Origin of the sequence: Lactobacillus sp. ESL0700 (assembly GCF_029392095.1) — a bacterium.
Taxonomy (GTDB): domain Bacteria; phylum Bacillota; class Bacilli; order Lactobacillales; family Lactobacillaceae; genus Lactobacillus.
Window position 1 is genome coordinate 1490344 of record NZ_CP113930.1, and the last position, 230686, is coordinate 1721029.

Below are 230686 nucleotides of genomic sequence, written 5' to 3' on the forward strand. Positions count from 1 at the left end.
GCCATTAGGCGATCGTAAAGTTACCTTTTTATTTGCTACCCCACAACAAGACGGTGGTCAATGGGATATGCTTTGCGGCTTAATCCAAAAATACGGTATTGTGCCAAAGACCGTTTATCCAGAAACAGCTAACGCCACAAATTCAAGTGCATTAAACGACACCTTGAACACCTTATTACGTAAGGATGGCTTAGAATTACGTGACTTAGTCAACGATGGCAAGTCCGAAGATGAAATCCAAGCACGTAAGACCGAAATGTTAAACGACGTTTTCCGGATTTTGGCTATTTCACTTGGTGTACCACCTACCAAGTTTGACTTTGAATACAAAGATGATGATGGTAATTACCATAGAGAAGCTGGAATTACACCAAAGGAATTCTTCGACAAATATGTCGGCATGAACCTTGAGGACCACGTTTCTACTATCAACTCACCAACAAGCGACAAGCCTTATCACAAGGTCTTTTCAGTTGAATACCTTGGCAACGTTGTCGGTGGTCGGCAAGTTCGTCACCTAAACTTGAAGATTGACGAAATGAAAGAATTAATTATCAAGCAATTGCAGGCTGGCGAAGTTGTCTGGTTCGGCTCCAATGTTGGTAAGGATTCTGATCGCCAACTCGGCTTGCTCGATACCAACATTTACAAGCGTGACGAATTATTTGACGTTGACTTCTCAATGTCCAAGGCTGACATGCTTGACTCTGGTGAAAGCATGATGGATCACGCCATGGTAATTACTGGCGTTGACCTGGTAGACAACAAGCCAACTAAATGGAAGATTGAAAACTCATGGGGTACTAAACCTGGATTCAAGGGTTACTTCGTCATGAGCGATTCTTGGTTTGATTCATTTGTTTATCAAGCTGTTATCAACAAGAAGTTCCTGCCTGATGACCTGAAGAAGGCCTTTGATGAAGGCAGCAAGGATCCAATTCAACTATTGCCTTGGGACCCAATGGGTGCTTTAGCTTTTAAGTAAAGAATTGTAGACAAAAAGCGTTACATTAAGTAACGCTTTTTTGCTGCAGTAAAAATTATTTTGATAGTAATGCCAAGCCAAAAATACAAATAATTAGTACAACATCGGCAACATGAATTTTTTCTTTTAAAGCAAAACTACCAAAAATAACACTGTATAAGTTAGTCATATTGAGAAAGACCCATGCAATCCCCGAATTCGGTGACGACGTTGCCAACGTATATGTCACCTGCGCTAGCAGTGTCAAAATTGCTCGCGCCGCATAAATCCAGAAAACTTGTTTAGTAAATTTCCCCAGCTTAAATTTAAGGCCATGATTTTTTACCAAAAAAGTGATAATTGTGATTATGCACCGAATATAAATCGTCGCAATCGTAAAATAAATCAAATCAATTGGCTTTACCACGCCTTTAGTCAAAAGTGGTGAAAGAGCCGCCTGCACAATCAATAACGGGCCAATAACCATAAATGTTGTCAGCAAAGTCTTAACGCTTAATTCGCTATGCCGTTGTTTAAAAATAATGTAACAAACAACAATTATTGTTGAGACAATTGAAATCAAATAAGCTGATTGACTAAAGTAGCCCATCGTCAAAAAGATTGCCACTGGAATAAACAGGTCTGTCATTTTACTCAAAACAATTGACTGCATAATTGTGACCTTTTTGAACACGTAACTATAGCCGTAGGCAACTAACTGCGCAAGCAGGCCATAAATACCAATGTGCCACAGATATTCACCTGTTAATGTTGGCGCCGAAAACCGATTTAACATCACAATTAACAGCACAGTTACGAGTGCTGTGCTGCACAAATTATTCAAAAAGTTAACATTAATTGAACTTTGCTTGCGATATCCCATTTGGTAACGGTCAATTACCGAAATAATGCCGCGTTAAAACGACGACACACACGCAAAAATAATTAACAAAAGATTACTAATAGCCACTAGTCTACCTCCAAAATTGAAGAATTTTCATTCTTCCACTTACTTTTTACCGATTCTGCTCCGTTAAAATGTTAATCATCACGCAAGATTTGCGGCCAAAGTAGTTTAAAGACTAAAGTGGTGTAATAATAGTACCAGCATCATGTACTAAAATTACTTAAGTATACTATCGTAACAAAAATTAGTTACTATTTTCAAGTTAATATTTAAAAAAGCGCTACTTTTACAATAATGCTTTGTTTATTTTTCAGTAATTGTAACTATATCATCATTAACCATTACTACCCCGTGATTACTAATCGTCTTTAAAGGCAAGCGGGAAGAATACTTGGCAAAAACTCGCTGCGACTTCCGTTTAAATGGAAAGCTTAAATAGTGCGGCAAAACATAAAAATCAACTAGGTTTAATGCGTGAAAATCATGTAAATTCGGGGCCTTTTTGGTGCTGTCCATCAAACTAATGTATTCAATATCAGGTGCCGTGATTGCGGCTCCGGCTGATTCGCCAAGATATAATTTACCGGCATTAACCTCGCGAATAATCAAGCGGTCAGCACCCGTTCGCTTCAATTCCTGCAGTAAATAAAAAGTATTGCCACCAGAAACATAAATTGCATCGGCAGCTTGCAGGCCGGTTGCAATTTCAGCAGCAGAAGCAACCGCTAGATCCAAAACATTAACCTGCATGCCCAAATAGTTTGCTAATAATTTACTTTCTGTCCGCACCATTGCATGATGGCCTCTTTCAACATTACTGGCCGTTGGAATGTACGCCACGTTTTTGCCGTGCAAATCACCCGCAAATTCGGGTAATAAATCACGAACATTATTTAACATTGATGCTAAAAACAATTTTGCCATTATTTTCTATTCCCCCCAAGATTTTATTGGTAATCATTAAAGTCGATTACCTGATCATATTGCTTTAATTCATTTGCTTCATAATGATGGATCACCTCAACAAAAGTCAAGTCTGAATTAAGCAAATAATGGTGAATTTTATTCGCAGTTGCCCGATCAAGCGAAGCATTAATTTCATCTAACAACAGGATTGGCCGTTCAGCCAAAATCGCCCGCGCTAGTTCAATTCGCGCTAATTGACCGCCTGACAGCTGGTCGGCATTCTCACCTAACTGGTAATCGAAACCTTTTTCTTGGACTATTTCATCTAACTGCAACATTGAACAAACTGCCTTAACTTTGGCCGCAGGAATTTCAGCTCCTAAAGTCAGGTTAAACCACAAATTATTCGCAAAAATCACTGGCGCTTGGCTGGCATAAGCAAATAAATCCGTGAGCTGCTCAATTGAATAATCTTGACCATCAACTGAGATTTTAGCAGCTTGGCCAAACTTGCCAGACAATAGAAATTGGAACAAGGTTGACTTACCACTGCCCGATGGCCCAATAATTGCTATCTTTTGGCCCTTTTTAACTTCTAAATTAATGCCGTGAGCTAATTGCTGTTTTCTAGCTAAAGCAATTTGCGAAAAAGTAACTGCTTGCTTGAAGTCAGTTACTTTGGCCGGCTCGCTCTGTTCACCAAAAGATAAATATTGTTTAATCTTAGCCACAATATTTTTAGTCGTTGAAAAGTGATTGCGTTCTTGCATAATCGTTAAAATTGGGTTCACAAATGAGTTAGACAGCTGCACAACCGCAAATAATGCTCCTAGTGTTGTCTGCCCCTTAACAATTAAGTAAATTCCGACCAAAATTGGCACTAAAAATGTGCCAATTTCGGCAACAAGATTAACTAAAGCCTGTGAATTGTCATTTAGCAAATTCATCCGTGCTAATGCTTTTTCCAGTTGATTAACAACTCGCTGGTTTTTAACAACACCACTTTGCTGGCGGCGATATAACCGCAAGGAGTCAGCTCCCGCCAGGAAGTTCTTAGTCTGGTTAACGTATTGCTCATTAGCATCAGTCCAAGAGTCTGATGCTTTTTGCAACGGCTTTTGGAAGAAACCGACAACAAACATTGGCACAGCTGATCCAACAAAGAACAGAATGGTGAGCAGCCAATTGATATAAAACGCGTAGCTTAAGGATAAAACCAGCATGCAGGAGCTCATCGCGATGTTAATTTCAGCACCGAACCGGTTAGTCTCAAGCAGTTTAAAGTCACTTGTCAAAAAACTTAACCCGGCTGAATTTTCTGCGCGCTCTTCGTGCAGCATCCCATTAAAAATCTTAGTTCTTAACGTACTGTTCGTTTGCCTAATTGCGTCATTTTTCAAATAATTGTAACCAAGCTTAGCACAAAAGACGACGAGAAAAAGGAGGCAAATTGTTACTAAAAATCGCGGCAGTTTTTGCAACTGACCTGTTGTACCAATATTAACTAATGTGCCTGTCATATATGCCATCACGATATTTTCCGTGCTAGCAACAATCCCTAAAATGCACATTAAGACGAGCTTCGACTTGGAGTAGTATTTTATAATCATGAGTTCTCCTTCAAATAATTAACCTTAAATAAATCTCTTTAAGTTAATTAAAATCTTTTTCTCAGTTAAGACAATAGTTCCTGTCCAAGTGGTCGCTCATCATGACTAAGTGGTCGTTTTTGCGTATTAAAAAAACGTTGAATTTCTTCAACGTTTATTTACTCTAGTTTAAGTCAACGCTCTGAGCAAAGCGCATGAACGCCGCTTGTCCGTCCTTTGTTTGCTTGAAGACGCCCGCATCTGCAAGCACTCTCGCAAAGACTTTACCAAGTTCTGCCTGCAAAATTGCATCAACATTAGCTGCTGTAATAGAATTTTGTGCTTTAATCTGTTCGGCCCACGGTAAATGCATCGCTGCAATCTTGTTCTTTTCACCTAGCAGAAACTTCCGCACTTCTTGCATCTCCGGCTCAAGCCGGGGTGGCAAAATCGCTAACCCCATCACTTCGATTAAACCAATATTTTCTTTTTTAATATGTTGGACGTCTTGATGAGGATGAAAAATACCATCAGGATATTTATCCGAAGTTTGATTATCACGTAATACTAAGTCCAGTACTAACTGGTCGCCTTGCTTATGCGCAATTGGTGTAATCGTGTGGTGCGGCGTCTCACCAGTAAATGCCCGAACATCGACTTGTTCATCGCTATAATCACGCCATGCCTGCAAAATTTTGTTAGCCAGTGCAACCAATTGCTGTTTATTCTGACTGCGTAAGCGAATGACGGACATCGGCCACTTAACAATTCCAGCTGTAACATCATCAAAGCCAGCAAAATTAAGCTCAGTCTTCACCTTGGCTTTCATCATTGCAAAACTGTGACGACCACCTTGATAATGCTCATGAGCAAGAATCGAACCACCAACAATTGGCAAATCGGCGTTACTCCCAGCAAAATATCCCGGAAATTGTTCAATAATATTAAGTAGTCTCACAAACGTTTTTTCCGAAATTTTCATTCCTTCGTGTTTAGCAGAAAGGAAAATACAGTGCTCATTAAAATAAGCATAAGGCGAATACTGAAAACCCCAGACCTCATCGCCAATCTTAAAGCGAATAATCCGATGATTACTGCGGGCAGGATAATTAACTCGGCCTAAATAGCCCTCATTCTCCTTGCACAATTGACATAAAGGATACCCTGTTGCCTTTACCTTCTTAGCCGCCGCAATTGCCCGCGGGTCCTTTTCTGGCTTAGACAGGTTAATCGTGATTTCTAAATCGCCAAATTCACTAGGAGTGACAAAGTAAATATTTTTAGCAATTGCGCGCGTTTTGATATAGTCACTGCGTTTACTCAATTGATAAAAGTCGGCAAGCGCCTGTTCCGGCTTGTCCTGATATGTCTGCCAAAAGTTGCGGTTAACAACGCTCGGACGCGGCACCAGCAAGTTCATTAACTGGGCCCCTAAAACGTCTTGCTCGTTGAGAGTTGGACCACAATTACCATTTTTCAAAGCGACGGCAACTAGTTCGTCCTTTAAATCAATTAGTTCTGTACTTGTTGTCGTCAATTCACGGGCATCATCGCCGACTAACGCTAACACTTGATTAACTAAATAAATCTGATCTAGTTCTGTAGCATCACCTGCAGCAATTACTTGCGTAACAAATTGATCAACTAAATTTGTTTGCATTTTTTACATTCCCATCACTAACTACTTTAAGACCTTGGCACCATCTGCAGTTTCAGCAAGATAAAACGATGGCGCGTAGCCAATCACTTGCTCATATACAGTGCCGACACTTTGCTTAAATGCTTCCACATCTTTTTTATTAACCAGCGCAATTGCACAGCCGCCAAAACCAGCACCTGTCATTCTTGCACCTAATACGCCTGGCTGCTGCCATGCGGTATGAACAAGCGTATCCAGTTCCTTACCTGTAACCTCATAATCGTTTTCTAGAGATACATGCGAAGCATTAATTAGCCGCCCAAATTGTGCCAAGTCGCCTTTTTGCAACGCCTGTTCAGCGTATAATGTCCGCTCGTTTTCCCAAACTGCATGGCGCGCTCTCTTGAGCAGTGTTTCTGAAGATAGCAGCGAACTATATTGGTCCAAGGTTCTGCTATCAAGCTCGCCTAAAGATTTAATATTTAATCCTTTTTGTAAGTCATGAAGTGCCTGTTCACACTCACTTCTGCGCTCATTATATTTGGAATCTGCTAGTTCACGCCGCTTATTCGTGTTCATAATGACAATGACATTATCTTGCAAATTGAGGGGCACCATACTGTAGTCTAGAGTATTGGTATCAAGTAAGATTGCCTGATTTTGCTTACTCATCGCTACTGCAAATTGGTCCATAATTCCTGAATTTACGCCAATGAAGTCATTCTCAGTTGAAACACCCATCTTGACAAGATCAAGCGCACTAAAGTCGAGGTCAAACTGATCTTTCAAAATCACGCCGATTAACATTTCCAGAGCAGCTGACGAAGACAAGCCCGCACCGTCGGGAATGTTGCCGTCGATATAAATATTTAAGCCATGCGTAATTTGCGCACCTTTAGTTAATAAAAAGTGCATCATCCCTTTAGCATAGTTAGTCCAAGAATCCTCTTTGACAAAATGGAGGTCATTCAGGTCAACATCAATTATGCCCAGCTCCGCAAAACTGGTAGAGTAAAGACGAAATGTCTGGTCATCGCGGGCACTTACAGCACCATATATTCCCAAGGTAATTGCACATGGAAATACATGACCACCATTATAGTCAGTATGCTCACCGATTAAATTAATTCTACCTGGGGAAAAATAATAACCCTTAGGGTTTTCATGATATATTTCAGTAAACTTATCTTTTAATTCTTCTTTTTGCATTTTCATTCTATCTGCTTTCATAAAAAACGCTTCCAAAAGTATTACTATCTTATTGTACTATTTTTTATGGCTTCAGCAAATTTAAATTAATAAAATTTAAATGGCAAAACTAAGTGAACGTTAGTCAATCGTGATGTCGCCAGTTGAAGAATCAACCTTAAGCGTTGCTTTACTACCGGAGTAATTTTTAATCAAATGATCGTCTACATCATCGCCAAAATACTCAATGTCCCCCGTATCGACTGACAAATGATATGTCATCTTCTTAGTGGCATCGTCTAGAGTAAAATCACCAGTATCTAATGAGAATGAATTATTACCTAATAAGCGCGACGTAGAAATATCCACATCACCAGTATCAGTATCACCAATGACATTTTTTAGTTGACTAGCATCAATCTCAATGTCACCTGTATCACTCGACAGCTTGCATTCATTTGCAGTGATGCGGTTAAAGTCAATATCACCGGTATCAGAATCAACTACGATCTTTTGCAACTGTAAATTATTTAACTCCAAATCACTTGTACTTGTTTGCGCAGCAATTTTAGTAAGTGAATTCTTGTCTGGAACTGTTATTTCGACCCGATATTTAGCAGTTAGGTGCTTGCCATTAATTGATATGCTACCAATATTGAAAAAGTGATTGTGCAGCTGCCCATGCTGAGTAACCACTAATTCACTATTCTTGACATTAGTGGTAATTCTACTCTTCTGATTATCGCTAATCTTTACTTGATATTTCTTACCTTGTCGAATACTGACATCAGCTACATCAACATCCACTTTGACTTTAGTAAATTTTTGCGGATAAACTATTCTGGTTTTAGTTGGTTGACTATTCGCCTTACTTGAAGTACTCCCGCGATGTCCCAAATAAATAACGGCACCCAGCAGAACCACGATTAGACAAATTACTAAAGTAACGATTGCTTTTTTATTTTTCTTCATCTTTCTCAATTTTCCCTTTCTGTGCATACTAGTATGCTAATACACTAAATAATTTTAATTTATTAATATTATTTAGTCAACCTAATTTTGCCTACAAAAAAAGACGCCACACCTAAATGTAACGTCTATTAGACTACCAAATATGCAACAAACGATCTGAGTGTAATTTACTCAAATTAAATTGGTGCACATGTTGCGGTCTGCTCTGTGGTACTTTGTGCATAAAATCAGCTAGATTAACCAATCCCGTTGAATACGTCCACACACCTTTGACCTTTTTAATCGGATCCAGCAACTCATTTCTGATCGGATACGCTGAAATTAGAAAGTGTTTGTGATGAAACTTGAACACAAAATATGGTAAGCGAAATTCCTTAATAACTTCTTCTTCCGTTTTACCGATTGTAATCACGTTGCGGTAAGTACCGTACTTTTCTGTAAACCGATCATTAAAGGAAAAGTAAAAATTAGAAATATGCACATGCGGAAAATCTGCCTCCGCAACTTTATCTGGGACAGCAATTACATGTGCAAAATGATCTAAATCGCTCTCCTTTTGTGACAACACATTGCCCATCTGATTAGGATTAACCACGTGCGCCCATTCAGGCACCTGCCAATTATCCTTGTAGGTCAAGTACATTTCTCGAACCACATCTGGCTTGACCCAATCATATTGCCGGCGCACTTGATTACGATTAAGCAAGTTACGCAAGCTCTTGTGGTACATTAAATCAACGACGAATAATTCATAACGATAACGCTCAACCCAAGGCTTATAGTGTTCAATACTATCAGAAACAACATGGGTACTATCAACAATTACCGTTTCGCCGCGCTTCATCTTTTCTTCTACGAGGTAGTCAACTAACCGCTCTGTTTGCTTATTCGCATAGCGCGGAATTACTTGATGTAAGCAATCGGTATCTTCTTCATAAAAATAGGTTAAGTTCGCCAATAATAATCTAATTTGATCACGACTAATCGCGTATGGTTGTAAGTGATGGCGAGCAATGAATGAAGATTTACCGGAGCCGGGTGCGCCTCGTAATAAAAATATTTTACGCATGCCTTTTACTCCAAACTAAGAATGTAAAACTTATATAGTATCGTAATAAATTTTAACATACATCTGCCAAATTCCTTAATCAGAACTAAAAGCAATCTTAAAATTTAGCGTAAAATTTGTTTATCAACAATTTGTAAACGATCATCCAAGGTATAGCTAATTGGCTCTGCATTAGGAACTTCTACCTGCACAATGTCGTGGTCATTAATTTCTTCCATTTTTTTAATTAAGGCGCGCAGACTTGATCCGTGAGCAACAATTAATTGGTCCTCACCGTTTTTCAATCTACTTGCAACTTCATTATTATAGTATGGCAATAAGCGCTGTTGCGTCTGATATAAGCTCTCAGCAAGCGGCAGGCGGTGCAAGTCACAGGTATTGTAACGGCGATCTGTAATCTTTTTCCCCTCTGGCGGAATTGAATAAAAGCCGCGGCGCCACTCTAGAATTTGCTGCTTACCATAAATTTGGCGGGACAAATCCTTATTGATGCCACGGAGTTTGCCGTAATGCCGCTCATTCAGTCGCCAAGTTTTGGTAATTGGTAAATACAGAAAATGACAAACATCAGCCACAACATTTGCAGTCACAATTGCCCGCGATAAAACCGAAGTATGAATATGTGTTGGTGCAAAGTCAGGAATTTGCTTAATTAGTTCACCAGCATGCCTTGCTTGTGCCCTGCCCTTAGCAGTCAGTGGCACATCGTTCCACCCAGTGTAGACATTGGCCGAATTGGCCGTGCTTTCACCATGTCTAACTAAAACTAACTTGACCATCTACTTGACCCAGTGCAAAATCATCATTGCAATGCCACCGATGACAAAAATAATTCCTAAAATCATAAAGGCTGTTGTGCCGCCTCCGCGCTGATTATGCCGGCGACGATTATATGAATACGCCATGTCGTAAAGTCCGACAATCAAAACAATAATGGCTGTAAAAAGACTAACTTTCATTTCTATTTCCCCTAATTTTCGTGATCATGGCCCGGCACAATCATCTCATCATTCTTGCCACGTTCACACTCAGCTTGAAAATTAATATGATTAATCCCCAATTGCTGCAACTTTTTACTAATTTGCTGCGTTAACTTTTCAAATTCACCAGCAGTTAATTTAGCATCCACGTTAACGTGGGCATCAAGCATAATATAATTGTCGCTGTAGCGCCATAAATGCACATGATGAATATTTTTTATCTCTGGAAAAGATAACACAATTTGATTCATTTGTTCAAGGTCAATATCAGGATTTGATTCCATTAAAATATTCGCTGCTTTTTTAGTAATCTGATATGCCTCATGCAGAACAAACACTGATACTAACATCGTCATGACAGGATCAAGCCAAGTAATCTGCCAGAAGTAAATAAATATCGCGCCAATGACGACAGCAACGCTAGACAAGGCATCACTCATCATATGCACAAAGGTTGAACGGACGTTTAAACTCCCTTTTGCATCTTGGTGCATCGCCAACATCGAAACAAAATTAGCTATCAGACCAATAATCGAAACTACCAGCATAATACCGCCCTTAATTTGGCTAGGCTGCCAAAAACGCTCAATTGCCTCAACAAATAAAGTAATACTGATTAAAATTAAAATAATTCCGTTAGTGAAGGCGGCCAAGGTTTCGGCACGCTCATAGCCGAACGTTTTATTCTGATTGCGACTACGATTACTAATTAAATGTGCGACAAACGAAATGATAATCGCACCCACATCACTTAAATTATGGACAGCATCTGACAATAAGGCTAAGGACCCAGACACAAACCCACCAATAAACTCTGCAATGGTAATGATAATGTTAAGTAGCGTTACATAAGCATAACGCTTAGTTGTGTGATCTTTCATTTTATGCATTCCTTTCCTTGCATTTAGTGTAACAAAAAAGTCTTACTGCTCCCAGTAAGACTATATATTTTCTGCATTAATATTGTAATCGACAATTTCAAATTTGCCATTGTCATGGAGAATGCCGCGACTGACACTACCGTTATCAGGAAAGATAATGTCGTGTAACCCATCACTTTGGTTCCAGTACTTAATTCCCAAGGTTTTGATAAAGTCACCATGTGACACTAGCAAAACGCGCTTCTCATTCTTGGTTAAATCGCTTAGCACGTTAACCGCACGCACCATTCTGGCATCAAGTTCTTCCTTATTTTCGGCCAAATGTCGTGGATCAGCTTCTTTGGTGGCCTCCCGAAACTCATAAATACCGACTTGATTAATGATTTTGGTCACGTTATCCTCATGACCCATACCAGCGGCCATTGCAACTTGCTCCCAAGTATGATGAACATCATCACCCTCAAACGAACCAAAAAAGACTTCCCGAAATTCTGGCAGCTTTTTGATTTTGTTAATTTCCGATACCTGATTGGCATCTTTCATTAAGTGCACGGTATCAATTGCTCGCTTCAAATCTGAAGAATACATATTGTCAAAATGAACCTGACTTAAAGCCTGTGCGGTTCGCTTTAAATCATTAATTCCTTTAACCGTCAATGGTGAGTCACACCAGCCCTGAACCTTATCAAGCTGGTTAAACATCGTTTCACCATGCCGAACCAAATAAACTTCTGTACTCAATTCGCATTCTCCTTTCATAATAGATTGTATTAAACTATAACATATATGCTTTGTAAAAGAAATACCCTGCCTGAATAAACGCTAGAGCCGCAATGAATAACCGGACAACATTTGCCGGAACCTTACGCAAAATTCCCATTCCTAAATAACCACCGATAAACATCCCGATGGCAAGTGGAATAGCCTGATTCCAGTAAATGTGTGACGTAAAGATAAATACAATTAACGCTACCAGGTTAGCCAAGCCGCAAATAACGTTTTTGATGGCATTTACGACAATAAACTTTTCATCAGTAATATAGGTTAACAGTACCAGCACAATCACGCCACCGGCAGCACCAAAGTAGCCGGTATAAACACCCATTACGAGTAACGCTGCGATATAGAAAATTTCTTGCCAGAGCGGTCTTTTGTGTGGTTCTAAACTGTGATGCTTGCCGGATGCCAGCACCATAATTCCCGAGCCGGCAATGAAGAACGGCACGAGTTTTTCAAAGACACTTGATGGAAACGATAATAGTAAAAAGCAGCCTAAAAGCGACCCGACAACTGTAAATAAGCCATAAAAGCCGACTTGTTTCCAGTGTCCCTTGAGTTCCTTAGTTGATGAAATCGTCGAGCCAACGCTGGTCCAAATGAGAGCGGCGTCGTTAGTGACATTGGCATAAACTGGCGGAATCCCGACGGCTAATAAGACTGGGTAGGACGCAAGCGATGCCATTGATGCGACTGATGACAGTAGACCTCCTGCAATTCCTCCCAGTAAAATAAAGATTAATGTAAAAATTGACGGCATTTTTTAACTCCTTTTTAGCAATAATATCTATTATAATGCAAGTAGAAAACAAATAAAGAAGGTAAACTAACAGTGACAAAGTTTGAAACATTGATAATTATTCCCGAAGGCAATCTGTTAAATCAAAAAGTAGCCGAAAGAAACGCGCTTCGGCAAACTTTACGTGAGCTAGGCCGCGATTTTGGCCCTGCTGAACGAATTAGATACACCAGCCTGCAGGAGAAAGTAAAGTTTCTCGGTCTAAACGAGCGCATTCAATTAATTTTGCAAACATTTTGCAACGATAATTTACAAACTTCTCAGCAAATTTTTTGGCAAAAAATGACCGAGCAGAAACAACTGGTTCAAGATGCGATTGCCTTTTTAGATGAAATGTCAGCTAAAGTTAATTTGGTAATGCTGGCAAAAGAGCCGCAAAAAATATTAGCACCCCGACTAGCAGAAAGTGAACTGCTCAATTATTTTTCTGCCGTTTACTTTCCAGAAAATTCCGCTGTCAAACTGCCTAATAAAAATGTGTTTGTACCTATTTTTCAGGAGCACAACGACTTTAACCCGGCAACCAGTCTAGTTATCGGTACCAACCTCACCGAGGAAATTCAAGGTGCTGAAAATGCCAACCTGCAATCACTATGGCTGGCACCTAAAAAAAGCAAAATTCCGATTACCCCGCATCCCACACTGCACCTGAACAAGTTAAGCGATTTATTATTTTACCTTCAGCTCAGCTAGTTTATAATAAAAGTAACAGATTGTGAGGTATAAAAGATGACTAAAGTTGCGGTAGTCTTCGCTGATGGTTGCGAAGAAGTTGAAGGCTTGAGCGTGATTGACGTTCTACGTCGCTTAGGTGTGCAAGCCGACATGGTAGGATTAACTAGCAAGGATGTACTTGGCGATCACAATATTAAGTTAACTTGTGACAAAATCGTCGATGAAAGTTTGCTTGATTATGATTTAGTAGCTTTTCCGGGTGGTAAAACTGGCGCCGAAAATTTGCGCGACAACCAGCTATTGAAGTCTTTAATGGTGCAGCGCCACGAAAATCAACAGTGGGATGCTGCCATGTGTGCAGCACCAATTGCCTTGGCTCGCTATGGCGTGTTAAATGACGTGAACTATACCTGTTATCCTGGATTTGATACTCAAACTAAGCATGATGCACCAAGTGGTAACTTTAAAGAAGACATTACAGTTACGGATTCTGATCAACGAGTAATTACTAGCCGAGGACCAGCAACAGCTTGGGCTTTTGCTTATGCAATTGCTGAAGCACTTGGAATTGATACTACAGCATTAAAGCAAGGCATGCTTTACGAGTATCTTGGCGACCACATTCAAGATAGTTTATAATAATACAAAACCACTACTAAATTTAGCAGTGGTTTTTGTGTATTCTGGGTTAACGCCAATTTAATTTGATTGTTACGCACCGATAAGATTATTGCTTTTTAACATTAATTGCCTCAACAAAGTTAAACTTACCATCTTCATAAGTAAACTTGAGAATGCAACAATTATGGAAGTTGGTTACTCGCTGCTTAATTTCATCATAAGGCAGCCACTTTTGCAAAAACATGAAACATGCTCCACCATGACTAACTGCTAGAACGTGGTGCGCATCTGGCTGCTCCATGATCGATGTCAGAGTGCTATTCATTCGCCCCTGTACTTCAATATCTGACTCGCCGCCAAATTGCAGAAAGAAGTCACCGTATGAATGCCGGCTACTGTCATTATGGGGATTAAGCTGCTCGCTTTGCCCTTCAAAGACGCCAAAATTCCATTCCTTCAAGCCCTTTAATCTGGTATATGGCTGATCCGTAATATTCTCCAGCGTGTCACAGGCCCGCTCCTGCGTTGACGAATAAGCGTGGTCAAAGGTGATTTGATGCGACTTAAAGTATTGCCCGACTTCTTGTGCATCTTTAATTCCCTGCTGGGTTAACGGCGAATCTGACCACCCCTGAATTCTGTGTAATTGGTTAAATAATGTCTGACTGTGCCGCATCAAATATAGTTCTTTCATTTTGAATCCTCATTTAATAATACTGTCCCTGCTGGTGGATTTTCATCAATCGCACCAACAATTTTATGCGGAAAATATGGCTGCTCAATGTAAGCAATATCTTCATTAGTTAGTTTAACAGAAAGCGCATTTACTGCATCATCAAAATGGCTAATTTTGGTTGCCCCGATAATTGGTGCTGTTATACCCTTAGACCATAACCATGCTAACGCAATTTGCGACATCTTCACCTGATATTTTTGTGCTAATTCGTTAACTCGCTTAGTAATCTGCACATCATATTTCTTCGTATGGTCATACTTACCACGTGCTACCCGGTCAGTTTTACTGCGCAAAGTATCGGCATCCCAATTAGGACGAGCAAGTCGACCAGCAGCTAAGGGACTATACGGCATCAATGTGACGCCCATTTGGCGACAAAGCGGGATCAATTCATGCTCATCTTCTCGATAAAGCAAGTTATAGTGATTTTCCATTGCTGAAAACTGGGTCCAGCCATGATCCCGCGCAGCTAGTTGCATATTGTAAAACTGATAGGCATACATCGCTGATGCACCAAGCGCCCTAACTTTTCCGGCCTTAACCAAATCGTTTAGAGCAGACATTGTCTCCTCAATCGGCGTATCATAATCAAACCGGTGAATCATGTATAAATCCAAATAATCCGTTCCTAGTCGCTCTAAAGTACCGTCAATTTCACGTTCAATCGCTTTACGTGATAGGCGGCCAGGATTGAAATAAACCTTAGAAGCAATCACTACCTTATCTCTGGTAGTGCAGTTTTTCAGTGCTTTTCCTAAATATTCCTCGCCGGTACCCGCAGAATAACTGTTAGCTGTATCAAAAAAGTTAATTCCTAAATCTAATGCATGGGCGACAACCTTCTCAGTATCACTTGGATTTAACGTCCAATCATGCATTGTCCCAGCTTGACCAAAACTCATGCCACCAACACATAATTTAGAAATCTTAATGGTCGTTTTACCTAAATTAGCATATTCCATAGCTGCTCTCCTTTGATTTTTTGTAATTATTATAATTATTCAGAGCAACTTATGTCTAATACTTATTTAACATAGGATATTATAGCAATTAGGCATAGCTAGCACTTCACCATAAAAATCGGCCGATAGCTTGGTCAACCTTGGGATTTTCGTGAAGTTGACTGTGCTGACCGCCAGCTCCCTTAACTTCAATTTCGCGATAACTGCTTACTTTCCCGCGCAACAAATATCGCAGCGAACGAGCCGAAACAACGCTAACATCCCCATCAGAATTGGTACCATCACCTTTATTGCCAAAAACATTTAAGACTTGCACACCACTAGGATAATTTTGCCGATATTTTAATAAATAACGGTATGATGCATTGAGATATTTAGGACGCCCACTAGATAATAAATAATTATGATTTATCTTGTCGTCCATCCCCACGATGCCATCAAAATGACCGCCAAGATTAACCTGCTTTCTTAACTTAGGCAATTTAGAATTACTGCCATACTTCACTTGGTAAAACATTGTCGTTAAGTTACCCATCGAATGTGCTACTGTGTTGTAGTGCTTGATGCGGTATTTTTTCTGCAATAAGACGATAAGGTGATAAAACCATTCGCGCGTTAAGTAATAATTGCCATTTTTATTGTCAGCAAACACCAGCTGAATTATCGGGTGTGCTATGCCTTTTGGCCAAGTTCCCCGCAGTATAATCGTACCATCACGCTTAACTTTGGCAGTCAGTACCTGATGTGCATTGTTATGCTTTTCAGCATACGCAATCATACTGTCTGTCGATTTGCCGCTGGCACCCCAGCCATGCAGATAAATTGTCGGCGTGCTGTCTGAGTGATCCATAACTTGACCAACCTGATTAGTATTAGCCGGATAACTATTACGACCATTAACCGCATGCCAACAGACGATACCAATACTAAGCAAAATAATTATACTTATTCCAAGCCAAAACCAATTTTTCTTTTTCATTATTTTACTTCCCCAAAGTTTTATACTTATTCTAAAATTATTACCATAACTAACTTATTTCAATCAAAGGAACACAATGGAACTTAGAGTCTTACGCTATTTTTTAGCGGTCGTTAACGAACAAAACATCTCTCGTGCTGCAGCCAAGCTGCATATTTCACAGCCCACAATTTCACGGCAAATTCACGAACTTGAGCAAGAGCTCGGAGTCAGATTATTTGAGCGTGGCACCAGAACCATTAAGCTGACAACTGATGGCGAGTATCTTGCCAATCAAGCTAGGCAAATTTTAACGTTAGCTGATAAGACAAAAACAAATATCGGTAAAAATGCCGAAATTAGCGGCAGTATTTTTATCGGCTGCTCGGAGGCACCAATGCTCAGCACAATTGCAGATGCCATTAACCAATTGAAGCAAGTGGCACCGAATGTCATTGTCAACTTACATAGTTGCGATGCCAGTGAGGTACAACGCAAAATGCAAAACGGTGTGTTTGATTTCGGTTTTGTTCTTGAGCCTTTCAATAAAACCAATTATAACTTCTTAACACTTCCAGGGGTTACAAAATGGGGTCTACTAACCAGAAACGATTCAATTCTAGCTACTAAAGCTAAAATTCAAGTTGCTGATTTAATCGGCAAGCCAGTAATTCTGCCGCAACGTCACACCAGTCAGACACTGTTAACTAACTGGCTAGGTCAAAGTGACCTTAAGTTTCAAACCGTTGCCAAATATAATTTGCTCAACAATGCGGCAATTTTGGCACAACACGGTGTTGGGGATGTGCTTTGCCTTGACGGTATCATCAATTTAGCTCAAACTAACTTAATCTTTATTCCACTTGAGCCAGAACTAAGCATTCATGCCAGTTTAATCTGGTCAAAAACTTCGGTCCTATCTCGCGCTGCCCAAATCTTTTTGGATCAATTAAAAAAGCTGCTAAATCAAGAATAGCAACCAGTAGTTGACGAAAATTAACCGTCAGTTTGTAGAAAGCAACTTTGCAATACGCTATACTTTAGTCAATATTAAAATAACAGGAGGAAGTTATGAGCATTTTAAGTGAGCACCTTAGAGAGCAAAGAATTGCTAATCACTGGTCACAAGAACAATTAGCAACCAAAATGGAAGTTTCCAGACAATCTGTTTCCAAATGGGAGACTGGGGATGCAGTTCCTGATCTAGAAAAATTAAAGCAGTTAAGCCAGTTGTATGCTGTATCAATTGATTATTTAGTTGGTAATGAAAAGCAAACAAATAATCAAACTAAGCCTAAATACCTAAATCTCAGGGAACTGCAGAAAATTTATTTTATGGCAGCAACTGTAATTTATTGTGGTGCCTCTCTATATGATAATGACTTATGGGGCAGCCTTTGGGTTATTTATCTTGTCTGTGGCCTGGCTTTTGAAATTCATAAATTTTGTTTAATTAAATATCTTAACTAAAAAGAACCTATTGATTATCAAATCAATAGGTTCTTTTTAAGCGTGATAGCCACCAAATTTATACTTATTTTGATACGGCACATGGGCCCATTTGGGAACCTCATCCCATGGCACTCTCGTCGCAATTTCATTTGGTACAAAAACGGAATCCGGTGTATTAGCTAAATCATGAGTTGGGGAATAATCATATTCCTCAATAATTTCGGCTGCATTTTGACAGGGATGGTAGCAACCAAAGGTGCATTCCAAGCTGCCCTGACCATGAGTATAATTTCGTACTACCTTAGCATAATTTTGCATTTGCTTAACTGGCGCAGACCCCGTCAAAATCTCAACGTCATCATTGGTACCCAATTCTGGCTCATTAAAGGTGCCCTTCATTTGCTGAATATCACTAATTGCCCGACCAATTTGCGCTGAAGCAATCTCCAAGCGAAAATTATACCACGGCTCAAGTAATTGACATTTTTCCTTGGCTTTAAGCAGCATCAAGCCTTGACGTACAGCTCGCCAAGTAGCCTTGCGAAAGTCCCCGCCTTGCGTGTGCTTATAATTATAATGTCCACTAACAAAACGGATTTTCATATCGGTAATGGGGGCACCAATTAAGACACCCAAATGTTCCTTATTTCGTAAGTCAAACATCACCTGCTTTTGCCAATTTGGAGCTAAAACTTCATTAGGACAATCATTGACAATGATTAGGCCACTACCAGGCTGGGCTGGTTCAAGCACCACGTGAGTTTCCGCATAGTGACGCAGTGGTTCAAAGTGCCCAGCACCTTCAACCGAATCGGTGACAGTCTCTTTATATAAAATCTTTCCTGTACCAAATTTGATTTGAAGATTATATCTTTCCTGCAGCAATTGCTGTAAAACTTCCAGTTGAACTTCGCCCATAATGCGCACACTAATATTTTGGCCATGCTCATTCCAAACAACGTGAAGCTGCGGGTCTTCATCCTCTAATTCTTTTAGAGCCGTTAAACAAGTATGCGGATCATTATCCTTAATATCAGCAACGTAGGTCAACACTGGCTGAACTTGTGAATCCTGACTGTCTACTTCAACTCCCAACCCTTGTCCTTGATAAGTCTCGCTTAAATTGGGTATAGTACAAATTTGTCCTGCTGTAACTTCTTGTTTAGTAGTAAATTTGTCACCCTGATAAATTCTTAATTGGTTAATTTTTTGATCAGTTAACAAAACTTGCTTTGGTTGTAGACTGCCACTCATTACTCGCAACCATGTTAGCCGTTCACCTTTGGCATCGTGGGAAATTTTAAATACTCGTGCACCAAAGTCTGAAGCACTCGACTGGTAATTTTCACTCCAAAACGCAATTCCAGAAAGTAATTCTTTGATTCCCTGCAATTTTAATGCAGAACCAAAATAGCAAGGAAAAACTTGTCTTTTTTTAATCATCTGCCGAATAGTTGCATCGGTGACAGTGCCTGTGGACAAATAATCAGTTAAAACATCCTCATCTTGAACAGCAATTTGCTCCTGAGCCCCAGCAGATAGTTGTGCGTTTTCTAATTCAAAATCGACGCAGCCAGCTGCCAAGTCTTTTTGCAATTGAGCGATTATTGCTGCTGCTTGTGATTGGCTAGCATCCATTTTATTAATAAAAATAAAAGTCGGCACTTGATACTGCTGGAGCAGTTGCCACAATTTTCTTGTTTGACTTTGTACACCAGCAGTAGCAGAAATCACCAAAATCGCATAATCTAATACACTTAGTACACCCTCTGTTTGCGCTAAAAAGTCAACGTGCCCCGGTGTATCAAGCAATGTTATCTTTAAGTCTTGATATTCTAAGTTTGCCTGATGAGAAAAAATGGTAATGCCGCGCCTTTTTTCTAACTGATCTGAATCTAAAAAGACATTACCATTATCGACACGCCCTAATTTTCTAATTGTTCCCGTTTGATAAAGCAGTGCTTCAGATAAAGTTGTCTTGCCCGCATCAACATTTGCCAATATACCTGCAACTATCTGTTTCATAATACCTCCTTTTCATAGCATCTTTATTTGCTTTTCCTTGTATAAACAAAAACCAAGTTAATTTTACTCTAACTTTTGCAAAGGTAACAGTATCTTTTTAATTTAAACAAAAAAAGATATCTCGATTGAGATACCTTTTTTGATAAACGTAAATCCAAAATTAACGTTTTGAGAATTGTGAAGCTTTGCGGGCTTTCTTCAAACCTGGCTTCTTTCTTTCAACCATTCTAGGGTCACGGGTTAAGAAACCAGCCTTCTTCAAAGGACCACGGAAATCTGGGTCAACTTCAAGAAGAGCACGTGCAACACCAAGACGGATTGCACCAGCTTGACCTGAGAAGCCACCACCATTAACGTTAACTTTAACGTCGTATTGACCATCAGTCTCAGTCAAAGTCAATGGTTGCTTCAAATCCTTAACTAAGTTAGGGAATGGAATGTATTGATCAACATCTTTGTTGTTAACAGTAATCTTACCAGTGCCTGGTACTAAACGTACACGCGCAACTGCGTCCTTACGACGACCAGTACCTGCATATGCAACTTGTTGTGCCATTTATTTAACCTCCTAGATTAATTTATTAATGTCTAATTCTTCAGGCTTTTGTGCTTCATGCTTGTGATCAGCATCAGCATAAACATGCATCTTCATGAATTCTTGGTGACCAAGAGTGTTCTTTGGAAGCATACCCTTAACTGACAATTCAACTAATCTAACTGGGTTATTGGCAAGCAAATCACCAGCTGGAACAGCCTTGATTCCGCCACGCCAACCAGAGTGGTGGTAATAAATCTTGTCAGTAGCCTTTTTACCAGTTAACTTAAGTTTAGCAGCGTTAATAATAATAACGTTGTCACCAGTGTCAACATTTGGTGTGTATTGAGGCTTATTCTTACCTCTTAAAATAGTGGCTACTGCAGTAGACAGACGACCTAAAGATACATCTGTTGCGTCAATAACATACCACTTACGTTCAATTTCATTAGGTTTTGCTAATTGTGTAGTACGCAATGTAAATTCCTCCGTTTATACGTTGTTTGAAAACAATAAGTTGCCGGGGCCTATCATGGACAAACATACTGTTCTAGAATACGTCCTTTTTATTAAATTGTCAATATTAATCAACGTCTTGCCGATATTTTTTTGGTAAATCCTCATAAAAGACATGATAAAGAAACAATCCACTTGCCTGTGCGGTTTCTCTCACCTGTTCTCGATCTTTTGCTTTTATTACCCGGGGAATATCATCGAGCGGTCGTTTACCATTGCCGATTTCTAGCAGAGTAGCAACTAAAATTCGCACCATGTTATATAAAAAGCCCGAGCAAATAAAGTCAAAAACAATTTCGTTTGCTTCTTTATCCTGAACGATATTAACATAATACATTGTTCTTACTTTGTTTTTAATTTGACCGCCGCTAGCAGCAAAGCTTGTAAAATCATGGGTACCAATCAAGTCGCGAGCAGCCAGCTGCATCCTTTTAATATCGACCGGATAAGGATAGTGGCCAGTGTAAAAACGCTTGAATGGATCAACAAAGCGATCAAGACTTGCCCGATACCGATACCATTTTCCTTTAGCGCTATAACGGACATGAAAGTGTTCATCAACGATTTCACATTCTTTAAAGACAATATCTAAAGGCATGATCGAGTTGAGTGCACAAATCATTCTTTCTGGAGGAATAGTATTTCCCGGGTAATCAAAGTGGATTACCTGACCTACAGCATGTACCCCCGCATCAGTTCTCCCTGATCCTTCAACGATTATTTTTTTACCCTTAGTCATTTTAGTCAGTGCAGCTTCAATTGTTCCCTGAACAGTACGTTGATGCGGCTGCGATTGAAAGCCATGAAATAAATGGCCATCATACGCAAGTGTCATTTTATATCTTGTAATCATTAATGTGTCCTAAAAATTACTAACAACGCAATTAAAATTGCAAAATAACCTAAGTCTAACAAATCAAACTTTGACCACTGCAGTATGCGATAACGGGTTCGTCCATTATCATCGCGATAACCGCGGGATTCCATCGCCGTTGACAAGTCTACTGCAGTTTCTAAAGAATTGATAAATAGAGGAACCAGCAATGGTGTAATTGCTTTAGCTCGCGTAATAAGTCCACCGTTATTAAAGTCAGCGCCACGTGACCGCTGTGCGTTCATAATTTTAACAGTTTCATCAAATAAGGTTGGTACAAAGCGCAATGCAATCGACATGACCAACGCAATTTTATCAACTGGAACCTTAATTAATTTAAGCGGCGTTAATAGCCACTCCATTGCATCCGCAATTTCAAGCGGCATTGTTGTTACCGTCATAACTGTTGAAATTAAAATAATGACTGTAAATCGAATGAAAATGTAAATTGCGTTTTCAATACCATAGCTAGTTATCGCAAAGATGGTCCACTGCCAATAAACTTTACCACCAACAGTGAATAACAGCTGCAGCAGTGATGTAAAGAAGATTAACCAAACTAATGGTCTAACGCCATCCCAAAAGACTTTTGCCCTTAATCCAGTTGCTGCTACCGCAATAAAGCTAAATACGGTGACAATCGCATAAGTCAGCGGATTATTAGCTAAGAAAATAATTAAAATAAAAAAGATGGTTGCAAGTAATTTACCCCGCGGATCCATCTTATAAACAAGTGAATTTCCCGGTACATATCGGCCAATTAAAATTTTACTCACAGACTCACTCCTTTAAATTTTTTTCAATTCCTTGAACTAGCGTTTGAGCTGTTAATGGCGGAGTTGAAAACTCAAATCCCGTTAATTTAGAAGCAAATAACGATGCCTGTGGTTCATCCAGATAATGCTGTTGCAACCAAGAACGATCATTAAAAATCACCTGAGGCTTATCATGCTTAATCATTTGCCCATGTTCCATTACTAAGACATCATCGGCATAATTTGCCACATCATCCATATTATGGGTTACCAAAATTACTGTATGGCCTGCTTTTTGATATTCTGCAAATAAATTCATCATTTGCTTACGTGCGTGTGGATCAAGCCCCGCAGCAGGTTCATCAAGACACAGAATTTCCGGCTCATAAGCTAAGACACCTGCAATAGCTACCCTTCTCATTTGTCCACCAGAAAGCTCAAACGGTGACTTATCTGCAATATCTTCTGGTAGGCCAACCTTTTTCAGCCAATTATGAGCAACTCTTTTTGCCTCTTCTTCACTATAACCAAAATTTTTCGGACCAAAAGCAATATCATTTAGTACTGTGCTTTCAAAAAGCTGTGCTTCAGGAAACTGGAAAACTAAACTGACATGCCGGCGTAACTGCTTTAAGTTTTTGTTTGAAGTTTCCGGTGTAATCGTTGTACCAGCAATCTCAATTTGACCACTAGTTGGTTTTAATAGCGCATTAAAATGCTGCATTAAAGTCGACTTGCCACTACCAGTATGACCAATGATTGCCGTAAAACTACCATCTTGAATTTCAAAGTTCACATCATCCAGACCCTTTTTTTCAAGTGGCGAATCTGGCGCGTAAATATAACTTACTTGTTTGAATTTAATTGACATAAAAAATTAATCAACTCTTTTTCTGAATTTACAGTTTTAGGAATATTAATATTCCGTTCCAAAAGCATATCTTTAATTTGCTCAAAAAATGGTACGTCTAACCCTAATTTTTTAAGAAGTGTGGTTTGACTAAAAATCTCACTGCTGGAACCTTGGTCAATTAATTTTCCATCATTCATGACAATTACTTGGTCCGCTAAACTAGCCTCATCAATATCATGCGTAATTGATATAACGGTTAAATCATATTCCTTTTTCATTTGATGGACAATTTGCAAAATTTTATTGCGACCCTCGGGATCAAGCATTGAAGTTGCTTCATCCAAAATAATAATTTTGGGTTTAATTGCAATAATACCAGCAATTGCCACACGCTGCTTTTGACCGCCTGAGAGACTAGACGGCTCAGAATTAGTATAATCAGCCATACCCACCGCATTAATTGCCTCAGGAACAATTTTAAGCATTTCTTCGCGGGGTACACCACGATTCTCAAGGCCAAAAGCTACATCGTCTGCAACGGTTGCACCTACAAATTGATTATCAGGATTTTGGAAAACAATACCAACTTTATTTCTAATATCCCATACACTATCGTTATTAAGCTCGACACCATCAACCTCAATACTAGCTTCTTCAGGATTATCAGGAACAAGCAAACCATTAATTAAACGAATAATCGTTGATTTACCACTACCATTATGACCAATAATTGCTGTCCATGTTCCTCTTTTAATATTAAAACTAATATTATCGATAGCTGGCTGTTTTGTATCTGGATATGTGAAAGTTACATTTTTGATTTTTATAATATTATCTGTTGCCATTTTTTCTCCATCCTAAAAAGCCTAACATGATTATACCAAAAAAAAGGCAAAAAAAATCACCCATGAAGAGGGATAATTTACATTATCTAAGCTAGACTAAACTTTCGTCATCATCTTGGCGCTTATTCTCACTTTCATGGATAATTCTTAATAGCTATTAAGTTTTGATTATCTTAAATTAAACTAATTCAAGAATAACCATTGGAGCGCCGTCACCCTTACGAGCTTTGGCTAACTTCATAATTCTGGTGTAACCACCATTACGATCTTTGTAACGAGGTGCAATATCACTGAAAAGTTTTTGCAATGCTGATTTAACAACAACTGCATCGCCTTCTTCATGGATATCTGCAACTTCATCACGTACAAAAGCAGCAGCCTTTCTTCTAGCGGCTAAATCGCCACGCTTACCTAAAGTAATCATCTTTTCGGCAGTTTTGCGAATTTCTTTTGCACGGGTTTCAGTAGTAACAATGCGTTCTTTCATGAACAATTGAGTTGTCATTTCGCGCAACATTGCTTTTCTATGTGCACTATCCCAACCTAATTTACGGTATGGCATCAGTTTACCTCCTTTATTTATTAATCTTCTTGACGAAGTGAAAGTCCCAAGTCAGCTAATTTGTTTTTAACTTCTTCCAATGATTTCCGTCCCAAATTACGTACACGCATCATATCTGCTTCAGTCTTATCTGTTAACTCTTGCAGAGTGTTGATACCAGCACGCTTCAGACAATTGTATGAACGTACAGAAAGGTCAAGCTCTTCGATTGTCATCTCAAGTTTCTTTTCTGCAGTATCATCTTCTTTTTCGATCATAACATCGTCAAATTTGGTATTTGCATCAGCAGTTTCAAACACTTTAAAGTGCGCTACTAAAATCTTAGCAGCAAAACTAAGGGCGTCATTAGGCTTGATTGAACCATCAGTCCAAATCTCTAAAGTGAGCTTGTCAAAATCATCTCTTTTACCAACACGAGTTGATTCAACCTGGTAATTAACTTTTTTAATTGGTGAAAAAAGAGAATCGACAGGAATAACACCAATTGGCATATCTTCACTCTTGTTGTCACTTGCTGCAACATAACCGCGACCGTTCTTGACAGCAATTTGCATGTGCAAGTGGCCACCGTCAGCGATGGTACAAATATATTGATCAGGATTTAGAATTTGAACATCAGCGTCAACTTTGAGGTCATCAGCAGTTACAGTAGCTGGACCTTCAACATCCAATTCAATTAATTTTTGTTCATCAGAAAATGATTTTAACTCAAGCTTTTTCAAGTTAAGAATCATTTTTACTACATCTTCTCTAACACCAGGAACTGTTGAGAATTCATGTAAGACACCATCAATTTGAACATAAACAAGTCCTGTACCTGGAATAGATGTTAGTAAAACTCTACGTAATGAATTACCTAAAGTAGTACCAAAGCCTCGTTCAAGTGGTTCAATAACAAATTTACCGTAAGACTTCTCTTGGTCAACAACGGTAATATTTGGTTTTTCAAATTCAATCATTACTAGGCCCCTTTCAAAACGCAACGTCCTTCATTAAGAAAAAAATTATACACGACGACGTTTTGGTGGTCTAGAACCATTGTGGGGAACTGGAGTAACATCACGAATTGCAGTAATTTCAAGACCAGTAGCTTGTAATGATCTAATTGCTGATTCACGACCAGAACCAGGACCTTTGACAGAAACTTCTACATGTTTCATACCTTGATCCATTGCACTCTTAGCTGCTGCTTCAGCTGCCATTTGAGCTGCAAACGGAGTAGACTTACGGCTACCCTTAAAGCCCAATGCACCGGCTGAAGACCAAGCAACTGCATTACCTTGAACGTCAGTAATCATGACTAAAGTATTATTAAACGTAGAATGAATATGAGCAACGCCTTTTTCAACGTGCTTCTTCACACGACGCTTACGTGCTGTTTTAGGCATCAATAAACCTCCTTATAAATTTTATTTATTCTTCTTACTACCCTTACGAGTACGGGCATTATTCTTGGTATTTTGACCACGAACTGGAAGTCCACGGCGGTGACGCATACCACGGTAAGAACCGATATCAATTAACCGTTTGATATTCATGCTAACTTGTCTACGCAAGTCACCTTCAACACGGTATTTATCAACTTCTGCGCGAAGCTTTTCTTGATCGTCTGGAGTCAAATCTTTTGAACGTATGTCTTCAGAAACGCCAGCATCCGCACAAATTTTTTGAGCTGTAGGCTCACCAATACCATAAATATATGTTAAAGCAACAACTATTCTTTTATCTCTTGGTAAGTCAACACCAGCAATACGTGCCATAAATTGCACCTCCTATTTTATTTTTAACCTTGACGTTGCTTGTGCTTAGGATTTGCAGAACAAATAACCATCACACGGCCATGTCTTTTAATAATCTTACAATGTTCACACATTGGTTTAACAGATGGTCTAACCTTCATGTTTACCCCCGTTATTACTTTATAAACCGATACGTAATTCTACCTTTTGTTAAATCGTAAGGAGAAAGTTCCACAGTAACACGGTCGCCAGGCAAAATACGAATGTAGTGCATTCTAATCTTGCCGGAAACATGTGCTAAAATCACAGCTCCATTTTCCAATTCAACTTTAAACATAGCATTAGGCAAAGTATCTACAACTTTACCTTTTACTTCAATGACATCATCTTTTGCCAAAGTCGTTCCTCCGCAATTAAACAGTCATACTTTGAAATTATAACACGGAACAGCAAATAAACAAGTTATTGCTATTTACTTAGTACCGCATCAACACTTTCAAAAACTTTCTCAGGAGTTTGTTCACCATCAATAACAGTCAACAAACCTTTATTTTGGTAAAAGTCTTTCAAAGGTGCATTCATCTTTTCGTTAACTTCTAAACGATTCTTGACTACTTCAGGCTTGTCATCTTCACGTTGATAAAAGTCATGGCTACCACAACGATCACAGATACCTTTTTCTTTAGGCATCTTAGTAATCTTATTGTAAGTAGCACCACAATTTTTACACATAAAGCGGGCTGACAAGCGATCGATTAAAGTTTGTTCTTTAACTTCAAGCGAAATTACACTAGTCAAAGGTTTATTAAGGCGTTTAGTAATACCTTCTAACAATTCTGCTTGAACAGTTGTCCTTGGAAAACCATCTAAAATATAGCCTTCTTTAATATCAGGTTGAGCTAAACGCTCTTCAACTAATTTAGCAGTAACTTCATCGGGTACCAAATCGCCCTTGTCGATATAACTTTTGGCTTCAAGACCAACTTTGGTTTCATTAGCCATTGCTTCCCTAAACATATCCCCAGTTGAAATATGAGTTAGGTGATATTTATCAACAATTTGCTCAGACACTGTACCTTTGCCAGCACCAGGCAAACCTAAAAGAATTAAGTTAATCATTTATCTATTTCCTATCTGATGAATCCTACATATTCACGCTTCATTAACAAACCGTTAATCTGACGTGATAATTCAAGGACAACCCCAATAACAATTAAAAGACTTGTTCCGCCTAATCCAATTGAACTTGGTAAATCCCAAAAATTAGTAGCAAGCTGTGGCAGTAAAGCAACCAAACCTAAGAAAACAGATCCCACAGTTGATAATCTAATTAACAACTTCGAAACGTAATCTTGTGTATCCTTTCCTGGCCACACACTAGGAATATAAGCACCTTGCTTTTGCAAATTCTTCGAGAGCTTCTCAGGATTAACCTGAACAAAAGCATAGAAGAAAGTAAACAAAATAATCAAAAGTGTATAAATTATAACTCCTGGTGTAGTCTGCATACTAAACACGCTGGTCATTATCTTGTACCATTGTTGATCGCCTTGGGACTTTTGAAAGACCATTAAAATTGTTGCTGGCGTGATAATAAACGAACTTGCGAAAATTACCGGAATAACACCTGAAACATTAACTTTTAATGGCAAAAAGCTTTCTGAGCCACTTACAGTTGCTCTCTTTGTATATTGAATTGGAATCCGACGATCCGCCTGTTCAACCCACGTAACTAATTGTGTTACGACGAGAATTGCAATGATAATCGCGATGAAGAACACAATCCCTTGAATTCGATCACTCGCATTATTATTAATAATATCTTCCTTAAAAATCTGATATAGACCTCGTGGAAGACGAGCAATAATACCAGCAAAGATAATTACAGAAACACCATTACCAAGTCCTTTATCGGTGATTTCATCACCAAGCCAAGTCAGTAACATTGTTCCAGCTGTCATAATAACAGCAATTTCAATATAAGTCTGCCACGATTGAGACTTTACAAGTCCCATCTGTGTTAAAGCGTTAAACCCAAGTGTAATACCGATACTTTGAACAAAAGCAACTGCTAATGACAACCATCTCGTAACTTGATTAGTTTTACGCCGACCTACTTCACCTTGTTTTCCCCACTCTACTAATGTAGGAACAATATCCATCTGCAACAACTGAATAACAATTTGTGCAGTAATATAAGGAGAAACACCCAGTGAAAAAATCGAATAATTATCTAACCCACCACCAGAAACAGTATCTAGCATGGGAACCAAACCAGTTTGTGCTACTTGAGTGATCGCTTTTGCATTTACACCCGGAACTGTAATGTTAGCTCCTATGCGATACAACAGGAGAATAAAGAGCGTAAAATAAATTTTATTTCGAATTTCTTTATCCTTAAAAGCGTTCTTCAAGGTCGAAAACATTAGATCACCTCAACAGATCCGCCAGCAGCCTCGACTGCTTTCTTAGCAGCGGCAGAAACTTTGTTAACCTTTACGTTTAATTTAACTTTTAATTCGCCTTTAGCAAGTAATTTAACGCCTGATAATTCTTTCTTTACCAAACCGTTTTCTTTCAAACTAGCGACAGTTACTTCACTGTTATCTTCGAATTTGTTTAAGTCGTCTAAATTAACAATTGCATATTCTTTACGGTTAACGTTCTTAAATCCACGCTTAGGCATAGTTCTGAATAATGGCATTTGTCCACCTTCAAAACCTAAACGAGTATGGCCGCCTTGACGGGATAATTGACCCTTTTGTCCACGACCAGAAGTCTTACCGAAACCACTTGAAGTACCGCGTCCAACACGTTTTCTAGTTGAGCGTGAACCAGCAGAGGCATGTAATTCATTAAGCTTCATTAATTTGGCACCTCCTCAATAATTATTTATTAACTTCTTCAACAGAAATTAAGTGGGCAATTTTCATTAATGCACCACGAGTAGCAGCGTTGTCTGGTAGAACAACAGTACTGCTGATTCTACCTAAGCCAAGAGCCTTAACAACTTTCTTTTGGTTAGGTAGACGGTGCGCAACACTTCTAATTAAAGTAACTTTTAATTCAGTCATTTATAGTCTCCCTAATCTAAATCTGCGTGGCGAAGCTTTTCAACTTCTTCACTTGTTCTAAGCTTTTTCAAGCCATCAATTGCTGCGCGAACAACATTGATTGGTGTGTTTGAACCAAGTGACTTAGAAGTAACATCAGCAATACCAGCCATATCCATAACGATACGAACGGCACCACCGGCAGCAATACCTGAACCAGCTGGAGCAGGCTTAAATAAAATACTACCTGAACCATAGTGACCAATTACTTCGTGAGGAATGGTAGTACCAACCTTAGGAACATTGATCATGTTCTTCTTACCAGCTTCAACGGCCTTACGGATTGCTTCTGGAACTTCTTGAGCTTTACCAGTACCAAAGCCTACACGACCTTTTTTGTCGCCAACAACTACTAGGGCAGCAAATCTCATGCGTTGACCACCCTTGACAACCTTGGTGACACGATTAATTGCTACTAACTGATCTTCAATGTCGTCCTTATTTCTACGATTATTACGAGAATCGTTGCGGTTTGCCATGTATTATTCTCCTTCCCTAGAAATCTAATCCGTTTTCACGAGCGGCATCTGCCAAAGCTGAAATACGGCCGTGGTATAAGTAACCACTTCTATCAAACACAATGTTTGAAATATTCTTAGCTTTAGCTGCTTCAGCAATAGCTTTACCAACAGCTTGAGCTTGTTCTACCTTAGTTGAACCCTTAACAGATTCATCCAAAGTTGAGGCACTTGCTAGCGTGACACCCTCTACATCATCAATTAATTGAGCGTAGATGTTCTTGTTTGAACGGAAAACACTTAAGCGTGGGCGCTCAGCAGTACCAGAGATCTTGCTACGAATACGTTTATGACGCTTTAAGCGCAATTTGTTTTTGTCTGGTTTTGAAATCACAATTTCACCTCAAAAATTTATTTATTATTTACCTGTCTTACCTTCCTTACGACGTACATATTCGTCAACATAACGAATACCTTTACCCTTGTAAGGTTCTGGTGGACGTACATCGCGAATTTCAGCAGCAAATTGTCCAACATTTTGCTTAGAAATTCCTTCTACTTCAATATCAGTGTTTGAAGTAGCGTTTACGGAAACACCTTCAGGTGCAGTCATTTCAACTGGGTGAGAGTAGCCAACATTCAAAGTTAACTTGTTGCCTTGTGTAGTAGCACGGTAACCAACACCGATTAACTTCAAAGTCTTCTTGTAGCCGTTAACTACACCTTCAACCATTGATGCTAAATTAGCTCTTTCAGTACCATGAAGTGCTTTATCATTTTCACTTGAACGTGAGAAATTGATCTTGCCATCTTCTTGCTTAAAAGTAATTTTAGGATCGAAGTATCTAGTTAATTCACCCTTTGGGCCCTTAACAGTAATATTGTCACCTTCCTTGGTAACAGTGACACTGTCTGGGACTTCAATTGTTTTTAAACCTATACGGCTCATTGATTGTTCTCCTTTCTGTCAGAATTACCAAACGTAGGCAATAACTTCGCCGCCAACGCCTTTTTGTCTAGCTTCTTTATCGGTAATTACACCAGCAGAAGTAGAAACGATGGCAATACCTAAGCCGTTAAGAACTTTAGGTAAGTTTTCAGCACTAACGTAATTTCTAAGACCTGGCTTAGAAATCCGTTTTAAGCCTGAAATGACACGTTCTCCGTTTGGACCGTATTTCAAGAAAACCTTGATAACACCTTGCTTATTGTCATCAGTAACTTCGTAATCACGGATGAAACCTTCGCGTTTCAAAATTTCTGAAATAGATTTTTTAATATTTGATGCAGGAATTTCAACTGAACTATGCTTTGCCATGTTGGCATTTCTAATTCTAGTCAAGTAATCTGCGATCGGATCTGTCATGACCATTTATGCTATCCTCCTAACCGTATTACCAACTAGCCTTTTTAAGACCTGGGATTTGACCTTTGTGAGCTAAATCCTTCAAGCAAATACGGCATAAGCCAAATTTACGGTAAACTGAGTGTGGACGACCACATCTCTCACAACGTGTATATTCACGTGAAGAAAACTTAGCAGGACGATGATTTCTAATTTTTTGTGATGTTTTAGCCATTAATGTCCTCCATTATTTTGCAAACGGCATACCAAATTGACCTAAAAGCTCACGAGCCTCTTCGTCAGTATTGGCAGTAGTAACGATAACAACATCTAAACCTCTGGTACGGTTAACCTTATCAAAGTCGATTTCTGGGAAAATCAATTGTTCCTTGATACCTAAAGTGTAGTTACCACGACCATCGAATGAACGACTTGAAACACCGCGGAAGTCACGAACACGTGGAAGTGAAACGTTGATTAACTTGTATAAGAAATCATACATTCTAGTGCCTCTAAGTGTAACCTTAGCACCAATTGACATACCTTCACGTAAACGGAAGTTAGCAATTGACTTCTTTGCCTTAGTAACTAAAGGCTTTTGACCAGAAATTAAAGTTAATTCTTCAACTGCTTCGTCTAAGTTCTTAGCGTTGGAAACTGCGTCACCAACACCCATGTTCAAAACGATTTTTTCAATTTTTGGTACTTGCATAACAGAATCATATTCAAATTTTTCTTGTAATGCAGGAACAATCTTTTCTTTATATTCTTGAGCTAAATAACTTGCCATTTGTGTCCTCCCTTCTACTTATTAGTTGCTTCTTTTTTGCTTTCACCCTTAGCAATAACTTTAACGTTTGATGCATGAATTGAACCTTCTGATTCAACTACACCACCGTTTGCATTGCTTTGTGAAGGCTTTTCGTGCTTCTTAATCGTATTAACGCCTTTAACAACCACACGGTTCTTCTTAACGTTAACAGAAAGAACTACACCTTCTTTGCCTTTATCTTTTCCGGCAATAACTTTTACTTTGTCACCAGTTTTAACAAACATCAGTGCACCTCACTTAATTATAAGACTTCAGGAGCAAGAGAGACGATCTTCATAAAGTCGTGCTCACGTAACTCACGTGCAACAGGCCCAAAGATACGAGTACCACGTGGGCTCTTATCTGCATTAATAACTACGCCGGCATTTTCATCAAACTTGATGTATGATCCATCTTCACGGCGTGCGCCTGATTTTGTTCTAACAATGACTGCTTTAACAACGTCACCTTTTTTGACAACGCCACCTGGTGTTGCTTGTTTAACAGCTGCTACCACGATATCACCAATGTTACCGGTCTTACGTTTTGATCCACCTAAGACTCTAATAACTAAAAGTTCTCTGGCACCAGAGTTATCAGCAACTCTCAAACGGGATTCATTTTGAATCACTGTATAATCCTCCCCTCACTAAATCCGCAAAATTAAACAGATTTCTTAACAATTTCTACTAAACGAAAGCGCTTTGTACGAGATAATGGACGAGTTTCCATGATACGAACAGTATCGCCAACTTTAGCTTCATTATTTTCGTCTTGTGCATAGTATTTCTTAGAATATCTAATACGCTTCTTGTAAACAGGGTGGTTCTTGTAAGTATCAACTACAACAGTGATAGTTTTGTCATTCTTATCAGAAACTACACGACCTTGATATACGTGACGATGATTTCTTTCGATTGATTCGCTCAAGTTAATAACTCCCTTCCACTAATCTTTCTTCAATGCTTCTTCACTAAGAATTGTTTTAATTCTAGCGATATTCTTGCGGACTTTACTCAGGCGAGCGGTATTTTCTAATTGACCCGTTGCTTGTTGGAAACGCAAGTTGAAAAGTTCTTCTTTGTATTGCTTTTCCTTTTCTAACATTTGATCAGTGGTTAGTGTTCTGATATCCTTAGCCTTCATTAGAATTGCCACCTACTTCCGAACTTTTAGTCACAAACTTACATTTGATTGGTAACTTAGTTGAAGCAAGACGTAAAGCTTCACGAGCAGTTGCTTCGCTAACGCCACCAATTTCAAACATAATCTTTTCTCTTTTTACTACAGCTACCCAACCAGCTGGTGCACCTTTACCAGAACCCATACGTACACCTACACCTTTAGCAGTGTATGACTTTTGTGGGAAAATTCTGATCCAAACTTTACCACCACGCTTCATGTAACGAGTCATCGCAACACGAGCAGCTTCAATTTGTTGATTAGTAATCCAGTGAGATTCGAGGGCTTCTAAACCATATTCACCAAAGGCAATGGTTCTACCACCTTTAGCAGCACCACGCATCTTACCACGGAATTCACGACGGTGTTTTACTCGTTTTGGTACTAAAGGCATTATTTATTTCCTCCCTTCACTGCTTTTGCGGGCTTCTTGTTCTTAGTAGGCAAGACTTCACCGCGGTTGATCCAAACTTGAACACCAATTTCACCATAAGTAGTGAAGGCATTTACCCAAGCGTAATCAATATCAGCTCTTAAAGTTTGTAATGGAACACGACCTTCTGTATGCCATTCTCTTCTTGCCATGTCGGCACCGTTTAAACGACCAGAGGTTTGTACTCTGATACCCTTAGCACCAGCACGCATACTTCTTTGAGTAGCTTGACGAATTGCACGTCTGAAAGCAATACGAGCTTCAAGTTGACTGGCAATACTGTCAGCAACTAATTTAGCATCAAGATCTGGTTTCTTAATTTCAACAATGTTGACATGTACTTGTTTCTTAGTCAAAGCATTTAGGTCTCTTCTTAAAGCTTCAACTTCAGAACCACCTTTACCAATTACCATACCTGGTTTTGAAGTATTGATGGAAACGTTGATTCTGTTAGCTGCACGTTCAATTTCAACAGTAGAAACAGAGGCATCCTTCAACTTCTTAGAAATGAATTTTCTGATGCGCAGGTCTTCATTTAAGGTTTCTTTGTATCCTCTGTCAGCATACCATTTAGATTCCCAATCGCGAATAACGCCAAGACGGAAACCATTTGGGTTAATCTTTTGACCCATTAATATACCTCCCTTAATCGTTCTTTTCTGAAACTACTACAACTACATGACTTGTTCTCTTGTTAATTGGAGAAGCCATACCCTTGGCACGTGGCCGGAATCTCTTCAAAGTTGCACCTTCATTTACATATGCTTCTGATACGTAAAGATTTGCACTTTCAAGATCATAGTTGTGTTCTGCGTTAGCAATAGCTGAACGTAAAACTTTTTCAACGATTGGGGAAGCAGCTCTAGGCGTAAATTCCAAGATTGCTAATGCTTCAGCAACGTCTTTGCCGCGAATTAAGTCAACGACTAAACGAGCTTTTCTTGCAGCAATTCGAACAGTTCTTGCTTCAGCTCTAGCTGAACTAATTTGTTCTGCCATTTAAGTGTTTCTCCCTTCTTTATTTTGCAGTGGCCTTATCGTCAGATGTCTTGTGTCCACGGAAAGTTCTCGTTGGAACGAATTCACCTAACTTGTGACCAACCATGTCTTCAGTAATGTAAACTGGGACATGTTTTCTACCATCGTAAACAGCTATAGTCAAACCAACAAAGGAAGGGAAAATAGTTGAACGACGTGACCAAGTCTTAATAACTTGCTTCTTTTCTGCGTTTTCTTGAGCTTCAACCTTCTTCAACAATGATGCGTCTGCAAAAGGTCCTTTTTTAATACTACGGCTCATTAATTAACCCTCCTTCTATTATTTGCTACCCTTACGGTGACGAATGATCAGCTTCTCGCTAGCTCTCTTACTATTTCTAGTCTTAACGCCGCGACTCTTCTTACCCCAAGGAGTCATAGGTTGTGGACGACCAACTGGGGCCTTACCTTCACCACCACCATGTGGGTGATCGTTAGGGTTCATTACGGAACCACGTGATTGTGGACGTCTGCCTAACCAACGACTACGACCAGCTTTACCTAATTGGATCAATGAATGTTGTTCATTACCAACAACGCCGATAGTAGCACGACAAACTGACAAGATCTTACGAACTTCGCCACTTTGTAATCTGACTAATGCATATTTACCGTCAAAACCTAACACTTGAGCACTTGTACCAGCACTTCTTACCAATTGTCCACCCTTACCAGGTTTCATTTCAATGTTGTGAATTGAAGTACCAGTAGGAATGTTCTTTAATGGTAATGCGTTACCTGGCTTGATATCTGCATCTGCACCAGATTCAACAATATCGCCAACTTTTAAGCCCTTAGGTGCAAGAATGTAAGTCTTGATACCGTCAGTGTAGTGAAGAAGTGCAATGTTAGCAGTTCTGTTTGGATCGTATTCGATAGATTTAACAACTGCTTTTGCATTATCTTTATTACGCTTAAAATCGATAACACGGTACTTTTGCTTGTGACCACCACCACGGTGTCTACTTGTAATATGACCATATGAGTTACGGCCTGCTGTATGTGATTGTGATTCAAGCAAGGTGCGTTCTGGCTTGCTCGTCGTAATCTCAGCAAAGTCGGAAGAAGTCATATTACGGCGACCATTTGTGGTTGGCTTATAAACTTTAATAGCCAATTGACTGACCTCCTATTACTTATTCTCTTCTTTGTTTTCGTCTTTGAAAATCTTAATGTCGTTTGAATCGTCAGTTAAGGTAACAATTGCCTTGCGTGTACGAGCTGTTTTACCAGCGTAACGACCAACGCGCTTGTCCTTGCCACGAACGTTCATGATGTTAACTTTCTTAACTTTAACATCAAAGATTTCTTCAACAGCGATACGAACTTGAGTCTTGGTTGCAGTTAAAAGCACGTTGAAAGTGTACTTCTTATCATCCATTAAGTTCGTTGACTTTTCAGTAATGACAGGTCTTAAAATGATATCGTGTGCACTCATTTCTTTGAAGCCCCCTCAACATTCTTTTCAATCTTTTCTACAGCATCCTTAGTCAAGATCAACTTGCCGTAGTTAACAACGTCTTCAACATTTACGCCGTTAACAGGAACAACCTTAACATTAGTTAAGTTTCTTGCTGAAAGTTGTACGTTCTTGTCGTCTGAAACAACTAAAACTTTACCTTCAACATTCAAGCTGCTTAACATTGACTTAAATTCTTTAGTCTTAGGTGCTGACATTGTCAACTGGTCTAAAACGATTAAATCTTGATCAATCAATTTTTGGGAAAGAACTGACTTAATAGCCAAACGACGTTGCTTTCTTGGCATTGAATATGCGTATGAACGTGGAGTTGGTCCGAAGACAACACCACCGCCGCGCCATTGTGGAGATCTAATGGAACCTTGACGAGCACGTCCTGTACCCTTTTGCTTCCATGGTTTCTTACCACCGCCGCGAACAGCAGATCTATTCTTAACTTTTGAGGTACCTTGACGTTTGCCAGCTCTTTGTCTGATGATTGCGTCAAACACAACGCTTTCGTTTGGTTCAATACCAAAAACTGCATCATTTAAAGTAACTTCACCAGCATCTTTACCTTTTTGATCGATAACCTTTAAATTAGCCATTCTAGTCCTCCTTCCTATTTATTAATCTTAACAGCAGATTTAACAGTAATTAATGAGTTCTTAGCACCTGGAACATTACCTTTAATCAGCAATACGTTCTTGTCTGCTACAACTTTTTCAATTACTAAGTTTTCAATGGTAACTTTCTTCATACCCATGTGACCTGGCAAACGCTTGCCCTTTGGTACACGGTTGATGATGGAACCCATTGAACCAGGAACTCTGTGGTATCTTGAACCGTGAGTTTCAGGTCCACGTGATTGGCCCCAACGCTTAATGTTACCTTGGTATCCATGACCTCTTGTAATTCCAGTAACGTCTACAACGTCGCCTTCCTTAAATGTGTCCACAGTAACTTCTGAGCCGACTTCGTAGTCCTTAAGCTCAACTCCGCGGATTTCACGAATGAAGCGCTTAGGCGAAGTCTTTGCTTTTGCAGCATGACCTTTTTCTGGTTTGTTGCTCAAAACTTCACGTTTATCTTGGTATCCCAATTGAACTGCTTCGTAACCGTCTGATTCAACAGTCTTAACTTGCATAACAACGTTAGGAGTTGCTTCAACAACAGTTACAGGAACAAGGATACCATCTTTAGTGAAGACTTGAGTCATACCGACTTTTCTTCCTAAGATTCCTTTGGTCATGATTACACCTCTTTCTTTTTAAAAATTATAATTTGATTTCGATGTCAACGCCGCTTGGAAGATCAAGCTTCATTAAAGAATCAACAGTCTTAGGTGTAGGATTTAAAATGTCGATTAAACGCTTGTGCGTACGCATTTCAAATTGTTCACGTGAGTCCTTGTTCTTGTGTGGTGAACGTAGAACAGTGAACAAAACCCTTTCTGTTGGTAGTGGAACTGGACCTGAAATTTCAGCACCAGTTCTCTTCGCAGTAGCTACAATCTTAGCAGCTGATTCATCGAGAATACCATGTTCGTATGACTTAAGTCTGATACGAATAGATTGACTTGCCATTGAATTACCTCCTTAACGTCTTCTTTTAAAAGATGACTAGCCTCCGCAAAAATTACCGGCCACGCCTCTGTGGCAATGCAGCCTGGTGTGCCGCAACCTTTTGCATCAACGCTTACAACAATTACATGTGTTTAGAGCATAGTACTCCCCAAACACACAAAGACTAGTATACCTACTCTTTGTTGAAATATCAAGGATTTAGAGCATTTTAATTTAATTTTTTTACTTTTTCTTTCTATAATACTCAACTTTTTTATCATTATTTTTTTGAAAAAATCAGAAAAAAAGCCATTGGCATTACCAATGACTTTTAAAAGTCTTATTTTCTTATTTTTTAAACTAACAAGAATTAGTCAGCTTCGCCGCCGCGCTTCTTGATAATTTCTGCTTGAATTGACTTAGGAGTTGCTGCGTAGTGGTCAAATACCATTGTAAATGTACCACGACCTTGAGTTGATGAACGCAAAGTAGTTGCGTAACCAAACATTTCAGCAAGTGGAACCATTGAGTTCAATACCTTAGCACCTGAACGGTCTTGCATATTGTCCATCGTACCACGACGAGCAGTAATTGAGCCCATTACATCACCCAAGTATTCTTCTGGTGTGATTACTTGAACCTTCATAATTGGTTCAAGAATAACAGCACCAGCCTTAGGAGCAGCATTTCTCAAAGCAAGTGATGCAGCAACCTTGAAGGCAGCTTCAGATGAGTCGACTTCGTGGTAACTACCATCGTAAAGCTTAGCCTTAACGTCGATCAATGGGTAACCAGCAAGGATACCGTTCTTCATTGATTCTTGAAGTCCAGCATCTACTGAAGGGATAAATTCACGAGGAACAACACCACCGACAATGGCATCTTCGAATTCGTAACCTTTACCTCTTTCGTTTGGTGTAAATTCAACCCAAACGTCACCGTATTGACCTTTACCACCGGATTGACGAACGAACTTACCTTGAGCCTTAGCTGGCTTAGTGAAGGTTTCACGGTAAGCAACTTGTGGTTCACCGATCTTAGCTTCAACGTGGAATTCACGCTTCATACGTTCAACCATGATTTGCAAGTGCAATTCACCCATTCCGGAAATCAAGGTTTGACCAGTTTCAGCATTAGTTTCAGCTCTGAAAGTTGGGTCTTCTTCAGTCAACTTTTGCAAAGCAACGTCAAGCTTATCACGGTCAGCCTTTGATTCAGGTTCAATTGAAACTTGGATAACTGGATCTGGAACTTCCAAACTTTCCAAAATTAATGGGTGGTCTGGGTCAGTTAATGAGTCACCAGTAGTAGTGTTCTTCAAACCGATAGCACCAGCGATATCACCTGAGAATACTTCTGGAATTTCAGTTCTTGAGTTGGCGTGCATTTGCAGCAAACGACCAACACGTTCACGACTGTTCTTTGAAGCATTCAAAACGTATGAACCTGATTCAAGAGAACCAGTGTAAACACGAATGTAAGTCAAACGACCAACAAATGGGTCGGTAGCAATCTTAAAGGCTAAAGCTGAGAATGGCTTGTCGTCTCCTGCTACTAATTCTTCTTCTTCACCAGTCTTAGGATCGTGAGCGATGTATGGCTTAACGTCAACAGGTGATGGCAAGTAGTCAATCACACCGTCAAGCATCATTTGTACACCCTTGTTCTTGAAAGCTGAACCAGCAAATACTGGGAACAATTCCAAGTTCAAGGTAGCTTTACGAATAGCTGCCTTTAATTCATCAATGGAAATTTCGTCACCGTTAAGGTATTTTTCCATGATGTCATCGTCAACATCAGCAACTTGTTCAATCAAAGCACTTCTACGCTTTTCAGCATCAGCCTTGTATTCGTCAGGAACTGGAATAGTTTCCCACTTAGAACCAAGCTTGTCTTCGTCATAAACATCAGCAACCATGTTGATTAAGTCAATAACACCTTCAAAAGTTTCGGCAGAACCGATTGGCATTTGAACAGGTAAAGCATTGGCATTTAAGCGTTCGTGTAAAGAAGTTACAGATTTATCGAAATCTGCACCAATCTTGTCCATTTTGTTAACAAAAACAATTCGAGGAACACCGTAAGTTTCAGCTTGACGCCAAACATTTTCAGTTTGTGGTTCAACACCAGCTTGAGCATCAAGAACAGTTACCGCACCGTCAAGAACACGGAGTGAACGTTCAACTTCGATAGTGAAGTCAACGTGTCCTGGGGTATCAATGATGTTAATTCTGTAGTCTTTCCATTGCGCAGTCGTAGCGGCTGATGTAATGGTAATCCCACGTTCCTTTTCTTCGTCCATCCAGTCCATTTGGCTGTCACCTTCGTGGGTTTCACCAATTTTGTGGATCTTACCAGTGTAGTAAAGGATACGTTCAGTAGTGGTAGTCTTACCCGCATCAATGTGGGCCATAATACCAATGTTACGTGTCTTTTCTAATGGAAATTCACGCTTATTAGCCATAAATTCTTATCTCCTTAAAAATATACCAATCAAATTAGAAGCGATAGTGTGCAAATGCACGGTTAGCTTCAGCCATACGGTGAACGTCTTCACGCTTCTTAACTGCAGAACCGGTGTTGTTTGAAGCATCGATAATTTCGTTAGCTAAACGTTCATCCATTGTATGTTCATTACGTAAACGAGCGTATGAAACAAGCCATCTTAAACCTAAAGTAGTTCTTCTTTCTGGACGAACTTCAACTGGGATTTGGTAGTTTGAACCACCGATACGGCGAGCTCTAACTTCCAAAACTGGCATAATGTTGTTCATAGCTTCTTCAAAAACGTCAAGTGGTTCCTTGCCGGTCTTGTCTTTAACGATGTTGAAAGCATCATAAAGGATAGAAGATGCCTTAGCTCTCTTACCATCAAGCATCAAGTGGTTGATTAACTTAGTAACAAGCTTTGAGTTATAAACTGGATCTGCTAAAACGTCTCTTTTAGTTACATGTCCTTTTCTAGGCATTATTTAACTCCTCCTTAATCTTTCTTAGCACCGTACTTAGAACGGCTTTGTTTTCTGCCATCAACACCAGCAGTATCAAGGGCACCACGAATAATATGGTAACGTACACCAGGAAGGTCCTTTACACGACCACCACGGATTAAAACAACCGAGTGCTCTTGCAAGTTGTGGCCTTCACCTGGGATGTAGGCAGTAACTTCGATTAAGTTAGAAAGACGAACACGAGCATACTTACGTAAAGCTGAGTTTGGCTTCTTTGGTGTCATAGTACCAACACGAGTTGCAACACCACGCATTTGTGGAGCTGGGTTGAATACTAATTCTTTCTTCATACTGTTGTAGCCGTAGCTTAAAGCTGGTGACTTTGATTTAGTCGTCTTTGAGTGACGGCCTTTTCTTACCAATTGGTTAATAGTTGGCATTAACTTTTTCCTCCTAAAAAACTGTTTATTCTGTTCACACATCCAGGAGTTTCTTTTTTAGATCCTGAACTATCTTCAAAACATACAAAGACTATTGTACTCGCTTTTAAAGATAAATCAATCTTTATTTATTTAAAATTTATATTTGTGTCAAATTTGCCCCAATTACCTTTTGATGTTTCTTGCCACTAATAATAATCAAACCTAAAATTAGAAAGACGCAAAATTGAATAATTGCAGAATAATAGTTCTGACTTGTAAGCATAATTGTTCTCTTTAAAGCTTGGCCATATGTACCAAAGTTCTTAGAAATCACAAAAACTATCAAGTCATACACACCGTGATATATCATGGTCGTTAATAGTGAATGCGTATATAAGTATATTGCTGCAAAAAGCATCCCCATGCTACTCACTGTAAACATCTGTAAAAGTGTGGCCGGCAAAGACTGGTAAAAAACATTTGTGATGTGCCAGAAGCCAAAAATAAGTCCGTCGCTAATCATAATCAGTAATATTCGCGACTTACGGTTAGCAAATATTTGCGCCAATAGACTAATGATACAAAAACGATTTATCCATTCTTCTGCAACGCCACATCTCAATGCATTCAGAATTACCGCCCAATCTATTTGAGAAACATAAAATTTAAAGGCACTTTCAAAAGTAAACCAATTTACAGTAATTGCGTAGATAATATAGGCTAAATGTAGGGCGATTATTAACAAAATAAAAAAGGATGTCGCTACACTTACTTCAGAGGAAAAGAAAAAGTGGGGCTTTTTAATGTGCCAGCTATCCATAACTATGAGCGTGATAATTATTAAAATTGGAATCCCAGTAACACCAGAATTATTCATAATTGTAAATAATTTAGCATAATGTAAATTTCCGGCAATATCACCTTGAATACCAATTGTATTGTTAAAGATAACTACTGCTAGAACAATAATTCTGCCCATATTACTGCTAATTTTACTTAAAACCAGCCTAGCCAGCGGAATGTACATCACAAACGTGTATAGCGTAATCAGCAGCATCCACACATTTGCATTAACAAGATTAAAATGACTCAACAGCTTGGTCAACAGGAATAAACTATGCGACAAGACATAACAAACAGCAACAGCCGAAAAGTAGTAACTAGCCTGTCTTAGCACCTCATTTTTATTTACTTCATGTCTTATTAGCAATAATTCTAAAATACCAAAAATCAAGCCCAAAATTATCATGTTTTTTTGCCTTGCATTAAAAATATTTCCTGCAGCAATCGTATAGCTACCACAAACAAGCAAAATAACAACATGAGCAATTAGTTGCCAGAAAAATATTTTTTTAGTTAAATCATGCGAAAACATACTTACTGCTCCCTTGATTAATCTCAACCAAAACTATTTAAATTAAATTTATTAATTAAATTATTATATATTTTTCATATAATTAATACAATAATTTTTGGATGAAACCTAATTTTTAGCGTACCTAATACTGAGGTACAACATGAACTGGATTTACACACTAACTAACTTTTTAATCGGCACTTGCCTTGCATCCCATGCCGCTGTCGTTTGCGATCGCTGGGAAACTTTTGACTTTTTCTTAACTCGGTCACGTTGCAGCACTTGCCAAACCAAACTCAGCATCCTTGACGAATTGCCGGTGATTTCTTATCTTTTGCTTCATGGTAAGTGCCGCTACTGCAATCATTCAATTCCGGTCAAATTGCCAGTAATTGAAATTTGTGGCGGGCTTGCCTTTATTCAAATTGACTTCAGCCAAATTAATGGTTGGGCGACTGCTATCCTGATTTTCAGTCTCCTACTTGCTGCCATCAGCGATTTTGAACAACAAGAGTTTCATTTGCTGATGCTTGCGCCAGCCTTATGTCTAGCACTTTTTAAAAGTAGCGACCTACTTCACTTTCAACTTTTAGATTATGTGGAATTATTACCGATTTTACTATTATTGTTCTTCTTTGTTTGGCAGCACAAATTGGGTAGTGGCGATTTACTCATTTATCTTATCCTCGCTATCTACTTTAGCCCGCACACAGCAAACCTGACCTTTTTAATTGGCTCGGCATTATTAATTGTTCACTTTTACCTGAAAAAGCAAAAGGGACAAAAGCAACAATCTATTGCCTTTGTCCCTTATCTCTTTCTTGGACTAACTATTCAACTCTTATTCAAATAAAATAGCGTTCCTACTATTATGTAGAAACGCTATTTATTTTTGAACTACTTTTGTGGTTCCTTAGCCTTGTCAGCTTCCTTCATCTTTTTCTCAATATCAGCGATTGAGTACACAGATTGTGGCTTCTTAACATCAGCTTCAGGTTCCATGTTACGGTAAATTGGAAGACCAGTACCAGCTGGAATAATCTTACCGATAATAACATTTTCTTTCAAACCAAGCAATGGATCGTTCTTGCCTCTGATTGATGCATCAGTCAGAACACGAGTTGTTTCCTGGAATGAGGCAGCTGACAAGAAACTATTAGTTTCAAGGGCAGCCTTGGTAATTCCCAAGATAACACTTTGTGCAGTAGCTGGGATACCACCAGAAATGATAACTGACTTGTTACGTTCCTTAAAGTCACCAATATCCATTACAGCACCTGGCAATAAGTCAGTTTCACCTGGATCAAGGATACGAACCTTTTGCAACATTTGCCGAGTTAAGACCTCGACGTGCTTGTCAGAAATGTCTACACCCTGCATTCTGTAGGCTTTTTGAACTTCAACTAAAATGTACTCTTCAGTTGTCAAGGTATCAGTTACTTGAATTAATTCCTTAGGATCAACAGAACCTAAAGTCAACTTGTCACCACGGTTAACGAAGTCACCTTCGGCAACAGCAACAGAAGCAGTGTAAGGAATACTGTAACTTCTGGTATCAATCTTACCCTTAACAGTGATTTCACGTGTATGTTCAGCTGGGTTTTCTTGAATTGAATCAATGATACCATCAACTTCAGAAATGATTGCCCGACCTTTAGGGTTACGAGCTTCAAACAATTCTTGCACACGAGGAAGACCCTGAGTAATATCTTCAGCACCGGCAACCCCACCGTTGTGGAAAGTACGCAAAGTCAACTGAGTACCAGGTTCACCGATTGATTGAGCGGCAACAGTACCAACTGCTTCACCGACTTCAACTTCTTCACCAGTAGCCAAGTTCATTCCGTAACACTTACGACAAACACCGTGAGGTGTATCACAGATCAGGATTGAACGAATCTTGACGTCAGTAACACCAGCATCACAAATCTTGTGAGCTAAGTTTTCATCCATCATTTCGTTTGGACCAGCAAGTACTTCACCAGTCTTAGGATCCTTAACAGTTTCAGCAGTGAAACGACCAAGCAAACGATCGTACAAAGGCTCGATTAATTCGTCACCTTCCATGATGGCATGAACGTGAATACCACGGTCAGTACCACAATCGTCTTCACGAATGATAACATCCTGAGCAACATCAACTAACCGCCGTGTCAAGTAACCTGACTGAGCAGTCTTCAAGGCCGTATCAGTCATTCCCTTACGGGCACCGTGAGTGGACATGAACAATTCCAAAACTGACAAACCTTCCTTGAAGTTTGACGTAACAGGAATTTCGAACAACCCACCGTTAGGAGTGGCCATCAAGCCACGCATTCCGGCTAACTGCGTAAAGTTAGAAATGTTACCACGGGCACCAGAGTCGGCCATGATTGTAATTGGATTACGTGGATCATAAATCTGTGCAATTTCGTTTTGAACTTGATCCTTACATTCATTCCAAATGCTGATAACCCGATCGTGCCGCTCTTGCTCAGTAATCAAGCCGCGTCTAAATTGTTTAGAAACAACGTCAACTTGCTTGTGGGCCTTAGCAACCTTTTCGTCCTTATCATTAATTTCTGGAACATCAGTCATCCCAATGGTAATTCCGGAAGTAGTTGAGCTAGTGTAGCCTAACTTCTTCAAATCATCAAGGTATTCTGAGGTTCTTTGAACCTTGTAATACTTGTAAATTGTCGCAATTGAATCAGACAAGAATGACTTCTTGAATGGTGTTGCAACTAAGTCGTCACCAACATTATCAATCTTTTCATGAATATCTTCACCAGGCTCTAAGAAGTACTTAGGTGCTAGTGGATTGTTCAAGTTTTCTTCGGTTGGTTCGTTAATGTAGAAGTAATCTTCTGGTGTAATTTGGTTGAAAATTACTCGACCATAAGTGGTAATGAAAATACCATGTTCATAACCCTTAGGCCATGATTTCTTCGGCATTGAATCAGCTGACATACCAATGATTGTATGGTAGTGAATGTCACCATTATTGTATGCAACTGTAGCTTCTGCAGGTGAGTTGAAGATCATGCCTTCACCCTCACGACCACGTTCGGCTTGAGTTAACCAGTAGTTACCCAATACGATATCCTGTGATGGTGTAACGATTGGCTTACCATCTTTTGGTGCCAAAATATGATGCGCAGCTAACATCAACAGCCGTGATTCAGCAACAGCTTCATCTGATAATGGAACGTGGATAGCCATCTGGTCCCCATCGAAGTCGGCATTGTAAGCTTCACAAGCTAATGGGTGCAAACGGATTGATTTACCTGGAACCAAAACTGGTTCAAAGGCTTGGATACTCAAACGGTGCAAAGTAGGGGCACGGTTTAACAGAACCGTTCTTTCCTTAATTACATCTTCAAGTACATCCCAGACATCATCGTCTTCACGATCAATCTTACGCTTAGCACTCTTAATGTTAGAAGCAATCTTACGCTTAACTAATTCGTGCATTACGAATGGCTTGAACAATTCCAGTGCCATTGGACGCGGAACACCACATTGATAGAATTTCAATTTTGGTGAAACGTCAATAACTGAACGACCTGAATAGTCAACACGTTTACCAAGCAAGTTTTGACGGAAACGTCCTTGCTTACCTTTAAGCATGTGTGACAATGACTTCAATGGTCGGTTACCTGGTCCAACAACTGGACGACCGCGACGACCGTTATCAATCAACGCATCGACAGCTTCTTGCAGCATCCGCTTTTCGTTTTGCACGATAATGTTTGGTGCGTTCAAGTCAAGCAGTCTCTTCAACCGGTTGTTCCGGTTAATTACCCGGCGGTAAAGGTCATTCAAGTCGGAGGTCGCAAACCGGCCACCTTCTAGTTGAACCATTGGCCGTAAGTCCGGCGGGATAACTGGAACAGCATCAATAACCATCCATTCAGGTTTATTGCCTGAATCTTTGAAGGCATCTAAAATATCTAGACGTCTAATTGCCCGTGTCCGCTTTTGACCAGTTGCAGTTTCCAATTCTTTCTTTAAATCGGTAACTTCCTTAGCCAAATCAACCTTCCGTAATAAATCACGAATAGCTTCAGCACCCATCTTGGCAACAAAGCGACTACCGAATTTTGCCTTTTGCTCACGGTATTCAGCTTCAGTCATTAATTGCTTAAATTCAAGGTCAGTGTCACCAGGATCGATTACGATATAAGCCGCAAAATAAATTACTTCTTCTAGTAATCTTGGTGACATATCAAGGATTAATCCCATCCGTGATGGAATACCCTTGAAGTACCAGATATGAGTAACAGGAGCAGCCAATTCAATGTGGCCCATCCGTTCTCTTCTAACTTTGGCAGAGGTGACTTCAACCCCACAGCGATCACAAACGATTCCGCGGTAACGAACACCCTTATATTTACCACATGCACAAGCCCAGTCTTTAGTTGGCCCAAAAATTCTTTCATCAAACAGACCGTCTTTTTCTGGCTTTAAAGTACGGTAGTTAATTGTTTCTGGCTTCTTAACTTCACCGTATGACCAGCTGCGGATCTTGTTAGGTGATGCAAGACCAATTTGCATGCTTTCAAACTTATTTACATCGATCAAAAGTTTAACCCCCTACTTATTTAGAAATCTTGTTGTCATCGTCAGATTCGTCAACGGCAGTTTCAGTCTTCTTGACTTCCTTAACTAGCTCGTCTTCATCATCAGATTTGGCAGTTTCTTCGGCTAACTTCTTCTTTTGTTGTTCTTCAGCCATCTTCGACAAAGTATCAATATTCAAATGTTCATTTGAATCATCATCCATGTCACGTAATTCAATTTCATTATGATCCATGTCAAGAACACGAATGTCCAATCCTAATGATTGTAATTCCTTAACAAGAACACGGAATGATTCTGGAACACCTGGCTTAGGAATTCTTTCGCCCTTAACGATTGCTTCGTATGCCTTTACACGACCAACAACATCATCTGACTTATAAGTCAAAATTTCTTGCAGAGTGTACGCAGCACCGTAAGCTTCAAGAGCCCAAACTTCCATTTCACCAAAACGCTGACCACCAAATTGTGCTTTACCACCAAGAGGTTGTTGCGTAACAAGTGAGTAAGGCCCAATTGAACGTGCGTGAATCTTATCGTCAACCATGTGAGTCAACTTCAGATAGTGCATGATCCCAACTGAAACCCGGTTGTGGAATGGCTCACCTGTACGGCCATCGTAAAGAACAGTCTTACCGTCTTTATCAATTCCGGCTTGGTGAACTGTGTCCCAAACATCATCTTCGCTAGCACCATCAAATACTGGTGTTGCAACGTGAATACCTAAGCTATTTGCAGCCCAGCCCAAGTGTAATTCCAAAAGCTGACCAATGTTCATACGTGAAGGAACACCCATTGGGTTCAAACAAATATCAACTGGTGTACCATCTGGCAAGTATGGCATATCTTCTTCTGGAACAACTGCGGCAACCGTACCTTTGTTACCGTGACGACCGGACATCTTATCTCCGACTTGGATCTTACGCTTCTGGGCAATGTAAATTCGAACTAAGGTGTTAACACCTGGTGATAATTCATCGCCCTTTTCACGAGTATAAACCTTAACGTCGCGAACGATTCCGCCGCCGCCGTGAGGTACCCGCAAAGAAGTATCACGAACTTCACGTGCTTTTTCACCAAAGATAGCGTGCAATAATCTTTCTTCGGCTGATAATTCAGTCACACCCTTAGGAGTAACTTTACCAACCAAAATGTCGCCATCGTGAACTTCAGCACCGATGCGGATAATTCCTTCGCCATCGAGGTCCTTTAACGCATCTTCACCAACGTTTGGCAATTCACGTGTAATTTCCTCTGGGCCAAGCTTAGTGTCACGAGCTTCAGATTCGTAATCTTCAATACTGATTGAAGTGTATACGTCATCCTTAACAAGCCGTTCTGACAACATAATCGAGTCTTCGTAGTTGTACATGTTCCAAGTCATGAAGGCAATTACTGGGTTTTGACCCAAAGCTAATTCACCGTGGTCCATTGTTGGGCCGTTAGCAATAACTTCACCTTCAACAACTTCATCACCTAACTTAACGTTTGGAGTTTGGTTGTATGACTTCGAGTTGTTTGACCGGCGGTACTTTTCAAGAACGTATTCGTCCAAAGTACTGTCAGCACGTCTAATCCGAATAGAATTAGCATCAACGTATTCAACTTTACCTGCAGCTTTAGCAATTAAAGCAGCTCCGGAATCGTGGGCAGCACGATATTCCATCCCAGTTCCAACAAGAGAACTGTGTGGATTAATTAACGGCGCAGCCTGACGTTGCTGGTTGGCACCCATCAAAGCACGGTTAGAGTCATCGTTTTCAAGGAATGGGATACATGCAGAAGCAACAGACACAACTTGCTTAGGAATAACGTCCATGTAGTCAATCTTATCTGGACTAACTTCGACGTTGTCTTCCTTTGAACGAGCCAAGATTAATTCATCCTTAAATGAACCATCTGGATTAAGTGGTGTGTTAGCTCCGGCAATAATATAGTTATCCTCAACATCGGCTGTTAAGTAGTCAATCTTGTCAGTAACCTTGTGGGTCTTCCAAGAAACGCGACGGTACGGTGTTTCAATAAAACCATACTTGTTAATCACAGCGTATGTTGCCAAAGAGTTAATCAAACCAATGTTTGGACCTTCTGGGGTTTCAATCGGACACAAACGACCATATTGGGTATAGTGCACGTCCCGAACTTCGTATCCGGCACGGTCACGAGTTAAACCACCAGGCCCTAAGGCAGACATCCGGCGCTTGTGCGTCAATTCACCCAGCGGGTTATGTTGATCCATGAACTGTGACAGCTGTGAGGAACCAAAGAATTCCTTGATGCTGGCAACGATTGGACGAATGTTAATTAATTGTTGTGGTGTAACAGTTGATGGGTCTTGAATTGACATTCTTTCCCGAACAACACGTTCCATTCTTGCCAAACCAATTCTGAATTGATTTTGCAATAATTCACCAACTCGACGAATACGACGATTACCCAAGTGGTCAATATCGTCAACGTTGCCGATTTCATCTTGCAATAACAAGAAGTAATTGATTGAAGCCAAAACATCAGCAGGAGTTAAGTACTTAACGCTCTTGTCAATGTGACCATTGGACATCATCTTAACAACACGTTCTGGATTTACCTTTGAGTAAACCTTGATTTCTTGAACACTAATTGGGTCTGGAAGAACACCTTCCTTAGATGGTTCATAAGTAACCATCTTGAAGTCATCGCGGTCAAGGTACTTCTCTAAAGTATCCATTACTTCATGAGTAACAACAGTACCCTTCTTAGCAATGATTTCACCAGTGTCAGGATCAGCCAAAGTTTCAGCTAAAGTTTGACCGTACAAACGGTTCTTCAATGATAACTTCTTGTTGACCTTGTAACGACCAACTGGAGCCAAGTCATAACGACGTGGATCAAAGAAACGAGCATAAAGCAACGACCGTGAAGAATCAGTTGTCTTCGGCTCACCAGGACGTAATCTTTCATAAACATCCTTCAATGCTTCTGCAACTCGTGAGTCAGCTGGGTTCTTATGGACATCCTTGTCCAAAGTAAACTGTAAAGTATCACTTTGACCAAACACGTCTAAAATATCGCCGTCTGAGCCAATCCCCATTGCTCTGATTAATACAGTCAAAGGCAACTTACGAGTCCGGTCAACACGAACGTATGAGATATTCTTAGCATCAGTTTCGAATTCAAGCCATGCCCCACGGTTAGGAATGACAGTTGTGCCAAAGATTTGGCGGCCATTCTTATCATAGTCACCTGAGTAATAAACACTTGGTGATCTAACTAACTGTGAAACAATAACTCTTTCGGCACCGTTAATAATGAATGAACCAGATTCAGTCATTAATGGCAAATCGCCAAAGAAAACATCTTGGGTCTTAATTTCACCGGTTTTTTGGTTAGTTAACTTCAAAGTAACGTGCATTGGTGCTGAATAAGTCGCATCATGATCACGGGCTTCATCAACGGTATACTTAGGCTTTTGTAATTTATAACCCATGTATTCCAAAGAAAGCTTACCTGAGAAGTCACTAATTGGCATAATGTCGTCAAAGACTTCCTTAATACCTTCATCCAAAAACCACTTATATGATTCGGTTTGAACATCAGTCAAGTTAGGTAGTTTCAGCACTTCTTTAATCCGTGAAAAACTACGTCTTGTCCGGTGTTTACCATAGTTCACTACGTGTCCATTTAACAAGGAGAAAACATCCTTTCTGTTAGAGAAAGCAAATATTACATTTCGTTTACAAATTCAAAAGGCCGGAATTTTAAGCATAAAAAAGACAAAAACAACATTGTCGTTTTTGTCTTTTATTATTCTGCTGGACAATATATCAGCAAAATTCTGAACTTCAGCCTTTTTAATCACGCTTAAATATAACAAAATTTGCTTATTCTGTCAACTGATTTAGTTTATACCAACTAATTCTGGATCAGCTACTTTAACAACTTCAAACTTCAGCTTGTCATGATTGCTGCCAATCTTGAGTAAATCGCCAGCTTGCAGTTCACCTTTAATCAGCATTGAAGCAACTTCATCTTCAACATCAGTTTGAATTGCCCGTCTAAGCGGCCGAGCACCCATCTCTGGATTATAACCATCCTTGGCAATCTTATCCATTGCCGCCCGAGATAATTTAAGCTGGATACCCTTTTTAGCTAATCTGTCGATTAACTTGCGCGTTAAGAGCGTAACAATTTGCCGCAACTGACTAGCATTCAATTCATCAAAAATAATTGTCTCGTCAATTCGGTTCAAAAATTCCGGTCTGAAGAACTGCTTGAGTGCTTGCTTAACCCGTTCACGCCGCATCTTAATTTGACTAGAATTATCGGCATTAAAGCCCACCGCCTGCGTTTCAAATAATGAACGCGAACCTAGGTTAGAAGTCATGATGATAATCGTATTCCGGAAGTCGATTTTTCTTCCCTTAGAATCGGTTAAAAAGCCATCATCAAGAACCTGCAACAACAAGTTAAACACGTCAGGATGTGCCTTTTCAACTTCATCAAGCAGAACAACTGAATATGGGTGACGTCTCACCTTTTCGGACAGCTGGCCACCCTCATCGTAGCCAACATAGCCGGGAGCCGACCCAATCAGCTTGCTGCTGGCAATCTGATCCATGTATTCAGACATATCTATTCTGATTAAATTATTTTCTGAACCAAACATTGCAGCTGCAATTGCCTTAGCTAGCTCGGTCTTACCAACACCAGTTGGTCCTAAAAATAGGAATGAGCCAATCGGACGATTTTCATCCTTAATTCCGCTACGACTGCGGCGAACTGCCCGACTAACTGCAGAAACTGCCTTGTCCTGACCGATAATGCGGCGGTGCAAGTCACTTTCAAGGTTAGCTAACTGCTTTGACTCATTCCGGTTCATTTGTGTAACCGGAACGCCAGTCCAATTAGATACCACTTTAGCAATATCTTCCGGCTTAACCACAGCTTTACTGTCAACTTTTTCTTCCAGTCGATTAGCCAACTTGTCCCGCTTTAATTGCAAACTGTTTTGCCGCTCTTGCAGCTTAGCAGCTTCAACAAAGTTCTGATTGACAGCCGCTTGATTCTTTTGATCAATTACCTGTTTAATTTGTTCATTAACCTGCATTAACTGGTTGTCAGGCGCCTTGTTCGTCTTAATTTTGACGGCAGCACCGGCCTCATCAATCAAGTCAATTGCCTTGTCGGGCAAATAACGGTTAGAAATGTAGCGACTGGACAAATCCACCGCATCTTCTAAAGCAGCCTTAGTGAATTTAACGTGGTGGAACTTTTCATATTTAGCTTGTAATCCGGTTAAAATTGCCAGTGACTCAGCTCTTGAAGGTTCATTGAGACGAACTTGTTGGAAGCGGCGAGCCAAAGCCTGATCTTTTTCCACATACTTTTGGTATTCATCAAAAGTTGTTGCCCCAATCATTTGAATGTCACCGCGAGCAAGCGATGGCTTCAAAATATTAGCCGCATCGATTGAACCTTCGGCACCACCAGCACCGATTAAGGTATGCATTTCGTCAACAAAAAGAATAATTTTACCATCTTTGGTAATTTCTTTAATGATCTTCTTCATGCGATCTTCAAATTCACCGCGGTACTTGGTACCAGCTACTAAGCCGCCCAAATCAAGCGAAATCACCCGCTTATTTAATAAGTCATGCGGTGCCTTTTTATTTACGATTGCCGTTGCGATTGCTTCAGCAACCGCTGTTTTACCCACACCAGGTTCACCAATTAAGACTGGATTATTCTTAGTGCGCCGCGATAGGATTTCAATTACCCGAGCAATCTCTTGGTCGCGACCAATCACTGGATCAATCTGCCCGTTTTCTGCCCGTTCATTCAAATTAACCGAAACTTGGTCTAACGTCGGTGTCGTGCTCTTAGGTTTATTATTCATTTCAGTTGGTGCGGCACCAAACCAATCATTATCGATTTCTGAGTTGTCCTCTTGACCAAGGCTGCGCTGAGCATCATCTCGCAGACCTTGAATATTAATATTCAGATTACGTAAAATAGTTGCTGCTAAAACTTGCTCACTAGAAATCAGTCCCAGCAAAATATGACTAGTCTTAACCTCGCTTGAACCGCCACGCTCTGCTAATGTGCCAGCATATGCTAGCGCCATGCTCAAACGCGGTGACATCTCCATATAACTGGTTTTAGCGGCAGAACCATAACCGGTGTAGCGCTCAATTTCTTCACGAATGGCAGTAGGTGTAGCTCCCCAAGCCCGCAAATCCTTGCCGGCTTCGCCATCTGATTCAATCACCATCGCAAGCAGTACATGTTCAGTACCAATTAAGCGATGATGAAAATTCTGTGCTTGTTCACGTGCAATCTCTAATACTTGATTTGCACTTTTACTGTAAGAGTTCTTCATCATAGCACCACCTTAAAATGACATGAATATTGGTAATCTCTTTAAAGCCAATTGTAAAACCATTTACTTTAAATGGTTACTGTTCATGTCAAAAACATTGCAATTATTATAGCAAAGACAATGTACTTACGCTAATATTCCTTACTATAATCATTTATAGACAACAAAAAAACTGCCCGTTACCAGACAGTTACTTATCGGGAAAACAGGATTCGAACCTGCGACCTCTACGTCCCGAACGTAGCGCTCTACCAAGCTGAGCTATTTCCCGTTTCAATAAAAAGACTCACCCAAGCGGTGAGTCTTTTTATTATGAAGCGGAAGACGGGATTCGAACCCGCGACCCCCACCATGGCAAGGTGATGTTCTACCACTGAACTACTTCCGCAAGACATTTATTATTATAGCAAATGAATTTGATTTTGCAAACCTTTTTTGCAAGAAAAAAAGGAAATTCTTTGAAAAGAATTTCCTAATTGCCCAAAAAGCCTAATCTAACAGCTTATTTTGCAGAATTATTTTTTGCTTTTTTCTTTAAATCTTCTTGAACTTCACGGTCAACGTCTTCAACTTTTTCCGGACGCATGGTTGGGAACAACAAAACATCCCTAATTGCTGGTGCATCTGTTAAGAGCATTACCAACCGGTCAATTCCGATTCCAAGTCCACCTGTTGGCGGCATACCGTATTCCATTGCCCGCAGATAATCTTCATCAATCAAATCAGCTTCATCATTACCCGCTTCACGTTCAGCCATTTGTGCTTCAAACCGCTCACGTTGATCAATTGGATCATTTAATTCGGAGAAGGCATTACCGTACTCCTCACCCATAATATAAATTTCAAACCGGTCAGTGAAACGCGGATCGTCAGCATTCTTCTTAGCTAATGGTGAAATTTCAACTGGGTGACCATAAACAAAGGTTGGGTCAACAATGGTTTCTTCACAATATTTTTCAAAGAAAGCATTAATAATGTGACCAACTTGCCAGAAGCTTTCAACCTTAATGCCGTGATCTTCAGCAATCTTGGTTGCTTCTTCAACGCTCATCTTCTTCCAGAAGTCAACGCCAGTCTTTTCCTTAATCAAGTCAACCATGTGTACACGACGATATGGCTTGCCTAAATCAATTTCTGTCCCTTGGTAGGTAACTTTACCATCTGGTGAAACAACTTCAGCAGCAGCCCGAATAATGCCTTCTGCTTCGTCCATTACATCGTGGAAGTCAAAGTAAGCACAATAAGTTTCTAGCTCGGTAAATTCTGGGTTATGGTGCGTATCAATTCCTTCGTTTCTGAAGACACGGCCGATTTCATAAACTCGTTCCATGTCCCCAACCATTAACCGCTTAAGTGGCAATTCCAAGGCAATCCGCATGTAAAGGTCAATGTCAAGTGCATTATGGTGAGTTACAAATGGCCGTGCTTCTGCACCACCAGGAATGTCGTGCAAGACTGGAGTTTCAACTTCCAAAAAGTCTTGCTTATTAAGATAATCACGAATTGCTTGAATAATTTGACTACGGTGAACAAAACGCATGTAACTATCATGATTGGTAATCAAATCAAGGTAACGTTGCCGATAAATCTGTTCAACATCCTTTAAGCCGTGGAACTTATCAGGAAGTGGGCGCAAAGCCTTGGACAAGAAAGTCACATGGGTTGCCCGAATAGTCAGCTCACCGGTGTCAGTCTTCATGACTTCACCATCAATGCCTAAGAAGTCACCAATATCTGACTTCTTAAAAATTTGATAGTTGTCTTCGCCAACCATATCTTTTCTAACATAAATTTGAATCTTACCAGTACGGTCATAAAGATCAGCAAAACCAACTTTACCCTTACCACGCTTAGCAAGCATTCTACCTGCTACTCTGGTTTTAGGCATGTCTTCGTTTAACTCATCCTTATCCTCAGCATGATACTTTTCATTTAAAGTTTGCGCTAAGTCTTGCCGCTCAAATCTTCTCATGCCATATGGCTCAATGCCATGTTCACGTAATTCTGCCAACTTTTGGCGACGAACGATCAACTGGTCATTCATTTCTTTCTTTGCCAATTACTTTTCCTCCATTATTTTATTAAACGCGTCGAGCCGTCTTTTGTGCCTGACGCTTCTCATAATCTTCAACAAAGTTATCCAGCAAGTCGTAGACTTCTTGTGCTGTCCATACTTCATTTATTTTAGCACGGGTTCGTGCTGAACGGGGAACCCCCTTCAAATAATAAGCAGCCTGCTGTCTAAATTCAGGTACCGCAATTTTTTCACCCTTTAAGTCAACCAAGCCTTGCAATTGGTGTTCGGCGGTTGCCACCTTTTCGCGCACAGTTTGCGGTGTTAGGCGCTCACCAGTTGCCAAATAATGGGTCATATCCTTCAAAATCCACGGATTACCCAAGGCAGCACGACCAACCATTACGGCTGTTGAGCCAATTTCCTTTAATGCCTTTTCAGCTAGTTCCGGCGTTGCAATGTCACCGTTAGCAACAAATGGCACATCAAGCACTTGGGCAACATCATGCAAGGTTTCCCAATCAGCATGTCCCTGATACATCTGTTTACGGGTTCTACCATGCATTGCAATCATGCTGGCACCAGCTTCTTGAGCTGCCAAAGCATTTTCTACAGCAAAAATATGCTTACGATCCCAGCCAATACGCATCTTAACACTAACAGGTTTTGACACGTTTTGGACAACTGCATGCACCATTTGATAAATCTTGTTCGAATCAAGCAACCATTTAGAACCGGCATCCGTTTTTGTGATTTTTGGTACCGGACAACCCATATTAATATCAATGATATCAGCATCGGTATGCTGGTCAATGTATTGCGCCGCCTGCAGCAATGTTTCTTCAGTTCCCCCAAAAATCTGAATACTCATTGGGTGTTCACGCGGATCAACCTTCATCATTGACATTGTTTTCTTATTTCGATAAATGATTCCATGATCAGAAATCATCTCGCAAACAACCATCCCAGCGCCAAATTCTTTACAAATCATCCGAAATGCCGAATTTGAAACCCCAGCCATCGGTGCAACAACCACACGATTAGGAATGGTAATATCGCGAATCTTCCAACTATTATCCACCAAATCATCCTTTCAAATACTTTAACATCATAACAAAAAAGACTAAATCAGCAAAATTTCACGGTGTCAATCACTTAAAAGAATAACTGGCAATTATCTTATTTTGCAATAAAGAAATTGCTAGGAGCTACCCGGTTGTAATAACGTAAGAAGGCTTTTTTGCTGCGATCATCAACTGAAAAGTTAATCACACCAGCATTTTGCGCTTCACCAACTAAAGAAATATGCGGTATCCCTAACACGTTTTGAACTAGTGAACGTGAAGCAGTCCCATGAAAAACAAGCAGCACTGATTCATTTTCATGCTTTTGCACTAAATCATGCCAAAAGTCCATCAAGCGGTCAGCTAAATGTTGATAGCTCTCGCCGCTGCAATAGTCACTGTAATCTTCTGTAAAATATCCTAATTCATCAAAAGCTTGGGGAAATTTTTGCTTAATTTCAAGCGCATCTTTGCCATCCCAGTTGCCATAATTCATTTCTTTTAAGCGGTCGTCAAGAATAATCTGGTGCTGCCCGCGATCGATAATTTCAGCCGTTTGTCTTGCTCTTGTAAGTGGGCTGGCATAGACACAATCAATCTGACTAATATCAAAACTGTCGCGCAAGGCTTCTACTTGTTTAATACCAGTTTCATTAAGTGGCAAGTCAGTAGCAGAACCATTAATTTTCAGGCTTTTATTTGTATCGGTTTCACCGTGACGCACAATATAGACGTTTAACATGTTGTTACACTCCTTTTCATCTTTGTTCAACCCTTACATTATAATCAAAATTGGTATTAACCGCACCCTGATTTTGAATTATACTTAAAAAATAATAGAAAGGATAATGGTTGATGAATTTTATTAAAATAATTACACTTAGCTGTCGCTTTTTATTAGAGTGCGCGACAGTCATTGGCATCTTCAGCGGCGCGTTTATTAAGCGTGACTTGCTAAGTAAAATCATTTTTGCTGCAGTAGCAATCCTTATTTTCTTAGTCTGGTCGCGTTATGGTGCACCACACTCACCTCAAGCCTTGACTGGTGTTGCCAAACTAATACTAGAAGTCCTTGTTTATACCATCGGCAGTAGCTGCTGGATCATCATCTTTGGTAAGAACATTGGCAGCATCTATTCTATAATTGCCATCTTCGATTTAATCTTGATGTATCTACTGCAAATTGAACAGCTCTAATCCCACAGAAGACACTGACTTAATATTCCTTGTCTTCTTTTTTCTTTGCCAAAATATCCTTCAGTTCGGCTTCCGTGTATTGATATTTATTGCCGCAGAAGCTGCAGGTCAATTCAGCACCATGATCCTCGTCAATCATCGACTGCAATTGCTCAATCTTTAAGGTTTCCAAAATGTCAGCATATTTTTTCTTTGAACAGTCACACTTAAAGGCTACCGGTTCTTTTGCCAAAATCTTGCAGTCAGTCCCTAAAATTTTACGAGCCAAGTCTTCGGGTGTCATCCCTGCTAAAAATGAAGTTGACAGCGCTGGCAAATCATCGATGTGCTTAATTGTCTTGGTAATCAAGCTGTCACTAGCTCCCGGCAAAGCCTGCAACATAAAGCCACCAGCTTCACCGATTGTATTATTCGGATTAACAAAAACTGACAAGCCGACTGCTGACGGAATTTGTTCTGACTTAGTAAGGTAGTAGGCAACGTCCTCGGCAATTTCACCAGATACAATCGGCACTTGACCCGTGTATGGTTCCTTTAAGCCCAAGTCTTTTGTGATTTCTAACCAACCTTGACCAACTGCCTTTTTAACATCGATATGACCATCATCTCGTGGTGGCAAAGCAATGTGCGGATTCTTCACATAACCTTTGACTGTTAAGTCAGACTGAGCCGTAACTATTGTTGGGCCAACTGGGCCATTGCCAAGTAGCCGCACCGTCAATTCTTCTTGATCAGTCAATTCGGCTCCTGCCAGTAAGACACCGGCAACTAGGGTCCGCCCCAAAACAGCAGAAGACGCTGACCAAGTATCATGTCTGGTCTGGGCTTCTTGGACTAAATCCTTAGCCGTAACCGTTAATAACCGTAAATTTTTTGTTTTATCAATTGCCTTAATTAAATAATCGCTCATTTTAGTTCTCCTAAAAAAATAGAGCCCGCAGTCAGGCCCTATTAATTATTAATCTTGTTGATCATCTGAAGAATGATCTTGATCCTTAGATGAAGAATCGGCATCAGTTTCATGAGCCTTCTCTGGATTTTCCGGATTGTGCTCTTCCACTTCCTCATTCTTCTCTAAAGGAGTTTCGACTGTTTCTTCAGAATGAACATGTTTACTATCTTTATCTTCAGTTTCCTTTTCGGCAGTAATAGTTGCCTTATGGTTTTCTTTCTTTTCAGCAGCTGCCTTAGCTTCTTCATAAGTCAAAGCCTTAGACTCACTCGGGTATTCTGGCATTTTTTCTGGCATCTTACCCGTTGTGTACAGCGACATAATCTGCTTTTCATCTAAAGTTTCATACTTCAGCAATGCTTCAGCAATTACCCGGTGCTTGTCGCGGTTATCCTTGACAATTTCCACAGCCTTAGCGTGGGCCTCGTCAAGTAATTCTTTAACAGCCTCGTCAATCTTAGCTGAAGTTGCTTCACTGTATGGCTTAAAGCCGTAAGGATTAGTCTCGCCTTCTTTTTCAAGCTCAACCATCCCTAAAGAATCGGTCATCCCATAATTAACAACCATGCTGTGGGCAATTTGTGTTGCTTGTTCAAAGTCGTTAGAAGCACCAGTTGACTGGTCACCAACAACAACTTCTTCACCGGCACGACCACCCATTAACCCAACAATTTGTTCCATTAATTGCTTTTTGGTTAATAAGAATTGGTCGTCCTTTGGCAACATTAAATTATAACCACCAGTGCGGCCATGAGGAACAATCGTAACCTTGCGAACAGTCCGTGAATCACTTAAGACCAGCCCACAGATTGAGTGTCCTGCCTCGTGGAAGGCAACACGTTCGCGTTCTTTCTTAGAAATCATGCTGTTCTTCTTAGCTGGTCCCGCAATTACGCGGTCTTCAGCTTCATCAAGATCAGCGGCAGTAATTTCAGTACCATTGCGCCGAGCTGCAAGCAATGCAGCTTCATTTAGAAGGTTAGCAAGGTCAGCACCGACAAATCCTGGGGTCTGACGGGCAATTTCCTTTAAGTCAACGTCAGCAGCTAATGGCATGTTCTTAGCATGAACCCGTAAAATAGCTTCACGACCACGAACATCAGGTGTACCAACCAAGACTTTACGGTCAAACCGACCTGGACGCAGCAAAGCTGGATCCAAGACATCAGACCGGTTGGTTGCGGCAATTACGATAACGCCTTCGTTACCTTCGAAACCGTCCATTTCAACCAATAATTGGTTCAAGGTCTGTTCACGCTCATCATTACCACCGCCGCTGGCATTACTGCCACGCCGACGTCCGATAGCATCAATTTCATCAATAAAGATAATACTTGGTGCGTTCTTCTTGGCATTGGTAAATAAATCACGAACCCGACTGGCACCGACACCGACAAACATTTCTACGAAGTCGGAACCGGAAATCGAGAAGAATGGTACGTTAGCTTCACCAGCAACAGCACGTGCAAGCAAAGTCTTACCGGTACCCGGAGGACCCTCAAGCAAAACACCTGACGGAATTTTGGCACCGAGTTTAGTAAATTTAGCTGGATTCTTTAAGAATTCAACGACTTCAACTAATTCCTGCTTTTCTTCCTCTTCACCAGCAACATCGGAGAAGCGGACCTTATTCTTTTTAGGATCTTCAGGCTTAACGTGTGAACGACCAAAGTTCATTATGCCGCCACCAGAACCGCCGCGGCCACCGCCACCGGTCTGACTGATCATCATCCACATCATGACAATAAACAGAACAGTCGGCACTAACATCACAATTGTTGAAATCCAATTGCCCGATTGCGACTCTCCCTGAGTTGTCATCTTCGTATCGCTCTTTTGAGCTAAGTCCTGAACATTAGCGACACTTGAATCATTCTGCAGCATCGTGGTTGAAAAGCGCGTTACTTGTGCGCCCGAATTACCACTAAAGAAGTCAAAACTGTTTTTCGATTGGTCTTTGCTTCCTTGTGCTGTCTTATAACTGCCTGAAACGGTGTAAACCCCGTTAGCAGGCTGAACATTAAAGTTTTTAACTTTGCCTTGACGCAAGTCTTTGACAAATTCAGAGTAGCTAATATTTTCACTGCCACCAGAATTATCAGAGCCGCCAAGAGCCCAGTTGATACCTCCCAATAATAGAAGGAAAACAACTATATAGAACAGGCCATTCGATAGCAGCCGATTCCGGTTATTCTTCATAAAAAACCTCCGCAAAGTTTCTAGAAATATACGAATAAAAGTTTAACACAAATTTCACTAATGCTCTAATATTTTAAAGGATCTTATCATTTAATGTTATAAACATAATATTGGTCTGCGTTAAAACCAGTTTCTTGATTACTGTATGCATTTTCGACAAACAACACCTGCTTATTGGCAACTAAAGTTAAGCAGTAGGGTCGCAATATTGCTGGGATGCCATTTTGAGCAAACTTTTTCTTGCTTTTGACATGGTGACCATTTTTCAAAAGTAGTTTTGCGCCTTGGGGCAAAGAATAAGCTAGTAGCTGCGTGTCTAGCTGCGCCTTAAACTGCCCCACTAATTGACCGGCTACCTGGTAAGTTTGGCTAACCATTAAATGACGCGACCCCCAGTTAAATTCGACATCCAATTTAACTGCCGCTGCCTGCGGGTGTGGTGGCAACTTAACCGGCATGATGTACCAATATTTTTGATAATTAATTAATTCAAAGCCCGCCAAATTTTCGTTGACCCGAACATGCCACATCTGCCAAATAAAATTCTGCCAATAAACAAGCTGCTCCTGGTCAGAAAATGCGGCAAGTTCAGCCTGATTTTGGCGGTAAGCAAACCCCAGTATTTGTTCAGGCGGTGCAACTGCCGTAAACGCCCTTTTCGCAAGGGTAGTTAAGACACTCATTTGCTCACTATAACGCAAAGCATTGTGACCAATTAATGGGTTCTCCTGTTTTAACAGTGGCACAACATGATGTCGCAGGCGATTGCGCAAGACATCATCTTCCGCATTCGTTGAGTCCTGAACAAAAGGCACCTGGCGCTCGCGATCATATAAAAGCAGCTCTTCCTTATTAGAGGTCAACAACGGCCGCAATAATTTAATTCCTCGCCGCTGACTGACCGCCTTTAAACTATTCATTTCGCTAGGATTACCCGAGCGAATAAACTTTAGCAGAATATTCTCCAGCAAGTCATCACAATGATGGGCCGTTAACAGATAATCGCCGCGCTCTTGCCGCATCACTTTTAACAAGAAAGAATAACGGTAATCGCGCGCAGCTGCCTCTACTCCTTTTTGCGGGTGCAATTGCATCGGCCAAACAGTAGTAATTACTTTAATCTGCCGGCCGCGACAATACTGCTCAATCACTGCAGCTTCCATTTCAGAATCAGGCCGCAATTGGTGATCCAAGTGAGCCGCAATTATTTTCAGCTGATATTTGGCCTGCATGGCGTTAACCATTGCAAGTAGCGCCATTGAGTCCGGCCCGCCGCTCGTAGCTACCACCAATGTCTTGCCAGCTAACGGCAAGTTATTTTGCTTAAAAAAGTCTGCAATCTCAGTCGCCATAATTTACTAGTTCTTGGTGCAATTTCTTAATTTCAGCTTCCGCATCCGTGACTGTCTTAGTCAGTACATTTAAAAAATCGCCCTTTTTAACAGAAGAAAACTGGTTAGTATGATCAACAATTGTCGGATCATTAACCCGCATCTTCGATAAACCGATTTTCCCTTTAAAATTGTGAATAATCACCACGCGAACGCTCTGACCCACGCGGTAATTATGCCGCTCACGGTCCCAATTATTGCCAAAATCACTGTGGTGAATTAACCCGGAATGTCGTTTAGGCAATGTCACAAAAATGCCTAGATCAGTTATATTATTAACTACACCAGTTATCCGCTGTCCTACTTGATATTTCATTAATTATTATCTTTTTCTTCTGGAATATTGTAGATTGTTTCATTAGGTTTGGAATATAAAAACTTGAACCGCACCAGTTTGGCTACGTAATCCGGATCCTTGAGGTCATCACGTTTTGCAGACAGAGCTTGCTTTTCCTTACTAATCGTACTAAGCGACTTTTTGGAAGCCTGCACCTGACTATTAATCCGGCTAGTCTGCGCGTGCGTAATTGCAATCTGCACACCCAAAAAGACGAAGATAATCGCAAAAACCGCAATTATCCGGTTACGCCGTACTCGGTGCACTTCTCGTTCTCTTTTTTCCTGTTTACGCTTTAAACGCGCCATTCGCTCTTCTGGACTAAGCGAATTATAAATACGTGGTCCTTTCATTTTTGATCCCCTATTATTAAAACAATACTATTTTAATTATAACAAGGCCACCTATAAAAGTCATTAATATCGAAAGCGATTAATCAATTAGCTCATACAGCTCGCTTGCTTCTGCCTTTTTGGTAGTTTCGCGGATAGCACAGACCTTGGCCTTAACTTGCCGTGAGCCGTAGCCGACCTCAATAACGTCCCCGATTTTCACATCATAGCTGGACTTCACAACTCGGTCATTAACCTTAATTCGTCCTTGATCCGCCATTTCTTTGGCAATTGGCCGTCTCTTAACCAACCGCGAAACTTTTAAAAATTTATCAATTCGCATTTTTAACCTCTATCTTTGAATAATATCACTTGCTGCAGTCATAAACGTCATCAATTCATTCGTCAGCATGCGACTGTTTTCGTTATCTGGCAATTCTAATAGAACTACCAGCCGCTTTTGTGGCGATAGACTTATTTTAGCCTTTAAGTTAACGTGTTCCAAGGCTTTAAAAATATTTGGTCCTTCTAGTTCACGACTAGCGTCGGAGGAAAACTCAACTTTAACCCGATTAGCTGTTTTAACAATATTTAAAACCTGAGCCAAATCAGTCTCAATCTTCAAATTAGCCATTGCCAGCAGATTTTCAACCGGCTCCGGATAATCACCGAAGCGGTCAATTAATTCATCCTGAATTTGGTCGAGTTCATCCGCATCAGCTGCCTTAATTTTCTTATACGACTCAATCTTCTCTTCTTGATCGCCGATATAAGTGTCGGGAATATAGGCCTCAAGGCCCAAATCAATTTCTGCGTTAGTCTTTTTAATCCGCTTTTTACCCTTACGCTCGCGCACCGCATCAGCCAGCATTTGCGAGTACAAATCGTACCCGACGCTGTCGATAAAGCCGTGTTGCTGCGCGCCAAGCATGTTACCAGCACCACGAATTGACAAATCACGCATTGCAATCTTAAAGCCGGAACCCAATTCCGTAAAATCACGAATTGCATCAAGTCGCTTTTCACCAATTTCCGTTAAGACCTTATTAGGCTGATACAAAAAGTAGGCGTAAGCCAGTCTGGCACTACGACCAATGCGACCACGCAACTGATAAAGCTGACTTAGGCCGTAATGATCGGCGTCTTCCACAATCATCGTATTCACGTTAGGCATATCAATCCCAGTTTCAATGATGGTTGTGGTGACCAAAATATCGAATTCGCGATTCAAAAAGCGGTAAAGAATATCTTCCATTTGATTTTGACTCATCCGCCCGTGAACACTAGCAATCCGCGCCTGTGGAATCAAATTTTCCAATTGATTAACAACATCGTCGATATCGCCAATGCGGTTATGCAGGTAAAAGACCTGCCCGCCGCGCTGCATTTCGCGCAAACACGCATCTTTAATCACGCTCGGAATTTGTTCCATGACGTAAGTTTGAATCGGATAGCGGTTTGACGGCGGTGTTTCCATTACCGACAAGTCACGCACACCGACCATTGACATGTGCAGCGTTCGCGGAATAGGCGTTGCCGTCAAGGTTAAAACATCAATGTTAGCCTTGAGTTCCTTTAACTTTTCCTTATGCTTAACGCCGAAGCGCTGTTCTTCGTCAACGATTAACAGCCCCAGATTTTTAAATTTAACATCCTTGGATAAAATCCGGTGCGTCCCAACCACTAGGTCAATCTGGCCGTCTTTTAAACCAGCAATAATCTTTTTAGCTTCTGCTGCGGTCTGAAAGCGAGACAGCATCGCAAAATTAACCGGAAAATCTTTAAACCGATCTTGAATTGTTTCATAATGCTGCTGGGCCAAAATCGTTGTCGGGACCAAAAACGCCACTTGTTTATTATCTTGGATAGCCTTAAAAGCCGCCCGCAAGGCTACTTCTGTCTTACCAAAACCAACATCCCCCACAAGCAGCCTGTCCATCGGCTTATCCTGCTCCATGTCGTGCTTAATTTCCTTAATTGAACGCAACTGGTCCGGCGTTTCGACATACGGGAAAGAATCTTCAAATTGCCGCTGCAGCTCATCATCCGGTGAAAAGGCAAAGCCCTTTTCAGATTCACGTTTGGCATACAGCGCAATTAAATCATCGGCAATATCTTCAACCTTCGACTGTACCTTACGCTTGGTTTTAGCCCATTCACTACCACCAAGCTTGTTAATGTGTGGGTGTTTACCTTCTGAGGCAACATACTTTTGCACCAAACTCAGTTGGTCGGCAGGTACAAATAATTGGTCGCCGTGCTGGTAGGTAATTGTGATGTAGTCACGCTTTACGCCCTGATTTTCCAGCGTTTTAATGCCTTCAAAACGGCCGATTCCGTGATTAACGTGAACAACATAGTCGCCTGGTTTAAGCTCGGTATAATTACGCAACCGCTGCGCATTTTCCAAGGTTTTAATCCGGCGCTTATGGTGCGTCGTCTTGTTAAATAATTCGTGCTCGGTCAAGTAGACCAAATTAATTCTGGGCAGTGTAAAACCGCTGTTAAAGCCGCCAACAATAATCTGCGTTTGGTGTTCACTAATTGCTTCAGCGCTAACTACGGGCACATCAAGGCCAAACTCTGCCATTGTTTGACTAATCTGGCGTGCCCGCTTGTCGTTGTCCGCCTGCAAGACAACCGTCTGCCGCGTTTTTTGGTAAGATTCAATTTCGGTCTTAATCAGTGGCATTTGACTAAAAAATTGCTGCGGCTCACGGGTTTGCCAGTCAAACAGTTGCCCCAAGCGAATGCGGCCCATACTCCGTTGAAAAAGCGAAAAGTAAATATGCGCGTGCTGATCCTTAGCCCAATTCTGATTAAAATTAGCGCGTAATTCCTGCCCCGGCAAGATTGCCCCGGTCTTTAATTCATCATCAATAAAGCCGGCATTCTGCTCATCAACCGTTTTAACTGCTTGATCAATTAGCGGCCAATCATCCAGTAAAATTACGCCATTTTGTGCCAAATACTCGGTTAGCGTACTCGGTTCCTTAATTAAAAAATCAACTAAAAAAGCATAATTTTGCGGCAATGTGCCGTCCTTAAGCTCATCAAACGTCTGCGTGAAGTGATCCTTAACCGCTTTTTCTGGTGCCGGCGCATCAGCCATCGCCTTAGTAATGGCTTTCTCTGCCCGAGCAAAGTCATCCGCCGTAAAGACTCGATCCTGCGCCGCCGCAACGGTAACTTGATCCAAAGTTGTTTGACTACGCTGACTAGCTAGGTCAAACTCCTTAATCGTATCAATTTCATCGCCGAAAAATTCCATTCTAATTGGATTTTCTCGGTCCAGGGGATAAATATCTAAAATATCCCCACGTAAAGCAAATTCACCTGGACGAGCAACCAAATTTTCACGGCGATAACCGGTCTGCACGAGCCAACTGGTTAAGGCAGCCAAATCGAATTCTTTGCCCGGCGCAAATTCACGCCGCGCCTTTTTGAATGCATCTGGAGCCGATAACTTATACTGCAACCCTTGCGGTGTTGTTACCACAATTCCCGCTTGCTCGCTTAACAAAAAGTTAAGTGCCTGGATCCGCTGGCTAAGTTCGTCCGGCGAGCTTACCGCGGTTTGCGTGGCAATGGTCGCATCCACCGGAAAGCTTTGCACCATACCGCTAGGCATAATCGCACTTAATTCACTGGCCAACTTTTGTGCCTTGCTCTCATTCTCCTCAATTAACAAAAGCGGCTGCTTTAATTGGTGGACAATCTGTTTTAAGAGCAGACTAAAAGCACCGGCGGTGGCGCCAGTGATCAGAGAATTCTTAACTTGGGTAACTTTTTTAATAAAATCTGTTAGCCCTTGATCTTGCTCAAGTAAATTTGTTAAACGCATTTTAGTTATATTTATTCATCAAATATTGGCTGCTTTCGCCCGCAATGAAGTCATCAATAATCTGACTGCTTTTGGCAAAAGCGGCTGCCATTAACTCCTGCTGCTCCTTATTAAACGGGGACAACACCCAAGAAATTACACTTGCTTCTGTGACTTCTGCGGGATGGCGAATACCAATCTTTAACCGGTTAAAATTGCTCGTGCCTAAATCACGAATAATGCTTCTAATTCCGTTGTGGCCGCCAGACTTGCCGTTGGCTCGAACGCGAATCTTGCCCAAAGCCATATCCATGTCATCATGAATAATCAAAATATCTTGCGGTTCTACCTTAAAGAAGTGTGCGACTTGCGCAACTGAACGACCGGAGTCATTCATGTATGTTTGCGGCTCAAGCAGGATAACATCTATGCCCTTGATTTTTTGCTTGGTAAATTTACCTTCAAACTTATCACGTTCAAGTGTCAGCCCATTTTCTTCTAGATAATGGTCTAAGGCCATAAAGCCCGTATTATGTTTTGTGCCGTCATATTTTTTACCTGGATTACCCAGACCTGCAATAATTTTCATTAAATTTCCCCTTGTATTTAGTCGTATTAATGATAGCACATTCGCGCCGTTTATTTGGACCAGCAGCTACAATCTGCTGGCTGATTTTTACTTAAATTTAGCAAGTTAGCAATTTGTTTTAATGTTTATTTAATCGTAAAACCATCTATGTTATAATTACGGGGATTATTTATACAAACGGAGGCAATCTCATGCTTATCAAATCTTTAGTTATTAAAAAAGATTACCTAACAACGGTTAACGAACACGCTACACTTGAAGAGGCACTTAAAATTTTGGAAGATTCCGGCTTTCGGTGTGTGCCAATTCTTGACGATACTGGCACTATTTTCCGCGGTAATATCTATAAAATGCACATTTACCGGCACAAGTCCCAAGGTAAGGACATGACTTTACCGGTTACTGACTTACTTAAAAATGCTACTAAAACAATTAAAGTAAACTCACCATTTTTTAAAGTTTTCTTCACAATTAAGGACTTACCTTATATTACAGTTTTAGATGAAGGCGGTAAGTTTTACGGTATTTTAACGCACTCGCGCTTATTAGATATGTTGTCCAACGCCTGGAATGTGAAAACCGGTTCTTACGTATTCACAGTATTGACCGATAACGACCGTGGTAATTTAGCTAAAATGACTAAAGTCATTACTAAATATTCCAACATTGCCGGTGTTATGAGCTTAGATGCAACTGCTGCTGAGTCAGATGGCACCTTTGTGCGCCGAATTCTGTTCACCTTACCTTCAGGGGTTACTCTTGAAGTCCTAAAAACCATTGTGGGCAAATTGGAGCACAAGGGCTATGTCGTAACCGAAATCGAAGACCTGCAAGCAGGTATGACCATCATGAGTGATGAAAATCCCGGTGTTTATATCAATGATGCTGCAGAAGACAATGAGTAAAATTCACTAACCTAATAAAACCGCTGCTAAAGATAACTTAGCAGCGGCTTTTTAGTTAAAAATTATTGTAAGGTCTACCATCTTTACCAAGCATCATGCCTGATTGGGATCGACCGTTTTGCCCATACATAGTTCTACAGGTAAAGTATAGATTGTATTTTTAAATTTCTGATCAGGATGCTTTATTCTTTGGAGCAATAGCTTTATCAAAAGCGAAGCAATATCATTTAACGGCTGCTTAATAGTGGTCAGTTGTGGGAAATAATCCCTAATTAGCTGCGTACCATCAAAGCCTATGACCATTAAATCTTGCGGGACTTTAATTTTCAATTCCTTGGCCACCAGGCAAACCAAAATTGCCGTCAAATCATCTGAACAAACAATGCCGTCAACTTTATCTTGCTCCAGCAACTTTTTAATAAGCATCATTTTAATTAACTTAGTATCACCATAATTCAATGAGCAGACTTTAGCCTCTAAATCCTTAGCTTTCATATAATCGCGATAGCCCCGTAGACGCTGATCAGTTGGATTACCCTCGATATTTGCATTTCCCAGATAATAAATTTGCCGACAACCACAGCGATATAATTCAGCGGTTGCCATTTGTGCCCCACGATAATTATCTGCGGAAACAATCGGAATATCAGCTGATAAATTACGATCAAAACTTACCATTGGTAAATTTGTTTGCTGATACTCTTTAATACCTAAATTATGTGCCCCCGAAATGATACCATCAACCTGATTGGCCATCAACATTTGCAAATAAGTATGTTCCTTTTGTGGGTCATTAGCAGAATTACATAAAATTGTTTTATAGCCTTTAGCAAATAATAAACATTCAAGCCTTTCGACTAGTTCGCCAAAAAACGGATTACTAATATTCGGGAAAATTATGCCTACGAGATATGTTTGCTTTCCTTGCAAAGAACGTGCCACTGAATTGGGCTGATAGTTTAGTTCTTGCATTGCAAGCTTAACCTTGGCTTTGGTTTCTTTACTCAAATAACCGTAGTTATTAATAACGCGTGACACTGTCGTTACCGAAACACCAGCTTTTTTCGCAACATCACTTAGTTTGGGACGCATATATTTACCTCATCTTTATATTCCAATATATGCCAGTATACTCTAAATCAGTATTATTAGTGAACCAAACCTTGATATTTTTTTCATTAAGGAAAAAGCGCCCAGTCATTGTGGCTAACCCATTATTAACAAAAATTTCAATTACCGAATGATCTACAAAAATGTCTAAGGTTAGCTCATGATTTGGTAAAACTTTTAGCGAACGTTTAGTACCATACTCTTGTGCAAAACTTCCGCCAGCCATTGAGCGATCTAATACCAGCTCGCCCTTTTGAGTATCAAAATAGAGCATAACTTTTTCATCATTTGTGCCTAAGTTTAAACAGTTTTGGGTTTGAGCAGGAATTTTTAGTGCTAATTCGAATTGTCCTGTACTAATTATTTCAGTATTTGTAAAAAGCTTTTGTGGCTGCTGACGATACTTTTTAATCGCATGAACCGGCATTTGGACTAATTTATTATCTTGGACATGCAGTTCTTTTACCAAACTCAAACAATTAGCCCAATTTTCAGAGTCGGTCGGATAACTGATATCCGGTAATCCAATCCAACTAACTGCATAAGCCTGATTTTGATAGTTAATCCCCTGGCTTGCGTAGAGGTCGAAGCCTTCATCTAAATTTTGCGGTAGTTGCTTGCTCGTGAACTTTAAACTTTTAAAGTCAAAACTTTCACCTAGCCAATAAATATTGGGATAAATATTATCATAATCCAGAACTGTTTTATCCAATTTTTGTGGGCAAAATATAAAAACTGGGTGCCCATCAATAAAGAGCAAATTGGGGCATTCGATCATTTCGCATGGTATTTCAGATGGAAATTTAACATAGCCTAACGAAGTCCAATTATCCAAATTTTTTGAATGATAAACCAAAATCCGTCCCATGCTTGTTTTACGATCCTGCGCACCCAAAAAGCAATAAAACTCATTCTGATACTTAATTATTTGCGGATCGCGGATATTGCTGGTTGTAAAATCGGGCTGAGTAATCAAGGGGTGGGCAATCTTAGTAAGTTTATTATCTTTATTAAGCCAGGCCCCCATTTGATATGAAGTCCTTTGCCATTCTTGATCGCGAGTATTGCCCGTATACATAATAAAAAGTTCATCATCCAGTGCAATAGCAGAACCCGAAAAAACGCCTTGCCGATCATAATCAGTATCAGGCAAAATACTTAACCCCAAATCTTCCCAGCTAACCAAGTCAGTCGACGTCAAATGATTCCATGACTTAACTCCGTGAACCGCTCCAAAAGGAAATGATTGATAAAAGAGATGCCACTTTTGATTAAAATAACTAAAACCATTGGGATCATTTAACAATCCAGAAGAAGGATGAATATGATAATGTGGCAAATACTTAGACTGCCTTGTTTGTTGACGAATTTTTGAAATATATTTTTCATCGTAGCTCTGATATGAAGCGTAGCGTTGCTTGCGTGACCATTCCATAATTTCACCCTTTTTAATTAAAACTTTCCTTTAGATTAAATCTATCAGCAATTTCTGTCAATCGCTTTCATCAAATAAATTGCTAATTTATGCAATAATTTACAAAATTAAAATATTTTATGATAAGCGTTTGACATATTGAGATAAATATTTATAATAATTATTAGTCTTACAGAAACCGTTTGCATAAGCAATATTAAGAAGGAGTTTTAAAATGGACTATCAACGTGTAGCAAAAACGGTATTAACCGCAGTCGGAAAAAATAATTTAATTGCAGCTGCTCATTGTGCAACTAGATTACGCTTAGTTGTTAAAGATACCAGTAAAATAAATCAAACGTTATTAGATGAAGATCCTGATATTAAAGGAACTTTTAACGCAAACGGCCAATATCAGGTTATTATTGGTCCTGGGGCTGTTAACAATGTCTATGATGAACTAATTAAACTAACCAATTTACCCGAAACATCGACTGAAGATCTAAAAAAGGTTTCTACCCCTAAGAGTAAAAACCCAATTATGGCTTTTATTAAATTACTGTCAGATATTTTTGTTCCAATCATCCCTGCTTTAGTAGCGGGTGGTCTATTAATGGCTTTGAATAATTTTCTAACTTCCAAAGGTTTATTTGGTCCTAAAGCATTAATAGAAATTGTCCCCAGTATCAAAGGCATTTCTGACATGATTCAGGTCATGTCTTCAGCCCCATTTATTTTCTTGCCAATTTTGGTAGGTATCTCTGCTGCTAAACGATTTGGTGCAAATCAATTCCTCGGTGCAACACTGGGAATGATCATGACAACACCTAATTTAGTTCCAGGCCATTTTTGGAATATTTTCGGCTTGCAAGTTGCACAAAACAATTACAGTTATCAAGTTATCCCGGTTTTAGCTGCCGTTTGGATTTTATCACTTCTAGAAAAATGGCTGCATAAAAAATTGCCTGATGCCGTTGATTTCACATTTACGCCCTTACTTTCAGTTATGATTACTGGCTTTTTAACCTTTGTTATTATTGGTCCTGTAATGAAAGAACTATCTGATCTGATTACAATGGGTGTAACGTGGCTCTACAATACACTCGGCTTTATCGGAACTGGAATTTTTGGTCTATTTTATTCACCAATTGTTCTAACAGGATTACACCAAAGTTTTCCTGCAATTGAAACACAACTTATTTCTGCATTTGTTCAGCATCACACCGGCAGCGGCGACTTTATTTTTGTGACAGCATCAATGGCTAATACCGCACAAGCAGCTGCGACTTTCGCAATCTTTTTATTAACCAAAAACAAGAAAATGAAAGGTTTATCGTCATCAGCGACAGTTTCAGCATTGTTGGGAATAACCGAGCCAGCACTATTTGGTGTTAATTTAAAATATCGGTTCCCATTCTTCTGCGCACTTGTTGGTTCTGGAGTAGCTTCTGCTGTGGCTGGACTCTTACATGTGATTGCAGTTTCACTAGGTTCGGCTGGGGTACTAGGCTTCCTATCAATCTATGCACCAACAATTCTGAACTTCTTACTATGTGAACTAATAAGTTTTGTTGTCGCATTTGTCTTAACATTTTTCTATGCTAAAAGTCATACAAGCTTAATGGCAGAAATTGACAATTAAGAATAACCAGCAATTCAAAAAACTAATGCTGAGACAAACTTCTTAGATACTAAAAAGATCAAGTATTTCTACTAGAGAAAACTTGATCTTTTTTATTTATTCGTGATCATAAATTCGTGGTAAACGATCGTCTAATAAGCAGGCAACTTCATAATGAATGGTATCGACATAATCAGCTGCTGCCTTAATATTATTAGGTGCGGCCGGATTTTTATCAATCAGCACTACCTTAGTGCCAGCAGGCATTTCATACGGCAGACGTACCATTAACTGATCCATACAAACGCGGCCAACAATCGGGCAATATTCATCCCCGACCTTAATTTTAAAGCCCTGAAACTTCCGAATGAAGCCGTCAGCGTAGCCCACGGGAACCGTTCCAATTATTTGGTCACCGTCGGCAACATAAGTTGAGCCGTAGCCAACTCCTTGACCGCGGTGAATTAGATGGACTTGTACCAGCTCACTTTCAAATGACAGCGCTGGCTGCAGTTTAATTTGAGCAGGTAAATCACTGCTAGCTGGATTCGAAGATGGATTTAAACCATAGAGACCGATCCCAAAGCGCACCAGGTCACTATGGATTTTTTTACCAAAAATGCTAGCTGCAGTATTATCAACGTGAATCCACTTCGGCTTAACCTTAAGCAAATCTTTTAAGTGGTTAAAGCGGGCAACTTGCTGCTTAAAGTAGGAATCATCGCTGCTATCAGCCGATGCAAAGTGAGTAAACATTCCTTCCACATAAAAGCTGCGCTCATGAGCTAACAAAAAGTCATTCGCGGCCACAAATTCTTGGTCTTCGCTAAAACCAATGCGCCCCATGCCAGAATCAATCGCCAAGTGGATCTTTAACTGCCAGTCAGTAGCTGCTAATTCTGCCGCTGCCGCCTTTAACCATGCCAAATCTGGCACCGTCAATGAGACACCGTTCGCTGCTGCTAGAACCGCATACTCAGCTGGAGTTACCCCTAACACTAAGATCGGCTGCGTAATGCCGGCTTGCCGCAACTCCAATGCCTCATCTAAAATCGCGACACAAAAACCCGCGGTACCTTCTTCAGCCGCCACTTGAGCAACCTTAACCGCGCCGTGACCGTATGCATTGGCCTTAACCACCGCGAACAATTTTTGCCCTAATTCTAAGTGCTTTAATTCTTGTCTAACATTCTGTCTAATTGCATCCAAGTCGACATGAACTGCTGCCGGACGATGTATTCCTGGAACCATTTTATTTCTCCAACACAATTAATGTAATAATTTCGTGATTGTCATGGGTAATACTTGGGAAAATTTTGCCGCTGAACTTAGGCGAAGTCGTTACGGGGTGACCCAAATCATCCCATAAGGTTTCCACATCTTGCAAGCCAAGGGATTTACCGAGGCCTGTCCCCATTGCTTTAGAAAAAGCTTCTTTAATTGAAAACCGGCCACCAAGATATTCAACCTTGCGTTTGCCCTGTAATTTTTGGTATTGGGCAAATTCTTTGGGTGTTAACGCCCGTTTGGCAAAGTTGTCACCCTTGGCAACAATCTTAGCAACTCGTTCTACTTCAACTGCGTCAATTCCTACGCCAACAATCATTTTCTCTACCTCACATTCCAAAATTATAATACAAAAAATGAGCTGTTCATCAGAACAACTCATTTTTAAATAAATCATTAATCTTTTTTATTCTTAATCACAAAGTTGTGACCACCGCTATTGCGACGTGAACGGTCACCGCGATAACCGCCATGACCATGATCCCGATCGCCGCCGCGATGGTTGCGGTCGCCACCACGATAACCGCCGCGGCTGCCGTGACCACCTCTTGAGCCATGACCGTAATGACCACGACCGCGGCCACCACCATTACGACGACCACCGCCCTTGTAAGGCAATGGCTTTTCGGAACTAATCTTAACCTCAACCTTTGAAGAATCCTTAGATAAATTCTTGAGCAAGGCAGAAGCAAGATCAACTGCTGAATAGTTTTCTAGCAGTTCATTAGCATCTTGGGTGTACTTAGACAAGTCTTCCTTCATCAAGTCTTCAATCTTAGACTTGGCAACCTTCAATTGACCGCGGAAAGCTTGGTCATCTGATGGTGGACGGAGTGGTTCCATCTTCTTCTTAGTTAGTTGCTCAATTGTCCGCATGTAGCCAATTTCGTTTGGCGTAACAAAGGTAACAGACATCCCATTTTGACCAGCACGACCAGTACGGCCAATACGGTGTACGTATGAATCTGGGTCTTGAGGAATATCATAATTGTAAACGTGGGTTACACCTGAAATATCAAGTCCACGAGCAGCAACATCAGTTGCAACTAAGATATCCAGCTTACCTGCACGGAAACGTTTTAGAACGCTCATCCGGCGAGCTTGTGACAAGTCTCCGTGAATACCAGCAGCATTATAGCCACGTGCTTGCAGCCCGCGATTAACTTCATCAACGCGACGCTTGGTCCGAACAAAGATAACTGCTAAGTCGGGACTTTCAACATCAATTAACCGACACATAATGTCGAATTTTTCTGAATCTTTAGCCCGAACAAAGTATTGGTCAATCAAGTCAGCGGTTAATTCTTTTGCCTTAATGCGAACAATCTCAGGATTGTTCATGAATTTTTCACTGATGTGTAAAATTGGCTTCGGCATCGTTGCACTGAACAGCAAAGTTTGCTTGCGGTTCTTAACGTAGCTCAAGATACTTTCAATATCTTGGATAAAGCCCATGTCGAGCATCTCATCGGCTTCATCAAGCACGATCGTGTTGACATCTTCTAAGTCAATTGTCTTACGCTTCAAGTGGTCAAGTAAACGACCAGGAGTACCAACTAAGATTGCTGGCACTTGCTTTTTAAGTGAGCGAATTTGGCGGCCAATGTCAGCCCCGCCGTAAACAACTTGGACGCGCGCTTTTTCATCGCGGCCCAAACGGAAAAGTTCTTCTTGTGTTTGAATTGCTAATTCACGCGTTGGTTCAATAATTAACGCCTGAATAGTCTTATGTTGCTTTTCTAAGTTTTGTAAAATTGGCAAAGCAAAGGCAGCTGTCTTACCAGTACCGGTTTGTGCTTGACCAATCACATCTTTGCCCGCTAAGGCAAGTGGAATTGTTTGTTCCTGGATTGGAGTTGCTTCCTCGAAGCCTGAACGCTTAATCGCTTTTAGAAGCTCATCATTTAATCCTAATTCCGAAAATTTCACTAAATTCTCCTTATCTAAGCCGCTCTAATACTTTCTCAAGGTGCATCCCGTGTGAACCTTTTAAGACAACAATGTCGTGCGGCTTAATATCATTCTTCAGTGCTGCAATCATCTGCGGCATCTGATCTTCTTTATAATAATGTAAATTCTCTGGCGCGTACTTGCCTTCTAGAGCAGTAGCTAAGTTGTTCATTTCAGCGCCAAATAAATATACTTCGTTAATCACTTGTGGATCAAGGCTATCGGCTAACCCTGCATGCAGCGCATCTGAGCGCTTGCCTAATTCCAGCATGTCACCTAAGACAGCGATGCGGCGACTGCCTTCTGGAACTTGAATTTGACCAAAACTGGTTAAAACTGCCCGAACAGCGGTCGGATTTGAGTTGTAAATATCGCTCATGATATCTTCACCAACGTCGCCTTTTTCCCACTCCATTCTGTTAGCAGTCGGAGTAAAGTTAGCTAATGCCGTAGCAATTTCTTCATCACTTTCGCCGAAGTACCGGCCAACGCAAAGAGCTGACATAGCATTAGAAACATTGTGCTTACCAATCATCGGGATTGAAAACTGCTTTTGTGAACTGTTAATTGTAAACGTAGCGTGGTGCTTATAACTTCTAAAGCCTGTCGCATAAACTGTATCATCTTTTGCAAAACCAAAGGTAACTTTTGCTTGGTTAATTTTAGCACTGCGCTCACGTAAAAGCGGTTCATCCCCGTTATAGATGAATTCTCCGTCCTCACGCAAAAAGTCAGTAATTTCCATTTTGGCATCTGCGATACCTTCGCGTGAACCTAAAAATTCAATATGGGCTTCACCAATCATAGTAATAACACTGACATCGGGATGAGTCAGTTCACTTAAATGATGCAATTGGCCAGCGTGATCCATGCCCATTTCCAAAACCAAAATTTCAGTATTTGGCTTCATTTCCAAAATAGTCATTGGCACACCAATTTCATTGTTGAAATTAGCATCAGTTTTGTGCACATTAAACCGTTTAGCAAGAACAGCCGCGGTCATATCCTTAGTTGTCGTCTTACCGTTAGAGCCAGTAATGCCAACAACGGTAGGATTAACCTTGTTTAAGTAATATTGCGCTAATTTCTGCATGCTAAGCAGTGGATCATCGACCTCTAACACAGCAATGGTTGTTGGCTTATTAGCGTGACCTTTTTGCCATAATGTTGCCGAAGCTCCGTTAGCAATTGCACTATCAATGAAGTCGTGGCCATCGCGCTCGCCCTTTAAGGGAACAAATAAGCCGCCATCTGTTATTTTTCTTGAGTCAAAGGCAACCGAAGTAATAATTGTTTGCTCGTCGCCTTCACAAGTTGAATTGATTGCTTTGGCAATTTCTGCCAGTTGCATTTTCATCTATTTTTTCTCCTAAAAAAGAAAGTCCATACAGCAATTATTACACTTAATCTCGATTTGGTATAACAATTTAGCTTCACATAAAAAAACAGCCCCAATGGGACTGCTTCCACCAGATCAAAGGTATTACTTGTTGTTTATACCATACTTCTTGTTGAACTTTTCGATCCGGCCATCTGCTTGAGCAAACTTTTGCTTGCCTGTGTAGAATGGGTGAGAATCTGAAGTGATTTCAACGCGAATTAATGGGTAAGTTTTACCTTCGTATTCTATTGTTTCCGTTGGCTTCAAAGTTGAACCTGCAACGAACTTAGCACCTGTAGCTGAGTCCATAAAGACAACTTCTTGGTAATCTGGATGAATGCCTTGTTTCATATTTATTACTCCTTTTGCCATGACCTTATTTCAAGCCATAGATTAATCGATTAACGTTAACTACTCTAACATTTTTAGCGATAAAATTCAAGCATTAATCTTTTTTGAACTTGAACTAGTTCAAAACAATGTCGCTTGGCTTAACTTCACTACCAAAGTATGGCTTTAATTCCTGATTATAATCATTCACAAAGAATTTGTGTCCGTTTAACTTAGTAATTTCCTTGTTAGTCCAAGTTAATAAAGACTTGTTGCCCTTCTTAACGGCTGGAGAAATAAACTGATTCGGGCCGATATTCTTAATACCCACAGTGTAGTTCGGGTTCTTCTTAACCCAAGCATAAAGGTAAGAATTGTCATCGGCTAAAGCTGCTGCCCGCTTATTCTTAATCGCATTAAATTGTTGCGTCTTCGAATCAAATTTTAATAAGTTAATGCCGCTCTTTTTAGTAAAGTAATTTTCGGCAGTGGTCCCCTTAGTGACAATTAAACTCTTGCCGGTTAATTGGCTAGCCTTCGTGATTGGTGCGCTCTTAGGTGAAATTACCCCAACAGAAACCTTCATGTAAGGCTTAGCATAATCAACAACCTGCTTACGTTCCGGTGTAACTGTAAAGTTGGCCAAAACCAAGTCGGCTTTATTGGAATTTAGTGTGTCTACTCGGTTATTTGCATTAACTTGAACAAACTTAATCTTTACGCCCATGTCTTTTGCCATTTGCCGAGCCAGACGCACGTCATAACCAACGCGTTCACCCTTTGCATTAACCCAACCATAAGGTGGCAAGTCGCCAAAGACAGCTACACGTAATACGCCGCGCTTCTTAATGGCAACTACACTGCTATCATTACTGCTGGCAGTATGATTACTTGATGACTTGATGCCAAAGAAGGCTGCAATTGCAATAATTACTACAACTACCACACCGATAATTGTGTTTCTTGTCTTATTCTTATTCATTATTTCTCCTTAAAAATCCATACTTGTTAAAAATTCTTGTGCTCGGTCGGTTTGCGGCTTGGTAAAGAACTGCTTGCCCGGCGTATTTTCGATAATTTTACCGTCTTCTAAAAACAGGACCTGATCGGCAATTTGCGCCGCAAAGTTCATCTCGTGCGTAACGATAATCATGGTCATGTGATCCTTTTTAGCTAAATCAGTCATGATTTGCAAAATGCCGCGCACCATCTCCGGGTCAAGTGAAGCTGTTACCTCATCAAAGAGCATTATTTCTGGATGCATGGCCAAGGCCCGCACGATTGCAATCCGCTGCTTTTGCCCGCCGGATAATTCACGCGGGTAAGCATCAACGTACTTAATTAACCCCACACGCTCTAAAAGCCGCATTGCTTCATCTTTGACCGCTTCTGCTGGCCTCTTTTGCACCTTGGTTGGCGCCAGCAAAATGTTTTCCATCACGGTTAAATTAGGGAACAGATCATAACTCTGAAAGACCATGCCAATCTTTTGGCGTAAATTCTGCCACTCTTGGTCAGTCGGCGTAATCTTTTGGCCTTTAAAGTAAATCGCACCTTCATTAAATTGCTCAAGGCCATTAAGACACCGCAGCAAGGTACTTTTACCTGAGCCTGATGGCCCAAGTAAGGTCAGAACTTCGCCTTCTTCCAACTTAAAGTTGATGTCATGCAAAGCCTGCCAATCACCATAAAATTTATTTAAATGTTCAACTCGTAAAATTTCTTTCGTCATTTGTTTCACCTACTTTTTAGCAGCCAATCGCTTGGCCCAAGCTGATAATGGATAGTCGATTACAAAATATAAAATAAAAATCAAGCCATAAATCCAAAAGACGCCATTGGGATACTGTTGGTTGTTGGCTTCGATAATTTGTTGGCCAACTGCAATCACGTCAATGATACTGATTGTCATCAACAGCGAAGTCGTCTTAATTACTCGCGTTGCCAAGTTAATGGTTGCTGGCAGTTCCAGTCGGAATGCCTGCGGCAACAAGACATAACGAAACAGTTGCACTCGACTTAAGCCCAGTGCTAAACCCGACTTCTTCTGCGCTAATGGCACGGACTCGATTGCCCCGCGCACAATATCACTAAATTCTGCGGCGACCCATAAGGCAAATGCCAATACTGCCATCCAACTAGCCGGCCAATTAATATGCAGCTGCCGCGGCAAAATATAGTAGGCTAGATACAGTAAGACAATTGTTGGTACAATCCGGAAAAATTCAAGGTAGAGTCGTAAAATAAAGCGCACAATTTTATTAGGTAATGTTCTTAAAACACCAAAAACCGTGCCTAGTATTAGCCCGAACACTAAGCTAACTGCTGCAATCCAAACAGAAGTCCATAACCCCTGCATTAGCCGTGCAAAGTTATCTCCAGCGAAAAAAACATTAATTGCCGAATGTGCCATAACGAACCCTCCTTTCCAAATAATTGAGCAGTAAAATAACCGGAATCAAAATAATTGCGTAAGCAATAACTAACACTAACAAGTATTCGTTAGAGCGGTAATACATTCCAATCAGGTCTAATGCCGTGTTGGTCAATTCTGGAATAGCAATTACCGAGAAGATTGAGGTTTCTTTAATTAAAAAGATAATGTTCGCGGTCAATGCCGGCATGCTGAGGGCAAACCCTTGGGGAAAAACCACATAGCGTGCTAACTGCAACTTATTCATCCCCAGAGCCTTACCGTTATCAATCTGATTAACACTTACACCAGTAAATCCACCGGTAAATCCCTCTGCCATATAAGCACCGCCCAAAAAGATTAGTCCAATAATGCCACACGTTTCAGCCGACATTTTTAAACCCAAAACGGGAAATGCATAATATAAGAAAAACAACTGGATTAATAGCGGTGTATTGCGTGCCAATTCCACATAAGCTGTAATAATTTGGCCTAGCACCGGCACCTTAAAATATTGCACCAAACTGCTAATTATACCGACAATAATCGAGCCCACAATTCCGACTAGCGACAGCCAAAGAGTTAACACAAATGCTTTGCCAAAAATCGGTAAACTCTGCGTTATAATCTGCCAGCTCATTTCTTACCCCCACTTCCTAACAAAAAAACCTGTCAATTACGCAAATTAACAGGTCTTTATCAAAAAACTGCGAATACATTTAAATTCGCAGTCTTCCAACTATTAACTATCATTAAAGCGAAATTAACTGCAAAAACAGACTGTGGCCATTGATTTTAAGTAAACATTCAGTGAGACAGTTTTGTGCTTTTTGCATGGTGTTAATTCCTTTCTTACTTATTATCTGTAAGTATCTTATATGCTAACCTTGTACTTACTTTTTGTCAATTATTTAGTCTTGCCAAAATACGCGTGGTTGCGTTAGAACACAAAAAAACACAACTCTCTAGGAATTGTGGTTTTCATTTTATTAAATATGAATTTATTCTGGTTTATTTAATTAGATAAATTCTGTTACGGCTGCAGCAACCAAAATAATGATTAGCCCAGCGATCGTCACGGCCATCTCTTTTTTGGTCTTTTTCTGACCTAAGAACCAGATGCCAGTTAAGGTCGCCAAAATAACCGAAGTCTGTGACAAGACAAAGCCTGTTGCTAGACCGTTCATATTCGGCTGTGCTGAAATCAAGTAGGTTAAAGCAGCAAAGGCAAAGAAGAAACCAGCAAAAATCTGCTTGTAGGAAACAACCTCCGTGAATGGATTCTCCTCTTTGTGTTTAATAGCAACATAGATGCCATACACAATCCCCGTCAGCAGCATTCCGATTGCTTGCGGCAAAAAGGCGTGTTGACCATCAATATGGGCTGCCTGTGGTGCAGCCGAGTAGGCCCAATAACCAATCTCGCCAAACAATAACCAAATGGTAGCCTTTTTAAGCAAGCTTGCTTTCTGCGCCGTTTTCTTTTCTGACCAGACTGTCATGTAGGCGCCAAGAATAATCGCTGCTAGAGCAATTGTTCCAACTATCTTGGCAGGGATGCCTGGCCAATTGCCCAAGGCAATCACACCCCATAACGAGGCACCTAATAATTGGAAAGCCGTTGTAATTGGCATCGCCCGCGACGAGCCGACCAAACCAAAGGACATAAAGGTAACAATCTGTGCACTTGCCCAGCCAATTCCAGAAATAATTGACAATAACAGTACCGTCCCAGTAGGCAAAGCATAGCCGCCCACAAGTGCATAAACCAAGCCAAAGATAAAGGTGCCTAATGTGGTACCTAAAATTTGGTTGGCAGGTTTACCACCTATTTTGGACGCGATTGTCGGAAATAATCCCCAGCCCAAGAGTGGACCAAGACCAACTAATAATGCGGTTGTATTCACTTTTTTCTCCTAGCTTTAAAAAACAACGTTACTTTCGAGTAAAATATTCGCAAATGGCGTCATTTCACCAGTTCTGACAAAAGCCTTACAATCCTTCAAGCTTTCTTTTAATTCTTCATGCGTAATAAATTCAATCGGTGTATCTGGCAAGCGTTTCTTGATTTGTGCCAGCATCTCTGGATTTTCGGTTTTAATTTCACTAGCTAAAAAAATCCGTTGAATGCCCAATTCTTCAAGGACATTGTTGAGCACATCCATAAAGCTAGGGATGCCATTAGTCACGGCCAAGTCAATCTTTTCCGTGTCCTTAGGAACTGGCGTGCCGGCATCACCAATTGCCAGCTTGTCAAAATGTCCCATTGTCGCAATTACTCGCGATAAATCTGAATTAATTACTTTTGTCTTTTTCATCTTAAACTACTTTCTACTATTAGAATTACTTAACTTGGTCAATTTCCTTCTTGTACGGAATTGATGGCTGGGCACCATAACGTTGAACCGTTAATGATGAAGCCTTGTTAGCGAAAACAATCGCCTCACGCAAGTTAGAAAAATCCGGTTTTAATAAGCTGGACATGGCACCGATAAAGGTATCGCCGGCAGCGGTTGTATCAACAGCCTTAACTTTAAAGGCTGGAACCAACTCGCTCTGGCCGTTAAAGTCATAAAAGGCGCCTTTAGAACCAATCGTAATGATTACCGCATCAACACCAAGCTCATGTAATTTATTAGCAGCTTGCCGAGCACTAGCCTCATCAACAACTTGAACGCCAGTAATCGTTGCCGCTTCAGTTTCATTTGGTGCAATCATATCGGTCAATTGAAGTAATTCTGCCGGAATTTTAGCCATTGCTGGTGCTGGATTTAAAATTGTTTTAACACCGTGAGCATGAGCAATTTCAAAGCCCTTAATTGTTGCCGCAATCGGCGTTTCAAACTGGGCAATGACAAAATCACTATCCGTAATCAGCGCACTCTTTTGCGCAATTGCATCAGCGTCAAACGCGTAATTGGCACCAGCATATATCGTAATCGAGTTTTGCCCTTCGTCATCAACTGAAATAAAGGCTTGGCCCGTTGACTCGTCCTTAATTGTTGCAATTCCAGAAACATCAATCCCCTCTTGCTTGAGCAAGTTCAGCATTTCTGTTCCTGGCGCATCACTACCAACAGCACCAATAAAGCTAGTCGTGCAGCCAGACCGTGCTGCTGCAACTGCCTGGTTAGCACCCTTGCCACCAGCTGCTGAATAGTGTTCCTTAGCATGGATTGTTTCCCCCGGCTTAACCATCCGCTCAACACGCAGGTTGGTATCAAGGTTAATACTGCCGATAACAGTAACTTTATTCATCTTGTTCTCCTTTTAACAAATTGCCAAAGCATTTTAACTAATTTGCTTCTATCAAAATAATATCATACTTGTAATTGCTTTCAAATGTGCTAGAGAAAATTATTACAAACGTTCACGAACCGCAATCTTAGTTTTTTAATGCTGTTTACCATATAATGTTGAAGTTACTTTAAATTAGTAAGGACGTAATTATGAAAAGACAACTCACATTATTCGCCGCTCTGGCAACTGTCATGGGCACCATGATTGGTGGCGGCGCCTTTTTCAAAATCGCCAGCGTTTCGGCATTAACTCACAATGCTTGGTTGAGTATCCTTGTTTGGCCTCTAGCCGGATTTATTACCCTAATGGCTGGGCTCAGCGTGGCCGAACTTGCCGCGATTTTCCCAGAAGACGGCGGCCCAGTCAAATACTTGCAAGAAATTTATGGCTCAAAAATTGCCTTCCTTTTTGGCTGGTCGCTGATCATCGTCTATTATCCGGCCAACATCGCTGCCCTTTCAATTGTGTTTGCGACACAATTAAAGCAAATTCCGAATTTTAGCAGTTATTCTACTACTGGCGTGGCTCTGATCGGCATGTTAGTTATCCTGCTAGTCAATTGGCTGGGTTCCAAACTAAGCAGCGAGGTCCAGAAACTGGCGCTAATAATTAAGCTGTTACCAATTGCCGCAATTATCATCTTTGCGATCTTTAACAGCAGCACCAATCAATTAACTGGCGCCCCATTGCCGCATTTGAACTCTGCTAATGGTGCGGCCTTTGGTCAAGCACTGCTAGCCGTGCTTTTTGCTTATGACGGTTGGTTAAGTATCGGCAATCTAGCCGGTGAAATTAAAAATCCGGCCAAAACCCTGTCCCGTGCTATTACTTGGGGCGTGTTCGGCGTTACCATCATTTACACATTGCTTAACTGGAGTTACACCAGAATGATTCCGTGGTCTACCATCGTGGGTAATCAGGGAACGGCCTTGCTAACTGCACAGCGACTGTTTGGCAACTTGGGCGGTTTAATTATCAGTATTGGCATTTTGGTATCAGTCTTTGGGGCCATCAACGGTCACCTCATGGTTGGTTCCAGAATGCCGTATACCTTAGGCAAGCAACAAAAATTGCCAGCTGCCAATTTTTTTGCCAAATTAAATCGTAAAACAGTTGTGCCCACCAACAGTATGCTCTTTGAATGTGCAATTGCTGCCGTCATGATTTTTTCGGGAACTTTTGACAGCTTAACCGACATGCTGGTCTATGTTTCGTGGATTTTTTCCATCTTACTCTTTGTCGGTGTCTTTATCTTGCGCAAGCGAAAATCTGAATTAATCAGGCCATATAAAGTACCACTATTTCCGTGGCCACCAATCCTCGCTATTATCGGTGCCTTGTTCATCGTAATTAACACAACATTAACGCAGCCATTCTTAGCTCTTATCGGCATCTTGCTAACTCTATCTGGCTGGCCAGTGTACATTTGGACACAAAAGAAGTAAATGCTTGTTGCGCCGCAGTACTCATTAAGACAAATCAAAAAGGCTAAAAACGTGAAGTTTTTAGCCTTTTTTTGCTATTTAATAAGTTGTTGGTCTCAATTGTCAAACAGAACTCCTGCTAACACTTATTTTGTGTGCTTTTTCAATTCATAAGTTATTCTGCAAATTTTGAGATTCTAGCTTTTGAACAAATTTAATAAAACTATGAACAATTCTTTTACGATTATTGGTTAACTTCAAAAGTAGCAAATCTACTGTCGCATCCCACTTCAATGGAACGTATGTTAACGAAGAAGGCAAATCGGCATAAATGCAATACAAGCCTAGTGTAATTCCCTGACCACTTCTAAGCAAAATGTTTAATGAAGACAGATTATCAGCATAAGTAACATCAATTTGCTTATTATTGTGAATAACCTCATTTTGCAAGTTAATCAAATCTACGGCTGCCCAATTATTATCCAAAAAAAGCATCTTTTCACCATTAAAATCATCCAATTTTAAAGAAGAACATTTACTTAACGGATTAGTCCTGGAAACAATTGCCTTAAAATGTTCCGTTTCAAGTAGATAGCTATTTATGCCTTGTAAGTCCTCAGCTTCTTTTCCTGTAGTGATCATTACATCCAAATCGTTGGCTAGCAAGTGTTGTTTTAATTCATTTCTACTCAAATTTTCGATTAAAAATTCAACTTGCGGATGCAATTCTTGAAATTGCTTTATCCAAATTGGAATATGCAAATCATTAAAAAGAGAATAAGAATATCCTAGAGCTATTTGGTAGTTTTCTTGCAAATTGTTTTTTTGCATGTCCTGTACAACTGAATAATAGCTGTTAATTAATGGCTTTATTTTTTGATAAAATACCCAGCCATTTTTGGTTACATTAACATAGCGTTTATTACGGTTAAATAACTTAACACCAAGTTCATCTTCTATTGCATTAATATCATGAGTAACCGTTGGCTGCGTTACATGCATCGCCCTTGCAGTTCTAGTATAATTACGCGTTTCAACTAAATTAATAAATGTGACTAATCTTTTTATATCCATGATTTTTCATAAATAATTCTTATTATTAATAACTGATATTAATTTCACTTATAAGTATAAACAAAATATACTTTTAATGTAAATAGTAATTAAAAATATTAAGGAGGATTATTATGGTTAACCATACAGAAGAAGCAACTAGCACATGGATTACTGAAACATCTAAAAAAGTAAATGCTGCTAAAGGAACAGATTATGTAGAATTAGATCAAGGACTAATGACCGTCGACCAAATCGATGCAATGCTTAACTGTTTACCACTTGAATTTGTAACAGTTGATAAGGACGACCGCTACATTTATTGTAATAATGAAATTCCTAAAAACCTATTGCTTTCACCACGTTGGCCTGAAAGACTGGGACAAACTTTAACAGAAATACATAAAGACACATCAATGCCTAGTGTGCAAAAAATAATGGATTATGCCAAAACTGGTAAAACTTACCGACTAATTATGGCCAGTGAAAAACAATACATGGTTGCTTCCTTTAAAAATATGCAAGATAAAAATAATGAATATGCAGGAGTAACTGAATGGATTATCGACTTATTACCAGTTATTAAGCGCTATTTAAAACAAACAGGACAAAAACTAGTTCCAGATGAAAATAATCAAACTGCTGATGTTGTTTCAGGAGCTTCTAAAAAATAAAAAGTTAACAAAAAGGAAGACATTTCAAACTGTCTTCCTTTTATTATTGCTAAACATGGTCAGTAATCGTTAGTCGTAATATTACTTTTGCACAACAAATATACAATTATTTAATAACAATATCATCATCACTGGCCTCAGCTTTAATTGTTCCCACTGAGTTAGCCACTTTCTTATTAAACTTAGTATAGTTAGCCGAGCTGCGATGAACCTTCTTGCCACGGAATTTAATTCGTCCTTCACCGGTTGTCAATAAATCATAGTTAATATTTGCTGGATTATGTTTCATTATTAATGAGCTCTGCTTGAGACCAAAAGTATTTTTACCAGTAAATTTATTGCGTGACATATTTAGGTCTACCTGATCTAAAGAAAATTTCATTGTGTCAACAATACTCTTATTTATTAGGACTTCGCCATCGCTATCAGAAATCTTACCATGGTGAAATTCTGATGAATAAGCTTCAAAGTCACCACCAACTAAATATGCCACCAACTGCTTTTTAACAACTAATTTATTCATTTCCAATATACAATTATCCAAATCAAATTTGCTATTATTAAAAGTACAATTATCAATATCAATATCAGACATATGATTACTAATTTGTGCTCGCTCTACCTGTAAATTATGCAGTTGTAAATCATCTTGTTCATTGTAATCAGCAATACCAGTTATCAGTTTTTGTAATTTTAAATCTGATACTTTTAAACTTCCTTGCGTATTATTATCTTCAATCTTAGTTAAGGCAGCTTTAGTTGGTACCGTAATTTCAACTTCTGGGCGTTGTTTATAAAACTTCCAATCAATCGTAATTGGATAGTTTTGGTGACGTTGATCGATTACTATTTTATCCTTTACTTTGTTAACAACAAGTAAATGTTCTTTAGTATCATTAACCTTGATCTGATACTTATTGCCGCGATGGATCCGATAATCGACTTCACCAGTATTTAGTTCAACCTGACTAAATTTCTTATAAGATAAAGTCCGTTCATGTGAAAAGGTCTTGGCATCAAGCACTTGAAAGTTGGTTAAATCTGTCCCAACGACTGGCTGCATCCCATCATTAACATAACCTACAATTATTAAAATCAAGCCAATTATTAAAGTTACAGCTCCTATTTTATAAAATCGTTTCATCATTTGGCCTCCTTATCCGTCTTAGTCTTGTAATAGCGTTTTTTAAAGATTTTTCTACCCAAAAAGCGTGCAAATTGTGCACATTTAGCAGCTAAAAAGCGCAAAGTTTGGATAATTGCTGGGACAATAAACAGGCAAATGCTGAGAACAATCAGGCCTGCTCCTAAATAAAAGAAACCTGGAGCCCAAGAACTCGCAACCAGCAAATTCAAACCAATGACAATTCCTACCACACCAGCAACTAAAAGGCCTAGAGCTAAACCAATAAAACCAACCAAAATTCCTAGAAAAGCACAGAACAAGCCAAGAAAAATTGCGGTTAAGGTAATCCCGATGATTATTCCCGTTGGAATGGCACAAATACCAACAAAAATGCGCCAAATTGTGTGCAAACTTTGCGAAGAAGATGCAGTATCTTCTGCTCTATCAGTTGCCTCAGTTTCAGGCTGATCATTGATAACGTAATCAGCCACAATCTTACGTGCCAACTGTTGCGGAGTACCTAATTCTTTTTCAATTGCAGCACGATTTTGAAAATCACCATCTAGCAAGAATTCACGGTAAAATTCCAACACATCATTGCGATCTCCAAGAGGCAAGGATGACAAATTTTCTTCTACTTCCAAAATGTAGTCATTAATTATTTGTTCCATTTTTCTCTCCCAATATTTGATTAACCTTTGTGCTAAAGTTTAGCCATTCTTTTTGCACAGCTGCTAATAAGGTCAAACCAGTTTCCGTCAACTGATAGTAGCGCCGATTACGGCCCTGATATGGCTGATCATAAGTTGTTAGATAGCCGTTTTTCTTCAATCGTCTTAAAACAGGATAGATTGTTGATTCAGAAATATCGAAAGTTCCTTGAACCTTCTGTGTCAATGCATATCCATATAAATCTTCATCTTTTAAAAAAGAAAGAACAGCACCATCAAGTAATCGTGTTGGTATTTGAATTGCCATATTGTTTCTCCTCTCTATATTATATTTCATATAATATTATGGCAAACTAAAAAAGTCAACAAATATTTAAATAAGTTGACTTTTTCCTTGATAAAATTATTCAGATTATAATAAAGAAATATCAGTTAATCAAAGACAATCAATGACTTAATGGCTTCGCGTTTATCCATCGCTTCATAAGCAGATTGGATTTCAGTTAACTTAAATTCTTTGGTAAATACTTTTCCAGGGTTAATTTGATCATCCAAAACTGCCTGTAATAAAACATTACGGTCGTGTGTCGTCACTGAAGCTGTTCCTCCACGAACACCGATATTTTTCCAAAATAAGTTCGACATATTAATCTCTGCTTTTTGGGGTACACCAACTCGGCCGACAATTCCGCCAGCACGTAATAATGAAGCTGCCGTTGCCATCGCTTGCTCCGTGCCAACACATTCCAAAGCTGCATCAACACCAGCATTTTGCGTTAACTGCATAACGTGCTGAACGCCTTCATCACCACGTTCTGGAACAATATCAGTTGCGCCAAATTCAAGAGCTAGCTTTTGGCGGTCTTCATGACGGCTCATAGCAATAATTCTTTTAGCTCCGAGTAATTTAGCAGAGATTACTCCGCATAACCCCACGGCACCATCACCAACAACTGCAACTGTATCACCCTTTTTAACCTCAGCGCTAAAGGCTGCGTGATAACCCGTTGCCATCACATCAGCCAAAGTTTGCAGAGAAGCGAGTTTTTGGTCAGAATAATCGCTTGGCTTACCTGGAACCTTAACTAATCCCCAGTCAGCATTATAATAACGCAAATATTCTCCTTGATAACCGCCATTAGGACCGGCTTCTTGATTGAGGCAATTTCCTTCAAAACCAGCAAGACAATTAGTACAATACCCGCAGCCATGAGTAAATGGCACAATGACAAAATCGCCCACTTTGATATTTTTAACGCCACTGCCAACTTCTTCAACGACCCCAATTGCCTCGTGGCCAATTGTTGAGCCGCTCTTTCTTTGCGACAATCCCCGATACCACCACAAGTCAGAACCGCACACGCTGGCACGAACCACTCTAATAATTGCGTCTCCTTCATGTTCAATCTTGGGTTTAGGAAACTCCCTAACTTCTACTTGACCTGGTTTAACAAAAACTGCTGCTTTCATTCGTTTGTTCTCCTTATTTTTATCCGTTACTTGTTATGCCAATTGGCAAAAGTTTAGCTGTCGTTTTCCCTTGTGATTTGTCCTAAATCATGTTCGGCTTGCAATAAATTAGTTTGATAATTGGCTATCTTCTGGTCTAAGTGATCACGAGCACTTGTTAATTCCGTAATCTTATCATTGAGCGTTTCACGTTGCTGTTTCAATAACTCTACTCTTTTAGGAATTGTTACATCACCTTGAGAAAATAAGTCTACGTACTCCTTTAGCACCTTGATTGGCAGTCCCGCATGACGCATACAATAGATAAAGTTCAGCCACTTCACATCTTTTTGATCAAAATCGCGCATCCCACTCACTCGCTTAACTGGTGGAATCAGTTTTTCCTTTTCGTAATAACGAATTGTGTCTGGCGACAAGTTACAAAGCTCGCTTACCTGTTTAATATTCATTTTGTACCTCTTTAAATAAGTCTAAACCTTGGAGTTAACTCTAACGCAACTAAATTTTATTACTTAAAGCCAAAAAACACGACTTCGATAAAATACCGAAATCGTGTTTTTGTAGTTATATATTATTATTTTATTCCCATTCAATTGTTGAAGGTGGCTTACTCGTGACATCATAGACGACGCGGTTAATGTTCGGCACCTCATCAACAATGCGCGTGGAAATTTTTTGCAAAACATCCCACGGCAAACGGGCAAAATCCGCGGTCATGCCATCAATCGAGGTTACAGCACGAATGCCAATCGTATAGTCATAAGTCCGACCGTCGCCCATCACGCCAACTGACCTAATGCCGGGCAAAACAGTAAAGTACTGCCAAACCTTTTCTTGCAAGCCAGCCTTTTTAATTTCATCGCGCAAAATGGCATCACTCTCGCGCACCAGGGCCAACTTATCCTCGGTTACTTCACCTAAAACGCGAATTCCAAGTCCTGGACCCGGGAATGGTTGCCGCCAAACCAAATCGTGCGGGATTCCTAACTTTTCACCTAATTCACGCACTTCATCCTTAAATAATTTGCGTAAAGGTTCAATCAGCTTAAAATGCATATCTTCCGGCAAGCCGCCAACATTATGGTGTGACTTTATTGTTTGTGCAGTGTTAGTTCCACTCTCAATCACATCAGTATAGAGTGTGCCTTGAGCTAAAAAGTCAGCATCAGGAATTTTTTGTGCTTCTTCATTGAAAACCTCGATGAACTCTTTGCCGATTATCTTGCGCTTTTGTTCTGGGTCAGTAACACCCCGCAATTTATTCAAAAAGCGGTCTTTGGCATTAACGCGAACGATGTTCACACCTAAATCACGGCTAAGAGCTGCCATGACTTCATCGCCTTCGTTCTTCCGGAGCATGCCATGATCAACAAAAATTGCTGTCATTTGGTCACCGATTGCCTTGTGCAATAAGGTTGCCGTCACGCTGGAGTCGACACCACCAGACAAGCCCAAAATCACCTTTTTATCGCCAACTTCTGCACGAATATCGGCAATCTTCATCTCGATAAAGTCAGTCATTGACCAATCGGCCTTGGCCTTGCAAACTTTAAAGGCAAAATTTTTCAAAATGTCCAAGCCATACTGGGTGTTGCGCACCTCAGCGTGAAATTGGATACCGTAGAATTTAGCCGAATTGTTCGCAATTGCAGAAATTGGGCAATTTTTACTAGAAGCAACTGTCGTAAAGCCATCGGGTGCCTTAGTTACCAAGTCGCCATGACTCATCCAAACATATTCATCCTTTGGCAGACCACTAAACAAGACAGAATCAGGAGCTTCAACCTTAATATCGGCGCGCCCATATTCTGAATTATCGGCCGGCTCCACCTTGCCGCCCAAGTAATACGACATCAGCTGCATCCCGTAGCAAATGCCCAAAATAGGAATCCCTAATTTAAAAATGTCAGGGTCAACTTTCAGCGCCTCTTCAGCATAAATACTATTCGGCCCACCAGAAAAGATAATGCCCTTAGGAGCAATCTTTTTGATTTCTGCCATACTAATATCGTGTGGCAATAATTCCGAATAAATACCAAAATCACGCAATCGCCGCGTAATTAATTGATTATATTGACTACCAAAATCTAAAACAATAATTTCATCAAAATCACTGATATTTTTGTTCACGGCCATCCCCCAATCCTTTGTAAAACTATACTTTAAATTAACTAAACCATACTAGGATTTATGTTTACGGTCAACTATTTTCTTCACAAATTATTTTTAAATGCGAATTATATCCTATATATGTCAAAAATAATTCGTTTTTAAAAATAAATTTTATTCTTGCATGCGCTGCTCATCTCTGTTAGAATTCATTCAACACACAAATATTAATCTGTATATTGTCGTAATCAGGTCGACAGTTTCTACTCAGAACCGAAATTCTGAACTATGGATTAAGCAGCATCTTTTAGTGGTCGTACTGACTACTTTTAAGGGCTTCTTTTACCATAGTTTTGGTAGAAGAGGCCCTTATTTTTTTCAAGGAGGAAAACGTGAAGTTACTAGAAGACCGCATTAGACGTGACGGTGAAGTTTTACCCGGAAATGTCCTGAAAATCAACTCGTTTTTGAATCATCAAGTTGATCCTGAATTGATGATTGCCTGCGGACAAGAATTTGCCCGGCGCTTTCAAGATAGTGGCATTACCAAGGTCTTGACTTGTGAGGCTTCCGGCATTGCCCCGGGGATTATGGCTGCTTTTGAATTGCGCGTGCCGATGGTATTTGCCCGCAAGAAGAAGCCATCGACACTCAACGATGCGGTTTACTGGGCCGATGTCTTTTCTTACACCAAAAAGGTCACTAACAAAATCTGTGTTGAGCAAAAGTTCCTGAGTGAAGACGACACGCTGCTAATTATCGATGACTTTTTAGCTCATGGCGAGGCTGTTAAAGGCATGATTAATATTGCCGAGCAAGCTCATGCAAAGATTGCCGGCGTTGGTGTGGTCGTTGCCAAAACCTTTCAGGGTGGTAGCGATTGGATTCAAGACCACAATTACCGCTTGGAAACTTTAGCCAATATTACGAGCTTAAAAGACGAAAAAGTACATTTTGCAGGTGAAGAATAATGGCGCAAAAAGAAGTCAGCCAACAAAAAGCTGCTATCTTAGGCTTACAACACTTACTTGCAATGTATTCCGGCGCTGTCGCCGTGCCGTTATTAATCGGTAGTGCATTAAAATTCTCTGCTAGCCAAATGACTTATCTAGTTTCGATCGATATTTTCATGTGCGGCTTGGCAACTTTGCTTCAATTATTACGTAACAAGTACTTTGGCATCGGCTTTCCCGTCATTTTGGGTTGTGCCATTCAGGCCGTAGCTCCTTTGCAGATGATTGGGCAGAAGTTTTCAATTAATGACATGTACGGCGCCATTATTGTGGCTGGTATTTTCGTGATTTTGATTTCTAGCATTTTCGCTAAAATCAAGAAGTTCTTTCCTCCAGTTGTCACTGGTACGTTAATCACAACAATCGGCTTAACCTTAATTCCGGTTGCTGTGCAAAATATGGGCGGCGGCAATAGTAGTTCAAAAGACTTCGGCAATTGGCAAAATCTACTGCTGGGCTTTGGCACCATGTTCATTATCTTAGCGTTTGAAATCTGGGCAAAAGGCTTCTTGCATTCGATTTCTGTCTTAATTGGACTAATTATCGGCACGATCATTGCCGCTTGCATGGGCCTCGTATCTTTTACGCCAGTATTGCAGGCTTCATGGTTCCACTTACCACAATTATTTTACTTCGGCGTACCTCACTTTGAGTGGTCTTCCAGCATGACGATGATTATTATCGCATTAGTTTCAATGGTTGAATCCACGGGCGTGTTCTTTGCGACTGGCGACCTAATTCACCACAACGTTACTGAGGACGACTTGAAAAAGGGCTACCGTGCAGAAGGCTTAGCACAAATTTGCGGGGGACTGTTCAATGCATTTCCTTACACGACTTTCTCGCAAAACGTCGGCTTACTGCAATTATCTGGGATTAAAACCAAGCGCCCAATCTATTGGGCAGCAGGACTCTTAATGGCAATGGGTTTGCTACCAAAAATCGGCGCGTTAGTAACCATTATCCCTACCCCCGTTTTAGGTGGAGCCATGCTTGTCATGTTTACCATGATTGCCGTACAAGGAATTAAAACCCTAATCAAAGTTGACCTCAGCGACAACAATAATGTATTAATTATTGCAATTTCAATTGGCTTAGGCCTTGGTGTCACAATCTATCCACAAATTTTTCAAAATTTACCCCAAACAATTCAACTCTTTCTTTCAAATGGGATTGTGATTACCAGCTTATCGGCAACTATTCTAAACTTATTACTTAAAGGAGGCGGTGCTAGTAAACAATAATTTTTTATAATGTAGGTAAGTTTTCTTGCCCTTGGAAATACTTACTTGCGCCTAAAAAGGAGCTACTTCTAATTGAAGTAGCTCCTTTTATTATGTTATTCAAAATTGGCTGGTTGGTCTTAGTTAATCACAATAGTGACAAAAATTCCGCACCTTGTGGAGTAGCTAAAAATATTGCAAACAATATAAATATAATTCCACAAACTAATAATAAGCATTTAATCTTTTTCGACAACTTCTTTGATAAACTCAAAATAATAAAAATTAAACCTATCAAACAAGAAATTATCATTATCCAAAAACCCATAAATATTTTCTCCTAATCGATTTCTCTTATATATCCCTTACTAAGCATTAATATTTGATCGTGCTGCATAGCAATTTCTTTATCATGCGTGACTGTTAAAATAGTTTTTTTATTCTTTAATCTTGTTATAGCAAATCTTTTTCAATCATTGTTCAATGGTTCATATTTTCACATTCAAACATAAAATTTTTATTTTTCAAAAAACGATTAATAGTTTAAAATTTATTTATAAATCGCTTACATAAAATTAGAAAGAGGCTATCAATGGAAATTAATGAATTACTAAAAAAGTATCGCCTTATCCAACATAAGTCCCAACAAAGTTGGGTTGGCAATATCGTCAGCCGCTCGTTTTATACCAAAGTAGAACAAGGAAAAAGTCACTTATCAGCAAATGATTTACTTGACCTACTTCACTACAATCACATCCCAACCGTTGATTTTTTTACCAAACTAAATGAAGTTGATCGCTCTCAGTACCATCAGAAAACTCAACTAAAAACTTTAATTACTAATGCCTATTATCAAAATTCAAAATCAAAATTAGAACAGATCAAAGAAAAAATAATTAGTAGTAATTATCCTAATCAAGAGGAGCAAATCGCCTTGATTAATGCCTATATTGCATTAGTAAATAACGATTTTGATAGCTTAGATGAAAAAAGTCGTAGCTATCTGAAAGAAAAGTTTTTAAACACAAAATTTCTGAGTAAGGACTACTTAACTATTTACCGCAACCTAATCCCCCTATTTGAACTTGATCAAAATATTGCTATTGTCAAAAAAATTCTTAACAAATTTTTGAATATTAATGAAATTGATATTCAAGCTTCATTAATAGTAATTTTAGTTAACATTACTTTTCTATGTGTCGAAAGCCAAAATTATCAAGACGCTGCCTATTTCATCGCATGTGCTGATAAAATTAATACTAGACCCGATAACTTTTTCTATAAAATAGGAATTTTGCTGTCTAAAAACATCCTTGCATATCATAAAAAACCAGAAGAATCTTATCTAGAAAACTGTCAGGAAATTATTAAAATAACCAAGTTAAACGGCATGGACGCATACAGCCATGAACTTGAAGTTTACTTGCAAAACAATATTTAGCATATAAAAAGAGAGAACTATTTAGATTATTAAATAGTTCTCTCTTTTATAGTAATAGAAATTAATGCCAAAATGTTACCAGCTATTAAAATTTATGTTTGCTTTTGTTATAATACTATTACAGAAAAGCTAAGGCGGTAGTTATTTGCTTTCAAAGGAAGTGGTGCTTATGGTGATTAAACACCTGCACTTCAAAATTCTGATGAAAGGAGGTAACCTCGGTGTCTACTTCAGACGCTATTCAATTAATGCTTTCTTTTGGCACTTTCGTTGTTGCCTTGATTGCATTAATTGTAGAACTGATTAAAAATCAGTCAAAAAAATAAAATCGCCTTAGCTCTAGTGAAGTTAGCGATTTTATTTGTAAATCTATAAGTTTGCTACCGTCTTACGCGGTTTCTGTAAGGAGTTCTATTACTAGTAGAACTCCTTTTCTTTTTTTATTATAACACATTAATTGTACTTAATTGTCTTCCAACTACACTAATTTATATTGGCAAATAGCATTTTTATTGTTGCCTTGATTGCATTAATTGTTGAACTGATTAAAAATCAGTCAAAAAAATAAATCGCCTTAGCTCTAGTACAGCTAGCGATTTATAATCTTTATAATTAAACTAACAAACTACCGCCTGATGCGGTTTCTGTAAGGAGTTCTATTACCAGTAGAACTCCTTTTCTTTTTTTATTATAACACATTAATTGTACTTAATTGTCTTTCAACTACACTAATTTATATTGGCAAATAGCACTTTCATTATTGCCTTGATTGCATTAATTGTTGAACTAATTAAAAATCAGTCAAAAAAATAAATCGCCTTGGCTCTAGTACAGCTAGCGATTTATAATCTTTATAATTAAACTAACAAACTACCGCCTGATGCGGTTTCTGTAAGGAGTTCTATTACCAGTAGAACTCCTTTTCTTTTTTTATTATAACACATTAATTGTACTTAATTGTCTTTCAACTACACTAATTTATATTGGCAAATAGCACTTTCATTATTGCCTTGATTGCATTAATTGTTGAACTAATTAAAAATCAGTCAAAAAAATAAATCGCCTTGGCTCTAGTGAAGCTAGCGATTTATAATCTTTATAATTAAACTAACAAACTACCGCCTTACGCGGTTTCTGTAAGGAATTCTATTACTAGCAGAACTCCTTTTTTTTATTATAGCACATTAATTGTCACTGCCAATCTTCCTAGTTCACCAGTCAGTGGCAACTTTTGTAGATAATAAACTTTTATTCTTTACTATAATTAATTTAGAAAAAACATCGCAAACTAGACAACTGTCAGGAAATTATTATTTTTTTAGATTGCCAGACCCAGCCTTCTTTTAATACAATAGTAGTTAAAGCAAACAGAAAGGACCTATTTATGAAACAAACAGAATGTACCACAATTTTAGTTGGTAAAAATGCTTCACTCGATGGCTCAACCATGATCGCACGTAGCGAGGATGGCGGTAGAACCATTATTCCTGAAGGATTTGAAGTTATTACTCCAGACAAGCAACCTAAGCACTACGAGAGTGTCATCAGCCACCAAAAGATTGACGATGACGACTTGCCAGCTAATCCATTACGCTACACTAGCGCTCCTGACGTGTCAGGCGAAAGCGGCATTTGGGCAGCTGCCGGAATTAATTCAGACAACGTTGCCATGACTGCTACTGAAACCATCACCACTAATTCTCGGATTCAAGGGATCGACCCATTAACTGCAGAAGGCGGCCTTGGTGAAGAAGACTTTGTCACTTTAACATTGCCATACCTTCATTCAGCTCTTGATGGTGTTAAGCGTGTCAGTTATTTACTAGAAAAATACGGCACTTACGAAATGAACGGCATGGCTTTTGCCGACAAGGATGAAATCTGGTACCTAGAAACTATCGGTGGCCACCACTGGATTGCACGTCGTATCCCTGACGATGCTTACGTGATTGCTCCTAACCGGTTAAACATTGACGAATTCCACTTTGGTCAAGATGGCTTCATGGCTTCTTCAGACTTGGAAGACTTAATCGCTGAATACCATTTAAATCCTGACCGTGAAGGTTACAATATGCGTCACATCTTTGGTAGTTCAACTATCAAGGATGCACATTACAACAATCCACGTGCATGGTTTGTTCACAACTACTTTGATCCAGAGTTTGGCGGTCAACCAAGCGATCAAGACCAACCATTCATCTGCCACGCTAACCGCAAGATTAGTATTGAAGACATCGAATGGGTTGAGAGTTCTCACTACCAAGACACGCCTTACGATCCTTATGGTACTGGTACTGATGCCGAAAAGAAAACTTTCCGGTCAATCGCACTTAACCGTAACTTTGAAACTCATATTTTACAAGTTAGAAATGACGTTCCTGCTGAATTTGCTGGTGTTCAATGGCTTGCCTTTGGACCAAATAGCTTCAACTGCATGGTGCCATTCTACACCAACGTTTCAACCACCCCTGCTAGCTACCAAACTGGTGCTAAGTTTGACCTGAACAAGATTTTCTGGTTGAACAAGTTGACAGCTCAACTCGGCGACACCAACTTTAAGGTTTATGGCGAGTTAGAAGCTGACTTTGAACAAAAGTCACAGTCAGAATGTCACTTTATCCAACACCAAACTGATAAAAAGGCTAAAGACTTATCTGGTCAAGAATTGGAAGACTTGCTTGTAGAAGCCAACCAAAAGATGGCTGACCAAGTTTATAGCAATACAATTGAACTTCTTGGCAACATGGTTGATGAAGGTCACGGTTTGATGACTTTGAAGTATGACTTGTTAGATTAGATTTTAAATAGTAAAAACAGCGGAGTAATTGCTCTGCTGTTTTTTTATCCAAAAAAGCTTGAAGCATCTCTGCTTCAAGCTCTTTTGATTAACTTATTTTTCTGGTACATCTTGAATGGTAACATCAGCACCAAGCAAGCGAAGTTTCTCTTGGACACGGTCATATCCACGCAAGATATTGCCCGCGTTATTAATCACAGTTGTTCCGTCAGCCATCAAGCCAGCAATCATCAGGCAAGCGCCAGCACGGATCTCTCCGGCTGCCACTGTCGCGCCGTGCAAGTGCTCAGTTGGATGAACTAAAATTATATTATCTTCGGCCTTAATATCAGCACCCATCTTGCGTAACTGCTCAATGTGGCCAATCCGCTTAGGATAAATACGGTCAATAATAACACCCTCACCGGTTTTTGCAGTTAACAAAAGCGGCGTCACCGGCTGCTGCAAGTCTGTCGCAAATCCAGGATAAGCTCCCGTCTTAATCTGCGTCATCCGCAGCTCACCAGCTGGATAAACAAATAGCGAATCTTCATCGGCATCGATCACTACACCCATTTCCTCAACCTTAGCAAGGTATGAATCGAGGTGTTCCTCAATGATGTTATGGATTCGAATACCATTACCGACACAGCCAGCTAGCGAAATATACGTACCAGCTTCGATTCGGTCCGGGATAATTGTATGCGGCGTCTGCGCGCGCAGCTGCTCTACCCCTTCAATTCGAATCGTGTCAGTCCCAGCACCACGAATAACAGCACCCATATTATTGAGAAAAGTTGCTAAATCAATAATTTCAGGTTCTTTGGCAGCATTGTCAATTACCGTTTGACCATGCGCAGTTACACTGGCCATAATAATATTCATTGTTGCCCCGACTGATGGCATCTTCAGGTGAATTGTTGCACCATGAAGTCCACTTGCAGGAGACTTAATTGTTATTTGATCATTTTCATTTTTTACACATGCGCCTAAGGCTTCAAAGCCCTTAATATGCTGGTCGATGGGACGCGGCCCAATGTCATCCCCACCGGGGAAGCCCACAACAGCCTTACCAAAGCGGCCGAGTAGTGCGCCCATAAAATAATAGGAAGCGCGCAAACTCTTAATCTTACCGCTTGGCAATGGGCTCATCTTAATGTTTACTGGGTTGATGTGCAATGTCGTTTCGTGAAAGTCACTCACAACATCCATCTCACTCAGTAGATCCATTAAGTTGTCAACGTCAGCAATCCTTGGAACACCTTCCAAGGTTACTGGTGTACGCGACAAAATCGATGCTGGAATCAGTGCTACCGTTGAGTTCTTAGCGCCACCGATCCAGACATCACCCTGCAGGGGCTTTCCACCATGAATTATCATTTGCTTCATTGGCGAAAAAATCCTTTTCTATTTTCGATTAATCATAATAATGTTAAAGGAATTTTACAGAAAAAACAAGAGAAGACCTCTGTCTTCTCTGTTCAAAAATCAGATTTTTGTATTATTCAAACTAATTAAAATTTTTCTGCTGGCAAACCACTGGCAGCACCAATGAATGCTTTGTAAAGTCCTTCAGGTCTTTGTGGTCTACTCAAAAACTCTGGGTGGTATTGAGCAGCAACAAAGAACTTGTTCTTGGTAATTTCGACAACTTCAACCAAGTGATTATCAGGTGAAACACCAGAAATAGTCATGCCGGCCTTTTCAAAGGCATCACGATATTCATTGTTAAACTCGTAACGGTGACGGTGACGCTCTTGGATAACATCTTGATTATCATAAGCAGCAGCCGTCTTAGTGCCCTTCTTCAAGGTAGCTGGGTAGAGACCTAAACGCAAAGTTCCACCGATGTTTTCTTCATCACGCTTGTCAGCCATGATGTCAATCACATTGTGTTTACCGTTAGGCGTTACTTCACCAGTATTGGCATCCTTAATTCCTAAAACGTCACGGGCAAACTCAATTGTGGTTAATTGCATCCCCAAACAAACGCCAAGGAACGGAATGTCGTTTTCACGAGCATATTTAATTGCCGTAATCATGCCTTCGTAGCCCCGACTGCCAAAGCCACCGGGAACAATTAACCCATCTGAATCCTTCATAAAATCAGCAATGTTGTCTTCAGTAACATCTTCGGCTTGAACCTTATCCACTTCAATCTTGGTGTTGTACAGGTAACCAGCATGTTGCAAAGCATCAGTAACGGAAATATAAGCATCTTCAAGTTCAACGTACTTACCGACTAACGTAATCTTGGTTGTGTACTTCAGATTCTTAGCACGTTCATCAAGCTTCTTCCATTCTTCCATGTCAGCTTCTGGCTTAGGACTCTCAAGGTGTAAGAAATCGCAGACTTTTTGGTCCATGCCTTGCTCTTGGAAGGCAAGTGGCAGGTCGAATAATGATGGCGCGTTAATTGATTCAATAATCCGGTCAACAGGAACATCGGTAAAGTTAGAAATCTTATCCTTGTGTTCTTGGTCGATTGGCATTTCTGCACGCAATACTAGCATGTTAGGTTGAATCCCAATGCTACGCAATTCTGCAACCGAATGCTGTGTTGGCTTGGTCTTCATTTCTTGAGCAGCGTGCAAATATGGTACCAATGTACAATGAATATACATTACATTGTCTTCGCCGACTTCACGACGCATTTGCCGAATTGCTTCCATGAATGGTGTTGATTCAATATCACCAACTGTCCCACCGATTTCAGAAATAACAACGTCAGAATCTGTCGTAATTCCGGCGCGCATAATCTTTTCCTTAATCATGTCAGTAATATGCGGAATTACTTGAACTGTCGCACCGTGGTAGTCGCCGCGGCGTTCTTTTTCCAAAACTTCCTTGTAAATCTTACCGGTAGTGACGTTGGAATACTTGCTGGTGCGCACATCCACAATCCGCTCATAGTGACCTAAGTCAAGGTCAGCTTCCGTACCATCATCGGTAACGAAGACTTCGCCGTGTTGGTATGGGTTCATTGTTCCCGGGTCAATGTTAATATATGGATCAAACTTTTGCATGGTTACTTTTAAACCGCGGTTCTTAAGCAGACGTCCAAGACTTGAAGCGGTGATTCCTTTGCCCAGAGATGAAACAACGCCACCAGTAACGAAGATATATTTTGTCATTAGCCAAACTCCTTCTCAATAATATCCAGAAAAATAATTAATAAATAAAAAAAGCTCCCATCAAAGGGAGCATAAACGCACATAGGGTGCCCAAATAAAATACTATCTATTTTGACTATAAAAGTCAAGAAAATTATTCGTCTTCGTCGTCTTCATCATCTTCGTCGTCGAGTTCAGATAATTGACCTTCAATACCATCTGGCAATTCTTCTTCATCGTCATCAGTAGTACCAAAGTCATCGTCGTCAGCACTAAAGTCGTCGGTATCATCAGCGGCCGTGGCATCCAAGTCCTCGTCTTCTGGATCATCGTTATCGTAGTCAATGATATCATCACTACCCGTTGCGCTAGCCAAAAAGGCGTTAACCTTCTTATGGTGTGAACGAGTATCTTCCTCGTCCTCATCTTCTGGGTGGTTAACCTCTTCGTCAACAGATTCGTATGGGAACCATGATCTTAATGCCCACACATTTTCACCCATTGAAATGAACTCACCATTAGTGTTCATATCTGTATAAAATTGCGGCAAACGTTCACGAATTTCTTCGTCACTTTCACCTAAGAATTTTTGCACGGCATTTACAATATCAGCAAAGGCCATTCTCTTATTATTATCTTCCAAAATTGCGCGAGCAACTTCAATCATTGATAGTTCGTTACGATTTTTGTCTTTAAAGTCGTTTAATCCCACAATTGCATTCCTCTCTTTTACCAATCTTTATTATTTTACTAGGCGTTTAAGTAAAAATCAACGTGACAGTGTAATTACCTACTAAGTATAGACCACTAAAGAGGTCATATTCAATTCGAAGTTCTTGAGAACCATCATTTTTAGAGAAAAATTTAATTTGATTGGTCGTACTAGTTAAGTCCATCTGGTAACCAGCCGCAACATAACGACAAGCTTGCTGCTCGCCTAAGCGAAAATGCAGCTGCGAATAATTTTGCTGGTCAGGTTGCCGGCGGATGATCACATCGCCTGTCTTAATTAAAATTTTAACCGGAATCTTGCCATCTTCAAGATAAGAAACACGGGTAATTGCGCCGTCCTGCTTAAGTTCGCCCTCTGCCTTTTTGGCAAATGATTCCGTCTCATTCTCTTGCCTAATTATACTTGTGAAAGTTACTTTTACTTTAGCCATCCTGCTAAAACCCCATCTATCTTAAAACTTCGCCCGATTTTTGCTATAATTTAGTCAGTTAAAACTATTCTAAACGAAAATTATCTAAAAATTAATAGTCAAGCTTGAGGAATTTTGTAATGGCAGAATTTAATAGTAAAAAATTAGCTAAGGAAGTGGTTCTGCGCGACCCTGTCCACGGCTATATTCACATTGAGGATCAGGTTATCTTTGACCTGCTAAAAACCAAGGAATTTCAGCGGATGCGCAGGATTAAGCAACTAGGGCCAATCGCTTATGTTTTTCCTGGCGCAACTCATACCCGTTTTGAACATAACTTGGGCGTTTATGAATTAACTAGACGAATTTGCGATATTTTTGTTAAAAAGTACCCTACACAGCGCCCAGGAGATGGGCTCTGGGACGATCATAACCGCTTGCTGGTAGAATGTGCCGGCATGCTGCATGACATCGGCCACGGGCCTTATTCACATACTTTTGAGCACTTATTTGGCACAAACCACGAAAAGATTGGTCAAAAAATCATTACCGACCCGAATACCGAAATTAATCATGCCCTAAAGCAGGTTGCTCCCAACTTTCCGGAACTAGTTGCCAGCGTGATTGCGAAGACTTATCCTAACCCACAAGTCGTAAAAATGATTTCCAGCCAAGCAGATGCTGACCGCATGGATTATCTTGAGCGTGACGCTTACTTCACCGGTGTTACTTACGGCGAATTTGACCTCTCGCGAATTTTGCAGGAAATTAGGCCATACCAAGATGGAATTTGCTTTAACTCGGGTGGAATGCATGCCGTTGAAGATTACATTTCCTCGCGCTATCAAATGTACCAGCAAGTTTACTTTCACCGGGTTGGGCGGTCAATGGAAGTTCTGCTGCAACACCTTCTTGAACGCGCTAAGATTATTTACCAGCAGCAACGTTTACAGGTGACGCCGAGTCTGGCACGCTTTTTAGCTGGGAACTGGACACTTGATGATTATCTAAAACTAGATGATGGCGTAATGGAAACCAACTTCTCCATGTGGACTAAGTCGGGCGACCCAATCTTAGCCGATCTTGCCAATCGCTACCTTTACCGCAAGCCTTTGGCAAGTGTCCGGATTGATCAAGAAACCAAAAATTTGCTGCCTAAATTAAAGGACTTAATTAAGCAAGCCGGCTTTGATCCTACTTATTACACGGCAACTAATTCTGCCTTTGACGAACCTTATGACGCTTATAAGCCATCAGGTAAGAATGCCAATAGCCAAATCGAAATTATGCAAAATGATGGGCAACTAATTGAATTGTCACAATTAAGTCCGTTAGTCCGCGCTTTAAACGGAACCATCCAGGGTGATGAGCGGTTCTTCTTCCCGAAAACAATGCTCTCAATCAGTGATGAGCCCCAAATCTTTGATCCTTTATACGAACAATTTCAGCGTTACATCAAAAACGGTGAACTGCGCTACTTAAGACGACCAAAAAGAACTACTAAATAAAAATGAGCCTAACGGCTCATTTTTTATTTGGTCACATCCACCCATTCAAATGGCTGTGTATATTTTTCTAATTCTTCTAAAGTCAGCTTAATCGCCGAATTGGGTAGTCCTGCAGCCGGATAGATAATGTCATGTTTCTTGACGCTCTCATCAAGATAAACCTTAACATCAGGCTTCACGGCAAACGGACAAACACCACCAGCTGGATGACCAATCTTGTCCTCTAATTCATCAAACTTAACCATTTTTGCCTTTTGACCAAAGGTAGCCTTATATTTAGCATTAGCAATGCGTGCTCCACCTTCTGTCACAATGACAATTGGATGCTCCTTTAATTGAAACGCCATCGTCTTAGCAATTTGATTAGGCTCTACTCCTAGAACATTGGCAGCTTCTTCAACGGTTGCTGTTGACTCATCAAAAAGGTGAATGCGTTCTTCCATGTGATGCTCTTTAAAATAATTTTCAACTTCTGTATATGACATTATTAGGCAACTCCTTAAATTTAACTATATTAAATTATTATGAATTATTATTTAAAATAAGTAAAATAATTTTTTTAGTCAGCTAGGATAAATTTTAAGCAATCAAAAACAGCCTGCTTCCCAACAGAAACGGACTGTACTAATTTTATTTATTTTCTTGATATCTTGTATTAAACAAAGGACTGAGTGGCTCGTGACGTTGAATACACTTGATGGCATCCCCCATCAATGGCCCAACTGATACTAACAATGTCTTGTCCAACTTCTTTTCAACCGGTTGATTGATTGAATCAGTTAAAACTAAGTTCTTAATTGGCGAGTCATTCAAGCGTTTAATTGCTGGTCCTGACAAAACAGCATGAGTAGCACTGGCATAAACTTCTGTTGCACCAGCATCAATCAATGCTTGAGCTGCCAAAGTAATTGTTCCAGCAGTGTCAATCATATCGTCAATGATAATTGCGCGCTTGCCCTTAACGTTACCGATAATGTTCATTACCTCAGCAACATTGGCACGTGGCCGCCGCTTATCAACAATCGCAATTGGTGTACCCAAAAATTCAGCCAATTTCCGTGCACGAGTGACACCACCATGATCTGGTGAAACAACAACGGCATCCTTTTCCAAATGATTACTTAAGAAGTAATCAGCTAAGAGTGGTGCACCCATCAAATTATCAACTGGAATATCGAAGAAACCCTGAATTTGTGGCGCATGCAAATCAAGTGACAATACTCGTGTTGCACCTGCTACTTGCAGCATATCAGCAACTAACTTGGCTGTAATCGGCTCACGTGGACGAGTTTTACGGTCTTGACGCGCATAGCCGTAGTATGGCATTACGATATTAATCGTCTGTGCACTAGCCCGACGAACGGCATCAATCATAATCAACAGTTCCATCAAGTTATCATTAACTGGGGCACTGGTTGATTGAATCAAATAAACATCTTTGCCACGAACAGATTCGTCGATATTAATTTGAATTTCACCATCGCTAAAGCGTTGAACGCTTGACTTACTTAGCGGTACACCAACTCGCTCAGCAATTTTTTCAGCGAGTGGACCATTCGAATTAAGGGCAAACAACATCATATTGTCTTTATAAGACATAATTTCCTCCGTAAAAAACATGCTAACAACTTATTATTTTACCAAAAGTTGTCTGAAAAAGTGACTATCTATACTTTATTATTCAACTTTAGCCTTTAACATTCAAGTCTCTAAAATCAGTATAGCGCTTAATTTGTTAATTCTTATCATTTTTGCAAGCACTAATTGGCTCATTATTCAATAAAAAAGTTTTACACTCGTCTTGAAGTGTAAAACTTTTTAATTATTTACTTTGTAAAACTTGACCAACATTACCGTGATGCTCTGCTAGCAATTTAGCAGCAGTATCTCGATCGGTACCTGTCTTAATCATGACAATGGCTAGAGAAACATTATTGTCTGTTTTCTTTAGTGTTGCCAATGCTTCATCAGTTGAAGCACCAGTTGTGACGTTAATAATACGACAAGCACGATCAACCAACTTAGAATTAGTCGGCTGCACATCAATCATGACATTTTGGTAAACCTTCCCCTGACGAATCATTACGCCGGTTGAAAGCATGTTCAAAATCATTTTTTGTGCCGTTCCAGACTTCATCCGTGTTGACCCAGTAACAACCTCGGGACCAACAACCGCCTCAATGGCAATGTCAGCGTGATGACCAATTACAGAATCAGGAACACAAGCAACTGAGACTCTAAGCGCACCAACTTGTTTGGCGTAATCTAAACAGCCAACAACATATGGAGTTCTGCCGCTAGCCGCAATACCAATAACAGTATCAGTAGCGGTTAACTTTAGCTTACGCAAATCTTGCTCGCCAAGTTCAGCCGAATCTTCAGCTCCCTCTACCGCGCAATACATCGCTTCCTTACCACCAGCGATTAGGCCAACAGCCCGTTCTGGCTTAATGCCATAAGTTGGTACCAATTCAGCAGCGTCCAAAACGCCTAGCCGGCCGCTAGTACCTGCACCAACGTATATTAATCGACCACCGCGTTCATAACGCTTGGCAGCCTCGTCAATTGCCTTAGCAATTTGCTCATCTTGAGTTCCAACTGCTTCGGCAACCTTCTTGTCCTCATTATTAATTGTCTTAACCATCTCAATAGTCGACATCGTATCAATATGCATTGTTACAGGATTGCGCGTTTCAGTTACTAAATTCTTGATTTCCATAATTACCTACTTAGTTCTTACTGTAATAACATTTTGCTCTGCACTGACCTTACCGGGTACAACTGCAGACATTTGCTTAACTTGATCCATATTGGTCACAATCGTCATCACAACGGGATCTTTGCCAGCTTCCTTTATTGCTGCAATATCCATTTGTGCTAAGACAGTACCGCGTTTAACTGTTTGCCCTTCCTTAACTTTAATATCAAAAGGAGCACCCTTTAAATCTACAGTATCAATGCCAAAATGAAGCAAAATTTCCAAATTACCATTAGTTGACGTCATTGTAATTGCATGTTTAGTAGCCATTACCGTAACAATTGTGCCGTCAACTGGGGCCACAATCTTACCGTCTTCTGGAATAACCGCATAACCGTCACCGACCATTTTTTGTGAAAAAACATCATCGTTAACAGCAGTTAATTCTTCAAGCTCACCACTTACAGGACTAACAAAGTTGACCGTAGCACTCTTAGATTGACTTGGTCTAACAACTGGAGCAGCCTTAACTGGTTCAACAGGTGAACCATCCTCGTTTTTAGCAACCATCGCTGTCTTGGGAACACCAAAGAAGTAAGTAGCTACAAAACCGCCAAGGTAAGCAGCAAGAAGACCTAATATATATAGTAAATACTTATTATTAGCAATTAATGGAATTAAAGCAATTCCTGAAGTACCAATTGCCTTAGAGCCAACATTGCCAAAGGCACCTAAAACGGCACCACCGATACCACCACCAATGCAGGCAGTAATAAATGGTCGACCTAGAGGAAGCGAAACACCGTAGATTAATGGTTCACCAACACCTAAAATACCAACTGGCAAAGCACCCTTGATTAATTTAGTTAATTGCTTGTTCTTACGGCATTTAACCCATAGGGCAATTGCGGCACCAACTTGGCCACCGCCGGCCATTGCCAAAATCGGCAATAGTGGTGTATAACCCATTTTTTGAATCATTTGTAAGTGAATTGGTGTCAAAATCTGGTGCAAGCCCAACATAACCATTGGTAAGAAGGCCAAGCCTAAGATAAAGCCAGCAATTGGTCCACCAACTGCTAATACCCAGTTAATACCACCAACTAGTGAGTTAGAAACCCACCCGGCAATTGGCATTGTAATGAAAATGGTAAACAAACCCATAATTAGCAATGTCAAAAACGGAGTAAAGATAATATCGACTGAATCAGCAATATGTCTGTGGAAGTATTTTTCAACATAAGATAATAGCCAAACTGATAGCAGCACACCGATGATCCCACCTTGACCAGCAGCAAGCGGCTGCTTGTCAAAGATATTTGGAATTGTAACTGGCGGAACAACTCCCGGCAGCATTACAATGCCCCCGATAATCCCACCAAGTCCTGGTGTTGCACCAAATTCTTTGGCGGCGTTAATCCCAACAAAGATATTCAAATAAGTGAATAATCCGCTAGAAAGCACACCTAAAACGGTAATTGCCAATGTCCAACTGACTGGCAGCATCTTCGCCATCAGCATGTTCTTCATAATTCCTGATAAACCGGAAATTAACCCGGCACCGACAAATGCTGGAATTAACGGAATAAAGATAGCAGAAATATGTTGCAGTGCAGCACGCCACCATGTCTTCTTCAAGCTGGCCTTATGAGCTGCATGAACCTCATTGGCCTTAGCCATGACGTCATTTTTGTCCTGTTCATAGGAGCTGCCACTAGCTGCGCCATTTTCAGGGAACGGATCATTTTCCTTAACTCCAGCTGCGTCAACCATGCTTTGCGCAACTTTAGTATTAACTCCGGGTCCTAAAACGATCTCCAGCGTTTCGCTTTCAACAACGCCTAAAACGCCATCGATTTTCTTTAGCCCCTCAATATCAACCTTGCTCATTTCACGAATCGAAATTCTAATTCGCGTCATGCAATGATACAAAGTCGCAACATTTCTAATACCACCGATATGGGCATAAATTTCTTTACCCATTTCAGTATATTTGTCTGAACTCATTTTTGCCTCCTAATTAAAAACAAAATTAGTATAGCCTTATTTAGACCAATTTACAATTTTATTTTTAAATTGGTATATATCAGTTGCTCATTGGATTATACCAATGCTGATAAAACTACTTAACTTTGAAAATTTGCCGGTAATTTTCTACCTCTTTACGTGAAGCAGTTACCGCCTTTAAGCTGCGATCAAAATCACGACTAAAGTAAAGATAAAACAGCACGTTAATCACATAAAATTGCCCAGTAATCGAATTGGTTGCCCCAACCCGCACATCTGGCTCAATTGGCTTGCAGGTGGTCAAGGCTAAATTCGTCTTCTTGACCAAACTGTTCTGACCAAACATCGTTAACGAAATCGTAAAAAGATGATTTTTGTGCGCATAATTGGCTAAATAAATACATTCTGGCGTTTCACCAGAGTTAGAAACTAACCACAGAGTATCCGCCTTAGTAGCATTGGATAATTGCGGCAGTAAAACGTTGATATCCGTTTCGCAAACGACATTGTAACCAACTCGCGACCACTTTTGATAAATATTTTCAGCAGCAAGTGACGATGCGCCAACGCCAAAGACATAAATCGTTTCTGTCTTAAGCAAGCGTTTGACCACTCCTTGGCAGATACCCTCTTGCAATAATTCCTTGGTGTGATTTAAGTTTTCAATTTCATTTTTTACTAAGTGATTGCAAATCTTGTCAAACGAGTCATTAGTCGAAATATCCAATTTTTCATCAGTGTCCTGATCTTTTTGACCAGCTAAATCAACTGAAATCATCACTTTCATTGCCGTATAAGATTCAATCTGCAGACTCTTCACTAGCCGTGATACAGTCGCTGCACTGGTTCGCGAAGCCACCGCTAATTCATTGATGCTCATTTTAACTGTTTCTTTAGGATGACCCAAAATATAGTTAGCAATTTTTTCTTCTGAAGTTGTTAAATCTCTGCGCGTAGCTTCCACGCGATTTTTAAAATTCATTTTTGCACCCGATATTCTTTAATTTTCTCCAAATAAAATAACTTGTAATCAAAATGTTTAAAAGTCAGCTGTCATTTTACGTCTTCTAGCTTCTAATCACATATAGTTAATGAATGCGATTTCATTATAAAACATCAAAAAATGCATTTCAATATCAAATAGAATTTTTTGATAATCTTTTTCATCAATGTTGAAAGATAAATAATGCAATACATGATAATTTATCCCCAAGTTACTAACTTATTTTAGCAATAATCTGTTCATAAGTCTTAACAAAAATGCAAATATATTTTTTACTTTTGCAAATCAATTAAAAGTTAGTTAGCGCTGACAAAACTGTTTAAGCAGGAAAACTATGCCCAACCAAAAAATAATTAAAAAATTTATTCTATTTGCGTGTGCATAATAAAAACACTTGTAAATCAAAAATAAACAAGTGTTATTTTATTATTTTTATTTAAGGTAAATAAGTCTACCATTTTAAGCTTATTAATAAAAAAGCATTAAACTATTTTTACTTGCTAATGTTATTTTGTAAAAAAGTATACGCTTTACGCCAAGAGAGTGCTACAATCTATATTAGAGAGAAGTTAACGTACATATTAAAAACTTAATCTCTAGGCAAGCTGTTTTTAGACTTTTTTCTCAAAGTGGAACCTTTAAAAACCTAACATAATAACGTATGTATAAATTACACATTAACTAACATTTTTAAGTACTTTTTTTATACTACTCATCCTTCCACTCTATTCTTTGAACAAATTATTCATTGCTGTCTAAAAATGTTTGCCGCATAAAAAAGTGCATTACTTAATTTTAAGTAGTGCACTTTTTTATTTTATTAATTAATTGCTTCAAAGATAATTGCGCAATTAGCATTAATTTGTGCTAAAAGTGGTAAATCTTGCTCTACTACATGTCCGATAACGTTTACGCGTTCGTCTGCTGGCAAATCTACTTTAGCAACTTGCAACTCACCTTGATAGCGCAAATAACGGCTGTTATCACAAGTAATTGTACCTTGCGGACGAGCCACAATTTCAGATTGCGGCTCTACGCTGAACAACTGCCATTTTCTACCTTCAACTAAACGCACAACATCCCGCGCAACATCAGGACGATTATGCCACGATTGCTTCGTTAATTGACTTGGTACCCCAGTTACATGCAAAGTAATGGCATCTTGCTTCAAATAATTGGTAAAGCTAGTGATTGTCGCAGGTTTAAGGCTAGGATCGCCAATAAACACACGATCACAACCAATTTGTTGTAATTCTAACGCAGCAGCCAACGGATTTTCGCCCCGCTGCTCTTCTAAAGTAGGTAGTCCCGCACCAATTGGTCCCCGCTTAACATTATCGCCGGCAACAAAGGCCATCGTCTTTAGACCATTTTGATGCAGCCACGCATTCTTTTCCTTAAGCCATTCGCGATCAAGTCCAGTTTCAGGTCGTGGATAATAATTGTGCCAAGCTTCAAGATGATCAAAATTAGCGCCATGCTCACGCAAAGAAGCAATATCATCACTGCTAAGCGTGCTGGCATTTAAGGCAAGCGGCATTTCTTTTGACAATTTAGCAACAAGACTAAAGTCAATTCCATCATCAATTCTTAAACCAGTTAAATTCAGTGCTTTAACTTGCTCAATGTCTTCAATTGCCACGCCTAATCTTGCCAAGCCACTCTTTGATACATCCGCAATTACATCAAGATCAAGATTGCGGCACCATTTCGTTAACTCACTTAACCGCTGCAGTACAACCTGAGCGTCGTCTTCCGGAATATGCAATGACGTAAAAACAGTCGTAAAACCGGCATTCCGCATTGCAATTAAGTAATTATAATCTTGGGCAGTCAAATCAAGTCCCAAGTAGATTGAAAAACCTATCATTTTTTCCTCTTTTTCAATACCAATGCTTATTTAGCCAATTAATCTTACCACATTTTTCTTTACAACAAAAAAGCACCATCAAAATTATGATGGTGCAAAATTTGTTTTGCTTCTTTATTTAGCAGTTGTAGCGTAATCCGCAACATTTAATATTTGTTGGAAACCATTGGTACCGCTAATTGTTAAAGTCGTATTGTTATTACTAAATTGAACGGCGCTAGCGTCAACATTATTGGCACTTGCAGCTAATTGAACAATTTGACTAGCTTCAGCCATTGTTAAATTGTTTAAATCAGCAACCGTCACCTTTTTACCGTTAAGGGCAGTTTTTGCAGCAGTTAACTTAGCTAAGGCATCCTTAACCTGACTAACAGTTGCAGTTTGTGAACTATTAACTTGACTAGCAGCTGCAGAAGCAGTGTCATAAGCATCGCGCAAAGACTTAGCAGCTAGCTTGTAAGCATCACTGCTCTTAACTGTTGCATCTTGATTTAAAGCAGTTTGCAAGTCGCTCTTATCCGTAGCTGTAGCAACCGTAATTGCTTCTTGTGCAGATTGTGGCGTGTTAACTGGCGACAATTTGGCACCACTAAGGGCACTAACATCATCATCCTTGATGAAGCCATTCTTATCACTTTGCAAAGCGTAGAATAATTCTGCCTTATTATCAGCAGCAACCCAAATATAACGTAATTCAGTTACACGAGCTGTATAACCTTTAGGAAAAGTATTAGTTGCTTGTGCTACACCTTGGGCGTCATAAACGTGACTATCACGTCCCAAAGTAATCAAAGTTGAGTTGGCATCAGCAGTTGGTTGGCTGTTTGCCGGCTTTAATTGGGTACCAGTAACTACACCAACGTTACTCTTCTTAATCCATTGGTCCTTACCTGGGTAATTACTATCATTAATGCGGTAGTAAAGCTTGCTACCAATATATTGTAATTGGTCAACAGTAACTTGTTGACCTTTTTTAACTAACTTTTTCTCAGTGTTGCCTTGGCCATCATAAATATATGCATTGCGGCTCAGCGTAATTACTGTTGCATCAGTTTGGTTATCATCAGTTGGCTTAGTTGGTTTATTTGGCTTTTGTGCCGGTTTACTATTAACAGGCTTTAATGTAGAAGAAGTAGATGCCACGTTAGCTGACTTGATAAATTGGTTACTTTGGCCGCTAATTCTGTAATAAAGTTTAGAGCCAATATAGATTAATTGGTCAACTGTAACTTTAGTATTCTTTTTAATCTTTTTCTTGTTGGTCTTGCCGTTTGCATCATAAATGTATGCGTTACGTTTGAGCGTTGCAGTCACCTGTGATGTCGAAGTAGTAGTGGTCACCTTTTTGCCATCAACGTAGCCAACGTTACCTGCCTTAACAAAAGCACCATTGCCAATTGCGTAATACAATTTGCCATTGATTGTCTTTTTACCAGAATATTTAACTGATACGCCCTTGGCAATCTTAGTGTACTTAGCATCACCCATGTACTTCTTCAAGCGCTTGCCATTCTTGTCATAAACATAAGCATTATGACTAAATTGAATTGTCCCTTTCTTTGAGGCGCTCTTATTAGTCGAAGATTTCTTGGCAGCTTGCACAGTAGTAGTTGCCTGCACACCACTAACAATTGGGCTAGCGCCAAGCAATACTGCAGCCGAAACCATCATCAACTTATGATTAAACTTCATATATTTTACCTCACATTTTACTTTACCAAATTATTTAGCTTCTATTGTAACCTAAAAAGTTACTAAGTAAATCATTGTTATCTATTCTTAATACAAATTAATTTAATTATACAAAATGCCCTACGGACGCAAACCTAATTACTGCTCGTAAGGCATCTTAAATAAAGCAATTATTGCCAATCTTCACTCTTTGACAAAGAAAGTTTGTGCCAATAATCTGGCTTATTAACCTGACGACCACGAGCAATTGCCATGTCATATTTGGCAACGTCTTTTGTAATCGTTGAGTCAGCGGCAACAAAGGCATGATCGGCCACATTAACGGGCGCAACCAAAGTTGCACCGGAGCCAATAAAGGCCCGATCGCCAACCGTTGTGTGGTCTTTTTGAACACCATCATAATTTGCAAAAATAGTGCCGCAGCCAACATTAACGTCTTTACCTAAAGTGGCATCACCAACATAAGTTAAGTGGCCCACCTTGGAATTTTGCCCGATTTCTGCATTTTTAACTTCGACAAAGTTACCAATATGAGCACCTTCACGAATAATTGCCTTTGGCCGCAAATGCGAATTAGGACCAATATCAGTGTGGTCGTCCATTTGTGCCTGTTCAAGCGTTGAAGAAGTGACTGTGACGTCATTACCAATCTTGGTATCCACAATTCTGGAACCAGAGGTAATCAAACAATCACTGCCAATTGTTGTGTTCCCTTTAATAACAACGTTAGCCTCAATCACGGTATCATTACCGATTTTGACATCAGTATCGATATAAGCAGTTGCTGGATCAACAAAGGTTACACCATTGCGCATGTGTTCTTCATTAATCCGTTTTTGCATAATTTTGCTAGCTTGCGCTAAGGCAATCCGGTCGTTGACACCTAGACTTTCGCTAAAGTCAGGCATCTTATAAGCACCAACACGTTCGCCGTTGTTGCGTAAAATTTCCAAAACATCGGTCAGATAATATTCACCTTGGGCGTTGTGATTTGTAACTTGCTTTAACGCACTAAAGAGCTTTTGATTATCAAAACAGAACACACCTGTGTTGATTTCCTTAATCTTAAGTTCCTCAAGATTGCCGTCTTTTTGCTCAACAATCCGCAAAACATTGTCTTGATCATCGCGAATAATCCGGCCGTAACCATAAGGATTAGGTGCTTGCGCCGTCAAGACAGTAGCCGCATTAACCTTTTTTTGGTGGTAGTCAAACAGGCTCTGAAAAGTTTGGCTGGTAAACAACGGTGTGTCCCCAGTAATTACCAGTGTAGCACCATCTTGCCCAGCTAATTGCTCTTGCGCCGTTAAGACCGCATCCCCAGTACCTAACTGCTCTTTTTGCAAAGCAAATTCGGACTTGCCGGCCAGCACCTTTTCAACTTCTTCAGCGCCGTTACCAACAACGGTCACAATTTTATCGGGATTGATTGCTTGTGCAGCTTCAACAACGTGCTCAACCATTGCTTTGCCGCAAACTTGATGCAAAACTTTGTACAATTTTGACTTCATGCGCGTACCCTTACCAGCGGCAAGGACAACTACAAACTTTTTCATTAAATTAACCTCGTTCTATTCTTAAATTACAACTAGATTCCAGTATATCATTTAATACTAAAAGCGGTTAAAATCGGTATGTACCACAAAGTTGCCAGGTTCAGCCAGAATAACGCGTTTAGCAGCATCAACCTTTTTAATTTTCACTAAAGAAAGGTGACCTTCAATTAATTTAACATCATCAAAGTCGGCTTCACACAAAACACAAATTCCAGCAATGTTACTATTAAATTCTTTAACCAATTGCTGCATCCCTGTCAGTGTCCCGCCGGCCATCATAAAGTCGTCGACAAGCAAAACGTTAGAATTCTCGCTTAGCACTCGCGTTGGTAATTCCATTTTGGACACCCGATCAAGTGAAGAAGAAATATAGTTAACGGACATGGTAGCACCTTCCGTTACCTTCGAACGCTTGCGGGCAATAATGAAGGGAACATTTAAGTAGCGGGCAACTGCCTGAGCCAAGGCAATCCCCTTGGTCTCAATCGTCATGACAACATCAATGTTTGAATAGGCGTAACGCGTGGCAATTAATTTACCAATGCGTTCCAAATCCTGCGGATTACCTAAGATATCGGACAGGTAAACAAACCCTCCTGCCAAAATACGATCTGGATCTTCGATCCGAGAAGCTAGGTCAGTTAGGTAATTTTGCGCATGTTTCTTACCCCAAAAAGGAACATACCTTACCCCACCAGCAGCTCCAGCAACTGTCTCTAAAATGCCATCTTGATTGGCAGCCAAAGTGTGCTTCAAAATAGTCAAATCTTCAGAAATTGACGACTTCGCGGCACCATATTGTTTGGCAAAGAACGGCAACGGAATCAATTCGTGTGGTCGCTCCATCAACCGCTTGGTCATATCAACTAATCTCTCTGAACGTTTCATAATTTCTCCTTTCTAATGTTTGCTTTTTTGCTTTTTATTACTATACTCCAAGCCATAAAAAAAGGCACCAACATTTTACAAAATGTCAATGCCAAAAAACTTACTTTTCTAAATTATGCTTCGGCCGCATTAGCTCCATCATCAAATTTTAATGTAATATTTTTGGTTAACAAATCAGTATAACTGTAAGAAACATGCTTAAAATTATTTTGATCTTGGTCTAAATCGACAACGAAGACAGCAGGAAAAGTTTCTTTCAAAATTCCCCGTCTCTTAGTTATCTTCTTGCGACCGGCTCTTGCGACTACTGTTAAAGGATCACCTAAATGTGAATCTAACTCATGTTTAATGGTAATAATTGATGTTGGCACTAAATAACAACTCCTTTGTTCGGTATTTTACCACATTGTGACAATTATTTCAATTACTTTTCATAATTACCGAACAAAATTGAATTAGTGCACTTGTTTAATTACCGCTGCTATTTGTGCGAACTGGCTAATTGAAAGCTGCTCTGGCCGAATTCTCGGATCAACTCCAAGAGAAGCAATCAGCTCTGCTCGCTCATCCGCATCTGGAATTAGGTTCTTCAAGTTGTTATTCAAAGTTTTACGACGTTGGGCAAAGCACATCTTGACTACCCAATTAAAGTGCTTGGCATCCCCAACATTCGGCTTTTGTTTTAGCGGCGTCAAGACCACGACACTTGAGTCAACTTTTGGCCGTGGAATAAACGAGTTGCTCTTGACAGTTAGTGCCTCATCCACATTCATCTCAATTTGCACCGCAATTGAGAGCGGACCATAGACTTTTGACCCCGGTTGCGCACTCAAGCGATCCGCCACTTCCTTTTGCATCATTAATGTCAGACTAGCAAAGTTCAGCTCAGATTCATTCAAGAAGAAAATAATCGGCGTCGTGATGTAATAAGGCAAGTTAGCAACAACCTTAACTGGCTTGGTTAAATCAAAGAAATCAGCTAAATCATTTTTAAAATCGGCCTGCAGAATGTCCTTCATCATTAACTCAAAGCGTTCCTTAATTGGAACACCGTCAATTTGCCTTGGCAATTCATTGTTTAAAATTTCCGGCAGATCATCGTCAACTTCATAAGCAAACACCTTAGCACCAGCATAAAGCAGCTGCTCGGTCAGCGACCCAATCCCTGGACCAATTTCAATGACCTGATCACCTGGCTGAATTTGCGCAGCCTGCACAATCCCTTGGATTGCATTCAAATCAACCAAAAAGTTTTGCCCCAAGTTTTTCTTGGCTTTAACAAAGTAGCGGTTAATTATTGCCTGCGTCCTTATCGGCGAGCCAATAGGAATCTCATTATTCATCTTTTGCCTCCTTAACAGCCGCAGTTAATGCCGCAAGTGTTATTCCAAAAGTATGCAGCCTTTTATAAAATTGTTTGGCATTACCATAACCTACGCTCAACTTAATCCCAACTTGTTCACGCAATTTACGCGAACCCTGGCCACTAGCTAAGCCCAATTGCTGGTAGGCTTCTTTAGTCAAATCGCTCTGCTCAAGTTTAGCTTCATGAAGATCACTTAACGCACGCGTTAATGCTTCTTTAGATGCATGCTCAACCCCTAATGAGTTGCCCCGCTTTTGCGGAACCCCTTCCTTACGGGTGATGAATGCCTGCTTGGCAGTAGGAATTGCTTCTGTTACTAACCGGCGAATGCGTTCACCGTTTAAATCGGGGTCGGTCAAGACGATGACATCCCGCTTTTTAATTAATTCCTTTAGCTCTGTTAAAACCGCTTGCGGCACATCTGAACCGTTGGTTTCAATCGTTTCAATGCCTGGGAAAAATTGCTTTAGCCTAATTGTGTCGTCTTTTCCCTCAACGACCACAACTGCGTTAAATTGTTTTTTAGTTAAGACCATAAACTCTCACAGTATTTGCGTAAGTTGCCGCAGCAACCTCTTCTATTGGAATATTTTTCAGTTCAGCAATTGCCTGAGCCACATAATAAACATTCCCCGGCTCATTTTGTCTGCCGCGATACGGTTTCGGCGTCAAAAACGGCGCATCCGTCTCGATTAGCAGTCTGTCGAGCGGTGTTTGCCTTGCGGACTCGTGGACTTCGGTTGCCTTAGTAAAGGAAACTACACCAGAGTAAGAAAAACAAACATTTAGCTTCATGAACTTCTTTAACCACGAAACATCCCCGTTAAAGCTGTGCAAAATCGCACCATATTCCAGATTGCTACTTTTCAAAATATCATAGCAATCACTAAACGCATCGCGCGTATGAATATCAACTGGCAAATGCAATTCATGGGCCACTTCAATCTGACGTGCCAATACTCTTTTTTGCACATCACGCGGCGATTCATCCCAATAGTAGTCAAGACCAATCTCGCCCATTGCGACCACACCGGGTATCTGCAGCTGCTCAATTAACAAGTCTTCAGCCTGCTGATTGTAATCCTTAGCCACATCAGGACAATAACCGACCATCGCATAGACATTATCAAAACGCTGACTAAGATCTATCGCCCGCTTATTAAAGTCTGGGTCTTGTCCCGCACAAATCATCTTCGTAACGCCTAGTTGCTTGGCACGGTCAATGTAAAATTCTTCCTTACCCCGAAAAGGTTCATCCTGTAAGTGGGTATGGTTATCAATTAATTCCATTAACCTAATTGAGCCCCGACTTCATGTTCATCGCCAACTAAGGCCAATTTAACTTCGCCATTCTTCTCACTGGATAAAAGCATGCCTTGACTCAATTGGCCAACCATCTTACGTGGCTTCAAGTTAGTTACAGCTAATACTTTACGGTCAAGTAATTCACTAGCATTTGGATAATACTTGCGGATGCCACTCAAGATTTGACGTTCATCACCGTTACCAAAGTCAAGTTGGAATTTCAATAACTTACTTGATCCTTGAACTGGCTCAACTGACAAAATCTTACCAACCTGGATTTTAACTTTGTCAAAATCATCAATGGTAATGTCTGGGTCTTTGCCTTGTTCACTACGGCTTTGCTTCTTTGGCTTAGCCTTAGCCATCTCATCCTTAATGTACTTAACTTCTTCTTCTGGCTTTAGACGTGGGTATATTGGGGTTGGCTTTTCAGTTACCTTAACGCCCCAAGCGTAGTCGCCAAAGGCTAGTTTCTTTTGGTCAGCATTTTCCCAGTCTAAACCAAGTTGTTTAAACATTTCTACTGGTGTTCTGGTCATAATTGGAGCAATTAATAAAGCAACAATCCGCAAACTTTCAGCCAAGTTGGACATTACTAAGGACAATTCTTCCTTCTTGCCTTCCTTGTTCAAAGCCCAAGGGGTTGTCTCATCAATATACTTGTTAGCACGGCCAATAAACTTCCAAATGCCTTCAATTGCTTGCGTGAAGTAAAGTTTATCCATGTTTTGCTTGTAATCTGCAATTGTTTCTTCTGCAGCAGCAGCTAGTTGCTTGCCCAATTCATTCTGGGTTGCAGCAACTGGCGCAACATTGCCATCTTGATATTGGTTAATCATTGACACCGTTCTGTTAAGCAGGTTGCCCAAATCATTAGCCAAATCATAATTTACGCGTTCCACGAAGTCTTCTGGCGTGAAGACACCGTCTGAACCAAATGGCAAAGCACGCATCAGGTAGTAACGCAAAGCGTCAACACCATAACGGCTAGTAATTGATTCTGGATAAACGGCATTACCCTTAGACTTGGACATCTTGCCGTCCTTCATCAGGACCCAGCCATGACCAATAACATGTTTTGGCAGCGGCAAACCTAATGCCATCAACATAATTGGCCAGTAAATTGTGTGGAAGCGGACAATTTCCTTACCAACCAAATGAACGTCGGCTGGCCAATACTTCTTAAATAAGGAATCATCGTCAGAGCCATAACCTAAAGCCGTAATATAGTTTGACAGTGCATCAATCCAAACATAAACCACGTGTTTAGGATCACTTGGAACAGGGATACCCCAAGAAACTGTCGTCCGCGTAACTGATAGGTCTTCTAGTCCTGGCTTCAAGAAGTTATTAACCATTTCCTTTTCCCGGGAATGAGGCAAGATAAAGTCAGGATGGTCCTTGTAATATTGTTGCAAACGGTCAGCATACTTGCTCATCTTAAAGAAGTATGATGGTTCCTTAACCAGTTGTACTTCGTGGCCTGATGGTGCTTTACCACCAACTACGTTGCCGGCATCGTCCTTATAAACCTCAGCTAATTGTGATTCGGTAAAGTATTCCTCATCTTCAACTGAGTACCAACCAACGTATTCACCAAGATAGATGTCGCCTTGTTTTAAGAGTTTTTCAAAAATCTTTTGTACACTCTTAACGTGTTCTTCATCAGTTGTCCGAATAAATTTGTCGTAAGAAATGTCAAGACTCTTCCACAACTTTTTATACATGACCACCATCTTGTCCACGAACTCTTGCGGCTTGATGCCTTGTTTTTCAGCCTTTTGTTCAATCTTCAAACCGTGCTCATCAGTCCCAGTTAAAAAGAAGGTATCGTAGCCTTGACTACGCTTGTAGCGGGCCATCGTGTCAGCAGCGATTGTTGTGTATGCATTACCGATCGTTAAACGGCCGGATGGATAATAGATTGGGGTTGTAACATAAAAAGTTTTTTTGTCAGCCATATTTGTTTCTCCTTAAGATTTATTTGTTTTCAGTTCATTATACTACACTAAGATAGCTTGAAAATCGTATTATGAGGATTTTTATGGTATAATCTCATTTTTATTTCAGTAATAATTAAAATACCTTTTAAAATTACCTTCCTATTGATTATACTAAAAAAGTCCAGAGATTCTGGACTTTTTTCTTCTAAAATTAATCTACCAAATTAAGATAATTCAACTTAACTATTCTCTGCCATAAAACAACAACCAATCCTGATATAACTGTACTAATGCCATTTATCAGATACCCCATCTTAACTAGGCGTTGTGCCGCAGCAGCAGTCTGGTCATAAAAGCTATATGGCAGAATATTCAAATAGACTACACGAATTTGCGCATCCGGTGAAGAAATTCCGATCATAAAGTGAACTATCTGGCTTTTTTCAATCTGCCAGAAAAGCGCAATTACAAGTGCAATCACTAAAATGGTAGCAATTAATATTAGAGATTCGCCAATCGCATTTTTTCTGATGTTCTTAAAAATCATAGCAAAGGCAAACAGCACTATATAAAAGCTTAATAATGATAGAAATTTACTAAGTGCATACTGGCCAATGGCAACTTTAACACCCGAATGATAATTGTTTACTTCTTGAAAAACTGCACCGAAAATCGTTGTTAATATCGAGTACATCACTAACTCAATCAAGGTTAATAATTCATTTGCGAACGGCAAAATATTTATCAGTTCATCACTTCCTAGGTAATAAATTTTAATTAACTGGTAGGTTGTGACAAACAAAATAACGGCGGCAGCCGCGGCATACCACAAGTCATGAACTTCCGCGATCATTGCACTATGAGGTTTAGCTAATCTAATTAGGCCAAAGATAATTTCGACCCCTATGGGAACAAGAAACAGCGGCAGCATCCTCTTCAATCTGATACCAAGATATTCTCTCATCTTCCTACCTCCTCAAAGTAAGCTTCTTCAAGGCTGCTATATTTAGTTAAGATATTTTTCTTCGTATCTTGCAAAAGCAACTGCCCATTTCTCATCAAGATTACTTCGTCAAACATGCTACCCAAATCTCGCAACAAGTGCGTAACGATTAAAACTGTACTGTCTTTTCGGCGATAATTTTCAATCGCTTCAATAAAAGCAGCCCGATTAATTGGATCAATTGCCGATAATGGTTCATCCATCACATAAAAATCCGTATTTCTCGATAAAATCAATGCTAAATGAATCTCCTCGTGATTCCCCTTAGAACCATCGTGAATTTTCATATTAGGATTAAGGTTAAAATGCTCAAGAATTTTCAGAGCACGCTTTTCATCAAAATCAGGATAAAACTGCTTAAATAACTTTATTGCCTGTTTAATCCGCAAGTTTTCATAAAGGAAAAATCTATCAGGCATATAGGCAATACTTTCATTAACTGTTCTTGTTCCTTTAAAGCGGTTTAGTCTGCCTATTATTACATTAATCAGCGTCGTTTTGCCGGCACCATTTTCACCAAGAATACCGACAATTTTGCCATTATTAGTAAGTTGGATACTTAAATTATTTAAAGAAATATGCTTACCATATTTAACAGTTAAGTTACTTAGCTTCATATTGCTTCCTTTCTAATATAATAATGCATCAGTTTTACTGTACTATTATGTTGTAACACCATTACAAATAGAAAGCAAATTACCAAAAAAGGCGACTTAGATAAAAACCTAAGTCGCCTTTTTAGCATTAATAGTTAAATTAAGAATTTTTCACCTTTTAAATAGAAGTGCTTGACGATTGTCGTCAATAAAATATAGAGAATCAAAATTCCCAAAATGACCCACATGTAGCTAAGTGGCATTGGACCAAACTTGAGTGCATCGGCAACAACGGAGAATGGCAATAGAGTACCGATGATCCCTGCGCCAAAGGTTGCCAAGATGACTGCATAAGTTGCGTGCTGCTGAATGAATGGCAAGTGGCGATCACGCAAGGCGTGAATAACCATTTCCTGTGTCCACAGCGACTCAATAAACCAGCCAGTATGAAACAGGGCCACAAAGGCAACTTGTTGAGCTGGTGAAAGCGCGGTATAGCTGCCGCCAACAAGTCGCGGACAAATTATGAAGTACAGCAATGCAAACGTCACAATGTCAAAGACCGATGAGGTCGGACCAAAGTAAAACATAAACTTCGGCAATTTCTTAGTTGACCAAGTTCGCGGCTGCTTCAAATATTCATCCGACATTGTATCAAACGGTAGTGACAAGCAACTAGTACCATACAGTAAGTCCAGAATTAACAACTGCAGCGGCAACATCGGCAAGAATGGTAAGAACGATGAAGCAACTAAAATCGATAAAATGTTACCAAAGTTCGAAGACAAGGTAATCTTGATATATTTCATCGTGTTACCAAAGACCTTACGACCAATTCTGACGCCCTTTTCCAGCACATTCAAATCCTTGTGCAGCAAAATAATGTCAGCTGACTCCTTAGCAATATCAACCGCGGTATCAACAGAAATCGAAACATCAGCGGCCTTCATTGCGGGAGCATCGTTAATGCCGTCACCCATGTAGCCAACTGTATGCCCATTTTGCTTGAGCAAATTAATAATCTTCGTCTTGTCCTCTGGTGACAACTTAACAAATATATTGCATTCTTCAACCATCTTAGCCAATTCTTCAGGACTCTTGCCATCTAAATCAGCACCAGAATACACATTATCAACGTTTAACCCAACTTGCAGACCAACCGTTCTTGTGACAGCTTCATTGTCGCCCGTTAGGATTTTGACATTAATCCCATCATTCTTTAGCTTGGCTAAAGCATTTTTGGCACTTTCCTTTGGTGGATCAAGGAAGGCTAAAAAGCCACACAAAATCAAGTTGCTTTCATCTTTAGTGGAAAACTCACCAACTGGTGCAGGATTAGGCTTATACCCCAGCATAATTACCCGCAGACCGTCATCATTCATGTTATCAATCTTGGCCATGACCTTTTGCTTACGCTCAGGTGTTAATGCCAAAATCTGCCCGTCAACTTCGACGCGGTTAGAAACAGCAATCATTTCTTCTGCAGCACCCTTGGTTACCAAGAGGTGCTCACCGTGTTCACGGTCGGAATTTTCAACCACAACACTCATGCGCCGTCTAGAAAAGTCAAACGGAATTTCATCAATCTTGTTATAATCACGCTGAATTTCGTTAACGTCCAGCTCGTCACCAGCCGCCTCAATTATTGCCTTGTCAATCAGATTTTTCATCCCTGTTTGGTAATAAGAATTGAGGTAACCCAGCTCCAAAATTTTAGGTGTTTCCCGCAAGTTTAAATCATAGTGTCGTTCCAAAACGACCTTGTCCTGCGTTAACGTCCCTGTCTTGTCGGTACACAGTATATCAGCCGAGCCAAAGTTTTGAATTGAATTCATCTTTTTAACAATTGTGCCGTGCTTGGACATTTCAACTGAACCCTTGACCAAGTTAGTCGTCACAATAACCGGCAACATTTCTGGGGTCAGGCCCACAGCCGTTGCAATCGCGAAGATTAAGGCATCAATCCAGTTGCCCTTGGTCAAGCCGTTAATGATAAGCACTAGCGGCGCAATAATCGCGGTCATGGTAATTAATAATTTCGAAATATTTTTAATGCCAACGTCAAAGGATGTATTCTTGACGTCACTTCTGGCAATGTCATGAGCCAACTTGCCAAACATAGTGTGTGAACCCGTCGCAAAGACGACGCCAAGGCCAGCACCGGAAACAATCGTTGTCCCCTCATATAAAACATTGGGATAATCAAGATAATCGCGGTCTCTACCTACACCGGGTCTCTTAGTGGCAATCTTTTCCACAGGGCTTGACTCACCGTTGAGCGAACTTGACGAGCAAAAGAGGTCCTTACTTGAAAGCAGACGCATGTCAGCAGGCACCAAGTCCCCTGCTCCAAGCCGAATGACATCACCGATAACCACTTGGTCAGTCGGAATTTCTTGGTCCTTACCATCACGGATAACATCGGTAGTAACTGATACCATCTTTAGCAGCGAATTAACGGCATTAGACGACTTAATGTTCTGGATAAAACTGGTAATCCCAGATATCAAAACCATTGTCACCATAATTAACACTGTACTTAAATCTTTCTGTCCAGCCGGAACAAAAATATAGTCAGTAAACAGCGACAACGTTGCTAGAACTAACAGAACCAAGGTAAACGGTGTAATAAACGCCTCGGCCAAAAAGCGCAGCTTAGAATCGTGTTTGTTTGAGGCGATCTGATTCGATCCATATTCCTCACGATTTTTATCAGCCTGCTTACCAGATAGCCCGTTACTGCTCGCGTGGAGCCGTGCCAACGTTTCGGCACGTGTCTCCTTGGCAATTGCTTTAACCCGCTGCAAGTCTTTGCTTTCAGCCTGGTTATTAGGTTTTCTCAGCATCCTTACCACTCCTTATTTAAAAATCTCAAACAAACTAAAAAAGCCGCATGCAAAAGCTGCAGGCGACCTTCTTTTAAACAAGGTATCATATATCATAATATACTCGTCGTTCAGTTTTAACACTACGTGACGTAAGCACATGCTAGCTATCTGGATCTCGCCTTAAATCGACGACACCTATTTAACCCGTTGGCATCTCTGGATGTTTCTGGGCGATAGCGTGTGTTCACGTAGGAGTCTCACCTAACAGTTTATTTGTTTTATTGAATTTACATAGTGAGTGTAATCCATAACCGTGGATCAAGTCAACTAATTTAGTCTAAATTATTTATAAAAAGTAGGATAATGTTGCCTAATATATTAATCATTGGCTACTTTTGCATTCGATTTTTAGGTTGCAAATTATGCCGGAAAAAGTAGTATAACCCAGCAACTACAATGACTAACGCCAAAGCAATCGGTAGCGCCAAACGATGAGGGTGAGCAATCTGCGAGCGCTCATCATTAGTTAGGTCATACTTGTCAAAGGAATATTGATATTGCTGGTCAATCGTGGTTGCACAAGCGCGAAAAACAAAGCGCAATCCCTTGTTAAACTCGGTCTTGTTATTGCTGCGCAATTGGTCCGATTGTGACCGGATAATATTACCGCGCGTATCCGCCGTAAAGGCCGCGTGCAAGTCTTTACTCGAAAAGATCTGCACATTGCGCTTTTTACCCTTAGTACCAACAATGATAAAAACCGTCCGCTTCGATTTGGCCAAATTTTTAGGTGTTAGACCATCAATTCGGTTAAGTGTGCGAACCACAATTTGCGGCTGCTCACCAGTTTGCCAATAACGGTCATTTTTAGCAGTAATTAATGCTTTAGTCGCATGATTTAAAACATGACTATTATCCTGAATATTCGCATTTGAAAAACCGGTTAATGTACAAAAAAGTCCAATTAAAACGGTAATTAATGTCAGCTTAGTTTTCAGCGTCTTCCAGTTTATGCGCCAATTGTTCCACATACTTGCGGTCGATTTTAATTTGCTCATAGGGAACCCCACAATCTTTGAATAGTGCAATTGCCAGTGGATTATCATGATAATCAAAATAATAGTTGATTTTTTTAACTCCAGCCTGAACTAAGGATTTAGCACAATTATAACAAGGAAAATGCGTGACGTAGATTTCCGTGTTGTCCGTTGAGACACCATTTCTAGCACATTGAATTAGTGAATTCATCTCTGAATGAATTGTCCGCACGCAATGCCCATCAACTAGTTGGTGGCCAACATCATCGCAATGTGGCGCGCCAGTCACAGAGCCATTATAACCGGTTCCAATAATACGGTTATCTTTAACTAGCACATTGCCAACAAGCGCCCGATCACACGTTGAACGCTGAGCAATAACTAAGGCCTGCATCATAAAATATTGTTTCCACGGAATTCGATCACGCATTGTGTTTACCTCTTGTCAAAGTAATTTAAGCCAATTGCATCCCGGACTTGTCGTAATGTCTCGTTAGCAACTGCATTAGCCTTCTTCGAGCCCTCAATTAACATTTCATAAACAGCATCTTCATCTTGGGCAAATTTTGCTCGCCGCTCACGAATTGGTGCTAATTCTGCTTCTAAAACTTTGTTTAAGTAACGCTTAATTTTGACATCACCCAGACCACCTTTTTGGTAATCTGCCTTCAATTGCGCTACCTTATCCTTATCAGGATCAAAAATATCAAGATATGTGAAAACAGTGTTGCCCTCAATCTTACCCGGATCCTCAACGTGAACGTGATCTGGATCGGTGTACATTGACATAACCTTCTTTTGCACTGTCTCTGCATCGTCCGACAAGTAAATGGCATTGTTTAATGACTTGGACATCTTGGCATTGCCGTCAAGACCCGGCAACCGACCGCTGCCACCTTCTGGGAAGTAGCCCTTAGGCTCAACTAGGACATCACAATTGTACACACGGTTAAAGGTACGCACGATTTCCCGAGCTTGCTCAATCATTGGTTCCTGATCGTCACCAGCGGGAACAAGTGCTGCTTTAAAGGCAGTAATGTCAGCTGCTTGTGAAACCGGATAGTTCAAAAAGCCAACTGGAATTGAATCGTTAAAGCCTTTTTGCTTAATTTCGGTTTTAACAGTTGGATTACGTTCGAGCCGGCTAACAGTTACCAAGTCCATGTAGTAAGCAGTTAACTCAAACAATGCCGAAATTTGTGACTGCACAAAAATCGTGGAAATCTCTGGATCAATGCCAACAGCTAGGTAGTCTAGTGCTACTTGAATGAGGCTGTTGCGGATTTTTTCGGGATTGCGCGCATTGTCAGTCAAAGCTTGCGTGTCGGCAATCATAATAAATGGTTGATACTCACCCGAATTTTGAAGCATTACCCGGTTCTTCAACGAGCCAATGTAGTGTCCAATGTGGAGCTTTCCAGTTGGGCGGTCACCTGTTAAAATAATTTTCTTATCCATCTGTTTTTTGGCCTTCTTTAAAAATTAAAATCTTATTTAATATAATCGTTATACTTGATTTTACCAAAAATCAAGCAATGATTAAACCTAGAGGAAAAATGTGTAATCAATTCCAATTGCCTAACTTGGCAGAAATCAAAAAATATTTAGTAGCCGACCTTAACTTACCGTTGAGCAAGCCCGCGGCTAACCTCCCGCAAAATCAAGCGGTCTTTCCTAAAGAAGACGCACCCGTCTTGCTCTACCAAAATAACCAATTACAATTAGTGCCTAAATCTTGGGGTTATCCTAGTCCAGTTGACAATAAAAAAGTGATTTTTAACGCTCGCGTTGAACGCTTTTTTGAAAATAAACCGTCGATGTGAGATTCATCTTTTGCCAAATCACGGTGCATTATCATCACCAAGCAATTCTGGGAATCCGGACATCAAACTTATGCAGTTAATGGTCACACTTATCATGAACGCTATGGTTTTCGCGACCCCAATGCACCTTTAACTTTGATTGCTGGTATTTATCAAGGCGACCATTTTTCAATGGTAACAACTAAGCCCAACGCTGACATGGCACCAATTCATGACCGGATGCCGTTAATAATTACCGCAGCAGAATTGCGCCGTTGGCTATTTCAAAATTTTACTAGCCTGATTGATCGCAGTCAGCTGCCGTTAGCAGTTAAGAAAATGCCGCAGAGAAAGTAACCGCGGAAAGAAATAAAAAGAACATTAACTCAAATAGAAAAGCTAATGTTCTTTTATTATACAAACATATGTTCAAAAAACAAGAATAGATATTACTTAAACTTAGTTCGCTACTGAAGTATAATGGCTGTAATTATTATTTCTATTATGCGGTGATATATATGAAATTAAACAAAAAAATCCTTTTTAGCTCTATTGCTGGTATTTTGACTTTAGGAGCTGGATTCCCAGTATCACAGCGACTCAAATCCACACCCGTTGCTGCAGCAACAACATCCAACAATAGCACTCTAAAATTAATTCACGGTGCTTATGTCTATAATAAAAAGGGTAAGCGGCTAACAAAATATCGTGGCAGTTGGTCTAACACTCACTTACACAAAGGTACAAGTGTTAAATATACCGGAGCGATCCAGCCTATCGAAAAAGACAGCAAGCAATACTATCTATTAAATGATGACAACTACAATCAATCATGGTTACCTTATAAAAAAATTAAGGGCAAATATTATTACAGCATTGGTCATGGTGGTTACATTAATGCAGCCAATGTAAATGAAATTAACGGTCAACCACTTTATGTAGCAAATGCTACTGTTACTGTTAAAATATCAGGATCTGCAGCAAAAAATTTCAGTATCGGAGCAGGAGATAATAAAATCAAAATCAAAAACGGTATGAAGTTAAAAGTAGATTATATCTTTTCTGATACTGCTGGTAATGGATTCTCTAATTTTTATCATGTTGCCAACACTGATAGCACTAGTATTGTGGCAAGGTTAGTCAAAGGACAGCCTCGACAAAGATTGGCAACCAAAACAAAAGGTACTTTTATTCAATTTACGCAAGCTACACCTGCCTATAGTATCAAAAGCATTTTAAACCCTGATCCTAACCAAAAAACTATAACTATAAACAAAGACCTAGTTGATTACAAACAAGTAATAGTGTCCGTTTATATTTGGGATACTCAAGACAACAAAGCTGAATTATTCTATCGTTTAGCAAACGATAATAGTAACGATACATTAAGCGTAGCCAACGCACTTGAAAACAATCTTTTCTATATCAAAGCTGCAAACGTTAAATATATTTCAGGCCCACAATTAACGCCAATCAATACTCCTGAAGAAGCTAAAACTGACGCTAAAATTGCCACTGCTAGTGACAAACAAGGCTTACAAAAGTTGATCGATCAAGAAAAAGCAATTACAGCTAGTTCTAACTATAAAAATGAAGACTTCGTAAATACCTATAAAGTTCAATATGATAGAGCTTTAAAAATGGCCAAAGATGTCACTTCTTCAACAACAGCAAGCATTACTGAGGTTGAAGAAGCTACTTGGCTGCTAAACAGAGCCCAAGATCAACTTAAAAACGCAGATAAAACATCAATTGACTTACATATTGATGCATATCCTGCTAATTATTGATATAGTATTATTTCAAAAATATATAAAGGAACGCTAATATCGAAAATTAACGTTCCTTTTTTAGTCTAAATAATTCTAATGACATTTAATTTTCTACAGATATATTTAGAGGAAATAAAATGGACACAATTACAAATTCAAAAATTTCTTTAGCTGCTAATTTAACAACTGGAGGAAGCAAAGGCGTTTATCAAAACGTCGTTCAAAAAGGGAATATTACTAATAGCTATGTTTACGCTATGCAATTACATAATAAAAATGGTGTTGAACTTAATTCTGTGCTTAGAGCTGCAAGAAATTCTTCAGCTACAAAACCAATTAACTATGGTCCATCTTTGTTAAACATGAAAGGTTTAGCTGGAGGTCACAGTCAAACTTGGGAATTTGCAGGTAGACAAGGTACAGGAGAATGGTTTATTGGTACTAAAGGCAAACTCACAGATACTCTTAATCATGATGGAATTAATTGGGCCACCCAAATTGCCAGAGTAAAAGTACCATCGGTTGCAACAACATATACTACCAACACTGAACTACCACGATTATCTAATCTTGCCAATGCCGGCAACTACAGTATTAATTTGAAACGTTCAGAAGCTGCAGTTTCACCAGATTATACTTATTTTTTAGTTGCTACTACTGATCTTTATAATAACGGATACTTTTCATTGTATTACCTTGATGATATCAATACGGCCTTAGATCATAATGGAAAAAAGAACGTTGATATTAAAACATTACCTTGTATTTCAAGCTTTGAAGTACAAGGTTTGGCTAAAAATATCGTAGGTTCAATTCAAGGCTATGATATTGACGAAAATAAAAACATTTATATTTCTAGTGAATTACATCCGGACAAAGGTGGAAATTCAAAAACACGTCATATTTATAAAATTCCATGGGGAAAAACTGAAAAACAACTGGATGAATGGAAAGACCTTAACTTGAATGGAAATTCCGAAATCGAATACAAAGGTTACGCAACTGAATTCGAAAGTATACAAGTTATTGGAGAAAATCATGTTTATTTAACAGTGGCATACCATGGATATAATAAAGAAGGCTCATGGAAAACGTTAAATAATCTAATTTACGAAATTCAATGGTAAATATAAAAAGAGCAATAGCTGCCCACTAAAAATAGTTTGTGAATTGCAAACCGTATAGCATTCAAAAAGGCCCAATTTAACGGGCTTTTTATTTTTTAACTTTTTTCAATTTCACAATTAGACCAATTTTATTTTTTAGACAAAAACAGCCTAGGAAAACCCGAGCTGTCTTTGCTGTTTTACTTGAGCAACTTATCACGAATGACAATAATGTCACTTAATATCTGCTCCGTCTTTGTTAAGACAAGGTAAAACATGATGAATGTTAGCATATCCTACACGATAATCACCTTCTTTACGAGAAGCTGACTGGACTTCTCAGGATGCGCGCAAGGCGTGCGGTATTATTTCACCAAAAATTATTTTCGTGGTACACTTACTCTAGATGAATGTTGCATCGTCCTATACGAAGCAATACGTACATGCAAGTTTGACCACTTGCAAGCCAGCTGAGCGATCCCTATGGATCGCTTTTTTGCTTGTCCAAAATTAATTGAGCAAACTTATTAACAATTCAATTACCAGTAGTAATAGATTTTATTATCACTACCATTAGTAGCTGGTACTACTTTACTGCAAATAATTTAAATACTTATCTTCTTTATAATTTTCCATTTTCATGTTAAACTATTTTTGTAATAAAAAGAGAGCTATGCTCCAACACAGCTCTCTTGACGTAGTACCACTAAAAGTGGTTTACTACCTTGAAGAAACAGTTTACAAACCGTCTTTTCCTAGATAGAGCAAGACGGTATTTGTTTGCTCAAAATTAATTGAGCAAACTTCTTAGCAGTTCAACTACTAGTGGCAAGAGATTTATTATCACTACCGCCAGCAGTTGGTACTGCTTCATTTCAGCTAACTTAAATGCTAATCCCACTAAACTGATAGCAAGAAGTAGCATTAGTGCTAAAATGATTTCCAACTACCTGCCCTCCTTTCTTTTAATCGATTGGAGTATGAATCCACTCATGCTCATAGGCATCAGTCCTTTCACTCACAGGTAGTAAACCGTCTTTTAACTTTTCTACGTCTTAATGATTATAACAAACTGGTTTATCGCTTGTCTTTATAATTTTCTATTTTCGTGTTAAACTATTTTTGTAATAAAAAAGGAGCTGTGCGCCAACACAACTCCTTGACGTAGTTCCACTAAAAGTGGTTTACTACCTGAGAAAAATATGTTTTACATACCGTCTTTTTCCTAGATAGAGCAAGACGGTATTTGTTTGCCCAAAATTATTTGAGCAAACTTCTTAGCAGTTCAACTACTAGTGGCAAGAGATTTATTATCACTACCGCCAGCAGCTGGTACTGCTTCATTTCAGCTAACTTAAATGCTAATCCTACTAAACTAATAGCAAAAATTACCACTAAGGCTAAAATGATTTCCAACTACCTGTCCTCCTTTCTTACAATAGATTGGAGTATGAATCCACTCATGCTCATAGGCATCAGTCCTTTCATGCACAGGTAGTAAACCGTCTTTTAACTTTCTACGTCTTAAATATTATAGCAAACAAGCTAATATTATCGTACATTATTTATGGAAAAATAAATCTCTATCTATCAAAATTTAGCTTGGCATTATTAGCAAAACATGATAAACTATTTTAGTAACGCGGGTATAGTTTAATGGTAAAACGTTAGCTTCCCAAGCTGAAGATGCGGGTTCGATTCACGCTATCCGCTTAACTAAAAAGGCAATGATTTTTCAATCATTGCCTTTTTTATTTTTATATCATTACCATCAAAATGATCCCGTTGACTACCGCTAAGTAAATCGGCATCCACAACGTCTGGGTATAGAGGTAGGACCACGCAAACAATGCGCCAAAGATTGCATTAATCACTAAGAGTGGCACCGTCGTTTGCCAATTCAGCGCACTGAACAAAATACCCGAGGCCGCAATTCCTAAAATTGCTGTTAGCATTGTATTACGCCTGAACGCATAATTGAATAAAAATCCAGTAATTAAAAATTCCTGCAAAATCGGTAGCACAATTCCTAAAGCCACAACCAAAAACCAATACATTGCGACTGACTCATGGCGTAAATACATTGTTTGAAAGCCATACAGCTTAACCTTGCCATAGGCCTGCAACCAGGAAACAACGATGCGCAACGCCGTTACTACTAAGGTTAGGCCAATAATCATGCCAAAATTGCCAAGCCATGATCCTGACAGACTGCGATCAAAGAAGCGTTGCTCACGATTGAAACGATAAATGAAAAACAGCAAAACCATTAGAGAAATTAATGCAAATAAAATTAAATCCCATATACGAATTGGTGAATTTATAGTAACTAACTTAACCGTGCCAGCAGCCATTAAATAGCCGATGAAGTAAACAATATAGCGGAATAAGTTGCCCTCTCTTGATGCTGGTGTATTCACAAAAATTACCTCTATCCATTTGTGTACCCTACAAGTCCCATATTATAGCAAAAAAAGACAGTTTTATGAAATTTCAAATTAAATTTTTCCATTTTAATTCTATATTATTAATGTCGGCTAAAGCAACACTTTGATTAGCAATAATAATTTTATCTTCATAATAGCCACTCACGAAGCCAACAATATCCGCAGGCATACGATCATTTTCATCGACTATCTTGACTTGCACACGCACCAGCTGATGATTACTGTAAGCCTCTAGCAGCCTGCTACCTATTTCCTCTTGAGTCAGCGTTCTCTTACATGGGTGCCGAACGCTGCGTTTATCGCGGTCCTTATTTATCATCATTGTATGGTCACTTAGGAAAAAGCCGGTCCATTTTTTCATCCCGCGGTCCTGATAATTTTTGAAAAAATCCTGCACAATCTTATCAAAATCACTCATAAGCATTCCCGCCGTTATGTCCGCCCACAAGGTTGCTCCGCTGAATTGCTGTTGCCCCTTTTAATAAGCTTGAGGCCTTAACTAAACTAGTAAAGCCATACTTTTGGCGAATTTTATCAACTGTCATGATAAAATTACGCTTTTTAATCTGGCGCTCTGGCTGCATAAAGAAAGTCAGCTGCTGACTAGTATCAGGCACTAGCTGACTATAATTAACGCCCAAAGTTCGAACGGTCTCGCCATGCCAATTTTTACGAAAAAGTGCCACTAATTCTGCGACTAGCAAGTCGTTATCGTTAGTTGGGGTAATCTTCTGTTGAACACTAAAGCCTTTCCGCTGGCCCTCTTGCTCATACTGGTTGAAGCCAACTGCCAAATTGACACACCCCGCCTGCAACTGGTGCGCCCGAATCCGCGCTGCCACTTGTTCACCGATTTCACGCAGGACAATTTCAATCTCTTGTTGGTCCGTGTAATCCCGCATTAAAACCTGTGAATTGCCGTAGTGCTTCATTTTGGGGACAAATTTGTCGCTGATAATACTACGGTCAACGCCCCAACTCATGGCAAATAGCTGCTCCCCAATCACGCCAAATTCTTTAGTCAAAATCGCGGGATCAGTGTGAGCCAAATCATACATATTATTAATCTGCAACCGCCGCAATCGCTTCGCCGTTCGTTTGCCAATTCCCCAAACATCTTCAAGATTAGGAATTTGCCAAATTGTATCCGGCACATCAATATAATGCCACGCCGCAATCATTGAGCGCCGGTGCTTAGCGGCAATATCCATCGCTAACTTTGCCAGCAAGGGATTTTCACCAATTCCGCAAGTTGTATACAGTCCCAAAGTTTGACGGATTTCTTGCTGAATTTTGCGGGCAACAAGGTACGGGTCATCACCAAATAAGTGCCATGATTTAGTCATGTCAATCATGCTTTCGTCGATTGAATAAACGTGAATGTCCTCCTCTGCCGCGTACTTACGAAAAATCTGCAAGACCTGCATACTGCGCTTGATATAGAGGTTCATGTGCGGCTCGACTAGCATTAAATCTGGCGCCTGCTTTTTAGATGGCAAATCACGCGCACGCATCACATTAGTTAAACCGTATTTTTTCTTAGCCAACGGTGACGCTGCCATAATTAGGCCCGAACCAAATTTAGTATCTGGTTGGTGCGACAAAACTGCTAAAACAGCCTTCATCGGATTAAGACCTAGCCGGATCGCCTCGCAACTAGCAAAGAACGACTTGTTATCAATCATAAAAATTACGCGATGTGGCTCATAGCAATAATCATACATAGTGACACTTCCTTATTGCAAACATTTGTTCGCTATTAATTAAAACTATTATACGAACTTTTGTTCGAACAATCAAGAACAAGTGCGGAGTAATTAACGTTTTTTGTTCAACATTCTTATATTTCTAAACTTAACGCAAAAGACACAATCCGAAAAAATTCAGATTGTGTCTTCTTATTTAATAGCCATGATTGTTACTTGGTATTCCCCTGCTGGAGCTGCCACAGTTACCGTTGTATTTACCGATTGCTTCATAATTGCCTGACCTAGCGGCGAGTCAAATGCCACTTTACCCTCGTCTAAGTTAGCTTCCATGCGACCAACGATGCGGTATTCTTCGGTTTCATCATCACCAGCAAACTTTAATGTCACTTTTTTTCCTAAGTCAACCTTGCCATTATCGGTCTTTTCCACAATTTCGGCATACTTTAATTGCTTATCCAAGTAACGCAACCTGCTTTGCAAGTGCCCCAGGTCGCGTTTGGCCTCCGTGTATTCGGTATTTTCGGATAAATCACCTAGACTGCGTGCCTCCTGCAAAATCTTAATTCTGCGGGGGCGATCCTTTTTTAAATCAGCAATTTCATCCTTAATTTTTTGGTAGCCTTCCGGTGTCATTTTTTGATAATAAACCACAAATATTACTCCTCTAGTTTTTTGATTTAAAATTATCCACAAGCAAAATAGCTAGTCATAGCAAGCTTTCTTTCTTAAATTTAGCACTCTAAAATTAAGAGTGCTAAATATTTCCATTTTTCAAATCTGCCTACTATAATAATCAGTGTAAGGAAGAAATGAAAGTCTTCTTTACCAATAATTTAATTTTTGAAAGGAAGTTTTTACTATGGCACAAGATTTAACGAATCGTCACAATAACTTATTTGACGCAATGAATGATTGGTTTGACCTTCCACAGAAATTTTTTGATGATAACGAAATGGCAAAATTAATGCAGGCTGATGTTGCTGAAAACGACAAGAACTATGTTGTTAAAGTTGACATGCCCGGTATGGACAAGGAAAAGATTAATTTAAACTACAGTAACGGGATTTTGAGCGTATCCGGCTCTAGAAAATCATTCAAAGATTTGTCTAAAGATGACAGCATTATCCACCGCGAAAGAAGCGAAGGACACATTTCTCGTAGCTTTAGATTACCAAATGTAGTTGCAAGTGAGATTCATGCAAAGTATGATAAAGGTGTATTGACTATCACCCTGCCAAAGCAAAATGCTGGCAGCAATGATAACTCGATTTCAATCGATTAACTTATTATTATACTTGCAAGAAGTCTCAGATAAGTTGCCAATACAAGTAATTCTCTAAAACGAGTTCAGCTATTGAACTCGTTTTTCTTTTGCCCTAAAATATTTATTAATAATTAATTAAAAAAGGAGCATTATTTAATGAACCATCAACTCTCATTTCAAGAATTGGCAAAATATTCTGCTGACTTCAACAAGCAACCACAAAATCAGGTTATTGCCCGTGCTGCCCAAAAGAGTGGCATTTTCGCGGCTTCCTATAATGAACAAAAAGCCAGCAATGACCTTAACCGCGTCTTCTCAACAGAACTTGATGTCGGCCAAGTTACAGCACAAAAGCATTCCGGACGCTGCTGGGAATTTGCTGCTCTCAATGTTTTGCGTCACTACTTTGGTAAAAAGTACCACACCAAAGATTTTACTTTCTCACAAAGTTATAATTTTTTCTGGGATAAAATCGAACGCGCCAATATTTTTTATAACAACATTATTAAAACGGCGGACCAAGACCTCGACTCACGAACTGTGCGCAAGTATCTGGCAAGTGCTGGTCAAGACGGCGGCCATTGGCAATTAGCTGCTGCTTTAGTGCAAAAGTACGGCGTCGTCCCAAGTTACGCAATGCCAGAAAGCTTCAACGCCAACAATACCGATGCTTTGAAGATGGCTCTAGGCAAAAAAATGCGCAAGGATGCTTTAGTATTGCGCCAATTAAAGCAAGCTGGTAAAGACACCGAGGCTGCAGAAGCACAAGACCACTTTTTAAGTGAAATTTACCGCATGACGGCGATTGCTGTTGGCGAGCCACCCAAGAAATTCGACTTAGAATACCGTGATGACAATAAAAAGTATCACTTAGATAAGGACCTAACGCCGCAAATATTCTACCAAAAGTATCTTGGCGACCTCGACTTAGACGACTACGTTGTCTTAACAAATTCACCTAACCATGAATATAACAAATTGTACGGCTATTCTGCCGATAATAATGTGGCTGGCTTATGCGAAATTAAGCTACTCAACGTCCCGATGACCTACCTTGCAGACGCAACAATTAAGCAGCTCAAGGATGACGAAGCAGTCTGGTTTGGCAACGATGTTTTGCACGAATTAGACCGGCCGCAAGGATACCTCGACTCGCAACTTTACCAAATGGGCAGCCTCTTTGATGTTGACTTAAAGATGTCCAAGGCTGATCGCTTGCGAACAGGCGAAGCTAACTTCTCACACGCCATGACTTTTGTTGGTGTTGATGAAGATCAAGGCGAAGTGCGCCGCTGGAAAGTTGAAAACTCTTGGGGCGACCAAGTTGGTAAGAACGGCTACTTTGTGATGAGCAATGACTGGTTTAACGACTACGTTTATGAAGTTGCTGTTCACAAAAAGTATTTGACACCAGAACAACTGGCTCTAGCAGAAGGCCCAATTGCCGAAGATTTGCCAGTTTGGGACCCATTAGGCTAATAAATAAAAAACTGAGTTCAGCAATTGAACTCGGTTTTCTTTTAGCTTAAAATTAAAGAGTAATTCAAAAAAGATTAAAAAGGGAGAACAGAAATGGGACACAAATTAACTGTGCAAGAACTCGAAAAGTTCGCTGACAACTTTAACGAGAATCCGAAAAACCAAGTCGTTGCTCGCGCTGCTCAAAAGAGCGGTGTTCAGATGGCTTCATATAATGAACGCGTACAAGGTGAATTGACCCGGGTCTTTTCAACAGAATTAGATACGGAAAATGTCACTAACCAGCGCCAATCTGGTCGTTGCTGGGAATTTGCGACGCTAAATATTTTGCGCCACAACTTTGGTAAAAAATACCACGTTAAAAATTTCACCTTCTCACAAAGTTACAACTTTTTCTGGGATAAAATTGAGCGCGCCAATATTTTTTACGACAACATTTTAGCCACTGCAGATGAGCCACTCGACTCACGGACTGTTAAGGCTTATTTAAATGATGCCGGCGAAGATGGCGGTCAATTCCACATGGCTGCAGCATTAATTAAAAAATATGGTGTAGTGCCAACATACGCAATGCCAGAAAGTTTCAACACTAATAACACGAATGCCTTTGCTAAAGCCTTAGGTGACAAAATGCGCAAGGATGCCTTAGTATTACGCGACTTAAAGCAAGCTGGCAAGGATGAAGAAATTGAAGAAAAACGGCAAGAATTCTTAAGTGAAGTTTACCAAATGACAGCAATTGCTGTTGGTGAGCCACCAAAGAAATTTGACTTGGAATACCGTGATGACAATAAAAAGTATCACTTGGATAAGGACTTAACACCGCTTGAATTTTTACATAAATATATGGGCGACGTTGACTTTGACGACTATGTTGTTTTAACTAACGCTCCTGACCATGAATACGGCAAATTATACGGCTTACCATTTGAAGATAACGTTGAGGGTTCCTACCGGATTAAGTTCCTGAACGTCCCAATGGAATATCTTGAGCAAGCTTCTGTTGCCCAATTAAAAGATGGCGAAGCCGTTTGGTTTGGTAATGATGTTGGCGAGCAAAGCGACCGTAAGCAAGGCTACCTTGACACCAACTTGTACCAGTTAGACGACTTGTTTGGTATTGATTCCAAGATGTCCAAGGCCGACCAACTGCGCACTGGTGCTGCTGCCTCAACGCATGCCATGACCTTGGTTGGTGTTGATGAGGATAACGGCCACATTCGCCAATGGAAAGTTGAAAATTCCTGGGGCGAAAAGAACGGCGACAAAGGATTCTTTGTAATGACTAATGACTGGTTTAAGCAATATACTTATGAAGTTGTTGTTCACAAGAAGTACCTAACGCCAGAGCAAGTTGCTTTAGCTGAAGGCCCAATCACTGACTTGCCAGTTTGGGATTCTTTGGCCTAAAACACATTAGATTTATAAAAAAACGAGGTTCATTTTTTGAATCTCGTTTTTTTGTTGATTTATTTTTTTAATTTAGATACCGACTTAATGCACAGGAAAAATACAACTAGTGCCAGAAGCAGAAAAACCGCTAAATTTAGTTTAAGTCCCTGCAATGTCCCGACTGCAAGTGCTGCATCCCCTTTTTGCGTCATCGTTAACAGCGACGCCGCAAGTGCCGTGCCAATTGCTCCCGAATAACTTTGAGCAGTCATATAAATGGCATTGCCGTCATCCACAACCGATTCTGGCAATTGAGCCAAACTTAATGTCATGATATTGCTGTAACTTAGCCCCAGGCCAATCATAAACATGACATACATCACAGCCAGCAAGATAACACTGGGAGTTAATATATTTGCCAAGCCAAATGTCAAGACAATAATCCCCGTCCCAACGATTATTGGCAACCTGTGACTAACGCGATCATAAATGAGGCCAGCAACCGCAGACAGCACTGCATCCACAAATGCTGCCGGCAAAACTAGCAGCCCGGTTGCAGCTGTTGATTCCTTAAATGCCAGTTGTAAAACATTCGGTATTAAGTAAGACATCGCCAGTGACAACAATTGCAGTAAAAAGAATGCACTTAAAAAGGTCACAAAGGTAGGACGTTTAAATAATGACAAATCCAGCAATTTAACTGCTTTACTTTGTTCATATTTGATAAACAACATCAAACTAATTACCGCAATAATTAGCAGCAGTAATTGCCATAACCAATTTGTACCGCTTGAAGTTACACTGACCACCAACAATAGTGTAGCTGTCAGTAAGACCGCCAATAATGCCCCGCCTTGCAGATCAAACGGCAAATGCTCCGGCTTTTTAACTTGAGTAATGCTAACCTCGCCCAGCAGCCATGTCAAAATGATTACTGGCATAATTAACCAAAACAGCTGGTGCCACGACCAATATTTTAGGACAAGACCGCCGTAGACTGGCCCCACGGCTGGCGCAAAGGCAATCACCAAGCTGCCAATGCCCATAAAGGTGCCGACAGCTTTTTTCGGAGCTTGCTCTAAAATAATTGAGAACATTAACGGCAGACAAAGACCATCCGCAATTCCTTCTAGCAGGCGGCCAAATAAGATCATTGGAAAGCCTGCTGCTAGACCCGCACAGCCTGTCCCGATGAGAAAGCTAACAACCGCCACGCGAAAAATGTTGAGTGCGCGAAAGCGGCGGCGCAAAAAGGAACCAAATGGAATCAAAATTGTCGCTACTAGCATATAGCCCGTTGTTAGCCATTGGACCGTGCTGGCAGACAAGCTGAACTCACGCATCAGCATTGGAAAGGCAATATTCAGTGAAGTTTCAATTACAATTCCTAAAAAACTAAGTAATCCAATTGCCACAATTGAAGTAACAAGTTTTTGCCGTTGCACTATTTGCTTTGCTCCAATAACTCGTCAAAACGCTTGAAAAACAGCTCCTTATTTGCCTCAGTAACCAGAGTGATTTCACGGCCATTAGGATCGTCTTCCATCCGTCCTTGTGCAATGCCTGAAGTAATGACGCGTACCTTACGTTGCTCAACTTTAGAAACAACTTCAGGATACAGAGCGCTAATCGTGGTCAATACATCCCAGAAATAAAGCTGGGCAGTTTGTACCGGCGGATTAACTAACAAGCTGTAACCCTGACCAACTAAATCCATTGCTGGATACTTGCGTAAACTTGCCCAGTGCATCCGCAGTTCATCAGTCAGTGGTAATTCCTCGCTGCTTTCAAGCCCCACAATCTGCATTGGAATGTGTGATGCAAGCACCCGGCTGACAGCCTGCGGGTCCCAATAGGCATTCCACTCCTGCGTGCCATCGGCATTAACCATCACGACATTGCCGTGACCATCAAGTGAGCCACCCATCCAGTAAAGCTTGGCAATTTTACCTTCAATTGTTGGGTCCTCATCTAGTGCTCTTGCTAAGTCTGTCAATGGTCCCGTCATAACTAAGGTAATCGGTTCAACTGCACTTTTTAGCTTAGAAATCATGTCCAAATGAGCTGGTAATTTTGCTTGCTTAGTGATCATCTTGCCGGATTCATTTAAAATTGGTAAATAATTAAAGGAATACGACGCTGTGCGCCATTCTTGCGGAAACTGGTTAACTGCTCGCGAGTCTGACTTGGCGACTTCTAACTTGTCACCACGCAGATTAAAGCGGTCAGTCATCTTCCGGCAAACTTCAACGGCAGGATCAACATAACCGTCGGCGTCAATCGCACCAACACCTAATAGCTGAATATCCGGTGCCTGCAACAACAATAAATATGAGACTAAATCGTCAATGTTGCCATCGTGGTTAAAATAAATTTGTTTCATAGTTTCTCCTTATTTTGACTTAATATAATTCTGCCCATCAGCAGCGGGTGCAACTGATTTACCAAAGAATAGCACCAGCACAACAATCGTGATTACGTATGGCGCAATCTGCATGTAAACAGCAGGAATATGGTTGAAAAACGGCAACTGGTTACCAATAATACTAATACTCTGGGCAAAGCCAAAGAACAATGATGCCAGCATTGCCCCAATTGGATTCCACTTACCAAAGATAACTGCTGCCAAGGCCATAAATCCTTGCCCAACGATCGTGGAAATAGAAAAGTTCCCAGAAATTGCTTCCGCAAAAATGGCGCCGCCAATACCACCAAGAAAACCGGAAATCAGAACACCAGCATACCGCAAACCATAAACATTAATGCCTAAGGTATCAGCAGCCTGCGGATTTTCGCCACAAGAGCGCAGACGTAAGCCGAAGCGCGTCTTATAGAGCAGCCACCACAGAATAATAGTTACAATAATTGCCGCCCAAGCCGGTGCAGACGTGTTTTTAAAGAAAATAGGCCCAAGCACCGGAATATTAGCCAAGCCTGGAAACGAAAAGTAGCCGAAACTTTGGTTAATGTTTGCCGTCTGTCCTTTATCATAGATTGCCTTAATCAAGAAAACGCCGAGTGGCGGCGCCATTAGATTAAGCACCGTACCACTAATAATATGGTCAGCATGAAAGTTAATTGTCGCTACCGCATGGAGCAGTGAAAAAATCAGCCCAACAATTCCGCCAACTAACGCACCTAACCACGGCGTTAGTTTGCCAAAACTGTCAGCAAAGGTCAGGTTAAAAACAATTGACGAAAAGGCACCCATAGTCATAATTCCTTCAAGTCCAATGTTAGTCACGCCAGAGTTTTCACTATAAACGCCGCCCAATGCGGTAAAAATCAGTGGTGCCGAATAGACAAAAGTCGATGACACTAGTAAAGATAAAATCGCTACCAAACTCATTATTTTTGTCCCCCGTTATCTGCTACGTTCACTTGAGTTTCTTTCTTAACAGCAATTGCTTCAGGAGCCTGCTTATTTTTAAACAAGCGCCCAATCACATACTGAATAGCAATAAAGAAAATGATTGCCGCAATGACAATCGAGACGATTTCATAAGGAATACCAGCAATCGTCTGCATCCCCAAGCCACCAATTTTCAAAATTGAGAATAGCAGTGCCGCCAGTAAAATTCCAATTGCAGTGCCACCACCAAGCAAGGCAACTGACAGACCATCCCAGCCAATGTCCAAACTTGTTGTCTGCGTAAAGTAGTTTTGGTAGGTTCCTAAACCTTGGATAACACCGCCAAGTCCGGCAAAGCCGCCTGATAATAGCATCGACAACATAATGTTCTTCTTAGTGGACATCCCAGCATAACGACTGGCATAGGGATTAGCCCCAACCGACCGAATTTCAAAACCCGTGGTTGTTTTCTTCATTAAGTACCAGTAGATGACAACTGCAATTAATGCTAAAAAAATCCCGGCATTAATCCGTGAATCACCAAAGAAGGAACTCAGCCAATCAATCTTTAAACTACCATTAGCCGCAATCGTCTTCGTTGTGTCCGTGTCGATCCGCAAACGACTCGACATAATCTGCTGCATCAAGTATTGACATGAATAAAGCACAATGTAGTTAAGCATAATTGTAGTGATAACTTCATTAGTCCCAAATTGAGCCCGCAACCAACCGGCAATCCCAGCAACAACTGCGCCGGCAATAATTCCGGCAATAATCGCTAACGGCAACAAGACAATTTTGGGTAAATTAGGATTAGCTAAAACCACCCAAATTGAAGCTAACCAGCCAGCCTGTGCTTGACCTGGTAACCCAATATTAAAAAAGCCGGCACTGGAAGCAATCGCAAAGCCAATCGCTGTAAAAATCAGCGGCGTTGCCTCCCGAATTGTTTCACCAATCCCATTCATGTTGCCCAAGGCACTGGCAAACATTGATGAATATGCCTGAATTGGATTGTAATTCCAAATTAACATAATTACTGCACCAATTAAAAACCCAGCAAGGATTGAAATAATTGGTACTAACATTCTTTTGGTTCTGGGCGTTACTTTAAGCAAGAGTAGTGCCTTCTTTCTTAACTCCGGTCATTAACAGGCCTAATTCTTCATCACTAGTTGCTTCTGGCTTAACTTCACCAGAAATATTGCCATCATGGAGCACAATAATTCGGTCAGATAACTGCATGATTTCGTCTAATTCATATGAAATTAGCAAAATTGCCTTACCCTTCGCCCGCTCCTGCAATAGCTGCTTGTGGATATATTCAATCGCACCAACATCTAATCCTCGCGTGGGTTGGAAAGCGATAATTAAATCACTATCACGGTCGAGCTCCCGCGCAATAATTACTTTTTGCTGGTTACCGCCAGACAAATCACTAACTGGTAAATTAATGCCAGTAGTCCGAATATCAAACTTTTCCACCAACTTTTGCGCATGTTGGTTGATAACATCACGGTGCAATAAGTGATGGCGAGAAAATGGCTGCTGATAATAATTCTGCAAGGCCAAATTATCGGCAACTGTAAATGGTAAGATTAGGCCATATTTTTGTCGGTCGGCAGGGATGTGCGCCACGCCACTTTCCGTAATCTTGCGCACCTTTTGGTTGGTCATGTCGCGACCATTAATCATAATTTTGCCAGCATTAACGTGACGCAAGCCAGTTAGCGCCTCAACTAATTCATCTTGACCATTACCATCAATTCCAGCAACACCCAGAATCTCGCCGCCGCGTAAGTTAAAAGTCACACCCTTAAGTGCCGCAACTCCTTGCTTGTTTTTAATTTGCAGGTTAGTTACATCAAGAATAGTCTTACCTAATTCCACTTCCGGCTTCGTTAGACGCATGTTAACGTGGCGGCCGACCATTAATTCGGCTAAATTATTGTCGGTAACATCGGCAACATTAAAGGTACCGACACTTTTACCAGCGCGAATAACGGTCACGCGGTCAGCTGCCCGCTTAATCTCCTCTAACTTGTGCGTGATTAAAATAATTGATTTGCCCTCTTTGGCAAGCTCTTTGATAATTTGAATAAATTCCGTAATTTCTTGCGGGGTCAAAACTGCCGTCGGTTCATCAAAAATCAAAATATCAGCACCACGGTACAACACCTTCAAGATTTCCACCCGTTGTTGTTGGGCCACAGTAATCTCGCCGACTTTTTTATTAGGGTCAACGTTCAAGCCGTAACGCTTAGATAATTCTTCAATTTGCGTTTGTGCTTTTTTCAAATCTAATTTTGGTCCCTTAGTTGTCTCGTGACCCAAAATAATATTTTCTAAAACCGTAAAGGAATTCATGAGCATAAAGTGCTGGTGGACCATCCCGATACCCAAGTTTTTGGCAACCGTTGGGTTTTTAACATTAACGCGGTGTCCCCGCACCAAAATTTCACCAGCTGTTGGCGCAAGTAGTCCTGATAAAATACTCATCAAGGTTGACTTGCCCGCACCATTTTCACCAAGTAGAGCCAGGATTTCCCCATGATGCAAGACCAGATTAATATCATCGTTAGCCTTAAAACCATTGAAATCCTTGACAATATGGCGCATCTCAATTACGTTCGTAACATTTTCCATTTTGCTTATTGAGTTCCTTTTTGTTAAAAAACTCTTTGCTTACCACAAAGAGTTTTCAATTATTAATTATTTAACCGTTTCATTAACCTTAATTTTTCCTGCGATTATCTGTGCCTTGGCCTTGTTGACTGCTGTCCAAGTCTTAGCAGACAAGTTGCCGCGTGTCAGGGAAACACCATCGCCCTTTAAGGTATAAACCAGGTGCTTACCACCAGGGAATTTACCATCATATGCATCATCAGCTAATGATTTTGATGCAACATCAAGTCCCTTTAAAACTGAAGTTAAAGTAAAGTTGGCCTTCTTGCCATCCTTAGTCTTGTAGTTACCCAAGTTAGCTTGGTCAACGTCAACACCCATTACCCAAACCTTTTGGTTAGCTGGACGTGTTTGGTTGCGGTCCTTAGCTTCTTGGAAGACACCATTACCGGCTGCACCTGCAGCTTGGAAAATAATATCGGTCTTGTTAGCGTACATTGATTGAGCCATCGATTTGGCTTTATCAGTTGAAGTAAAGTTACCAACATATTCGGTTGAAACCTTAATCTTCTTGTGCAATGCCTTAGAACCGTCTTGGACACCTTGCTTAAAACCAGCTTCAAACTTATCAATGATGCTTGATTTCGCACCACCGACAAAGCCAACCTTGTTCGTCTTAGTTGTATAAGCTGCTGCAATCCCGCCAAGATAGGAAGACTGGTTACTTTCAAAAGTAACAGAAGCAACATTCTTTTGTCCTGAAATCACATCATCAATAATGACGAAGTTCTTTTTAGGATTTTTCTTAGCTGCTGCTTTAACCGAATCAGTTAGCATGTAACCAACACCAATAATCGTTTGGTAACCAGACTTAGCAGCTTGGTTAAAGTTAGGTGTAAAGTCAGATGCACTGCTTGATTGGAAGTACTGGTAGCCTTTACCGCGAGTATATCCGTGCTCTTTGCCATAATCTTTAAAGCCTTGCCAAGCAGCTTGATTGAATGACTGGTCATCAACCCCGTTACTATCGGTAATTAAGGCAATGCTGCCCTTGCTGCTTTGAGAACCAGAACTCTGCTTTTTACCGGAACATGCACCTAAAACAAGACTAACTGATGCCACAACTGTTCCTAAAGCCAGAATATTCCTAAATTTACGCTTCAATTTTCTACCTCCTATAAATTTACGAACTATATATAATTATTTTATCTTAAAAATGTGCAAATTCAATAGAAATATTTTTTATTTTGGTATAAATTAGATTTATTCTAGCTAAAACACGAACTATTTAGCCGGGTGAATTGGCACCTTGATCTCGCCATTAATCACTTGCGTCCGCGCCTTTTGCGCGTTCTTCCAAGCAGTAGGACTAATCTGGCCACGTTTGATCGAGACACCGTTAGTCTTCAAACCGTAAACAAGGTGTTGACCACCAGGGAACTTGCCTTCATACGCACGATTAGCAATATCTTGGGTGGCGATATTGACGCCGGTAATTACTGAAGTCAGCACGAAGTTAGTCTTCTTACCATCTTTTGACTTGTAATTACCTAGATATGATTGGTCAACGTCAACCCCAATTGCCCAGACACGCTTAGAAGCTGGTCTGTTTTGGTTAATTGACTTTGCTTCTTGGAATAACCCATCACCAGTAGAACCTGATGCATGGAAGATAATATCGGCCTTTTTAGCGTACATTGATTGGGCAATCGCCTTACCCTTATCCGCACTGGTGAAGCTGCCTGCATATTGATTTAAAAGAGTTATCTTTTTATGCAGCTTTTTAGCTTCATCATTAACACCTTTGGTAAAGCCAGCGTCAAAGAGATCAATAATGTTACCGCGAACTCCACCGATAAACCCAATGACGTTGGTTTTGGTCTCAGAAGCGGCAACAACACCGGCTAGATATGCGGCCTGCTCACTTCTAAAGTTAGCCGAAGCAACATTCTTTTGACCGTTGATTACTTCATCGACGATAACGTAATTCTTCTTCGGGTTCTTCTTAGCCGCTGCACTGACAGCATCCTTTAAGTTATAGCCAATTCCAAAAATCGTTTGGTAACCTGCCTTGCTGGCTTGCTCAAAGTTAGGAACAAAGTCGGCATCACTACTTGATTGGAAATACTGATAGCCATTCTTGCCGCGCTGTAAATTATGTTGCTTCCCATACGCCTTGAAGCCATTCCAAGCTGACTGGTTAAACGAATTATCGTTAACTCCAGCTGCCGTTGTTACTAACGCAATGGAATGCTTAGCACTATCGCCTGTGTTGCCACTGCCACCCTGCTTTTTACCAGAACACGCTGTTAGCATCACACCAGCTGAAAAAATCAGTGCTGCTGTCGAACAAATTTTCTTAAACTTTATACTCATGTCATTACCTCTCAAACAATTCTTCCAGTTACTAAAATAACAACATTTAGTGGCTATGTCAAAGTCTACCCACAAGATAAAGTGTTGATTTATTGGGATTTGTCAATTGGTCTAGAACTCGCTCTAAGTCAATCACACCATAATTTTTGTATGCTTCAAAGCACAATTTGAAAATTTTTCTAAATTTGTCGACTTATGTAAAATTGACCAAAGAAAAAAGACGCTTTCGCGTCTATAAAAAATTATTTAGCTGAATTAACCACCTTGATTTGTCCAGTGATAATTCGCGTGCGTTGCTTTTGAACAGCGGCCCAAGTTGAGGAATTTAAATTGCCCTTGGTGATTGAAACGCCATTATCCTTCAAGCCATAGACTAAATGTTGACCGCCAGGGAACTTGCCTTTAGCAGCCGCATCAGCCAGTGTCTTAGTCGCAACGCCTAACCCCTTTAAAACCGAAGTCAAAGTAAAGTTATCTTTCTGACCATTTTTGGTTTTGTAATTACCCAAAGTTGCTTGGTCAACATCAACACCAATTACCCACACCTTTTGGGCTGCAGGTCGCGTTTGGTTGTAATCCTTAGCTTCTTGGAAAATGCCATTGCCGGCCGTTCCTGCTGCTTGATAAATAATGTCACATTTATCTGAATACAGCGATTGAGCGATTGCTTTTGCCTTATCTGTCGAGGTAAAGTTTCCAATATATTCAACATTTATTGTTATTTTTTTGTGCAGCTTTTTTGCACCAGCTTGAACACCTTGCCGAAAACCAGCCGCAAAGGAATTAATGATGCTTGATTTGGCACCACCAACAAAGCCAACCTTATTTGTCTTAGTCGTATAAGCTGCCGCGATCCCCGCTAAATATGAAGCCTCGTTACTTTTGAAGGTAACCGAAGCGACATTTTTCTGACCAGTAATCACATCGTCAATAATGACAAAATTCTTCTTGGGATTTTTCAGCGCTGCTGCTTTAACCGAGTCTTTTAGTGCATAACCAACACCAAAAATCGTTTGGTATCCCGAGCTAGCTGCTTGATTAAAGTTAGGTGTGTAATCTGCCGCACTATTTGATTGAAAATACTGGTAGCCACTGCCCCGCTTTAAATTGTGTTCCTTGCCAAAAGCTGTAAAACCAGCCCAAGCTGCCTGATTGAATGATTGGTCATCAACGCCGCTACTGTCAGTAATCAGAGCAATGCTGTTTTTCCTGTTTGTACCAGTCGCATTATCCTGCTTTTTACCTGAGCAAGCCGTCAGAACCACACTTATTCCAAGGACAATTACACTTAAGGATAACCATCGCTGCCATTTTTTCTTCATCCGTTATCCTCCTGAATTTTATTTTAAAGACTAATTTTTATTAAAAAATTCCACTATTTTTCCACTTACTTCTGGCGGCATTAAATCAATCTGTGGCAAGTTATTAACCTTTACCCAAGTTGGTAAATAGACATTGGTTGCACTTGCGCGTTCTGCTTCCTCGCCACTAATATCAGGTGTGGCTACTTGAGTTGATTCCGCATAGAAAAAGACCTCGCGCTCTTGCTCCTGCAAGACAAACAGCTGGTGCAACTCATCCGGTGTTAATACTATCTGTAATTCTTCACGTATTTCACGGATTGCTGTTTGAATAGGTGTTTCCTGTCCCTCAGCGCCACCACCGGGAACGACCCAATAATCGCGGCCATTCTTCAAGCGGTGAATTAGGAGCACGGCTTGCGATTGATGATTATAAATAACAACTCTCGCCCGCATTTTACACATCCCATTCTTGCATAAATTCGTTAACAAAATTACGCATATATTCTGTTCTAATATGTGCTTCTTTTTTGCCACCGGCAGTATTCATTAAATCTTCCAACTGAAATAATTTTTCGTAAAAGTGATTAATAGTTGTTTCCTGATGCTGACGATACTGATCATGACTAACTAGCTTTTGCGGTTTAATCGCTGGATCATAAATCAAATTGCCGTGCGCACCACCATAGGTAAAGGCACGAGCAATCCCGATTGCACCCAAGCTTTCAATGCGATCGGCATCTTGAACGTATTGTCCTGAAACTGGCAGTTGATAATGATGTTCAATATTTTGCGAAAACGACATGTGCTGCATGGTAAACAAAATATCCTTGATTTCTAAAGCTGTAAAGCCAACTTGCGGCAATAATTCTTTAATATTCGCCAGCACAACTTCTGGATCAACACAAATTTTTTCATCAATTGTATCGTGTAAATATCCCGCAGTTTCAATAATCGCCACCATACGACTATCTTGATGGGCACTGGGATTATCTTGCAAGTACATTTTTTTAGCTAAATGGGCCACCCGCCGACCATGATAAAAGTCGTGGCCTGTTTTTTCATCCTTAAGCTGCTGTTTGACAAAGTTGATTACTTCAGTTATATCCAATTTAATTTTCCTTTCTATTATTTAATACTATAATTCTAGCTTATTTAATTTTATAGACCAAGTATTTTCTTTATGAGTGAAACTATTTGTTGTGAGTTTTGAATTGCCTACTATTCATGCACATGCTATAATATCGTTGTAACTAAAAATAAGTCCTACTGACAATAGGACTTCTCTACGTAGAGCCGTCTTCAAAGGACGGTGGCTACTGGCTATATTTTTGACAATACGCCCTGTAACATTCCAAGTTATTAGTCAGGGCGTTTTTTGTTCGCAATTATTTCTTGCGATTGTCGATATATGTCAACAAATCAACGAGAAATGTAACTGATAGCAACACGATGCAATTGTTCCTAAGCAATTTGATAATTATCCATTGTGAACATTAAATTGCTTACCTCTAATGCACATGCTATAATATCGTTGTAACTAAAAAGAAGCCCTACTGACAATAGGACTTCTCTACGTAGAGCCGTCTTCAAAGGACGGTGGCTACTGAACGATGTTTAAATAAACAATTCGCCCTGTAACTGTCAAGTTAATTTCTCAGGGCGTTTTTTGTTCGCAATTATTTCTTGCGATTGTCGATATATGTCAACAAATCAACGAGAAATGTAACTGATAGCAACACAATCGTTGCTACTTCGTAACCACTCACAAGTGACTGACCTTTCTATTAAGAGATTGGAGTATTAGTCCAGTAAATGCCATAAGCATCATCTTCTTTCAAACGGTAGCCACCGCCCTTTTTAACTTTTCTACGTTTCTTAATTATAGCAAAATTATTTTTATATGAATATAGCTTTTATAAAATATTATTTTGACATAAAAAATAGCAGGCTTAAAGCCCGCCATTTCAACAACTGTTTCACTCCAAATTTTTTCTGGCACATAGCTAAAAACCGTGTGCCATTTTCAAGCCACTTCCCAGATTTGAACTGGGGACCTCCTCCTTACCACGGCGGTGCTCTACCTCCTGAGCTAAAGTGGCAATATCATTATACCAAAAAAGCATTCGTTCGCAGCGAATGCTTTTAAAGAATTATTTCTTTAATTGCTTTACATTTTTAGTTAATGCATCAAAGTAATCTTTATCCACTCTTGTTACTTCATGATGCTTGTCCTGATACTTTTTAAACTCATTATCAACTTTTTCATTTGCACTTTTACGGCTAATTTTCCCTTTAATGGCACCATGTTGAGTGGTCATCAACTGATAGTTGACAACCACTTTCTCATCAAGTTCTCTATCAGCTAAAATTGACTTAATATGCTTACTAATATTTTGCTTTGAAGTCTGAAATAATTCAGCAATCTCCAACTGTGATAGCCAAACCATATGATTACGTAAATGTAGCTCAATTTTAGTTTTACCATCTTCAGTATTGTACATGATTACATCATTAGCCATGCTTGACCTCCCTTTATTACACAAAAAAGCATCTCTTAAACTGGAGATGCCTTATTTTTATTCAGATTATATTTTAATCTACAAATTTAACTGCTGTGCCATAAGCAACAACCGATTGCATATCGCTGGCAATTGAACTGGAATCAAAACGCATCATCACAACCGCATCTGCACCCTTTTCAGCAGCTGCTTGGCGCAATCGCTCTAAAGCCTGTGTACGAGACTCCTCTAGCATTTTAGTATAACTACGGATCTCACCACCAACCATTGATTTTAAGCCAGCACCGAAATCTTTAAGCATATTTTTAGACTGTGTGGTTAAGCCAAAGACCTCACCTAAAACCTCATACTTTTTACCAGGGATCTGCTCTGTCGTTGTTACCAAAACTTGTTCTGTATTCATTATTATTCTCCTTATATTATTCGCTAACTAAGCACTCTTCAATTATACATTATCAGATTATAATTATCATTATAAAAACAGGTATCCCTATCACTAGGAATACCTGTTTTATTATTTAATTGTAACTAATGTATACTTCTTTTTACCCTTGCGCACAATGACGTATTTGCCATCAAATGCCTTGCCTGGGTCAACATCAAAGTCAACAGATTGTTCACGATCACCATTAATATAGATCGCGCCATTCTTGATGTCTTCACGTGCCTGACGCTTGGAATCCTCAACCTTGGTTTCAACCAAGAAGTCAACAATATTTTTAACATTGCTGTCTGCTTGAGCAGCTGGGGCACTCTTTAAACCTTCTTCAATTTGCTTAACAGATAAGTTCTTGATGTCGCCGGAAAATAGAGCGTCCGTAATCATCTGGGCTTCTTTTAAGCCAGCCTCACCATGAACAAACTTGGTTACTTCTTCAGCCAACTTCTTCTGTGCAGCCCGCTTCCACGGCTCCTTCTTAGTTGCTTCTTCTAAAGCATCAATTTCTTCATGGCTTAGGAAAGTAAAGTACTTCAAGTATTTCACAACATCGCGGTCATCTTGATTAATCCAGAATTGGTAAAATTCGTAAGGGCTAGTCTTTTCTGGGTCAAGCCAAACAGCACCACCAGCTGACTTACCAAACTTGGTACCATCGGCTTTTAGCATCAATGGAATGGTCAGACCAAAGGCTTGTCTGTCTGGGCCTTGCAACTTATGAATTAAATCAATTCCGGCCGTAATATTGCCCCACTGATCGCTACCACCGATTTGCATTTGGACACCATGATTTTTGTTCAACTCGTTAAAGTCAATCGCTTGCAAAATCTGGTAAGAAAATTCGGTAAAGGAAATCCCATTTTCTAATCTGCTGGCAACAACATCCTTATTAAGCATGTTATTAACTTGGAAATGCTTCCCGTAATCACGCAAAAAGTCAATTAAGGTCAGCTTGTCCAGCCATTCAGCATTATTGACGATTTCGAAGTTCTCTGTACCAAACAATTTTTCCATTTGCTTAGTTAAAGCTACTTCATTTTGGTGTAACTTTTCGGCACTCAATAATGTCCGCTCTGATTTACGGCCTGATGGGTCACCAATTGTTCCCGTACCACCACCGATAACGATTACTGGATGGTAACCAGCAAGCTGAAATCTCTTCAAAATCATGAAGGGAATTAAGTGGCCAATATGCAAGGAATCACCAGTTGGGTCAGTACCACAGTACAAGGCTAAGTCATCATGCTCTTTTAAGTATTTACGTAAACCTTCTTCGTCAGTCTCTTGATTAATAGCACCACGCCATTTTAAATCTTCTAAAATATCAAAGTTTGCCATTTATATTCCTCCAACAAAAAACGCCCCTAGATTCAATTCGAATCTAGGGACGACTAAATTACTTTTTTAGCCGTGGTACCACCCACGTTTACGCCAATTGCAGCGTCTTATTTGGTCTTTACGGGAACCACCCAACTCGTATTTCGTCACCCTCGACCTGTCTAGCTCACACCAACCGCTAGTTCTCTGATCGCTGAATCGAGGTGCTACTTCACTATGATAAATGAATAATACTAATTTTTTATTAATTAGTCAACATTATTTTTTAATTATTTGTAAAAGCCTTTAGCCTTTAAGCCGTATGCCTTACCAGAAGTCATATCATACTGAACCATTTCATAATCGGCAAGCAATTCTTGTTGCTTCTTAGTCAACGTCTTTGGATCAACCATTTCACCTTTACGGTTAACTAAGTTGAAGCCCTTATCACCAGCAAAGTTGATTGTAATTGCTGGCAACTTCTTATGAACTTCTGTTAGCAATGCTTGATATGGCGTGACCTTTGAGTCAGTCTGTTGCAACATCATGGCAATAAAGTCACTACTATTAACATAGCTATTTGCCTTAGTCGACAACTTCATCTTGGCACCATGTTCACGGGCATACTTATTCGAGTAAATAAAGTAGCGCGTTGAATGCATTTGCACTGGATACTTCGCTGTGTAACTTTGTGACAAAATACTTGGATAGTGGTCACCATAGAAGACCAGAGTGACTGGCTTCTTAAGTTTATCAATTTGCTTAATAAACTTCTTAACTGCCTTATCGGTATACTGTGTTCCCTTGACGTAAGTTGCCATCTGTTCACGATCTGCGGCAGTCTTGAACAAGTCACCGGTAATCTTACCCATATATTCGTTGTTTGGATACCAATTATTGTATGGCATATGGTTCTGAATTGAAATCAGGTTGATGAACTGACCACCCTTGCGTGCATTAATTTGACGCAAACCATTAGCATAAGTAGTGAAATCAGAGTTGTAACTGCTGTGACCTAATTTCTTCTGGTCAATAACCTTGTAACCTGAACCTAGATAAACAAACTTATTAAACTTGAAAATCCGATAGTCACCAATTCTTGAATAGTAACTACCAATAAACGGGTGAATAGCAGATTTATAATCAAAGTTCATCCCAATTGTTGGGTAGAACTTGTGATTTGGCACAATTTGCACGTATGGTGTTAGCGTCGACTTAAACATCCCCATGTTCAAACCTGTCAACGTTTCCCATTCCATGTTGGCTGTACCACCACCATAACCAGCACTAAGCATCGAGCCATAAGTTGAACGGCTCTTCATTGATTGAATGAACTTAACTGGATTTGGCACATCCCGATCAAATTTAATTGTTGGGAAGGTATATGGATCAACAAAACTTTCACTCAGGTTAAAGACAATCGTTTGCTTACTAATGTCATTCTTCCGCGTCTTATTAATCTTAGCCGCAACCTTGGCATACTTTTGATCTAAGTGATTAATTGTTGTTGCTGAATAGCCACTTGGCTGATCCATAATCTGCAAGTCAATATAATTCAAGAAGTTCAGCAGTGGCCCGTTAACCTGAATATCACGTTCAGGATTACGGAATTTTTGATGATTATCAAAGCCAAGATTAATGTAATAAATAAAGCCATCATCGTGATTAAACCGCAGAGGTGTTAAGAACAATAACAAGCTGAGCAGTGCCCAAATCCCACGCCGCTTCCATGAGCCACGCTTCTTAATTGGATACTTTTTCTCTAAAAAGACATCCAGAATAATTATTACTACCAGAGCAATCAAAATGGCAATTACCAAATTCTTGCCCACCATTGGCAGTAAAGTCTTCCAGTTAACGATTTCACTGATTTCAGTTGGATAAATTGGCTCGCCGCGCAAGTTCATCTTAATCTTATTGGCAACAGCCCAGCCAAGCACGATGATGCTGACCAGCATGTTAGACGTCCAGTACCGCGTGGTAATGAAGTAAATGATTGAGAACATGGCATCTAAGAAGATGGTTGTTAAAACAATCGCAAAGAACTTCGTTCCCAAAAGATAAACAATTGCATTAATGTTTTTGGCTGTACTAATTTGAATTCGTAAATTATCGGATTCAATTAAGAAAGACGCAAAACTTAAAATGTAGAACCAAGCCCACGTTAACAGGTTAACGCGGTTAGTAACAATCCATTTAGTAACGTGGCTTAGTGCGGTTGCACAGACATTAGCCAAGTTAGTTTCATGATTGAGATAATCAATCACCTGTGCAAATGGGTGCCACTTAAATAAGTAGCGGTCCAAGATAAAGTACCAACCCCAAGCAATCAACATCATCAACACAATCATGATGAGCTTATTAATTGTTGAAGAATTGGTAAACAGAAAGACCTTCATAAATTTAGCTGAAATCGGCGCATCCATGAAGATAATTACTGGAATAAAGTAGCGCATTTCGCGTGCACTAAAGGTCACAATTACATTTTTGAAAAGCAAAAAAGCAGCTGCAACCATTAAGAACATAAATGGTGAGGAAGGATTATTCAAAAACTCTCTGTTCCAATCGCCACCATTACCGGCAATTAACTGTGACCAATAAACGGCGTCAAATCCCGGAACACCAATTAAAACGACAAAGAAAGAAACAATGCCGACAAGTAGAGACAGTCCCAACATTTTTTTGCTAATTTTGACATTAGCTAGGAACATCCCCCAGGCAAAGAACAAAATCAAATACAAGCCGTAAATCGAGTATTGGAAAGATAAATTACCAGCACTTAAAGCAAAACCTAATACCGTTAAGATGCTCAACACTAGCAGGTTTTGCTTGTCACTTAACTGATGCTGTAAATCATATAGATATGGCTGAGCCAATAAACTAAAAATTAACCCGGCAAACAAAACTGACGTGCTGGTAATAACTGGAAAGAGCATTCCCCACACGCGCCACATATTAAAGTGGCTTGGTGAAATAATAAAAAACAACAGGTAATAAATAATTAATGTTGCTGTTCCAAGCAGCCAATACCTAAAGCTTTCGCTTGCACGTTGCTTTTTCTTACTGTAAACAGCGCCAAAGACCATTGGTACAATCATTATTGTCGCGTGGTACAACATGTTCGGCATAAACCGAATAAATGAAAAGTGCGCTCTTGAAGCAATACCTTTCAAGTTAAACATTTGTACTAGCATGAAGAAAGTCGCAACTAGCAGACAGATAATCTGCACAGTCTTTAACGTTTTTTTATTTTTATTCATGTTTCTAGTATCTATCCTCACTAAAAATTGATTTTATCTATTGTACCTTTATACCCAACTTTTTCTTAATTGAGTATAAAACGTCAACCTTTTTACCTTTACCTGCAAAAAAGTCCCGAAGATCATGCCTAAACTTAAACACCATAATTAGTCCAATTACTAATAGGATGATCCCAACTTCGCTAATCTTCGTCATTTCATAACAAGCAAACAAAAAGATAAAGATTAGCGGCGGCACCGTTAAGTTCTTCATGATAATCATTAAAACTAAAGCAATTAGTAAGGTAACAATACCTGCTGGAAAATCATAGATTAAAGCAAATAATCCAGCTACGGCAACACCCTTGCCACCCTTAAACTTATTTAAAACTGGGAAACAATGCCCCAAAATCAAGCCTAAGCCTGCATAAGCCAAGTTAACGCGTCCGGGGAAAAAGTTAGCAACTAACAGCAGTGCCACGGCGGTTTTTAAAAAATCACCTAAGCAAGTAATGATGCCCCATTTTTTGCCAAAAACAGCACCAACATTAGCTGTCCCGGGATTACCAGAACCAACCTTAGTTGGATCTTGGTGAAAGACAAACCGCCCCAGCAGCATTGCACCAAGCAAATTTCCCAGTACATAACCAATTAAAATTGACCACAAGCGTGCCATTAATTATCATCTTCCTCCTGTGAATTTTGCTCTTGATAATCCTGATAAATAGTATAATCCTGCGTGGCTGGATCAGAAAAGTCAAAACCCCCAGCAGTATTACGCTTATTCTGATAAGTCTCATTATTGCTGATTGGCATTAAGGTTAGCCCCAGTTCGCCACGCAAAAAGTCAGAAACCCGTTGCAGTTCCTTAGTTGATTGCACTTGATAAGAAGCATCAGCAATCGTTGCGTTGTGCCCGTGGAGATAGTCATTTTTAACATTCTTCGTTGAGCCACGGTAATTAAGCGCGATTTCTTCAAGAGCTTTAAACGGCAAATTAGTCTTAACATTGCCAGAGATTGACGTTAAGACAGAATCCAGCTTAGTTAATGTGCTAATCGAAACAGCCTTTTTAATCAAAGTCGTAATCACCTGACGCTGCCTCTTTTGCCGGCCGTAGTCTCCTTGCGGGTCATCATAGCGCATCCGCGAATATGCCAGTGCACCGCCACCACCCATGTGGGTTAATTGATTTTTCTTAAAAATATAGCCGCCGTATTCAAAACTAAGCGTCGGCCGGACGTTAATCCCGCCAACATAGCGAATAAGACGCATAATTCCCTTCATATTAACCAAGGCATAGTACTTAATTGGCACATTAATTAGCTGCGAAACACTAGCCATTGTCATTTTAGCGCCGCCAATACCATAGGCCGCGTTAATCTTCTCAACCTGAAATTGCTGGGCACCAACCATCTGTGCCATTGTATCACGCGGAACCGACATCAGTGTGTACCGTTTCTTCTGCGGATTAACAACCGCTAGAATAATTGTATCCGTATTACCAACTTTTTCAGTTCGGTCAAGTGCTCCCGTATCGGTTCCAAGTAGTAAAACAGCAAACTTTTTCTTACCGTTAAATTCGCCTTTTTTAATTTGTACTTGGTTATTACTGTCGTACGTATTATCAACCGCTGTCTTGGTTCGATAATAAACATATGCCGAATAAGCAGCTGCTGCAACAGCAGCAACCGCAACAATACTTATTAACCAAGCCCAAACTTGTCGCCGCCGATGATAATCTTTGGCATGCAATTCTACCCGACTCTTGCTCGGGCGATTATCGTTATGATCCATTTTCTTACCCAAATATTAATTAACAATGAGTGTATTATAGCAAAAAAAGCAAACCGATGCTGGTTTGCTCGCAACTTCTTATTAAAATCATTACCATCTTTAGCTAAGCGCTAAAGTCAGCTGGAACTCGTTATTACTATCTCCTGCTAGTAAACTCTTAGCAATTGAAGCAACTACCTGCTGGCCTTTAACTGCTAAAGCAAAATTGGCAGAATTTAACTTAATAGTTGCCTCTTGGTTAGTTAATTCAACTTCGTTGACACTTTCCTTAACTGTCCAGCCAGCAATTACCGGCAAAACAAAGGACAAGGAAAATGGCATTTCTTTGTGTGAGTTGTTTTTTAAATAGCATTTAAGATCAATGTGGTTGCCTTCAAGTGCATAAGTCAAAATCATCTCAAAATGATACGGAAACTTCTTATAGCTTGCCGCATCATCAATCAAAGCCAAACTAACACGCGCGTCTCCCTTATCAACAACGGTCCAAGGTAAGAGCTCTGCCAAGTTTTCACCTTGATTCGCATCTGAAAAGACAACCGACAACTTCTCCTGCGCAGCATCTTGCTTGAAATAGTTACGCTGATTACTAAGATTTTCCAAACTAAGCATCTGGGCGCCATTTTCATCAATTGCAACACGCAAAAGAGAATTTTCAATTGTTTGCATAGTTCACTCCAAACTTTCTCCCAGATAAAAATAGCACTTTAACACTACTTCTGTCAATTATTGCCTTAAAACCAGGCTTTTTAATCAAATAAATACCTTGATTAAACCAAGATTACATTATAATGGAAGAAAAAATAATTTTTGGGTAAAAAATGGCTTATTTTCAAGAAATTATTGCCCAAATCAATGGCAATCTTGCGTTTTATATAATATAATAATCGTGTTCCCAAGAATTATAAGTTAGTTTTTGGAACAAGTTAATAAAAGAGCACTCCATTAGGAGTGCTTTTTTATATTTCGTAATTAATCCGGTCGCGTGACGCCTCGGTCAAATCAGCCGAAACCGGCGCAACAAATGAGCCGTCATCAGCCAGTTCAATCTCAGTAATCGTGGTGCTCTTGGGCAGCACTGCCTTATCATACAACCGACTAGCCAAAGTATCGGCAGCCATCTTCATTGATTCGCGCAGACCCTCGCCTTCAGTAATTGCTCCTTTGACATCAGGAAAACTAATTACATAGACATCATCACCAAGTGGTTTAAAAATTGCCGGATAAGTTACTATTCTATGAGCCATTAACTAATCCCTCCGTCCTATATAGTATTACTTAATATCATAATATACCTAAACTGCATGTTTGCCGCATGAATTTGCAAATTATTTTAAATTATTTATCATATTGCTCATTATTAACATAAGAATTATAATTAGTGAAGAAATACACATTAATAAATATTTTTTTGTGGAGGAATTATATTATGAAGATTGTGATTGCCGGCTCTGGTGCAATGGGCCTGAGATTTGGCTTGCTACTTAAGCGTGGCGGTAATGATGTTACTCTAATTGATGGCTGGGACAAAAACATTGCCGCCGTTAGAGAAAACGGGGTTAAAGCTGATGTAAATGGGCAAACTTTGAGTGCCAAAATGCCAATTTATAAACAAGATGAAGTTGCTCAAAAAATCACCAATGCTGACCTCATCATTGTTTTCACCAAGTCAATGGCTCTAGACTCAATGCTCACCAGTATTAAACCAGTAATCGGAGCCAACACTTATATCCTTTGCCTGCTCAATGGTTTAGGACATGAGGAAGTACTCGAAAAATACGTGGCAGAAGACCATATCATTATGGGTGTTACCATGAATGCCGCAAGCATGCCCGCTCCCGGCGAGACCAAGTTTGATGGTAATGGACAAACAGAATTACAGTGTCTAAGTGCCAGTGGTCAACAAGAAGTTCAAAAAGTTGTTGATGTCTTTAATGAATCCAAGATTGATTCCGTTTATAGTGAAAACGTGCTGTACTCAATTTGGCGTAAAGCCTGCGTCAACGGCGTAGTCAACTCTGTTTGTGCCTTATTAGAGGGAACAACCGTTGATTTTGGTCATGCTAAGAATGCCGACGCAATCACCCGCACCATTGTTGATGAATTTGCTGACGTTGCCGAACGCGAAGGTATCTACCTTGACCGCAAGGAAGTGGTTGAACACGTTGAAAGCACATGGACAATGGACCACTACCCGTCAATGTATCAGGACTTGGTAGTCAACCACCGCCCAACAGAAATCGACTACATTAACGGTGCTGTTTGGCGTAAGGGACAAAAATACGGCGTTGCTACACCATATTGTGCCTGCATTACCAACTTGGTTCATGCTAAGGAAGGCATGCTAAACGTTAAATAATTTTTATCAAAGTAAAAAGCTTCGCAATTCGGATTTGAATTACGGAGCTTTTTTAAGTGTGTTTATGTTAGGAAAATTGTGTATATATGTAAGAGAAATTTATTTTGCTTCTAAGTCAAAGTTGGTCTTGCCCAAGCCTGTCCAACGGACATAAGCTTGAGTCAAAGCAGTTGCTGATGGATAATCATGACCATCAAATTCGCTGATAATTTGACCTAGTTTAACTGACTTGTAATTAGATAATCGTAAATCAATGTTTGCAGCTTCCTTAACTAATTCATCTTTAGTGATTGGGAAGAAGTTAATCATGCCGCGCTTGCTGTTTTCAAGCATTTCGCGGTAACTTTGTGCAAAGTAATGTGCATCGTATTGTGCAACAACGTATTCTGCCATCTTATTAGTCCTTTCTGCTATCTAAGCCTTTAAAACCAATGTAATCATGGTCACCAGCGTTTGGATTTGCACCACCACGGTGATCATTCAAGTAACCCAAGTCACCCATCATTGATGAGTTTTGTAAGAAACTAGCTTCGCGTGGGTTGAAGGTTGCCATGAACATTTCAGCATTCTTAGAATCTGAATGTTGCAATAGTGCACCACCTGGTGCGTAAAGACCTGAGTGACCAAACCATTGGTAACCATCATCACGTCCAGCTAAGTTAGTGTAAGCAACGTAGAAGTTGTTGTGGTAAGCAGCTTCATGGTTAGTAAGCATTGTTCCTTCTTGGTATGGATCCATGTAAGCAGAAATCCGAATAACCAAGTTAGCACCATTTTGCCGAGGAATATCCCACATTTCGTGGTAGTCACCATCGGCACAAATAATTGTTGAAATCTTAGCACCTTCTGGACCATCAAATGGCATTAAGCCTTCGCCCATTCCTGGGTGAGTTGGTTCAGCTGGGTTCCAAGGGTGAGCTTTAGAGTAAATGTTAACTACTTTACCCTCATCGTTGATGGTGATAGCAACGTTTCTTGCTTCATCGTCACCTTCAAATTGGTAGTAAGCACCAACAACCAGCCAAACACCCAAGGTTGCACATTTATCTTGCATTTGCTTCATAAACTTGTCGTTTTCGTGCAATGGGTAATCGTGAGCAACCGGACTAAAGCCGTGAGTGTAAGTTTCAGGAGTGATTAACATTTGGTAACCAGCATAAGAAATAGTGGCTCTGTCCATGTACTCAAATAATTGATCCAAGTTGTCCTGAATTTGCATTTCTGCAATTTCAGTAGCAGATTTACTTGCCAAGTATTCCTTAACTTCTGCCTTTTGAATGTCAGTCTTAAAGCGAAGCCATTCGTTCATTGAAGATTCTGAAACATAACCAGAAACAGGAGTCCGAGCACCGGCTTGCATAAAGACCAAATTTAAATAACCAGGTAATGCGTAATTTGTCGTTAACATAGTTAACTTCCTTTCCTAAAAATAATAATAAATTTATTTACTTTCGTACAAAGTTACAAAGCCAAATGCTAAAGCAACTAAGATTGCGGAAACAATAAACATCACGCCGACCATACTTGAACCCATGTTCATAATTGAACCGGCAAGTGGTGCTGCAAAGAAGGTACCAGCGTTAAGGCCGATATTCATAATACCGATCGCATTAGCTGATAGCGGTGCTTTCTTAACAGACATTGGTGCAAGCGAATAGATTGTGGTTGGAATTGACCCGTCAAAAATCGGAAAAATGATAATGACGGCCCAAGCTAAAGCTGTTGTATGGATAAAGTTAAAGGCAGCTAAACCAATAACACCGTATAAAACAGCACAACTCATCCCAAAAATCTTTTTACCGTTTTCTGATTTAATCTTGTCTAAAGCAACCCCAGCAAGAATCGTGAAGAAGATCTCCAAGAAGTACATGCTGCTGAGCATCGTATTGATTTGACCACGAGAAAGTCCTGGGACATTTTGTACCCAAACTGACTGGATCCAAGAAACGAATGTAAATGAGCAAAGAGCAAAGAAGAAAGCTGCAATCCCGATGAAGGCTGATGACTTTCCTGCCGCCTTGATTGCCTTAAATTGTGTCTTGATGTTAATTGAGTCAAGCACCTTACGGGCAGTTGAACGGTTGTCCTTGCGGTTTTCGTGTTCTTCCACAATTTCTTGTGGTTGGTGAACAAACAATAAGAAAGCAACGAAGCCAACAATTAAGAAGGCAATTGCTAAGCCCCACATACCTTGCCATGAAAAGCTACTGGTAATTGGTGACGCCGTGAAGAAGATGATTACTTGTGAAATCGTCATCCACGAAGTCCAAATTGCCATAATGATACTCAAGCCGTTTTTGGAATTAAACCATTGAGTAATCAGCACCGGCCCAATAACAGCAATAATCCCAACACCGGTTCCTTCAATAACCCGCGTTAAGAGCATGAACCAGATATTAGTTGAAACCATGCCAAGTAGGCCACCGACAACCGTAATAATCAAAGCAAAGATACCAACTTTGCGAATTCCGATTGAGTCAGCAAGGTTAGCAGCAGTCATTGACAGCAAGACAGCAATCAATGAAAAGCTTGAACTGATCCAACCAGCAACAGACGCACTGGTGTGGAATTGCGTAATGATCATATTCATTACCGGCGAAACCTTATTTTGCGCCATGGCAACAGCAATTCCGGCGATAACAACAGACAGGCCAATCAGCCATCTGTTATCGCGCCAAGTTTTGTGCACAGATGAGTGTGTACCTTGTCCCATATGAAAATTCCTTTCGTAATTAACTAAATATTTTGAAAATTAATAAGCATAACAGGGAGCAATTATAAACACGCTAATTTAAGAGCGTCAATTTAACTGCTCACTCCTCTTAGCCTTACTGGCAGTGAGAGCGCTGTTATTTGCCGCGCTATAAAAACGGTTAGCGTATAGTCTTTATCACTGATGAACTGCTTTCAAAAAGTTAGTAAATTAGACGAAGAAAATTTTTTCAAAAAAATTGGGTGACAATTCGCCAAAAAAGTAAAATCAGTTAGATAGTCTAAGTGTTTTTCAACTAAAAAAAGACAGATTCCTAGTTAGAAATCTGTCTTTTGGATTATTTAAATTAATGTGCTAAATCGGATTTTGCTCCGTTAACATTTGACAAAGCAGCCGACCCACATTTTGCATAAATTGAACAGCATGTGTCTTTTCATTAGGACTAAATTTGGTCATTACCACACATTCAATCCATGAATTACCTAATTCTAGTCGTGCCGCATCATGAGCATAATTGAGCAAGTCCCCCGTCTTATTGTAAGACTTGATTTGACTATATTCACCCATTGCCACTGGCCAAACCAGCCGGTCATAGAACATTTGCGCATGCATACTTGCCTGCGCCGCTTGCGCATATTCATCATCATACTTAAATGCGGCGGCAAGTAATTGTCCCAGACTCTTTGCATTAGCCAAATTCTCACCGTTTGTTGGTGGCGCCATTAAGCGGCGCTGCAATAACACATTGGAATAATTAGCCTTGAGCCAATCATTAATGGTTTTCATTCCCCATGTTGTCAGCAGTGCATTGGTCGCCGTATTGTCCGACTGAATCAGCATTAATTGCAACAAGTCTTTAACCGTATATACCCGTGGCGACACCAAACTTAAAGTACCACCGGGAACAATATCTTCTGGCTGCAGCGTAACTTGCTGTTCCAAAAGATGCGGTTGTTTAAGAAATAATTGCTGGCCGTACGCCGCAATTCCTAATTTAATCAAGCTAGCAGTTGCCCACATTTGGTCTATGTTGATTTCGTATTCCAAGCCCCATGAGCTATGTAAATATAGCTGAAAATTAACGTCATGCTTTAAGCTTGCTATTTCTTGTTCAAAATTAATCATGATTATTTTACCCGTAATTCTGGACCCGCAAGTTCTAATCCCGCGGGAGCTTCCTTAGTCATATAAACCGAATCTAAATCCGCAAATTTTACATTTTCATGAGCGCCAGCAAAGGCAATCGCTGCCTGAATGCTATTAGTTGGCTCAATCATACAGCCAATCATGCAGCCAATTCCAGAAGCTGCACAAAGATCATTAATCTTTTCTGCTTCAGACAAACCGCCAGTCTTCATCAACTTGATGTTAACGTAGTCAACCGCATGCTCTTTACATAAAGTAATCACATCGGCATACGAAAATGCACTTTCATCTGCCATGATTGGCAAAATGTGTAACTGGGTTAATTCTTTTAACCCAGCAATATCACCAGCAGCCAGTGGCTGTTCAATAAATTCGACTGGTAAATTTGCGGCAGTTAATGCCCGCAATGCCTGAACGGCTTCCATCCGGCTCCAGCCTTGATTGGCATCAAGCCGTAACTTTATCTCGGGACCAACAGCTTCACTAATTGTCTTGATTAAATTAATGTCATTGGTAATTCCATTAGAACCAACCTTAATCTTTAAGGTAGTAAATCCCTGCTGAACAAACTCCTTGGCTTCCTGAACCATCTGCTCAAGTGGCTTAATGCCCAGTGTCATGTCTGTTGTAACAGCAGCAATCTGACCACCAAGTAAGTTTACTAATGTCGTATGGTAAGTTTGGCAGCGCAAATCATACAAGGCGAATTCTAGTGCAGCCTTGGCTGGTTGATTGCCTTGAATCGCATTCTTAATCGTTGCCAGCAACTTTTCCCATGCTTCAAATTCGCAGCCAATTAGGCTAGGAATTAATACATCTGTCAAAACTGCTTGACAGCTAGCTAGCGTATCGCCAGTAACTACTTCATTTGGTGTTCCTGTACCAACACCGACTAAGCCGTTAGCGAGCGTAATTTCAACTTGAACTGCCTGTGCCGCCGTAACCGTATGCCGCGCGGTCGTAAACGGTGTTTTCAAGGGTAAACTAATAATTTTTTGCGTAATTTTAGTAATTTTGGTCATTCGTTCTACCTTCTCTTATGTCCAAAAAGGCAACCAACACCAACTACTTGGGTTTAGTGCTGCCAATCAAGACTGCGGACCAACTTTGCATTTTTCCTAACCCAGCAATCATGTTAAGCAAATTAAAACTAGCCAGCAATTACCATTTTAAACTCTCTTCCAAATTGAAATATTGGAATAAAATATCATCTTTAATAATTATATCAAAAAAAGTATTTCATGCTCGATATTCTCTAAATAAATAGCATTAATATTTTCCAAATAAAATAAAAATAATTGCTAGAACCACGTCCAGCAATTATCTCAATTAGGACAACACAAATGCCCTAATTTTTTATTTCAATTTTGCATTGACATCAACAATGCCATCTTTAGCCATCGCAATTAGCTGCGGCTTATTTAATCCCTGGCCCATCATTGATTGGTTAGCAAATTCAATAATTAAGGGTAAGTTGACACCGCTAATTACTTGAATATCAGGGTACTTAGCAAACAGGCGGATAACAACATTAGATGGCGTGCCACCAAGTACATCAACTGCTACGACAGTTTCCTTATCAGTGCCTTGATCCAAAAACTCCTCGGCCTCTTTTTGCAAATCCTCAGGACCTTGATCGGGATTAAGACCGATTGCCTTTACATTATCAAGCTTGCCCATAATCAATTCTGCACTGCCTAAAGCTGCTTGAGCCATTTGGCCATGACTCATCAATAACATTCTCATATATTTATATCCCTTCAATATTAAACTTTTATTTTTAAGTTTAACATAGAAAGCTTTATTTCAACGGTTTTATATTAATCTTTTTTGAGTAATCGCCAACCACTTAAAATAACCGTAATTAGACAAATAATAATAGAAATTAAAAAGACAACGTGCATCCCATAAATGAAAATCTCCGGCTGCTTAGGTAAGTAGCCCGTTACATGCGAGCCATTCTTTGCACTCATTGCCGCAAACAAAATGGTCGTGGCACTAGAAATTCCAATTACCATTCCCAAATTACGAGAAAGTGAATTAATGCTGCCGGCAACACCCAGGTCTTTTTGCTCAACAGAACTCATGACAAGAGAATTATTCGGTGAACTAAAAATTCCGCTGCCCAGACCCATGATGGCAATGCTAACAATAAAGAGCCAAATTGGTGACGTTAAATTGCACAGATAGTAACCGATTTGACTTACCAATAGCAGTAATAACCCGATAAAAGTAATTAACTTCGGACTGATTTTATCAGAAATCGTCCCGGCAACTGGCGCCGCAAATAATTGCACAAGCGGTAAAATCATTAAAATGTAGCCGGTTTGACTTGGCGCTAAATGCCGTGCATTTTCTAAATAAAATGGCGTCACTACATTAAAGAAGAAGTTAGTAATAAAAATCAGCAACGCACACAGCAAACTAACCGAGAAGTCCGGATTTTTAAACAAACTAAATTGTAATAATGGATTAGCTGCACGATTTTCTGTATAAACAAACCAGCAAAAGCTAAGTATCCCGACGATTAACATCACTAAAACTGGCGCTGCAGTGAAGCCAAGCTGCTGACCCAGAAAAATTCCGCCAAACAAAGTCACCATCCCTAAGGCAAAGGTGAATGAGCCCGTCTTATCAAGTGGCGCTTTAGTAAAAGTTATATCTTTAGGCAAATAGATGGCGCCAATAACAGCGGCAATCAGGCCAACTGGAACGTTTAGCCAGAAAATGTATGACCATGATAAATGCGACAAAATCACTCCGCCAAGACCAGGTCCAGCAATCGAACCCAAAGCTACAAAAGAACCAATTGTCCCGAGAGCCTTCCCCCGCTCAGAATGCGGAAAAATTTCCGTAATAATCCCATTATTGGTCGCCATTGTCATGGCTGCCCCGAATGCCTGCACTGCTCGTGCAATTAGTAAAAAGAGCAGGTTGACTTTAAAGCCTGACATTAACGAGCCGGCAATGAAAAACACTGCGCCTAATCTAAAAATTTTAATTTTACCCTGCAAGTCACTCAACTTACCAAAGAAAAGAATAAAACTGCAGACAACAATCAAATATAGAGAAACAACCCATTCTGATTGACTCATCGAAATGTGCAAATCATTGCTAATTACAGGCAGCGCAATATTAACGATTGTCCCATCCAAAGTTGACATGAAGGTAAACAGTCCTACTGCTACTAAGATCAGCCAGCGATTCTTTTGCACCTGATTATCAGTCTGGTAACTTAAATTTTGTGCCATTTATTCCAAATCCTTTCAAGTATTCCTAATTTAGTTAGGTACCTTATGAAGATAAATTATACACTTTATTTGGTCTTTGCCAAGTACAAAATAAAAGCAGTTACTCAATAATGAATAACTGCTTGTTGATCATTTAACTTTGCGCTTCTAAAACTTGGGCAAGATTATTTAAATTAAGATTAAATGCATGCTTGGCAATTGGCTTTAATAATTTTAATGGTAATTTACCTGCAACTTGATCGGCTAAATAAAGGCTTTCTTCAATTAATGTCTTGCCACTCTGTTTACTAAGTTGAAATTCAACTCGATATGCAATCTTACCTTGGGTACTAACATAAGTCACCTGATCATTATCGCTAATTATCTTTATTTGCTCGCGTTTATTAGGCGCCTCAGTTGTCCGCTCAATCACAAATTGGTCACTTGATTGCTCCGTAATCCTAATTTCTGGTACCCACTTTAATAATGACTGTGGTTGTAATAAAAACCGTTGTACCTGTTCCTGAGTTTGATTAACTAATCTGACATTTGTAAAAATTTTCTGTTCCATATTTAGAACCTCCTTGAATTTATAGTCCTAGTTTATGAAAAAAGAAAATTTAAAGATAATCAGAATACTGATATTAAATCTGATCAAAGATTTTTTCAGTAAATAATTCACTTAAAAAGCGACTTTTGTGTTCATTTTCTAATGCCTGATCTTCTTGACCCGATTTCTGTGCAATTTTAGCAAGTAAAAAGTAGCAATTAGCCAACATGTAATGTGAATTATGCTTGGTAATGTATGTAACTCCTTGGTCTAACCAATCTACTGCCGCGCGAATTTTACCAGCTTGATAATTAATTAAAGCCGCCAGATAAAACAGCACATTAAGATTTTCAGAATAATTAATTTGGTTAATGTCGGCTAAGGCCTTAGTTAGTAATTGTTCCGATTCTTTCTTTTGACCTTGTTCCAAATTAACCAGACTTAACGAAATTAACGTCAACCGCATTAATACCGAAGTTACAGACCCCGTTTCATTACAAGCTAAGGCAAGCTTGAGATTTTGCTTTGCGGCAGTTAAATTATGATCGATTTGAAAATCGGTTATTGCCAGATAGTAGTAATAAGCTTGTTCTTCTGCTGCCGTTTGCAGTTGATTAATTGTCGCTTCTTTTAAAAGAAAAGCGCGAAGTTGCTCATAATCATGCAGATTACACAACTTGTCCAGTTTTGCGTTAAGCGAAGGCTGGATACTAATCGCAAAATTACTTGCCAAGCTAATTGTATTTAGTTCTATTCCCAATCGCTGACAAAGCTCAATTAGCAGCTTGGCATTGGGAACATATTTACCATTTTCAATTGCCGACAGCATTGACTGCGCGCAAATATTTTCCGCTGTTTCTTTTTGGGTCATCTTTTTCGTTTGCCGCGCTGTTTTCAACGCTTGCCCTAATTGATTAGCCATCTTGTTACCTACTTTATCTGTTTAACAATTAAATTTCCTAAAAGCGAATATCCCTGCTGCCCAAAATGCAAACCATCATTTAACTCACCACGACATAATTCTGATAAGTTACCCTGATTAATCATTGCCTGATATAAGTTAATAAACTGACAACGATATCGCTGTGCCACATTTTCAATAACTGCAGCATAGTCCCCAATTAATTGATTGTTCCGGTGAATCTGCTTAGTTTCATCTACTGCTGGAGGTGTAATCAAAATAGTATTTTGCGGATAATACCGACACAGTACGCTTGAAACAATCAAATTCATATTCTGCTCGAACTGCTCAAGTGGCACTTGCTTATGTTGCGCCAAATCATTGGTTCCCAGCAAAATTATTAATTTATCACAACGCCTTTGCTTTAATACCAATTCACTCAACATAGCATAAAATGCTCCGGAATTAATCCCAGAAACTGCCGTGTTATTAAGTTCAAGATTCTGGTGTAACTTTTTTAGTGTTGCATTTAATCGCGGCTCTTTCAATCCTTCTTTGCGCGCAACGATACTATCGCCAGTCAATAATAGTTTCATTTGTAATTCCTCTATTTTAAATATTGAATATATTTTACAGCAAGTAAACAAAAAATACGCATACTTTAAAGCATACGTATTCTTTCAATTTTTAGCTAAATGATAGCAAGAACTTGCGCACATCCTGTGAAGTCTTAGCTTTTAGCAATTTATTGACGTTCTTTTCACTTCTGATAATATCAACTAACTGTTCTAGCGCTCGTTCATGTTCTCGCTGCACGCCAGGGGATAAAACAAACATGCAAATTATGGTAGCTTTTTGACCATGAGCCTGAATCACAAGTGGATGATCTAATAAAACTAAGGATAAGCCAACTGCTTTACTACTACTGCTTGGAGCAGCATGAGCTAAAAAGATATTGCTACTGATTAACATATACGGGCCATACTTATTAATCAGGTCACTTATCTTTTGGAAATATAAATGGTCAACTACCCCATCTTGTTCAAGTAAATCACAACCAGCCTGTAAAACTTGCTGCCAAGACAAATCATTCCTATTATGGATAAATTTTATTCGCTTCGCTGGTAATAGATTGCCCAAATTAGGTAAGTCGCTATGACTACTCTTATTGTTTTCAGGAAAAATAAATTTATCTAGACTTAATCTTAAGCCACTTTCATCTTTAACATCCGCATATTCATTAATAATTGATACCAAACTATCGACTGCACTCGCATTATGCTCAATTTTACGAGGAACTTTCTCACGTAAAAAGCTTTCAATAATGCTCTGATCATGCTTAGTCAAAACTGCTTTGACATTAACAATTGGTATCGGATAAGCCACTGCATTAAGTGGTGCAGTGCTGACAATTAACCGTGCCTGATATGTATTGGCAAAAATTTGCTCTAGGTCACGAATTTCAAGCGGTGGAGAAAATTTAATTAACGGGTACAGGCGACTAAGCTCATGATAGAGCATGGCCGAAGTTCCAATGCCGCTAGAGCACACAACTAGCACTTCAGCTAAAGATGCCCGCTTGAGCTTATCCCCATTTGAAAAATCTTGATAGCCTTTGCTACTAATTGAACCAAAATATAAACAAATTAATGCTACTTCTTCAGTTGGCAATTTCTTTTGTAAATATTGTTCAAGTGGCGCACATGCAACCGCAGTGAACTTGATCAGCTCTGGATATTGCCGCTTAATTTCATCAACTTCATTTGAAGAAAAGGGAATCCCAAACTTGACCCTGAAAAAGGTGGCATAAAGATGATTACACAACACTTTAGTAAACAACTTATACGAAATTTGTTGTTCTGTTAGCTGTTCATAACGAAAAATTATTTCTTGTGCAATATTGGCAAGGTCATGATATAAACTTGGTTTTACACAAGTAACTTCAGTCGCCTGTGAACAAAGCATTATTTTACTAAGAAAAGTGACCTCACCCTTTAAACAGTCCTGATTGGTTAACTTTAAAAGTAGCTTTGAACATGTAGTCAACACACCTTTAGTATTAGCAGCAATCCATGAATAGTCATCATCATTATCTTGAAGATGGTGGTGATGACTAATGCGCCAGTTACTAAACATTAACCAATAAGTTAATTGCTGAATAGAATTTTCAGAAAAACTCATCTGCAGCTTTTGTTGCGCCTGAACGACCAACTTTCTTGTTGCCGTTACTGAATAATTCAGCTTTTTAATAAAGTTAAATGCTAATTTATTATGATGAAGCAGTAATTCATAGACAGTCAATCTAATAGCAGTTTCACTACTAACAATTTGATGCCCAGTTCGCGAGCTAGCAATTGTTAATAACGGAAAACGGGACTTAATTAGTTTAAAATCCTTAATAATCGTATTACGAGAACAAGCAAACTGGTCAGCTAATTCATTAATTGAAACGTTTTTGCCACTACCGATTAAATAAAGAACAATAATCGTTTGCCGGTCAAGCGCACTAACAACTGTTCTTGTCGACTTAGGCACAACTTGCAATCTATTATCATGCTTAGTTATTACCTTTTTGGTTTGATCGGTCATTTTATAACCATAGCGTGGGATATTAACAATTTCTGCTAAATTATTTTTTTGTAATTCCTGATTGATTGAGCTTAGCCAATTAAAAGCTGTTCTGCGTGAAATATTAAAAGTTTCCATTATTTCTTTCAAACTAATAAAATCAGGTGCTTTTGCCAAATACTCTAATAATTTGTTAGCATTTGTTAATTTAACAGAACCATTCCTCGTCACACCAATCACCCTTCAATTACAGCGATATTCTCTTTAGCCAAAATATCCTTTACAGGCTTAATTAAGATCCAACTTATCAATAATTTCGTCAATTACAGCATCAACGCCAATGTTAGTTAATAATGGCAATCCATTAATTACTGGAATCTTAATTGCATCATTATCATATTGTGTTGTTGTGATTACCAAGTCATAATCATTTGCGAGTGATTCAACTTGAGCAACTGAAGATTGGCCCAAAGTATATTTATCGCTATCAATTCCACGATTAGTTAGTTCTTCTTGCAACTTGTTCATTGCACTAGTACTAGTAACTACTCCTGCACCACAGGCAACTAAAATCTTTTTCATAATATATTCTCCTTTAAATTAAAATTTATTTTTTACTCTTACTTGCTGCTAATTGACTTTCTTCGGCAACAATTTTCTTTCTATTCCACCAACATAAACCAACAATCAAAATAATCCCAATTACATAAGCAGCAATCTTAAATGGTGCTACTTGAACAATTAACCAAGGATATGGGTTAGAACCATAGTCAATACTTGAAATCATTGATGAGCCTTTTGGCAAAGCAAAGTGAGCAGCTCTAGCACATTTAGTAACTAATGGTGCTAAATTCGTACCAATCCATAAACCGATAACGACGTTGACCGCACCAATAATAAATGATCTAAAGAAATCTCCGTGAGTTATTGAAACAATTAATGGGAACATGAAGACAAAGCCAACCAAACCAATAGTTGGTAAGAATTGGTTACCTGGTAAAATAAAGGCAAACAGTAAAGCTACTGGAATCATTAAAGTAGCACAAGCTAAGACTACGGGGCTACCAATACCAACAGCAGTATCCATCCCAATGTAAATCTTTCTCTTACCAGAGAACTTCTTCTGTGTAAATGCTTGAATGGCATTTGAAACAGGAACAACACCTTGTAAAAGTAGTGCTGCCATCTTAGGGGTGATAATCATCACAGCTGATAAAGTAACACCCATTAACATAATCTTACCTAACTTAGTTGCAATCGTCATGCCTGGAATAAAGCCATAAGCTAAGATACCAATAATAATCCCAATGGCAAATCCCAACAATGTTGGTTCACCCCATGAACCGAACTTCTTATTGAAGTCTTTAGCATCCATGTGAATCTTGTTAACACCTGGAATCTTGTCAATAATCCAGTTAAAGACAATGGCAATTGGAACAAATGAACCTGCATATCCATGAGGAATTGAAATCCCCGGCAAGCCCAAGTATTTTTCTGATAACGGAGCTGTTCTATCGGCAGTTACCATAATCACAATCATGTTGACACTAGCTAAGAATAGACTCAAAACAATATCTTTAGTTAGAGCATAAACAAGTGAACCACTGAAGGCAAAGTGCCAAAAGTCCCAAATATCAACATCAATTGTTGAAGTAGTCTTGGTTACTAGCATTAAGATATTAATCGCAATTCCCAACGGAATCATACTTACACCAACTGCAGTACCATAAGCAATTGCGGAAGCTGACGGCCAGCCAACATCAATAACTTGCAAGTTCAGGTGCATAACTTGAATCATATTCTTAATAGCTGGATTCATTACATCAGTTAAAATTGAAACAGTGGCGTTCAACCCAATAAAACCAATACCAACCATTAAACCGCCACGCAGTGCCTTAGTAAACGGTACACGTACGCACAGACCAAAGATTAGCATGATAATTGGAATTAGCACAGTTGGTCCTAATCCAACAATATACATGATGAAATCAATAATCGGTTTCATAAATAATTCCTCCCAAATAATATTTATTAAATATGCTTAATTACAGCATCATAGAGCTGCTTGCTATCAGTAATTTTTTGTAAGCGAGCCAATAATTCTTGATTCTGAAATAAAGCCATTAATTTTTGTAACATTTCCACTTGACTATGTGGATCCTTCAAAGCTAACATAACGACAATTTGAACTTCTAATAGCTGGTCAGTTACAGCCATGTTATGAAATTCAACCGGATGAGCTAATGTCGCAAAAGTTATTGCAGCTTCATTAACATACTGGACATCGGTATGTGGAATTGCCACCGCGATTTTTCCACTAGGTAATCCTGTTGGATGAATTTGCTCACGTTCTTTTACAGCCTGTTCAAAAGTATCTTTGACCTTACCGTTATCTTTAAGCTGAGTTGCTAAATAGTGAATAACTTCATCAGCAGAATTAGCCTTAACTTGTGCAAAAACCAGCTTTGGACTTAATAATTCCATTTATTCACCTCCCATTTGTCTTCTTACACCAAATATTTAACCATTTATAAAAGCGCTTTATAAGTAACGCCAAGCAACCAATTTTAGTGCAACTAATTGACTAGCAAAACTAAGACCGTTTTGCATGCGTCATTGATTGCGCGTTATCTTGGCCATAATAGGCATTCTTGCCGTGCTTGCGATAATAGTGTTTGTCCAGTAAATATTGCGGTAATTCACTATTAGCTCTAGTCAATTGCAACGTGTGGTAGTCTTCTTCAGCTACAACTTCCAAAACCTTCGCGTTGTAAACCGCCTTTTGAGGTGTTGCTCCCCAACAAAACGGTCCATGCTGACTAACAAGTGATCCTGGAGTTGCTTCGTAATCTAAATTGCGTTCTTTAAACGTCCGGACAATTGCCTTGCCAGTGTTGCCTTCGTAGTCTTCCTCAATCTCTTTTTGAGTTAAAGCATCAGCTGCAGGAATCGCATTGTAAAATGTATCGGCATGAGTTGTATTCATCGCTGGAATATCCATCTTGGCAGCCGCAAACGATACAGCCCAAGGCGAGTGGGTATGAACAATTCCACCAATTTTAGAAAATGCATTATACAAAACTGTATGCGTTGGTGTATCACTAGAAGGATTCAACTTGCCCTCTACTACTTCACCCTTAAGATTAACTACGACCATATCTTCTGGCTTTAATTGCTCGTACGCTACACCAGAAGGTTTGATAACAAATAAGCCACTATCACGGTCAATTCCCGAAACATTCCCCCAAGTAAACGTTACTAGGTCAAGCTTAGGTAATTGCATATTGGCTTCATAGACTTCTTTTTTCAGCTTCTCTAACATGAGTGCTCCTTTCTAAGTAATCGCTTCCTTAATCATTCAAACATGAAGTACCCTAATCGATAAGTCACGCCAATTAATTATTTTTGGTGCAACTAATTGACTAAGCCGGCTTAAACTAGCAAAAGTCTAAATTAACTTCTTTCGCAGGAAGCAATTTTTGTACTACAATTAAACTAATTACTTACCATTAAAATGATTACATTAGAAAGAACAGCAAATGATCGATAACACACCTCAAAAAATCAAGGCCTACCTTGCAGGCGTCAATTTAAATGATCCTAACTTCGACTACTACATGACTGAGCTAGCCAATTTGACCGCAGCTAACAACATGGAAGTCGTTGGTCAATCACATCAAAACGCCGTCCAAGTTGTGGCCGGAACCTACTTTGGCCTTGGTAAAATCAACGAAATTAAAGATATGGCTCGTGGTCTAAAAGCCAAAGTATTAATTATCAACGACGAACTATCACCAGTGCAAATTCGTAATTTAGAAAAATTAACCAAATTACGAGTAATTGACCGAACAGAATTAATTCTCGAAATTTTTGCTAGTCGTGCCCGCTCCAAGCAAGCCAAATTACAAGTGCAACTGGCACGATTGCAATATGAATTGCCTCGGTTGCACCCTTCAGAAAATAGCCTTGACCAACAGCGCGGCAATGGTGGTTCAACTGGCGGTGGTTTCGCCAATCGTGGTGCTGGTGAGTCGAAGCTAGAAATGAACCGCAGAACAATTGGCAAGCAAATTTCTGCGATTAAAAAAGAGCTGAAGGCTATTGTGGGGCAAGAAGAAATCAAGGCTAAGCGCCGCAACCAAAACCATATCCCCAAGGTTGCTCTGGTGGGCTACACTAACGCGGGCAAGTCAACAACAATGAATGGCTTGTTGCAAGAGTTCAGCACTGAAAATAGCGACAAACAGGTTTTTGTCAAAAATATGCTGTTTGCAACACTAGATACTAGCGTTCGCCGAATTGAATTGGGGAACAATTTCAGCTTCATCTTGTCTGATACCGTTGGTTTTATTTCCAAATTACCTCACAACTTGGTGGAATCATTCAAGGCAACTTTGCAAGAAGCAAAAGATGCTGACCTGCTGATCAATGTTGTTGACGCTGCTGACCCGAACATGATCCAAATGATTCGTACCACGCAAAATGTGCTGGCAGAAATTGGCATCAAAGACATCCCGATGATTACTGCCTATAACAAGGCGGACAAGACCGAGCGTAATTACCCTCAGATTGAAGGCAGTGACATTTTATATGCAGCAACTGATCCAGCCTCAATTAAAATGCTAGCGCAACTGATTACTAAACGCATTTTTGCCAACTATGAACAGCTAAACCTATTGCTCCCTTTAACTGATGGCAAAGAATTAGCTTACTTGCACGAGCACGCTCAAGTAATGGACGAGCAATATCAAGCTGATGGCATTCACGTTTGTGTTCGCTTAGCTCCAGAAAAGCAGGCACAATTTCAAAAATATATTATTTAAATAATTGCAACGCAAAAAACAGTTAGTTGATTTTTACATCATCTAACTGTTTTTTATTAAATATTCTATTCTTTGTACATTTTTTCCTGTTAATGATACCTTGTAGTATTCTTTAACAGGATATTTTTATACAAAAATAGAGACCATAACTTCGCCTCAAATTTCCCAATACTACTCAAGAAAGGTTGGGGCTTTTCTATGTCCTCTATTGATAACTATTCTACTAAGCTTTTATTTGCTATTAAAGATCCTAATCTAACTTTTCCTCATTTTTATTATAATTCTGATCACCTTACCAAAATATTAGTTACCGAACTAACCCTACCTTCAAGCATTTGTCCCAACTTTCAAGCTGCTTTTAAACCACTTCCAATTGAGCCCCATAAGCAAAGCCTATACTGCCATAACTGTCATCATTTTTTATGACTAATAGTTATTCTTTCAATAATCTCTTTGCTAAAGCAAAATCACCCACAGTAGCCGAACCATTATCTTGGATTTCCGGTAGAATAATATATTGTTCAAGTGCAGGAACATGAACATAATTGTTCAATATTTTAGCAAAATCACAACGCACCTTTTGTAAAAATTCCTCACTAGTTACGCCACCGCCAAAAATAATTTTATCTGGCCGCAAAATCAGTGTAACTTGCAAAGCTGCTTGCGCCACATAATAGCTCATGATGTCCCAAGTTGGATCAGATAAAGGTACTTCCTTACCAGGTTTATTTAAGCGAGCTTCAAATGTCGGTCCAGAAACCAAACCCTCAAGACAATCTTGGTGAAATGGGCAAACACCAGCAAAATTCAGGTCATTTGGGTGCCGCTTAAGCAAAACATGCCCCATTTCCGGATGTCCTTGAGTACCAATAAGCTTGCCATCAATAATGGCGCCACCGCCTACACCTGTACCAATTGTGTAATAAACTAGGCTGTCAATGTTCTCATTACCTAACAAAGACATAACATATTCTCCATAGGCTGAGCCATTAACATCCGTAGTAAAGAACATTGGCACATTAATTTTAGACTTTAAATAGCCAACAAAATCTGTATTTTGCCAACCTGCTTTTGGTGTATCCGTAATAAAACCGTAGTTAGGCGCTGTTGAACGTACTTCAATCGGACCAAACGAAGCAATTCCAATTGCGTCAACAGCAAATTTTTCAAAATAATCAGCCGTTTTTCTTAATGTTTCTTCAGGCGTAGTTGTAGGAATGGTAAGTTTATCTTTAATTTGATAATTCTCATTACCAATTGCACACACAAATTTCGTTCCCCCAGCTTCAATTGATCCTAAAATCATTTGCTTAACTCCTTTATAGTTTTTATTTAAAGATTGACTTTAAACGATAATTAATTCCACTTATTTTTTCACTTGCAGAAATTTTAATGCTTATTAACTCATTTGAAAATTCACACTTGTTAGTAAAGACATATTTCCCATCATTTATAAAAACTTCTGTTAGACCGTTATCAATGTACAAGTCAATCTTTTTTATTTTATTTACCTTTTCAATTTTGTTAACATGATTTCTAATTTCATCATGAACATCAATTTTTAAAGCCTCATTATAATTTATTATATATTCTGCCTTAGGCGAAACAATTTTAATAATAAAATTTTGAGGTAAACTTGTAAACAAAAATTCAGATACACTAGAATAATGTTGAGAATCTTGAATTAACGTTCCACTGTCTATTCGAAGATTATTCATTTCTGAAATAGGATTTAATAGCAGCTTTTCATTCTTTTCTTGCAAAAACCTTGGTAGCGTTAAGGCACCGATACTCATAAAATTATGTTTTTTCTCTTTTTCCTGCTCTTCTGGCAAACCAAACCAACCAATTAATATTCTGCGCCTATTAATTGGATCATAAATGGTTTGCGGAGCATAAAAATCATACCCAAAATCAATTTTTTTACCGTCAGGTAAACTTGAGTTTAAAGGAAAGTCATTTTCTATATAATACAAAGTATTAAATCCATGTTTTTCAGTAGTTTTTATTCCCTTAGGTGAGCCTAAAATAACGCTTTTTTCAGCAATAGAAAAGTAATCTGGGCATTCAATCATATTACCTAAGTCCTTATTTTTATTAATAAGTTTACCAACATAGTTCCAGTTCTTATAAATATTTTTAGCTCTATAAAGAAGCAATTGACCTCTACCCTCAATACTCTCACTTCCAACTAAAATATAATAAGAATCATTTTTTCTAAAGATTTTAGGATCTCTAAAGCGCTGAGTGCTTATTTTTGCATCCCGTTTGATTACAGGATTATTCTGATACTTTTTAAAATGAACTCCATCTGTACTTTCAGCTAGACAAATTGTTTCTTCATAAGAGTCCCTAACATTTCTATGTCCGGCATATGCTAAAACTAATTTATTTTCTATCACTATTGCACTACCTGAAAAGCAACCGTTTTGGTCATAAGTTTCATCTGGCGCTAGCGCAAAATCTATTTGTTTCCAAGTAATCAAATCTTTTGATACAAAGTGCCCCCAAAAAATATTATCAGTGTTTGTCGCAAATGGATTATTTTGAAAAAACACATGATACATGCCTTTAAAAAATACTAATCCATTAGGATCATTTGACCAACCAGAGTTCGGAGACAAATGATATGTGTATCTACGTTTTTCAGTAGTTTGCAAAGTTTGATTTGCTTTTTGAATCAAATTCATTAAATATTTCTCCATGTCTTTATAAACAATAAAAGTAGTAAGAATGTGTTCTTACTACTTTTAATTTTATTCGTCATCTGCATTGCCTAAAGAATTCAATTTTTCTGTATAGCTTTGCAATTTACTACTTTCAAAAAGCTTAGGAACAGCCTTTTCCACAGAGAAACCTTGATTTTTCAAGTTTACTGCTTCAATTAAAGTTGGCATATTAACGCCAGCTAATATTTCTGAATCCTTACCTACTAAAGACATTCTTTTAACAATTTCATTAAAAGGAGTCCCATAGGGTAAATCTGCTAAAAATAAAACATTTTCACCCTTAACAGAATTTACTGCTTGATCCATTCTTTTTTGAAATGAAGCTAAGCCATCTTCACCTATGCTGACCGTAATAATATCGTTTTCTTCAGGAAAGAAAAGCTTTAATGACTCTCTCATCGCAGCAGCAAAAGGTCCATGTGAAGCAATAACTATTTTAAACAAATCTTTTCTCCCTTTTTAAATTTAAATTATATCCTTTAAATATACTTTCTTATCGGTTGGTACCATTATTGCAGTAATTTCAACCCCACGGTCTAGTAACTCATGAAAAGCTGCTTCTTCTTCAGGAGTTATGCTAACACTAGCTTTAATATGGCGTGTATTATCCCTAGTAGACATATTACCAACGTTAATCTTATGAATATCTAAGCCATTATCAATAAGTCTAACCAATGTTTGTGGGTCTTTAGCGATAACTAACACACGTTGGCCTTTATACTTACCGTTTTTAATATTATTAGTTGCTTTTTCTTCTGAAATTAATGACGTCGAAACGTTTGATGGAGCTGCTATTCTAAGCATTGTCTTTTGAACCTCATTTTGAGATACTTCATCATTAATAACCATTATTCTTGTTGCACCCAATTCGTTGGTCCACAATGTTGCAACTTGACCGTGAATTAGCCGATCATCAATTCTAATATGAATTATACCTTCCATAACAATATCCAACTTTCTTTAACTATTATTTCATTATTCCTAACACATATAATACGATAGCTAACACGATTATAATTAAAATAATGTAAATTGGTTTAACTTTTTTACCTAATAAGTAATAAACACCAAATACCAATGCAGCAGGTAATAAACCTGGCATAATTTGATTTAAAATTTGATTACCTGTCATGGTTAAAGAGCCCTGCTTAAACTTTAATGCTAAGTTAGGTTTTACAACAGTAGGTATCAATCCACCAACAACCATCAAGCCCAAAATTGAAACACTTTCCGTAATTAATTTCATTTTGGTTTCAATTGAAGTAAGTAAACTAGTTCCTGATTTCATACCTGCCTTAAACAACGGAATACCTAATGCACGAAGTAACCAAGTAACAATAAACCATAAGAAAATTCCTAACGGGCTTCCACTTAAAGCCATGTTAGCAGCAATAGCACCAAAGATTGTCCAAGGAATAACAACAAAAACACTATCACCTAATCCGGCTAACGGCCCCATCAGACCTGTCTTAAGACCCATGATTGTTTTTAAACTCTTGGATTTTTCTTTCTCTTCAATTCCTATGTTCATTCCTAATACATAAGGAGCAAGATATGGATTAGTATTAAAGAATTGCAAATGAGTTTTTACGGATTCTTTTAAGCCCTTAGGGTCACCTGCATAATTTTCTTTTAAAAAAGGCAACATTGAATAGGTATATGCTAGCCCCATCATCTTTTCATAGTTTAATGAGGCACCACCATTTAAAATCCATCTAAATAAAACACGATTCTTTGTTTTATTACTTACTTTATTATTCATCTTCGTCCATACCTCCTGTACTTTGCAGATTATTTTGTGATTCACTATTCTTCTTATACAAGATTAATGCAACAGCTGCACCAGCTAAAGCAATTCCTAGCACACTCATCTTCAAATACACTGCGGCAATAAAACCAATAATTAAGTAACCAAAATAGCTTTTTACAGGTAAGTAGCGTAGTAATAAGCCAATACCTAATGCAGGTAGCAAATTACCAGCAACACTTAAACCACCAGTTACCCATTGCGGAATGAATGCAATGATAGCTTTTACCAATGAAGGACCTGCAATAACTGTCAGTAAAACAGGTAATCCTGAAGCTAACATTGTAGTAACTACACCACAAATTTGCATTATTTCAATTTTTCCATATTTTTCTTCGTCAACATATTTCTCAGCTTTGTTTTGGAAATAAATATTAATTGTCCACTTCAAAACATCAAGTTCTACCATAAGCATTGCAACTGGGATAGCTAAAGTAATTCCAATTGCTGCTTTTTGACCTGTTGTTATTGCAATATATGTTCCGATCAATGCAGCTGTTTGATAATCTGGTACAGATGCACCACCAAAACTAGAAATTCCTAATGTCATTAACTGGAGCGTCCCACCAATATACAATCCAGTAGAAACATCACCTAAAATTAAACCAACCAGAAATCCAGCAACTACAGGTTGTGAAGTACCAATCATTGGGCCATTTTTATCATAATTAATAAAGAACCCATATATCACGATCAGTGCTATTTGCCAAAATTGTACATTCACTATAAATCCTCCTCTATACGGTTAAGTATCACTAACAAATTATTAGTTAGCAAATTATCATTCATAAATCTATTAGCAATTTTTATGCCAAGTTATAACAAAAAAAGCATGACTGACAAAAAAACTTATCAGTCATACTAAATTAACGATGATTAAAAATAATTTGATCAATATAAACTAACTCCGAAATAGGAATTTTCACACTATAATTATCTTTTATCACACTAAATGCCGCTTCAATTTTTTCTAAATCCTGTCCATATTTTTTGGAAAACTCTTTTTCATAGTCGGAGCTAAGATTATTAGCTTCTTTTCTGATTAACCTTTCAATCAAATAACTAATGTGAACGTACAACGTGAATTTTTTCTGATTTGACAATGTTATTGCAAATTTTCTTTCTATTACTTGCAGAAAAATTGTAATATCCTCAATTATCTTGGACGCATCCAAAATAGTTACTGAATTAATCGTTCTTTCCAATGAAAAGTTCTTAACTAAATCATTAGAAATATTGGCAATTTCATGATCCGTAAATACATTACCCAACCACTTTTTAAATTGAGCTGTACCCTTATCAGAGAGTATTTTTTCCAAAAAAATAAAATCTATTCCAGTAATTTCAGGGTCTTCAGTACCAATAATCCCTAAAACATTGTACATTTTTTTAATAGTCTCAACCTTATGAATATCTTTCAAAGCTTGATATTCATAGGGAACTATTTTTATTTTTTTACTATCTGGCAAACATCGTTCTAACATTCTTGCAACATGTGTAGCAGTACCGATACCAGAATAGCAAGTAGTTAATATTGCTTTAGGCCGATTAGTTTCCGGATAAGTTAACTTGATTTCCAACTTGCTAATCTTTTGCGCTGCTTGACTAATTTCACGAAAACTTTGCTTTTTTAGAATACTCTCTCCTACTTCAAGTGCTAAAGTAGTAGAAACGTTATTCATTAAGAGAACAGGAGCATTTATCTGCCTTGGAAATAATTTCTCGATTTCCTTCAATGAACCCATATCAACTAAAATAATCAGACCGTTCTTAACATCATTATTTTCGCTGTAATCAATAATTTCGTTAGCAATTTGTTGTGCACTAACATTAAGTGGCATATCAAAAGCATCTAAAATATGGGTATTAAGCAAGCGATTTACAACATTAGCAATACTGCCAGCAGTGGCATAACCATGAGCTAGTACAATCGCCTTAATTAAACCTGTTTTTGTAATTATCTCTAATTTATTCAAATAAACAGTTAAAAATACATAGTCTACTTCATTTAATTCAATATCTAAATTATCCCTGATTAAATTAATTAGCTTCGTAACATAAACATAAACGTCTGCATATTGTTGCTGGACATTCCTATTCAACTTTAGCAGAATTTCTTTATTAGCAAACTCATCAATATTCCATTGAATCTTCTGACGTTCAAACAAATAGTAACTAATCGCATAAATGGCATTACCACTAATTTTTAGTTGATAGGCATTGGTTAACTGATCAAAAAGATGTTTGACACTTTCAATAATATAAGACAATAAAGGGATTTGCTTGCTGTTATCTTTTTCAAATAATAGAGTGTCAAATAGCTGATATACAACTTGTTTAAGTTTCGATTCGCATTGCCGCAAATCATAATTACTTTGCTCATAAGTCGAAGTTAACTGCTGCAAACTATTAAGAAAAATTTTCTTTTCTGGAAAACTTTGCGCAATCAAATCATCAATTTCAGTTTCATTGGTTATCCTCACAGATTTTCCTGGATTATGATAGAGCTCATTTTTGCTCTTAGCTAGCACATCAGATGGTAACTGATAAGCTGTGATGTTTATTTCAGCTTTATGTTGCTGTTCAGCATTTGCTTGCGCAATTGTCATTCTAACTGCATTCTTTAAGCTCCCAATATTACCTATTGGTTGATAATTAGCTAGTATATCTAAAACTTGATCACTAATTATTAGCGGTTTAGCAACCTTTTTTTGTTCATTATTAAGCAATGTATAAACTAAATTTAAGCGTTCATCTTTACTTCTCTGACTAAGTGGAGGCAAAGTAATCTTTACAGGAATTCTACGCATAAATGTTGTTAAAAAACTAGTTTCTAAATCTTCGGTAGTTGCAAAGCACAGACGAACATTTACTTTTTTCCCTTTTTTAGTTTCACCTACTGGATAAATAAGGCCCTGGTCTAAATACGTAAATAATTTTTCTTGTCCTTTTGGCCCTAAACGATGAACCTCATCCAAAAATAGAATTCCACCATCTGCTTCAACAAAAGCTCCCTGATGATCACTATCAGCACCAGTGAAAGCTCCTTTAGTATAGCCAAACAAATTACTAGTTAATAGTTCAGGATTATCAGCATATTGGGCGCAATTAATAGTAATAAACGGAGCATTATGAGCAATAAGTTTGTAATTGCGACAAAAACGATTAATCAAACTTACTAAGTAACTTTTACCAGTACCACTTTCACCAGTAATCAACAAAGGTAACCCATTGTTGGGATATAAAATAGCAGCCCTAACACGCTCAATACTTTCTTTTAAACTTGGATTGATTTTGGTAAAGCTTTTAAAAATATCTTGTGTTTTATTTTCAATTTCACTCACTGACTTATAGCAATTTTTTTGCAATTTAAAATTCTGACGTTCAAATTCATTCTTATGAAAGTAATACACTGGTCGTGAATCGACTTTAACCAATTTTTTCTCATTATTTAATTGATTTAAATAAACACTGACAGTATTACGTTTAGCATTTAATTGCTTAGCAATTCCATTAGCCGTATATTCTTCTCCTAGATTTTCTATGTCGATTGTCTTAGTTTGTCTTTTCAAATAATTAAGAATTTCGTTTTTTAACATAATAGCCCTTCATTACATATTTTAATTTGATGGGTGCGCTAGTAGAGTTATATTTTTAATTCTAGCTTTAATTATTATTTTTTAAAGTTATAGTAGATAATAAAATGAAGTTGAACACTTTGGTTAATTAAAAAATAAAAAGTCCATTGCACTTCTTTAATAGAATATAATTAATACAAAATTTTCTAGAAAGAAGTTAACAATGAACTTTTTATATTTTACCATACCTGCCCATCTTAAAGATAAGCATCCCTCGTTTGAAAATCACGTAACCATTTAGGTTTTATATCTCCACGAACAATCTTTACGTCAAATCGTCCAAACTATTTTCTGTTCAAATTGAACTTGCAATTTACGTAAATATTCTATTATAAAACTCGTTTAGCCACACACGGGTAAAAGTATGAGCTAAGAGTCTGTAAAACTACGCCCTGCTCAGGAGTTGCTGCACTAACATATTGGTTATCACCAACATAAATCGCCACGTGATAAGGTGCGTCCGTCGAACCCCAAAAGAGCAAATCGCCCGGCTGCAATTGACTCATATCAACTGTCGTGCCAACCTTGACCTGATCTGTTGTGACTCGTGGCAGACTAACGCCGCCAACTTGATTATAGACATATTGCACTAAGCCCGAGCAATCGAAGCTGTCGGGACCATCGCCGCCCCAAACGTAACTTTTACCAACTTGACTTTCAGCTAAATTAACGACTGCCTTAGCTCGCTGACTAACATTACCGCTGACAACCGTATTGGCAACTGTCGTCACGGTATTATTAGCAGCAGGCTTACTCTCAACTGGTTTACTAGCTGCTGGTGCCGTAGCTTTAGCAGGTTTAGTTTTTTTGGGCTTTTTGGCTGGAACCTGAACTTGCGGTTTAGAAGTTGCCGCAGCATCAGCGTTAGCCGTTACTTCTACTGTATAGCGGGCTTCGATCCACTCATCAACGCCAACCTTGTACCATAATTTACCTTTTTTATCGACCGCGGTGTCAGCAACGTTCCACTTGCTGGCATTTTTTGCCCGAAAATTAATGAGTCGCCCGCCCTCATAATTCGTCCATATTTTAATACTTTTACCGGGTAAATAATTAATCTGAACCTGCTTAATTGGTTCTTTTAATGTTGCCGCGTTAACTGCCTTTTGCGGAGCAACAGTAGCAATGCCTGTTAAGGTTAAAGCCGCTGCTAGCCCCATTTTCAAAAAATTACGTTTCATTAACATTGGCTCTCCTTTTTTTGGTAGCGAAAAGTGCTTATAATTCGACCTATAACTTTATTTTAATCGACTGAAATTTTTAATCAAGTCATGGCATTTAAGAATACAAAAAAGGCACCTAGAAAGATTTTTCTAAATGCCTCATTTTATTTTAGCTTTTAATTAAGAACCCGTTTAGCAACTGATGGATAGAAGTATGAACTAAGAGTTGCCTTAATAACACCCTGCTCTGGTGTTGCCGCATGAATGAACTGATTGTTACCGATGTAAATTCCTACATGGTATGGTGAATCAGCTGAACCCCAGAAAAGCAAGTCGCCAGGCTTCAAATCTTGCATTGAAACTTCCTTACCTTGCTTAACTTGAGTATAAGTTGTGCGCGTTAAATCCTTGCCAATAGCTTGGTTATAAACATACTGAACTAAGCCAGAACAATCAAAGCCGCTTGGACTAGTGCCGCCCCAAACATAAGCCTTACCAACTTCTGCCTTAGCTAATTTAACAACTTTCTTAGCTTGCTTAGTTGAAGTTGCCACGTGCTTAGCAGCTACACTGCCTTTGACCGTGTATTGCGCTTGAATCCATTGATCAGGACCAATTTCATACCAAACATTTCCTTTGGCATCTGTTTCACTGTCAATTACATTAACAACAGTGCCATGTTGAACTCTTTGACCAGTGAAAGTTGGATTTTCGTAACTATTCCAGATATTAATTCCATATCCCGGAACATAATTAACCGTGACTTTATTAGTCGCAGCTGCAACATTTGATGTCATCGAATTTGCATTAACAGCATTGACAGCCGCAATGCCAGTAATAGCAAGAGCTGCAGCTGTAGTGAATTTAGCTATATTACTCTTAATTTTCAAAATCAAATTCTCCCATTTACACTAAATGGTTGAAGAAAGACCAACCATTATTGTTATACTTCTATCATTACATTGTAAATTTTACTCGTGTTATATTACATAAATGTTACAAAACAGATACTAGTATGTAAAAAGCCCTTTCATAAAATAATTTTCCGAAAAAGCTCAGTTAAATTTAATTGTTATGTTAAAAAGATGTTACAGCTTTAACTTAATTAAGAACTCGTTTAGCTGCTGATGGATAGAAGTAGGTACTAATTGTTTGTTCGATAACACCTTGATCAGGAGTTGCAGCATGGACAAATTTATTATTGCCAACGCAAATCCCCACGTGATATGGTGCAGAAGGTGAACCCCAGAAAAGCAAATCGCCCTTCTTGAGTTTGTTTAAGGAAACATTCTTGCCCAATGTAACTTGTGAATAGGTTGTTCTTGGCAAAGTTACTTTACCAGCCTTGAGGAAAACGTATTGAACTAAGCCGGAGCAATCAAAGGAGTAAGGACCAGTTGCACCATAAACGTAACTCTTGCCAACCTGCTTTTTAGCAAGTTTAACAACAGCGTTGCGCTTTTTAGTGACTGCACTGGCGCTAACAACTTCACTTGTGCTAGCAACTGCAGAAACGGCAGTACTACTGCCAACAAAGAATAATGATATAACCGTAATTAATTTGATTAAACTATGTTTATGTCCCAAAACTTTCGCTTCTTCCAACTTAATAATCTTTTTCTTCTGAAAGTTTCACCATCGCTTCCAACCTACAAGTTATATCTTACTCATCAAATGTTACACGTTTATGTCAAACAAGCTACAAAATCATGAGAATTCAATTATAGCTTGTTTTTAACCATTAAAAAGAAAAAGTTAGCCGCATTAAAGACCTGTAATTATCGTCTTTAGCAGCTTCTTAGTCAGCGACCAATCATTGTTGACTAAAATATGGGCATCACTCGTCAACTCATCTGGCAGCTGGTTTAATTCATCCCCGCTCATTCGTTCTTGAATCTTAATTGGATCGTCCCCGCGCTCAAGCAGCCTTGTTTCCAATTGCTGCTTCGTACTAGTCGTCACATACAAGAAATAAACTTGATCTTTTAATTGTTCAAGATATGATGCCGCTCCTTGAATATCAACAATTAACGACACCACGTCACTCTTTTGCCAAGCAGCATCCAGAGCCTCCCTACTTGAGCCATATTGATATGAGCCATATTTAACATGCTCAAAAAAGTGTAATTTACTAAAGGATGCATCATCTTCAAAATGATAAGCCTGATGCTGCTGTTCTCCTGCCCGCATTGGTCTTGTCGTGTGCGTCACTACTCGTGGAATATTGAATTTCGTGGTTAAATATTCCGAAATTGTTGTCTTACCTGCACCACTGGGACCAGCAATTAATATTAATTTTCGCAAAATCTAGACTCCCTTTACTTGAAAACAATTGACTTTTATAATAATATCTTTCTATTATAATGAAACATGGGAGAGAGAGGAAGACGCATTTTGAAAAAAGCAGACGTAAAATTAGGTGACATTGTCAGCGCAAAATCAGAGGAAGAGCTCACTAAGCCATTTATCGGCAAAGTTGAAAAAATCTACGAAAATTCTGCTATGTTAAAAATTATTGACTTCGATGAAGCTGATAAAACTGCCATTAGCGACTTAAACAACAAGCTTGTTGTCAGCTTTAAGAACTTAAAAGCAGCCCCAAAGCGTAAGGTTAAGGAAATTCAATCTTTAGCTGACAGCGATGTCAAGATTGAAAAAATCGCTAAGGCCGAGCTAGATGACCAAGAAGACGACGAAAAAACAAAATAAAAATATTTTTTGCTTAAAAAGCAGTGATCTTAACTCACTGCTCTTTTTTTTTACACCTTTTTTGCCTAAAATTAGGCTAACAAAATAATTTATTTGAACAATGGAGAATTACATTGAAAGAAAAAGCAAGAACCGTTTTGTTTTGGTTCATTCTCAGTCAACCATTTTTGGACTTATATTGGTTTTATCACGGCAAGCTTGCCAATATTTTGCCCTTCACCTTGCCAACAATTATTCGAATTTTAGCTGTTGGCGTTTTGCTCGGCCTCTTTTTAAGTCAGCGAGAATCGTGGCGCAAACTTGGCCAGCGTAAGTGGCTAGTGGCCTACTTGGCACTGCTAGTCATTTATTCGGCATTGCATCTTGTCCACGTGCGTATTTTTACCAGCATTAACCCCACGGGATACGGCTACTCAACAATCAGTGAGGCCTTCTACTTAATTCGCATGGCGCTGCCACTGATCGTCCTGTTCTTAACCGATGAACTTGATTTTGGGCAAAAGCAATTACGGCTGGTGATTGAGGGTGTTTCCGGACTTTTTTCAGGAACAATTGTGTTATCCAACCTGTTTGTTGTTTCGCTTAAGTCTTACGAAACAGGGACAATTAGTGCCAACATCTTTATGTGGTTCTTCAATCCTAATATTGGCTATTCACACATGGCTTCCAAGGGCTTTTTCAATTTCACCAATATGATTTCTGCCGTTCTGTTTATGCTGCTGCCGCTAATGATGTACTACTTATTTACAGAATTTAATTGGCTGACGATTACCCTCAATGTCGTGCAGGCACTGGCCATGATTGAAATTGGGACTAAGGTGGCCGCAATTGGTTTAATTGGCGGCATTATCATTAGTTGTCTGCTGTTTGCCTTCCATAAATACATTATTAAGGATGTTAAAAAAGGTGGCTGGGCCATCCTAGTCGCCATCTTAATTGAGCTTGGGTCGTTAGTGATTTTACCGTTTGGCCCCGCTATTCAACGCTACAATTACGAAATCTACCTCGCCAAGCAATCCGACCATGACTTAACAGCTGAAACACGCGAACTCAAAGCGGGACTAGCCAAATATCCCCAAGGCAAAAAGCGGGACGACTTTTTACGCAGCTTTATTAAAGAAAACTATCAAGCTTATGCTCTTAATCCCAAGTTTGTCTTCAAGAGTTACCCTTACCAATACGACCCCGAATTTTGGCTAAAAATCATGAACGAACCTGGTCAAACGCGGATGCAAAACCGCCATATTGAACAGGCAATGCTCAATCAGGTTGTTAAAACCAATAACAATCGGTTAGACAAATTTTTCGGTATTTCATATACTCGAGAAAACAATATCTTTAACTTAGAGCGGGACTTTTCGGCACAAATATATGCTCTCGGGTGGCTGGGAATGCTGCTATTTGTTGGTCCTTACCTAGCCGTTCTGGCGTACGGCATTTATCAATGGCTTAAATGCCGCGCAGCACGAACCTATCTTGTCAGTTCTCTTATTCTGGCCAGCCTCTTTGTTTTACTTGCCGCCTTTTCATCCGGCAATGTCCTAGACTTCTTGACCGCTAGCTTCCTACTTGCCTTCATTGACGGCAACTTGCTCAGACAGGTCAAGCATAATTAATTATATTAAAAAATGGTGACTCCAATTTTGAAGTCGCCATTTTTATTTTTGCTTAATAAACGATGCATCTGGAATTCTAATCAAATAGTAGGTCATCGCGTTGTGTCCCGCGTGCATCCCAATGCCATTCTGCCAAATTTTCTTATAAGTCGCGGTATAAATCGCAACGTAAGCCTTCTGGTACTTTTTATCCATTTGCTTTAATTGCTCAACCTTATAAGGTACCCGCTCAGCATTCAAATCCAGCGGGTTCTTCCCGTAAGCTACCGTCGCAAAGTCACTGGATACCTTAACCCGCTTACCTGAACGATAGAATGTGTAAGTTTGCGTACCCATTTTTTTCTTTTTAGAATTAATCGTCACATAGCTCGAGTTGCCCGTCCCTGTATCCATTACCAGCGGCTGATAAACAATATGTGAAGAAATCTCGCTAGTATCCTCTAAGTCAGGATTATCGAGTATGGTCTTGGTAAACATCGCACCAAGTCCAACTAACAAAACAACAACTTCTAAAATATCCAGCAAAAAATTGGGCCAACTAAAGCGGCGATGCTTCTTAATAATCATCGTAATCCGCCGCTTGCGAATATTCTGAACCACAAATACAAAATAAAGGATAATAACTACCCATAACAAGATGCCAAGTAGATTCCAGCTAAACATAAAAGTCCTCCTGTGATTGCTTCCATTATATTGTAAAAAGTTCATTTTGAATAGTTATCTACCAAAAAAAGACTGGCAAAATTGCCAATCTTTAAGCTGAATAATGATTTTCCTTTAAATTGCGTTCAAGTAAGTGCGTAAAGGCATCTTTTTGCAAAGTAGATGAAATATACATCACGGTAATTTGGCTCTCATCTTCAACAATAAACGCGACACGTGCCGAACCCGTCTTCTTCAAATTTACCCGGCATTCATAAACGCAGGCACCATTGACGCGTTCACTGGCTGCCCGTTTAACCTTCGACATCCCTGTTTCAACCTGAACGGTCAATGCCGAAGCAATGCAATCTTTAATTATCTTAACTTCGTTCTTGTGCTTTTTGAAAAATTGCTTGCACCCCGAACGCTCATATTCAACTTTCACTAGTCATTACTCTTTTTTACTTTTAGCACTGCTTGATTTGGCAGTTGTCTTCTTTGCCTTAGTAGTTTTCTTTGCGGCCTTTTTAGTCGTTGTCTTCTTTGCAGCAGCCTTTTTTGCTACGGCCTTTTTGGTTACTGGGGCTGGCTTCTCATACTCCCGCACCTGCTTAATCTTTTCAGCGATTGCCGCCGTTAATTTTGCAATAACTGCATCTTCATCTTGTAATTCGGCCTCAGTTGCTAGCTGGTCAATGCGAAATTTTGATGCATTCAAATAGTCGGACGTGGTCTCAAAGTAAATATTAACGGGATAATCTTTGCCTTCTTCAAAAAAGTTAGCAATCTTTTTATAGTTACTGTAAGGCAAGTTAATAATATTGGATTCCAAGGCAAAAGTCACTGGCCGCTGGCCCGTTACTTCCAGTGCGATGTGACTTAACGAACCCTTCTTAATAGCCATCGCCGTCTCTTGCACCATTTTGGTAGCAGTCTCTTTTATTTTGGCCTTTGACTTACTTAAATCGGCATACTTGATGCTCGCCAAATCCTGTAAATAATCTTCTTGCTCAATTTTTTCAGTTAAATTTTTTAAATTAATCTTCAAACTAAAAATTCCTTTTTTTCGATTTATAACCTAATTCATCATTCTTCTATACGATACTCAAAATCGGCTGTAAAAACAATTTATTTATTTTTATTTTTAAAAAACGTTAATCTTTAGTAAGTAACTCTGTAAGCAAATAGGACAAGCATTTTCGGGCAAAAATGCCACTACTTTTAACGCATTTTAGTTTCTAATTAAATAACATTTGCCACGTTTTTTTCTGAAAACGAGTTTATTTTATAATATTTGCATAAAATCATGATTTTAACCACTTTACAAGCGTTTTCATCAAGAGTAAATTTAAGGCGTAATGAAATTTTTTTACTAAAATTTTTTAACTGAAAGGTAGACGAATATGTCAGATAAAGTTTACACAGATTATTTCTATAATTCAGAGGACTTTGACAAGAATCACGAAATGGGTTACAAAGAACTCCATATTCCTGAAGGCGTTGAAGCTTCTCCGTTAATTGTTCCGCCAGTATTGGAACCAGATAAGGTTGAAAACAACGATGTTTGGTACACCATTGAATCCCAAGAAGGCGACTTTCAATTTTTACCAGGCAAGAAGACCCATACTTGGGGCTACAACTTCCCAGTTCTTGGTAAGACAATGGTCTTAACCAAGGGACAACATGTCCACGTAACTTTGAAGAACAGCTTGCCAGAATTGACTACTTATCACTGGCATGGTATGGAAGTTTCAGGACCAGGTAACGATGGTGCTTGTCACTCACCTGTATACCCAGGCGAAGAAAAGCACATTGACTTCGTTGTTAACCAACCAGCTGCTCTTACTTGGTTACATGCTCACCCATGTCCATCAACTGCTGCTCAAGTATGGATGGGCTTAGCTATGGGTGTTGTTGTTACTGACGCTAACGAAGCTAAATTGCCAATTCCTAAGAGTTACGGTAAAGATGAATTCCCAATCATCTTACAAGACCGGATCTTCCACGAAGACAACCAATTCGACTACAAGGCAGACTACAACGCAATGGGTATCTTTGGTGATACTCCAGTTATCAACGCTACTATCAAACCTTACGTTGATGTTACTACTCAAAAAGTACGTTTGATCTTCTTAGGTGGTTCTAACCGTCGTGAATGGAGATTACACTTCACTGATGATTTGGTTATGACTCAAATCGCTGGTGACGATTCATTCTTGGAGCATCCAGTTAAGATGACCAAGATTTTAATCGGGCCAGGTGAACGTCAACAAGTAGTTGTTGATTTCAAGGACTACAAGGAAGGCGACGTTGTTAACCTTTACACTGATGACTTCAAATTAGTTGAATTCAGAATTCACAAGTATGAAGAAGACAACAGTGTAATTCCTGACACATTGTTCAAACCATATGACCCAGTTGTAAATCCAAACAAGGAAATCCGCAAGGTCACAATGGACAACCACAACGAAATCAACGGTAAGCAATTCGCTATGAACAGAATTGACATGAAGCAAACCTTGATGAGTGCTGAATACTGGGATGTAACCAACACTAACGACAAGAAGAACGGTATGCTTCACCCATTCCACGTTCACGGTGCTCACTTCTTAGTTGTATCACGTGACGGTCATGACCCATATCCAAACGAACAAGGCGTTTACAAGGACACTGTTGAAGTTGCTCCTCAAGAAACTGTTCGGATTAAGGTTTACTTCCAAAACACTGGTGTCTTCATGTACCACTGCCACATCATTGAACACGAAGATGCTGGTATGATGGCTCAAATTCAAATCGTTGATCCTAAAGACCCAGACAAGAAGTACCACTTGATGGACATGGAAACTCTGACTAAGGCTTTCGCTGAAGAACGCGGAATCCCAATGGACGAAGTTTACTGCCCAGGTATGGACGTTGAAGGTATGGATGTTAAAGGCGAAGACCACACCATGGATGCATTTTCAGGTGCAAGTCATCACTAATTCATTTTTCAATTAATAACAAAAAAGCACTCATTAAATTGAGCGCTTTTTTTGGTTATATATAGCTTTTTATGATTAAATAGCAACTATGAAGAATACAAAATCATTTAAAAAAATTTGGGCTTTAATAGCGATGCTCCTACTTCTTGGAGTTATTATTTTTGCCTTCAATTCTAAAAGTTTGCGTAATCAATATGACTGGTTAACCTTAAAGTCTGAGCAAAAACTCGATGTGCCACTTGAAAATCAGTACCCTGACCTGCCTAATGGTTGTGAGGTTACTTCTTTAAGTATGCTTTTAAACTATTACGGCGTAAAAGTTACCAAGCTGGATCTATCGCAAAACATTGCCCACGTTGCTTCGTTTACTGATAATGGTCAATATCGCGGTAACCCTCACAAGGGATTTGTCGGCTACATGAGTCAAGCCAATGCCGGCTGGTGTGTTTATAATGAGCCGCTTGAACAGGTAGCGCGAAAATATACTAATCGCATTCAAAACTTCACTGGACATGACTTTATTCAAACAATGAAGTTAGTCTCAACTGGCCACCCTGTCATGATTATTACAACGACTAACTTCAATCATGTTAGTGACATGCAGACTTGGCGGACGGCTCAAGGAAACGTTCACGTTACCCCTTCTTCCCACGCATGTGTTATCACTGGCTTTAATAAAAAAGCGCGAATTGTTTATGTCAATGATCCATTCGGACATAAAAATGAACAAATTCCGTGGGCTAACTTAGAGCGAAGCTATAACCAGCAGGGAAAACAGGCTTTATACATCAAATAATAAACAAAAAAAGAGCAGGTTCAATTAAGAACTTGCTCTTTTTAGTCAAGGCCATTTTTCACAAAAATGGTTGGCTACTTCTGTTCACATCAGGTAGGCCAAACGCCAGCACTTCCCGTGCCTGTCAGTTAAGACGGGTGTCCTTGTAACAAAATTACGCATCTCGCGTTTTTTGTCGGCTCGTAGTATTTATTATACATGTTTCTCAATCAAGTGCAACTTTCTTACAGGTATTTACCTTACCACGGCTGTGTCGTTGCACCAACAGTAATATCACCTATATTAGTATCCTCAGGCTGATCAATTGCAAAAGCTACGATATTCGCAATTCTTTCAGGACTAATTTGATAGTTATTGTATGTCTGGTGTAATGCTTTCGCCGCTTGCTCATCAGAAATTGTATTCAACAACTCTGTCTGAATTGCTGCTGGATAAATCGTTGTTGTGCGAATATTGGCCCTGTCAGTTGCAGATTCCATGCGCAATACCGACATTAAGTCCCGCACCGCATATTTAGTCGCACCATAAACCCCAGCATTAAGATAGGGTTTCACTCCTGCAACAGATGACGTTGCAATAATTTGCCCAGACTTTTGTTTGTTAAACTGGGGCAAAACTGCAGCTAAGCCATTTAATACGCCTTTCAAATTAACATCGATCATTTTATTCCACTCAGTGGTTTTTAATGCTGACAGTCGTGAACTGGGCATCAAGCCTGCATTAAGAAACATTACGTCAACTTGGCCATATTTTGCCAAAGCCAACTGAACCAACTTTTGATTGTCATTTTCGCTGGTAACATCTGTTACCTGATAACTTGCCCTGCCACCAGCTGCTGAAATTTCTGCAGTTAGTGCCTGCAATTTTGCTTCTCTTCTGGCTGCGAGTACCACTTTGGCACCTTTTTGCGCTAACAACTTTGCTGTAGCCTCTCCAATACCAGACGAGGCACCTGTAATAATAACTACTTTATTTTTAATTGCCATTTTTCTCTTCCTTATCGTTAAGGTAACTTGGCATATTCTTTAGGATCTACCGGCTCTAGCCATTCGGCCTCGCCAGTTGTAATTGCAAGATGACTAAACCAACTATCCTTGGCTGCACCATGCCAGTGTTTAACGCCATCATGCACCACAACTACAGATCCTGGAGTTAATTCTTGTGGCTCCTTGCCCCACTCTTGATACCAACCGCGACCACCTGTGGCTAGCAAAACTTGGCTGCCATCATGGTGAATATGCCAATTGTTATAGCACCCAGGCTCAAATGTAACGTTATTAACGGGAACGCTGCTGCCATTTTCTTCTGGCTTAACTAACGAATTGTTGTAACTTTGCCCGACAAAATATTGGTCATAAGCACTATTTTTGGCCCCTGTTGCAAAAACTCCTGGCTGCTCAACTTGATCTTCTTGACTTGACCAAATTTCTTTAGCTCGATTAAAGGTCGACCATGCTTTCGGCCAACCGACATAGAAAGCCAAGTGAGTAATTTCGGCTACTATTTCTTCTTTAGTAATGCCATTATTTTTACCAATGTTTAAGTGAGCGCCAATCTGCTCTGTATTCCCCATCGCCATTAACGCGGCAATCGTAATCAACGAGCGATCGCGTGCTGACAACTCCTGTTCTTTTGACCAAACCTGTCCGAATAAAACATCATCGTTTAATGCGGCAAATTGCGGTGCAAAATCGCCTAAATTTTTTCTACCTGCTGTTTGTTTTTTCATAAATATAAGTCCTCTTTCTTATTCTTTTATAAAAGTTAGGTTAATATCGCCTAAATCTTGCAAGAATTCTACGCCCTGATCAATATGGCCAATCTTTTGTAAATCACCGATTATCTCGCCAGTTTGCTTATAAAAATAATGATTTTTATTTGTCATTTAACCACCACCTTAATAACTTTATTAAGTCTATTCCTTCAAGTTAACTTTAAGTCAAGAGCGTGTTAAGATATTTTTTGAAAAAAGGTGATAATTAATGACTAAGAAATACACAATTAAGGATTTCAGTGCTATGTTCTCCTTGGCACCGTCAACACTACGGTATTACGAAGATGAAGGGCTGATTAAGCCCCACCGCTTGATTAACCAACAACGTTACTATACTGATGACGACGTTAACTGGATGCGATTTCTCTTGCACTTAAAAAATACGGGAATGAGCATCTCTGATCTCAAAAAGTATGTTGCTTGGCGCGCGCAAGGTGAACAGACGATTCCGCAAAGATTGCAGCTGTTAAAGCAGACTAGGGCAAAGTTTTTAGAGCAAATCAAGCAGCAGCAACACCATTTACAAATTCTCAATGATAAGATTGCCTGGTACGAAGGTAAAACCAATGGCAAAATTGCTGACTCTGAAAATTTTAGCAATTATTTAAAACGATTAAACCACAAAAAATAGCGGGCATGAGCCCGCTATTTCTGTATGTGTTTTTGATATTTTACGCTAACAACTTTAACTATAATTCCAAAATGACGTTAAATACTTCTTGTGGTAATTTAACTTCTCCTTGGGCTGCGCGGCGTTTATTTAAACTTTGTCGTCTTAATAGCGCTGCTTTTTTGGAAACACTACGTTGGTTGCCGTCAACCGCCGCGTTTTTACGCAGTGGCGGCACATCAACGCGGGCAATTGCCTTACCTTCAACGATTGCTTGCACTGGCGTCGGATAAAGCCGGCGCGGGACAGTATACTTTAATTCCTTGACCAATTTTTGTGACATTTGCGGTGCATCCCCGCGGTGAACAACAAATGATAGTGAATCAACCGGCGCATAGTTAATATCCACCTCGATTTTAACCAAGTCGGCATCCTCATAATCCAGAAATTCTGTGTTAAGTGTGGCATAACCATGCGATACCGACTTTAACTCAGAAAAGAAATGGTAGGCTACTTCTGACAGCGGCATCTTAACGGTCACTAAAATTTGTGCTTCATCATTATCTAAGTCAAGCAGCGTGCCCTTATGCTGCTCCACCAATTTTAAAATGGCATTCAAAGTATCATTGGGCGTCATAATTTCAGCTTTAATAAATGGTTCTGTCACGTGATTAATCAAGCCAAAAGCAGGATATTGCGCTGGATTATTGATTTTCATCGTTTGGCCATTTTTTAGGTAAACGAAGTACGTCACGTTCGGCGCTGTTGTCAAAACATCAATCCCATACTCATCCTGCAGCCGCTCACGAATAATTTCCAAATGAAAAGTCCCCAAAAAGCCACAACGAAAGCCTTGTCCTAAGGCTTCTGAACGCTCTTCGACAAATGAAAATGACGTATCGTTCAAGCTCAATTTATTCAGTGCCTGCTTTAATGCTGGAAAGTCATTATTCTTCGGATAAATTCCGGCAAAAACCAACTGTTTGGCTGGTTCATATCCCGGTAAGGCCGCTTTAGTTGGTGTCATTTTAGTTGTAACCGTATCACCAACACGAATTTTTTTCGGATCCTTAATACCCGTAACAATATAGCCAACCTCACCTGCGTGCAAGTCCTTTTGCGTCTGCATATTCGGAGTTAATACTCCGATACCCTTAGGTCGAAACGACAAATCAGCTTGCATCAATTGCAAATCAGATGCGGCTGTTAATTGACCGTCAACCAGCCGTACATTAATAATTACTCCTTGGTAAGCATCATAAATGGAATCAAATACCAGTGCTTTAAGCGGCGCACTACTATCACCACTAGGTGCCGGAATCCGCGTTCTAATGGCTTCAAGTAATTCGGGAACCCCCTGACCAGTTTTAGCAGAAATTAGTAGTGTTTGCGCCGGCGTAAAGGATTTATCTAACTCCAGTAATTGCTGCTGCGTGCGGGCAACGTCAGCCGAAGCAATATCCACCTTATTAATTACCGGAATTAAGGCCAGATTGTTTTTCTTAGCAATGCGATAGTTGGCAATCGTTTGCGCCTGAATCCCCTGGGTTGCGTCTACTAACAGCAGCGCCCCTTCAGTTGCGGCCAAGCTTTTGGCAACTTCATAATTGAAATCAACATGGCCAGGGGTGTCAATCAGATTATATTCATATTCCTGCCCGTCTTGCGCCTGATAAAAATTACGTACAGTCCGCGCCTTAACAGTCACGCCGTGCTCCTGCTCAACTTCCATATCATCTAACATCTGGTCGCTGCGTTCACGCTCGCTAACTGTTTTGGTTAACGCCATAATTTGGTCGGCCAAGGTCGACTTGCCGTGATCAATGTGGGCAATAATCGCAAAATTACGAATTTGTGCTTGTTTCATTGTGTTTTCGTTCCTCAAAAAATCCTGTTAAATAATAGCGCATTTGAGCTTCAGCTTCCGCGACTAAGTCAATCGTAAAATCGAGATAAGTCAAAGCAACTTGTTGGTGGTTGAAGCTGGCAAGCGAGGACATATTCATCAAGCCACTGATAATTGCACTTTGAATAATAAATAAGTGACTGAATTGCCCTTGCGTTAATAGCTGCTTGCTTTTAGTTGCCAGCAGCGTGCCCAACTCCTGACTAACCGCATACAACTGGTTGCGCCGCTTAATCGTCTCCGCCATATTTGCCTTACCTTCTAGCACCGGACCGCGAATGGCATTTAAGCGAACCAATTCCGCATGCCCATTAATTAACTCTCGCGTTGAACTAATCATTAAGCTAATAAAGTCCGACTGGGTTACTTCACGTTTTTGGTTAACCTGCTCAATGATTTTAGTAAAAAAGGCGCAATAGTCTTCCAGCAAGACACTCATAAACAGGTCTTCCTTGGTTGCAAAATAGTTAAAAACCGTGCCCTTAGCCATTCCTGCTGCATCGGCAATTTGTTTCATTGTAATTTGGGTATAACTTTGCTCGGCAAAAAGCTGCATGGCCACCTGCATGATTAGCTGGCGCTTGGCGCGTTTTTGCTGGACTGTATGAACATTTGGCATTTTTTCACCTCTAACTTAAAGGTATTATTACGCAAAACTGACCAAAGGTCAATTTTAACCAATTAAAAAAGATCAGCTTAACTGATCCTTTTACTTACTGGTTCATCGTTTCAATATCAATTGTCTTGTCAACCCAGTCACCTTGGAAAAAGTCGCGCTCGTGACTAACAATAATCACGCCACCAGGGAAATTAACGATTGCTTTGCGCAATGCATCCTTGGTATCGCGATCCAAGTGGTTGGTTGGCTCATCTAGGAACAATAAGTTGGCTGGTTCAAACTGCATCTTCGCCAGCTTAACCTTTTCTTGTTCACCACCAGACAATTTTTTAAGTGGACTCATTGCCTGCTGCGCCGTCACACCCATGCGAGCTAAAGCACCACGTAATTCCTTTGGCTTTTGCCGCTCAAATTCTTCCTGCAAATATTGCAGCGGCGTCATATTATTATTTGGCCAAGTCAAGTCCTGCTTAAAATAGGCCAATTTTGCCGTTGTTGACAACTCGAAGTCACCAAAAATCGGCTTTAGTTGCCCTAACAGAGTTTTAAGCAAGGTAGTCTTCCCGATTCCGTTAAAACCGGTGATGGCCACTTTTTCATTGCCGCCAACTGAAAAGTTAAATGCCTCTTTAACAAGAGCGTGGTCATAACCGATTACCAAGTCTTGCGTCTGCAGCAATAAGTTAGAAGCCGTTGCAACGTAAGGAAATTCAAACCGCGCACGCCGATTAGACTTTGGTGGTGTCAGAACATCCATGTGAGCTAACTGGCGTTCACGTGACTTGGCACTCTTGGAACGTGTTCCCGCCTTATTCTTGCGAATATAGGCTTCAGTTTTGGCAATTTTGCGCTGCTGATTAGCATAAGCCTTAAGATAAGTCTCACGGTTAGCTTCTTTTTGGCGCATTGCTTGCTTCAAAGTTCCCGTATAGCGCGTGATTGTGCCGACATCAACATCAATAATGCAGTTGGTAATTCGACCTAAAAAGTCGTAATCGTGGCTGACAACAATAAACGCACCTGCAAAGTCATTCAGATAATCAACTAGCCAGTCAATATGCGATACATCAAGATAGTTAGTCGGCTCATCCAGCAGCAAGACATCAGGGTTTTGTAATAATAATTTCGCCAGAATAATTTTCGAACGTTGCCCACCGGAAAGTTGAGCCACATCATGATCGTAGCCTAATTCTGCCAAGCCCAGCCCCGACGCAACACGTTCGATTTCCGTATCAATGCCATAAAAATTATTTTCTTCTAAATAAGTCTGAATTTTACCAGCCTTTTCAAGTAATTCGTCAGCGCCATTCTCGGCATATTTAGCATAAAGCTCATTTAATTCTTGTTCTTTTTGATATAGCGGCGCAAATGCCGTGCGCAGAAAGCCGCGGATAGTCTCACCCGGTGTTAATTTGGCATACTGATCAAGGTAGCCAACATCAACCTTGTTCTGCCACTTAACCTGCCCTTCGTCCGGCAGCATTTCTCCCGTTAAAATCTTAATTAAGGTTGATTTACCAACCCCATTTTGTCCCGTGACCCCCATGTGATCCTCTTTATTAAGGACAAAATTCGCATTCTCGTACAAGGTTTTATCAACAAAACTTTGGCCCAGATTTTTAACCGTTAGTAAACTCATCGTCCATCCCTTTCGAACTAAAACAACTCGCTCTAGTATATAATAAAGTCGCACTTTTGGCTCAAACAAGAAGCTGACTGCCACAAATTTTGCCAACAATCTGAAAATAAATAGCAATAATTACGCGGCGATTGCCCATTAATCATTATGCCACTTCATAATAATTAATATTTTTACAATTAGTATTGAATTTCACAATGAATTATGCTTTAATTAGTTATATCAAGAGAAGTAGAAATACTAATTATACTATTTTAAAATCTAATAATTTATCAATCTTATAAAATGACTCAATATGTAAGTGGTTGTAGTCAACATCTTGATATTACTAGGTTTATCACCTGCTAGATTAAACACCTAGCAGGATTGAGCAAGATAATATGCTCTATTCATTAAATCACTTACAGAAGCATGCTAGGTTTCGAGCCTAGCATGTTTTCTTTTATAAATAATTCACTAATTTCAAAAAGGCCGCTGGAATCTTTAAATTCTAGTGGCCTTTTTATTGATGCCCAAGTTATTAAAACAGAGAGCACTGCTTCTTAACGATTATTTTTTGAAAGTAGACACAAACTTTAAATAAGCTTCCTGCTCGCCAGTTGCGGCAATCTTAATCTGATCATGCGCAAATTCCGCTTCATGCAAGCATTCTTCGGGTAAAAATATCTGGTGGGTCACGGTCGCATTGCCAATTAGCTCGATCCAGTAATTATTAGCGTCAGAGTGGATTTTCGTCTGTACCAATCCCCCAGGATTATAAACCGTCAACAGTTCATCCGCCGCAACCTGCTCCGGATAAGTTAAGTGACCGGCTAAACTGGTCGCCGACATTCCCGTCCCACAAGCATTGGTAAAGCCAACGCCGCGCTCATAAGTCTCCACAAATAATTGATTAGGTGCCAAAATTTGGGCAAAGCTGACGTTCACCCCATCTGGAAAATACGAATTAGGTTGATTTAATTGCTGGCCCAACTGCTGCAGCGTGTCGTGAGATGCATGAATATCATCGACAAAACTGATTAAGTGCGGATTAGGAACTGCCAGCGCCGTGAACTTCAGCTTAGCAGCCAGCGCCGGAATCGGTTGGTTAATAATTTTGGTTAAGGACAAATTATGCCAACCAACATCACTGGCCGCAAACGACACTGGCGCAATTTCAACGCTAAATGCTGGCACATTAGGGGCTAAGTCGGGATATTGCTGCACATGCAAATTCGCAGCAGCTGTCTGCACCAAAAACTTACGCTTGTGCAGTTTACCAGCTAAATATCTGGCAACCGTGCGCAAACCGTTGCCACACATTAATGCTTGTGATCCATCCTTGTTAAAAATACGCATTTGGGCGACAGCTGTCTGGTTAGTTGCCGGTTCGACAACTAATAAACCGTCGCTGCCGCCAAGCAATCCTGCTTTGGCATCCGTTATTTTAACAGCCAGGTGCTCTAATTCAGGCGTTGTTAGTGGCTGCGCGAGTTTTGTTTGGTCTAGCAAAAAGAAGCTGTTTTGTGACCCATGAACTTTTTCTATATTAATCATCATTCTGCTACTTTCTGTGTGAAAAAATTGTTGTAAATTTGTCTAACAGCTGCCGGAGCATCCTTGCGTTTAGTTCCCAGCATAATTGAAATTCGCGATGCCCCTTGGTTGATCATGTGAACACCAATATTTTGGGCTGCGAGTGGCTCAATAATTTTGGCCATCACGCCAACTTTATTTCGCATTCCCTCGCCAACCACCATGATAATGGCATAATCATCAATCCACTCCAAGCTATCCGGTTGCAATTCCGTCCGAATCTCCTGACACATCTTTTCGCGAACGCCGGCAGTAAACTGGCGGTTATCAAAAATCACGGTCAGGTCATCAATTCCTGACGGCATATGCTCGTATGAAATGTGATATTTATAAAAAATTTGCAGCAACTTCAGGGTAAACCCCACCTCTTTATTTAACAAATATCGGTGCAAGTAAAGTGCCGAAAAGTGCGTTGCAGTTGCCACCCCTGTGATTACGTTGGCTGGTTGAAAGTCCTTTGCCGGAACAATCATCGTTCCCTTAAGACGAGGATGATTAGTATTTTTAACATTAATCGGAATGTTAGCCGCAATTGCCGGCAAAATCGCTTCATCATGAAAAACAGAAAAGCCTGCGTACGACAGTTCTCGCATTTCACGATAAGTCATTTTGCTAATTGCTCTTGGATGGGCAACGATTGCCGGATTAGCCGCATAAATCGCGTCAACGTCAGTAAAGTTTTCGTACACATCCGCATGAAAACCGCGGGCTAAAGCAGCACCAGTAATATCCGAGCCGCCACGAGAAAACGTGGCAATTTGCTTTTGCTTGGTTAAGCCATAAAAGCCCGGCACAATTAGGTAACCAGCTGGCAAATGATATTGCGCTAAATTGTCATAAGTGTCCGGTAAAATCATGGCCGCCTGGGGATTATCTGTCACTTCAATTCCTAATTCTCCACTACCAGCGAAATGTGCATTTAAGTTTAATTTTTGTAATATTAGCGTTAATAAGTGTGCATTTAAAATCTCGCCATGTGCTTTAAAAGTTGCCAATAAATAATCATCAGTTTGGTATTCTTTTTTTGGTAAGTCCAATAAGATTTGCTTCAACCTTGTCATTTTTTCACTTGGTACGGAAAAATGATTACCAATTGCGGCATAACGTTGCCAAATTTGTTCCTGAATAGCAGACAAGTCTTGATGAGCCAGCGTTCTATGCGCGTATTCTATTAGTAAATCTGTTATTTTATAATCATTTTCATCCCGTTTACCAGGCGCCGAAGTCACAATAACTTTGCGCTCTGGATCCGCGGTAATAATCTTAATAATTTTCTCAAAATGTGGGCCATCTGCTAATGAACTGCCGCCAAACTTAACTACTTTCATTTTTTGGTCTAATCCTTTTTTATAAAAACTACTGGTAAATTTTTGAAAGATTAGTTGCAATTCTAGCATTTATTTTTTAATCTGCAAGAAAAATATTTTTGGGATTATAAACTGGTTTGATTTTTTAATTAAAATTATTGACAGGTTTCTAAAAATAATATAATATTTAAGCAATCGAAGAGGTCGCGGTGACCATTAGTAAATTAGCTGAGTTTTGCTAAAACTATGAAGCTAATTGAAAGGGGAAACTGCCGAAGCATTAATTCCTAAGCAAGAATTAATAGCTGGGCCATGATTGAACAAATCATGGACTGTCGTAGAAAATCTACGGAGCGCTTCCGACAATTTGATACCAGATATTAATTCAGGTTCTTTTGTTTCAGCGCAAACAAAAGAACCTTTTTTGTTAGCTAATTTGGGAGGAATCAACTTGGTTAACGTTAACTCACAAGGACACTTATCAATTGGCAACTGCGATGCACTTGAGCTCGCTAAGGACTTCGGTACGCCACTTTATGTCTACGATGTCAGCATGATTAGGCAGCAATTACGACAATTTCACAAGGCTTTTGACAAAACCGGCGTCAAATACGCCATCAGTTATGCCAGCAAAGCCTTTGCCATCAGGGCAATTGACCAAGTTATCGCACAAGAAAACGGACATTTGGACGTTGTTTCAGCGGGCGAATTAATGACTGCCGTTCAGGCTGGATTCCCGATGGAACACGTTAGCTTTCACGGCAACAACAAGTCCCTTGCGGAACTGCAGTTAGCCCTCGACAATCATGTTGGCACAATCATCGTTGATAACTTTTACGAATTAGAATTGTTAAACAAGTTGCTGCCCCAGCAAAAGCAGCCGGTTAACATCATGTTGCGCATTGCGCCCGGCATTTCGGCGCATACTCACCGCTACATTCAAACCGGTCAGGTCGACAGCAAATTCGGCTTTGACGTTCAATCAGGTCAGGCAGAACAGGCGCTAAAACAGGTATTACAAAATCCTAAACTCAACTTGCGCGGCTATCACGCTCATATCGGCTCCCAAATCATGGCAGTTGCGGGCTTTACGGCTCTAGTACAAAGAATGGTTCAGCTAGCAGCCACTTGGCAGGAAAAATTCCATTATCAGCCACAGGTTTTAAATTTTGGCGGCGGTTTTGGCATCAAATACACCAACGCCGACCACCCATTAACCCCGCAAGAGTTTGTTCACGACATGATCCAAACGCTGAAAAAAGAAATCGCCCAAACTAACTTGGCTCTGCCCGAGGTTTGGCTAGAGCCCGGGCGCTCGATTGTTGGTGAGGCTGGCTACAGCCTCTATACAATCGGTGCGCGCAAAACTATTCCCGGTATTCGCACTTATCTTAGCGTTGACGGTGGCATGGGCGACAACATTCGTCCCGCCCTTTACCAAGCCGAATATCAGGCAGTCTTAGCTGCTAGACCAGAGGCAGCGCCAACAGAAACCGTGACAATCGCTGGGCGCTATTGTGAGTCCGGCGACATTTTGGTCAAAGATCAGCCGCTACCTGAAAGTGCACCTGGCGACATTTTGGCAGTGCTTGCAACAGGGGCTTACGGCTACTCGATGGCTTCTAACTACAATCGTGTAGGTCGTCCAGCCGTTGTCTTTGCGGAAAACGGCCATGCCAAACTCGTCGTCAAACGCGAGTCAATTGCGGATTTAACCAGCCTAGACCTAAATTATCTTTAAGTAACATGAGGAAAAACAATGAAGCAAACTGCACAAGAAATTATTGATTTGATTAGCAATTCACCCAAAAAGACCCCGGTTAAGGTTTACGTCCAGGGAAATTTAACTAACCTAGCTGTTCCCGAAAGCATTCAGGCCTTTTTAGACGACAAAATTGGCATTCTATTTGGTGACTGGGCCGAGATTGAACCATTTTTAACTAAAAATAAAGCGCAAATTGCTCACTATCGCCTTGAAAACGATGCTCGTAACTCCGCCGTGCCGCTACTCGACTACACCAAGATTAACGCCCGCATTGAACCCGGTGCGATTATTCGCGACCACGTCAAAATCGGCAAGCAAGCCGTAATTATGATGGGGGCGGTGATTAATATCGGAGCAGAAATCGGAGCTAACACGATGATTGATATGGGAACGGTGATTGGCGGTCGGGCAATTATTGGGCAAAATGTCCACGTCGGCGCTAACGCAGTTGTTGCTGGCGTAATTGAACCAGCATCGGCCGAGCCCGTCAGAATTGGCGACAATGTTCTAGTTGGCGCTGGGGCCACGATACTTGAAGGCATCCAAATTGGCACTGGGGCCGTAATTGGTGCTGGGGCTGTGGTGACCAAGGATGTTGCTCCTAATACCGTCGTTATCGGCATCCCAGCCAAAGTAATTAAGCAAGTTGACGACCAGACTAAGAGTAAAACTGGTCTGGAAACTAGCTTGCGAAAGCTGTGACTGCATGACCCAATTTAATGAACAAAATTTAATTAAAATTAGACGTCAATTACACCAAATTCCCGAATTGGCGCTAAAAGAAACGGCAACCCAAAAATTATTACTACAATTAATTGGTGAATTACCGCAGCAGTTTTTAACAATTAAAACTTTCCCGCAATTGCCAACTGCAATCATGGTTTTGGTTAAAGGAAAAAACGCCCAAAAAACAATCGGTTACCGCGCAGACATTGACGGCCTGCCTGTTACTGAACAAAACGACTTGCCTTATCAGTCCCAACATCCCGGCATCATGCACGCTTGCGGTCACGACTTACACATGACCATTGCCCTTGGCGCTTTAAGCTATTTCGCTAATCATCAGCCACAAGATAATTTGGTTTTCTTCTTTCAACCGGCCGAAGAAAGTGAAAGCGGCGCTAAAATCGCGTATGACCAGCACCTGTTTACCGGGCAATTCGCCTTAGACGAAATTTATGCACTCCACGACACCCCGCAATTACCCGTAGGAACAATTGGAACTAGACAGGGAACATTATTTGCCGGAACTACCGAAGTTGACGTCGACTTTACCGGGCAAGATGGTCATGCCGCCTACCCGCAAAACGCTAACGACATGATTGTTGCCGCTGCGCAGTTCATCACACAGGTGCAAACAATTATTTCCCGTAGTATTGACCCGTTGAAAGCCGGCGTTATCACCTTAGGCAAAATGACGGCGGGCAATGTCCGCAACGCCATTGCTGGCACGGCGCACATCGAAGGGACAATTCGCGGGTTAACTCAGGACATGATTACTTTAATTAAGCAGCGCCTGCGCAAAGTAGCTGCTGGCGTGGCGACAAGTTATGGGGCCAACATTAAGATTAACTTCAATCAAGGTGGCTACTTCCCAGTTGTGAATGATCCACAACTAACTGCGGATCTGATTACTTTTCTTAAGCAATCACCTCAAGTTAACTTTGTCGAAACCGAACCTGCAATGACCGGCGAAGATTTCGGTTATTTGACCAGTCAAATTCCGGGCGCAATGTTCTGGTTAGGTGTTGGTCAACACGGCTCACTGCATTCCGCCACCTTTACCCCTGACGAAGGAGCAATCTTAGTGGGCGTTGAAACAATTATTGGCTTTTTAAAAAAACGAATGAAGAACAATTAATATCGAAAGGATTAACAATGTTATTACAAAACGCAGAGATTTTAACAGCCATCGTCACGCCATTTAACGATGATGGCACAATCAATTATCACGGCCTTGAGGAGTTAGTCAATCACTTAATAGCTCATGGTAGTCAAGGCTTTGTCGTTGGTGGCACCACTGGCGAAGTCGCCACCCTATCTAATGAAGAAAAGCTGGCACTTTATCAAAAATTTGTCGAAATTACGGCTGGTCGCGTACCGGTCATCGCTGGCACGGGGTCGAACAACACGCAAGCAACAATTGAATTGAGCAAGCAAGTCAGTCAAATTGAGGGGCTGGCAGCTCAACTCGTGGTGGTTCCCTATTACAACAAGCCCAACCAACGCGGGATGATCGCCCACTTTACCGCAGTTGCAGCACATTCGAGTTTGCCAATCATTATTTATAACATCCCCGGCCGCACCGGCGTCACGATGAGCAATGAGACAATTTTGGAATTAGCTAAAAATCCCCAAATTATCGGTGTTAAGCAGTGCACAACCGTTGAAGATCTGGAATACTTGGTTGAACATGCACCCCATGATTTTCTCGTTTTCAGTGGCGAAGACGCGCAAAGTCTAGCAGCCAAAGCAGTTGGTGCTCAAGGGATAATTTCCGTTGCTTCTCACCTTTATGGTGACCAAATGAGTCAAATGTACGCGGCACTTGATGCTGGTAACATTTCCAAAGCTGGAGCTTGGCAACGCAAGTTAACACCTAAGATGGCAGCCCTATTCATGTTTCCATCGCCATCTGGCGTTAAAGCAGCGCTCAATGCCCAAGGATTTCATACCGGCGGTTGCCGCTTGCCCATCGTTAACTTAAATGATGATGAGCAAAGGCAACTCGCTCATGCTCTTGGAATCGCAAATGGTGACTTAAGTCAGCCAATCAATTTGCAGTTAGGAGTCAATCATGATTAGAGTGTTAATCGCCGGTTTTAACGGGGCAATGGGTCAAAGAGCCGTTAAGTTAGTGCAAAAAATGCCGAACTACAAGCTAGCAGCAGTTCTTTCGCCACACTTGCATAGCCTAAACCCAAATGACTACAACTTAGACCCAGATACCGCGGTGTTTACCAACCTGACAGACATTACTGGACAAATTGACATCTGGCTTGATTTCACTACTCCTAGTGCCGTTTATGCTAATACGAAATTCGCAATTGAACACCAAATGCGACCAGTTATCGGAACTTCGGGATTAACCGATCAGCAAGTTGCCGAACTGCAAGACTTGGCTAAACAACTCAAAGTTGGCGGCATCATTGCACCCAACTTTGGCCTTTCAGCTGTTTTATTAATGAAATTTGCCAAAATGGCGGCAGCTTATTTCCCTAATGCGGAAATCATCGAGATGCACCACGCTGATAAAAAAGATGCCCCATCGGGTACGGCAATTAAAACTGCTCAGGAAATCGCGCAAAGTCGCACTTCCCAAGTAGCTGCCAACTTTGATGACAATCCCGCGCGCGGCGGTGACTATTACGGCGTGCCAATTCACGCGGTGCGTTTACCCGGTTATGTCGCCCACGAGCAAGTTTTGTTTGGTGGTGCCGGCGAAGCCTTAACTATCAGGCAAGACTCATTTGACCGCAACTCGTTTATGTCCGGTGTAGAACTGGCTTTAAAGCAAGTTATGCAGCTCGACGAGTTGATTGTCGGTCTTGAAAATTTAATTTAAACCTAAGGAGTGTATTTTATGCCAGAACTAGCTGCTAATTTAGAACCAATTGTCAATCGCCGGTTACTAACCACGACGCCATCAGCCATTCGAAAGTTTGACCAAGAAATCTCCGGAATTCCCGGGATTGTCAAATTAACTGTGGGTGAACCGGACCTAAATACGCCGGAGCACGTCAAACAAGCTGCTATTGACAGTATCAGCAACAACGAGTCACACTACGGCAGGCAAATGGGCTCTCTCAAGTTAGATCAGGCAATCAGTGCATACCTAAAGCGGAAACAAAATCTAGTCTACGACCCGGAAACAGAAATTATTGTCACAGTTGGTGCAACTGAAGCCATTGCCACCACCATTATTTCACTCTTCAATGCTGGCGATGAAGTCATTGTCCCTACGCCTACCTTTGCCCTTTACTTTTCGCTGCTGCACCTGTTTGGTATTAAGGCTGTCACCATTAACACGGCCCAAGATGATTTTTTATTGCAGCCAGAGAGATTGAAAAAAACGCTAGAAGATTATCCCCATGCCAAAGGAATTATCTTGAATTATCCTAATAATCCAACTGGCCGTGAATATCCCGAGTCTTTAATAAAAAAGCTGGCCGCAATCCTTAAAAAGCACCAGCTCTATGTGCTTTCTGATGAAATTTACAGCGAATTAATATACGGCACCAAGCATTACTCAATCGCGCGCTGCCTCCCTGAACAAACAATCCTCATCAGCGGTCTGTCTAAGTCCCATGCCATGACCGGCTACCGCGTCGGCTATCTCGCCGCCCCACAAAAAGTAATCAAGTTGCTCACGACTACACACGCGTTACTGGTAACGGCCGTTCCCAATATGACACAAGCTGCTGCCTGCGAGGCATTATCCGTGCGCGGGGATACCGATCCAAAAAGAGCCAACAAGATTTACGCTGAACGCAAAGACCTAATCAGTACTGGCTTAAGTCAGTTGGGCTTTGAGATTATTCCGCCGGAAGGTGCCTTTTACCTATTTGCTAAAATCCCCGCTAAGTATGGCACTGACGACTTAGCGTTTGCACGTGAATTGGCACACAGTGCTCGCGTTGGTTGTATACCTGGCAGTGCTTTTGGCGACGGCGGGATTGGTTATGTGCGTTTTTCCTATGCCGCTAGCCCTGAAAAAATTCGCGAAGCACTCAAAAGAATAGCTGATTTTTTAAATAATTAAGGAAGTAATCATCATGAATGGATATAATGTTGCAATTTTAGGTGCCACTGGGGCAGTCGGTAGCCGCCTAATTAGTCAGTTGGCAGAGTCAAATATTCCTGTTAAAAATTTACGACTGCTCGCATCCGCAAGGTCGGCTGGCAAAGTTCTAAAATTTAAAAATGAACCCTTAACGGTGGAAGAAACCACCTCGGATTCATTTAAAAATATTGATTTAGTTTTGGCTTCTGCCGGTGGGAGTGTCTCACAGAAGTTCCTCCCCATTGCCGTTCAAAATGGCGCCGTTTGCGTCGACAATACCAGTGCATTCCGCATGGAACCCGACGTCCCACTAGTAATCCCGGAAGTTAATCGCGCAGCACTTAAAAAGCACCACGGAATTATTGCCAACCCCAACTGTTCAACTATCCAAATGGTAATCGCCTTAGCGCCAATCTATCATGCCTTCGGTCTAAAACAGGTTATCGTCTCAACCTACCAAGCAGTTTCTGGTGCAGGTCAGGCGGCGTGGAACGAAATGTTGCACCAAGCACAGCAGCGCCTAAATAATGAGCCAATGACTGCCGCCATTACACCAGTTAAGGGCGAGCCACACCATTATCCATTAGCCTTTAATCTCTTGCCGCAAATTGACGTCTTTGAAGATAATGGCTACACGCATGAAGAATGGAAGATGATTCATGAAACCAAAAAGATTCTGTTGGACGACATGGACAGTCCCGACATTAAAGTCACGGCAACCTGCGTTAGAGTTCCCGTCGAATTAGGCCATGGCGAGTCGGTCTACATTGAAGTCGCTGATCAACACGCAACTGCTGCCGACTTACGGCAGCAATTAGCGCAGATGCCAGGAGTTGTTATTCAAGATAATCCGGCAGAACAGCTCTATCCGCAACCATTAACCGCTGCCGGCAAACGCGAAACCTTTGTTGGCCGTCTGCGTGCCGATGAAGAAAATCCCGGTGCCTTCAATATGTGGATTGTTTCCGACAATTTGCTTAAAGGCGCGGCATGGAACACAGTCGAAATCGCTGAATGCTTAGTCGAAGACAATTTAATTTAATCAAAAAAGCAATACCTGATTCAAAATCAGATATTGCTTTTTTATATGTTTAAGAATAAAACTTAGTTGGCCTAAAAGACTTAATTATCAAACTTTTAGGCATTAAAATTCAAATCTTGATGCCAGCATTCAATGAAATCTTGGAATACTTGTCTATTTTAGGCATTATTAAGTTAGATTTTAGCAGTCTGCTTGGACAAGTCACGATTGATTTACTGTACTTCTTGTAAGATTTTATACCATAAGTGGTAGTAGATGATGAGTCCCAATTATCTTTATAAGATAATCACAATATCAATCCAATTTTATCAATTAAATTCGACAAAATGTTTTTAAAATTTAAATTAATATATGATAATTCAATAAAACAAGTATGACTTTTTGTACCATACCAATGGTAATCAGTAAATAATCTTTTTATCAGTTTATCTAATAATTCCATAGTAGTAGACTTGACCACTCATACCATTTTCATCTTGAATAAAAATAACATAATAAAATTGTACTAATTCCACAATGCTAACTGCATGACTCTGTCAATATTTTCAATTACTGCAGGTTCAAATTAATTACCAAGAATATTGCTTTAATATTTCATCAGCACAATCAATAATAATTTGGTCAGGTACATAGTACGGATTCGGTCCTAATTCAAATATCCCGTTAGTTCTACCAGCTACCATAAATCTTCTTTTTCCAAATCCAGTTATTATAGCTGAATCAATTAAAAGAATTTTTATATTATTTTCTATTTTATTTGCTTTATTAACTTCTTTAAATCTAAAAGCTGGAGAGATTACAGTTACTAGCACAACTTTAGAAGTTAGACTATGAACCTTATAAGTTACCATAGACTTAATCCACCAGATAGAATCTACTGTATGTCAAATAAAACATACCAATCATTTATGTAGCTTGCTCCTTCTTTTAAAATTTTCTTTGCATCCTCAAAATTATCATACCTAAAAGTCATACTATCATCTGGTCCATAGTGAAATAACTTATTACGGATATTCGCATACATTGCATACATTTTAGACATCAATTCTCGTTGTTTGCTATCCCACTTAATTTTAAAATTTTCATTAGCAACTTTAGCTGTAGCTGCAGCTGGATTATTACCAAAAACACTACCATAATGTGTATAACCATTACCATTAACTAACCCACTATCAATTTTTTCAACTTCTTTACTTAAATAATGATCTATTAATTTTAAAACTGGAAACGCCAAATCACTATAATCCTTCTTTTCGTCATCATTAAACTTATTAGCATCAAGCTTATAATTGTACGCTGTTGACTGCATTAACGCATACAGATCTGTAGACAATTCACTTACATCTGTAATCTGTGGGAATAGTTCTTTAAAAGCCTCATTAACAGAAGATGACTCCAATCTTTGTCTGGATTGATTATTAAGTGCTTCAATAAGCCGACCTTCAAACCTATTAGTAAGCATAATCAATGCATCACTAACTTCCTTGAACAAAATACTGTCTTTTCCTTGAATCAAAACTCTTTTATTAGGATAGTAAATTGCAGTAGTGCTAATATTACCGTATTTAAATTTCTTTATTTTTCCATTATTAGAGTGCTCAGATTCTTTCTTTGAACATTCAAGTGGCTCATTAGTCATCTTAAGCCAAAATGATGTAACTTCATCATCTAAAGAATCCCATACTTCCGAATTAACCATATTAAACGTAATTGAGCCATTACTATGAATTTTATAACTTGTCGCTTCATCAAATGAACTAGACATATTTTTCCTCCTATATTTAAATAGTTTACTTTATTTATATAATAGTATAGCGCTTTTTATTAAAAACAAATTTATATTTTTATTATTTTCGAGCTTATATATATTCAAATTACTATTTATGCCAAGCAAAAAAGTGCTTAGTCCATAAACTAAACACTTCTTAAAATATCTATTAATTCTTACATTATAATCCTGCCTGCTTACGCTCCTTCTCATACTTTTGCAGCGCCTGCAAGACTTGCGGCCAGTAACGTTTAGGCAAAATTAATTGTAATTTGTCCTGATAAATAGGAAAATCACTGGCTTTCATGCCGGTAATCCGTGCTAAATCCTGGTCAGACAAGTGATATTCCCTGGTAATTCGCTTAATTTCAACGGATGCATGTCCGCGAAACCACGACCAGACGAAGAAGGCCAGTGCAAAGCCGCCTGCGGTTAAGACTGCATTCGGGAGAGTCCAACCAAAGCTGCGCAAACAGATAAAAAAGGCGGCAATAAAGGCAATTAATGCCGAAACTATACCATAAATAACAGGAAAAAGTGAGTTCTTATGCATTTTGCCCTCCTAAAAGTCTTAATTGCCAAAAATACTATTATTGTTGCCATTATTTGAATTACTATCATTATTCGAGTTGGCATCAGTTGAGTTATTCGCGTCATTGCCATTATCAGTATCACTAGAAACAACAGAAGAATAAATCTGATAATTAGTGAAGGCATTAGGGTCCTTCCAATTAATGCTATTGCGCTGCTCATTCAACTTATTAAGCCGCGTTTCATCATTATCCAGAATTTCTGTATCAAAACCCAAATTCGTTCGCAGCTGATTAGATGTTTTTTGTAAAGTATCAGTTGAGGCAACTTGAATTGAGGAGCCATTAATCCACGCATCGTGGCCTTGGATATAGCCACTCTTCAGATTGTCCATACAGCCGCGATAGTTCATCGCCAAGGCAAGCATATCATTGAAAGTCAAATTGGTCTTCACATATTTAGTAAAGATTTTAACCAACTTGCGATAATTGGTAAGGGTATTGATTGACATTGCCTTATGAACAACTGCCGTTATTACCTGACGCTGCCGCATCTGACGACCATAGTCGCCGCGGGGATCATCATGGCGCATTCTAACATAAGCTACTGCGTGCCGCCCATTCAAATGTTGCTTTCCTTTATGAAAGTCACACCAATCATACGAAAATTTAAACGGTACGTTAACTTCAACACCGCCAACGGCATTAACCAGATTCTTCAGTGCCTTCATATTAACTTCGACATAGTAATTAATTGGCACATTGACAAGAGCCGAAACCGTCTTCATCGACGCGTTGCTACCACCAATCCCGTAGGCCGAATTGATGCGGAACATGTTGTACTTGTCGCCGGGATCGCCCAAAATATTAACCAACGTATCACGTGGAATCGAGGTCATCGTTGCCTTATTTTTATCAGGATTAGCCGTTGCCAAGATTAAGGTATCGGAATTTCCCTTATCATGCCGTCCTTCAATCCCCTGGTCAACACCAAGAATTAAAACCGAAATCGGTTGTTTATTAGCAATCCTAGCCGACGTCGCTGTGTTGCCGCCCGGGCCGTCAATTGCACTATGCAGGCTAAAATACATGTGTGCTGCCCAAGCCAAGCCGCAACTCACACACAAAACCGCAACAATCCCGACAATGCGCATAAAGGCATTTCCTGTTAAAGTAGCGGCCGGGGCCGCGAAGGCATGATTGCGATGAAGTTTTAAAGAAGATCGACGACGATAATCTTCCCTTCGTTTAGAGTTTGGATTCATTCCTTTATCTATTCCCTTCCAATAACTGTCCAAATGTATTTGTAACACTTTTAAACTTGAATTAAAATATTATCAAATATAATTAATAATATCTTATTTTTTTGCGTTTTCGCACAATCATTATTAACATTAATTAGATACATAAAAGGAGAATTTTTAATGACAATTCCAAAAAGAACCGCCGTTCCTGAAGAACTCAAATGGGATTTAACCCGCGTGTTTAAATCTGATACTGACTGGGAACACGAATATACAACAGTTAAAACAGAAATACAAACCTTAAGCAATTTACAGGCGAATTTTGCCAAATCAGGACATGATTTATATGATAGCCTAACTAAGATTTTAGTAGTTGGTCGCAAGCTGGAAAAACTCTACGCCTATGCGACATTATCAAGTGACGTCGACACGAGTAACGCCCACTATTTGGGGTATGTTGCACAAATTCAATCCTTAGCCAGTCAATTTGAGGCCGTGACGTCCTTTATCAATCCCGCAATTTTAGGTATTTCAGAAGCAGAATTAAAGCAGTTTAAGCAAGACAAGCCGCAACTCAAAGACTACGACCACTGGCTGGACCAGATTACGCAAATGCGGCCACATACATTGTCTGCCAAAGAAGAAAAATTAGTGGCAGACGCTGGTGACGCAATGGGCGTTTCCGAGAACACCTTTAATGTTCTCACCAATTCCGACATGGAATATGGCTACGTCCAAAACGATGATGGCGAGATGGTGCAGCTCTCTGATGGTTTATATTCACTATTAATCCAATCGCAAAATCGTGACGTGCGCCAAGATGCCTTTGACTCAATGTACGCAACTTACGGTCAATTCGAAAATTCGCTGGCTTCAACTCTTTCCGGCGTTGTTAAGGAACACAATTACAACGCGCAGGTGCATAATTATGACTCTGCACGCAGCGCAGCTTTACACGAAAATGGTGTACCAACTGTGGTTTACGACACTTTAATTAACGAAGTTGACTCCCACCTCGACTTGCTCCACCGCTACGTTGCTTTACGTAAAAAGATCCTCGGCTTAGATGATTTACAAATGTGGGACATGTACGTGCCATTGACTGGTAAGCCGGCAATGGCATACACCTTTGATGAAGCTAAGAAAGAAGCCAAAAAGGCCTTGGCTCCACTAGGTGCTGACTACCTAAAGCACGTCGACTATATTTTCAACAATCGTGTAATTGATGTCGTTGAATCACAAAATAAGGTCACAGGAGCATATTCTGGTGGCTCTTACGATACTGACCCTTACGAACTGCTCAATTGGGAAGACAACATCGACTCACTCTACACACTGGTTCACGAAACCGGCCACTCTGTTCACAGCATGTACACCCGAGAAACTCAACCTTACGTGTACGGTGACTACCCGATTTTTGTTGCGGAAATCGCATCAACTACTAACGAAAACATTCTAACAGAATACTTTTTAGATCATGTGACTGACCCCAAGACGCGGGCCTTTGTCCTTAACTATTACCTTGACTCCTTCAAGGGCACACTCTTCAGACAGACACAATTTGCGGAATTTGAACAATATGTTCATGAGCAAGATGCCAAGGGTGAACCGCTGACTGCTGACCGCCTTAACGAATTTTACGGTCAATTGAACCAACGTTATTATGGCGACAGTGTTGAGCCAGGTGGCGATATTGCCAAGGAATGGGCACGCATCCCCCACTTTTATTACAACTTCTACGTTTATCAATACGCCACTGGCTTTGCGGCTGCAACTGCCCTTGCCAACAATGTTGTTCACGGAACAGACGCGCAGCGTGAAGCCTATCTTGGTTACCTCAAGTCTGGTTCAAGCGATTACCCTGTAGAAATCATGAAGCGCGCCGGCGTTGACATGACTAAGAGCGCTTATTTGGAAGACGCATTTGCCACTTTTGCCAAGCGCTTGGATGAGCTTGAGAAAATTATCGCAAATAATTTCAAATAAGACTTGCAAGTTGCGAGCACAAATAATATAACTATTAAGGAAACAAAAAAGTTTCTCACATCAAAAAACGACTTCTCACTGAGGAGTCGTTTTTAGTTTGCAAATAATTTAGACTTTTTAATTGGCTACTTACTAATTAGCTTAATGTCAAATTGAGGCTATATTCGCAATTATAATTACGTATTGGATAGTAATGTGCATTTTATATACTTATTAAAAAGCACTCAGAATCTTGACTGTAAAGTATTATAGTAGAATATAATTCTACTAATAGTAAGCTTATTATTTGTTTGCTTTGGCTTCGACATAATGGTTAAACAGCCAAAGGTCAATTGCTAGTGCGATAATGTCATAAAATAAGAAGACCCAAAAGTCACCTATCATACTGATTTTGGGGACTGTTACTTCCATGTCTTGATAAGAACTTCCAAATAGAAAATGATTGATATTGGCGTATACATCCCACCAAATACTGTAGCTAATCACTAACAACCAACTAATTAGCACAATCATCAACAGCCGCACTAGCCAAGTGATGATTTTATGCGACTTACCCGGCCCAAAGTCAATCACAGCATGACTGCTGAAATTTAAAAGACTGACAGTCAAATAAACAGCTAGGCCAACAAGCAACAATAATAATGCGGCCAAGAATAGTTTTCCGACATTTAATAATGTTAAATGCGATAGCCAATAACCAAAATCAACTACCTGCCGCCTAGTAACTTTATCAAATGGAGAAAGTACCCCTAATATAACTGCCAACTCAATTCATAACAAAAGATCAAGGTAAATAAACGCAAACCCAGAAGAAATTGTGTTAGCTAAATATAATTCGCTATCGTGCATTGGTATCAAGCGCCAAGTTTGTTCTCGGTTAAACTTTTCATTCTGCCAGCAAGTAATTCCTAGATAAATTAAATTTGCTAGCAAACCAAATAAGATAAAGGCTGTTTGCAAATAGTCTGGATACAAGTTTTCCCGCTCGGCAGCTGCCGTTGTAAAAAACATAATTAACGAAAAAACCACCGTCGCAAATAATTGCACGCCGAATGTTCGGTGTGCCAACCGACTTTTTTGCTTAAAGAGTACTTTAAATACAGACCAAGAACTTCTCATTATATTCTCCTATATCACATAATTATGCCTAATCTTAGCATTATTATGGTTATGATTCTTTTGTGAAATTATTAAGAAAAATAAAAAGATCCAGTATTTTTAATACTGGATCTTCTCTCTATTTTGCGTATTCCTGCCAAAACTTCCAAGCTAAGTCTTGGTAAAGTTTGCAGCCATCTAAATAATTACTTACTGGTGTGTATTCGTTAGGTTCGTGAGCAACATCTCCCGGTGCTGGACCCATAATTATGATGGGAAAGTCTCCCTTGGCACGGATGTATTCCGAAGCATCGGTTGCTCCTGTATCAGCGACAAAATTACCACCGTAATTCATCTTTTCCTTAATAACAGCCTGCGTTAACTTAGCAAGCTTAGTGTGCTTTTGGTTAGGCAGTGGCACCTCTGGGAAACTGTAACGAATTGTGAGTTCCGCTCCCTGTTGGTTTAACTCCGCCACAATCTCCTCAAGTTCTTGATAAATTTGGTCATTCGGGTAAAGCGGGGTTGTTCTAATATTGCCCGAAAGCCAAGCGCTATCTGGAACTGAATTAATTTGACTGCCGCCTTGGATTTGACTAATTACATGAGTTAAAGGCCCCAACACTGGATCTACTTGATCATGGCTGTCCATCTTGGCTTGAGCTTGCTCAGCAAACTTAATCAGCGGCATAATTGCATTTTTACCTTTTTCAGGTGTTGAAGAATGAACGGTCACGCCCTTAGAAGTTACATAATAATCAATTACACCCTTGTGCGTTACCACAACATCACAGTTGGACGACTCACCAATAATTAAACCATCAAGGTCATCGGCGTAGCCTTCCTTAGTTAGTTGTGCCGCGCCGTATTCGCCAGTTTCTTCACCAACTGATGCTAGTAAACGAATGCGGCCTGGTAGTTCCTGGCCACTTTCTAATAAATCAAGCATGGCCACGACCATTGCAGCAAGTCCTGACTTCATGTCACTAGCGCCGCGCCCATATAAATTACCGTCTTTAATCGTCGCGGTAAATGGCGGTGTTTGCCAATTATCCAAGCTGCCTGCAGAAACTACATCTTCGTGACCAGAAAAGCCTAATAATGGCCCCTTCTGACCCATATCAATCACCAAATTATCACGATCTTCGGCGTACTGTACTCGCATAATTTTTACCGGATAATCCTTAAATAAGTCGGCTAAGTAATCAGCCACCGCTGTTTCATGATCATTAGCCGATTCGATTCCAATTAAATCGGACAATATTTTGAGTGCTTTTTTATCTTCCATAATATTTGCCTCTATGCTTCCAAAACCTTGGCTAAAAAGTCTTGTGCCCGCGCCGTCTTTGGCTTCGCAAAGAATTCACTTGGTGCCGCCTTTTCTTGAATATAGCCATCTGCCATAAACCAAACTTGATCGGCCACATTCTTGGCAAAGCCCATTTCATGGGTAACAACAACCATCGTCATCCCTTTTTGAGCTAAATCCTGCATAACCTTCAACACCTCACCGACCATTTCCGGATCAAGTGCACTAGTTGGCTCATCAAAGAGCATCATTTCTGGATCCATTGCCAGTGCCCGGGCAATCGCCACCCGCTGCTGTTGACCACCGGAAAGGCTAGCTGGGAACGCATCAGCCTTATCAGCTAAGCCAACTTGTGCAAGTAATTCTTTGCCCTTTGCCGTAGCCGCTTCTTCTGTAACGTGCTTAACTTTCATCGGTGCCAATTTCAGATTTTCCAAGACACTCATGTGTGGGAACAGGTTAAATTGTTGGAACACCATGCCCATCTTTTCCCGCAAAGTATTCAGCTCGTCTTCACTCAAAGAAGTCAGTTCTTTATTTTCAAAAATCACTTTGCCGGAAGTCGGCTGATCGAGCAAGTTCAAGCACCGTAAAAAAGTACTCTTACCAGCGCCTGAAGGTCCAATTAAACAGATAACCTGACCATCTTTAACTTCGGCGTTAATATCTTTTAAAACTTCATTATTGCCAAAAGTCTTTTTCAAATGTTCGACTTTAATTAATGGTTCCTCGTTATTCATGCTTCATCTTCCCTTCAAATACCTTCATCAAGCTGGACAAGCCAAACGTAATGATAAAGTACAAAATCATCGTAATTACTAATGGCATCACGCCCCGGTAAGTATCAGCCTGCACAATTCTTGATTGATAAATCAGATCTTTAACCCCGATAACTGACACAATTGAACTTTCCTTAATTAAGGAAACAAATTCGTTCCCCAGAGCTGGCCAAATATTTTTCATTGCCTGTGGCATGATAACGTAACGCATCGTCTCTGTCCGTGACATTCCCAAGGACCGCGATGCTTCGGTCTGGCCCGGTGCAATTGAGTTAATTCCTGAACGAATGACCTCCGCAACATAAGACGCCGAATTAAGCGAGACTGCAATAATACCGGACAGTAATGCGGGAATGTTGACCACTAAGCCTAAGCCAAAGTAGATAAAGAGCAGTTGAACCATCAGCGGTGTGCCCCGAACAAACTCAATATAGGCTGTTGCAATTGAGTGGGCAACTTTATTACGGCTTAACCGCATCAAGGCAAGGATAGCACCTAATAAGAAACCAAAGAAAACAGAAATTGCGGAAATGAATAATGTGTAGCCCACACCAGCAACGAAGAAGTCCTTGTATGCCCACATGGAATTATCAACCTTGGCTGTCTTTTTGGATTTGCCAGATACTGCCAGATACTTACCTGCTTTTGGCAAATACTGCTTTTTAATTAAGTTCTTTGCTTTAATTTCATCGATTGATTTGTTGGCTGCATTGACTAAGCTCTGTGCCCCTTTATGGAAGGCAATCGCTGAGCCAACTGACTTGTCTTTAAAGCCCGAAGGAATATTGATAATGCCCGTTGTATTTTTAACGTAAGCATCAGCCGAAGCTGAGTCAACTGCAACTGCATCAAACTTGTGTGTTTGCAATGCCAGGATTAAGTCGCTATCCTTGTCCATTGTTTTTAGCGTTGCTTTTGGCGCTTGCTTTTTAATTAAATCACTCTGCAAACTACCTGTTTGTGCCGCAATTGTTTTGCCGGCAAAAGAATGATAATCATGATATTTCTTGGCATCGGCCTTTCTAATAATCAAGTCTTGACCACTAGCATAATAGACTTGACTAAAGGCAACACTCTTTGCTCTCTTAGGTGAAGCCGACATTCCGGCGATTACCATATCGATTTTGCCAGTTTCTAGAGCAACAAGTAGCGAGTCAAAATCCATTGTCTTAACGACCAGCTTCACTCCCATGTCGTGAGCGATTTTCTTGCCGACCTCAATGTCCATGCCAAGCACCTTGGACTTGCCGTTAATGTTCTTAACAAACTCGTAGGGCGGGAAGTCGGGACTGGTTCCCATGATTAACTCACCCTTTTGTTTAACCTTTTTTAAATAATTATCTGTTGCTTGCGGTGCTTGTGCTGCCTGCACGCCACTAACACAATTGACTAACATTGTCAGTGTTACCAGCATCACTAAGGCAGCCTTGAGCCATTTAATTGCCTTTTTCATATTATTCCTCACTTCTTGAAATTAACGCGATTAAAAAATGAATTGCCCAAATCACATCGTCGTTTACTTATTAAATTCATTTTTAACCTCCTAAATAGAAAAACTCGCCCCTTCTTACATTCCTGTAAGAAGAGACGAGTTTTTACCCGCGGTACCACTCTTGTTGATACAAAGTATCCGCTTATTAATTGACTGCATTATCGCCTAAGCACGCCTTCATTCACCCTCTAATTTGCCTTCCACTCTATGCAAACTCGCTTAATAGAAAAAATGAATTACTACTCCTAAGCTATTTAAATAGAAATTATAACAGAAAAATCTGGATTGTCCATTATTTTTTGCTTAAAAGTTAAAAAATAATTAGAAAGTTAAATTAAGGTGGCTTACAAAAAATTACAAACAAAAACTGATGAAGAAATAACTTCCACATCAGTTCTTGTTTTTTAAAAGATATTATCTTTAAGCTTGTGAAGCACCAGAAACGGCATCTGAGTCGTCTTCCTTAATTTGATTATCCTTAGTTACAGGGTAAGGCTTAATTCTTGAAGGATCAGTGTTTGACTTCAAGTTATCAGCAGTGTAGTTAAAGTGAGTTAATCTTGCATGCTTAACGTCTTCAATTGTCTTGCAACCAGTTAATTGCATATCAATAATCAATTCATCATTTAATTGCTTGATAACTGATTCAACACCCTTAGCACCACCAAGAGCCAAAGCGTAAAGGTAAGGACGGCCAATACCAACAATATCAGCACCCAATGCCAAAGCCTTGAAGACATGAGAACCACGACGAACACCTGAGTCAAAGATAATTGGAACACGGTGGTTAACTGCCTTAGCAATTTCTGGCAACATGTCAATAGTAGCTGGACCTGAATCAACTTCACGACCACCATGGTTAGTAACATAAATACCATCAGCACCGGCACCCATTGCAAGGTATGCATCTTCAGCACATACTACACCCTTAACAAATACTGGTAAACCTGACATTTCCTTAATCCGGCGAACATCATCTGGACCAATCTTTTGTGCAGATGAAGCATACATTTGAGCAACAGTTTGACCTTCACCCTTACCACCTTGGTAACGAGTAAAGAAGTCTAGTGGAACTGGGTAAGCAAACTTAGTTCTCAGGTTTGCTTCACGATAACCAGATACCAAAGCATCAACAGTCAAGAAGATACCCTTGTAGCCTGCCTTTTTAACTGCATCAAAGACCATCTTGTTGAATTCCCAATCTTTACTTAAGTAAAGTTGGAAGAAGCGTGGTGCATCTGGAGCAGCTGCAGCAATATCTTCAACACTCTTATTAGCATAAGTACTCGATGAGAACAATGCACCAGCAGCTGCAGCACCCTTTTGAGTAGCAACTTCGGCGTCCTTATGAGCGATACCATGACATGCAATTGGTGAAATCATGATTGGTGTCTTCAAATCCATGCCCATAAACTTAGTATCAGTTTGTGGATCAGTCATATTCGTCAATGCCCGTGGGACAATTTGGAAATGGTTGAAGGCAGTGGTGTTGTTACGCCATGTCCATTCATTTTCTGAACCAGAAGCGATGTAGTAGTATGCACCTTCTGGCATAACACTCTTAGCACGTTCCTCAAGTTCATCAAGGTTAATCATACTAATTGCTTCATCACGGTCACTTTGTGGAAACCCATTATAATAAGCTGTCATTTTAATAACTCCTTTTCTCCTACATAAATATCTACATCTCTATTATACATGGAAATGCTTACAATAGTTAGTGAAATTTTCAAAGAATGTTAAATTAACGCCAACAAGAGTGCTTATTTTTTCACAAGCAAAAAGGAAGCAACTTAACATTACTTCCTAAATTGGTTATTTTCCTATAAATTATGCTTAACTAGATGAGTGAAGTAAGTAACAAGATAAATAAAAACTTCGATCACTGCAATAAAAAAAGTTACGGGTAAATTGGTGGCAAAGCCCAAATATAGTCCCAACCAGACACCAATTAGGGCAAAGAAGACCGACCAGGCAATCATCGAGCCAACGGTTTTACCAAGATAATTAGCCGTTGCTGGTGGTAAAGTCAATAGAATGAACACGAGTAGTGAACCCACAATCTGCGCACCAACAGAAACAGACATTGCTAGGGCAATGAGAAAAATCAAGCTAACCAGCCCTGTTTTTACCCCATGAGCTAGGGCACCAATGTGATCAAACGAATCAAAATTCAATTGCTTTTGGATAACAAAGATGAGTAGCAATACAATCACTGATAGCCCAACTAGCTGGATAACCCCCTGCTTGTCAACGCCAATAATACTGCCGAATAAAATATTCGTTGCATAATTACTATTAGCACCAGAAATGGCTAAAAATAAAACACCGAGACCAATAAATAATGCAGAAATCGCACTAATTGATGATTCTTTCTGCTCGCTGTGCAGCGATAATTCGCCAACACTAATTGAACCTAACAAGGTAAACAGCAGCATCCCCCACAAGGGACCAATCCCCAGCCACACGGCAAAAGCCGCACCAGCAAAGCCAATTTCGGACAAGGTGTGAGCCAAAAAGCTAAAGTTGCGGGCCACGACATAGACCCCAACTGTCCCACAAGTAATTGCAATAAACGTGCTGGCCAAAAAGGCGTTGCGCATAAATGGTAATGCAAACATTATTCGTACGCCTCCTCAAACTGGGACATCTTGCCCTGCTCAATCGAACCGTTATTTAAATACAGATAATCCTTCATATACTTGCGCGCTAGCGGCACATCATGAGTCACAAACAAAACTGTAATTCGATGCTTCTCATTCAAATGCTTAATTAGGCCCATTAGTTCATCTTTGGCTGCTGGGTCAAGACTGGCTGTTGCTTCATCTAGAATAATCACATTGGGATTATCAAGTAAGGTCTGTGCCAAATATGCCCGCTGCTTTTGACCACCAGAGGCTTCACCCATTCGCGTATTTTTAATAGCGTACAAGTTAGTTTCTTCAAGCTGAGTTTTAATCGCCTGCTTAACTTTTTTCGTTTTAATCACCGGCGCGTTCAAGGCAATGAAGGCCTCGATTGACAGTGGATACTCTGCATCAATATTGCGAAATTGCGGCACGTAACCTAAGCGGACACCTTGAGTAAACGCAAATGACCCACTTGTTGGCGTTAGCATCTTCATTAAGACGTTAATTAGTGTCGTTTTACCAGCACCATTTGGTCCTAAAAGTGCCGTCATCGATCCTTCTTTCAATTTGAAATTCAGGTCAGTAAAAACCGCCTGCTTATCAAATTTCATACTAAGATTATTTACTTCTAAAATATCGGTCACACTTGCACTTCTTCCTGTTTTATTTAAAAGTTGCCAACTTTGACAAATTCGTTAACGTCAATTTGGTAGTACTTATGACCAGCAATCTTTACTCTGCCGCCGTAAGTTCTAATATACGTGCGCCGGTAAAGCTTGCCTCTGCCAATTCGGTAGCCGTTAGCATTGTATAGATAGGCATTATGCTTAACTTTACGCAATTTACCGTCAACGTTGCTAGCAACGACAAATTGATTTAAGCCGATTTGCAAATACTTTCTACCAGCAATCGTCTTATAGCCATACAAAGTTAATTTAGTACCGGCCGTTTTAGTTGCTGCTGAAGTAGCGTTGCCATTTTCATCATAAACCAAGGCATCATGCATCAAAGTTTTAGTGCCAGTAGGCTTTGGTAAGGTTGCAGCCGGCTTATTGGTTGCTGGTTTATCGCTTGGCTTGTTAATTGGTGTATTGGTTGGCTGATTAGTAGTTGCGTTATTATCAGGCGTAGTACTACTTTGATTATCGTAGTAATACTTCACAAGGTTATAAAAGTCATCCATTGTATAACCCCATTTAGCAAAATAGCCGTCGGGATCAGTATGGTCAGTGCCGCCTAGATATTGGCTGACTGCATGGTGCGACCAGATCGTTCCCTGACCATCATGCACGGCATTATCTGGCTGCAAGCCATAACGGTGTAATAATGCTGCTGCATAAATTGCATCATTATTAACGCCCTTAGCAAAGTCTGCGGCGTTATTTTCCTCACATAATTCTACTTGAATAAACCGATCGTTGGCTTGTGGTCCGGCACCCCAAGTACCACTGTCAGGTGACATCATTTGGATAACACCGGTCTTATCAACAAAGGCATGCACATAAGCGTAGATATTCTTCCATTCGCGGTTAAAGTAAATTGCTTCATTATGAGCCGTTGCGTTTGGCGTTGCCGTCTCGTGAATAACGATTCCTTCTGGCTTACCATTGCGGTACGGAATTGCATTTTCAGCAAAAGAATTATACTTAATTCCTTCTTGGGCTAGCATATTATCCGCATAAGTAACGCCGCCATAGCTGTCTTGCTTAGCCAAGTCGTTAATTGAACTGGCATGAACTTGTACTGCAAGCGGTGCTGCTTGAATTGGTACGGCAATCGTTGTGGCTAATGCCAATGCTGTAATTAATTTTTTCATTTTTAATTTCTCCTCTAATTATTTGTGAGCTATTCGGGCTAACTTTTGATAATTTGCCGTCATCCAAGTTAAGTACGTCATGTTATCAGGTAACGTTTCGCGGATTTTCAAAATCGGAATCTTTTGTTCCTGAGCTAGCTTAACAAAATTATTAACGGTTGAACTTGAAGTTTGTTCATTATCAACAAAGAATGCAATCTGATGCTCTTTAATCCCCGTTGTCATTTTTTGAACTGTTGCTGGACTAGGATCAGTATTGTTCTGGATTGCTTGTTCAAAGTCTTGGTTGGCAACCTTTAAATGAGCTGCTGTCAAGGCATAATCAAAAACGGGTTCGCTAACATACACCGGCTTGCTGTTTTGGCCATTAATCTTAGCAGCTATTTTCTTAATTTTAGCTACTTTAGTTAAATATTGCTGGCCCCGATTGCGATAATACGCCGCATGCTTGGGGTCCTTCTTACTTAACCTTCTAACCAGGTAATTAACGTATTTGACTGGCATCGTTAGGTTATACCAAATATGCGGGTTGGCGCCTTTTTTCAAGCCCATCAGATCTTCGCCGACCCAAACCGGCTTCTTTTCGACTGCGGAAGCCAGCTTATCCATCCAACTATCGTACCCCAAACCGTTAGCCACAACAATATCGGCGGTTGATAATTCCTTGGCATCATTAGTCGTGGGCTCAAAGTCGTGCGGGTCCATCGCCGCCTTTTTGATGAGTGCATCAGCTTTACCATATTTACCCACAACATTTTGAGCAATATCTGCATAAATATTTGTCGTCGTGACAATTGTTATCTTTGAACTCTTATGCGGCTTTTGCACACAGCCACTAAGCGTCAATATTAGGACGCCTAATAACCCTACCACGGTAACCCATTTTTGTAATTTCTTCATATCCATCTCTTTTCTGATGATTAATCTTGTTATTAGCAAATTTTTATTCAATCTATATAAGTATTAATCATAATTAATAAACATTATACACTAAAATCTAGAGTACTATTGCTCCGACATTTAATCAAAAATTAGGAATAATGCCCGCTACTCTTAATCGTAATTAATACTATTTAAGTTAACCGCTATCCCAATTTTTTGTCAACAGCCATAAATTTTAATTATTGCTAAAACAAGTGATTACTTTTAAATTATTAATTCTTAAATCGTAACAACACCTATTTATTATCAAGTAGATTAGTTTTTTATAAATAAAGATGGTAAACTAGTAATGCTAAATTTTGCGCATAAAACAGGGGTATGATAGATGGATAAATTAACAATTGCGTTAAATATTTTAAAAACTAACCATTATAAGCTAACTAAACAGCGCCAAGAACTGCTTAGTTATCTCTATCAGTACTCCGACTACTATCTTTCCTTAACCCAACTTGATAAGCACTTGCGACAGCACTTCTCGAAAATGAGTCATGACACCATTTACCGCAACGTTAAGGAAATGCAAGAAATTGGAATTGTTGAAACCAAAATGTTTCCTAATGGTTTACGAGTGAAATTCCAGTGCGATTTTATCGCTGCTAATCACAGTCACTTCATCTGCCAAGAATGTGGCCGCACAATTGAGTTGCCACTCCCCGACTTTAACAAGGTTAATGTCCAGCTTGTTGGCTTTCAGATTAATGATTACCAGGTGGAAATTCATGGTTTGTGTGACCATTGCCATAAACAACCATAAAAATAGAGCAGTAAGAATACTGCTCTATTTTTTACTCTTAAATTTTACTTATCCACCGGTTTTTTCCACAAGCCTAAGATTACTCCGGCTACAATTGAACCGATAATTGTTGCAACAAAGTACAAAACAATGTGGTTGGCTAACGGCGATACCCACAGACCACCGTGAGGTGCAGGAACACCAATCCGCCAAAGGCCAACTAAGGCACCACCAACGGCTGAACCAATGATACATGACGGAATAACGTGACCAGCATCGGCTGCGGCAAACGGAATTGCGCCTTCAGTAATGAAGGAAAAGCCTAAAATCCAGTTGGTCACACCAGCACGGCGCTCATCTTCCGTGTACTTATTCTTAAAGAATGCAGTCCCAATGGCAGTTGCAAACGGTGGCACCATCCCGCCGACCATTACAGCAGCCATCATTACAGCGGCAACGGTTGAATGAGGGTCATTGGCAAAGGCGCCGGAAGCAAAGACATAAGCTGCCTTGTTGAAAGGTCCACCCATATCAATGGACATCATCGCAGCCAAGATTGTGGTTAAGACAACTAGGTTACCCGTTCCCATTTGGTTTAAGAAGTTAGTAATCGCAAAGTTAATCGTACTGAAAATTGGGTTAACAATGTAATACATAATTAAGGCAATGAATAGCAGACTTAAAATCGGGTAAATCAGCATCGGCTTCATCCCCTCAAGCGATTTTGGCATCTTGGCACATAATTTCTTCAGACCAACTACCAGATAACCTGCAATAAATCCTGAAGCTAAGCCGCCCAAGAATCCGGCCGGTGACTTGGCGTTCGTGACTACGTTAGCAACATAAGCACCACCGTAAGAGCCACTATAAACAGTCGCCATAAACCCACCAACAAAACCAGGCATCAGTGCCGGCAAGTCGCCGATGGACTCGGCAATATAACCTGACAATATCGGCACCATAAAGGCAAAGGCCATATTCCCGGCATTATTAAGGAAAATGAAGGCTGGTGATTTCGGTCCGCCGGCATAGTTTTCCACAATAAAGGAAATCGCCATCAAAATCCCGCCGCCGATAACAAACGGCAACATGTGCGAAACACCATTCATCAGGTTTTTATAAATTGAACCCCAGACGCCTTGCTTTGAACTGTCGCCGGCGTCAGCAATTTTACTATCTGAATGATAAACACTTGCCTTGCCATCCAGAACGGTTGCAACTAACTCATCGGGTTTATTAATTCCGTCAACTACCGGCCGACTAATCAATGGCTTGCCATCAAAGCGCGGCATATCGACCTTTTTATCGGAAGCAATCACGACACCTTGGGCACGGCTAATTTCTTCAGGAGTCAGTCTATCCTTAACCCCTTCTGAACCGTTAGTTTCAATTCTGACATCAACGCCGCGCTTTTTACCGGCTTTAATCAGCGCTTCTTGGGCCATGTAAGTGTGCGCAATTCCATTAATGCAGGCTGTTACCCCAACAATCAGCGGCTTCTCGCCAGTATTTGTCGATTGAGTTTCAGCCTGCTTTTCGGCATCGCTCTTAGCCTCAGCTTGTTCAAACAGAGCAATTACTTCCTTAGGCGACTGGGCTAACTTAAGCGCACTGACCAAATCCGGATTAATCAATAGTCCAGACAATTTTGCCAAAGCTTCAAGGTGCGTATTATCAGCGCCAGCCGGTGCAGTAATCATGAAGAAGAGATAAACTGGTTTACCATCAAGTGAATTGAAGTCAATCCCCTTTTCACTTTTAGCAAACAAAACCCGCGCTTTGTTAATTGACTTGTTACGGGCGTGCGGCATTGCAATGCCGTCACCAATTCCCGTTGTCGATTCGTCTTCGCGTGCCCAAATTGACTTAATGAATTCATCTTCATTATTGACAATTCCCGTTTGCACTTCGAGATCGGCCATCTCCTTAATCGCATCTTCTTTATTCGTCGCCTTTAGCGACATAATCATGGATTCAGGAGCTAAAATATCTTTAATTTTCATAGCTAACTCTCCTTTTTTATGAAATCTGCTCTACTTCAATTTGTGGCAAGACCGCATCAATCTGACTTTTAACCGCAATATCCTTAGTAAAGGCAGTCGCGGCACCACAAGCCATCCCCATTCGGAAACTTTCCTTTGGATTGCCACTCTTAACATAAGTGCCAACAAAGCCGGCAATCATCGAGTCACCAGCACCAACGGAATTAACAGCGGTGCCGACAGCGGCTGGGGCATGATACACATGCTCTGGTGTTATCAGGTAGCCACCCTTGGCCGCCATCGACACCATGACATTTTGCGCGCCCTTGTCTAGCAACTGATGTGCACAAGTAAGCATCTCTTGCTCACTATTAAAAGTCGTGTTGAACAAATCCGCTAATTCGTGATGATTCGGCTTAATCACTAACGGTTTGTAGCTTAATGTATCGAGCAAAGCACGACCCGTAGTATCTACCACAAATTCGGCACCGGCTTCCTTAATTAACGGCAACAATTTTTGATAAAAATCTTCCGGTAAATTCGCCGCTAGCGAACCGCTTAAAACCACAAGATCGCCTGCTTGTAAGTCACTAAGCCTGTCTTCAAAGGCAGCAACTTCTGCTGGGGCAATCGTCGGGCCCGCCGCATTAATTTCCGTTTCCTGTCCGGCATGCACTTTGACATTCACCCGTGTGGCTTCCTTAATTGTCACAAAATCATTGACAATTCGGCGCTGATTTAGTTGGTGCACCAATTCCTTACCGGTAAAACCACCAGCAAAGCCCCAAGCCGTGTTTTCAATTCCTAACTGATTAAGAATTTGGGAGACGTTAATTCCCTTCCCACCTGCCAAAAAGACCGCACTTGGTGTTCGATTGACAGCACCGGGAGTGACTTCTTTCAGTTGCATGACATAATCCAAAGCCGGATTAACTGTAACTGTATAAATCATTGCTTTGCCTCCTTTAAATTAATTTTAGTTGGTAATAATTGCCGCTGCTCTTTTGTCAGGTCAGCCGTAATTACATTGACATCTTGACTATTAGCAAAGATCGCAAAGTTGCGCTCACCGATT

General features: G+C 39.9%; 228 protein-coding genes, 4 tRNA genes, 3 pseudogenes and 3 riboswitches (2 of these 238 running past the window's edge). Of the genes and pseudogenes, 40 read left to right on the forward strand and 195 right to left on the reverse strand.

The window, feature by feature from the left end; translation table 11 throughout:
• On the forward strand, nt 1–985 hold the 3' portion of the coding sequence (gene pepC, locus OZX63_RS07085; protein WP_277142726.1) for an aminopeptidase C. 362 nt of this gene lie to the left of the window's left edge; only the last 985 of its 1347 coding nucleotides appear in the window; its start codon lies beyond the left edge, outside the window; it ends in the stop codon at nt 983–985.
• A 55-nt stretch (nt 986–1040) separates the two neighbouring features.
• Here the strand turns inward: pepC and OZX63_RS07090 are convergent, their stop codons facing one another.
• The 12 genes from OZX63_RS07090 to OZX63_RS07145 form a co-directional block, all read right to left on the reverse strand.
• Nucleotides 1041–1847, reverse strand: coding sequence for a hypothetical protein (locus OZX63_RS07090; RefSeq protein ID WP_277142727.1), 807 nt, complete (start codon nt 1845–1847; stop codon nt 1041–1043).
• A 327-nt stretch (nt 1848–2174) separates the two neighbouring features.
• Nucleotides 2175–2795: a Type 1 glutamine amidotransferase-like domain-containing protein gene (locus OZX63_RS07095; RefSeq protein ID WP_277142729.1), complete on the reverse strand. Its 621-nt coding sequence runs from the start codon at nt 2793–2795 to the stop codon at nt 2175–2177.
• A 23-nt stretch (nt 2796–2818) separates the two neighbouring features.
• Nucleotides 2819–4387, reverse strand: a complete 1569-nt coding sequence (locus tag OZX63_RS07100; protein WP_277142731.1) for an ABC transporter ATP-binding protein — start codon at nt 4385–4387, stop codon at nt 2819–2821.
• 163 nt (nt 4388–4550) lie between these two features.
• Nucleotides 4551–6026 (reverse strand): UDP-glucose--hexose-1-phosphate uridylyltransferase, encoded by a 1476-nt coding sequence (gene galT, locus OZX63_RS07105; RefSeq protein ID WP_277142733.1) that lies wholly within the window; start codon nt 6024–6026, stop codon nt 4551–4553.
• A 21-nt stretch (nt 6027–6047) separates the two neighbouring features.
• Complete coding sequence (locus tag OZX63_RS07110) at nt 6048–7214, reverse strand: galactokinase (protein ID WP_277145110.1); 1167 nt, start codon at nt 7212–7214, stop codon at nt 6048–6050.
• 120 nt (nt 7215–7334) lie between these two features.
• Nucleotides 7335–8165, reverse strand: coding sequence for a DUF4097 family beta strand repeat-containing protein (locus OZX63_RS07115; RefSeq protein WP_277142735.1), 831 nt, complete (start codon nt 8163–8165; stop codon nt 7335–7337).
• 133 nt (nt 8166–8298) lie between these two features.
• Nucleotides 8299–9234 (reverse strand): AAA family ATPase, encoded by a 936-nt coding sequence (locus OZX63_RS07120; protein ID WP_277142737.1) that lies wholly within the window; start codon nt 9232–9234, stop codon nt 8299–8301.
• Between the two features lie 104 nt (nt 9235–9338).
• Nucleotides 9339–10013 (reverse strand): 2,3-diphosphoglycerate-dependent phosphoglycerate mutase, encoded by a 675-nt coding sequence (locus tag OZX63_RS07125; protein WP_277142739.1) that lies wholly within the window; start codon nt 10011–10013, stop codon nt 9339–9341.
• Nucleotides 10014–10193: a hypothetical protein gene (locus OZX63_RS07130; RefSeq protein ID WP_277131804.1), complete on the reverse strand. Its 180-nt coding sequence runs from the start codon at nt 10191–10193 to the stop codon at nt 10014–10016. It abuts the gene before it with no gap.
• A gap of 11 nt (nt 10194–10204) precedes the next feature.
• Nucleotides 10205–11095: a cation diffusion facilitator family transporter gene (locus OZX63_RS07135; RefSeq protein ID WP_277142741.1), complete on the reverse strand. Its 891-nt coding sequence runs from the start codon at nt 11093–11095 to the stop codon at nt 10205–10207.
• 60 nt (nt 11096–11155) lie between these two features.
• Nucleotides 11156–11836 (reverse strand): histidine phosphatase family protein, encoded by a 681-nt coding sequence (locus OZX63_RS07140; protein WP_277142742.1) that lies wholly within the window; start codon nt 11834–11836, stop codon nt 11156–11158.
• Nucleotides 11837–11870: 34 nt separating this feature from the next.
• Entirely contained in the window at nt 11871–12632 is a 762-nt protein-coding gene (locus OZX63_RS07145; RefSeq protein WP_277142745.1) for a sulfite exporter TauE/SafE family protein, read from the reverse strand.
• A gap of 72 nt (nt 12633–12704) precedes the next feature.
• On the opposite strand from OZX63_RS07145, the gene OZX63_RS07150 reads away from it, so the two are divergent.
• Nucleotides 12705–13364, forward strand: a complete 660-nt coding sequence (locus OZX63_RS07150) for an HAD family hydrolase (RefSeq protein ID WP_277142747.1) — start codon at nt 12705–12707, stop codon at nt 13362–13364.
• A 36-nt stretch (nt 13365–13400) separates the two neighbouring features.
• Nucleotides 13401–13985 (forward strand): DJ-1 family glyoxalase III, encoded by a 585-nt coding sequence (locus OZX63_RS07155; protein WP_277142749.1) that lies wholly within the window; start codon nt 13401–13403, stop codon nt 13983–13985.
• Between the two features lie 88 nt (nt 13986–14073).
• Here OZX63_RS07155 and OZX63_RS07160 read toward each other — a convergent pair whose 3' ends face one another.
• From OZX63_RS07160 to OZX63_RS07170, 3 genes are all read right to left on the reverse strand, one after another.
• The gene (locus tag OZX63_RS07160; protein ID WP_277142750.1) at nt 14074–14661 is read right to left on the reverse strand and encodes a histidine phosphatase family protein; all 588 of its coding nucleotides are present in this window, start codon (nt 14659–14661) and stop codon (nt 14074–14076) included.
• Complete coding sequence (locus tag OZX63_RS07165; RefSeq protein ID WP_277142753.1) at nt 14658–15665, reverse strand: aldo/keto reductase; 1008 nt, start codon at nt 15663–15665, stop codon at nt 14658–14660. Before OZX63_RS07165 ends, OZX63_RS07160 begins: the two co-directional genes overlap by 4 nt.
• Nucleotides 15666–15771: 106 nt before the next feature.
• The gene (locus tag OZX63_RS07170) at nt 15772–16644 is read right to left on the reverse strand and encodes an alpha/beta hydrolase (RefSeq protein WP_277142755.1); all 873 of its coding nucleotides are present in this window, start codon (nt 16642–16644) and stop codon (nt 15772–15774) included.
• A gap of 76 nt (nt 16645–16720) precedes the next feature.
• On the opposite strand from OZX63_RS07170, the gene OZX63_RS07175 reads away from it, so the two are divergent.
• Both OZX63_RS07175 and OZX63_RS07180 read left to right on the forward strand, forming a co-directional pair.
• Nucleotides 16721–17599, forward strand: a complete 879-nt coding sequence (locus tag OZX63_RS07175; RefSeq protein ID WP_277142757.1) for a LysR family transcriptional regulator — start codon at nt 16721–16723, stop codon at nt 17597–17599.
• A 95-nt stretch (nt 17600–17694) separates the two neighbouring features.
• Nucleotides 17695–18093 (forward strand): helix-turn-helix transcriptional regulator, encoded by a 399-nt coding sequence (locus tag OZX63_RS07180; protein ID WP_277142759.1) that lies wholly within the window; start codon nt 17695–17697, stop codon nt 18091–18093.
• 36 nt (nt 18094–18129) lie between these two features.
• On the opposite strand, the gene OZX63_RS07185 is transcribed toward OZX63_RS07180, so the two are convergent.
• The 40 genes from OZX63_RS07185 to OZX63_RS07380 form a co-directional block, all read right to left on the reverse strand.
• Entirely contained in the window at nt 18130–20100 is a 1971-nt protein-coding gene (locus tag OZX63_RS07185; RefSeq protein ID WP_277142761.1) for a TetM/TetW/TetO/TetS family tetracycline resistance ribosomal protection protein, read from the reverse strand.
• A gap of 160 nt (nt 20101–20260) precedes the next feature.
• Nucleotides 20261–20656: a 30S ribosomal protein S9 gene (rpsI, locus tag OZX63_RS07190; RefSeq protein WP_277131822.1), complete on the reverse strand. Its 396-nt coding sequence runs from the start codon at nt 20654–20656 to the stop codon at nt 20261–20263.
• 12 nt (nt 20657–20668) lie between these two features.
• Nucleotides 20669–21112 (reverse strand): 50S ribosomal protein L13, encoded by a 444-nt coding sequence (gene rplM / locus OZX63_RS07195; protein ID WP_277131824.1) that lies wholly within the window; start codon nt 21110–21112, stop codon nt 20669–20671.
• Nucleotides 21113–21218: 106 nt separating this feature from the next.
• On the reverse strand, nt 21219–22004 hold the full coding sequence (gene truA / locus OZX63_RS07200; RefSeq protein WP_277142763.1) for a tRNA pseudouridine(38-40) synthase TruA: 786 nt from the start codon (nt 22002–22004) through the stop codon (nt 21219–21221).
• Nucleotides 22004–22801 (reverse strand): energy-coupling factor transporter transmembrane component T, encoded by a 798-nt coding sequence (locus OZX63_RS07205; protein WP_277142765.1) that lies wholly within the window; start codon nt 22799–22801, stop codon nt 22004–22006. Before OZX63_RS07205 ends, truA begins: the two co-directional genes overlap by 1 nt.
• Nucleotides 22802–22805: 4 nt before the next feature.
• Entirely contained in the window at nt 22806–23651 is an 846-nt protein-coding gene (locus tag OZX63_RS07210) for an energy-coupling factor transporter ATPase (RefSeq protein WP_277142767.1), read from the reverse strand.
• On the reverse strand, nt 23627–24478 hold the full coding sequence (locus OZX63_RS07215; RefSeq protein WP_277142769.1) for an energy-coupling factor ABC transporter ATP-binding protein: 852 nt from the start codon (nt 24476–24478) through the stop codon (nt 23627–23629). The genes OZX63_RS07210 and OZX63_RS07215 overlap by 25 nt, the downstream gene beginning before the upstream one ends.
• Before the next feature lie 178 nt (nt 24479–24656).
• On the reverse strand, nt 24657–25040 hold the full coding sequence (gene rplQ / locus OZX63_RS07220) for a 50S ribosomal protein L17 (RefSeq protein ID WP_277131833.1): 384 nt from the start codon (nt 25038–25040) through the stop codon (nt 24657–24659).
• A gap of 20 nt (nt 25041–25060) precedes the next feature.
• Entirely contained in the window at nt 25061–25999 is a 939-nt protein-coding gene (locus OZX63_RS07225; RefSeq protein ID WP_277131835.1) for a DNA-directed RNA polymerase subunit alpha, read from the reverse strand.
• A 45-nt stretch (nt 26000–26044) separates the two neighbouring features.
• Nucleotides 26045–26428: a 30S ribosomal protein S11 gene (gene rpsK, locus OZX63_RS07230; RefSeq protein WP_277130594.1), complete on the reverse strand. Its 384-nt coding sequence runs from the start codon at nt 26426–26428 to the stop codon at nt 26045–26047.
• A 21-nt stretch (nt 26429–26449) separates the two neighbouring features.
• The gene (gene rpsM / locus OZX63_RS07235; RefSeq protein WP_277130593.1) at nt 26450–26800 is read right to left on the reverse strand and encodes a 30S ribosomal protein S13; all 351 of its coding nucleotides are present in this window, start codon (nt 26798–26800) and stop codon (nt 26450–26452) included.
• A 23-nt stretch (nt 26801–26823) separates the two neighbouring features.
• Complete coding sequence (gene rpmJ, locus OZX63_RS07240) at nt 26824–26940, reverse strand: 50S ribosomal protein L36 (protein WP_003647815.1); 117 nt, start codon at nt 26938–26940, stop codon at nt 26824–26826.
• Between the two features lie 14 nt (nt 26941–26954).
• Entirely contained in the window at nt 26955–27176 is a 222-nt protein-coding gene (gene infA / locus OZX63_RS07245) for a translation initiation factor IF-1 (protein ID WP_034980408.1), read from the reverse strand.
• 71 nt (nt 27177–27247) lie between these two features.
• Nucleotides 27248–27898 carry an adenylate kinase gene (locus OZX63_RS07250; protein ID WP_277142770.1) on the reverse strand — a complete coding sequence of 217 codons (651 nt, stop codon included), beginning with the start codon at nt 27896–27898 and terminating at the stop codon, nt 27248–27250.
• An 11-nt stretch (nt 27899–27909) separates the two neighbouring features.
• On the reverse strand, nt 27910–29205 hold the full coding sequence (secY, locus tag OZX63_RS07255) for a preprotein translocase subunit SecY (protein WP_277142773.1): 1296 nt from the start codon (nt 29203–29205) through the stop codon (nt 27910–27912).
• The gene (gene rplO, locus OZX63_RS07260) at nt 29205–29645 is read right to left on the reverse strand and encodes a 50S ribosomal protein L15 (RefSeq protein ID WP_277142775.1); all 441 of its coding nucleotides are present in this window, start codon (nt 29643–29645) and stop codon (nt 29205–29207) included. Before rplO ends, secY begins: the two co-directional genes overlap by 1 nt.
• Nucleotides 29646–29667: 22 nt before the next feature.
• Nucleotides 29668–29853 (reverse strand): 50S ribosomal protein L30, encoded by a 186-nt coding sequence (gene rpmD, locus OZX63_RS07265; RefSeq protein WP_277130589.1) that lies wholly within the window; start codon nt 29851–29853, stop codon nt 29668–29670.
• Between the two features lie 11 nt (nt 29854–29864).
• Nucleotides 29865–30371, reverse strand: coding sequence for a 30S ribosomal protein S5 (rpsE, locus tag OZX63_RS07270; RefSeq protein WP_277130588.1), 507 nt, complete (start codon nt 30369–30371; stop codon nt 29865–29867).
• Nucleotides 30372–30387: 16 nt separating this feature from the next.
• Entirely contained in the window at nt 30388–30744 is a 357-nt protein-coding gene (gene rplR / locus OZX63_RS07275) for a 50S ribosomal protein L18 (protein ID WP_277130587.1), read from the reverse strand.
• Nucleotides 30745–30768: 24 nt separating this feature from the next.
• Nucleotides 30769–31299, reverse strand: a complete 531-nt coding sequence (rplF, locus tag OZX63_RS07280) for a 50S ribosomal protein L6 (RefSeq protein ID WP_277130586.1) — start codon at nt 31297–31299, stop codon at nt 30769–30771.
• Nucleotides 31300–31323: 24 nt separating this feature from the next.
• Nucleotides 31324–31722, reverse strand: coding sequence for a 30S ribosomal protein S8 (gene rpsH / locus OZX63_RS07285; protein WP_277131844.1), 399 nt, complete (start codon nt 31720–31722; stop codon nt 31324–31326).
• Between the two features lie 22 nt (nt 31723–31744).
• The gene (locus OZX63_RS07290; protein ID WP_046307561.1) at nt 31745–31930 is read right to left on the reverse strand and encodes a type Z 30S ribosomal protein S14; all 186 of its coding nucleotides are present in this window, start codon (nt 31928–31930) and stop codon (nt 31745–31747) included.
• A 12-nt stretch (nt 31931–31942) separates the two neighbouring features.
• Complete coding sequence (gene rplE / locus OZX63_RS07295) at nt 31943–32485, reverse strand: 50S ribosomal protein L5 (protein WP_277130584.1); 543 nt, start codon at nt 32483–32485, stop codon at nt 31943–31945.
• 14 nt (nt 32486–32499) lie between these two features.
• Nucleotides 32500–32751, reverse strand: a complete 252-nt coding sequence (gene rplX / locus OZX63_RS07300) for a 50S ribosomal protein L24 (RefSeq protein ID WP_277142777.1) — start codon at nt 32749–32751, stop codon at nt 32500–32502.
• 17 nt (nt 32752–32768) lie between these two features.
• Nucleotides 32769–33137, reverse strand: a complete 369-nt coding sequence (rplN, locus tag OZX63_RS07305) for a 50S ribosomal protein L14 (protein WP_277142779.1) — start codon at nt 33135–33137, stop codon at nt 32769–32771.
• 32 nt (nt 33138–33169) lie between these two features.
• Nucleotides 33170–33436, reverse strand: coding sequence for a 30S ribosomal protein S17 (gene rpsQ, locus OZX63_RS07310; protein WP_277130581.1), 267 nt, complete (start codon nt 33434–33436; stop codon nt 33170–33172).
• A gap of 18 nt (nt 33437–33454) precedes the next feature.
• Nucleotides 33455–33652 carry a 50S ribosomal protein L29 gene (gene rpmC / locus OZX63_RS07315; protein ID WP_277130580.1) on the reverse strand — a complete coding sequence of 66 codons (198 nt, stop codon included), beginning with the start codon at nt 33650–33652 and terminating at the stop codon, nt 33455–33457.
• Nucleotides 33642–34082 (reverse strand): 50S ribosomal protein L16, encoded by a 441-nt coding sequence (rplP, locus tag OZX63_RS07320; RefSeq protein ID WP_277142782.1) that lies wholly within the window; start codon nt 34080–34082, stop codon nt 33642–33644. The genes rpmC and rplP overlap by 11 nt, the downstream gene beginning before the upstream one ends.
• On the reverse strand, nt 34082–34753 hold the full coding sequence (rpsC, locus tag OZX63_RS07325) for a 30S ribosomal protein S3 (RefSeq protein WP_277131852.1): 672 nt from the start codon (nt 34751–34753) through the stop codon (nt 34082–34084). The genes rplP and rpsC overlap by 1 nt, the downstream gene beginning before the upstream one ends.
• Nucleotides 34754–34766: 13 nt before the next feature.
• Nucleotides 34767–35120 (reverse strand): 50S ribosomal protein L22, encoded by a 354-nt coding sequence (gene rplV, locus OZX63_RS07330; RefSeq protein WP_277130577.1) that lies wholly within the window; start codon nt 35118–35120, stop codon nt 34767–34769.
• A 19-nt stretch (nt 35121–35139) separates the two neighbouring features.
• Nucleotides 35140–35421 (reverse strand): 30S ribosomal protein S19, encoded by a 282-nt coding sequence (gene rpsS, locus OZX63_RS07335; RefSeq protein ID WP_277131854.1) that lies wholly within the window; start codon nt 35419–35421, stop codon nt 35140–35142.
• Nucleotides 35422–35439: 18 nt separating this feature from the next.
• Nucleotides 35440–36276: a 50S ribosomal protein L2 gene (gene rplB, locus OZX63_RS07340; RefSeq protein ID WP_277131856.1), complete on the reverse strand. Its 837-nt coding sequence runs from the start codon at nt 36274–36276 to the stop codon at nt 35440–35442.
• A 15-nt stretch (nt 36277–36291) separates the two neighbouring features.
• On the reverse strand, nt 36292–36597 hold the full coding sequence (gene rplW, locus OZX63_RS07345) for a 50S ribosomal protein L23 (RefSeq protein WP_277131858.1): 306 nt from the start codon (nt 36595–36597) through the stop codon (nt 36292–36294).
• Nucleotides 36594–37226, reverse strand: coding sequence for a 50S ribosomal protein L4 (rplD, locus tag OZX63_RS07350; RefSeq protein WP_277142784.1), 633 nt, complete (start codon nt 37224–37226; stop codon nt 36594–36596). Before rplD ends, rplW begins: the two co-directional genes overlap by 4 nt.
• A 14-nt stretch (nt 37227–37240) precedes the next feature.
• Nucleotides 37241–37870 (reverse strand): 50S ribosomal protein L3, encoded by a 630-nt coding sequence (gene rplC, locus OZX63_RS07355; RefSeq protein WP_277130570.1) that lies wholly within the window; start codon nt 37868–37870, stop codon nt 37241–37243.
• A gap of 25 nt (nt 37871–37895) precedes the next feature.
• Complete coding sequence (gene rpsJ / locus OZX63_RS07360) at nt 37896–38204, reverse strand: 30S ribosomal protein S10 (protein WP_046327486.1); 309 nt, start codon at nt 38202–38204, stop codon at nt 37896–37898.
• Nucleotides 38205–38553: 349 nt separating this feature from the next.
• Nucleotides 38554–40647 (reverse strand): elongation factor G, encoded by a 2094-nt coding sequence (gene fusA / locus OZX63_RS07365; protein WP_277142786.1) that lies wholly within the window; start codon nt 40645–40647, stop codon nt 38554–38556.
• A gap of 34 nt (nt 40648–40681) precedes the next feature.
• Nucleotides 40682–41152, reverse strand: a complete 471-nt coding sequence (rpsG, locus tag OZX63_RS07370; RefSeq protein WP_277131861.1) for a 30S ribosomal protein S7 — start codon at nt 41150–41152, stop codon at nt 40682–40684.
• A 14-nt stretch (nt 41153–41166) separates the two neighbouring features.
• Complete coding sequence (rpsL, locus tag OZX63_RS07375; RefSeq protein WP_277130565.1) at nt 41167–41574, reverse strand: 30S ribosomal protein S12; 408 nt, start codon at nt 41572–41574, stop codon at nt 41167–41169.
• A 139-nt stretch (nt 41575–41713) separates the two neighbouring features.
• Nucleotides 41714–42931, reverse strand: a complete 1218-nt coding sequence (locus OZX63_RS07380; RefSeq protein WP_277142788.1) for a CPBP family intramembrane glutamic endopeptidase — start codon at nt 42929–42931, stop codon at nt 41714–41716.
• Nucleotides 42932–43073: 142 nt separating this feature from the next.
• Between OZX63_RS07380 and OZX63_RS07385 the strand changes: the two genes are divergently transcribed.
• Complete coding sequence (locus tag OZX63_RS07385; RefSeq protein WP_277142790.1) at nt 43074–43766, forward strand: A24 family peptidase; 693 nt, start codon at nt 43074–43076, stop codon at nt 43764–43766.
• Between the two features lie 44 nt (nt 43767–43810).
• On the opposite strand, the gene rpoC is transcribed toward OZX63_RS07385, so the two are convergent.
• The 8 genes from rpoC to OZX63_RS07425 all read right to left on the reverse strand — a co-directional run bounded on the left by rpoC (nt 43811) and on the right by OZX63_RS07425 (nt 57651).
• Nucleotides 43811–47476, reverse strand: a complete 3666-nt coding sequence (gene rpoC / locus OZX63_RS07390) for a DNA-directed RNA polymerase subunit beta' (RefSeq protein ID WP_277142792.1) — start codon at nt 47474–47476, stop codon at nt 43811–43813.
• A gap of 16 nt (nt 47477–47492) precedes the next feature.
• Complete coding sequence (locus tag OZX63_RS07395; RefSeq protein ID WP_277142794.1) at nt 47493–51140, reverse strand: DNA-directed RNA polymerase subunit beta; 3648 nt, start codon at nt 51138–51140, stop codon at nt 47493–47495.
• A gap of 210 nt (nt 51141–51350) precedes the next feature.
• Nucleotides 51351–53831 carry an ATP-dependent Clp protease ATP-binding subunit gene (locus OZX63_RS07400; protein WP_277145111.1) on the reverse strand — a complete coding sequence of 827 codons (2481 nt, stop codon included), beginning with the start codon at nt 53829–53831 and terminating at the stop codon, nt 51351–51353.
• Between the two features lie 197 nt (nt 53832–54028).
• Nucleotides 54029–54102: transfer RNA gene (locus tag OZX63_RS07405), tRNA-Pro, on the reverse strand.
• Between the two features lie 45 nt (nt 54103–54147).
• Nucleotides 54148–54219 (reverse strand) — tRNA-Gly (locus OZX63_RS07410).
• A gap of 114 nt (nt 54220–54333) precedes the next feature.
• Nucleotides 54334–55890: a lysine--tRNA ligase gene (gene lysS / locus OZX63_RS07415; RefSeq protein ID WP_277142796.1), complete on the reverse strand. Its 1557-nt coding sequence runs from the start codon at nt 55888–55890 to the stop codon at nt 54334–54336.
• Nucleotides 55891–55912: 22 nt separating this feature from the next.
• Nucleotides 55913–56926, reverse strand: coding sequence for a tRNA dihydrouridine synthase DusB (gene dusB, locus OZX63_RS07420; protein WP_277142798.1), 1014 nt, complete (start codon nt 56924–56926; stop codon nt 55913–55915).
• Between the two features lie 98 nt (nt 56927–57024).
• Nucleotides 57025–57651 (reverse strand): histidine phosphatase family protein, encoded by a 627-nt coding sequence (locus tag OZX63_RS07425; RefSeq protein WP_277142800.1) that lies wholly within the window; start codon nt 57649–57651, stop codon nt 57025–57027.
• 113 nt (nt 57652–57764) lie between these two features.
• Here OZX63_RS07425 and OZX63_RS07430 point away from each other — a divergent pair, with 113 nt between their 5' ends.
• Nucleotides 57765–58106, forward strand: coding sequence for a YrdB family protein (locus OZX63_RS07430; protein ID WP_277142802.1), 342 nt, complete (start codon nt 57765–57767; stop codon nt 58104–58106).
• Nucleotides 58107–58125: 19 nt separating this feature from the next.
• Here OZX63_RS07430 and hslO read toward each other — a convergent pair whose 3' ends face one another.
• The 8 genes from hslO to pth form a co-directional block, all read right to left on the reverse strand.
• Nucleotides 58126–59016, reverse strand: coding sequence for an Hsp33 family molecular chaperone HslO (gene hslO, locus OZX63_RS07435; RefSeq protein ID WP_277142803.1), 891 nt, complete (start codon nt 59014–59016; stop codon nt 58126–58128).
• A gap of 48 nt (nt 59017–59064) precedes the next feature.
• Nucleotides 59065–61257, reverse strand: a complete 2193-nt coding sequence (gene ftsH, locus OZX63_RS07440) for an ATP-dependent zinc metalloprotease FtsH (RefSeq protein ID WP_277142804.1) — start codon at nt 61255–61257, stop codon at nt 59065–59067.
• 86 nt (nt 61258–61343) lie between these two features.
• Nucleotides 61344–62609: a tRNA lysidine(34) synthetase TilS gene (tilS, locus tag OZX63_RS07445; protein ID WP_277142806.1), complete on the reverse strand. Its 1266-nt coding sequence runs from the start codon at nt 62607–62609 to the stop codon at nt 61344–61346.
• A complete protein-coding gene (locus tag OZX63_RS07450) occupies nt 62599–62964 on the reverse strand; it encodes a S1 RNA-binding domain-containing protein (RefSeq protein ID WP_277142808.1) in 366 nt (121 codons plus the stop codon). Before OZX63_RS07450 ends, tilS begins: the two co-directional genes overlap by 11 nt.
• The gene (locus OZX63_RS07455) at nt 62964–63338 is read right to left on the reverse strand and encodes a septum formation initiator family protein (protein ID WP_277142811.1); all 375 of its coding nucleotides are present in this window, start codon (nt 63336–63338) and stop codon (nt 62964–62966) included. The genes OZX63_RS07450 and OZX63_RS07455 overlap by 1 nt, the downstream gene beginning before the upstream one ends.
• Before the next feature lie 79 nt (nt 63339–63417).
• Entirely contained in the window at nt 63418–63660 is a 243-nt protein-coding gene (locus OZX63_RS07460) for an RNA-binding S4 domain-containing protein (protein WP_277131886.1), read from the reverse strand.
• A gap of 9 nt (nt 63661–63669) precedes the next feature.
• Complete coding sequence (gene mfd / locus OZX63_RS07465) at nt 63670–67161, reverse strand: transcription-repair coupling factor (RefSeq protein ID WP_277142813.1); 3492 nt, start codon at nt 67159–67161, stop codon at nt 63670–63672.
• A gap of 1 nt (nt 67162) precedes the next feature.
• Entirely contained in the window at nt 67163–67729 is a 567-nt protein-coding gene (gene pth, locus OZX63_RS07470; protein ID WP_277142815.1) for an aminoacyl-tRNA hydrolase, read from the reverse strand.
• Nucleotides 67730–67920: 191 nt separating this feature from the next.
• On the opposite strand from pth, the gene cbpA reads away from it, so the two are divergent.
• On the forward strand, nt 67921–68634 hold the full coding sequence (cbpA, locus tag OZX63_RS07475) for a cyclic di-AMP binding protein CbpA (protein WP_277142817.1): 714 nt from the start codon (nt 67921–67923) through the stop codon (nt 68632–68634).
• A gap of 93 nt (nt 68635–68727) precedes the next feature.
• Here the strand turns inward: cbpA and OZX63_RS07480 are convergent, their stop codons facing one another.
• Nucleotides 68728–69726 carry a LacI family DNA-binding transcriptional regulator gene (locus tag OZX63_RS07480; protein ID WP_277142819.1) on the reverse strand — a complete coding sequence of 333 codons (999 nt, stop codon included), beginning with the start codon at nt 69724–69726 and terminating at the stop codon, nt 68728–68730.
• 4 nt (nt 69727–69730) lie between these two features.
• Nucleotides 69731–71179, reverse strand: coding sequence for a sucrose-6-phosphate hydrolase (locus tag OZX63_RS07485; protein WP_277142820.1), 1449 nt, complete (start codon nt 71177–71179; stop codon nt 69731–69733).
• Between the two features lie 214 nt (nt 71180–71393).
• On the opposite strand from OZX63_RS07485, the pseudogene OZX63_RS07490 reads away from it, so the two are divergent.
• A pseudogene (locus tag OZX63_RS07490) lies at nt 71394–72767 on the forward strand (sucrose-specific PTS transporter subunit IIBC); the annotation flags it as partial.
• Nucleotides 72768–72896: 129 nt separating this feature from the next.
• Here the strand turns inward: OZX63_RS07490 and alr are convergent.
• The 12 genes from alr to rbsK form a co-directional block, all read right to left on the reverse strand.
• Nucleotides 72897–74030, reverse strand: a complete 1134-nt coding sequence (gene alr, locus OZX63_RS07495) for an alanine racemase (protein ID WP_277142822.1) — start codon at nt 74028–74030, stop codon at nt 72897–72899.
• 1 nt (nt 74031) lies between these two features.
• On the reverse strand, nt 74032–74385 hold the full coding sequence (acpS, locus tag OZX63_RS07500; RefSeq protein ID WP_277142824.1) for a holo-ACP synthase: 354 nt from the start codon (nt 74383–74385) through the stop codon (nt 74032–74034).
• 77 nt (nt 74386–74462) lie between these two features.
• Nucleotides 74463–75995 (reverse strand): DEAD/DEAH box helicase, encoded by a 1533-nt coding sequence (locus OZX63_RS07505; RefSeq protein WP_277142826.1) that lies wholly within the window; start codon nt 75993–75995, stop codon nt 74463–74465.
• Between the two features lie 10 nt (nt 75996–76005).
• Entirely contained in the window at nt 76006–77373 is a 1368-nt protein-coding gene (gene murF / locus OZX63_RS07510) for a UDP-N-acetylmuramoyl-tripeptide--D-alanyl-D-alanine ligase (protein ID WP_277142828.1), read from the reverse strand.
• A 126-nt stretch (nt 77374–77499) separates the two neighbouring features.
• Nucleotides 77500–77748 carry a type B 50S ribosomal protein L31 gene (locus OZX63_RS07515; protein ID WP_277142830.1) on the reverse strand — a complete coding sequence of 83 codons (249 nt, stop codon included), beginning with the start codon at nt 77746–77748 and terminating at the stop codon, nt 77500–77502.
• Between the two features lie 115 nt (nt 77749–77863).
• The gene (locus OZX63_RS07520) at nt 77864–78709 is read right to left on the reverse strand and encodes a transporter substrate-binding domain-containing protein (RefSeq protein ID WP_277142833.1); all 846 of its coding nucleotides are present in this window, start codon (nt 78707–78709) and stop codon (nt 77864–77866) included.
• A gap of 9 nt (nt 78710–78718) precedes the next feature.
• Nucleotides 78719–79459 (reverse strand): amino acid ABC transporter ATP-binding protein, encoded by a 741-nt coding sequence (locus OZX63_RS07525; protein WP_277142835.1) that lies wholly within the window; start codon nt 79457–79459, stop codon nt 78719–78721.
• Between the two features lie 9 nt (nt 79460–79468).
• Nucleotides 79469–80140, reverse strand: coding sequence for an amino acid ABC transporter permease (locus OZX63_RS07530; protein WP_277142837.1), 672 nt, complete (start codon nt 80138–80140; stop codon nt 79469–79471).
• Entirely contained in the window at nt 80121–80780 is a 660-nt protein-coding gene (locus OZX63_RS07535; RefSeq protein ID WP_277142839.1) for an amino acid ABC transporter permease, read from the reverse strand. Before OZX63_RS07535 ends, OZX63_RS07530 begins: the two co-directional genes overlap by 20 nt.
• A 379-nt stretch (nt 80781–81159) precedes the next feature.
• Nucleotides 81160–82047: a GRP family sugar transporter gene (locus OZX63_RS07540; protein ID WP_277142841.1), complete on the reverse strand. Its 888-nt coding sequence runs from the start codon at nt 82045–82047 to the stop codon at nt 81160–81162.
• A gap of 15 nt (nt 82048–82062) precedes the next feature.
• Entirely contained in the window at nt 82063–82458 is a 396-nt protein-coding gene (rbsD, locus tag OZX63_RS07545) for a D-ribose pyranase (protein ID WP_277142843.1), read from the reverse strand.
• Between the two features lie 25 nt (nt 82459–82483).
• Nucleotides 82484–83398, reverse strand: a complete 915-nt coding sequence (rbsK, locus tag OZX63_RS07550; RefSeq protein WP_277142845.1) for a ribokinase — start codon at nt 83396–83398, stop codon at nt 82484–82486.
• 191 nt (nt 83399–83589) lie between these two features.
• On the opposite strand from rbsK, the gene OZX63_RS07555 reads away from it, so the two are divergent.
• Nucleotides 83590–84885 carry an amino acid permease gene (locus OZX63_RS07555; RefSeq protein WP_277142847.1) on the forward strand — a complete coding sequence of 432 codons (1296 nt, stop codon included), beginning with the start codon at nt 83590–83592 and terminating at the stop codon, nt 84883–84885.
• Between the two features lie 147 nt (nt 84886–85032).
• Here OZX63_RS07555 and OZX63_RS07560 read toward each other — a convergent pair whose 3' ends face one another.
• Nucleotides 85033–85938 (reverse strand): LysR family transcriptional regulator, encoded by a 906-nt coding sequence (locus OZX63_RS07560; RefSeq protein WP_277142849.1) that lies wholly within the window; start codon nt 85936–85938, stop codon nt 85033–85035.
• 113 nt (nt 85939–86051) lie between these two features.
• Here OZX63_RS07560 and OZX63_RS07565 point away from each other — a divergent pair, with 113 nt between their 5' ends.
• Complete coding sequence (locus OZX63_RS07565) at nt 86052–86591, forward strand: PAS domain-containing protein (RefSeq protein WP_277142851.1); 540 nt, start codon at nt 86052–86054, stop codon at nt 86589–86591.
• A 106-nt stretch (nt 86592–86697) separates the two neighbouring features.
• On the opposite strand, the gene OZX63_RS07570 is transcribed toward OZX63_RS07565, so the two are convergent.
• The 6 genes from OZX63_RS07570 to guaA form a co-directional block, all read right to left on the reverse strand.
• Nucleotides 86698–87738 (reverse strand): DUF4097 family beta strand repeat-containing protein, encoded by a 1041-nt coding sequence (locus OZX63_RS07570; protein ID WP_277142853.1) that lies wholly within the window; start codon nt 87736–87738, stop codon nt 86698–86700.
• Nucleotides 87735–88388 carry a DUF1700 domain-containing protein gene (locus OZX63_RS07575; RefSeq protein ID WP_277142855.1) on the reverse strand — a complete coding sequence of 218 codons (654 nt, stop codon included), beginning with the start codon at nt 88386–88388 and terminating at the stop codon, nt 87735–87737. The genes OZX63_RS07570 and OZX63_RS07575 overlap by 4 nt, the downstream gene beginning before the upstream one ends.
• Nucleotides 88372–88695: a PadR family transcriptional regulator gene (locus OZX63_RS07580; protein WP_277131922.1), complete on the reverse strand. Its 324-nt coding sequence runs from the start codon at nt 88693–88695 to the stop codon at nt 88372–88374. The genes OZX63_RS07575 and OZX63_RS07580 overlap by 17 nt, the downstream gene beginning before the upstream one ends.
• Before the next feature lie 125 nt (nt 88696–88820).
• Entirely contained in the window at nt 88821–89858 is a 1038-nt protein-coding gene (locus OZX63_RS07585; protein WP_277142857.1) for a zinc-dependent alcohol dehydrogenase family protein, read from the reverse strand.
• 53 nt (nt 89859–89911) lie between these two features.
• Complete coding sequence (locus OZX63_RS07590) at nt 89912–90307, reverse strand: MerR family transcriptional regulator (protein WP_277142859.1); 396 nt, start codon at nt 90305–90307, stop codon at nt 89912–89914.
• A 130-nt stretch (nt 90308–90437) separates the two neighbouring features.
• Nucleotides 90438–91994, reverse strand: coding sequence for a glutamine-hydrolyzing GMP synthase (gene guaA / locus OZX63_RS07595; protein WP_277142861.1), 1557 nt, complete (start codon nt 91992–91994; stop codon nt 90438–90440).
• A gap of 185 nt (nt 91995–92179) precedes the next feature.
• Nucleotides 92180–92276: riboswitch (purine riboswitch) on the forward strand.
• Between the two features lie 83 nt (nt 92277–92359).
• Between guaA and OZX63_RS07600 the strand changes: the two genes are divergently transcribed.
• The 5 genes from OZX63_RS07600 to OZX63_RS07620 all read left to right on the forward strand — a co-directional run bounded on the left by OZX63_RS07600 (nt 92360) and on the right by OZX63_RS07620 (nt 98441).
• Nucleotides 92360–92938, forward strand: coding sequence for a xanthine phosphoribosyltransferase (locus OZX63_RS07600; RefSeq protein ID WP_277142863.1), 579 nt, complete (start codon nt 92360–92362; stop codon nt 92936–92938).
• A complete protein-coding gene (locus OZX63_RS07605; protein ID WP_277142865.1) occupies nt 92938–94224 on the forward strand; it encodes a nucleobase:cation symporter-2 family protein in 1287 nt (428 codons plus the stop codon). The genes OZX63_RS07600 and OZX63_RS07605 overlap by 1 nt, the downstream gene beginning before the upstream one ends.
• Before the next feature lie 571 nt (nt 94225–94795).
• The gene (locus tag OZX63_RS07610; protein ID WP_277142868.1) at nt 94796–95644 is read left to right on the forward strand and encodes a hypothetical protein; all 849 of its coding nucleotides are present in this window, start codon (nt 94796–94798) and stop codon (nt 95642–95644) included.
• Nucleotides 95645–95865: 221 nt separating this feature from the next.
• Nucleotides 95866–95970, forward strand: a complete 105-nt coding sequence (locus OZX63_RS07615) for a putative holin-like toxin (RefSeq protein ID WP_277142870.1) — start codon at nt 95866–95868, stop codon at nt 95968–95970.
• Between the two features lie 1058 nt (nt 95971–97028).
• Nucleotides 97029–98441 carry a C69 family dipeptidase gene (locus tag OZX63_RS07620; RefSeq protein WP_277142872.1) on the forward strand — a complete coding sequence of 471 codons (1413 nt, stop codon included), beginning with the start codon at nt 97029–97031 and terminating at the stop codon, nt 98439–98441.
• Between the two features lie 93 nt (nt 98442–98534).
• Here the strand turns inward: OZX63_RS07620 and OZX63_RS07625 are convergent, their stop codons facing one another.
• The 4 genes from OZX63_RS07625 to OZX63_RS07640 form a co-directional block, all read right to left on the reverse strand.
• Complete coding sequence (locus OZX63_RS07625; protein ID WP_277142873.1) at nt 98535–99809, reverse strand: UDP-N-acetylglucosamine 1-carboxyvinyltransferase; 1275 nt, start codon at nt 99807–99809, stop codon at nt 98535–98537.
• A gap of 125 nt (nt 99810–99934) precedes the next feature.
• Nucleotides 99935–101554: a CTP synthase gene (locus OZX63_RS07630; protein WP_277142875.1), complete on the reverse strand. Its 1620-nt coding sequence runs from the start codon at nt 101552–101554 to the stop codon at nt 99935–99937.
• A 133-nt stretch (nt 101555–101687) separates the two neighbouring features.
• A complete protein-coding gene (gene rpoE, locus OZX63_RS07635) occupies nt 101688–102245 on the reverse strand; it encodes a DNA-directed RNA polymerase subunit delta (RefSeq protein WP_277142878.1) in 558 nt (185 codons plus the stop codon).
• A gap of 46 nt (nt 102246–102291) precedes the next feature.
• Nucleotides 102292–102696 carry a DUF1934 domain-containing protein gene (locus OZX63_RS07640; RefSeq protein ID WP_277142879.1) on the reverse strand — a complete coding sequence of 135 codons (405 nt, stop codon included), beginning with the start codon at nt 102694–102696 and terminating at the stop codon, nt 102292–102294.
• A 119-nt stretch (nt 102697–102815) separates the two neighbouring features.
• Between OZX63_RS07640 and OZX63_RS07645 the strand changes: the two genes are divergently transcribed.
• The gene (locus OZX63_RS07645) at nt 102816–104183 is read left to right on the forward strand and encodes an HD domain-containing protein (protein WP_277142881.1); all 1368 of its coding nucleotides are present in this window, start codon (nt 102816–102818) and stop codon (nt 104181–104183) included.
• A gap of 23 nt (nt 104184–104206) precedes the next feature.
• Here the strand turns inward: OZX63_RS07645 and OZX63_RS07650 are convergent, their stop codons facing one another.
• From OZX63_RS07650 to trpS, 20 genes are all read right to left on the reverse strand, one after another.
• Nucleotides 104207–104668, reverse strand: a complete 462-nt coding sequence (locus OZX63_RS07650) for a YbaK/EbsC family protein (protein ID WP_277142883.1) — start codon at nt 104666–104668, stop codon at nt 104207–104209.
• A gap of 145 nt (nt 104669–104813) precedes the next feature.
• Nucleotides 104814–105782 carry a ribose-phosphate diphosphokinase gene (locus tag OZX63_RS07655; protein WP_277131955.1) on the reverse strand — a complete coding sequence of 323 codons (969 nt, stop codon included), beginning with the start codon at nt 105780–105782 and terminating at the stop codon, nt 104814–104816.
• 223 nt (nt 105783–106005) lie between these two features.
• Complete coding sequence (gene murQ, locus OZX63_RS07660) at nt 106006–106902, reverse strand: N-acetylmuramic acid 6-phosphate etherase (protein WP_277142885.1); 897 nt, start codon at nt 106900–106902, stop codon at nt 106006–106008.
• Nucleotides 106903–106908: 6 nt separating this feature from the next.
• Nucleotides 106909–108888 (reverse strand): glucose PTS transporter subunit IIA, encoded by a 1980-nt coding sequence (locus tag OZX63_RS07665; RefSeq protein ID WP_277142887.1) that lies wholly within the window; start codon nt 108886–108888, stop codon nt 106909–106911.
• A 115-nt stretch (nt 108889–109003) separates the two neighbouring features.
• Nucleotides 109004–109870 (reverse strand): MurR/RpiR family transcriptional regulator, encoded by an 867-nt coding sequence (locus tag OZX63_RS07670; protein WP_277142889.1) that lies wholly within the window; start codon nt 109868–109870, stop codon nt 109004–109006.
• Nucleotides 109871–110711: 841 nt separating this feature from the next.
• Nucleotides 110712–111761 (reverse strand): MupG family TIM beta-alpha barrel fold protein, encoded by a 1050-nt coding sequence (locus OZX63_RS07675; RefSeq protein WP_277142891.1) that lies wholly within the window; start codon nt 111759–111761, stop codon nt 110712–110714.
• Nucleotides 111762–111875: 114 nt separating this feature from the next.
• On the reverse strand, nt 111876–113453 hold the full coding sequence (locus OZX63_RS07680) for an SLAP domain-containing protein (protein WP_277142893.1): 1578 nt from the start codon (nt 113451–113453) through the stop codon (nt 111876–111878).
• A 170-nt stretch (nt 113454–113623) separates the two neighbouring features.
• Nucleotides 113624–115009, reverse strand: a complete 1386-nt coding sequence (gene glmU / locus OZX63_RS07685) for a bifunctional UDP-N-acetylglucosamine diphosphorylase/glucosamine-1-phosphate N-acetyltransferase GlmU (protein ID WP_277142895.1) — start codon at nt 115007–115009, stop codon at nt 113624–113626.
• A gap of 57 nt (nt 115010–115066) precedes the next feature.
• A complete protein-coding gene (gene purR, locus OZX63_RS07690; protein WP_277142896.1) occupies nt 115067–115897 on the reverse strand; it encodes a pur operon repressor in 831 nt (276 codons plus the stop codon).
• Nucleotides 115898–116010: 113 nt separating this feature from the next.
• Complete coding sequence (locus OZX63_RS07695) at nt 116011–116268, reverse strand: Veg family protein (protein ID WP_277131966.1); 258 nt, start codon at nt 116266–116268, stop codon at nt 116011–116013.
• An 84-nt stretch (nt 116269–116352) separates the two neighbouring features.
• Complete coding sequence (gene rsmA / locus OZX63_RS07700) at nt 116353–117240, reverse strand: 16S rRNA (adenine(1518)-N(6)/adenine(1519)-N(6))-dimethyltransferase RsmA (protein WP_277142898.1); 888 nt, start codon at nt 117238–117240, stop codon at nt 116353–116355.
• Nucleotides 117233–117799 carry a ribonuclease M5 gene (gene rnmV / locus OZX63_RS07705; RefSeq protein ID WP_277142900.1) on the reverse strand — a complete coding sequence of 189 codons (567 nt, stop codon included), beginning with the start codon at nt 117797–117799 and terminating at the stop codon, nt 117233–117235. Before rnmV ends, rsmA begins: the two co-directional genes overlap by 8 nt.
• Nucleotides 117786–118553 (reverse strand): TatD family hydrolase, encoded by a 768-nt coding sequence (locus tag OZX63_RS07710; protein WP_277142902.1) that lies wholly within the window; start codon nt 118551–118553, stop codon nt 117786–117788. Before OZX63_RS07710 ends, rnmV begins: the two co-directional genes overlap by 14 nt.
• The gene (gene metG, locus OZX63_RS07715; RefSeq protein ID WP_277142904.1) at nt 118553–120529 is read right to left on the reverse strand and encodes a methionine--tRNA ligase; all 1977 of its coding nucleotides are present in this window, start codon (nt 120527–120529) and stop codon (nt 118553–118555) included. Before metG ends, OZX63_RS07710 begins: the two co-directional genes overlap by 1 nt.
• A 193-nt stretch (nt 120530–120722) precedes the next feature.
• Nucleotides 120723–121475, reverse strand: a complete 753-nt coding sequence (locus OZX63_RS07720; RefSeq protein WP_277142906.1) for a hypothetical protein — start codon at nt 121473–121475, stop codon at nt 120723–120725.
• The gene (locus OZX63_RS07725; protein WP_277142908.1) at nt 121472–122131 is read right to left on the reverse strand and encodes an ABC transporter ATP-binding protein; all 660 of its coding nucleotides are present in this window, start codon (nt 122129–122131) and stop codon (nt 121472–121474) included. Before OZX63_RS07725 ends, OZX63_RS07720 begins: the two co-directional genes overlap by 4 nt.
• A gap of 134 nt (nt 122132–122265) precedes the next feature.
• Nucleotides 122266–124956, reverse strand: coding sequence for a magnesium-translocating P-type ATPase (gene mgtA, locus OZX63_RS07730; protein ID WP_277142910.1), 2691 nt, complete (start codon nt 124954–124956; stop codon nt 122266–122268).
• A 94-nt stretch (nt 124957–125050) separates the two neighbouring features.
• A riboswitch (M-box (ykoK) riboswitch) is annotated at nt 125051–125214 on the reverse strand.
• Between the two features lie 113 nt (nt 125215–125327).
• Nucleotides 125328–125969, reverse strand: coding sequence for a TPM domain-containing protein (locus tag OZX63_RS07735; protein WP_277145112.1), 642 nt, complete (start codon nt 125967–125969; stop codon nt 125328–125330).
• Nucleotides 125926–126405: a deaminase gene (locus OZX63_RS07740; RefSeq protein WP_277142912.1), complete on the reverse strand. Its 480-nt coding sequence runs from the start codon at nt 126403–126405 to the stop codon at nt 125926–125928. Before OZX63_RS07740 ends, OZX63_RS07735 begins: the two co-directional genes overlap by 44 nt.
• Before the next feature lie 5 nt (nt 126406–126410).
• Complete coding sequence (gene trpS / locus OZX63_RS07745; RefSeq protein ID WP_277142913.1) at nt 126411–127433, reverse strand: tryptophan--tRNA ligase; 1023 nt, start codon at nt 127431–127433, stop codon at nt 126411–126413.
• Nucleotides 127434–127531: 98 nt separating this feature from the next.
• On the opposite strand from trpS, the pseudogene OZX63_RS07750 reads away from it, so the two are divergent.
• The 3 genes and pseudogenes from OZX63_RS07750 (at nt 127532) to OZX63_RS07760 (ending at nt 130676) form a co-directional block, all read left to right on the forward strand.
• Nucleotides 127532–128134: pseudogene (locus OZX63_RS07750) on the forward strand (SOS response-associated peptidase family protein).
• 161 nt (nt 128135–128295) lie between these two features.
• Entirely contained in the window at nt 128296–129567 is a 1272-nt protein-coding gene (locus tag OZX63_RS07755; protein WP_277142915.1) for an SLAP domain-containing protein, read from the forward strand.
• A 119-nt stretch (nt 129568–129686) separates the two neighbouring features.
• A complete protein-coding gene (locus OZX63_RS07760) occupies nt 129687–130676 on the forward strand; it encodes a helveticin J family class III bacteriocin (RefSeq protein WP_277142917.1) in 990 nt (329 codons plus the stop codon).
• A 769-nt stretch (nt 130677–131445) separates the two neighbouring features.
• Here OZX63_RS07760 and OZX63_RS07765 read toward each other — a convergent pair.
• Nucleotides 131446–131601 carry a hypothetical protein gene (locus OZX63_RS07765; RefSeq protein ID WP_277142919.1) on the reverse strand — a complete coding sequence of 52 codons (156 nt, stop codon included), beginning with the start codon at nt 131599–131601 and terminating at the stop codon, nt 131446–131448.
• Between the two features lie 314 nt (nt 131602–131915).
• A complete protein-coding gene (locus tag OZX63_RS07770) occupies nt 131916–132071 on the reverse strand; it encodes a hypothetical protein (RefSeq protein ID WP_277142921.1) in 156 nt (51 codons plus the stop codon).
• A gap of 226 nt (nt 132072–132297) precedes the next feature.
• On the opposite strand from OZX63_RS07770, the gene OZX63_RS07775 reads away from it, so the two are divergent.
• A tRNA-Gly gene (locus OZX63_RS07775) sits at nt 132298–132368 on the forward strand.
• Nucleotides 132369–132412: 44 nt separating this feature from the next.
• Here OZX63_RS07775 and OZX63_RS07780 read toward each other — a convergent pair.
• From OZX63_RS07780 to greA, 4 genes are all read right to left on the reverse strand, one after another.
• The gene (locus tag OZX63_RS07780) at nt 132413–133075 is read right to left on the reverse strand and encodes a CPBP family intramembrane glutamic endopeptidase (RefSeq protein ID WP_277142922.1); all 663 of its coding nucleotides are present in this window, start codon (nt 133073–133075) and stop codon (nt 132413–132415) included.
• A gap of 73 nt (nt 133076–133148) precedes the next feature.
• A complete protein-coding gene (locus OZX63_RS07785; protein ID WP_277142924.1) occupies nt 133149–133520 on the reverse strand; it encodes a hypothetical protein in 372 nt (123 codons plus the stop codon).
• Nucleotides 133513–134826 (reverse strand): Y-family DNA polymerase, encoded by a 1314-nt coding sequence (locus OZX63_RS07790; protein ID WP_277142926.1) that lies wholly within the window; start codon nt 134824–134826, stop codon nt 133513–133515. The genes OZX63_RS07785 and OZX63_RS07790 overlap by 8 nt, the downstream gene beginning before the upstream one ends.
• A 174-nt stretch (nt 134827–135000) precedes the next feature.
• Nucleotides 135001–135462: a transcription elongation factor GreA gene (greA, locus tag OZX63_RS07795; RefSeq protein ID WP_277142928.1), complete on the reverse strand. Its 462-nt coding sequence runs from the start codon at nt 135460–135462 to the stop codon at nt 135001–135003.
• Nucleotides 135463–135670: 208 nt separating this feature from the next.
• Between greA and OZX63_RS07800 the strand changes: the two genes are divergently transcribed.
• The 3 genes from OZX63_RS07800 to OZX63_RS07810 all read left to right on the forward strand — a co-directional run bounded on the left by OZX63_RS07800 (nt 135671) and on the right by OZX63_RS07810 (nt 138964).
• Complete coding sequence (locus tag OZX63_RS07800) at nt 135671–136093, forward strand: Hsp20/alpha crystallin family protein (protein WP_277142930.1); 423 nt, start codon at nt 135671–135673, stop codon at nt 136091–136093.
• Nucleotides 136094–136231: 138 nt separating this feature from the next.
• Complete coding sequence (locus tag OZX63_RS07805) at nt 136232–137554, forward strand: C1 family peptidase (RefSeq protein WP_277142932.1); 1323 nt, start codon at nt 136232–136234, stop codon at nt 137552–137554.
• Nucleotides 137555–137647: 93 nt separating this feature from the next.
• Nucleotides 137648–138964: a C1 family peptidase gene (locus OZX63_RS07810; protein WP_277142934.1), complete on the forward strand. Its 1317-nt coding sequence runs from the start codon at nt 137648–137650 to the stop codon at nt 138962–138964.
• Nucleotides 138965–139023: 59 nt separating this feature from the next.
• On the opposite strand, the gene OZX63_RS07815 is transcribed toward OZX63_RS07810, so the two are convergent.
• From OZX63_RS07815 to OZX63_RS07905, 19 genes and pseudogenes are all read right to left on the reverse strand, one after another.
• On the reverse strand, nt 139024–140391 hold the full coding sequence (locus OZX63_RS07815) for an MFS transporter (RefSeq protein ID WP_277142936.1): 1368 nt from the start codon (nt 140389–140391) through the stop codon (nt 139024–139026).
• Complete coding sequence (locus OZX63_RS07820; protein ID WP_277142938.1) at nt 140391–141329, reverse strand: nucleoside hydrolase; 939 nt, start codon at nt 141327–141329, stop codon at nt 140391–140393. The genes OZX63_RS07815 and OZX63_RS07820 overlap by 1 nt, the downstream gene beginning before the upstream one ends.
• Before the next feature lie 9 nt (nt 141330–141338).
• On the reverse strand, nt 141339–142295 hold the full coding sequence (locus OZX63_RS07825; protein ID WP_277142940.1) for an ABC transporter permease: 957 nt from the start codon (nt 142293–142295) through the stop codon (nt 141339–141341).
• Nucleotides 142295–143416, reverse strand: a complete 1122-nt coding sequence (locus tag OZX63_RS07830) for an ABC transporter permease (RefSeq protein WP_277142942.1) — start codon at nt 143414–143416, stop codon at nt 142295–142297. Before OZX63_RS07830 ends, OZX63_RS07825 begins: the two co-directional genes overlap by 1 nt.
• Nucleotides 143409–144944: an ABC transporter ATP-binding protein gene (locus OZX63_RS07835; protein ID WP_277142944.1), complete on the reverse strand. Its 1536-nt coding sequence runs from the start codon at nt 144942–144944 to the stop codon at nt 143409–143411. Before OZX63_RS07835 ends, OZX63_RS07830 begins: the two co-directional genes overlap by 8 nt.
• 66 nt (nt 144945–145010) lie before the next feature.
• Nucleotides 145011–146087 (reverse strand): BMP family protein, encoded by a 1077-nt coding sequence (locus OZX63_RS07840; protein WP_277142945.1) that lies wholly within the window; start codon nt 146085–146087, stop codon nt 145011–145013.
• A 120-nt stretch (nt 146088–146207) separates the two neighbouring features.
• On the reverse strand, nt 146208–147299 hold the full coding sequence (locus tag OZX63_RS07845) for a BMP family protein (RefSeq protein WP_277142947.1): 1092 nt from the start codon (nt 147297–147299) through the stop codon (nt 146208–146210).
• A gap of 242 nt (nt 147300–147541) precedes the next feature.
• The gene (locus OZX63_RS07850; protein WP_277142949.1) at nt 147542–148621 is read right to left on the reverse strand and encodes a BMP family ABC transporter substrate-binding protein; all 1080 of its coding nucleotides are present in this window, start codon (nt 148619–148621) and stop codon (nt 147542–147544) included.
• A gap of 30 nt (nt 148622–148651) precedes the next feature.
• A complete protein-coding gene (locus tag OZX63_RS07855; RefSeq protein WP_277142951.1) occupies nt 148652–149056 on the reverse strand; it encodes an NUDIX domain-containing protein in 405 nt (134 codons plus the stop codon).
• A gap of 1 nt (nt 149057) precedes the next feature.
• The gene (locus tag OZX63_RS07860; RefSeq protein ID WP_277142953.1) at nt 149058–149711 is read right to left on the reverse strand and encodes an HD domain-containing protein; all 654 of its coding nucleotides are present in this window, start codon (nt 149709–149711) and stop codon (nt 149058–149060) included.
• 918 nt (nt 149712–150629) lie between these two features.
• Nucleotides 150630–150702: transfer RNA gene (locus tag OZX63_RS07865), tRNA-Thr, on the reverse strand.
• A gap of 219 nt (nt 150703–150921) precedes the next feature.
• Nucleotides 150922–151122, reverse strand: a pseudogene (locus OZX63_RS07870) (DNA-binding protein); the annotation flags it as partial.
• Between the two features lie 73 nt (nt 151123–151195).
• Nucleotides 151196–151525, reverse strand: coding sequence for a heavy metal-binding domain-containing protein (locus OZX63_RS07875; protein ID WP_277142955.1), 330 nt, complete (start codon nt 151523–151525; stop codon nt 151196–151198).
• A 111-nt stretch (nt 151526–151636) separates the two neighbouring features.
• Entirely contained in the window at nt 151637–152899 is a 1263-nt protein-coding gene (gene tyrS, locus OZX63_RS07880; protein WP_277142957.1) for a tyrosine--tRNA ligase, read from the reverse strand.
• 269 nt (nt 152900–153168) lie between these two features.
• Nucleotides 153169–156138, reverse strand: a complete 2970-nt coding sequence (locus OZX63_RS07885; protein ID WP_277142958.1) for an LTA synthase family protein — start codon at nt 156136–156138, stop codon at nt 153169–153171.
• A gap of 37 nt (nt 156139–156175) precedes the next feature.
• Nucleotides 156176–156793 carry a glycerol-3-phosphate acyltransferase gene (locus OZX63_RS07890; RefSeq protein WP_277142960.1) on the reverse strand — a complete coding sequence of 206 codons (618 nt, stop codon included), beginning with the start codon at nt 156791–156793 and terminating at the stop codon, nt 156176–156178.
• On the reverse strand, nt 156793–157914 hold the full coding sequence (locus OZX63_RS07895; protein ID WP_277142962.1) for an LCP family protein: 1122 nt from the start codon (nt 157912–157914) through the stop codon (nt 156793–156795). Before OZX63_RS07895 ends, OZX63_RS07890 begins: the two co-directional genes overlap by 1 nt.
• A 99-nt stretch (nt 157915–158013) precedes the next feature.
• The gene (locus tag OZX63_RS07900; RefSeq protein ID WP_277142964.1) at nt 158014–158580 is read right to left on the reverse strand and encodes an aldose epimerase; all 567 of its coding nucleotides are present in this window, start codon (nt 158578–158580) and stop codon (nt 158014–158016) included.
• A 290-nt stretch (nt 158581–158870) separates the two neighbouring features.
• Nucleotides 158871–159158, reverse strand: coding sequence for a type II toxin-antitoxin system HicB family antitoxin (locus OZX63_RS07905; RefSeq protein WP_277142966.1), 288 nt, complete (start codon nt 159156–159158; stop codon nt 158871–158873).
• A gap of 182 nt (nt 159159–159340) precedes the next feature.
• On the opposite strand from OZX63_RS07905, the gene OZX63_RS07910 reads away from it, so the two are divergent.
• Entirely contained in the window at nt 159341–160270 is a 930-nt protein-coding gene (locus OZX63_RS07910; RefSeq protein ID WP_277142968.1) for a 2-dehydropantoate 2-reductase, read from the forward strand.
• A 99-nt stretch (nt 160271–160369) separates the two neighbouring features.
• Here OZX63_RS07910 and OZX63_RS07915 read toward each other — a convergent pair whose 3' ends face one another.
• The 15 genes from OZX63_RS07915 to OZX63_RS07985 all read right to left on the reverse strand — a co-directional run bounded on the left by OZX63_RS07915 (nt 160370) and on the right by OZX63_RS07985 (nt 174700).
• Nucleotides 160370–160663, reverse strand: coding sequence for a hypothetical protein (locus OZX63_RS07915; protein WP_277132011.1), 294 nt, complete (start codon nt 160661–160663; stop codon nt 160370–160372).
• A gap of 4 nt (nt 160664–160667) precedes the next feature.
• Complete coding sequence (locus OZX63_RS07920) at nt 160668–161678, reverse strand: nitrilase-related carbon-nitrogen hydrolase (RefSeq protein WP_277142970.1); 1011 nt, start codon at nt 161676–161678, stop codon at nt 160668–160670.
• A gap of 33 nt (nt 161679–161711) precedes the next feature.
• A complete protein-coding gene (locus OZX63_RS07925; protein ID WP_277142973.1) occupies nt 161712–162983 on the reverse strand; it encodes an MFS transporter in 1272 nt (423 codons plus the stop codon).
• A gap of 354 nt (nt 162984–163337) precedes the next feature.
• Nucleotides 163338–164108, reverse strand: a complete 771-nt coding sequence (locus OZX63_RS07930; protein ID WP_277142975.1) for a serine hydrolase — start codon at nt 164106–164108, stop codon at nt 163338–163340.
• Nucleotides 164109–164110: 2 nt separating this feature from the next.
• On the reverse strand, nt 164111–165151 hold the full coding sequence (locus tag OZX63_RS07935) for a dipeptide epimerase (RefSeq protein WP_277142977.1): 1041 nt from the start codon (nt 165149–165151) through the stop codon (nt 164111–164113).
• A gap of 334 nt (nt 165152–165485) precedes the next feature.
• The gene (locus tag OZX63_RS07940) at nt 165486–165875 is read right to left on the reverse strand and encodes a PTS sugar transporter subunit IIA (RefSeq protein WP_277142979.1); all 390 of its coding nucleotides are present in this window, start codon (nt 165873–165875) and stop codon (nt 165486–165488) included.
• Between the two features lie 74 nt (nt 165876–165949).
• Nucleotides 165950–167380: an MFS transporter gene (locus OZX63_RS07945; RefSeq protein WP_277142981.1), complete on the reverse strand. Its 1431-nt coding sequence runs from the start codon at nt 167378–167380 to the stop codon at nt 165950–165952.
• A 133-nt stretch (nt 167381–167513) separates the two neighbouring features.
• Complete coding sequence (locus tag OZX63_RS07950; protein WP_277142983.1) at nt 167514–167930, reverse strand: SRPBCC family protein; 417 nt, start codon at nt 167928–167930, stop codon at nt 167514–167516.
• 73 nt (nt 167931–168003) lie between these two features.
• Nucleotides 168004–168831: a helix-turn-helix transcriptional regulator gene (locus OZX63_RS07955; protein WP_277142986.1), complete on the reverse strand. Its 828-nt coding sequence runs from the start codon at nt 168829–168831 to the stop codon at nt 168004–168006.
• Between the two features lie 8 nt (nt 168832–168839).
• The gene (locus OZX63_RS07960; RefSeq protein ID WP_277142988.1) at nt 168840–169406 is read right to left on the reverse strand and encodes an SGNH/GDSL hydrolase family protein; all 567 of its coding nucleotides are present in this window, start codon (nt 169404–169406) and stop codon (nt 168840–168842) included.
• Between the two features lie 91 nt (nt 169407–169497).
• Nucleotides 169498–171516, reverse strand: coding sequence for a PTS sugar transporter subunit IIA (locus OZX63_RS07965; protein WP_277142990.1), 2019 nt, complete (start codon nt 171514–171516; stop codon nt 169498–169500).
• Nucleotides 171517–171666: 150 nt separating this feature from the next.
• Complete coding sequence (locus tag OZX63_RS07970) at nt 171667–171960, reverse strand: PTS sugar transporter subunit IIB (RefSeq protein ID WP_277132029.1); 294 nt, start codon at nt 171958–171960, stop codon at nt 171667–171669.
• A gap of 25 nt (nt 171961–171985) precedes the next feature.
• Nucleotides 171986–173383 (reverse strand): PTS transporter subunit IIC, encoded by a 1398-nt coding sequence (locus tag OZX63_RS07975; protein ID WP_277142992.1) that lies wholly within the window; start codon nt 173381–173383, stop codon nt 171986–171988.
• Between the two features lie 26 nt (nt 173384–173409).
• Nucleotides 173410–173862, reverse strand: coding sequence for a PTS sugar transporter subunit IIA (locus OZX63_RS07980; RefSeq protein ID WP_277142995.1), 453 nt, complete (start codon nt 173860–173862; stop codon nt 173410–173412).
• A 109-nt stretch (nt 173863–173971) separates the two neighbouring features.
• Complete coding sequence (locus tag OZX63_RS07985; RefSeq protein ID WP_277142997.1) at nt 173972–174700, reverse strand: L-ribulose-5-phosphate 4-epimerase; 729 nt, start codon at nt 174698–174700, stop codon at nt 173972–173974.
• A 217-nt stretch (nt 174701–174917) separates the two neighbouring features.
• Here OZX63_RS07985 and hflX point away from each other — a divergent pair, with 217 nt between their 5' ends.
• On the forward strand, nt 174918–176201 hold the full coding sequence (gene hflX / locus OZX63_RS07990) for a GTPase HflX (RefSeq protein WP_277142999.1): 1284 nt from the start codon (nt 174918–174920) through the stop codon (nt 176199–176201).
• Between the two features lie 433 nt (nt 176202–176634).
• Here the strand turns inward: hflX and scrK are convergent, their stop codons facing one another.
• The 11 genes from scrK to OZX63_RS08045 form a co-directional block, all read right to left on the reverse strand.
• Nucleotides 176635–177507, reverse strand: a complete 873-nt coding sequence (scrK, locus tag OZX63_RS07995; RefSeq protein ID WP_277143001.1) for a fructokinase ScrK — start codon at nt 177505–177507, stop codon at nt 176635–176637.
• A gap of 22 nt (nt 177508–177529) precedes the next feature.
• On the reverse strand, nt 177530–178891 hold the full coding sequence (locus tag OZX63_RS08000; protein WP_277143003.1) for a hypothetical protein: 1362 nt from the start codon (nt 178889–178891) through the stop codon (nt 177530–177532).
• 66 nt (nt 178892–178957) lie between these two features.
• Complete coding sequence (locus OZX63_RS08005; protein WP_277143004.1) at nt 178958–179374, reverse strand: PTS fructose transporter subunit IIA; 417 nt, start codon at nt 179372–179374, stop codon at nt 178958–178960.
• Nucleotides 179375–179395: 21 nt separating this feature from the next.
• A complete protein-coding gene (locus tag OZX63_RS08010) occupies nt 179396–179872 on the reverse strand; it encodes a PTS sugar transporter subunit IIB (RefSeq protein ID WP_277143006.1) in 477 nt (158 codons plus the stop codon).
• Between the two features lie 25 nt (nt 179873–179897).
• Nucleotides 179898–180692 carry a PTS system mannose/fructose/sorbose family transporter subunit IID gene (locus OZX63_RS08015; RefSeq protein ID WP_277143009.1) on the reverse strand — a complete coding sequence of 265 codons (795 nt, stop codon included), beginning with the start codon at nt 180690–180692 and terminating at the stop codon, nt 179898–179900.
• Nucleotides 180685–181461 carry a PTS sugar transporter subunit IIC gene (locus tag OZX63_RS08020; protein ID WP_277143011.1) on the reverse strand — a complete coding sequence of 259 codons (777 nt, stop codon included), beginning with the start codon at nt 181459–181461 and terminating at the stop codon, nt 180685–180687. The genes OZX63_RS08015 and OZX63_RS08020 overlap by 8 nt, the downstream gene beginning before the upstream one ends.
• 142 nt (nt 181462–181603) lie before the next feature.
• Nucleotides 181604–184336 carry a sigma 54-interacting transcriptional regulator gene (locus OZX63_RS08025; protein ID WP_277143013.1) on the reverse strand — a complete coding sequence of 911 codons (2733 nt, stop codon included), beginning with the start codon at nt 184334–184336 and terminating at the stop codon, nt 181604–181606.
• Nucleotides 184337–184704: 368 nt separating this feature from the next.
• Entirely contained in the window at nt 184705–185556 is an 852-nt protein-coding gene (locus tag OZX63_RS08030; RefSeq protein WP_277143014.1) for a C40 family peptidase, read from the reverse strand.
• A gap of 158 nt (nt 185557–185714) precedes the next feature.
• Entirely contained in the window at nt 185715–186428 is a 714-nt protein-coding gene (locus tag OZX63_RS08035; RefSeq protein WP_277143016.1) for a C40 family peptidase, read from the reverse strand.
• A 211-nt stretch (nt 186429–186639) separates the two neighbouring features.
• Complete coding sequence (locus OZX63_RS08040) at nt 186640–187125, reverse strand: C40 family peptidase (protein ID WP_277145113.1); 486 nt, start codon at nt 187123–187125, stop codon at nt 186640–186642.
• Nucleotides 187126–187302: 177 nt separating this feature from the next.
• Nucleotides 187303–187842: an AAA family ATPase gene (locus OZX63_RS08045; RefSeq protein ID WP_277143018.1), complete on the reverse strand. Its 540-nt coding sequence runs from the start codon at nt 187840–187842 to the stop codon at nt 187303–187305.
• A gap of 90 nt (nt 187843–187932) precedes the next feature.
• Here OZX63_RS08045 and OZX63_RS08050 point away from each other — a divergent pair, with 90 nt between their 5' ends.
• Entirely contained in the window at nt 187933–188247 is a 315-nt protein-coding gene (locus tag OZX63_RS08050) for a DUF2187 domain-containing protein (protein WP_277143020.1), read from the forward strand.
• A 113-nt stretch (nt 188248–188360) separates the two neighbouring features.
• On the forward strand, nt 188361–189863 hold the full coding sequence (locus OZX63_RS08055) for an O-antigen ligase family protein (protein ID WP_277143022.1): 1503 nt from the start codon (nt 188361–188363) through the stop codon (nt 189861–189863).
• 42 nt (nt 189864–189905) lie between these two features.
• On the opposite strand, the gene OZX63_RS08060 is transcribed toward OZX63_RS08055, so the two are convergent.
• The 3 genes from OZX63_RS08060 to OZX63_RS08070 all read right to left on the reverse strand — a co-directional run bounded on the left by OZX63_RS08060 (nt 189906) and on the right by OZX63_RS08070 (nt 191553).
• Entirely contained in the window at nt 189906–190526 is a 621-nt protein-coding gene (locus OZX63_RS08060; RefSeq protein ID WP_277143024.1) for an LVIS_2131 family protein, read from the reverse strand.
• Nucleotides 190527–190617: 91 nt separating this feature from the next.
• Nucleotides 190618–190950 carry a hypothetical protein gene (locus tag OZX63_RS08065; protein ID WP_277143026.1) on the reverse strand — a complete coding sequence of 111 codons (333 nt, stop codon included), beginning with the start codon at nt 190948–190950 and terminating at the stop codon, nt 190618–190620.
• Nucleotides 190951–190956: 6 nt separating this feature from the next.
• The gene (locus tag OZX63_RS08070; protein ID WP_277143028.1) at nt 190957–191553 is read right to left on the reverse strand and encodes a hypothetical protein; all 597 of its coding nucleotides are present in this window, start codon (nt 191551–191553) and stop codon (nt 190957–190959) included.
• 355 nt (nt 191554–191908) lie between these two features.
• On the opposite strand from OZX63_RS08070, the gene OZX63_RS08075 reads away from it, so the two are divergent.
• Both OZX63_RS08075 and OZX63_RS08080 read left to right on the forward strand, forming a co-directional pair.
• Nucleotides 191909–193486 (forward strand): multicopper oxidase domain-containing protein, encoded by a 1578-nt coding sequence (locus tag OZX63_RS08075; protein WP_277143030.1) that lies wholly within the window; start codon nt 191909–191911, stop codon nt 193484–193486.
• 88 nt (nt 193487–193574) lie between these two features.
• Nucleotides 193575–194282, forward strand: coding sequence for a C39 family peptidase (locus OZX63_RS08080; RefSeq protein WP_277143033.1), 708 nt, complete (start codon nt 193575–193577; stop codon nt 194280–194282).
• Between the two features lie 239 nt (nt 194283–194521).
• On the opposite strand, the gene OZX63_RS08085 is transcribed toward OZX63_RS08080, so the two are convergent.
• The 3 genes from OZX63_RS08085 to OZX63_RS08095 are packed head-to-tail and all read right to left on the reverse strand — an operon-like array spanning nt 194522 to nt 196167.
• Nucleotides 194522–195268 carry an SDR family oxidoreductase gene (locus tag OZX63_RS08085; RefSeq protein WP_277143035.1) on the reverse strand — a complete coding sequence of 249 codons (747 nt, stop codon included), beginning with the start codon at nt 195266–195268 and terminating at the stop codon, nt 194522–194524.
• Nucleotides 195269–195285: 17 nt separating this feature from the next.
• The gene (locus OZX63_RS08090) at nt 195286–196011 is read right to left on the reverse strand and encodes a carboxymuconolactone decarboxylase family protein (RefSeq protein ID WP_277143038.1); all 726 of its coding nucleotides are present in this window, start codon (nt 196009–196011) and stop codon (nt 195286–195288) included.
• An 18-nt stretch (nt 196012–196029) separates the two neighbouring features.
• Nucleotides 196030–196167, reverse strand: coding sequence for a hypothetical protein (locus OZX63_RS08095; protein WP_277143040.1), 138 nt, complete (start codon nt 196165–196167; stop codon nt 196030–196032).
• 97 nt (nt 196168–196264) lie between these two features.
• On the opposite strand from OZX63_RS08095, the gene OZX63_RS08100 reads away from it, so the two are divergent.
• The gene (locus tag OZX63_RS08100) at nt 196265–196687 is read left to right on the forward strand and encodes a MerR family transcriptional regulator (RefSeq protein ID WP_277143043.1); all 423 of its coding nucleotides are present in this window, start codon (nt 196265–196267) and stop codon (nt 196685–196687) included.
• A 58-nt stretch (nt 196688–196745) separates the two neighbouring features.
• Here OZX63_RS08100 and lepA read toward each other — a convergent pair whose 3' ends face one another.
• From lepA to OZX63_RS08125, 5 genes are all read right to left on the reverse strand, one after another.
• The gene (gene lepA / locus OZX63_RS08105) at nt 196746–198533 is read right to left on the reverse strand and encodes a translation elongation factor 4 (RefSeq protein ID WP_277143045.1); all 1788 of its coding nucleotides are present in this window, start codon (nt 198531–198533) and stop codon (nt 196746–196748) included.
• Nucleotides 198511–199191, reverse strand: coding sequence for a TetR/AcrR family transcriptional regulator (locus tag OZX63_RS08110; RefSeq protein ID WP_277143047.1), 681 nt, complete (start codon nt 199189–199191; stop codon nt 198511–198513). Before OZX63_RS08110 ends, lepA begins: the two co-directional genes overlap by 23 nt.
• A gap of 94 nt (nt 199192–199285) precedes the next feature.
• Nucleotides 199286–200830 carry an ABC-F family ATP-binding cassette domain-containing protein gene (locus OZX63_RS08115; protein WP_277143049.1) on the reverse strand — a complete coding sequence of 515 codons (1545 nt, stop codon included), beginning with the start codon at nt 200828–200830 and terminating at the stop codon, nt 199286–199288.
• Nucleotides 200831–201379: 549 nt separating this feature from the next.
• Complete coding sequence (gene dapF, locus OZX63_RS08120) at nt 201380–202366, reverse strand: diaminopimelate epimerase (RefSeq protein WP_277145114.1); 987 nt, start codon at nt 202364–202366, stop codon at nt 201380–201382.
• Complete coding sequence (locus tag OZX63_RS08125; RefSeq protein WP_277143050.1) at nt 202366–203733, reverse strand: aspartate kinase; 1368 nt, start codon at nt 203731–203733, stop codon at nt 202366–202368. The genes dapF and OZX63_RS08125 overlap by 1 nt, the downstream gene beginning before the upstream one ends.
• A 169-nt stretch (nt 203734–203902) precedes the next feature.
• Nucleotides 203903–204079, forward strand: a riboswitch (Lysine riboswitch).
• Nucleotides 204080–204163: 84 nt separating this feature from the next.
• Here OZX63_RS08125 and lysA point away from each other — a divergent pair.
• The 7 genes from lysA to OZX63_RS08160 are packed head-to-tail and all read left to right on the forward strand — an operon-like array spanning nt 204164 to nt 211302.
• Nucleotides 204164–205453 carry a diaminopimelate decarboxylase gene (lysA, locus tag OZX63_RS08130; protein WP_277143052.1) on the forward strand — a complete coding sequence of 430 codons (1290 nt, stop codon included), beginning with the start codon at nt 204164–204166 and terminating at the stop codon, nt 205451–205453.
• A gap of 18 nt (nt 205454–205471) precedes the next feature.
• Complete coding sequence (gene dapD / locus OZX63_RS08135; RefSeq protein ID WP_277143055.1) at nt 205472–206179, forward strand: 2,3,4,5-tetrahydropyridine-2,6-dicarboxylate N-acetyltransferase; 708 nt, start codon at nt 205472–205474, stop codon at nt 206177–206179.
• A gap of 4 nt (nt 206180–206183) precedes the next feature.
• A complete protein-coding gene (locus OZX63_RS08140; RefSeq protein ID WP_277143056.1) occupies nt 206184–207338 on the forward strand; it encodes an N-acetyldiaminopimelate deacetylase in 1155 nt (384 codons plus the stop codon).
• A 17-nt stretch (nt 207339–207355) separates the two neighbouring features.
• Nucleotides 207356–208282, forward strand: coding sequence for a 4-hydroxy-tetrahydrodipicolinate synthase (gene dapA, locus OZX63_RS08145; RefSeq protein WP_277143058.1), 927 nt, complete (start codon nt 207356–207358; stop codon nt 208280–208282).
• Nucleotides 208275–209042 carry a 4-hydroxy-tetrahydrodipicolinate reductase gene (gene dapB, locus OZX63_RS08150; protein ID WP_277143060.1) on the forward strand — a complete coding sequence of 256 codons (768 nt, stop codon included), beginning with the start codon at nt 208275–208277 and terminating at the stop codon, nt 209040–209042. Before dapA ends, dapB begins: the two co-directional genes overlap by 8 nt.
• A gap of 18 nt (nt 209043–209060) precedes the next feature.
• Nucleotides 209061–210239 carry an aminotransferase class I/II-fold pyridoxal phosphate-dependent enzyme gene (locus OZX63_RS08155; RefSeq protein ID WP_277143062.1) on the forward strand — a complete coding sequence of 393 codons (1179 nt, stop codon included), beginning with the start codon at nt 209061–209063 and terminating at the stop codon, nt 210237–210239.
• A gap of 10 nt (nt 210240–210249) precedes the next feature.
• Nucleotides 210250–211302 (forward strand): aspartate-semialdehyde dehydrogenase, encoded by a 1053-nt coding sequence (locus tag OZX63_RS08160; RefSeq protein ID WP_277145115.1) that lies wholly within the window; start codon nt 210250–210252, stop codon nt 211300–211302.
• 569 nt (nt 211303–211871) lie between these two features.
• On the opposite strand, the gene OZX63_RS08165 is transcribed toward OZX63_RS08160, so the two are convergent.
• The 4 genes from OZX63_RS08165 to OZX63_RS08180 form a co-directional block, all read right to left on the reverse strand.
• Entirely contained in the window at nt 211872–212153 is a 282-nt protein-coding gene (locus OZX63_RS08165; RefSeq protein WP_277143063.1) for a hypothetical protein, read from the reverse strand.
• 23 nt (nt 212154–212176) lie between these two features.
• Nucleotides 212177–213067, reverse strand: coding sequence for a hypothetical protein (locus OZX63_RS08170; RefSeq protein WP_277143065.1), 891 nt, complete (start codon nt 213065–213067; stop codon nt 212177–212179).
• Between the two features lie 184 nt (nt 213068–213251).
• Nucleotides 213252–213623 carry a hypothetical protein gene (locus OZX63_RS08175; protein WP_277132065.1) on the reverse strand — a complete coding sequence of 124 codons (372 nt, stop codon included), beginning with the start codon at nt 213621–213623 and terminating at the stop codon, nt 213252–213254.
• 18 nt (nt 213624–213641) lie between these two features.
• The gene (locus tag OZX63_RS08180) at nt 213642–214865 is read right to left on the reverse strand and encodes an LCP family protein (RefSeq protein ID WP_277143067.1); all 1224 of its coding nucleotides are present in this window, start codon (nt 214863–214865) and stop codon (nt 213642–213644) included.
• 159 nt (nt 214866–215024) lie between these two features.
• Between OZX63_RS08180 and pepF the strand changes: the two genes are divergently transcribed.
• On the forward strand, nt 215025–216830 hold the full coding sequence (gene pepF, locus OZX63_RS08185) for an oligoendopeptidase F (RefSeq protein ID WP_277143069.1): 1806 nt from the start codon (nt 215025–215027) through the stop codon (nt 216828–216830).
• A 282-nt stretch (nt 216831–217112) separates the two neighbouring features.
• On the opposite strand, the gene OZX63_RS08190 is transcribed toward pepF, so the two are convergent.
• The 10 genes from OZX63_RS08190 to OZX63_RS08235 all read right to left on the reverse strand — a co-directional run bounded on the left by OZX63_RS08190 (nt 217113) and on the right by OZX63_RS08235 (nt 226860).
• On the reverse strand, nt 217113–217595 hold the full coding sequence (locus tag OZX63_RS08190) for a hypothetical protein (protein ID WP_277143071.1): 483 nt from the start codon (nt 217593–217595) through the stop codon (nt 217113–217115).
• Nucleotides 217596–217601: 6 nt separating this feature from the next.
• The gene (locus OZX63_RS08195) at nt 217602–217898 is read right to left on the reverse strand and encodes a hypothetical protein (RefSeq protein ID WP_277163666.1); all 297 of its coding nucleotides are present in this window, start codon (nt 217896–217898) and stop codon (nt 217602–217604) included.
• Nucleotides 217899–218067: 169 nt separating this feature from the next.
• The gene (locus tag OZX63_RS08200; RefSeq protein ID WP_277143075.1) at nt 218068–219216 is read right to left on the reverse strand and encodes an ArgE/DapE family deacylase; all 1149 of its coding nucleotides are present in this window, start codon (nt 219214–219216) and stop codon (nt 218068–218070) included.
• Between the two features lie 11 nt (nt 219217–219227).
• Complete coding sequence (locus tag OZX63_RS08205; RefSeq protein WP_277143078.1) at nt 219228–219977, reverse strand: amino acid ABC transporter ATP-binding protein; 750 nt, start codon at nt 219975–219977, stop codon at nt 219228–219230.
• Nucleotides 219970–221469 (reverse strand): ABC transporter substrate-binding protein/permease, encoded by a 1500-nt coding sequence (locus OZX63_RS08210; RefSeq protein WP_277143080.1) that lies wholly within the window; start codon nt 221467–221469, stop codon nt 219970–219972. The genes OZX63_RS08205 and OZX63_RS08210 overlap by 8 nt, the downstream gene beginning before the upstream one ends.
• A 459-nt stretch (nt 221470–221928) precedes the next feature.
• A complete protein-coding gene (locus OZX63_RS08215; protein ID WP_277143082.1) occupies nt 221929–223158 on the reverse strand; it encodes a lactate oxidase in 1230 nt (409 codons plus the stop codon).
• Between the two features lie 173 nt (nt 223159–223331).
• Nucleotides 223332–224129, reverse strand: a complete 798-nt coding sequence (locus OZX63_RS08220; protein WP_277143083.1) for a metal ABC transporter permease — start codon at nt 224127–224129, stop codon at nt 223332–223334.
• Nucleotides 224129–224749: an ATP-binding cassette domain-containing protein gene (locus OZX63_RS08225; RefSeq protein WP_277145116.1), complete on the reverse strand. Its 621-nt coding sequence runs from the start codon at nt 224747–224749 to the stop codon at nt 224129–224131. The genes OZX63_RS08220 and OZX63_RS08225 overlap by 1 nt, the downstream gene beginning before the upstream one ends.
• 56 nt (nt 224750–224805) lie before the next feature.
• On the reverse strand, nt 224806–225954 hold the full coding sequence (locus OZX63_RS08230) for an SLAP domain-containing protein (RefSeq protein WP_277143085.1): 1149 nt from the start codon (nt 225952–225954) through the stop codon (nt 224806–224808).
• An 18-nt stretch (nt 225955–225972) separates the two neighbouring features.
• Nucleotides 225973–226860, reverse strand: a complete 888-nt coding sequence (locus OZX63_RS08235) for a zinc ABC transporter substrate-binding protein (protein WP_277143087.1) — start codon at nt 226858–226860, stop codon at nt 225973–225975.
• 361 nt (nt 226861–227221) lie between these two features.
• Here OZX63_RS08235 and OZX63_RS08240 point away from each other — a divergent pair, with 361 nt between their 5' ends.
• Nucleotides 227222–227650 carry a Fur family transcriptional regulator gene (locus tag OZX63_RS08240; protein WP_277143089.1) on the forward strand — a complete coding sequence of 143 codons (429 nt, stop codon included), beginning with the start codon at nt 227222–227224 and terminating at the stop codon, nt 227648–227650.
• A 44-nt stretch (nt 227651–227694) separates the two neighbouring features.
• Here OZX63_RS08240 and OZX63_RS08245 read toward each other — a convergent pair whose 3' ends face one another.
• The 3 genes in view from OZX63_RS08245 to OZX63_RS08255 are tightly spaced (at most 16 nt apart) and all read right to left on the reverse strand, a layout consistent with a single transcriptional unit that may run on beyond the window.
• Nucleotides 227695–229632, reverse strand: coding sequence for a fructose-specific PTS transporter subunit EIIC (locus OZX63_RS08245; protein ID WP_277143090.1), 1938 nt, complete (start codon nt 229630–229632; stop codon nt 227695–227697).
• Between the two features lie 16 nt (nt 229633–229648).
• Nucleotides 229649–230563: a 1-phosphofructokinase gene (pfkB, locus tag OZX63_RS08250; protein WP_277143092.1), complete on the reverse strand. Its 915-nt coding sequence runs from the start codon at nt 230561–230563 to the stop codon at nt 229649–229651.
• On the reverse strand, nt 230560–230686 hold the final stretch of the coding sequence (locus OZX63_RS08255; protein ID WP_277143093.1) for a DeoR/GlpR family DNA-binding transcription regulator. It continues 632 nt past the right edge of the window; the window shows 127 of its 759 coding nt (coding positions 633–759); the start codon falls outside the window, past its right edge; its stop codon occupies nt 230560–230562. Before OZX63_RS08255 ends, pfkB begins: the two co-directional genes overlap by 4 nt.

Excerpts from the sequence above, each read along its gene's own strand:
- OZX63_RS07570 (WP_277142853.1), bottom strand. The coding sequence starts at position 87,738 with ATGATGAAACGATTTTATAAAATAGGAGCTGTAACTTTAATAATTGGC.
- rpsH (WP_277131844.1), bottom strand. The coding sequence starts at position 31,722 with ATGGTCATGACAGATCCGATCGCAGATTACTTGACTAGAATTAGAAAT.
- OZX63_RS08110 (WP_277143047.1), bottom strand. The coding sequence starts at position 199,191 with ATGCCAAATGTTCATACAGTCCAGCAAAAACGCGCCAAGCGCCAGCTA.
- murQ (WP_277142885.1), bottom strand. The coding sequence starts at position 106,902 with ATGGAAATCAAGAATTTAGTAACTGAAACGCGCAATCCTGTAACAATG.
- OZX63_RS07590 (WP_277142859.1), bottom strand. The coding sequence starts at position 90,307 with ATGAATATTAAACAGGTAAGCGAGCTTTGTAACTTGTCGCCAGACACA.
- OZX63_RS07915 (WP_277132011.1), bottom strand. The coding sequence starts at position 160,663 with ATGGCAGAATACGTTGTTGCACAATACGATGCACATTACTTTGCACAA.
- OZX63_RS07480 (WP_277142819.1), bottom strand. The coding sequence starts at position 69,726 with ATGCGTCCCAAACTAAGTGATGTTGCGAAAAAAGCTGGTGTTTCGGTA.
- OZX63_RS08180 (WP_277143067.1), bottom strand. The coding sequence starts at position 214,865 with ATGAATCCAAACTCTAAACGAAGGGAAGATTATCGTCGTCGATCTTCT.
- OZX63_RS07170 (WP_277142755.1), bottom strand. The coding sequence starts at position 16,644 with ATGAAAAAGAAAAATTGGTTTTGGCTTGGAATAAGTATAATTATTTTG.
- OZX63_RS08245 (WP_277143090.1), bottom strand. The coding sequence starts at position 229,632 with ATGAAAATTAAAGATATTTTAGCTCCTGAATCCATGATTATGTCGCTA.
- OZX63_RS07485 (WP_277142820.1), bottom strand. The coding sequence starts at position 71,179 with ATGGAATGGTCACGCAAGCAACGCTACGCTTCATATCAGAGCTACGAT.
- OZX63_RS08170 (WP_277143065.1), bottom strand. The coding sequence starts at position 213,067 with ATGTCTAGTTCATTTGATGAAGCGACAAGTTATAAAATTCATAGTAAT.
- OZX63_RS08140 (WP_277143056.1), top strand. The coding sequence starts at position 206,184 with ATGACCCAATTTAATGAACAAAATTTAATTAAAATTAGACGTCAATTA.
- OZX63_RS07910 (WP_277142968.1), top strand. The coding sequence starts at position 159,341 with ATGAAGATTGTGATTGCCGGCTCTGGTGCAATGGGCCTGAGATTTGGC.
- OZX63_RS07095 (WP_277142729.1), bottom strand. The coding sequence starts at position 2,795 with ATGGCAAAATTGTTTTTAGCATCAATGTTAAATAATGTTCGTGATTTA.
- OZX63_RS08200 (WP_277143075.1), bottom strand. The coding sequence starts at position 219,216 with ATGGAAGATAAAAAAGCACTCAAAATATTGTCCGATTTAATTGGAATC.
- scrK (WP_277143001.1), bottom strand. The coding sequence starts at position 177,507 with ATGATTTTAGGATCAATTGAAGCTGGGGGAACGAAATTTGTGTGTGCA.
- rplX (WP_277142777.1), bottom strand. The coding sequence starts at position 32,751 with ATGTTTGTTAAAACTGGTGACAAAGTAAAAGTTATTGCCGGAAAAGAT.
- OZX63_RS07250 (WP_277142770.1), bottom strand. The coding sequence starts at position 27,898 with ATGATTAACTTAATTCTTTTAGGTTTGCCTGGTGCTGGCAAAGGTACA.
- rpsE (WP_277130588.1), bottom strand. The coding sequence starts at position 30,371 with ATGGCAAACCGCAACGATTCTCGTAATAATCGTAGAAATAAGGACGAC.
- rpsS (WP_277131854.1), bottom strand. The coding sequence starts at position 35,421 with ATGAGCCGTAGTATTAAAAAAGGACCTTTTGCAGACGCATCATTGTTG.
- rplC (WP_277130570.1), bottom strand. The coding sequence starts at position 37,870 with ATGACCAAAGGAATCTTAGGAAGAAAAGTCGGTATGACTCAAGTCTTC.
- guaA (WP_277142861.1), bottom strand. The coding sequence starts at position 91,994 with ATGGCCGTGAACAAAAATATCAGTGATTTTGATGAAATTATTGTTTTA.
- OZX63_RS07430 (WP_277142802.1), top strand. The coding sequence starts at position 57,765 with ATGAATTTTATTAAAATAATTACACTTAGCTGTCGCTTTTTATTAGAG.
- OZX63_RS07380 (WP_277142788.1), bottom strand. The coding sequence starts at position 42,931 with ATGTTTTCGCATGATTTAACTAAAAAAATATTTTTCTGGCAACTAATT.
- OZX63_RS07895 (WP_277142962.1), bottom strand. The coding sequence starts at position 157,914 with ATGGATCATAACGATAATCGCCCGAGCAAGAGTCGGGTAGAATTGCAT.
- rbsK (WP_277142845.1), bottom strand. The coding sequence starts at position 83,398 with ATGAATAAAGTTACTGTTATCGGCAGTATTAACCTTGATACCAACCTG.
- OZX63_RS07110 (WP_277145110.1), bottom strand. The coding sequence starts at position 7,214 with ATGCAAAAAGAAGAATTAAAAGATAAGTTTACTGAAATATATCATGAA.
- OZX63_RS07975 (WP_277142992.1), bottom strand. The coding sequence starts at position 173,383 with ATGAAACCGATTATTGATTTCATCATGTATATTGTTGGATTAGGACCA.
- OZX63_RS07225 (WP_277131835.1), bottom strand. The coding sequence starts at position 25,999 with ATGATTGAATTTGAAAAACCAAATATTACCGTTGTTGACCAAGAGAAG.
- rbsD (WP_277142843.1), bottom strand. The coding sequence starts at position 82,458 with ATGAAAAAGACAAAAGTAATTAATTCAGATTTATCGCGAGTAATTGCG.
- OZX63_RS07790 (WP_277142926.1), bottom strand. The coding sequence starts at position 134,826 with ATGTATGATTATTGCTATGAGCCACATCGCGTAATTTTTATGATTGAT.
- OZX63_RS07835 (WP_277142944.1), bottom strand. The coding sequence starts at position 144,944 with ATGGAAAATGTTACGAACGTAATTGAGATGCGCCATATTGTCAAGGAT.
- hflX (WP_277142999.1), top strand. The coding sequence starts at position 174,918 with ATGATCGATAACACACCTCAAAAAATCAAGGCCTACCTTGCAGGCGTC.
- trpS (WP_277142913.1), bottom strand. The coding sequence starts at position 127,433 with ATGGATAAGAAAATTATTTTAACAGGTGACCGCCCAACTGGAAAGCTC.
- alr (WP_277142822.1), bottom strand. The coding sequence starts at position 74,030 with ATGGTTCCAGGAATACATCGTCCGGCAGCAGTTCATGTCGACTTGGAT.
- OZX63_RS07665 (WP_277142887.1), bottom strand. The coding sequence starts at position 108,888 with ATGAGTTCAGACAAATATACTGAAATGGGTAAAGAAATTTATGCCCAT.
- OZX63_RS07875 (WP_277142955.1), bottom strand. The coding sequence starts at position 151,525 with ATGAATACAGAACAAGTTTTGGTAACAACGACAGAGCAGATCCCTGGT.
- OZX63_RS07135 (WP_277142741.1), bottom strand. The coding sequence starts at position 11,095 with ATGAAAGATCACACAACTAAGCGTTATGCTTATGTAACGCTACTTAAC.
- OZX63_RS07530 (WP_277142837.1), bottom strand. The coding sequence starts at position 80,140 with ATGGCACATTCGGCAATTAATGTTTTTTTCGCTGGAGATAACTTTGCA.
- OZX63_RS07735 (WP_277145112.1), bottom strand. The coding sequence starts at position 125,969 with ATGTGGAACAATTGGCGCATAAACTGGAAGACGCTGAAAACTAAGCTG.
- purR (WP_277142896.1), bottom strand. The coding sequence starts at position 115,897 with ATGAAACGTTCAGAGAGATTAGTTGATATGACCAAGCGGTTGATGGAG.
- rplW (WP_277131858.1), bottom strand. The coding sequence starts at position 36,597 with ATGAGTGCACACGATATCATTTTAAGACCTGTCATTACTGAAAAGTCA.
- OZX63_RS07855 (WP_277142951.1), bottom strand. The coding sequence starts at position 149,056 with ATGCGGGCGAGAGTTGTTATTTATAATCATCAATCGCAAGCCGTGCTC.
- fusA (WP_277142786.1), bottom strand. The coding sequence starts at position 40,647 with ATGGCTAATAAGCGTGAATTTCCATTAGAAAAGACACGTAACATTGGT.
- OZX63_RS07290 (WP_046307561.1), bottom strand. The coding sequence starts at position 31,930 with ATGGCTAAAACATCACAAAAAATTAGAAATCATCGTCCTGCTAAGTTT.
- OZX63_RS07425 (WP_277142800.1), bottom strand. The coding sequence starts at position 57,651 with ATGTTAAACGTCTATATTGTGCGTCACGGTGAAACCGATACAAATAAA.
- OZX63_RS07950 (WP_277142983.1), bottom strand. The coding sequence starts at position 167,930 with ATGGAACAGAAAATTTTTACAAATGTCAGATTAGTTAATCAAACTCAG.
- OZX63_RS08225 (WP_277145116.1), bottom strand. The coding sequence starts at position 224,749 with ATGAAATTTGATAAGCAGGCGGTTTTTACTGACCTGAATTTCAAATTG.
- rplO (WP_277142775.1), bottom strand. The coding sequence starts at position 29,645 with ATGAAGCTTAATGAATTACATGCCTCTGCTGGTTCACGCTCAACTAGA.
- OZX63_RS08235 (WP_277143087.1), bottom strand. The coding sequence starts at position 226,860 with ATGGATATGAAGAAATTACAAAAATGGGTTACCGTGGTAGGGTTATTA.
- OZX63_RS07580 (WP_277131922.1), bottom strand. The coding sequence starts at position 88,695 with ATGGCAATTCAAATACCAACACGATTACTTGATGGTGCTGTTCTTTCT.
- OZX63_RS07180 (WP_277142759.1), top strand. The coding sequence starts at position 17,695 with ATGAGCATTTTAAGTGAGCACCTTAGAGAGCAAAGAATTGCTAATCAC.
- OZX63_RS07145 (WP_277142745.1), bottom strand. The coding sequence starts at position 12,632 with ATGCCGTCAATTTTTACATTAATCTTTATTTTACTGGGAGGAATTGCA.
- OZX63_RS08030 (WP_277143014.1), bottom strand. The coding sequence starts at position 185,556 with ATGAAACGTAATTTTTTGAAAATGGGGCTAGCAGCGGCTTTAACCTTA.
- OZX63_RS08075 (WP_277143030.1), top strand. The coding sequence starts at position 191,909 with ATGTCAGATAAAGTTTACACAGATTATTTCTATAATTCAGAGGACTTT.
- OZX63_RS07785 (WP_277142924.1), bottom strand. The coding sequence starts at position 133,520 with ATGAGTGATTTTGATAAGATTGTGCAGGATTTTTTCAAAAATTATCAG.
- OZX63_RS07890 (WP_277142960.1), bottom strand. The coding sequence starts at position 156,793 with ATGGCACGCTTGTGGTCAATTTTAATTGGTTATGTACTGGGAAATTTG.
- rpsM (WP_277130593.1), bottom strand. The coding sequence starts at position 26,800 with ATGGCACGTATTGCTGGTGTTGACTTACCAAGAGATAAAAGAATAGTT.
- OZX63_RS07455 (WP_277142811.1), bottom strand. The coding sequence starts at position 63,338 with ATGAAAGGACCACGTATTTATAATTCGCTTAGTCCAGAAGAGCGAATG.
- rpmD (WP_277130589.1), bottom strand. The coding sequence starts at position 29,853 with ATGACTGAATTAAAAGTTACTTTAATTAGAAGTGTTGCGCACCGTCTA.
- OZX63_RS08230 (WP_277143085.1), bottom strand. The coding sequence starts at position 225,954 with ATGAAAAAATTAATTACAGCATTGGCATTAGCCACAACGATTGCCGTA.
- OZX63_RS07960 (WP_277142988.1), bottom strand. The coding sequence starts at position 169,406 with ATGAAACTATTATTGACTGGCGATAGTATCGTTGCGCGCAAAGAAGGA.
- OZX63_RS08115 (WP_277143049.1), bottom strand. The coding sequence starts at position 200,830 with ATGAGTTTACTAACGGTTAAAAATCTGGGCCAAAGTTTTGTTGATAAA.
- OZX63_RS07620 (WP_277142872.1), top strand. The coding sequence starts at position 97,029 with ATGAAACAAACAGAATGTACCACAATTTTAGTTGGTAAAAATGCTTCA.
- OZX63_RS08125 (WP_277143050.1), bottom strand. The coding sequence starts at position 203,733 with ATGAAAGTAGTTAAGTTTGGCGGCAGTTCATTAGCAGATGGCCCACAT.
- OZX63_RS08010 (WP_277143006.1), bottom strand. The coding sequence starts at position 179,872 with ATGGAAGGTATAATTCATATTAGAATTGATGATCGGCTAATTCACGGT.
- dapA (WP_277143058.1), top strand. The coding sequence starts at position 207,356 with ATGTTATTACAAAACGCAGAGATTTTAACAGCCATCGTCACGCCATTT.
- OZX63_RS07970 (WP_277132029.1), bottom strand. The coding sequence starts at position 171,960 with ATGAAAAAGATTTTAGTTGCCTGTGGTGCAGGAGTAGTTACTAGTACT.
- rplD (WP_277142784.1), bottom strand. The coding sequence starts at position 37,226 with ATGGCTAATTTAAAGGTTATCGATCAAAAAGGTAAAGATGCTGGTGAA.
- OZX63_RS07630 (WP_277142875.1), bottom strand. The coding sequence starts at position 101,554 with ATGACAAAATATATCTTCGTTACTGGTGGCGTTGTTTCATCTCTGGGC.
- glmU (WP_277142895.1), bottom strand. The coding sequence starts at position 115,009 with ATGAAAAAGTTTGTAGTTGTCCTTGCCGCTGGTAAGGGTACGCGCATG.
- rpsJ (WP_046327486.1), bottom strand. The coding sequence starts at position 38,204 with ATGGCAAGTCAATCTATTCGTATCAGACTTAAGTCATACGAACATGGT.
- OZX63_RS07585 (WP_277142857.1), bottom strand. The coding sequence starts at position 89,858 with ATGAAAGCAGCAGTTTTTGTTAAACCAGGTCAAGTAGAAGTTAGGGAG.
- OZX63_RS07210 (WP_277142767.1), bottom strand. The coding sequence starts at position 23,651 with ATGTCAATTAAATTCAAACAAGTAAGTTATATTTACGCGCCAGATTCG.
- mfd (WP_277142813.1), bottom strand. The coding sequence starts at position 67,161 with ATGCGTTTAACAAATTTACTTGAGCAAGATCAAGGGCTAACAGATTTT.
- OZX63_RS07720 (WP_277142906.1), bottom strand. The coding sequence starts at position 121,475 with ATGAGAGAATATCTTGGTATCAGATTGAAGAGGATGCTGCCGCTGTTT.
- OZX63_RS07385 (WP_277142790.1), top strand. The coding sequence starts at position 43,074 with ATGAACTGGATTTACACACTAACTAACTTTTTAATCGGCACTTGCCTT.
- OZX63_RS07740 (WP_277142912.1), bottom strand. The coding sequence starts at position 126,405 with ATGCGTGATCGAATTCCGTGGAAACAATATTTTATGATGCAGGCCTTA.
- OZX63_RS08210 (WP_277143080.1), bottom strand. The coding sequence starts at position 221,469 with ATGAAAAAGGCAATTAAATGGCTCAAGGCTGCCTTAGTGATGCTGGTA.
- OZX63_RS08240 (WP_277143089.1), top strand. The coding sequence starts at position 227,222 with ATGGATAAATTAACAATTGCGTTAAATATTTTAAAAACTAACCATTAT.
- OZX63_RS08175 (WP_277132065.1), bottom strand. The coding sequence starts at position 213,623 with ATGCATAAGAACTCACTTTTTCCTGTTATTTATGGTATAGTTTCGGCA.
- rplF (WP_277130586.1), bottom strand. The coding sequence starts at position 31,299 with ATGAGCCGTATAGGTTTAAAAACAATTGAAGTCCCAGACAGTGTCACT.
- OZX63_RS07755 (WP_277142915.1), top strand. The coding sequence starts at position 128,296 with ATGAAATTAAACAAAAAAATCCTTTTTAGCTCTATTGCTGGTATTTTG.
- OZX63_RS07575 (WP_277142855.1), bottom strand. The coding sequence starts at position 88,388 with ATGGAACAAATAATTAATGACTACATTTTGGAAGTAGAAGAAAATTTG.
- OZX63_RS07805 (WP_277142932.1), top strand. The coding sequence starts at position 136,232 with ATGAACCATCAACTCTCATTTCAAGAATTGGCAAAATATTCTGCTGAC.
- metG (WP_277142904.1), bottom strand. The coding sequence starts at position 120,529 with ATGGCTGACAAAAAAACTTTTTATGTTACAACCCCAATCTATTATCCA.
- OZX63_RS07980 (WP_277142995.1), bottom strand. The coding sequence starts at position 173,862 with ATGGAATTATTAAGTCCAAAGCTGGTTTTTGCACAAGTTAAGGCTAAT.
- OZX63_RS07605 (WP_277142865.1), top strand. The coding sequence starts at position 92,938 with ATGGCGCAAAAAGAAGTCAGCCAACAAAAAGCTGCTATCTTAGGCTTA.
- OZX63_RS07090 (WP_277142727.1), bottom strand. The coding sequence starts at position 1,847 with ATGGGATATCGCAAGCAAAGTTCAATTAATGTTAACTTTTTGAATAAT.
- OZX63_RS08090 (WP_277143038.1), bottom strand. The coding sequence starts at position 196,011 with ATGAAAAAACAAACAGCAGGTAGAAAAAATTTAGGCGATTTTGCACCG.
- truA (WP_277142763.1), bottom strand. The coding sequence starts at position 22,004 with ATGATTACAAGATATAAAATGACACTTGCGTATGATGGCCATTTATTT.
- OZX63_RS07100 (WP_277142731.1), bottom strand. The coding sequence starts at position 4,387 with ATGATTATAAAATACTACTCCAAGTCGAAGCTCGTCTTAATGTGCATT.
- OZX63_RS07925 (WP_277142973.1), bottom strand. The coding sequence starts at position 162,983 with ATGGGACAAGGTACACACTCATCTGTGCACAAAACTTGGCGCGATAAC.
- OZX63_RS08095 (WP_277143040.1), bottom strand. The coding sequence starts at position 196,167 with ATGACAAATAAAAATCATTATTTTTATAAGCAAACTGGCGAGATAATC.
- OZX63_RS07185 (WP_277142761.1), bottom strand. The coding sequence starts at position 20,100 with ATGAAACAGATAGTTGCAGGTATATTGGCAAATGTTGATGCGGGCAAG.
- ftsH (WP_277142804.1), bottom strand. The coding sequence starts at position 61,257 with ATGAAGAATAACCGGAATCGGCTGCTATCGAATGGCCTGTTCTATATA.
- OZX63_RS07165 (WP_277142753.1), bottom strand. The coding sequence starts at position 15,665 with ATGGAATATGCTAATTTAGGTAAAACGACCATTAAGATTTCTAAATTA.
- rpmJ (WP_003647815.1), bottom strand. The coding sequence starts at position 26,940 with ATGAAGGTTAGACCATCTGTTAAACCAATGTGTGAACATTGTAAGATT.
- rplE (WP_277130584.1), bottom strand. The coding sequence starts at position 32,485 with ATGGCAAGTTATTTAGCTCAAGAATATAAAGAAAAGATTGTTCCTGCA.
- rpsK (WP_277130594.1), bottom strand. The coding sequence starts at position 26,428 with ATGCCTAAAACAGCACGTAAGCGTCGTGTGAAGAAGCACGTTGAAAAA.
- OZX63_RS07460 (WP_277131886.1), bottom strand. The coding sequence starts at position 63,660 with ATGCGAATTGATAAATTTTTAAAAGTTTCGCGGTTGGTTAAGAGACGG.
- OZX63_RS07965 (WP_277142990.1), bottom strand. The coding sequence starts at position 171,516 with ATGGAAACTTTTAATATTTCACGCAGAACAGCTTTTAATTGGCTAAGC.
- OZX63_RS08000 (WP_277143003.1), bottom strand. The coding sequence starts at position 178,891 with ATGAATTTGATTCAAAAAGCAAATCAAACTTTGCAAACTACTGAAAAA.
- OZX63_RS07905 (WP_277142966.1), bottom strand. The coding sequence starts at position 159,158 with ATGGCTCATAGAATAGTAACTTATCCGGCAATTTTTAAACCACTTGGT.
- OZX63_RS07900 (WP_277142964.1), bottom strand. The coding sequence starts at position 158,580 with ATGCAAACAATTGAAAATTCTCTTTTGCGTGTTGCAATTGATGAAAAT.
- rsmA (WP_277142898.1), bottom strand. The coding sequence starts at position 117,240 with ATGAATAATGAGATTCCTATTGGCTCGCCGATAAGGACGCAGGCAATA.
- cbpA (WP_277142817.1), top strand. The coding sequence starts at position 67,921 with ATGCTTATCAAATCTTTAGTTATTAAAAAAGATTACCTAACAACGGTT.
- OZX63_RS07525 (WP_277142835.1), bottom strand. The coding sequence starts at position 79,459 with ATGACGAAAGAAATTTTACGAGTTGAACATTTAAATAAATTTTATGGT.
- OZX63_RS07515 (WP_277142830.1), bottom strand. The coding sequence starts at position 77,748 with ATGAAACAAGGCATTCATCCAGATTACCAAGAAGTTGTCTTTATGGAC.
- OZX63_RS07645 (WP_277142881.1), top strand. The coding sequence starts at position 102,816 with ATGGCAGAATTTAATAGTAAAAAATTAGCTAAGGAAGTGGTTCTGCGC.
- OZX63_RS07560 (WP_277142849.1), bottom strand. The coding sequence starts at position 85,938 with ATGGATATAAAAAGATTAGTCACATTTATTAATTTAGTTGAAACGCGT.
- OZX63_RS07160 (WP_277142750.1), bottom strand. The coding sequence starts at position 14,661 with ATGAAAGAACTATATTTGATGCGGCACAGTCAGACATTATTTAACCAA.
- OZX63_RS07400 (WP_277145111.1), bottom strand. The coding sequence starts at position 53,831 with ATGAAGAACTCTTACAGTAAAAGTGCAAATCAAGTATTAGAGATTGCA.
- OZX63_RS07845 (WP_277142947.1), bottom strand. The coding sequence starts at position 147,299 with ATGAGTATAAAGTTTAAGAAAATTTGTTCGACAGCAGCACTGATTTTT.
- dapF (WP_277145114.1), bottom strand. The coding sequence starts at position 202,366 with ATGATTAATATAGAAAAAGTTCATGGGTCACAAAACAGCTTCTTTTTG.
- OZX63_RS07535 (WP_277142839.1), bottom strand. The coding sequence starts at position 80,780 with ATGAGCTGGCAGATTATAACGCAGAGTTTACCGATTTTTGGCAAAGCA.
- OZX63_RS07610 (WP_277142868.1), top strand. The coding sequence starts at position 94,796 with ATGGAAATTAATGAATTACTAAAAAAGTATCGCCTTATCCAACATAAG.
- lepA (WP_277143045.1), bottom strand. The coding sequence starts at position 198,533 with ATGAAACAAGCACAAATTCGTAATTTTGCGATTATTGCCCACATTGAT.
- OZX63_RS07820 (WP_277142938.1), bottom strand. The coding sequence starts at position 141,329 with ATGAAACAAATTTATTTTAACCACGATGGCAACATTGACGATTTAGTC.
- OZX63_RS07825 (WP_277142940.1), bottom strand. The coding sequence starts at position 142,295 with ATGAGTTTGGTAGCGATTTTATCTTTACTAGTGTCATCGACTTTTGTC.
- OZX63_RS07985 (WP_277142997.1), bottom strand. The coding sequence starts at position 174,700 with ATGTTAGAGAAGCTGAAAAAAGAAGTCTATGAAGCCAATATGCAATTA.
- OZX63_RS08220 (WP_277143083.1), bottom strand. The coding sequence starts at position 224,129 with ATGTTTGCATTACCATTTATGCGCAACGCCTTTTTGGCCAGCACGTTT.
- tilS (WP_277142806.1), bottom strand. The coding sequence starts at position 62,609 with ATGGCGACTGAGATTGCAGACTTTTTTAAGCAAAATAACTTGCCGTTA.
- galT (WP_277142733.1), bottom strand. The coding sequence starts at position 6,026 with ATGCAAACAAATTTAGTTGATCAATTTGTTACGCAAGTAATTGCTGCA.
- OZX63_RS07130 (WP_277131804.1), bottom strand. The coding sequence starts at position 10,193 with ATGAAAGTTAGTCTTTTTACAGCCATTATTGTTTTGATTGTCGGACTT.
- OZX63_RS07650 (WP_277142883.1), bottom strand. The coding sequence starts at position 104,668 with ATGTCATATACAGAAGTTGAAAATTATTTTAAAGAGCATCACATGGAA.
- rnmV (WP_277142900.1), bottom strand. The coding sequence starts at position 117,799 with ATGGTCTTAACTAAAAAACAATTTAACGCAGTTGTGGTCGTTGAGGGA.
- OZX63_RS07120 (WP_277142737.1), bottom strand. The coding sequence starts at position 9,234 with ATGCGTAAAATATTTTTATTACGAGGCGCACCCGGCTCCGGTAAATCT.
- OZX63_RS08165 (WP_277143063.1), bottom strand. The coding sequence starts at position 212,153 with ATGGTAACTTATAAGGTTCATAGTCTAACTTCTAAAGTTGTGCTAGTA.
- OZX63_RS07930 (WP_277142975.1), bottom strand. The coding sequence starts at position 164,108 with ATGATTAATTTTGAACAAGAAATAGCAAGCTTAAAGCATGACGTTAAT.
- OZX63_RS07710 (WP_277142902.1), bottom strand. The coding sequence starts at position 118,553 with ATGGAATTAATTGATAACCATACCCACTTACAGGATGAACCTTTTCGG.
- OZX63_RS08085 (WP_277143035.1), bottom strand. The coding sequence starts at position 195,268 with ATGGCAATTAAAAATAAAGTAGTTATTATTACAGGTGCCTCGTCTGGT.
- OZX63_RS07555 (WP_277142847.1), top strand. The coding sequence starts at position 83,590 with ATGAAAAGACAACTCACATTATTCGCCGCTCTGGCAACTGTCATGGGC.
- OZX63_RS08080 (WP_277143033.1), top strand. The coding sequence starts at position 193,575 with ATGAAGAATACAAAATCATTTAAAAAAATTTGGGCTTTAATAGCGATG.
- hslO (WP_277142803.1), bottom strand. The coding sequence starts at position 59,016 with ATGAGCGATTATTTAATTAAGGCAATTGATAAAACAAAAAATTTACGG.
- OZX63_RS07920 (WP_277142970.1), bottom strand. The coding sequence starts at position 161,678 with ATGTTAACGACAAATTACGCATTACCTGGTTATTTAAATTTGGTCTTT.
- OZX63_RS07450 (WP_277142808.1), bottom strand. The coding sequence starts at position 62,964 with ATGAAATATCAAGTAGGACAGCGGATAACTGGTGTAGTTAATAATATA.
- rplP (WP_277142782.1), bottom strand. The coding sequence starts at position 34,082 with ATGCCTTTAGTACCAAAACGAGTAAAACACCGTCGTGAATTCCGTGGT.
- OZX63_RS08100 (WP_277143043.1), top strand. The coding sequence starts at position 196,265 with ATGACTAAGAAATACACAATTAAGGATTTCAGTGCTATGTTCTCCTTG.
- OZX63_RS08060 (WP_277143024.1), bottom strand. The coding sequence starts at position 190,526 with ATGTTTAGCTGGAATCTACTTGGCATCTTGTTATGGGTAGTTATTATC.
- pfkB (WP_277143092.1), bottom strand. The coding sequence starts at position 230,563 with ATGATTTATACAGTTACAGTTAATCCGGCTTTGGATTATGTCATGCAA.
- OZX63_RS07810 (WP_277142934.1), top strand. The coding sequence starts at position 137,648 with ATGGGACACAAATTAACTGTGCAAGAACTCGAAAAGTTCGCTGACAAC.
- pth (WP_277142815.1), bottom strand. The coding sequence starts at position 67,729 with ATGAAAATTATTGCAGGTCTGGGTAATCCAGGTAAAAAATATGACGGC.
- OZX63_RS07725 (WP_277142908.1), bottom strand. The coding sequence starts at position 122,131 with ATGAAGCTAAGTAACTTAACTGTTAAATATGGTAAGCATATTTCTTTA.
- OZX63_RS07175 (WP_277142757.1), top strand. The coding sequence starts at position 16,721 with ATGGAACTTAGAGTCTTACGCTATTTTTTAGCGGTCGTTAACGAACAA.
- dapD (WP_277143055.1), top strand. The coding sequence starts at position 205,472 with ATGAAGCAAACTGCACAAGAAATTATTGATTTGATTAGCAATTCACCC.
- acpS (WP_277142824.1), bottom strand. The coding sequence starts at position 74,385 with ATGATTGTTGGCGTAGGAATTGACGCAGTTGAAGTAGAACGAGTTGCT.
- OZX63_RS08025 (WP_277143013.1), bottom strand. The coding sequence starts at position 184,336 with ATGTTAAAAAACGAAATTCTTAATTATTTGAAAAGACAAACTAAGACA.
- OZX63_RS07155 (WP_277142749.1), top strand. The coding sequence starts at position 13,401 with ATGACTAAAGTTGCGGTAGTCTTCGCTGATGGTTGCGAAGAAGTTGAA.
- rplV (WP_277130577.1), bottom strand. The coding sequence starts at position 35,120 with ATGGCAGAACAAATTAGTTCAGCTAGAGCTGAAGCAAGAACTGTTCGA.
- OZX63_RS07945 (WP_277142981.1), bottom strand. The coding sequence starts at position 167,380 with ATGGCACAAAATTTAAGTTACCAGACTGATAATCAGGTGCAAAAGAAT.
- OZX63_RS07670 (WP_277142889.1), bottom strand. The coding sequence starts at position 109,870 with ATGAATTTTAAAAATCGCGTGGAAGCTACGCGCAGAGATTTAACAACT.
- OZX63_RS07680 (WP_277142893.1), bottom strand. The coding sequence starts at position 113,453 with ATGAAGTTTAATCATAAGTTGATGATGGTTTCGGCTGCAGTATTGCTT.
- OZX63_RS07520 (WP_277142833.1), bottom strand. The coding sequence starts at position 78,709 with ATGAATAAGAATAAGACAAGAAACACAATTATCGGTGTGGTAGTTGTA.
- OZX63_RS07625 (WP_277142873.1), bottom strand. The coding sequence starts at position 99,809 with ATGAAGCAAATGATAATTCATGGTGGAAAGCCCCTGCAGGGTGATGTC.
- OZX63_RS07800 (WP_277142930.1), top strand. The coding sequence starts at position 135,671 with ATGGCACAAGATTTAACGAATCGTCACAATAACTTATTTGACGCAATG.
- OZX63_RS07885 (WP_277142958.1), bottom strand. The coding sequence starts at position 156,138 with ATGAATAAAAATAAAAAAACGTTAAAGACTGTGCAGATTATCTGTCTG.
- tyrS (WP_277142957.1), bottom strand. The coding sequence starts at position 152,899 with ATGGCAAACTTTGATATTTTAGAAGATTTAAAATGGCGTGGTGCTATT.
- rpsG (WP_277131861.1), bottom strand. The coding sequence starts at position 41,152 with ATGCCTAGAAAAGGACATGTAACTAAAAGAGACGTTTTAGCAGATCCA.
- OZX63_RS07215 (WP_277142769.1), bottom strand. The coding sequence starts at position 24,478 with ATGGCAACAGATAATATTATAAAAATCAAAAATGTAACTTTCACATAT.
- OZX63_RS08215 (WP_277143082.1), bottom strand. The coding sequence starts at position 223,158 with ATGACAGCTTATTATAATGGGTTTCCACAAAGTGACCGTGATGAAGCA.
- rpsC (WP_277131852.1), bottom strand. The coding sequence starts at position 34,753 with ATGGGTCAAAAGATTAACCCAAATGGTTTCCGTCTTGGCGTTATTCGC.
- OZX63_RS07675 (WP_277142891.1), bottom strand. The coding sequence starts at position 111,761 with ATGATAGGTTTTTCAATCTACTTGGGACTTGATTTGACTGCCCAAGAT.
- dapB (WP_277143060.1), top strand. The coding sequence starts at position 208,275 with ATGATTAGAGTGTTAATCGCCGGTTTTAACGGGGCAATGGGTCAAAGA.
- murF (WP_277142828.1), bottom strand. The coding sequence starts at position 77,373 with ATGAAAATGCAACTGGCAGAAATTGCCAAAGCAATCAATTCAACTTGT.
- mgtA (WP_277142910.1), bottom strand. The coding sequence starts at position 124,956 with ATGCTGAGAAAACCTAATAACCAGGCTGAAAGCAAAGACTTGCAGCGG.
- secY (WP_277142773.1), bottom strand. The coding sequence starts at position 29,205 with ATGTTTTCGACCTTGAAGAACGCTTTTAAGGATAAAGAAATTCGAAAT.
- OZX63_RS07935 (WP_277142977.1), bottom strand. The coding sequence starts at position 165,151 with ATGACCAAAATTACTAAAATTACGCAAAAAATTATTAGTTTACCCTTG.
- OZX63_RS07760 (WP_277142917.1), top strand. The coding sequence starts at position 129,687 with ATGGACACAATTACAAATTCAAAAATTTCTTTAGCTGCTAATTTAACA.
- OZX63_RS07955 (WP_277142986.1), bottom strand. The coding sequence starts at position 168,831 with ATGGCTAATCAATTAGGGCAAGCGTTGAAAACAGCGCGGCAAACGAAA.
- pepF (WP_277143069.1), top strand. The coding sequence starts at position 215,025 with ATGACAATTCCAAAAAGAACCGCCGTTCCTGAAGAACTCAAATGGGAT.
- OZX63_RS07940 (WP_277142979.1), bottom strand. The coding sequence starts at position 165,875 with ATGAGAATGTTATTGATGAGTCATGGCCAAATGGCTCAAGCAGCTTTA.
- OZX63_RS07850 (WP_277142949.1), bottom strand. The coding sequence starts at position 148,621 with ATGAAGAAAAAATGGCAGCGATGGTTATCCTTAAGTGTAATTGTCCTT.
- OZX63_RS07640 (WP_277142879.1), bottom strand. The coding sequence starts at position 102,696 with ATGGCTAAAGTAAAAGTAACTTTCACAAGTATAATTAGGCAAGAGAAT.
- OZX63_RS07565 (WP_277142851.1), top strand. The coding sequence starts at position 86,052 with ATGGTTAACCATACAGAAGAAGCAACTAGCACATGGATTACTGAAACA.
- OZX63_RS08205 (WP_277143078.1), bottom strand. The coding sequence starts at position 219,977 with ATGAATAACGAGGAACCATTAATTAAAGTCGAACATTTGAAAAAGACT.
- OZX63_RS08015 (WP_277143009.1), bottom strand. The coding sequence starts at position 180,692 with ATGAATAATAAAGTAAGTAATAAAACAAAGAATCGTGTTTTATTTAGA.
- OZX63_RS08155 (WP_277143062.1), top strand. The coding sequence starts at position 209,061 with ATGCCAGAACTAGCTGCTAATTTAGAACCAATTGTCAATCGCCGGTTA.
- rpsI (WP_277131822.1), bottom strand. The coding sequence starts at position 20,656 with ATGGCACAACAAGTTGCATATGCAGGTACTGGTCGTCGTAAGGACGCA.
- rpsL (WP_277130565.1), bottom strand. The coding sequence starts at position 41,574 with ATGCCAACTATTAACCAATTGGTAAGAAAAGGCCGTCACTCAAAGACG.
- rplQ (WP_277131833.1), bottom strand. The coding sequence starts at position 25,040 with ATGCCATACCGTAAATTAGGTTGGGATAGTGCACATAGAAAAGCAATG.
- OZX63_RS07655 (WP_277131955.1), bottom strand. The coding sequence starts at position 105,782 with ATGTCTTATAAAGACAATATGATGTTGTTTGCCCTTAATTCGAATGGT.
- rpmC (WP_277130580.1), bottom strand. The coding sequence starts at position 33,652 with ATGAAGGCTAAGGATATCAGAACACTAACCACTGATCAAATGTTAGAA.
- OZX63_RS07125 (WP_277142739.1), bottom strand. The coding sequence starts at position 10,013 with ATGGTCAAGTTAGTTTTAGTTAGACATGGTGAAAGCACGGCCAATTCG.
- OZX63_RS07115 (WP_277142735.1), bottom strand. The coding sequence starts at position 8,165 with ATGAAGAAAAATAAAAAAGCAATCGTTACTTTAGTAATTTGTCTAATC.